Here is a 230,686-nt window from a genome sequence, read left to right as displayed (position 1 = left end):
TCGTCGATCCGCTCGACCCGCATCCCGGTGGTGATGGCTCCGCCGGCATCGATGAGTGCCGCGGCCAACGCTCCGATGATGGCCTGCGACCCACCCTCGGCGACGGGCCACCCCTGCCGATGCCCCGCGGCGAGCAGCATCAGGCCGGCGGCCGCCGATCCCGGCCGGTCGAGTCGCGTGAACGAATGGGCGGCGACGCCGGCGAACAGGGCCCGTGTGGCGTCGTCTCGGAACACCCTCGCCAGCGCGGTCGCCGGGTACAACGCCCGCAGCCCGAATCCGGCCAACTGCACCGGATGTCGCGGCATCCGCACCATCGGGCCCAGCACGTCGTCGGCGATGTCGCCGAAGTCGTCGGCGAGACCGCCGATCAGGTCCTGCCAGACCTCTCGGTCGTTGCCGAGCCCGACCGCCGTCTCGCCCACCGACCGCCGCAGCAGCGCGGCACGCCCGTCGTCGAGCGGATGCGCACAGTCAAGCTCCGGCAACCGCCACCGCAGCCCGAACTCCTCGAGCCGCAACTGGCGAAACGCCGGCGAGGCCGCACCCATCGGATGCACCGCGGAGCACACGTCGTGCAGGACATCGGCCCGCATCAATGCCTCGGTACGTGCTCCTCCACCGATGCGATCAGCCGCCTCCACGACGCGCACCGACACTCCGGCACGCGCCAACACGACCGCCGCCGTCAGGCCGTTGGGCCCACTCCCGACAACGACCGCGCTGGTCACGCTCAGCGAATCCGGAAGATGACGAGCCGCTGGACCACGAAATTGATGACGGTCGCGGTGCCCTGCGCGATGACGTAGGCGACGAAGCTGTAGAGCACCGTCTCCGGCCACAGGTGTGACAGCCAGGTGTAGAGGCCGACGTTGACGAAGAAGGTCACCCCGTAGAGCAGCGCCACGGCCACGAACCGCAATGCGCTCGGTTCGGCCTGGAACGTCCAGCGCCGGTTGAACAGGTACGCGGTGGTGGTGCCGAGGATGAAACCGAGTGACTTGGCGACCGCGAACGGCGCCCCGAGCACATACTGGAGGAACAGGGTGAGACCGAAGTCGAGGACGCCCGAGCCGGCGCCGGTGACGGTGAATCGGACAATCTGGGTCTTCAGGTCCGCATTGGTCGACAACTCGGCATCGTTGAGCGGCAGTTCCAGCGGCGCGATGGGGTGCGGGGACGTGAAATCCTCATGGTGCGGCTGGTGATCGGCCGCGTCGGACTCGGGTCGGGACACGCACCAAACCATAGTCGAGACGACGCCGGTCGCCGCTACCCCGCGGGGGTGACCAGCCCCTTCGGCGGCGTCTCGGTGTGCAGGCGGCGGGCGATCTCGTCGAGCAGTTCGTCGACGTCGGCCTCATCGCTACCCGGGTAGTCGGCGACGAACTGGCGCAATCGGCTGCGCTGGGCGTCGAGGAGTCGTTCGGCCTCGGCCTGTCCCTCGGCGGTGATGGTGACCAGGCCGTGGTCGATGGTCACCATCCCCCGTGCGGCCAGCGACTCGGCAGTGGACACCACCAGCGGACGCGGGGTATCGGACGCGGCGGCCATCGCCCCGATCTCCCGCGCCGTTTCCTCGGCCACCCTGCTGACCATCCACGCCTCACCCCGCGACAACGAGCTGTCGGCGCCGGCCACCACCAGCTCCCAGGCCCGCAACCGGTCGTCGCGCGCCAGCGTCTCCCACACCTTCAGCCGCAACTCCTCCAACGAGGTCCGCGCCGATGGCATGCCGAAACTCTCCCCGGTGTCGGGGGTCTTGGTGACCGTACGCAACGGCACCTCGGGCAGCAGCCAGCTCAACGCGAAGGCGATCGCGCCGATCGGCACCGCCACCAGAAACACCATCTGAAACGCGTCGGTGAAGCCGTCGAGGAACCACGTCTGAACCTCCGGTGGGCACGACGGCAACGTCAGCGTCGACGCCTCCAACACCTGCGCCGAACACGGCCCCACCGCCCCCGGAGGGGCACCGTCCGACAGCAGGGTGTCGAGGCGCGTGTTGAAGACGGCACCGAACGCGGCGACGCCGACCGAGGCGCCGATCGTCCGGAAGAACGTCGCACCGCTGGTGCCGGCACCGAGGTCGCGATACTCGACCGCGTTCTGCACCGCCAGTACCAGCACCTGCATCACCAGGCCCAGACCGAGACCCAGGATGAACAGGTACACGCTGGTCAGCGTGCTCGAGGTGGTCTCGTCCATGGTGGACAGCAGGTACAGCGCGACGGTGAAGATCGCGGTACCCGCGATCGGATAGAACCGGTAGCGGCCGGTGCGGCTGATGAGCTGGCCGCTACCGATCGAGGTGAGCAGCAGCCCGACCATCATCGGGATCATCCGCAATCCGGACGATGTGGCGCTGGCCCCTTGCACGGACTGCAGGAACAGCGGCAGGAACGTGATGGCTCCGAACATCGCGAACCCGACGACGAATCCGACCGAGGAGGCGATGACGAAGACCCGGTCGGTGAACAGACGGACCGGCATCACCGGCTCCGGGGCGCGCCGCTCCTGGAACAGGAACGCGACCGCTGCCAGCACCGACAGCGCGGCCAGACCCAGCACCCGACCCGACGTCCAGCCCCACAGGGCACCGAAGCTGGTGACCAACACGATTCCGGTGGCCGCCGTCATCAGCAACAGGATGCCCAGGTAGTCGATCGACGGCTTGGTCTGCGCGACGGTCTTCGGCAGCACCGCGATCACCACGGCCAGCGCGACGATCCCGATGGGCAGGTTGATGTAGAACACCCACCGCCAGCTGAGATTGTCGACGAAGAAGCCGCCGAGCAGCGGCCCCACCACACTGGCGAACCCGAAGACCGCACCGAAGATGCCCTGGTAGCGGCCGCGTTCCCGCGGGGGCACCACGTCACCGATGATCGCCTGCGACAACACCATCAACCCACCCGCACCGATACCCTGCAGTGCGCGATAGCCGATCAGGGTGGCCATCGACGACGCGGTGCCGCACAGGCCCGAGCCGACCAGGAAGATCACCACGCACGCGAGGAACAGATTGCGACGCCCGTACAGGTCGCCGAGCTTTCCCCACAGCGGTGTGGTGGCGGTGGTGGCCAGCATGTACGCGGTGACCACCCAGGTCAGGTGGTCGGCCCCGCCGAGGTCGTTGACGATCGTGGGCAGGGCGGTGGCGACGATGGTCTGATCGAGGGCGGCCAGGAGCATCGCCAGCATGAGGCCGGCGAAGATCGACCAGATCTTACGCTGGTCCAGCGTGTCGGCGGGTGCGTCGGCGGTGGGGGCACGGCCATCCGTCATGGGCTGACCCTACGTCCGGGCGGGGAGGTCGCGCCGGGAATCGACCCTTCGTGACGCCCCTCAGAACTCCTCTTCCACATCCGAGTCGCGAGCGGCCTTCTCGCCCCGGTCGAGTGCGGCCAAGGCGGCAAGATCCGTGGCGTCGAAGTGGAAGTCGAAGACGTCGGCGTTTTCCCGCTGCCGACCCAGGTGCGACGATTTCGGCACCACGCTGACGCCGTGCTGGACCGCCCACCGCAAGGCGATCTGCGTGGGTGACTTCCCGTACTTGCGGGCGAGCTTGATCACCGCCGCCTCGCCCAGCATGCCCTCCTTGCGGCCGGTCGGATGCCAGGCCTGGGCGTGAATACCCTTCTCGGCCATGAAGTCCCGCAACTCGGTACGCGCCAGTGCCGGTGAGCACTGGATCTGATTCAGCGCCGGCCATCGACCGGTCTCGTCGTAGAGCATCTGCAGGTGATGCTGTTTGAAGTTCGACACCCCGGCGGTACGGATAAACCCCTCGTCGGCGAGGGTCAGCAACGCCTTCCACGAATCGACCGTGCGTCCCAGACTGGGGCACGGCCAGTGGATGAGGTAGACGTCGATGTGGTCGACACCGAGACGACGGGCGCTGTCCTTGGCTGCGTTGATCGCCTCGTCGAAGCCCTGGTCACCGCCGCCGAGTTTGGTCTGGACCACCACCTCGTCGCGCGACACCCCCGATTCTCGCAGGCCCAGTCCGACGCTGCGTTCGTTGCTGTAGCGGCTGGCGGTGTCCAGCATGCGGTATCCGGCCCGCAGCGCTCCGGCGACGGCCGCCACCCCGGGTCGGCCCAGCATGTCGAAGGTGCCCAGACCCACCATCGGGATCGAGTATCCGTTGTTCAGCTCCACTGACGGAATGTCCACGACCTCAGAATAGGTCCAACGCGACATCTGGGCGTGCCGGTATCGCGTGGACGCTAGGCTCGGCGAACATGACGCCCCGATCGCTGCGACGTGGCTGCGCGACGATGTTCGCCGCGTGGACGGCGGTGATCGCGGTCGTTGTCGCCGGGCCCATCGCCGCCGCGGACCCGACATCCACCCCGCCGCCGGCCTGGTCCGGACTGGATGTCCGCGACTACTCCGGTCCGATCCCCGAGCGCGCGGGCACCCTCATCGCGCAGGTCCCCCTCGCTCGCGGCCTCAGTGTCCCGGGCGCCGCTCGCTCCTTTCGAATCCACTACGCGACACCGGATCAGCACGGCCGAGCGGCCACCAGTACCGGGGCCGTGTTCCTGCCGGCGGGCACACCACCGCCCGGCGGTTGGCCGGTGATCGCCTGGGCACACGGGACCACCGGGCTGGGGGACGACTGCACCCCGTCGGCCCAGCCGCGCAGCGATCGCGACTCGGCGTATCTCGCGCACTGGCTCGCGCAGGGCTATGCGATCGTCTCGACCGACTATGTGGGCCTTGGCACACCCGGCCTGATGAGCTATCTCAACGGCGACTCGGAGGCCCACTCGATCGTCGACTCGGTCAAGGCCGCCCACCAGATGGGTGTGCCGCTGAGCACGAAATGGGCGATCGTCGGGCAGTCGCAGGGCGCCGGTGCCGCACTCAACGGAGCCCGCACGGCGACCGCATTGTCGCAGGGCACCGACCTCGACTACCGCGGTGTGGTCGCCACGGGAACGCCGGCCAACATCGAGCAGCTGATCGTGCTCGGCGGCCCGGCCTTCCCCCCGGTCACGTTGCCGGCCGATCTCAACACCTACATCGCCTACATCCTGGCCGGGTTCACCGAGGCCCGCCCCGATATCGGCGCCTCGACGGCGCTGACGCCCCGGGGCGCGGCTGTCATCGACCGCGCCCGGACGCTCTGTTATCCGGAGATGAGCGACCTCATGCGCGGTGTGGACCTACGCACCATGTTCCGGACACCGTTGGCCGACATCCCCGGGGTGCGCCCCGCCCTCGCCGACTACATGGGCACCCCGTACTCCGGGTATGACCGGCCGATCTTCCTCGGACAGGGCATGCTGGACACCGACGTCCCCGCGCCATCGGCACTGTCGCTGTATGCGCAGATGCAGGCGGCCGGCCAGCCCGTCGAACTGCACGTCTACCCGACCGAAGACCATTCGGGCACGGTGCTGGCCTCCCTGTCCGACTCCACCCCGTTCCTGCAACGCATCATGAGGTGATCGCGACGTGCCTGCCGCACACTGTGACGACATCATCGTCGGCGCCGGCCACAACGGCCTGACCGCAGCGGCCTATCTCGCCGCTGCCGGCCGGTCGGTGCTGGTCCTGGACAAGGCCGACCACGTCGGCGGGGCCACGGTCTCGGCCATGCCGTTCCCCGGACTGCCCGCACAGTTGTCGCGATACAGCTATCTGGTGTCGTTGCTACCGCGGGAGATCATCAGCGACCTCGACCTCGACATCCGACTCATCCGGCGCCGGTATTCGTCGTACACACCGGCGCCGTCCAACCCGTCGGTCGGACTTCTCGTCGACCACGGGGACGACGACGCGAGCGCCGAGTCATTCGTCCGGGCGACCGGGTCGGACACCGCCTTCACGGCATGGCAGTCGTTCTACAGCCGGATCGCCACTCTGGCACGGCGCGTGTTCCCCACCATGCTCGAGCCGCTGCGGTCGGCTCAGCAGATGCATGACCTGGTGACCGGCACGGACTCCAGCGAGGCCGAACTGTGGGAGATGCTGACGTCCCAACCGCTCGGCGAACTGCTGCGCCAGTACTTCGATGACGACCTCGTCCGCGGGATCGCCGCCACCGATGGGTTGATCGGCACCTTCGCCGACCTCGACGACCCGACGCTCCGTCAGAACATCTGCTTCCTGTATCACGTCATCGGCGGCGGCACCGGTGACTGGGACGTGCCGGTCGGCGGGATGGGTGCGGTGTCCGGCGCGCTGTATCAGGCCGCCGCCGCTGCCGGGGCGGAGATCCGTACGGGTGTGCAGATCGTCGGGATCGATCCGGCCGACGGCACCGTCGAACTCTCCGACGGCACCGTGACGGCGACGACGGTGTACGCCGCCTGCGCCCCGGCGGTGCTCAACGACCTGCTCGACGACCCGGTCCGGACCGAGCACTCCCCGCGGGGCGCCCAGCTCAAGATCAACCTGCTGCTCGATCGCCTCCCCCGGCTACACGACCAGACCGTCTCCCCGGCAGCCGCATTCGCCGGCACCTTCCACATCAATGAGACCGCGACACAATTGCACGACGCGTGGAAGCAGGCCGAGCGCGGACAGTTCCCCGACCCCGCACCGTGCGAGATCTATTGCCATACGTTGTCGGACCCGTCGATCCTCGGACCCGAGCTCGCCGGCAAACACACGCTCACCCTGTTCGGCCTGCACACCCCGCCGGAGGTGTTCGATTCCCCCGGCGCCATCGAACATGCAGTGGGTACCACCCTGGCCTCACTCAACTCGGTGCTCGCCGAACCCATCCAATCGGTGATCGCCCACGATGCGGCAGGCAACCCGTGTATCGAGGTGAAGACCCCGCAAGACCTCGAAGAGACGCTGGGATTGCCGGGCGGCAACATTTTTCATCGCAGCCTGCAGTGGCCGTGGGCGGAGTCCGATGACGAGGTCGACACGTGGGGTGTGGAGACACAGCATCCACGCCTGCTGCTGTGCGGCGCGGGCGCCCGGCGCGGCGGCGGGGTCAGCGGGATACCCGGGCGCAATGCGGCTCGAAAAGCATTGGGCGGGTAGGCACCACGATGCGCATGCGCTTGACACGGCTCCGCGACGTGTTCTGGTTCCTCCCGCTGGTGATGGGTATCGCCGCGATCGTGCTCGCGCAGGTACTGGTCCAGGTGGACCGAGCACTCGCCGACGACACCCCGGGCTGGCAGAGCGGCTTCTTCGTCCGAGTGGGCGCCAGCGGCGGCCGAGACCTGCTGGGCGCCATCGGCGGATCGATGCTCGCGGTGGCGGCGACGTCCTTCTCCATCACGATATCGGTGCTGGCGACGGCCAGTTCCACCTACGGGCCGCGACTGGTGCGCAACTTCATGAACGACCGCGGCAATCAGTTCGTGCTCGGCATGTTCGGCGCCACGTTCCTCTACGCGCTGATGGTGTTGCGTGCCATCACCGCCGGCCCCACCGTCGAGACGACCTTCGTGCCGGACATCGCGGTGAACGTGGCGGTGCTGCTCGCCGTGGTCGACGTCCTGGTGCTGGTGTACTTCATCAATCACATCGCCTCGTCCATCCAGGTCTCCACCCTGTCGGCGCGGGTGCGGTCCGAACTCGACGCGGTGGTCGAGGAGCTCTATCCCGAGCACGGTCCCGCCGAGGCGGAACCGGCACCCACACCGGGCGGTGGCGCACCGGTCACCTCGTCGGGCTCCGGTTTCGTCATCGGGATCGACGAAGCGGCGCTACTGCGGGCCGCGATCGAACACGACTGCCTCATCGCGCTCGTGATCCGGCCGGGCGACCACCTCGTCGAGGGCGAGTTGGTGGCCCGCGTGCACGTCACCGATCCCGACCGCCCCGAGCGTTCCCCGACACCCGCGGTCGCCGACGCGGTCGGAAGCGCGATCGATCTCGGGGAGACCAGAACCCCCTATCAGGACATCCAGTTCGCGGTGCAGCAGCTCACCGAGATGGCGGTCCGCGCCCTGTCACCGGGTACGAACGACCCGTACACGGCACACAATGCGTTGAATGAGCTCGCCGCCGGACTGGTCCCGCTCGCCCGCCGCCACGCACCGGAGCTGGGCCGCACCGACGACGACGGGGTGCTGCGGCTCATCGTCACCCGCCTGCCGATGCAGGAGCTCATCGACGACGTGTTCGGCGCGGTACGGACCTATGCGCTCGATGCGCCGATCGCGATGACCGCGGCGATCATGCTCGCCCGGCGGATCGGCGTCGCCGCGGTGGACACCGATGTCCGCGATCACGTGCTGGCCCACCTCGACCTCATCCACGACGCCCTCGGCCGCACCGACGACCCGGTCAACATCGACTTCTGTCGCGGCGAGATCGAGCAGACGCGGGCAGCCGTCGAGGCGTCGAACCAGCGCGCGTGAGGGCCGCGCGGTCGATATCGACGCCGTATCCAGCCGCACCAGCAGGGGTGGCCGTCGACAATAGTTGACGGCCCCACCCGCTCAGACCGCAGCTGGATACGGCTACCGCAACGCCGGTGCGGGTACCCTCATGTGCGATGTCTACTCACGAGTTGTTGCCGATCGAGACCCGCAAGCTGGTGGGGTGGTCCCGCACCACCCCGACCGTCGGGCACGTGCTCTCAACGCCATATCCCGAGGTCATCGCGGAAGCAGTCGCTCGCGTCGCCGACGACAACGCGGACAAACCGGACTATCTCAAGCGCGGCATCATCGCCCGCGGTCTCGGCCGGTCCTACAACGAGTCCGGTCAGAACAGCGGCGGCCTGACCGTCGACATGACACCGCTGACGCGGATCTACTCGATCGACCCGGACACCGCGATCGCCGACGTCGACGCCGGGGTGTCCCTCGACGAGTTGATGGCCAAGGCGCTGCCGTTCGGACTCTGGGTCCCGGTGCTGCCGGGCACCCGGCAGGTCACAGTGGGCGGCGCCATCGCCCATGACATCCACGGCAAAAACCACCACAGTGCGGGCAGCTTCGGCAACCACGTCACCGAGATGCATCTTCTCGTCGCCGACGGCCGGGTGCTGGTCCTGACCCCCGAGGGCTCCGCCGACGACCCGAACGGTGAACTGTTCTGGGCGACCGTGGCAGGCATCGGCCTCACCGGCATCATCCTGCGGGCCAAGATCGCGATGAAGCGCACCGAGAGCGCGTTCTTCCTCGCCGACACGTTCACCACCAGCACCCTCGACGAGACGATCGCGCTGCACCTCGAGCAGCGCTACGAGGACGGTTTCGAATACGCCTCGGGGTGGTTCGACACCATCAGCGGTCCGCCGAAGCTCGGCCGCGGGTCGTTCAGCCGCGGCAATCTCGCGACGCTCGACGACCTGCCGGCGAAGTACCGCAAGGATCCACTCTCCTTCAACGGCAAACCGCTGATCTCGCTGCCGGATGTGTTCCCGCGGGGACTCGCCAACAAGCTGGATTTCGCGCTGGTCGGTGAGGCCTACTACCGCATGGGCTCCGACAAGATGGGCCAGATCAAGAATCTGGCGCAGTTCTATCACATGCTCGATGTGGTCGGGAACTGGAACAACGCCTACGGTCGCGGCGGCGGATTCACCCAGTACCAGTTCATCGTGCCGACCGGCAACGAGGCCGAGTTCAAGCAACTGATCGTGGACATCCAGGCGTCGGGCCACGTCAGTTTCCTCAACGTCATCAAGCTGTTCGGCGAGGGCAACAAGGCGCCGCTGAGCTTCCCCTTCAAGGGGTGGAACGTCTGCCTCGACTTCCCGATCAAGAAGGGGCTCGCGGAGTTCCTCAACGACCTCGACCGCCGGGTGATGGCGATGGGCGGGCGGCTCTACACGGCGAAGGACTCGCGGACGTCCGCGCAGAGTTTCCATGCGATGTACCCGCGGATCGACGAGTGGACCGCGGTTCGGCGTCGGATAGACCCGACCGGAGTGTTCATGTCGGACATGGGCCGACGACTCGAACTCGCCTGATAACCACCATCTCCTCGCACGAGCTCACACACCGAAAGGGCACCATGATCAACGCCGTCGGCGCACCCCAATCCATCCTGATCCTCGGCGGCAGTTCCGAGATCGGGTTGGCGATCGCCGAGGAATACCTGAAGAAGGGACCGGCCCGGCTGGTGCTGGCCACCGTCCCCGGTGATCCCACCGCCGACGCCGCCGTCGACAAGATGAAGACGGCAGGTGCGACCGACGTCGAGCTCATCGACTTCGACGCGCTGGCCCCCGATACCCACCCGGCCGTCATCGACAAGGCATTCGCCGGTGGCGACATCGACGTCGCCATCGTCGCCTTCGGTGTGCAGTTCGACGACGAGAAGGTGTGGCAGGACCAGAAGGGGGCGGTCACCGAGGTCGGCATCAACTACACCGCCGCGGTGTCGGTGGGCGTGCTGCTCGGTGAGAAGATGCGCGCCCAGGGCTCCGGACAGATCATCGCGATGAGTTCGGTGGCCGGAGAACGCGTGCGGCGCAGCAACTTCGTCTACGGCTCCACCAAGGCGGGCCTGGACGGCTTCTACCTGGGTCTCGGAGATGCGTTGCGGCCGTTCGGCCCTCGCGTGCTGGTGGTCCGCCCGGGGCAGGTGCGTACGCGATTGTCCGCACACGTCGACGAGGCGCCGATGACGGTGAACAAGGAAGATGTCGGCCGGATGGTGGTCGCGGCCGCCGACAAGGGCAAGGAGATCGTCTGGGCGCCCGCTCCGTTCCGGTTCGTGATGATGATCCTGCGCCACATCCCACGCCCCGTTTTCCGTCGGCTGCCCATCTGATCGTGAGTACTGCCGTTCGCCGCGCCCGCGACGTCGGCGCGCTCGTCGCTGCCGCGCTGCTCGGTGCCCTCGTCGCGTTTGTCGGGCTGAAGGTCGTCGGCGGCGTCGACTGGCCCGCCTTCAACTCATCCAATGTGACCCGAGCGCTGACAACTGTCGGACAGGTGTTCGCGGTGGCGGTCCTCGTCATCGCCGTTCTGCTCGACCGATACGGGAAACCGCGGTGGCTGACCGGGCTGCTGTCGGCTGCGGCATCAGCCGGACTGGTGACGGTCACCCTGGGCATGCCGCTGGGCGCCACCAAGCTCTATCTCTTCGGGCTCTCGGTGGATCAGCAGTTCCGCACCGAGTACCTCACCCGGATGACCAGCAGTCCACGGCTGGCGGATATGACCTACCTCGATCTGCCGCCGTACTACCCGGCCGGCTGGTTCTGGTGGGGCGGCCGGTTCGCGAACGTCGAGGGACTGCCCGGCTGGGAGGCCTACAAGCCCTGGGCGATCATCTCGATGGCGGCGGCCGCTGCGGTGGCGGTGCTGCTGTGGACACGGATGGTCGGCGCGTTACGTGGCATCCCGATCGCACTGGTCATCACGCTGGTCACGGTGATGTGGGCGTCACCGGAACCGTACGCGGCGGTGCTGGTGATGCTCGGCGTGCCGATGCTGATCCCGATGCTGTACGGGCTGCGCGGCAGGTCGCGGCTCGCCGACGGCCCGGTCGGGGGTCTGCGGACCGGCACCAGCTGGCCGGCAGTGATCGGCACCGGCGTGTTCCTCGGGATCAGCGCCACCTGCTACACGCTCTACACCGGACTGTTCGCGCTCAGTGCGATCATCATGGCGCTGTATCTGTGTGTGGTCGCCTGGCGGCAGGCGGGCAACAAGGCGGTACCCAGTGCCACCGTCGCCAGGCGACGACGGGGTGTGATCGTCGCAGTCCTGGGTCGGCTGGTCGCCATGGGTGTGATCTCGGGACTCATCGCCCTGCTGGTGTGGGCCCCGTATCTGTGGGCGCGGGCCACCAGTGAGCCCGCCAGCGGCGGCACCGCCGAACACTATCTACCCGACCGCGGTGCCGTCCTGCCGCTGCCGTTCTTCAATGTCAGCCTGTTCGGGTTGGTCACGCTGATCGGTCTGATCTGGCTGCTGTTGCGGTTCCGGCAGCGCACCGTCGCGCTTGCGCTGTTCATCACCGTGGTGACGATCTACCTGTTCTGTCTGCTGTCGATGCTGCGCACCGCCGGCGGCAGTACGCTGCTGTCGTTCCGCCTCGATCCGCTGCTGTACGGCACGTTGTCGGCGGCCGGGGTGCTCGGTATCGCGGATCTGTCGCGCTGGGCAGTCGGGAAGTTCGGTGACGTCCGGTTCGCCATCGGCGCGATCGCCACGGTCTCGGCGATTGCGCTCGCGCAGGGCATCCCCGGGCATCTGTCCGGCGAGATCACCACGGCCTACACCGACACCGACGGCCGCGGTGACCGCGCCGATCAGCGTCCTGCGGGCGCCGAGTCGTATTACCCGGAGATCCACCGCCTGATCCGCACGCAGACCGGCAGGCCCGCCGATCAGAACGTGGTGCTGACCGCCGATTACGGTTTCCTGTCGATCTATCCGTACTGGGGCTTCCAGGGACTGACCTCGCACTACGCGAATCCGTTGGCGGAGTTCGACAAACGAGCCGCCGCCATCGAGCGGTGGGCGCAGTCCGAGACCCCCGACCAGCTGATCCGCCGGTTGGACCGGGCACCCTGGACCCCACCCAACGTCTTCCTGTTCCGCTACGCTGCAGACGGCTACACCCTTCGGTTGGCCGAGGACGTGTATCCCAACGATCCGAACGTCAAGCGCTACACGGTGACGTTCGATCCGGCCGTATTCGCCGATCCGAGGTTCGAGGTGACCGAAGTGGGACCGTTCGTGGTGGTGGTGCGCCGATGAAGTTCGGACGCAGGCCGATGCAGATCAGTCGCGTGGACGCGGGATCGTCGACGGCGTTTCTGGTGCACACCGATGTGGTGAACTGGGTTCTGCTGCAGGAGGGTTCGGATCTCACCCTGATCGATGGCGGCTATCCCGGCCAGGCGGCCGCGGTGGTGGAGTCCATCCGCACCATCGGCCGTCGACCCGAGGACATCCGGGGAGCGCTCCTCACCCATGCCCACGTCGATCATCTCGGCGGGCTGGTCTCGCTGAGTGCGCGGTACGGATTCGACGTGTTCGCCGATCCCATCGAGGTCGCGCACGCCCGCCGCGACTACCTGCAGCAGGCCGGGCCCGGTGACATCGTGCCGATCGCCTACCGCCCGCGCGTGATTCATTGGCTGGCGATGGTGATGCCGCTGGGCGTGTTGAGCCGCAAGGGCATTGACGCCCACCCCTTCCCGTCTCCACTGGATCTGCCGGGTCGTCCGGTGCCGGTGTCGGCGCACGGTCACACCGACGGGCACAGCGCCTATCTGGTCGCCGACGGTTCGGTTCTCGTGTCCGGCGACGCCCTGGTGAGCGGCCACCCGATCTCGCCGATCACTGGACCGCAGTGCATCGCACACGCTTTCCAGCACGACGACGCCACCGCCCGACGGACCGTGGAGTTCCTCACATCACTCGATGCCACGACGCTGTTCCCCGGCCACGGCCCGCGCCACAACGGCCCGGTCGCCGAGGCCGCGCGCCGCGCGCTCGAGGTGAGCTGAGGGGCGACCCTTCGTGACGGCGTCCGCGCGCTGCCACCTCCTCAGGGATCACGCGGCAGCCAAGCGATTCGCGACAAACCGCGACAGCCTCCTCGACTACCCGCCATCATCGTCACTGTCACGAAGAGTCACTCGTCTCCGCCGCATCCTTGATCCGTTCGAGTCGCCGATCCCAGCCGCGGGCGATCGCATCGAGTTTGCGCGCAACCTCGCTCAGTCGTGCACCCACCGGCTCGTACCGCACCTCGCGGCCGATCTTCGTGGCCTCGACGAGCCCGACGTCGGTGAGCAGACGCAGGTGTTTGGCGATGGCCTGCCGGCTGATCGGCAGCCGGTCGGCCAGGGCCGAGGCCGAGGCCGGGGCGCGGGAGAGTTCGACGAGTATCTGCCACCGACTGTCGTCGGCGAGTGCGGCGAACAATTCGACCGGCGCCTGCGTCTCGGCGTCAGGCACGAGCATCAGCTCCGGTGAGGTGCACACGCGCCAGCTCCAGTTCCAGTCGCCAGCCCTGGGAGTGATCGTCGAATCGGGAACGTCGATCGGCCTCCGGCTCGGACAGCGATGCGAATCCCGATTCGGCGACCTTCAGCAATACTCCCGAATCGGCCGGGGTCAGCCAGAATTCGACCAGCGTGGATGAGCTCGACGGGTCGTCGGCGTCGATGTGCCAGCGAAACGCCGCATACGACGGCTCATCGAGATGCACGGTCCGGAAGGCGAAGCGCCCGTGGGTCGGATCGGTGACATAGGCGATCTCGCCGTCGTATTCGACCTGATGGTCGACGATGCGCTGGTCGTTGATGTACCAGCCGGGTTCACTCACCAACTCCCAGACCCGCTGCGGGGATGCGTCGATGGTGATCTCACGTTCGATGCGGTCGTACTCGGTGTCCATGATGGGGTCCTCTCAGGATTTCATCTGCAACCCAAGGATTGCACATCGCACCGACCGTCTGCAACCCCTGAGTTGCATTTCTGTCGCCACATGGTTCGCTCCCCCGGGTATCGCTTCATCCGCCTGCGGCAGTGGGGCGATGAAGCGATACCCGGGGGAAGAACGCTGAGCCGTCAACCGATCACGTCTGCGAGTTGTCGAATCGCGAATTCATAGCCACGGATGCCGAATCCGGCGATGACGCCGGAGGCCAGCGGCGACACATAGGAGTGATGTCGGAACGCCTCCCGCTTGTGCACGTTGCTGATGTGCACCTCCATGATCGGCACGTCCGGGATCACGAGTGCGTCGGCCAGCGCGACCGACGTGTGCGTCCATGCCGCCGGGTTGATGACGATGCCGCTGATCTGTCCGCGCGCCTCGTGTAGCCAGTCGATCATCTGACCCTCGTGGTTGGTCTGGGCCGCCCGCAGCCCGAACCCGAGTTCGGCCGCGGTCCGTTCGGCCAACGCGACCACGTCGTCGAGGGTGGCCGCGCCGTACACCTCCGGCTGCCGCACGCCCAGGGTGTTCAGGTTGGGTCCGTTGAGGAGCAGGATCGGCAACGGCTCGGCCCCGGGCTCGGTCTCAGACATGGCACAACCATAGTTCAGCGTCATTCGGCCGAAAGGGAAGCCGACCGCCCAACCGTTACCATCTCTCTTTGTGCCATCGCAGACGGTAAGACGCGCCAGGGTCGTCGCCATCATCACCGGTCTGCTCGGATTCTTCATGGCGCTGGCCACTCCGCTGATGCCGGTGCACCAGACCACCGCCCAGATCTCCTGGCCGCAGGGCGATCAGGTCGAGTCGGTGGCGGCACCCCTGATCAGCTATGTTCCCATCGATCTGGACGCGCACATCCCGTGCAGCGCAGTGGCGCAACTCGGCGACGGCGAGTCGGTATTGCTCTCGACCACGCCGAAGCAGGCGGAGAAGTCCGGCGAACGCGGCCTGTTCATCCGTAAGACCGGTCAGCCCGGCGATCCCGCGTCACGGCAGACCGTCGAGGTGGTCATCCGCAACATGCCGCTGGTGGCGGCGACGCTGGAGGACATCCGCAGCCAGGACTGCCGGGAGATCTCCGTGCACGCCGACGCCGAAGCCGTCTCGGCCGAATTCGTCGGAATGCGCACCGACGACGACGAACCGCTCGACGGCACCACCGCCGGCCGCGAGTCCGACACCTACGACGCCGACCAGCGCCCACAGGTCACCGGGTTGTTCACCGACCTCGACGGCCCGGTCGCCAACCTGCCCGGCCTGGACGCGCACGTCACCATCGACTCCCGCTACTCCACCGCCCCGACGATCCTGAAGTGGGCGGTGCTGGTCATCGGGGTCATCGCCACCCTGTTGTCGCTGGCCGCGCTCGCCGTGCTCGATTCCACCGACGGACGCCGGCACCGCCGCATCCTGCCGGCGCGGTGGTGGCATCTCAACGCCCGCGACTACGTCGTGCTCGGCGCGCTGGTGGTGTGGCACATGATCGGCCCCAACACGTCTGACGACGGCTACCTGTTGACGATGTCGCGGGTGGCCCAGGAGACCGACTACACCGCCAACTACTTCCGCTGGTATGGCGCACCCGAGGCGCCGTTCGGCTGGTATTACCAGGTGTTCGGCTGGCTCAGCCACATCAGTGTGGCCAGCCCGTGGATGCGGCTGCCGGCACTCCTGTGCGGTATCGGGGTGTGGCTGATCATCAGCCACGAGGTCTTGCCGCGACTCGGCCGCGCCGCGATCATCCGTCCGTCGGTCGGCTGGACGGCGGCTTTCGTGTTCCTCATCTCCTGGTTCCCGTTCAACAACGGTCTGCGTCCGGAACCGATCATCTGCCTCGGCGCCCTGCTCACCTGGTGTTCGGTGGAACGGGCCATCGCCACCGGCCGCCTGCTACCGGCCGCGGTGGCGTGCCTGATCGGCGCGTTCAGCCTTGCCGCCGGACCCACCGGACTGCTCGCCGTCGCCGCCCTGATCGCCGGTGCCCGACCGATGATCCTGGCGCTGATCAAACGTGCCAAGGTGATCGGTGGCGGTCGGTGGTCCTATGTGGCGTTGCTCGCTCCCATCCTGGCCGCCGGTACCTTCGTGATCTTCGTGGTGTTCTCCAACCTCACGCTGCGGTCGTTCGTCGAGGCCTCGCAGATGAAGTCGGCGCTCGGACCGTCGATGCACTGGTACAACGAAATCAACCGTTACTCGTCACTGTTCGCGTTCTCTGCCGACGGGTCGATCGACCGCCGGTTCGCGGTGCTCACGATGATCCTGTCGCTGGTGGTGTCGGCGGCCATGCTCATCCGACGCTCCCGCATCCCCGGCACCGCGCTGGGTCCGTCGCGCCGCATCGTCGGGATCACCTTCGCGTCTCTGGTGTTCCTGATGTTCACGCCCACCAAGTGGACCCATCATTTTGGGGTGTTCGCCGGTTTGGCGGCCGCACTGGCAGCGCTTGCGGCGATCGCCGCCGGCCATCAGGCGATGCACTCGCGGCGCAACCGGACGCTGTTCGCCGCGCTCGTGCTGTTCGTCGCCGGGCTCGCGTTCACCGCCCCCAACTCCTTCTTCTACTCCTCGGCGTGGGGTATGCCGTGGGGCGTCACCCAGGTGAGCTTCGGGGTGAACCTCGCCAGCCTGTTGCTCTACGCCGCGTTGCTCCTACTCCTACTGGCGCTCTGGTTCCACTTCCGCGAACCGTTCACCGGCACCGACCCCGCCGACGTCGCGACCACCGACAGCGAAAGACCCTGGTACCGCCGCATGTGGGCCGTGCTCGCGTCCGCACCGCTCGCCTTCGTGTCCGCCGCCGTCGTGGTGTTCGCACTGGTCACTGCGATGTTCGCGGGTATCCAGCAGAGTGCGTCGTACTCGGTGCCGCGGTCGAATCTGGAGGCGCTCACCGGCCAGGAGTGTGGGATGGCCGACAAGGTGTGGGTGGAAACCGATCCGAGCCGTTTCCTGCTCCAACCGGTCGACGGTTCCATCGCCGATCCACTGGCCGGCCCGGCGACGGCCCCGCCGGACGGCACGCGACCGGCCACCACCGGTTTCACCGCCAACGGCGTGCCGGTCGATCTGGCGGCCATGGCGAGCGCGGGGTCGCTGGGCGTGCTGGCCGGCAACGCGACCGACTCCCCCGACGTGCTCACCGCCAATACCGGCGGCACCGGCGGCGGCGTGACGTCGGAAGCCGGGATCAACGGCAGCTTCGCCGAACTGCCGTTCTTCCTCGACCCGACCACCACCCCGGTGATGGGCAGCTACTCCACCACCGATCAGGTGCCGGCCCGGCTCACGTCGGCCTGGTACGCACTGCCGGCGGACCACCAGGAGCGACCGCTGCTCACGTTCTCCGTCGCCGGTCTCTACGACAACCCGAACCTGCTGCTGGAGTACACCACCGACCCCGTCGAACCCGGCACCCGCGACGCCGATCTGCGGGCCGACGGCGAAACCGAACTGATCGATCCGGGACCGCGCCCGTCGTGGCGCAACGTCCGCGTCACCACCGACTCACTGCCCTCGGATGCGACCGCGGTGCGGATCGTGGCGACCGACGACAACCTGTCGTCGGACCGCTTCATCGTCGTCACGCCACCACGACTGCCCGAGATGACGACGCTGCAGGAGGTCGTCGGCCGGGAGGACCCGGTGCACGTGGACTGGACCTCCGGCCTCGTGTTCCCCTGCCAACGTCCGTTCTCCCACGCCAACGGGGTCGCCGAGATCCCGCAGTGGCGGATCAAGCCGGGCGCGGACCTGGCCGCTGCGGTGTCGGCGTGGCAGAACTCCTACGGCGGCGGCCCGCTGGGCTGGCTCGAGGTGTCCCAGCGACCGCAGGCGATGGCGACCTACCTGCAGGGCGACATCGGCCGCGACTGGGGATCGCTGGAGCGCTACACCCCCTACGGCGACGTGGACACCCTCGCCGACATCGACACGGGCACCGCCACCCGCGGCGGCCTCTGGAGTCCGGCGCCGATTCGGTACTGACCCCTGCCCCCACCCCCGGTTTTGTAGTACGAACCGTGCAGAAAGCGCACATTCGTACTACAAAACCGGGCGACGGGGGACGGTCAGTTGCGGATCGCGCGCATGGGGCCGGGGGTCCAGAGGCCGCCGTGGGTTTCCTCGGTCAGCACGAGCTCGGCGTCGACCTGGGGTTTGAGCGGCGTCAAGCGCTGCAGGCTGCCCCAGTCCTTGGCCCACCCGTTACGCAGATACGACGGCAGCACCACCGGCCGCAGCTCGTTCTCGACGATGCCGAGCGGGCCGCCGTAGTCGCCGGCCATCCAGCGCCGAGAGTTCACCCGCTCACCTTCGGCGTCCGGGGTGATCCGCCACTGCGGGGTCTCCCACACGCCGTTGATCACGGTTGCCGGCCGCTGACACGGGAAGGCAAAGGCCACCTCCCAGTCCAGCAGTACCGGATCCTCACTGCCCACCAGCGAATTCAGGGTCACCAACGGTGTCACGCGGGGCGGCGTCACCGCCAGCCACTGCGCCGGATTGCCTGAGGCGTCGTCGGCGACGATCCGCACCACGGATGCCCGCGGCGGGGCCTGATCCCGCGGGAACCGCAGGTTGCGCCATTCGGGGTCATTGCCGATGTCCAGCGGGACCATCGACGCCACGGTGGTGACCCGACCGTCCGGTTCGACCCGCCCGAACTCGAGCCGCAGCTGCTGCCCGGGATGGGTGACGGCCAACTCGTCGACGTATTCGATGGTCCCCGCCACCGACATGGTGACCAGCGGCGTGTCGTCGGACCGTTGCGGCAGCTGATACCAGTCGGACGTGAGATTCCCGCGGCCGGTGGGCGTCCCGTAGGTCCCCAGGACCGGCACGCGGCTCTGATCCAGACCGAACGGCAGCCGCACCGACGATCCGTTGACCCCACGGGTGGCGGTGGTGCCGCCGCCGGTGTCGGCCGACCCGGCGGTGCCACTGGGTTCGGACTGCGCATCCGACGGATCGGTCTGGGTCCGGTCGAGGCCGCTGGAGGTGGTGTCCGCCTCGGCTTGACTTTCCAGATGGACGGAGACCCCGTTCGGATCGAAACCCGCCATGGAGCCGCTGCCGGCGCCGGCGAGCGCAGCGCCGGGCGACGGATCACTCTGTCCGGCAACGCGCGCCGGCGACAGGAGACCCTCATTCGGGTCGGCCTCGACCACGACGGCGTCGGCCAGAGCGCACGGTTCACCCTGCATCGCGTTCAGGTTGGAACTCGTCCACGACCACGAATCCCGCTGTGTCTGATAGGCCTTGGTGAACGAGACGAAGTTGAACAACAGCACGGCCGCGGAGATGATGGCCAGCGAATAGGTCGGCATCCGCCGGATCAGGCTCGGTGACGTCGGCGGCGCCGGTGGCACGCCGTGTTCGGTCGCGCGATCGTCCCGGTAGTACTGCCAGGCACCGAGTGCGGTCAGCAGCACCGCGACCGCGAGAATCGGTACAAACAGCCCGATGCCCGCGACGTTGGGGGTGTCGTCGGCCCACGGAATCCCGTAGCTGCCGACGTACCACCACTGATTGCGACCGGCGAAGGCGACGGCGAGTGCGTACGCCGCGGCGGCCGCGATGAAGGTCCGGTTGCATCGCCGGCGCATCACCTCGGGACGCAGGAACACCGTCGCCGCCGCGGCGAGAACACCGGTGAGACAGGCGAAAGCGCCCATCTGATGGGTCGCCTTCGTGGGGACGAAGGCCAGTACGGCCACCGCTCCCCCGGCGACGGCGAGCAGTCGCCACAGCGGCGCCGTCGCCACCCCGGGCACCCGACGTTTACTCAGCAGGGTGAGCACGATGATGATGGCCGCCAGGAACGTGACGAAGATGCCGACGCGTCGGGCGATCGACCCGTCCGGAGTGGGGTTGAGCAGGATGTAGTACCGCATCGCCTCGGTCCACCATTCGTTGGTGGGACCCACGATGCCCTGTACCTCGACACCTTCGAGGATGGTGGCGAGAGCCTGATCGGCGAAGATCAGGAACATCACGGCCAGACCGGATGCCAGCACCGGCATCACCAACGGCAGCAGACCGTCGCGGGCGCGACGTCGTCGCAGACTCCTGAGCAACGGGCGCAGCGCGGCCAACAACGGCAGGATCGCGATCGCCCCGGCCGGATGAATCGTCAACGTCGCCCAGGCGGCCACCACCCCCAACGTGAGCGGGAAGAACCGTCCGGTCGCGATCGCACGTTCCACCAGCACCGAGGTCAGCAGAATGCCCACGCTCAGTGCCGGCTCCACCCGAAGGCCGTTGTTGAACGGCAGCCAGACGGCGAGGAAGCCCAATCCGGCAGCCCAGAACGCGGCGCGCGAGGTGCGTACCGCCCGTCCCAGCCGGGGTAGCGCGAATCGGCTGATCAGGAACCAGCCGGCAAGCGCGAACAGCAAGGGCAGCAACCGCAGCCACGGGGTGGCGGTGCTGACCTCCATCCACAGCGCCAGATAGCGGTAATGCCAGCCGAACGGGTCCTGCGGCGCACCGAAGTAGCGGTAATAGTTGTCCAGATATCCGGCATCGGGAGCGACCCGACCGACGGTCACCTGGTAGCCGTCGTCGGCGGTGTTGCCACCGACGAACAACCAGCCGACCAGCACCGCGGTGATCGTCCCGTCGAGCAGCGTCGGCCGCCACCACCGGGCCGGCAGGCCCAGCCGGAAGCGGTGTCCGTCACGCGAATCGAGGACCGCCAGCGCCGCCATCGAGGCGATCGTCATCACCACGCCCACGATGAGGATCACCCCCTTGAGCAGGGTGGGGCTGGTGCTGAACCGGGTGTCCACGGTCGAGGTGAACGAGAGCCCGTCGGTGGAGGCGTCGGCGGGAAGATCGGTGTACACCCCGATGATCTGCGGCCGCGCGTTCGGGTCGGCGAGGTCGAAGGACGCGCGGTCCCCGTCCTCGGGTACAAAACCCTCGACCGCCCCGCGGGTACCGCTGGTGTCGGCGTCGATCACGATGCGGCAGTCCGTGGCCTGCGCCGCGGCGGCCCGGGGCACGTTGAGCAGCACGGCATTACGTTGGGTCACCAACAGCCGGTCGGCGGTCGCCCGGATGAACAGGCCCACCGTGCTGGCCTCGGCACCGTTGTCGGGCACCGTCGACAACAACACACCACCGGCGGCGGGTAGGTCGTCGGCGAGCGCGCAGGGCACCGAAATGTCCATAGACACCGGCACATACGAGACGTTCGGGGCGGCGACGTTCGCCAGGCTGCTGCTGCCGGGCTGCGGCCACTGTAGTTGCGCCTTGGTGTAGGACACCGGCAGGAACGGCGCCAGGATGGCCAGCAGCACCCCGATCGCGCCGGCCGCCACGGCGACGATCTTCGCGATGGCCACCTTCCGATCCGATGGTCGGCGCCTCTGCATGATCTCAGTCATCCTGCGGCACCACCCTGATCGCTCCGGGGCGCGTCCAACCCCAGGTCGTCGACGTGGCGGTGCTCACCTGCGCCGCCTGGGCCTCGGGCACCAGCGGCGTCAATCGGCGTAGTCCGCCCCAGTCGCGGTACCAGTCGCCGTCGAGGTAGGTCGCCATGGTGCTCTCACGTGTCAGTGCCTCCGGGGTGGTCAGGATGCCGCCGTTGATGGCGGCCTGCCACGTCTTGGATTTCGAGTTGGTGGTGGTCTGGTCGGGCACGATGCGCCACTCGGGAATCTCGGCGACCCCGTGGCGGGTGCTCATCGGATGCTGACACGGGAACTGGCTGCCCACCGAGAGATCCAGCAGCACCGGTGTTTCGGTTCCCACCACCTCCTGCAGGGTCTGCAGTTGCGGTGCGCGCGGCGGGGTGATGGCCAGCCACTGATCCGGACTCACGTTGTTGTCGACCGCGCTGATCCGCATCGCGGTGGCGTTCTCGGGCACCGCCGACATGGGGATGCGCAGGTTGCGCCACGGCCGGTTGGGCCGTTCCGGCCCGGGATCGATCGGCACATACGCGTCGCCGACCTGTCGGAAGCCGTCCGGACCGTCGTCGGGCACACCGAACTGCACCTTCAGCGAACGCCCGCCGCGGGGCACACCGTCCTGGTCGATCGAGAAGACCGGGCCGGCAGCCGTGATAACCAGCAACGGTGACGATTCCCGGTCCGGCAGCCGGTACCACATCGAGGTCAGTTCGGCGATGCCGTTGTCGTGGCCGTAGGTACCCAACACCGGTGTGGTCTCCGGCGACAGACCGAACGGCAGGGCGGCGGTGGAACCGTTGACGCCCTCCGGTCCACGGCCGCCGGTGGTGCCCGGCGCGCCACCGGCGACGATGAACGGCCGCGACAGGTCACCCGAGGTGTTGATGGTGCCGGCACCGAGTGCGGTCGGGTCGGGCATCAGGTCACCGGCCACCCCGTCCGGGCCGAATCCGGTGGAATCGCCGGCCAGCGCACGGGAGCTGTCGTCGGTGCCGATCGGTTGTAGGGCACCGCGATTCGGGTCCTCTTCGACCAGGACGTCATCGGCCATCCCACACGTGTCGCCGGTCAGTGCGCGCAGGTTCGCGCTGAAGGTCGTGTACGTGTCGGAGCGGGCCACCGCAGCCTTGGCGAACAGGACCAGTTCGACGATCACGACCAGGGTCGCGATCACCAGCATCGGCGCCGACGACACGGCAGCCTGGGCGCGTGATACGGGGGCGTGGTCGTCGCGCACCTTCCCGTGCGCCGCATCCACGTCGATCCGCAGGTGGAACCAGATGGCCACCGCGAGCGCAAGGGCGGTGAGCACCAGGAAGACCGACGAGAGCGGGGTGCCCGCGATGGACGGCGCCTTGTCGAACCAGGAGATGCCGAAGTCATAGGCCCAGCCCCACGCGTTCTCGCCGGCCATGGCGAGCGCACACGCGAACAGCAGCACCGCGATGTACATCCACAGGTTGCGCGGCGAGCGCCGTGCCGATTGGGCGACGGCCACCGTGGCGACCGCCGCCATCGCGGCCCCCACCCCGGCGTAGATGCCGAACTGCACGGTCCATTTGGTGGGTGTGAACGACAGCAACAGCACGGTCAGCAGGATCGCGCCGATCACCCGCCATACCGGTCCCGGGTCGACTCCGCGGATGTGTTTGCGGCGCAACATCACCGCCAGCGTCACGAACACCGCGGCGAGCAGCAGCAGCATCGGTACGCGACGGACCAACGAGCCGTCCTGGGTGGTCAGTGACAGGTAGTAGAAGCGGATCAGTTCCTGGTACCAGACCAAGGTGGGGCCCACGGTGTAGCGCACCCGAACCGCCTCGGCCAGCGTCGCCAGCGTCTGGTCACGGAACACCACGATCACCACGAAAGCCGCCGCCGCACCAATGGGTGCCAGTAACGGCAGTAGACCGTTCTCGGCCCGGCGTCGGCGCACCGTGCGCAGCATCGGCCGCGAACCGGCGATCAGCAGGGCGACCGCGATCAGCCCGTGCGGTGCCAGCGCCAGCGTCATGCCGGCCGCGAGCGCGGCTCCGGCGGCCGGCAGCATCCGTCGGGTGGCCACCGCCTGCTCCACCCCCCACCAGGTGAGCAGCGAACCGAGCACGATGAGGCCCTCGCTGCGCAGCCCGCTGGCCAGCGGCATCCAGAACGCCACGAACACCGCGGCGGCGGTGAACATCGCCCACTGCGAGCGGCGGACGGCGCCGCCGAGCCGAGGCAGCAGGACGCGGCTGAGGATGAACCAGCTGGCCAGGCCCGCCAGCAGCGCGGGCAACCGCATCCACACACCGGCCGTCGACACCGCCTCCCAGTGCGACAGGAAGGCGTAGTACCAGTCGAACGGCGCCTCTGGGATGCCGAAGAAGCGGTAGTAGTTGGCGAGGTAGCCGGCGTCGGAGGCGTTGCGGCCCATCGCCAGGATGTAGCCGTCGTCGGAGGAACCGGCACCCAGGAAGTGCCACACGACCAGCGCCGCGGTGACCGCGAGGTCGGCGACCCGCGGCGTGAACACCCGACGCAGGTCGAGGCGTCCGATCCGGCGGTGGTAGCCGTGCGCGACGTCGAGGGCGGCGATGGCGACGAACGCGACGATGACCGCGAGCACCCCGACGATCATCACCAGCAGCTTGATCACCGGCGGCGACGACTCGAAGCGGTTGTCCACCTCGATACGCACCGCGAGACCATCGTCGGCGGCGGCACGGGTGACGGTGTCCGGGTCGAGGGCGGTGAAGATGCCGGAGACCTGCGGACGAGCCCGCGGGTCGGCGGTCGCGACGATGCCGGCGCCGACGGCGCGGGCCTGCACCCCGTCGAACGACGCCTGCACGCGCAGCCGCTCGCAGTCGGCCAGCCGCTCACGCGGCACACGCAGCAGTTCCTGCCCCCGCAGGGTGACGTCGACCCCGGTCGGGCCGGCGGTGACGAACAGCGCCTTGGCCGACGCGTCGGTGCCGGCCGGCGGCATCGTCGACACCACCGTGGTGGGCCCGTCGGTCGCCGCCTCGGCCAGCGTGCGGCAGCCGATCGTGACGTCGAGCCCGGCCGGCGTCTGCGCCACCAGCGGGGCGGTCACCGACGCGCTCGCGGCGCTCGCCAGGTCCCGGTCGGGCCAGTCGATGGTCGCGGTGCGCTCGTTCACCGGCAGCAGCGGCGTCAGGATCGCGGCAACGATCGCCACGAGGCCGGCAACGGTGGCGATCATCGCCCACGTGCGCGCCGGCAGCCGTCGGGAAATGTCAGTCATCAGTCGGTGACCCTAATCGACCGTCCTGAAAGTACGGTGAGCCGCTCTGCCCGGAGCACTGTGCTGCACCGGCCGTTGAACTAGGTACTCGCAGCGAAGTCGCTTAGCATCAGACATCGTGCCTGTGACAGCCCCGAACGCTGCGTCCGACGTGGCGCAGCCCAGAGCCAGGGTGTCCGCGGGCACCGCACGCACGGTGGCGATCGTCGCCGGCATCGTCGGGGCCGTCCTGTGCGTAATCACCCCGTTCCTGCCGGTCGAATCCACCGACGCCTCCTTCGAGTGGCCGCAGGGCCAGCAACTGTCTGCCGAATCGTCGTCGGTGGTGGCGCCGCTGATCGCGCAGACCCCACAATCGGTCGACGCGACCATCCCGTGCAGCGTGCTCGCCTCCGCACCGGTCGGCGAAGTGCTGACGACGATGCCGACCGACGCCCCCCGGAGCAGGTCGTCGGCCCTCTACGTCACCGCCGGCTCCGACAGCGTGTCGGTGACCTTCCGCAACACTCTCGCGGCCAGCACGCCGCGTGAGACGCTGTCGCAATGCAGTGACCTACGAATCTTCTCCCGGCCGTCCGGTCCCGGCGCGCAATTCGTCGGACTCGGCGAGCCGACGACCCTGCCGCCGGACAAACGCCCGCAGGTCGACGGCATCTTCTCCAACCTGTCCGGCGCACAGGCCGCGGCTGCGGGAGACGACGGCTTGCGGGTGCATGTCGAGATCGACAACCGCTACGTCAGCTCACCGACCGCGCTGAAACTGGTCGTGATGGTGCTCGCGGTGATCGCCGTGCTGGTGGCGTTGGTCGCGCTCGGGCTCCTCGACCGCATCCACGGCTATCACCGCCGGATCGGACAGCGCACCCGCTCACGATGGCGGCTCGCCGTGCCCGGCCCCGCCGACATCGTCGTCACCGGAACGTTGCTCGTGTGGACCGTGCTGGGCGCCGGTACCGCCGACGACGGCTACATCCTGAACATGGGGCGCACCGCCGACGCCTCTGGTTACCTCGCGAACTACTACCGCTGGTACGGCATCCCCGAGGCGCCGTTCGACTGGTACTACAGCTTCCTGGCGCACTGGTCGGCCATCTCCCCGTCGCTGCTGTGGATGCACATCCCGCCCCTGCTGGCCGGGCTGGCTTCGTGGTTTGTGCTCAGCCGCGTCCTGCTGCCCCGACTCGGCGGGGCGGTGCGCCGCAGCGGCTGGGCGATCTGGGCCGCCGCGCTGGTCTTCCTCGCCTTCTGGCTGCCGTTCAACAGCGGCCTGCGCAGCGAGACGATGATCGTGCTCGGCTCGGTGCTCACCTGGTGGGCGGCCGAACAGGCCATCGCCACCCGACGGTTGCTGCCCGCCGCGCTCGCCGCGATCGCCGCCGGCTTCACTCTGGCGCTGGCCCCGCACGGTGTGATCGCGATCGCCATCCTGCTGGTGTCGGCACGGCCGCTGCTGCATGTCCTGCTCGATCGTCGTCGCGAGTCGGGCACGGTGGCGTTGCTGGCGCCGATCACCGCGGCCGGGCTGCTGGTGCTGGTGGTGGTGTTTCGGGACCAGACCCTGGCCACCGTGCTGGAGGCGATGAAGATCCGCTACCAGGTGGGTCCGGTGATCAGCTGGCATCAGGAGTACCTGCGCTACTACTTCATCTCGGTGACCACCGACGACGGCTCCCTCACCCGCCGGGTACCGGTGCTACTGCTGCTCGCCGCGCTGATCGTGACGGTGGCCGTCCTGCTGCGACGCACCCGTATCCGCGGGGTCGATCCCGGCCCCGCGTGGCGGCTCGTCGGCGCCGTGGGCGTCACGCTGCTGCTGCTGGCGTTCACCCCCACCAAGTGGACGATCCAGTTCGGCATCTTCGCCGGGCTCGCCGCGGCGTTGGCGGCCACCGCGACACTGGCGGTGGCCCAGTCGGCGGCACGGTCGGCCCGCAACCTGACCGTGTTCATCTCGGGCCTGCTGTTCGCGCTGGCCGCTGCGACGGCCGGCTACAACTCGTGGCCGTTCGCCTACGAGTACGCCATCTCCTGGTTCGACCGCGCCCCGGTGCTGGCCGGCCGGCCGGTGTCGACGATGTTCCTGATCCTGGCGGTCATCGCCGCGGCGATCGCGGTGTGGCAGCACCTGCGGTTGGACTACGTGGAGAACAAGGGTCTCGCGCACGCCGGCGAGGGACCCGACGAGAGCCGTGCCGACCGGCGGCGACTGTTTCTGGCGTCCTCACCGATCGCGGTGGTCGCCGGTCTGATGGTGATCGCCGAGGTGCTGGTCTTCGCCAAGGCTGCGGTCACCCGCTACCCGGCGACCACGGTGCTCGCCGAGAATCTCGATGCCATCGGTGGCAACACCTGCGGCATGGCCACCGAGGTGCTGGTGGAACCGGACCCCAATGCGGGCATGCTGCAGCCGGCTGATGACCAGTCGCTTTCTGCCGCGTTGAGCGGCGCCGACCCGGTGGGCTTCACCCCCGGCGGCATCCCGAACGACCTGCTGCCCGACCCAGGCAACCAGCGGCCCGGCCAGATGAACGTGTCGGCCAGTTTCTCGCGGCCGTTCGCGATCACCGGAGGTCTCGGTGCCGGCACCACCGGTGGGCGTGGCCCGCGCACCGTGAACGGGTCGACGGCCGCATTGCCCTACGGCCTGGACCCGGCCACCACCCCGGTGCTCGGCAGCTACGGGTACCCGGGCGAGGCGCGGATGACCACCGGTTGGTACGAGCTGCCCGCCGACCGCGCGGTGTCCCCGCTGCTGGTGTTCAGCGTCGCGGGGGCGGTCTCCACCATCGACACCTTCGGGGTCCGCATCTTCGGGCAGCAGCTGGTGGTGCAGTTCGGCCGGCCCGGCCCGGACGGGGAATTCGTTCAGCTGGGCCCGGATGTGTTGCCGATCGATCCCGGACCGGTGATCACCAACCGGCCGTGGCGCAACCTGCGCATCCCGATGAGTTCCGCACCGCCGCGCGCCACCGTGATGCGATTGGATCTGGCCGACAACAACCTGGGCCGCGACCAGTTCATCGCCGTCACACCGCCGCGCGCACCGCGCCTGCAGACGTTGCAGCAGGTGGTCGGGTCGCAGGCGCCGACCCTGATCGACTTCATCGTCGCCGCGCACTTCCCGTGCCAGCGACCGCTGCGGATCAGCAACGGGGTGGCCGAGGTGCCGCAGTGGCGCATCATGGGCGACTATCCGTTCACCAACTCGCAGTCGAAGACGTGGCAGGCCGGGGCCGACGGTGGGCTGCTGTCGATCTCCGAGTCGACGACGTCGGCGCAGGCCGTGCCGACGTACCTGAAGGACGACTGGACGCGGGAATGGGGTGCGCTGGAACGGCTCACGCCGCTGGTCCCGGACGCCGCCGACGTCGCGCTGGACACAACGCAATCGACGCAATGGGGCTGGTCGCGCACCGGTTCGATCAGGGTGGAGCCGCAATCCGATGACTGACACACCGACGACCGACGCGCCCTCGACCGGCAAGCGTCGGCCGCGCATCGATCACCGGACCGCCAAGATCGTCGCGGCGGTGGCCGGGCTGCTCGGCTTTCTCCTCGCGATCGTCACGCCGCTGCTGCCGGTCAATCAGTCCACCGCGGAACTGAACTGGCCGCAGGGCGACGGGGTCGGCAACGTGGCCGCGCCGTTGGTGTCGTATGTGCCGATCGACATGGACGTCTCGGTGCCGTGTGCACTCGCGGCCGAGCTACCCGCTTCCGGCGGCATGCTGTTATCCACCATCCCAGCCGGCGGGCAGGACGCCGCGGCACGGGCTCTGATGATCCGTGCGACCTCCGACGCGTTGCTCGTCACCGACCGTGACGTGGTCATCCTCACCACGCCGCGCGCCGCGGCACAGGCGAACCCGGACTGCCGCATCGTGTTCCACGCCGACGGTGACGGCGTACAGGCACGCGTCGACAACGTCAGCGGCGACGGCCTGCACACCTACTCGGTACCGGACCACGAGATGCGACCGCAGGTCGTCGGCGTCTACACCGACCTGCCGGACACCGCATCGCGCGACGGTCTGTCGCTGCACGCCACCATCGACACCCGCTACGTCAGCACCCCCTCGCCGCTCAAGGTCGCGGTGATCGTGATCGGCATTCTCATGACGCTCCTGTCGCTGATCGCGCTCGGCGTCCTCGACCGCGCGGACCGACGCAGCCACAAGCGTTTCCTGCCGTCGGGCTGGTGGACCATCCGGGGCCCGGACATCGCGGTGTTCGCCATCCTCGCGTTCTGGTGGATCGCCGGGGCCAACACCTCCGACGACGGCTACAACTTCACCGTCGGCCGCATCGCCGGCGAAGCGGGCTACGCAGACAACTACTTCCGCTATTTCGGTGTGCCCCAGGACCCGTTCGGCTGGCATTTCCAGGTCATCTCGGCGATGACGCACGTCAGCCTCGCCGCGCCGTGGATGCGACTCCCCGCGTTCCTGCTCGGTCTGCTCGGCTGGTGGCTGATCAGCCGGGAGGTGATCCCGCGCCTCGGGCGTGCGGTCCGCAACAGCACCCCGGCGGTGTGGTCGGCGGCGTTCGTGTTCCTGGCGATCTGGTTGCCCTACAACAACGGTCTGCGACCCGAACCGGCCGAGGCCGTCGGTGCGTTGCTCACCTGGTGCTGTGTGGAACGCGCCATCGCCACCCGCCGGTTGCTGCCCTACGCCGTCGCCGTGGTGACCGCCGCATTCACCCTCGCCCTCGCTCCGGGCGGACTGATGGCCGTCGCGGCGCTGCTCGCCGGCATCCGGCCGATCATCAAGACGTTGGTGACCCGACGGCACCGGGACGGCCTGCTGCCCCTGCTCGCACCGATCCTGGCCGCCGGCACCGCCGTGCTGTATCAGATCTTCCTCGATCAACCGTTGGCGCCGCTCATCGCCGGTAACAAGGTCGCCTCCGACGTCGGCCCCACCCTGGAGTGGTGGTCGGAACCGGTGCGCTACTACTACCTGATCCTGCCGACCGCCGACGGCACCCTCGCGCGTCGGTTCGGTGTGCTGATCATGATCTTGTGCCTGGTGGTGGTGCTGCTGCGGCTGCTGCGTCGCGAGCACCCCAACGGCGTTGCCCGCGCCCCGATCTGGCGGCTCATCGCGGTCACGCTGGGCACGATGTTCTTCATCGCGTTCACCCCCACCAAATGGACGCACCATTTCGGTGTGTACGCCGGCATCGCCGGTGGCCTGGCGGCTGCGGCCGGCGCCATGATGGCCCCGGCGATCCTGCGCTCCCGGCGCAACCGGACGTTCTTCGCCGCCGCAGTCCTCGGGGTCACCGCCATCTCGTTCACCGGCACCAACGGCTGGTGGTTCGTGGGCAGCTTCGGCATTCCGTGGTGGGATCGGCCGCCGTCGATCGCGGGGATCAAGGTCGGCTGGGCCATTCTGGTCATCGCGGTCCTGACCGCGCTGGTCGGCCTGTGGTTCCACTTCCGCGACGACTACGTCGACGAGCAGACCCGCACCCGCGGTGGCACCGGCCGGCTGTCGAAGCTGAAGTTCTCACCGCTCCCGGTGATCTCGGCGTTCATGGTGATCTTCATGGTGCTGTCCTTCGTCAAGGGTGCCTACGAGCAGCGCGACAGCTGGTCGTGGCTGAAGTCCAATGCCCGCGCGTTGACCGGCAACGAGTGTGCGCTGGCCGACGATGTCCTGGTGGAGGCGGACCCGAATACCGGGCTGCTGGCGCCGGCGGCCGTCGACGGGCGTGCGGCACCGGACATCTCGGCGGCGCTGGCCGGTTCCACGACCCCGCCCGGTTTCACCCCGAACGGCGTGCCCAACCGGCTGTCGATCGACTCCACCGAGGATCAGGACGCCGCGACGACGTCGGCGCAGAACACCGCTCAGACCGGCGCCGGCGCCGACGAGTCCACCGAGACCAGCGAATCCGCGCAGGGCGGCACCGAGGGTGGCCAAGGTGCGCGGGGCGTCAATGGCTCCACCGTGAGTCTGCCGTTCGGCCTGAACCCGGCGAACACCCCCGTGCTGGGCAGCTACGGCTCCCCCTCCGGCACCGGCTCGCTGACCACCGACTGGTACCAACTACCGCCCCGCAGTGACGATGCGCCGCTGCTGACGATCGCCGTCGCGGGCTCGGTGGAGGCCGTCGACGGACTGGGGGTGCTGCATCCGGGTCAGCAGGTGACCATGCAGTTCGGCCGGACCGAGGCCGACGGCAGCGTCACCCCGGTGGGGATGATGTCGCCGATCGACATCGGCGAGGTGCCGATCTGGCGCAACCTGCGTTATCCGCTGGCCGACGCTCCGCCGCGCGCGGACGTGGTGCGCGTTCAGGTGCGCGACACCGCCGGTGCACCGTCGGAATGGGTGGCCATCACCCCGCCCCGCGTCACCACGCTGCAGACACTCAACGACGTCGTGGGCACCACCGATCCGGTGTTCATCGACTGGCTGCCCGGTTTGGTCTTCCCCTGCCAACAGCCGATGGCGGTGTCCAACGGCGTGCTCGAGGTGCCGCAGTGGCGGATCATGCCCGACGCGGAGGCGACGCGGAAGAACAGCCAGACCTGGATGTCGGGTAAGGCCGGCGGACCGCTGGGCATCACCGAGGCGATGCTCACGCCGACCCTGCTGCCGACCTACCTACGCAACAACTGGGGTCGCGACTGGGGCGGGCTGCAACGCTTCGCCGAGATCGACCCGGCGCCGCCGGCCGAACTCGACCTCGGGACGGCACGCCGGTCCGGACTCTACGACCCGGCACCGATGCGGTCGAGCGGGTACTGAGTCCGCATCGCACGTCACGGTTGTGTCTACATGACGTTGCGTTTCGTGTCGGTTTCCGACCCAGAAGGCGAGTTCTGCACGCATGATGGGGCCATGGCAACCGTCGACCACTACCAGCACGCGCACGTCGCGGATGTCCGCGCATCTCGCCACCGACGCCGCATCCGCCGGACCGGCGACCTGGTGACGGGGTTGGGTCCCACCATCGCCGGCGCGAACGTGATCATGCAGCTGGCCAACCCGAAGGTGGGGCACGGGGTGGTGGAGAGCCGCGTCGACTCCGGCAGCGCGGTCAAACATCCGATCAAGCGGGCCCGCACCACCGGTACGTTCCTGGCGGTCGCGCTGTTCGGTGACGAGGAGGACCGACGCTTCGTCCACGAGGAGCTGCGGCGCATCCACGACCTCGTCTACTCGACCGCCGAGAGCCCGGTTCGGTACAGCGCCAACGACTCGCGTCTGCAGTTGTGGGTCGCGGTGTGCCTGATGAAGTATTTCGTCGATCAGTACGAGCTGTTGTACGGGCCGCTGTCCGAGAACGAACGCGAGCGCATCGTCGGCGACGCCCGATGGTTGGGGACCACGTTGAACGTGCGCCCCGACCAGTGGCCGAACAGCTATGCGGAGCTGCAACGATACTGGGACGATGAACTCGCGGATATGACGATCGATCCACCGGTGCGCACACTCCTGCAACAGCTCTCGGACCTGTCCTTTCTCCGCTACCGGTTCGGTTCGGCGGGGACGTTGGCGCACAAGGTCCTCGGTCGGCCGATGAACTACCTGATCAACGCGGGACTGCCACCGGAGTTCCGCGCCATGATGCACTGGCGCTGGACCGCCGACGACGAGCGTCTCTACGACCAGACGCTGCGCGTGGCCCGCGCCCTCGATCCCGCAACCGGACGCCTCATGCGCGGCATGCTCTTCGCCTACGTCCTCGACCTGCGGTTGCGGCGACGGTTGGGGCTGAGAGTCTTCTGACGGCAGGTCGTGTGACGGCGGTTCACTGCCCGAGCACCTCGATCCGACACCGTGGGCCGTGCGCTCGCGCCAAGCGCGCGTCCATGGTGATCAAGGTGGCATCCATGGCCTCGGCGAGCGTGACGTAGAAGGCATCCCAGCCGCGAACCGAATCGCGCAGGTCCCACACACGGTCGAGCATCCACCGGTGTGAGTGCCGTTCACCCGGCCAGTCCTGCAGATCGTCGACCGCCAATACTGCCGCCGTGTCGTCCATTCGCCCCCGAAGGTATTGGGCGCGAATCACTCCGAGTACCTCGACATCGATCACCTCGGGTGCGGCATGGTCGGTGTCCGCTGCGAGACGCGCGCGGATGTCGTCGGCGCGCGGCGTGTCGGCGACCACCTCGAACAGGCATGACGCGTCAACGACGAGCATCGGGCCACTGTCCGCGCCAGTCATCGAGCGAGCTCAAGGCATCTGCGGTCGAGATCTGCGATGGGCGGCGCCCGGTGCGTCGCAACCACTCGGCGACCGACGGCCGCGACGCCAACCGTGCGGCTTCCCGACGGAGCAACTCCGGCACGCTGATCCCCTCCTCTGCGGCGCGGCGGGCCAACGCGGCATACACATCGTCATCGATGTCTCTGATCTGCACCGTCTTGGGCATATGCGCATGTTAACATGCAAGATTGCATGAGCGCAGTTCAGCGCGCCAAGCCGCCCCTTGAGGAGCACGCGAACGGAGCGAGTGTGCGTCACGAAGGGCCGACGACTCACCCGGCTGAGGCAATGTTTGCCTTCCTTGCGCGAATCGTGCTGTGCCAGTTGAGTTGACCCATGGCCACCGAGACCGAGCACCAGCACAGCGGCGAACCTCATCAGGGTTCGCTGTCCAATCGGCTGAACTGGTTGCGGGCCGGCGTTCTCGGCGCCAACGACGGCATCGTGTCCACCGCGGGCATCGTCGTCGGTGTCGCCGCCGCGACCACCGACCGCGGCGCGATCTTCACCGCGGGCATCGCCGGCCTCGCCGCCGGTGCCGTGTCGATGGCATTGGGTGAGTACGTGTCGGTCAGCACGCAGCGCGACACCGAGCAGAGTCTGCTGGACAAGGAACGTCGCGAACTCGACGAGCAGCCCGAGGAGGAGTTCGACGAACTCGTGGGCCTCTACGAGGCGAAAGGGCTCAGCCATGACACCGCGTGTCGGGTCGCCACGGAACTCACCGACAAGGATGCGTTCGAGGCGCATGTCGATGTCGAGCTGGGCATCGATCCCGACGAGCTGACCAATCCGTGGCAGGCCGCCGGGTCGTCGGCCGTGGCGTTCACCATCGGCGCCCTGCTGCCACTCATCGCGATCCTTCTCCCCGCGCCCGACTGGCGTATCCCGGTCGCCTTCGTCGCCGTGCTCGTCGCCTTGGCCCTGACCGGCGCGACCGGTGCCGCGCTCGGCGGGTCCCGGCCGTGGCGACCGATGGTGCGGGTGGTGGTCGGCGGGGCGATCGCCATGGTCGTGACCTACGCGATCGGACTGTTGGTGGGTCACACCATCGTCTGAGGCGTTATGTTCCCGTGACGTCCGTGTCGGTTGGGTTGCCGATGTCGTCGCACGGTGTCCAGGGCGCGCACATCGACCTAGCGTCGAGCACATGACCTCATTCACCGCTCCCGGACTGTCCGCCGAATCAGCCACCACCGTGTCCGCTTGCCTGCAGGAACGCCTCAGCGCGCTCAACGATCTGCATCTGACGCTCAAGCACATCCACTGGAATGTGGTCGGCGCCAACTTCATCGGCGTCCACGAGATGATCGACCCGCAGGTCGATCTGGTCCGCGGCTACGCCGACACCCTCGCCGAACGGATCGCCACGCTGGGCTCCGCACCGCGCGGCACCGCCAAGGCCATCGAGGACGACCGCTCGTGGGGCGATTACTCGATCGGCCGCGACACCGCGCAGGCCCACCTGGGTGCCCTCGACCTGGTCTACGACGGGTTCATCACCTCCCACCGCGCCGCGATCGAGCAGATCGGCAAGCTCGACCCGATCACCGAGGACATCCTCATCGGCCAGACCGCCGAACTCGAGAAGTTCCAGTGGTTCGTCCGCGCCCATCTGGAGAGCTACACCGGCGAACTCGCCAACGCCGGGCAGTCCAGCGAGACCGCCGCCGCCGCTGCCGCCCGCTCGGCCGGTTGACCGGGCCCGCTCGCCCTGGGACTTGTCATGAGCTTTGTTATCCTGGCCGCAGGCAGCTCGTCTGCCCTGCACAGGATGTGAAGACACCGCATCCTCCCATCTCATCTCGGAGCATTTCGCAGCTCTGACGGGAGGCGCCCGATGATCGCTGTCACCGCATGACCCCCGAGGTCAGGCAGGCACCGGCAACCGAGGGCGGGTTCACCCTGTTCGAGGATCTGGAGCTCCACATGCAGTTCGCGCCGGTGTGCCGGCTGACCGACGGGGCGCTGGCCGCCGTCGAACTGCAACTGCGTGGGCCGTCGGGAACCCGGCTGGGCACCGCGGAAGCGCTTCGTCGAGCCGCGCGGCTGATGGAACAACACCACACCATCGATCGCAGACGCCGCGACATGGCGCGCAGCGTGCAGGCGCAATCGGTGGCCAAGATCGTGCCGCTGCTCGTCGGGCTGGATCTCGAGCTGTTCGACGAACTCGGCGATGACACCGTCGAAGCGCTCGAACGCCACGTGATGGTGGTGTTACCGAGCGCGGTCGAGCGCAGCCCGCAACGCACCCTCGCGCGCGTCGCCAAGGCGCGCGCGGCGGGCAAGGTGATCTGCGTCGACGGGCTGTCCAGCAGCGACCACGCCGCAACACTGCTGACGCTGATCGAGCCCGATATCGTCGTCACCGCGGCCGATCTCCTCGACCAGAACTCCAACCCGGAGTCGGCCCAGCTTGCGCACACGCTTGCCGCCCACACCGAACGCAGTCAGGCGGTGGTGGTCGCCGAGGGCGTCGACGACGAGGCCCGTCGGGTCATCGCGATGACGATGGGGGCATCATTCGGCATCGGGGCCCTCTATCCGTCGGTCGAGAACCCGTCGGCGCTTCGCACCTCCACGGTCGTACCGCTGCCGGAGATGCCGGTGTGGTCCACACCCGCCCCGGATCAACACACGCCGTATGCGATCGCCGCGGCATCACTCGTCCCGCGCCTGGGAGACAAGCGGCTGCTGATCGAGATGAGCAAGGCGCTCGAACACCAGGCCGCCATCGGAGGCGCGTCGATCGTGCTCGGCACCTTTCAGCATGCCGAGCACTTCACTCGCCGCACCGCCGACCGGTGGCGTGACATGTCGGAGCAGACCGGGCTCGCGGGCGTGTACGGCGTCGGTCTGCCCGACGTCCGGGACGGCAACGTGCATCGGGCGCCCCTCGATCCCGACGACGACCTGGTGAACGAATGGAACGTCGCCGTCCTCGGTCCGCACTTCGCCGCACTGCTGTCTGCACGCGATCTGCACAGCGGCGCAAGCGATCTCGACCGCACGTTTGACTTCGTGCAGAGTTACGATCGGCTCACCGTCACCCAAGCCGTGCACTCGATTCTGCGGCGTTTCGACTGACTCGTACCCGTCCCGTGTCCGGCGGGATCACCGGTGGACGCCGCCGACCGGATAATCCACCCCACGACGCTGCGCGGTGATCCCGGCGGACATTGGCCGATCACCAAGAGCCGTCAGATCGGCATCAGGTAGTGCTTGCGGGGCGTCCGGTATTCGGTCTTGTCCCGCAACTGCGCCAACGCCTTCCGGAGCTGTAGCCGGGTCTCGGCGGGCTCGATCACGGCGTCGATGTAGCCGCGTTCGGCGGCAAGGTACGGGGTGGCCATCATCGTGTTGTAGAAGTCGATGAAGTCGCGGCGCACCTTGTCGGCCTCGGCCGCCGACATCCCATCGGTCTGCCGCCGCGTCAGCACCGCCGCAGCGGATTCGGCACCCATCACCGCGATCTTCGCGCTCGGCCAGGCCAGGTTGATATCGGCACCGAGCTGCTTGCAGCCCATCACCGCATACGCACCGCCGTAGGCCTTGCGCAGCACCACCGTCACCTTCGGGACATCGGCCTCGACGTAGGCGTACAGGAACTTACCCGAGCGCCGGATGGTGCCCTTCTGCTCCTCGGCCAGCCCCGGCAGGATGCCCGGGGTGTCGACCAGGAAGATCAGCGGGATGCGGAAGGCGTTGCAGATCCGCACGAATCGGGTCGCCTTCTCCGACGAATCGGTGTCCAGTACGCCGGACATCACGTTCGGCTGGTTGGCGACCACTCCCACCGAGCGGCCGTCGACGCGCGCGTAGCCGGTGAGGATGTTCGGCGCGAACAACTCGCCGACCTCGTGGAACGCGCCGTCGTCGAAGAGCTTGATGATGATGTCGTGCATGTCGTAGCCCGCGTTGTCGTTGTCGGGCATGAACGCGTTGAGCGACAGATCCGACTCGGTGACCTCCGGTTCCAGCCCCGGATTGATCACCGGCGGTTGCTCGTAGGCGCTCGACGGCATGTACTGCAGGTACTCCCGCACCCAGTCGAAGGCGGTGCGTTCGTCGGGTGCGACGTGATGGATGTTGCCCCAGCGCGCCTGGTTGTGGGCGCTGCCGAGGTCCTCGGCCGAGATGTCCTCGCCGTTGACCTGTTTGAGCACATCCGGTCCGGTGACGAACATGTAGCTCTTGTCCTCGACGGCGACCAGGATGTCGGTGTTGGCCGGGGTATAGACGGCACCGCCGGCGCACTTGCCGAGGATCACCGAGATCTGCGGGGCCAGACCGGACAACAGCAGGTTGCGTCGGCCCATCTCGGCGTACCAGGCGAGCGAGGTGACGGCGTCCTGGATGCGGGCGCCGGCCGAGTCGTTGATGCCGACCATCGGGCAGCCGATCTTGCCGGCCCATTCCATCAACGCAGACACCTTGCGGCCGAACATCTCTCCGACGGTGCCGCCGAACACGGTCTGGTCATGGGAGAACGCGGCAACAGGCCGTCCGTGCACCAGCCCGTGGCCGGTGACCACGCCGTCGCCGTAGCCGGAATGCGCGGCACCCGGCATCTTGGCGAGGGCACCGATCTCGACGAACGTGCCCGGGTCGAACAGCATCTCGAGGCGCTCCCGGGGCGAGCAGATGCCCTTGGCCGCACGTTTGGCGATCGCCTTCTCGCCGCCGGGTTCCTTTGCTGCGCCCAACTTCTCGCGCAGATCGGCCAGCTTTCCCGCTGTGGTGGCGGCCGACTGTGTGGTGGCCAGATCCTCGGTCGTGTCAGTCACGTTCGCTCCTACTACTTCGTGCCGGCCCGGACCTCGCCGAGCCGCCGCGTGAGGTCCGCCCCGATCTTGGCGATGAAGGGCTCGTCGACGATCGACAGGTGATCGCCGCCGATGTGGATGATCTCCAGATCGTCCACGACCTCGCCCCACCGGCCGTCTTCGTCGATATTCGCCCACTGCGGTTCCAGTTCGATGGCACCGTCGTGCATCTTGTCGGCACGGTAAAGGACCACCTTGCCGTCGTAGTCGGTGGGTTCGATGTTGGTCAGCGCGCGGTTGTCGAGGAACGACGTGCGCTGGTGTTCGATGATGCCGCCGGGGATCTTGGTGCCCGACATCGACATCATCTCCATGATGATCTGGAACTGCCCCTCGTCGTCGGCCTCCACGAGCCGGTCCATCGGGATCGGGACGTCCTCGTCGAGGTCGTAGGTCTTCACCGCGAAGTCGCGCCAGCGTTCGAGGCGGGCCCGCTTGGTCTCCTCGGTCTCCACCACCGGCTCGGACGGTCGGACCACGTCGATCAGGCCGACGAAGGCGACCTCCTCGCCTTCCTCGCGCAGCACCTGCGCGCACCCGTAGGCCAGCGCTCCACCGAGCGACCACCCGATCAACACGTACGGCCCGTGCGGCTGCACCTCACGCAGACGCGGCATGTACTGCCGCACACGCTCTTCGATGGTGCCTTCGACACGGTCGAAGCCGATCACCGGCTGACTCTCCGGCAGGCGCTTGAGCAGCGCCTCGTAGGCGGACGTGTTGCCGCCGGCCGGGTGGAAGAGCAAGGCCGGCATGGGATCTCCGGCAGTGGTGTCGTAGCTCTGCTGGCCGTCGGTGACGCGGAGGAAACGGAGGAAGCCGTCGGTGTCGGCACCCGCATCGAGGTACTCGCGGACGTAGTTCGACATCTCCTCGATGGTCTCCGAGTCGAGGATGTCCTCCATGTCGATGTCGCCGCCGGTCCGCTCGTTGAGGCGATCGGTGAGTTGCTGCGCCACTTCTTCTTCGAGCACCGGCAGCTTGTTGAACACGCCGCCGGCCGAGGACTTGGTGACCACCGCGTAGACGCCGAACGTGAGGCGTTCGGCGGCGTCGCGCGGCGGGACGTCGGAGCCGGTGGCCTCGGCGACGGCGGCTTGATCGGCGAGGTTGGTGGCAGCTGGCACTCCCTGCGGATCGATCGTGCGAGCGTCACGAAGGGCTCCGACGGCGGGTTCCTTGGTTCCGTCGGCGGGATTCGGGGTTCCGTCGGCGGGATTCGGGGTTCCGTCGGCGGGATTCGGGGTTCCGTCGGCGGGATTCGGGGTTCCGTCGGCGGGATTCGGGGTTCCGTCGGCGGGGGCGGCGACATCCTTGGCGTTCTGCTCGTCGATGTAGGCATTGAGCGCAGCGGTGTCGAGTTCGCCACCACCGGCGGCGTTCTCGGCGAGATCGTCGAGCTGATCGCGGTGGGTCACCGCGAACTCGACGAACTTCACGACGTCGGCGAGATTCGCCTGCCGCATCGCCTGCAGCTGCAACTGCGGGATGTCGAACTCGAACTCGACCCGGTTCTTGATCCGCACCGCCATCAGCGAATCGAGACCCAGTTCGATCAGCGGGATCTCGCGCGGCAGGTCTTCGGGGTCATAGCCCATCGACTCGCCGACGATGATCGCCAGCCGCTGTTCCACGGTCTCGCCGGTTTCGGGGTCCCACTTGTTGCCGATGTCGTCGACGACCTCGTCCTCGGTGATCACCTTGTCATCGGCGAAAACGGCTGCGGGCGAGGCCGGCGCGGACTCGACGGCCGGCACGGCGGCCTGATCGGGTACCGATCCGCCGGTCACCACGGCTTCGTACAACAGCCGGAAGTTCTTGTCTTCCTTGGCATGTACCGTCACCGATGCACCGCCGGGGTGCGGGCTCAAGGTGGTGGTGAGGGTGCCCGACGACAGAACCGCACCGTGGGAGACAACCGCGCCGACCGACGCGTCGGCCAGCACCTGCGCGGCCGCGGCCCGCACCAGCTCGCGGGTGTCGGTGACCGCCGAGGCGTTCACCTCCCAGGCGTGCCGGCCATCCGCCAGTGCGACATGCGATCCCGGCACGGTGCCCGACGAGCCGCCGCTCGCCAGCTGGGCCTTGAGCCAGAACTCGCGGCGCTCGAAACGAGTCCGCGGGATGTCGGCGAACGCACCGGCGCCGAACAGCGATCCGACGTTCACCGGGTGTCCGTGCACATACAGCTTCATCAGCGCGTTGGCGAGGCCGTAGCTCTCGTCCTCCTTGCGCTTCAGCGTCTCCACCAGTTCGGCGTCGTGCAGACCGGCCGAGAACGTCACGGCCGCGACGGAGATCAACACGGCCGGGTTGGGCGAGAGCTCCAGGAACGTGCGGTGCCCGTTCTCCACCGACTTGGCGATGGCCTGGCTGAACCAGACGCTGTGCCGCAGTCCCTTGGTGAAGTACTCGATGGTGTGCACGGGTTCGTGGCCCGGGCGATAGAAGGTTTCGCGATCGACCGAGCTGTAGATGCCGACGGTGGGGCGCAGCGGCTCGATGCCGGTGAGCTCATAGGCCAGTTCGCCGAGCAGCGGGTCCATCTGGGAGGTGTGGCTGGCGCCCTTGGTCTGCAGCTTGCGACCCAGCTTGCCCTCGGCCTCCGCACGGGCCACGATCGCGTCGACCTGTGACTCCGGGCCGCCGATCACGGTGTGCGTGGGAGCCGCGTACACGCAGATCTCGAGGTCGGGGTAGTCGACGAGCACGTCTTGGATGTTCTCGGCGCTGTACTCGACGAGCGCCATCAGCCGGATGTCGTCGCCTTGCAGCATCGACTCGCCCTCACCCATCAGGCGCGAACGCTGGCAGATGACGCGGGTGGCGTCTTCGAGCGACAGACCGCCGCTGATGTAGGAGGCCGACGCCTCACCCATCGAATGAGGTACCAGCACACCGGGTTCGGCGCCGAAGTGGCGCAGGGTATCGGCGAGCGCGACCTGGATCGTGTAGATGCCGACCTGGCTGGTCTCGATGCCGTAGGTCTGCTCGTCGTCGAGAAACATCTCGGCGATCGAGTAGCCGAGCTCGCTCTGCACGTACTCGTCGACCCGGTCGACGTACTTCGCGAACACCGGGTTCTCGGTGTAGAGCTGCTTGGCCATCTTGCGGTGCTGCGAGCCGAAGCCCGACAGCAGCCACACCGCGGACGCGGCATCGGGCGAATCGGCCACGTAGACCAGCGGATTGCTCTTGCCCTCGGCGACCGCACGGACACCGGCGATGGCGTCGTCGTGGGTACGTGCCATCACCACGGCACGGGAACGGCCGTGGTTGCGGTGGGACAGGGCACGACCGATGTCGGCGAGCGGAGTTGCCTGCCCGGCTTCCGATTCCAGCCAGGCCAACAGGTCCTCGGCGGCCTTACGGCGCCGCGACGGGAGGAAGCCGGACAGCACCAGGGGGACCACCGAACCGTCGGCTGCGCAGGGTGCGAAGCCCTCGGCGGGGTCTTTCTCGGTCTGCTCGGTCGGGGCGTCGTCCTTCTTCGTCTGGGCGGCGAGGATGGCGCGCTCGGCCTCGGTGAGGTACTCGTCGTCGTCGAGGGCCTCGATGTCGATGTCACCGGGTCTCGATACGGCACTCACTCCGTTCGCGCCTACTCGACCAGCAGAGGTGTCGTCAACGATGGTGGAAGCGTTGGGGTCCAGATCCGACGGCAGGACTTCGCGGACCACGACGTGGGCGTTGGTGCCGCCGAAGCCGAAACCGGAGATGCCGGCGATGGCGTGGCCGGAGTAGCGCGGCCAGTCGCCCGCCTCTGCGTTGACCTTCAGCCCGGTGGCGTCGAACTGGATGTACGGGTTGGGGCCCGAGTAGTTGAGCGAGGCCGGGATGGTGTCGTGCTGCAACGACAGCACCACCTTGGCGAGCGCGCCGGCACCGGCCGCGGACTCCATGTGGCCGAAATTGGTCTTCGCCGAACCCAGCAGTGCGGGCGCGCCGACGGTACGGCCGCGACCCACCACGCGGCCGAGTGCATCGGCCTCGATCGGGTCACCGAGGATGGTGCCGGTGCCGTGCGCCTCGATGTAGTCGACGGTTCGGGGGTCGATCGCGGCGTCGGTGTAGGCGTCGCGGAGCACCTCCACCTGGGCTTCCGGGTTCGGTGCGAACAGTCCGTTGGAGCGGCCGTCGGAGTTGACGGCCGACCCGGCGATCACGGCGAGCACCTGGTCGCCGTCGCGTCGGGCGTCTGCCATCCGCTTGAGCACGACGAGGCCGCCGCCCTCGGCCCGGATCATGCCGTCGGCGTCGGCGGAGAACGCCTTGATGTGGCCGTCCTTGGCCTGCGCGCCCACCTTGTCGAAGCCCAGGGTCACCGCAGGCGTGATGATCATGTTGACGCCGCCGGCCAGGGCGACCGAGCTCTCACCCGAGCGCAGGCTGCGTACCGCCTGATGCACGGCCACCAGCGACGACGAGCAGGCGGTGTCCACCGCGATCGACGGCCCGTGGAAGTCGAAGAAGTAGGACACCCGGTTGGCCACGATCGAGGTGGCGGTTCCGGTCAACGCATACGCTGCGGTCTCCTCGGCACCCTCGCCGAGACCCAGGGTCGCCAGCATCTGATAGTCGTTGGTCGATGTCCCGAGGAACACGCCCACCGGGCCGCCCTTGAGGTCACTGGCCGGGATGTGCGCATGCTCGAGGGCCTCCCAGGTCAGTTCGAGGGCGAGGCGCTGCTGCGGGTCCACCATCTCGACCTCACGCGGACTCATCTGGAAGAAGTCGGCGTCGAAGCTCTTCACGTCGTCGAGGTAGCCGCCCTTGACGTTGGCCGACGCGATGATCTCCGCCAGTCGCGGGTCGTCGGTGAATTCCGTCCACCGGCCCTCGGGCAGATCGCTGATGCCGTCGACACCGCCGATCAGGGCGTCCCACGTCGACTCCGGGGTGGCACCGGCCTTCGGGAACCGCGTCGCGAGGCCGACGATCGCGATGTCGTCGTCGGCGCTGCGTTCACGCTGCCAGAAGGTGTCGGCGACGTCGTCGAGCAGCTCGTCGGGATCACCCTCGATGATGCGCTTGGCCAGCATCGCGATGGTCGGATGGTTGTAGGCCGCGGTCGCCGTGAGAATCACGCCGGTCTTGTCCTCGACGTCGGCGGCCAGCGCCACGGCATCACGCGAGGAGAGCCCGAACTCCTCCATCGGCCGGTCGTCGGAGATCTGCTCGGCGGGGATACCGGTGGCCTCGGCCACCCAGGTGCGCAGCCAGTCCCGGAGTTCGGCGACGGTCAGATCACCGGCCGTCTCGCCGGCGGTTCCGGTGGAGTGCGACTCGTTGTCCTCGCTTGCGCGCGACTCGTCGGTATTCAGTTCAGACATCGCTTCCAGACTACTGATCGGGGGGCCCTCGGAGGCGCGGAAGCGCCCACCTCAGGCAAGGAAAACAGGCATCGACACGCGACGGTTGGGGCTACTGGGCGTCCGGGAACGCCGTCTGCTTGTAGCCGCCGCGCAGACTGCCGTCGATGTAGGCGGTACGGGTCGCACGACGCGCGATCTTGCCACTGGAGGTGCGCGGGATGGAACCGGCCGGCACCAACAGGATGTCGCGAGCCATCACCCCGTGGCGCTGCGCGATGGCCGCGCGCACGGTGTCGGCGATCTCCTGCGGGTCGTGCTTTTTCCCCGGACCGCGCTCGGCGACGATGACCAGCTGCTCGGACGCGTCGTCGGCGTCGAAGGTCAACCCGCTGGTGGACTGCTCGAACACGTCGGCGGGAAGCTGGTTGGCCGGCACCGAGAACGCGGCGACGAAGCCCGGGCGCAGCGCGTCACTGGCCTCCTGTGCCGAGTACTCGAGATCCTGCGGGTAGTGGTTGCGGCCGTCGACGATCACCAGATCCTTGACCCGGCCGGTGATGTAGAGCTCGCCGTCGAGCCACACGCCGTAGTCGCCGGTCCGCATCCAGATCGCGTCTGCCGGGGCGCCCTCGGTGTGGCTGCCGTCGGGCAGCGGGTTGGTGATGCGGTTGTGGAAGGTCTGCTCGGATTCCTCCGGCTTGTTCCAGTAGCCGGCACCGATGTTGATGCCGTGCAGCCAGATCTCGCCGACGTGGCCGTCGGCCTGCTCGGTGGCCGTCTCCGGGTCGACGATCGCGGCCCACTGGCTCAGCGCGACCTGTCCACACGACACCTGCGTGACCGCGTTGTCGGCGTGCTGGTCGACGACCTTGAATCGGCCCGCGTTGAGCTCGTCGCGGTCGACGTAGATGACCTTGGCCTCGTTCTCGCGCTGGGTGGCGGAGACGAACAGGGTGGCCTCGGCCATGCCATAGCAGGGCTTGATGGCCGTCTTCGGCAGACCATACGGCGCGAACGCGTCGTTGAACTTCTTCATCGAGCTGACCGTGACCGGCTCTGACCCGTTGATCAGGCCGATGACGTTGGACAGGTCGAGGTGTTCGCCTTCCTTGGGCAGACCGCGGGCGGCGGCATGCTCGTAGGCGAAGTTCGGGGCGGCCGCGTAGGTGGGCGCATTGTCCGACTCGGCGGCGAGTTCCTTGATCCAGCGGCCCGGCCGGCGGACGAACGCCTGCGGGCTCATGATCGTGATGTATTTGCCGCCCAGCGCGGGCAGGATCACGGTGAGCAGGCCCATGTCGTGGAACATCGGCAGCCAGGTCACACCGCGGGCGTTGCGGTCGATCTCGATGCAGTCGTAGATCTGCAGGACGTTGGCGGCCACGGCCTGGTACGTGATCTCCACGCCGGCGGGCACCCGAGTCGAACCCGACGTGTACTGCAGGTAGGCGACGGTGTCCTTGTTGTGGTCCTTACCGGCGACCGGGGCGACCCAGCTGGAGCCGACGGAATCCGGCACGGCGTCCACGGCGATCACCCGCGGGCGCTCCTTGGCCGGCAGCGGCTTGAAGAAGTCGCGGACCGCCTCGGCGGATTTGGTGGAGGTGAGGATCGCGGTCGGCGTGCAGTCGGCAAGGACTGCGTGCAGGCGATCGGTGTGGCCCGGCTCGTCCGGCGAGAACAGCGGCACCGCCACGTTGCTGGCGTACAGCGCGGAGAAGAAGCCGATCACGTACTCGAGCGACTGAGGGGCGAGAATGGCCACCCGGTCACCCGGCTTGGTGACCTGCTGCAACCGTGCGGCGACCGCGCGCAGACGTTTGCCGAACTGCGCCCAGGTCAGGTCTTGGGCCTCCCCGTCACGCTCGCGGCTGTAGTCGATGTAGCGGTACGCGAGCGTGTCGGCCTGCTCGCGTACGTTGTGCTCGACGTAGTCGACGAGCGTCGCGTCCTCGGTGAAGTGGAGCTGTCCGTTCTCATCGAGGAACTGCTCAAATTCTGTGTTCAACATCCATTACTCCTGTGGCCCCTCGTGGACCGCGCTCTACCTCCCCGATCGGCGACATGTCCCCCGTCATGCCATCGACCCACGCTTTCCACGCCCATCCGTGCTACCGCGGTCACGGTAGTCCAAATTGTTACCCGTTCGAAATGCTCTTGATCGTCAACCATGCCTTCACGCTCGCGCAAAACGGGCAAAACGCCCGCTGGCCAGCGTCGATGGTCGTTCACCGCGTCAGAGACACTCAGGCCGTCGACAATGCTACTCCCCCTTGAGAAGCTGGATGACCGGCGCAAACGCGTCCATCTGCGTCGGGAAGACGCCGACATAGGACATCGACGTCCGCCGACGCACCTCACGGATCTGATCGGCGATCTCCTCGAAGGTGCCCATCGCCAGGTACGGCGATGCCATCACGTCGGCGACGGTGAACTCGCAGTCCCGCTCGATGTTGGGCGGATAGCCCTGCTCCAGGGCTTTCAGCGCCATTTCGGCGGTGGCCTCGCGGTCATCGGTGATGACGATGACGGCGATGGTCCAGTTGAGTTCGATGTCGTCGAACCGGTCACCGGCGACCTCACGAATGCGGTCGACCCGCTCGGCGGTCTTCTCGATGGTCATGTCCGACAGCCGCATCTTGCCCTCGCGTGTCGTCGACGGCGCGACGGAGATGATGTCGGCGTGCTTGGCCGCCAGCGCGAGCATCTTGGGCCCGCCGCCGCCGACGGCGATCGGCGGGCGTGGTCCCTGCCGCGGCCGCGGCGATCCTTCCAGGCCGTTGATCTGATAGAACTCACCGGCGAAGTCGACGGTCTCGCCGCGCATCAGGCCGTCGAGGATGGTCAGCGCCTCGTCGAGGCGCCGGATGCGGGTCCCGGGCGACTCGAACTCGATACCGGCCTTGTCGAATTCCTCTTTCATCCAGCCGGCGCCGATGCCCAGTTCCAGACGCCCCTTGGACAGGACGTCGATGGTGGTGGCCTCTTTGGCGACCATCGCGGGGTGGCGCCACCCGTTGGCCAGCACCGAGGTCGCCAGCCGGATGGTCGAGGTGGCCTGGGTGAGGGCGCCGAGCGCCGCGATCGGACCGACCTGGTTGCCCAGATGATCGGGTACCGCGAACGTGTCGTAGCCGTACTCCTCCGCGGTCTGGGCCAGCTTGACGAATTTGCGGGCACCGCCCTCGTCCTTGTTGCCCTCGCCGCCGGCGCCGAACCGGAATGTGCGCAGGTTACCGGTCTCGCTCATTCACTGTCTCCTCATGCGCTGTGCGCGTCTGCCGGTGCGCATGTCCCTGCGCGTCGCGTGTCGGTAGCCCGATCGCCCAATCACGGTAATGCAGGGCCAACACACCGCCAAACAGATCCGGCCCATCCGGTGGCCGATCGTCGACAACGCCACAACCGGGACCGTTGACCCACGGCACGACCTGCGGTTTTCCCGAGCGCGGGAGACGTGTCGCGTTTCACGCTCGGGTATGCGGGTACGGACACACTCATGACCGCATCAGTCGAACCCCAGCACATCGTCATCGTGGGCGCCGGCTTCGCCGGCTTCGAGACCGCCCGACGTCTATTGCGCCATCAGCGAACGTCCACCGAACATCCGATTCGGGTGACCGTGATCTCGCCGAACGACTTCATGCTGTACACCCCGCTGCTGCCCGACGTCGCAGGCGGGCTGCTCGACCCGCGGTTCGTCGCCGTTCCGCTTGCCGACAGCCTCCGTGGCGCCGAGCTGATCGCCGGCCACGTGGCGGCGGTGGATCTGTCCGGCCGGACGCTCGAGGTGCACAACCGGGCGGGCGCAGTCGAGACGGTGCGCTTCGACCGGCTGGTGCTGACGCCGGGCTCGGTCACCCGGCTGTTCGACATCCCCGGCCTCGCCGAGCACGCCCTCGGCCTCAAGACGACCACCGAGGCCCTCTACCTGCGCGACCGGTTGCTCGAACAGCTGGAGTTGGCCGCACGCGAGACCGATTCGGCCATCGCCCGCGCGCGCCGCACCGTCGTGGTGGTCGGCGCCTCCTACGCCGGCGCCGAGCTGACCGCGCAGCTGCGTGCCCTCGCCGACGAGGTCGCCCGGCAGCGCCATTTCGACCCGCAGGAGGTGCGCTTCGTACTCCTCGACATGGCCGACCGCGTCATGCCCGAGGTGGGCGAGAAGTTGAGCGACAAGGTGCTCGAGGTGTTGCGTTCGCGCGGTATCGACATCCGCCTGGGCACCACCATCGACCGGTTGACCAACGAGGTCGCCGAGCTGAGCGACGGCACCACGGTGGCCACGCACACGGTCGCGTGGGCTGCCGGCGTCAGCGCCAACCCGCTGATCGAGTCTCTCGGATTACCGACCGAGAAGGGCCGGCTGGCGGTGCGCGCCGACCTGTCCGTCCCGGATCACCCCGACGTCTTCGCGGCCGGGGACGCCGCGGCGGTGCCGGACACCACGAAGTCGGACAGGGGTGCCATCACACCCCCGACCGCACAGCACGCGGTGCGACAGGGCAAGGTGCTCGCACGCAACGTGCTCGCCTCGATCGGGGTCGGGACGTCGACGGATTACCGCCACAACGATCTGGGGCTGGTCGTCGATCTGGGACCGCGGTTCGCGGTGGCCAACCCCGTCGGAGTGCACCTGTCCGGCTACGCGGCCAAGGCCGTCACCCGCGCCTACCACCTGTTCTCGTTGCCGCGCGGCGCCAACCGCATGGCGGTGGCAGCCGCCTACCTGGGCGACGCGGTCTACCCGCGCCCGCTGGTGTCCTTCGGACTCGTCGACAAGGACGAGGCGTCGTTCGCGCGCAGCGAGGGCATTCCGGTCTCGGACGGCCGCTGAACCGCTCGGGAACGCGGTGCACACGCCGGCAAACTCTCAGTTGTGGGCGGGTCGGGGCGCACTGTCGATGACGTCGCTCGCCCACCCGTACATCCACTGGGTGGCCGATGCGCCGTCGAGTGCCCAGTAGTCGGTGGTCGCGTACATCGCGTGCACGGGATTGTCGATCGCCCCGGCGAGCTGACTGATAGCCCGGATCGGGTTGGTGACGGTCGGCGAATCGCAGATCAGATCACCGGGCGCGCAGATCGACTGGACCCGGTCTTCGAGCTCACCGAAGCCCCCTGAGCGGGGCCCGGTCATGGTGATGCCGGGCACGAGCCGGCCCATGCCGGCCAACGCCACCTCGGCTCCCACCCCCTCCGGTGATGGCCCGATGTCGTTCTGTTCGCCGTACTCGCGTCGGCCGTCGGCGATCAGCCCGACGCCCAGCACCAGGTCCTCATCCGCGGCGTCGAGGACACCGCGCCCGTTGCCGATGTTGCTGGCCAGGTCGCCGGCGATGACCGCGCCCTGCGAGAAGCCCATGATCACGTACCGCGTCAACGGACAATCCCGGTTGGTCTGGATGATCTTGCCGGCCGCCCGCTTGTATCCCTGCGAGCGGGAGAAGTCGTAGTCGCGTTGCCGGTCGGCCAGGTTGGTCGGATTCCGGAACTGGGCGACGTAGGGCACGGTGTACACGCTCGTGCGTGAGTCCGGGAACTCGTCGGCCACCGCGTCGGAGATCCGCAACATCAGCGACTGCGGGTTCGCGGTGGGTTGGTACGGATCGTCGTCGGACGCCGACTCCCACGTCCCCGGGATGACCAGGGTCAGCACGTCCGGGCAGTCGGCCGACTGGGCGTCGGGCCGCCTGGGTTCGGTGGTCGACTCGCCGGGTCCGATGGGAATCCGGGGTGGTCCGGGTTGCAGCAACACGATCACCAGCACCACGATCAGGACGATCGCGAGGGCCGCCAGCAGACCGAGGAACAGCAGAATCTTCGGCAGTCGCCGTCTGCGGCGCTGCGATCTCCGTGCGTTCACCTATCAGCAGTAGTTCTCGTCGGCTGCCTTGATGACCTTGTCGGCCTTCGCATTGGCTTCCACGACGGTATCTGTGCCCGGGCCGACCGACGCGGTGACGAACGCCTTCACCGTGACCGGGTCGGTGCCCTTCTTGCGTTCGTTGCACACGTATTCGGCCATCGTGAGCGCCACCGAGTTGTCGGTGTCGCCCATGAAGGTGACGTTCTGCTCCTTCAGCGCCGCCAGGTAGGCCTGCCCCTTCGGTCCGATCTCCTGGCCGCCCGGTCCGGGGAAGCTCTGCGGCACGCCGGTGCTCGGGTTGGGCGCCGTGGCCGGCAGCGCCGTTCCGGCCGAGTCCTCACGAGTCGGTTCGCCGGTGTCGTCGGGTTCTGCAGTGGCGCTGGGCGAGGGTTCTGCCGACGCGACCGCCGACGACGACGGCGTCGTCGAGTACATCGAGGTGGTCGTCACCGGGTTGCTCGTGATCGGGGCCGTTGCCGTCGAGTCATCGGCGCACGCCGACACCGAACCCACGGTCAGCGCGAGTCCCGCCGCGACCATCGCGAGTTGCAGAAACTTTCGGGTCATCGTCACTTCCTCGTCGCACCCGGCCGCGACGTCGTCGACGCATCCGGGTTCTCACACCTGCTGCCGCGGCTCGCCTCCTGCGCTCCGCCTTGCGTCAGGCTACCGCCTCCCAGGCGGGCAAATCGCTACCCGACCCACCCCACCAGCAGAAACGTGCCGATTACTCAGTGAAGTCTCAGCCCCGGCGACGGGTCGCGCTCAGATTGACCCGCCGCCGCGTGCCGATGGTCACTTGGTGACCTTCGCACCGTCCTTGGCGGTCCAGACGATCCGGCCGTGTTCGAACGTGTTGAGGCGGCCCTTTCCGTCTCGGGTGGGCATCTCGTCACTGGTCGGCAGACCCAGCTTGCCACCCGGCCCGCCGGCGGCGACGTACTCGCCGCCGATGCCGCCGCCGACCATCTTCGGCCCCTTCGGACCGGTGATAATCCGCCCGCCGCGGAAGTCCTGGGCCTTGCCGCCCGGCACACCGTAGACCGGTGTCAGGCATTCGCCGAGGAGTTCCTTGTTCGCCTCGTAGGCCTTCGGGAACCCGACCTTGCAGGCCGGGTGGTCGTTCATCAGACCGAGCGCGCCGGCCGCCTGCGGCCAGGACTGCTGCATCTCGAACTGCCAGTACGGCCAGGTGTGGGTACCCGACGGTCGGTAGACCGCCTGGCCCGGGATGCCCAACTGGTTGAGCTTGATCGCGAACTGCTGTGAGGTCACCCGGCTGAGGATCTCCAGGCCGACTCCGGAGTAATTGGTGGCCAGCAGGGGGATGTCCGACGGCTTGTCGTGCGGACCGACCAGACCGTTGCCCGAGGACACGTACAGGCTGGTGCCGCGCAGGTTCTCGGCCAGCAGGTAGGGGTCGTGTTCCTGCCATGCCGGGTCGCTGGGCGGACCGAACATCTTCATCGAGTCGTAGCCGCCGCCGTCGCGCAGTGCGAACTGGATCGCCTGCGGCATGCCGTAGGAGGTCAGCTGCAGGATGCCCGAATAGGACGCGGCGTACTTGTAGAAGCCGGGGTTACGAGCGGCCAGCATCATCGCCGCCGAGCCACCCATCGACAGCCCCTGGATGCCCCGGACGTCGGTGGAACGCCAGTCGCTCTCGAGGATCGGCGGGAGTTCGGACTGCAGGAAGGTCTCCCACTGATAGTTCTTGCCCTTGTCGGGTTCTTTCCAGTTGGTGTAGAAGCTGGACTCACCACCGATGGGCAGGACCACGTTGACGTTCTTGTCGCGGTAGAAGTCCTCGATGCTCGTGTTGATGATCCAGCCGCTCTGGTCCTCCTGCGCCCGCAGGCCGTCGAGGGTGATCAGCTGTGGGAACTTCTCCTTCGGCTTGGCCCACCAGTCGCGGGCGAGCAGCAGCTGCACCTGGATGTTGGTACCCATCGCCGGTGAATCCACCCACAACGCGACTCGGCGGTCGGTGTACCAGAAGGTGTTGGTGACCCGCGCCGGTCGGGTCGCGGCCACCGGGGCGGGTGCCGGCGCCTGCGGGGCAGGCGCGGCCGACTCGGGAGCCGGGGCCGGCGGCTGTACCGCAGGCGCTCCGGGTTCGGGAGCCGGCACCGCGCCGGCCGGGATGGTGGGGGCGGCCAGAACCATCACCGCCGCGGCAGCCGTCACCGCACCGGTGGCCCATCGCCGGGGGCCGCCTGAGCGACCTCGCTGACCGATGTACCCCCGAACATCGTCAGTCGTGTTCCGCGTGCTGCTGCGCGCCACGACTTGCCGAACCACTTGCCAGTTCACCCTCGGACTCCTTCACACCACCTGAGCATCACGGCGTTTGACCAGGTGAGTGTGTAACTCTTTCCCCAGAAGTCACAACAACCTCACAGACAACAAAACGCCCTACGTGTTTCTTACACGTAGGGCGTTCTGTTTTGCGTGCGCCACGCTGTTACGCGTGGGATTTCTGTGACTGATGTTGTCCGGCGACTCAGTCGCCGGTCACCTCAGCGGAAGAACCCGCGGTTCTTGGCGTTCCAGAGCATGTCCTGCCAGTAACCCCAGGCATGGGTGCCGTTGGAGTAGTACGTCATCAGCGGCAGACCCTGCACGAGGGCGGCGGCTTCGAATGCCTTCGCCTGGGTGAATGCCAAGACCTCCAGGGTCGAGCCCTTGAACAGATCGTCGAACACGTTCGGCAGCGAGTTGTACTGACCGAACAGTCCGTTGCCGGAGCCGATGAACACCTTCATGCCGTGCATGCGGTTGATGTTCATGAACGGGTCGTTGGCGAACCAGCGCGGGCTCCAGGGCGGACCCCACATGGCGTCGATGTTCCACGGCTTCGGGTCGACGTCGAACATCGCCAGACGCAGCGCGGTGCGCATACCGGGCGCATTGAGGAAGTTGTATCCCGACAGCGAGGCGGCGCGGTCGAAATTGTGGCGGTTCTGGGCCGCGATCACGAGCGCGGCGTTACCGCCCGACGACAGACCGGCGATCGCGTACTTGCGGCTGGCGCCGACGCGGAAACCGCGCCGGTCGAGTTCGCGGACCAGCGTATTGGTGATGACGCAGTCCCACATGTAGCGGTACGGCTGGTTGTTGAAGTTGCTGGGCGCATCCCAATTGGTATAGAAGCTGGCCGGTCCACCGATGGGCTCCACGACGTTGACGCCGGAGCGGACCATCTCCTGGACGTTGGTGTTGATCTCCCAGCCGCTGTAGTCGTACTGGGCGCGCATGCCGTCGAGCAGGATCGCGGTCTTGTAGTTACCCGGACGCTTCCAGGCACGCACCTTCACGTTGGGCATGCCGCATCCGTTGACCCAGAACTCCTGCTTGCCGATCTGGGTGCCACCGATCCGGGCGCTCGCGTCACCGGCACCGCCGATCACACCGGCCAGGCCGATCACGGTCGCCATCGCGATGAACGCCGCGACGGCTCGGTTTCGTGCCCAACCGGCTCTTGGCGGCCTGGCAGCAGCTTCACGCATCGACTGATATCTCCCTCTGTCATCCGGGCGGAACGGGACAACCTCCCCGATCCGCCGGATCCTCCTACGACACCCGGCCGCTGACATCCCCCGACGACGCTCTGGCGAATCGCCACCGCACGCGAGCACATCGCGCGCCGCACAGCCCGATTTCGGCCGTTGAGCACCGTTTCGGGAGCCTATTGCATCCCCCCAACGCTGACAAACGCTGTGATAGCTCTCACATTTGCTCGTCGGCAAGCCGTTATGCAGTCAGCGCACCGGTGTCCTGGTCACGTTGATCTATCGACCAAGTCGGGCCGAACGTTACCGATTCGAGATATCGATGAGCAAACCCGCGTCCCGCATGGATGGATGTCAGCGTGGATGAATCCGGGGCGGCATCTGCAGACCGCACCGCTGGATCTCGTATTCGGGTTCGCGTTCGATCCGATAGTCGGTGAACTCGAACGACTCCTTGAGGTTGCGTTTGAACCGTTCGAACGTCCACGTCGCCTCATACGAGTCGAAGCGGTCCTGGGTCTGCGGGCACTTCAGCGCCACCTGCGCCTGCGCCACCACGTCCTCGTCCAGATACCCGGGCAGGACCGGCTTGCGCGGGTACGCCCCGGCCTCGGCGACCACCCATTCCGACGGCAACACCTTGTCGTGCCCGATGCGTCCGTCCTCGAGGCGTTCGGTGTGCGCGGCGAGCGGATAGGCCAGACCCATCTGATCGATGACGCGGACGTCGAGCGGGGCGTTCATACTCGTCATCCCCAGGTTGAGGAAGTAGACGGTGAGCTTGCGGTCCTCGGGTGCGATGTTGCCGGGCAGCTTCGCGATGTACCACTCGTCATAGTTGAACGACGGCAGGATCACGCCGCCTTCGTCGTGATAACGCTCGATCCATTCGGCCATCGCACCCATGCGGGGATAGTCGAGGTAGTCCTCGGCGGTCACCGGGTTCTCGTTGCCCATGTTGGTGACGTAGAAGCGACGCTCGTCGACGATGCCGCTGCGACCGATGTCGGTGCCGGCATTGGGGAGTACGTTGTGGCTGCACACCGCGGCCCACGCGACGATGGTCACCCAGAAGGCACCCATGACCACCGATCCGGCGAGCTGCACCCGCGTGCGGCGCCGCGCGGCGGCGTCGGCAGTCGATGTGAACGCCGCTCGCAGGTGGGCCGGAATGGTCACCGGCACCACCATCAGCGGCAGCAACAACGTGAACAACGGGACCAGCAGCACACGGCCGTGCATGAAGTCGCCGCCCTGCCGGATCCAGTAGATACCGCCGATCAACCCGGCCAGCAGCACCGTGACGGTCACCGCCGTGGGACTCTGCAGAGCCGCCGACCACCCGGCCACCCGCTGCCGACAGGTCAGCCGGACAGGCTCGGACCGCTCGGGTTCGGACGGATCGGGTTCGCCCTTCTCACCGGCGAGGCGGCGTCCACCCACCAGGATGATGCCCGTCACGATCACCAGGATCACCGGCAGCAGCAGGGCGTAGGGCCCGAACAGGTTGGCCAGATAGAGCAGGCCCTGATGCCACTTGGCGCCGCTGGCGTCCTTGGCCACCGCGGGATTGGGCACCAGCAGCGCGTAGTACCCCATCCGGAAGACCTGATATCCCACCGGCAGCACCGCGGCGACCAGGATCATGCCGATCCGCATGGGCCATGAGGTGGGTGCGAGGATCACCAGCAGCAGGACCAGCGCGCCGAGGATGGTCAGCTCGGGCCGGATCAGCGGCGCCAGTCCGGCGGTGAATGCCAGCGTCAGCGTCGCGGCCCGCTGCCACCCCGACGGATCGATGGCCGGCCGTCGGCTCCAGGCGACCAGCTGACACCACAGGACCGCGACCCAGAAGATGCACAGCCCGTTCTCCAGGCCGCTGGTCGCGAAGTCCCGTGCGGGCGGCAACGCGACGTAGGCGATCACACCGAACGGCAGCAACAGCGTCCAACCGTCCCCGGTCAGGCCGCCGAGTCGGGTGCGGTGGAGCCGCGCGGTGCCGTACATCGCGATCGGGATCGCCGCGACCGACAGCACCAGCGCCACCCACAGGGCCACGTACTCGAGCTGACCGTCGGTGACCCAGGCCCAGAACCACAGCACGTAGGTCCAGGCGGTCGAGGTGTTGGCCTCGACCCGCTCGCCGGCGTTGAACACCGGGCCGTTGCCGGCGAAGAGGTTGCGCAGTGTCCGCAGCACGATCAGTCCGTCGTCGGCGATCCACCGGCGCTGCCACACACCGATGGTGAACAGGGTGGTGACCGTGACCGTGCCGATCAGGAAACTGATGACGGGCACCCACTGTCGGGCACCCCAGGTGCGCGGTCCACGGCCGGAATCGGCGACGGCGATCGGCTCGGTGCGGGCGTCGTCGGTGCCGGCCCCAGTGCTGTCGACTGTTGAAGACCCCAGGTCAGGAGACCGCATAGACCGCGACACCCACACACACCAACCAGGCGACGGCCAGCAACTGCAGGACGCGGTCACCGAGCGCGATCTCTTCGGGTTCTCCGGCCTGACCACCGTCGATGTCGACCGCGTAGCGCAGGATCGCGATCGTGAACGGCACCATCGACACGGAGTAGGCGACATTCGTGTCGGCGTTGTCGAACGCCCAGAGGCCGTAGAAGATCACCACCGCGGTCGCCGACAAGGTCCACACGAACCGCAGGTAGGTGGTGGTGTAGTACTGCAGCGCCTTGCGGATCTTGGCGCCGGTGCGTTCGGCCAGCTGCAGTTCCGCGTACCGCTTGCCGGCGGCCATGAACAGCGATCCGAACGCCATCACCAGCAGGAACCACTGCGACAGCTCGATCTCGGCGGCGACACCACCGGCGATGGCACGCAGCAGGAAGCCCGACGAGACGATGCAGATGTCGATGACCGGCTGGTTCTTCCAGCCGAAGCAGTAGCCGAGCTGGATGCCGAGGTAGATGGCGATGACGACCGCCGTCTCCCAGTTGGCGAGCAGCGAGATCCCCAGCGATGCCACCGCGAGCACGACCGCCAGACCGTAGGCCAGCGGCACCGGCACCACGCCCGCGGCGATCGGGCGGAACCGTTTGGTGGGATGGTTCCGGTCGGATTCGACGTCGCGGGCGTCGTTGACCAGATAGATGGACGACGCGACCAGGCAGAACGCGACGAAGGCGATCGCGACGGGCGCGAGCACATCGCTCTCGCCCACGCTGCCCGCCGCCAACGGCGCGGCGAGAACGAGGACGTTCTTCACCCATTGCCGGGGGCGGACCGCCTTGATCAGGCCGGTCGCCAGATTCTTCGGCGGTGCCAGCACCGGTTCATGCTCGATCGGCTCTTCGCTCATGTCCTCGGACTCATCTCGTAGCGACGTTGGTCGCGAACAGTCTGTCACCCGCCGTGACGGCCGCCGCGCTCGCCGCTCCGATGGCCGCTCCGGCGAGCACGTCGGTCGGGTAGTGCACGCCGAGGACCAGCCGCGACAACAGCATCGGCGGGACGAGTACCGCAGGCAGGGCCGCCGGCGGTAACCCGGCCGCCCGACCGATGAGAATGGCGGCGGCAGTGGTGGAGGTGGCGTGCGACGACGGGAAGCTGAGTTTACTGGGGGTGGACACCCCGACGCGGATGCGCTCATCGTGCGGACGCCTGCGCCGGACCACCCGTTTGATGACAACCGACGCGGCGTGCGCACCGAACGCACCGACGCCGGCCTCGGCCCACCGCCGCAGGGCCGGCTGATCGTCGCGTCGCCAGGCGGCGGCCGCACCGACACCGGCGATCGCCAGCCACCCCAGCGAGTGTTCGCCGAAGTGCGACAGGCCCCGCGCTGCCGACACCGCAGCGGAGCGATCGGCAGCCATGCGTTGGACCGCGAGGAGTGCAGCGACCTCACCGGTCGCCGGTGGCAGCACCACCGGCGCCGAGGGCGTCTCAGTCGATTCCGAAGACACGCGCCCAACTCTCCTGACTCGTCAGTTCTGCATGTTTGGCCCGGTAGTCCTCGCGCATCGCCGGGAAGCGGTCCTTGAGTTCGCGCACGAGTGCCGCCGACTCCTTGGCCAGCGCGATCATCTTGTCGCGGTCACGTTTGCGGTAGACCACCCCGCGGCCGTCGGCGGTGGTCACGGTGACGCCGTCGACGCGTCCCAGACTGAACCAGCGCGCCTCGATCGGCGGGAAGTTGGCCTGCGGCACCTCGTGATGGCGCGGGTCGGCCGGCTTGGCGTTGCGGACCAATGCGGCGGTCAGCGACTTCAGTTTGGCGACCTTGCCCTCGGGGATGTTGGTGCCCAGATGGGTGGCCTGACCGCTGGTGCGGGGCAGCTCGGTGGCCGACGGCAACACGACCGCGTCGGGGTACTGCTTGCGCATCGCGGCGATCTTCGGCAGCGCGGTCGGCAACAAGCTGCGGATGTGATCCGGCCCGGCCAGGAAGTCGCGGATGGCCTCGTTCTGGATCGCCACCGTCGAGTACTCCAGGCAGAGAAGGTGTTTTGCCGTCGCCTTGACCATCGACTTGACGATGCCGTCGATCGGGCCGTCCTTGGTCAGCGACGCAACCACCAGTCGGTTACGCAGGTGGAAATAGGCCTGCCAGTCGATGGCGTCGTCCTTGTCGCTCCACGCCATGTGCCAGATCGCGATCCCGGGCACCGTCGCGGTTGGGTAGCCGGCCTTGGCGGCACGCAGCGCGAACTCCCAGTCGTCCCACTTGATGAACAGCGGCATCGGCAGGCCGATCTCCTCGGCGCACTGCCGCGGGATCATGCACATCCACCACCCGTTGCCCTCGACGTCGATGCGTCGGTGCAGGTTCTTGGAGTTCTCCCGGTCGCGCAGCGGGTACTTCGCGAAGTTGTGGTCGTAGGAGACGAACGGCGCGGCGGTCCACATGAACTTCTCACGGTTGATGACCTCGCCCATGCAGTGCAGATGGCTGCGGTCCTGCAGGTTGAGCATCTGCCCACCGACGAGCATGGGAGACTTGGCGAATCGCGACATGGCCAGCGCCCGCAGGATCGAGTCGGGCTCGATCATGATGTCGTCATCCATGTAGAGGATGTAGGGAGAGTCGGTGCGACGCAACGCCTCGTACATGATCCGGGCGTACCCGCCGGAGCCGCCGAGGTTCGGCTGATCGAAGATGTGCAGCCGGTCGCCGAGTGCGGCGGACGCCTCGGTGTAGCCGGGTTCGTCGACCACCTTCTTGTTGCCCTGATCGGGCATCATGACGGCGTCGATCACCTCGTCCACCAACGGATCCGAGGTGAGCGCGGCCAGTGCGTTGACCGCATCGGTCGGCCGGTTGAAGGTCGGGATGCCGATGGTGACGCGTTTGGTCTCGTCGCCGGTCGATGCCTCGATCGGCGAATACCAACCGGCCGCCACGATCTCGGTGTCGGTGTCGGTGGTGATGTCGAACCAGATCCAGCCGCCGTCTTCGAACGGGCCGAGGTCGAGCTCGAATTCGGCCACACCGCGGCCGTTCTCGTCGGTGGCGATCAGGTCGCCGCCGATACCGATGCGCGAGCCGTCGATCTTCGAGCGGTACAGATCCACCCGGCAGGTGCCGACCACCTCGACGCGCAGCACGACCGACGTGAGCACGCTCCAGCGGCGCCAGTAGGCGGCGGCGAAGGCGTTGAAATAGGTCTCGAAGCTCACCTCGGACTCGGTAGCGAGCGACACCGACGTCCGACTCGGCGCGTGCGCGCGCCTTGCGTTGTTCGGCGATTCGACGAGGTACAGCGACCGCACATCGATCGGCTCGCCCGGCCGCGGGAAGATGACGCGCTGCAACAGCGCGGTCGCCTTCGACGGACCGGCACCTGCCTCGGGAATGTCGGTCTGGTTCACAGGGGTCACTGTCATGTATTCCGCCTCATCGGTTCACACACCCGGTCACTGCCCGTCGGACGTCGAGAGCGGAGCGCCCTCGGCGAGGTGCGGCGCCAGGGTGTTGTCGAACATGGTGAGCGCACTGGCGATCGCCATGTGCATGTCCAGGTACTGGTAGGTGCCCAGCCGCCCGCCGAACAGCACGTTGCGCTGTGCCGTCTCGGCTTTCGCGAGATCGCGGTAGGCCGAGACCTTCGCACGATCCTCCGGCGTGTTGATCGGATAGTACGGTTCGTCGTCGGCTTCGGCGAAGCGGCTGTACTCACGCATGATGACCGTCTTGTCGGCCGGGTACGAGTCACGTTCGGGGTGGAAATGCCGGAACTCGTGGATGCGCGTGTACGGGACGTCGGCGTCGTTGTAGTTCATCACCGGAGTGCCCTGGAAATCGCCGGTGTCGAGCACATCGGTCTCGAAATCGAGTGTGCGCCAGCCGAGTCGGCCGGCCGAATAGTCGAAGTAGCGGTCCAGCGGACCGGTGTAGACCACCGGCGCGTCCGGGGACTGCGCGCGCAGGTCGTCGCGGACGTCGAACCAGTCGGTGTCGAGCCGGACCTCGATGCGGTCGTCGGCGGCCATCTTCTCCAGCCACGCCGTGTAGCCGTCGACCGGCAGACCCTCGTAGGTGTCGTTGAAGTAGCGGTTGTCGAAGGTGTAGCGCACCGGTAGCCGGGCGATGTTGCCGGCGGGCAGTTCCTTCGGGTCGGTCTGCCACTGCTTGGCGGTGTAGTGCTTGACGAACGCCTCGTACAGGGGGCGACCGATGAGACTGATCGCCTTCTCCTCGAGGTTGCGTGCCTCGGCGGTGTCGATCTCGGCGGCCTGCTCGGCGATCAGTGCGCGCGCCTCGTCGGGTGAGTAGTAGCGGCCGAAGAACTGCGCGACCAGGCCCAGTCCCATCGGGAACTGGTAGGCCTGCCCCTGATACATCGCAAAGACGCGGTGCTGATAGCCGGTGAAATCGGTGAACTGGTTGACGTAATCCCACACCCGCTTGTTGGAGGTGTGGAACAGGTGTGCGCCGTACTTGTGGATCTCGATGCCGGTGGTCGGCTCGGCCTCGGAGTACGCGTTGCCACCGATGTGCGGCCGGCGGTCGATTACCAGCACCCGCTTGTCCAGCTGGGTCGCGGCCCGCTCGGCGATCGTCAGTCCGAAGAATCCGGAGCCGACGACGATCAGGTCGACGGGGCTGCGGTTCTCACCATTTCCTGCCACGGGTGTTCAGGGTAACGGACCAAACCTGAGGAATCGCCGTGCACACGGCCGCGCGGCCGCGTCGACCTGCACATCCGCTGTCCGTCGGTTCGCGGTGTGAGATTTCGCGGATCTGGGTACCCTCGCACAGATCGGCCTGCAGCCACTGGGCATCGACGTCGTCAGACGACCCCGGAGGGCGCCAATGACCGATTTTCACGTTCGCAGCGACCACTCGCCGATCGAACGTGCGGTGGTGGTGGTGCCCGCGCACAACGAGGAAGTCCTGCTGCCACGCTGCTTGGCCGCACTCGAGGTGGCCGCCGAGGCCGTCGGCGCCGACGTGGAGATCATCGTGGTGCTCGACGCCTGCACCGATGCTTCCTGGCAGGCGGTGCCCGCCCATGTCTCTTCCCTGACCTGCAGTGCACGGTCGGTGGGCGCCGCTCGTCGCGCCGGTTTCGGCTACGCCGCACATCCCGATCGGGCACGCGCGCACTCCGAGCAGACCACCTGGTACGCCACCACCGACGCCGACTCCGAGGTGCCGCCGGACTGGCTGCGGAGCCAGCTCGAGGCGGCAGCCGAGGGCGTCGACGCGTTTGTCGGGACGGTGGTGCCCGTCGGCTGGGACGACTGGCCGTCGTCGGTCGCGGGGTTGTTCGCCGACCGCTACCGCGCCGATGACAACCACCATCACGTGCACGGCGCCAACCTGGGCTTTCGCGCCGACGCGTATCGGCGTATCGGTGGTTTCGCCCCGCGGACCGGCGACGAGGATGTGGACATCGTGCGCCGCCTGATGGCCTCGGGTGCCCGGGTCCGACGCAGCGGCCGGTCCCCGGTGGCGACCTCGACGCGACGTGACGGACGCACGGATGCGGGTTTCGCCGGATATCTGCAGGGCCTCGAGATCCTCTGCCGCAGATCCACACATGACCGACGTCTGCATGACCGACACCCAGCCGACCGACACCCGCATGACTCGGAGGTGGCCCGATGATGTGTGACGCCCCCGCACTCGCACTGCGCGTCGTGACCGACGGTCACCTCGACGTCCCGCTCCCGGGCCGCGGTGACACCGCCGAGCGGCTGCGCGTCCTGGCCGGACTGTGCCATCGCGACATCTCCATGGGCCGGCTCGTCGAGGCCCACCTCGACGCGGACGCGATCCTCGCCGACATCATCGGCGAGCGCACCGGGGACGGCGAGTTCTGGGGGGTGTGGGCGGCCGAACCGCCGGAGCCAACGGTGACCGCCGAACGGCAGGCCGGCCGATGGGAACTCACCGGGGCCAAACCGTGGTGTTCGGGGGTCATCAGCTGCACCCATGCCCTGGTCACCGCACGCGACGCGGACCGGCGGCGCCTGTTCGCGGTCGATCTGCAGCAACCCGGGGTGCGCCCGGAGCGCGGTGGGTGGGCCGCGACGGGGATGCGGACCACCGAGACCGGCACCGCCCGCTTCGACCGGGCCGTCGCACGCCCCATCGGTGAGCCCGGGGCATATCTGGACCGGGCAGGCTTCTTCCACGGCGGGATCGGCGTGGCCGCCTGCTGGTTGGGCGGTGCTCGCAAGGTCGCCGACACGCTGTACGCCACCGCCGCTCGGGGTCGCGACGACGACATCACGCTGATGCATCTCGGTGCGGTCGACGCCCGCCTCGCCGAGGGGCAGGCGCTGCTCTCCCATGCCGCCGCTGCAATCGACTCCGCTCCCGAGGGCCTGGAGCGGGCGCGTCGGCTGGCCTCGCAGGTGCGGTGGAGTGTCGAGCAGATCGCCACCGATGTCATCGACCGGGTCAATCGCGCGCTGGGGCCCGCGCCGCTCGTGCATCACCGCGAGCATGCGCAGGCTGTCGCCGACCTCGGGGTCTACATCCGCCAGTCCCACGCCGACCGCGATCTGGTGACCCTCGGTCGCCTCGTCGTCGAGGAATCGACCGCCCGGCGCCCGACCGCACAGGAGGACCGATGCCGGTGACCGAACCACAGTCCACCGCCGACGGCCTGGCCGGCACTCCGGTCACCGCGGACGGCACTCGAGAGGATGCCTGGCAGACCTGGATCACGGCACACGGGCCGTGGCCGGAGTTGACCCTCGACGTCGAGCGCCTGGTGGTGCTCGGCGCACACCCCGACGACGAGGTACTCGGCGCCGGCGGCATCATGGCCGCGGCCGCACGGGCCGGCATCGAGGTCGTCGTCGTCTGTATGTCCGATGGCCGAGCCTCGCACCCGGGTTCGCCGACGCTGTCCGCCGATCAGCTCGCCGACCGGCGGCATGTGGAGCTCGACGCCGCCACCGAGATGCTGGGTGTCGCGCGTCCCCGGTGGTGCGGGTTGACCGACGGGGCGCTCGCCGCGGAGCGTCACACGGTTGCCGGGATCACCGAGTCGATCGTCGCCGAGGCACCCGATGTCCGGACCGGCCTGCTGTCGGTGTGGTCGGCCGACGGCCACCCCGACCACGACGCGGTGGGCGCCGTCGCGGGGGAGGTGGCCGCGCGCCTCGATCTGCCGGTGTGGTGGTATCCCATCTGGATGTGGCATTGGGCCCGGCCCGGCGATCCCACCATCCCGTGGCATCGCCTGCGCGCGCACCGCATCGATCCGACCATCCTGGCGGTCAAACATGCGGCGATCAACGCCTTCGACACCCAGGTCCGGCCGTTGTCGGATGATCCGGCCGACGCGGCGGTCCTGCCGCCCCATGTGCTCGCCCACCTGATCCGATCCCGAGAGTTCGTGTTCGCATGACGACGGGCGCCGGGGGCGCATCGCCGACGCGGTCGATGTCCGACACCTACTTCCACGACATGTACGCCGGCAGCGACGATCCCTGGGGATTCGCGGAGCGCTTCTACGAGCGCCGCAAATACGCGTTGACCCTGGCCTCGTTGAGCGCGGAACACTATCCCCACGTCTTCGAACCGGGCTGCTCGATCGGGGTGCTCAGTGATCAACTGGCCCGGCGCAGCGATCGGCTGCTGTGCACCGACCTGAGCCCGCGCGCGGTGGAGCTGGCGACCCGTCGGCTCGCCCATCACGGCGATCGGGTACGGGTGCAGATCGGTGACCTCCTGACCGATTGGCCGGACGAGGAGTTCGACCTCATCGTGCTCAGCGAGGTGCTCTATTACCTCGATCCCGACGCCCTCGACGGTCTGCTGGAGCGGCTGCCGGCATCGCTGAGTTCCGGCGGGGAGATGATCGCCGTGCACTGGCGGCACGAGGTCGCCGAGTATCCGCAGTCGGGTGACGACGTGCATGATCGGCTGCGGCACGGACCACTGCACCACGCCGGCGGTTACCGCGACGCCGACCTGCGCCTCGACGTGTTCACCGCCCGTGCCGGACCGTCGGTCGCGCAGCGCGAGAATCTCGTACCCTGATCTGGTCACGAGAGCACCCGTAGGGGGCGGGCAGGGATTCGCGGAGGAATGACCATGAACGAGACGCAGACGACCAGAATGGCCGAACTCATCCGGGAGATTCGGACCGAGGGCGACGACACCGCCGCAGTACTCGGACGCATCTCCGCCGCCGCCGTCGACTCCGTCCCCGGCACCGAGTTCGCCAGCGTCACCATGGTGACCGCCGGCCGGATCGAGACCCCGGTCGTCGTCGGCGACCTCGCCGGGAAGTCCGACGCCCTGCAGCGCGAGTTCAACGAGGGCCCGTGTGTGCGGTCGGCCGTCGACGACACCACGATCATCATCGACGACATGCGCCGCGAGAACCGCTGGCCACGGTACGCCGAGGCCGCCACCGAACTCGGCATCGGATCGATGGCCTGCTTCTGCCTCTACATCGACGGGCACGATTTCGGCGCACTGAACCTGTTGAGCACCACCACGCACGCGTTCGAGCCCGACGCGATCGCGGTCGGCCAGCTGTTCGCCGCGCACTGTGCCACCGCGTTCTCCGCGGTCCGCGAGAAGGACCAGTTGCTCACCGCGCTGAGTTCCCGCGACATCATCGGGCAGGCGAAGGGCATGATCATGGAGCGCTACCAGGTCGATGCCGACCAGGCGTTCCGGTTGCTCGCGCGGCTGTCCCAGGACAGCAACACAAAACTGATCGAGGTGGCCAAGAAGATCATCGAAGCCGGCCCGGACGCGAACTGACCCCCACGGCGGGCCCAGCGTCATGCGTCACTACTGCAGGCGATCGGCGTCCGGGAATCCCTGCACCGGCTGCCCACCACCGGACAGGTAGTCGGCGAGGCTCGTGCCGACCAATGCATGCGCACCGGTCTGCTCGCTGAACAGCATCATGCCGCGCTGGAACACCGCGATCACACCGTTCCCGTCCGGGGTCAGGTTCGGTACGCCGATCGCCTGACCGAGCGGGCCGGTGACCCCGCCGAGCTCGCCGTAGCGGCCGTTGATGGCCTCGGTACCCGTCGACAGGAGCTGTTCGGCGCCGGGCAGGAGTTGGTCGGTGAGTCTGAGCAGGTTGCCCAGGTCCAGTCCGCCACCGCCGGGCATGTCGGGACCGGTGGGTGGCTTCACGATCTTCGGTCGGATGGCCTGCCCCTTGACCGAGAAGAACGCCGACTTGAGTCCCAGTCGGGTGCGGGCCTCTTCGCCGCTGACCTCGACAGTTCCGCCGGAGCCGACGGCGCGGACCTTGATCGCGCGGCCGTCCTCGGCACCGAGGCCGTTGGCCTCCACGACCTCCAGCGCGCGCAGCGCGCCGACGCCGAACGCGGAGCCGACGGTGCCGGCGCCGATCGTCGCGGTCCAGTTGTGGTTCGGCGAGACGGTATCGCCGTCGTCGCGCACCGCAGGGAAACGGCCGCCCGCGGTGTAACCGCCAGTGGAGGCGGAGAATTCGGTGAAGGCGGGCTTGCCGCCCTGCAGCAGGATCTGCCCCGGGGTGGCGTCGGCGGCGCGGTTGGTGCGCGGATCCTCGCCCGCCACACCGCCATACACCTGCGAGTTCTGGGTGTCGTCGATCTTCTTGCCACCGGCGATCGCGGCCAGCGCATAGGTGCGCGCCGCGACAGCTTGTGCCTTGAGCGCTTCTGCCCCACCGGAATCCGCCCAGCCCGGCACGCTTTCCTTGGGGATCACACCCTTGACGTAGTCGTCGATGTGGATGCGGTTGGAGACACGTCCGCCGTCGTAGCCGAGGGCGCCGCGATAGGCCTGATTGGAGCCACAGAATTTCAGGAACTCGCCGGGCGGGCGACTCGGGCCCATGTTGATCGGCTCAACCCATTGCGCCGGAACCGACCGCACGACACCGCCACCGCACCCGCTGGTGATGGTGGCGGTACCCCCGGACAGGCTGACCGCCTGTCCGGGAGCCACCATTTGGCCACCGACTCGCATCCCGGCGTCCGCGTGCACATTCACCGAGTTCTTCCCGGTCAGAGCGACCGTGATCTCGGGCCTGTCCACCTTCCCCGCGGTGGTGCCGCCGTAATAGTGGCGCAAAATCTGTGTCGCCGACCAGCCCTTCTGGGCGTAGCCGTACGCACCCCATTGACCCATCCCGCGACCATGTCCGTGGCCGTGGCCGATCAGTGTCACCTCGGAACCGGCCGACAGCGCCACGTCTTCGGAGAGCACTCGCGGCGCGGTCAGCAGCCCGCCGACGAGCAGCGCAGGCACCAACCCGATCGCCGCGAGAGACAGCGAACGGGCACGCGCGTGCCGGGGACGTGCGGAAACCACTGTCGCGAGACCTTCCGTAGGAGCGCGGCCCCGAGGCTGGCAATGGGGCGAGTGTTACTGATGTGACTGCTGTGACGATAGTTAACAGTCGTGGGTCTCGACAACCTCAGCAGGTCACAACCCCATCACGAGTTCCAACGGCCATCGTTGCGTTCCGCTGCATCCAGAACCAGAGACCTCACCTCTGGCCGAAGACCCTCGGCGCGCGGAAGGTCTCTGGCGAGAGATGAGGTGCCTGGGTCGAGTTGCCTAACCGGCGTCCACCCGGTCGCGCATGATGTCGCGCAGCTGCGTGCGCGCGCGGTTGAGTCGCGATTTCACGGTCTGCACACCGACCCCCTGCTGCACGGCGATGTCGGCGTAAGTGAGGTCGCCGAACTCGCGCAGCACGATGGCCTCGCGAAACTCCTCGGGCAGTCGGGAAAGTGCCTCGCGCAACGAATCCCGCAGCGCGATGCGTTCGTCGAAACGTGGGCCCGCGTCGTCGTCGCTGAGTTGGACGGGCTCGTCGGGATCACTGAAATCGGTGATCTGGGTATTGGTCTTGCGCTTGCGCACCACCGTCAGCGCGTTGTTGGCGGCGATGCGGTGCAGCCAGGTGGAGAAGCGGGCCTCGCCCCGGAACTTGTGCAGATTCTGCCAGGCCGCGACAAGCGTGTTCTGCAGGGCGTCCTCGGCGTCATGCGGGTTACCGCAGATGTTGAGACAGACGGCCCACACGTGGTTGCGGTGGGCGCCGACGACCTCGGCGAAGGCACGCTGGTCACCGTCGCGTGCCCGCATCAGGAGCGCGGCCTCATCCATCAGTTTCCCCACCCATCAGTTCCGCCGGCTTATCGGTCCCGCACACCATCTCAGAGTTCGTAGTGACCGTCGTGCGGATCGACGGCGTCGGCCGGGTCCGGGCCGGCGTCGCCCGCCGACAGGTCCTCGTCGGTCTCCGCGGCATCCAGGTCCGATTCGTGGAGGTCCGCGTCGTCGAGCGCGATCTCGTCGGGGCCGGTCACGTCGGGTGCCGGTGCCACGTCATGGTCGTCGGGTGCATGATCGACCGCCGGGTCGACGACGAGTTGTTCGTCGTCTGCCTCCTCGGGCGACGGCGGGGTGTCGTCCATGTCGGGCACGGTGTCGGGGTCGGCCGTCGACGACGGGTCGAACGCGGCCCGCATCGCCGCGTCCCAGACAGCGTCTGGCGGCGGGGGCGCGCCGGCGGGGTCGATGCCGAGCGAAGCCAGGATCGACGGCTCCTCCTGCATGTGAATACCCTCCGTTCGGATGAATCCGTTGTCGCCACCACATGGCGGCCGGTCCCCTGTGTGATGCTACGGGCAGGCGGGATTGTTCCTGCGGGGGAACTGCGGAAGTCGACAAGAATTGATTCATCGACGCCGGGAACATCGCAGACCGCCGATCACGTCAGACCCACGACACGCTCGATCACAGACCACCGGAAGGGACCACCCGCCATGCGCTCCAGCGATCAGGACAACGTCCGCCACACCACCGATGAGCAGGGCAACACCGTCTCGGTCCACTACGACGACGCCGGCAACGTCACCCTTGTGGAGGCCGACACCGACGGCGACGGCCGCTACGACACCGCGGCGGTGACCACCGCCGACGGCACCACGCTCGTCGCCCACGACGACGACGGCGACGGCCGAGCCGACACCATCGCCCACATCGACCGCGACGGCGACCTGACCCAGGTCGACACCGTCGAGAACGGTCAGGTCGTCGCGTCGACGTTGGACAGCAACGGCGACGGACGACCCGACACCCTCATCGAGGACACCGACCGCGACGGCTACGCCGACCGGGTGTCCTACGACCGCGACGGCGACGGCCGTGTCGATTACGTCGTCGCCGACACCGACGGTGATGGCCAGGTCGACACCTACGCCGCCGACACCGACGGTGACGGCTACGCCGACAGCTATGGCGGTCCCGGTGGCTCCTACGGCCAGGACGACACCGGCTCCGGTGGCTATGGCAGCGGCCCCGCCCAGGACGACACTCTCCTCTGACCCCGTCGCACCGAACCCACTCGCCCCCGACCACCCACCGTGGTCGGGGGCGAGTGGCGTGCACCGCAGACACGCCGCCATCACCGCCCCCCGACCCGACCGCCCCGATCGGTGAGTCGCGACATCGTGACGACGAGCAGGACGGTCGTTATGAGCAGCAGGGCGCTGTAGGCCAGGACCGCGTTGGACAACTCTGATTCCCAGATGGCGGCGTCGGCGGTCTGCGGCGCGAGCGGTGAGATCGCCTTCAGGTCAACAGCTCCGGCCGCAGCGGTGTAGCCCCAATAGGACGGGAACAGCCACGGCAGCTGCGCGAGGACGGGTGTGGTGAGCCGGAACAGTCCACCGCAGAGCACCAGCTGAGCAAGCACGAGCACCACCAGCGGCGGCATGGTCTGCTCGACGGAGCGCACACTCGCCGACACCGCCAATCCCACCACTGCGCTCACCGCCGCCAACGCTGCCAGGATGCCGAACAGTTCGAGCGGTGCCGCACCGACCAGGCCGCCACGAGGAGTTCCGTTGCCGGCAAAGGTGATCGCAAGCATCACGGCGGTCTGGCAGATCGCGACGGCCGAGAACACGAGCACCTTGGCGGCGAGATACGCGCCGGCGCGCAGTCCCACGGCCCGTTCGCGGGCGAAGATGTCACGTTCGGCGACCAGATCGCGAACGGTCAGTGCCGTGCCCATGAACGTCGCACCGACGACGAGGATCACCAGGATCTGCAGGGCTTCACCGGCGGTCGCGGACGCTTCGTTGACCCCGAAGCCGGCCGCTCCGGGGACGATCAACGTGAGCAGTCCGAGCACCACGGGCAGCACCGCGAGGAAGGTCAGATATCCCGGGTCGGCGACGATGAGTCGGATCTGTCGCCGAACGACGGTGCTGCACTGATCGATCGCCGACACCCGGGGAACACACACCGGGGCGCCGGTCGGCCGTCGCACCGGATTCGGCGGGGCGGTGGCACGGGTGCGCTCGAGATGGCGCCGATGGGCCAGAACCGGATTCGCGGTGAGGACGGTGAAGATCTCCGCCCAGTCGGTGGTGCCGAAGGCGATCGGGATCTCCTCGGGCCGACCGACGAACGCGGTGCGGCCACCCGGCGCGAGCATCACCACCTGATCGCACAGCGTCAGGTTCGCCAACGAATGGGTGACCACCAACACCACCCGCCCGGCGTTGGCCAGGCGTCGCAACGCCGCCATCACCTGACGGTCCAGCGCCGGGTCGAGTCCCGAGGTCGGTTCGTCGAGGATCAGCAGCGACGGGCCGGTGAGCAACTCCATCGCCATCGACGCCCGCTTGCGCTGTCCGCCGGACAACATGTCGATTCGGGTGTCGAGATGCTCGGTGAGGTGCAGTTCGGCCAGGACGCCGGCAATCACCCGATTCCGGTCGTCGGCGGTGAGGTCGCCCGGCAGCCGGATCTCGGCGGCGTACCGCAGCGCGTGGCGCAGCGTCAGCCGACGGTGCAGAACATCGCTCTGCGGCACCATCCCGATCCGGGTGTGCAGTGTGTCGTATTCCCCGTGGACGTCGCGGCCGTCGAAGGTGACCACCCCAGCGGTGGGTGTGGTCAGTCCGGCCATCACCGCGGCCACGGTGGATTTGCCCGCTCCCGAGGGACCGATCACCGCGGTCAAGGTGCCCGGGCGGGCGGTGAACTCGACGTCACGCAGCAGGGTGGTGTCCGCTCCCAGCGTCAAGCCGACGCCGTGGAGCATCAGTCCGTCGCCGGCAGTGGGCGTCTCGCCGCGCAGCAACTGCCGACCACGCACCACGAAGTCGGTGTTTCCGACGGTGAGTACCGATCCGTCGGGCAGTCGGGCACGGGTGATCCGGCGGCCGTCCACGTGCGTCCCGTTGCTACTCGCCAGATCATCCACCAGGAGGTCGCCGTCGGATTGCAGCGCGATTCGTGCGTGGTGGCGCGAGACCAAGGGATCGTCGATGACGAGGTCGTTGTCCGGGGTGCGGCCGACGGTGAGGATGCCATGTACGTCTATCACCGTGTCGGAGGCGGTGTGGCGCAACGACATCCCGTCCGGAGCACAGGTCAGGGTTCGCGGTGCATCGGCGAGTTGCACCGTGTCGTGATCGACCGGGTCCGAGTCGGTCAGCGCGAAGATGAGGACCGGGCCGTCGTCGGGATCACCGATCCTGATCCGCGTCACATCGGCGATCAGGATCTCGGTCACCGCGACGCCGGCCGTGTAGGCCGGCGCCGCGGCATCGGCGGATACCCACCAGCCGGTGCTCCGCCAGTCGATCCGCAGGTGACCGGCGGTGACGAGCGGATCGTCGACGACGACGTCGTCGCGCGTCGACGACCCGACGGTCAGGTGCGGGAGATGACCGAAGACGTGGGTCTGCGCCCCCACCGTCACGGTCCCGCGGATCATCGTGCTCATCATGCCGTGGTCCTCGACGCCGGTCAGAATCCGTCGAAACCGGTGGGATCGGTCTGCTCGTAGCCGGTCGTGTCGGGGGTCTCGGCTGTGGCATCCATCTCGGGGGTGTCCATCTCGGCGGCATCCGTCTCGGGGGTGTCGGTCTCGCCGTAGTACGCGATCTGGTCGGCGTGGCCGTCACCGTCGGTGTCGTGGACCACCGTGTCCGGTGTGCCGTCGTTGTCGGCGTCGAACACTGTCGCGTCGAACTCGCCGTCGCGGTCGGTGTCGACGAACTGGACGTCGAGGTTGCCGTCACCGTCGACATCCATCGCCGACGACACGACCTGTCCGTGCTCGACGCCGTCGATCTGGATCACGTCACCATCGGCCGAGAGCTTGGCGACCACGTCGGCCGAACCATCGTCGTCGGAGTCGGATTCGACGATGGTGGTGCCGTCCGGGCCGCCGTAGACGACGGTGTCGTAGGTGCCGTTGTGATCGGTGTCGCCCTCCACGAGCACCACATTCCCGGCGTCGTCGAGGTAGGAGTTGATCGCGGTGCCGTCGGCGGTGGTGCCGTGCACGACGTCGACGTTGCCGTCGCGGTCGATGTCGACCGCGCTGTGGGTGGTTCCCTCGGGGGCGGTGCTCGACGCGGTGGTGTTGCTGTTGCTGTTGGCGGTGCTGTCGGACATGATTCTCACCTTTCGTGGTACCCCGCTCGGCGGGGCGTGTCTGCGTTGTTGTCGAGGATCTGACGACAGCAGACGGTGAGAATGTTCCCGGCGGCCGGAATCGTCCTCAGCTCATCAGGCCGGACCGGGTCAGGAAGGTTCGGCCATCGTCGAGCGTGGCAACACCGAACACGTCCATCAGCAGCCCCGTCGACGTGTTGGCGTAGTCGATCTTGTACCCCGACTCCACGCTCGAGCGGGGCGCGATGTCGGCGGCCGACACCCGGTCGGAATCCTCCACAAGTTCACCTGTGCCGTCGGAGTAGATGCCGTTGCGGATGTTGACGATGGTGGAGTCTGCTTCGTTGTCGTCGACATGGAATGAGATGAAGTAGGTCAGGGAGTCGGGTTCCCCGAGTTCGGCCAGCGTGCTGTCGTCGGCTATGTCGCACAGCATCTTCACGGCGTCGTTGCTGTTGAATCCGGTCTTGCGGCAGTTGGTCACCGATGCCTGCAGCGGCCCGGGCAGCGCCGCCATGAGTTCGGTCTCGTCGGTCAGGATGCGGCCACCGTCCTTGCCGGTCTCGCCCGCGGCGGTCGCTGCCCCGCCGTTGCCCTCTGCTTCGGCCGTGCCGGAGAGCGCCGCGTTGTCGGGGTTGGGGGCGTCATCGCCCGACGACGTCACCAACGCGGCCGCCCCGGCCCCGATCCCCACCACCGCGACCACACCGACCGCGATCGCGGCGATCCGGCCCCACCGGCGACCACCGGATGCCGCCGGACGCGCCTGCGGCGCCGACGCGGAACGTTCACCGGTGCCCGGTGTCGCGGGCGGCACCATCAGATCGCCTGGCCCCGGCACCGTGGCGGGTCGCTCGTGGGTGCGTGGGGCCGCCTCGGCGATCGCGGTCACTAGCGCACCTTGCGCGACAACGGTTTTCGGATCGTCCAAGGTGGCGACCGGACCGAGTTCGGTGAGCCGTTGCTGAATCAGCGGGATACGTGACGACCCGCCGGTGAGATACAGCGCGGCGAGCTGATTCGGCTGGGTGACGCCCGCATCGTGCAGAGCGGCGCGGGTCAGTTGCATCGCCTGTGACACAGCGGGTTCGATCAGTTCGTCGAATTCGTCGCGGGTGAGTTGCAGGGTGGTGCGGCCCGACGGGGTGGGCACGGTGATCGTGGCCGACGGCGCCTCCGACAGCAGTTCCTTGGCGTGGCGGATCGAATCCTGCAGGCTCTGTATCACATCCACGGATGCCTGCCGACGCAGCCAGGTCACGAGGTCGGGGTCGCGGTCGGCCAGCCGTTCTTCGACCCAACGCTGGACAATGGCGTCGAGGTTCTTGCCGCCCAACCCGTTGTCGCCGCGCGCCGCGATCACTTCGAAGGCATTGTGTGCCGTCACCGTCAGCACCGCGATGTCCAGTGTGCCGCCACCGAAGTCGAAGACGGCGATCCGCGCGCCGGGCTGCATCGCATGCGACCGGGCGTAGTGCGCGGCGGCTGCCCGGGGTTCGGAGACGGTCGCGATGCGCGACGGATGGATTCCGGCGGCCGCCGCGGCGTCGACGAGCACGCGGATCTGCTGCTGCGCCCACGCTTCGGGATGGGTGAGCACCACCTGGGTGGGCGGCGCGCCGGCGTGCGCCGCCATCCCGCGCGCGATGATCGCCCGGATCACCGCCGAGACCAGGACGTGGGTCTGCATGGTCTGCCCGTGGACGGTACAGGTCGGCTCGGCCCCGATCAGCCGTTTCGGGGAAGCCACGAAACCGGCCGGATTCTGTTGCGCCGCATTGATCGCCGCTTCGCCGACGGTGATCTGGCCGCCGTGGGGGGCGACGTACACCGCCGACGGCATCAGGTTGCTCGTGTGCGACAGCGGCAGCGTCTCGATGCCACCACTGGTCGCACCGGAGTGGGCGGCAGCAGAGTTGGACGTGCCGAAGTCGATGGCCAGGGTCCAGGCTGCGGTCGTCATGGGTGGCGGGGTCATGGCTGTGGGTCCTTGGTCGAGTGGTGCTCAGCGGGTGGTGGTCAGTGTGGTGTAGGTGCGGATGAGAGTGACCAGCGCCGCATCCTCCGCCGCAGAACCGGTCGCGAGCGAACGCTGCTGCGCATGGGCGAGCCGTCGTGCGGCTTCGGCGGCCACCGCCGGCGGCGGCGCGTCGTCGGGCAGTCCGAGGCGTCCGGCCGGGGTCGTCGCGGTCAACACGGTGCGCAGTTCGTCGGTGACCGCTGCCTGCGGATCGGTCCGCAGCATGCGCTGGTAGTCCTCGAGGACGGTCACCGGGTGCAGCGCCGGCGTGGCGCGCAACTGTGCTGCGAGCGAACGGATCTGGTCGCGCGCCGGATGCGTGAACGCGAGCTGGTCGAGCCGCGCGAGGATGCGGTGTGCGCGATGCAGGATGGCGAAGCGCGTGGTGGTGGCGTCCAGCGCGCGCATCAGTCCACCGATCCCGGATCTGTCGGTGAGCCACGCGTTCAGCGCGGCCGCACCGCCCGCGGCGATCTCACGTCCGTTGAGGACACCGTATTCGCCGAGCAGTCCCAGCAATTGGACCCGCACAGACAGCGGCAGTATCTCGTCGGCCTCGTCGGTGTCGAAGGTGCGGATCACCTCGAGGGCCGGCATCGCGCGCAGCCGGCCGAGTGCGGCGGCGTGCTGTTCGGTGAGCATCCCGGTGTGGCTGGTCTGGGCCATCAGCCCGGAGATCGGCACGACGGTGCTGACCGTCGCCGACAGCTGCCGCGCCATCCGTACCGCATGCTCGGCGGCGTGTCCGAGCGGATCACGACGACCGAATGGGCCCTCGCCGAAGGAATCGGCACGCGAGAGCACGCCGAGCATGTTCAGCGGCGTAAACGGCAGTTGGGAGAGGAAATCGATCTCGTCGGTCCGCGGTGCGGCGTCGAACAGGAACACGGCCGCATCGGCGTCGATCGATGCGCTGCGGGTCTGCTCGAATCCGTCGATCGTGGCGCGTCGCGTCGCGGCGTCGTTGGCCACGGTGAGCGTCGACAGGCCCGGGGTGTCGATGAGGGTCAGCCGCCGCAAAGCCGCCGACGGCAGCCATCGGTCCACATAGGCGATGTCCGGTGTGGGCAGCGGCAAGGAGACACGCGGATGTGCACCGACGGCCACCGGATGACGCCGTCCGTCGACGCCGACCACCTCAGCCCGCGACGGCGAGCCATCCTGGTAGACGGTCACGGTGTTGGTGGCCTCCAACGCGGCGGTCTCGGCCACCGGCGCCCCGATCAGGGCGTTGACCAGCGTCGACTTACCCGCTTTGAGTCGTCCGACGATGACGACCCGCGGCGGCGACCACAGGATGGTGCCGATCGAGTTGGCGTGGGTGGCGAGATCGCCACCGAGCGCGGCGAGTTGGTGCAGGCCGCGGTCGAGGGTGGCGTGCACCGGGTCGGGGCGCGTCACGACCGGTCTCCCGCCAGCAGCTGTTCGGCAGCGGCGATCCGTTTGTCGACGATCTGCAGGTTGGTGGTCAGCCGGGCGGTGGTCTTCTCGCGCGCGGCGGCGTCGGCCGACGCCGACTTCTGCACCTCGTTGATGGTCTTCTGCAACTGTTCGATGCTGGTCCGCAGATAGTCGCGGTAGCGGATGATGATCTCCGGCCGCGACTGCGCCACCGCACTCTCCAGGAGCCGGCCGGTGGCCGCCTTGGTGGTGGCGATCGTCTCGCGCAGCCAGGTGAGCAGGTTGGTCTTGCCGGCGCGGATGGCCCGAAAGCTCAGGTTCACACCCACCCACACGGTCCCGACCACCACGCCGACGCCCATCAGCGCCGACAGGCCGAGCAACCCACCGAGGGTCGAGCCGCCGACGACACCCATCGTCAGCAGGGTGGGGTCGAGCAGTCCCTGGCGCTTGTTGCCGACCTGGTGGGTCTCGATCCGTTTGTCCTGCATGGTGGCGACGATGCGAGTGCTGAGTTCCTCCCAGATACTCGGGTCGTCGGCGAAGCGGGGTGCGATGATCTCGTCGTGCAGCCGGGCCAGGAAGGTCGACAATGTCTGCGCCATCGCCTGCTGCAGGTCGGTTTGCATGTCCGCGGTGAACTTCTGCTCGCTGCGCCGCAGCACCGCCATGCCGTGGGTGTTGACATACGTCGTCCACTTGCCGCGGATCTCGTCGAGGCGGCGTTCGAGGTCGTCGATCGCCGATTGCCGCAACAGGGTGAGGTCGCGCGCCAGGTACTGCTCCCATTGCCGGGACTGCTCCTGCAGTTCGGCGAGGCGGGCCACGTCGGCGGTCAGATCGGGCAGCGCGTCGGCGCCGGCCGCCACGGCGTCGAGTTCTCGGCTCACCGTGCTCCGGATCGACCGCAGACCCTCCAGACAGGTGCGCACCGCATCGAGGTGGGGCAATTCGGCGGCCGCGTCGAGGCGCCGGCCGATCTCGGCGCGCAATGCGGTGATCCCGCTGTCCTCCTCGAGACGCGTTCGAACAGCGGGGTCGGCGACATCGGCGGCGATCACCGCGAGCAGGCTCGACACCCCGAACACCGTCACCGGCCGGCCCAGCCGGTCGGCCAGGATCTGTTCGTTCTCGGCGACGATCTCTCGCCAGCGACGCAGGTTCTTGTCGGTCTTGGTGACCACCACGATCACCGAGTCGACGGTGGCCGCCGCCTCGGTCACGAATGCCATCTCGGGCGCCGTCAGCGGCGAGGTCGCGTCGCACACCAACACCAGCACGCAGGCCTGTTCGGCCGACTGGGCCGCGAGCCGGGTCAACCCGGAGTCGAGGCCCCCGACGCCCGGGGTGTCGACGAGTGTCACGTCCCTGATGTGCGAATCCCGGACGGCCACCGCTGCGGCGGTCGGCAGCTCATCGACGCGCGGATCGCACACCTGCGTACCCGTCGTCGTGACCCACTGGGCCAGCTCGGCGGCGTCGATGCGCCGTGGTCCGGTCGGAAAGAACAGCTCGGCCATGCGGGCCGTCTCGAGGTCGGCGTCGGGGGTCACGCCGACCGCCACCGAGGATGTGACGTCGACGCCGACGGGACAGAGATCACGTTGTCCGACAAGCGCATTGACCAGCGAGCTCTTACCGCGCTGCACCTCGCCGACCACCACCGCGGTGCGCTCCTGCACACCGCGGTTCAGTTTGGTCAGCGCGACGTCGGCGAGCGCATCCTGCTGGTAGGCGCGCAGTACCTTGACCGCACCGTCGACCACCGCGGTCACGTCTGCCGGGGCTGCGCCGGGAGGCGTGTCCTGCGGCGCGGACTCACCCATCGATGGTTTCCCCCGGTCGTATTCGGTCACAGAATGCAGCAGAACACGGATCTCTGACGTCTGCCGGGGCCGTAGTCTACCGAGATGAATTCTGCGCTGGTCATTCGTTCGGTGCACTAGTCTGCATTCGGACACGCGCAGTCCGGGGGGAACATTCGTCGGCCCTCGCCGCATCGAACCCACGACACAGTTGTGGATGCCCGACGGGAACGGTCGGGTGCTGCGCGAGAGGGGAACCGAGATGAAACGTGCACGAACGTTGACGATGCGTCGACCGATAATGGGATGGCTGGCGGTGACCGCGGCACTGGTCGCGGTCACCGGCTGCACCATCGACGGAGCACCGAGGAGCGCCGAGGCCGTGGCGGTCACGTCGACGGCGGAACCGTCGGTCGACCTCGCCGCCCTCGACACCGGTGCCTACCCGACGGCGCCGCGACCGGAGTTCGGCAAGGCGACCACCGACAACATCCTGCAGGTCGAAGGGCAGCGGATGGCGCAGTTCATCGTCGTGCCGTTCGAGATCGACGCGGATCTCACCAAGAGTGGTCTGCCGACGATGGTGATCACCGGCAAGTCCAATCTGAAGCTCGTGTTCTCGCCGGAGGTCGCCGACGTCCCGGCCAACGAGAAGATGCTCGGCGGTTTCGTCTCGACGGCCGCGACCCCGGACGAGAGTCTGCGGGCCGGTCAGCGGCGCGGCCTCAACAACATGGTGGTGCGGTATCTGACCGCGGCCGACGCGACCGCCGCCGCGCAGCAGATGGCCGCCGCTGCGGCGACGAACGCTGGGTCCCGACCCACCGCGCTGCCGGGCCGGCCCGACACTCTGGTGGTCCGCGGCACCAGCGGCGGCAACCGGCAGATCATGGCATTCACGGCGCAGCAGACCTATGTGCTCTACCAGTGGTACGAGACGACCCCCGCCCAACAGGACCGGCTCGAACCCACGATCCGCAAGGCGCTGCAACTGCAGACGCCGTTGATCGACCAGTTCCCCGCCACCCCCACCAAGGCCGAGGCGGCTGCCCGCGGCATCACCGGGTCCAGCGCCCCGCAGGTGGATCAGGACCATGTACTCATCTATGCGCTGCCCTACAGCGACGAGGAACTGAAGGACGCCAAGGCCAACGTGCCCGGCGGCAGCGTGCGCGCGGTCTACGGTCCGCGCGGGATGGCGCACACCAGCAGCGATCCGGTGACCGACTTCAACGTGCTCACCGAAACCGGTTCCACGGCGAACGCTGTCGAGCGCTCCACCGTCTACCGGGCCGAGACAGCGCAGGGAAGCCAGAAGATCCTCGACGCGTTCGTCGCATCGAACCGAAATCAGGGCTGGTCCGACGTCGACAGCCCACCCGGCCTGCCGGTGGCGACCTGCCAGTCCAAGACGCAGTACTACTGGTGCATCGTCCGCGACGGACGGTACGTGGCCTCGGTGTCGTCGAGCAGCGAGCAGGACGCCTACCAGCAGATCTCGGCGCAGTACGTGATCCTGACGAAGGCCGATCAGCAGGCGGAGTGATCGGCCTTCGGCCAGGGCCTGCTACATCGAGCGGTTCTTGGTCTCCACCACCAGGTAGGTGCACACCACGCTGACCACGGAGAGGCCTGCCAGCATCACCCCGACCCAGAGTGCGCCCGGTCCGGCGATCAGCGGCGCCGCGATCAGCGGGGGAATCGCGCCACCGAAGATGCCGGCGAGGTTGTAGCCCATGCCGGCGCCGGTGTAGCGGTAACGGGCCTCGAACAGTTCGGGGAGCAGGGCGCCCGCCGGACCATAGGCGATGCCGAAGATCAGCAGTGTGCCGAACAGGCCGATGACGAAGGCGACCCCGCCACCGGTTTGCAGGATCGGGAACAACACGAGCACCCACGGGACGGCGAGGGCACACGACGTCATGATCACCCGGCGCCGACCAATCCGGTCCGACCACATCGCCGAGGCGGCCGTGGACAGTCCGAACACCACCGCGGCGGCCATACCCGCGGTCAGCACGAAGGTCCGGGACAGCTCGAGGGTCTTGGTTCCGTAGTTGGTGAGGAATGCCGTGCCCATGTAGAACAGCGAGAACAGGCTGGCCAACGACCCGCCGGCGATGAGGATCTCCTTCCACTGGTGGCGCATGGCGTCGCCGAACGGCAGTGCGGATTGTGAGGTCGCGTTCCGGCCGGCGTGCTCGCGCTGTGTCTCACGGAACACCGGCGTCTCGGCCACCGCGAGTCGCACCCACAGACCTACGGCGACCAGTGCGAACGACAGGATGAACGGGATGCGCCAGCCGTAGTCGAGGAAGGCCGAACTCGTCTCGCCGAGGGTCACGTTGGCGACGAGGAACGTCAGGCTCGACAGGAAGAACGCGAACGCCGGGCCGAGCTGCGGGAACATGGCATACAGGCCTCGCTTCCCCGCTGGCGCGTATTCGGCGGTCAGCAGGGTCGCACCGGCCCATTCGCCACCCACCGCGAAGCCCTGCAGGAAACGCAGGACGACCAGCGCGATCGGCGCGTAGACACCGATCCCGGACTCGGCGAATCCGAACACCCCGGTCTCGTAACCCGGCAGCAGTCCGATGGCGACGGTCGCCAGACCCATGATCAGCAGGGTCCACACCAGGGTGCGCTTGCGTCCGATGCGGTCGCCGAAGTGGCCGAACAGGATGGCGCCGACCGGGCGGGCGAAGAACGCGACGGCGAACGTGGCGAAGGACGCGATGGTGGCGGTCACGTCGTCGGCTGCCGGGAAGAACACCGTCGGGAACACCAGTGCCGCGGCGGTGCCGTAGATGAAGAAGTCGTAGAACTCGATGGTGGTGCCTATCGAGCTCGCCGCGGCCACCCGTCGAAGACTGGTCCGCCTGGGCTCGGTGGGCGGCGCCGTGCCGCGTGTACTGGTCGAGATCGTCGTCATTGATCTTCCTAGCTCTCAACAGGATTCGAGGCTGGGCGGCCTCAGCGCGTCCCTATCGAGGTACTTGGGTTCAGATCACATCGAGCACGCGATGAGGGATAGATCACATAGTGGCCAGGATGCGGTGAGGCCGGCACCCCCCGAAGGGGGGTCGCTTCGCGTTGATCACATCTGTCTCATTAGATAACAACTGCATCACGGGTTACTGAGAAGCGGCGCGCGGTACGGATAACCGGGGCACCGGACCCCCACGATGGCGAACCATGCGCCGAGTTCGTCCCAACGCCCGTCCCAGGCCGTCGTTCGTACTCGCGACGATCGCCGCCGCGATCGTCGCGAGTCCGTTTGCCATCATCGTGACCGGGTCGGAGCTGCGACCCACCGACAATCATCGCGAGGTGCAGCCCACCGCGATCGACCAGATCGGGCTGGGCGATGTGCCGACGGTGGTGGTGGACCTGGCCGAGTCCGGGTTGTCGGCGGCCGGATTGCAGCTTCCCGAGATCGACCCGACGGCCTTCGGGTTGCGAGACCTGACGGGTGTGCAGGGTCCGGCAGCGCCGGAGACGTCCGCGGACCCCGATTCCGAGCCGGCCGAACCGGCGCCTCAGCCGCAACCGCAGCCGGAACCAGAGCCCGCCCCGCAGCCCGCGCCGAAGGCCGCACCGCAGGCACCCGCTCCCGCGTCGCCCGATGACACGTCATCCGCTCCGGACGCACCGCCTGCGCCGCCGCGGATGGCGGACGGCCGAGAGGTGGGTGTGGCCGTCAAGCACATCGTCCGCGACGACCCGCTGAAGATGGTCGCGTTCACCTGGGACCGGGCGGTCGATGCGTCGATGATGCTGCGGGCCCGTAACGACGACGGGTCGTGGGGAGACTGGCTCGATCTCGACCCGGTCGACGCGGCTTACCCGGTGTCGTCGGAACACCCGATGGGTACCGAGCCGGTGTGGGTGGGTGACGCCAGGGAGATTCAGGTGGCGGTCTCCGACGACGGCTTCGCGATCCCGGCGGCCGAACCACAGGGCGGTGGTCTGGTGGAACTCGGCATCGGCACGGCCAGCGCCGTCATCACGGAGTTGCTCGAGACGGTGGTGCCGGCGTTGACGGCCACCCTCATCAGTCCGGAGGGTCTGCTGTCCCTCGGGTCGTCGTTGCTGACTCCGCTGCTCGGCGGGCCGCAGGTGGTGGCGCGGGCGCAGTGGGGCGCCGACGAGTCGATGCGGTGCTCGCAGCCGACGTTCTCCCCCAATGTCCGTGGCGCGGTGGTGCATCACACCGCGGGCAGCAACGACTACACGCCCGAGCAGTCGACGGAGATCGTCCGCGGCATCTACGCCTACCACGCGCGCACGCTGAACTGGTGCGACATCGGCTACAACGTGCTGGTCGACAAGTACGGGCAGATCTTCGAGGGCGCGTTCGGCGGACTCGACCGCAACGTCGAGGGCACGCACACCGGCGGGTTCAACAAGAACACGGTCGGGATCTCGATGATCGGCAATCTGGACGAGGTCGCACCGACCACTCCGATGATCTCCTCGGTGGCGAACTTCCTGCGCTGGCGGCTCGGCAAGGCCGGCGTGAATCCCGCGACCAACGCGCAGCTGACCGCGGAGTACTTCTCCGACAGCAAGTTCCCCGTCGGCGCCGTCACCAACCTGCCGGTGATCAGCGGACACCGCGACTACAACAACACCAGCTGCCCCGGCGAGTTCGGTTACGCCGCACTGGGTCCGATCCGAGCGATGGTGGCCGGCTCGAGCGCACCGCCGGAAGCGGCGCCGCAGGAGCCGGCGCCGCAGGAACCTGCGCCCGATGCAACGCCGCCGGTGGAGCCCGCGCCGGGACCACCGCCTGGCGAACCGGTGTCACCCGCCCCGCCTCCCGCCGCCTGATTCGTCATCGTTCGGATCGGTTTCGTTCGCTTCCAGCTCCTCCCGTCGTTGTCGGTTGCGTTCGCGTTCCTCCTGTCGGCGGGCGTGTTTGGCCGCCACCCGGGGTGTGGAGCGGGTGGGTGGTGCGGGCGGCGGTGTCGGTGTCGTGGTGCCGGTGGTCCTCGTCTCGGGTGGCGGGGGTGGTTTGAATCGGATACGCCGCAGCCCGGGGAACAGTTTCTCCATGCATTCGGTATCACCGCCGATGACCAGGCCTTCGGGAGTGATGAACTCGGTGCGCAACCGCCCGTACCGATCCCGGTACTGATCATCGAGCCACGCACCAAACGTTTTACGGATATGGGAGAAGCGGTCCTTGACGTTCAGATTGTCCGGCTCGGTCTGCCCACCGCTGGCCGGATCAGTGATGGTGTATTCGGCGACATGATCGATATCGGCCCGCCAGGCCGGGGTGTCATTACCGGGGATCACACTGTAGCCATCACGCACCCGGATGAACGTTTCCAACGCCGACGACGGCCGATACGGATCCGACGGTAGGTGGGCGTCCAGCGTGAACCCGCCATCCGCGTCGGGCTCGGTGCCCTTCGGCACCAACGGCTTGACCACCGCATCCCGGCGGGCGGCGAGGTCGCGGACATGCTGGTCGTCGATGACGCCATACCCCTCGATGAACCCGGCATGCTCGGCCCCGTCGAGGGTCGCCTCATCACACACCACGTGAATCACGACCTTCGCATCCGCCGGCGGCACCGTCGACGCCTCCGGGATCACCGCGGTACAGGTGTCCAGACCACACAGGCACTCGAACGGTGTGCCCGACAACAGGGCGAACATCGCATCCGAGGCCCGCTGCTGGCGGGTGCGGTCATCCTGGTCGCACACCGCGTCGGCCAGTGCACGGACCGCCTCGGCGGCGATACGCACATTCTCGGCGGCCATCGTCGCCGAGATCTCACCCATCCCGTCGCCGGTGTTCTTCGAGTGCACACCCCGCTTGTCGAGAGCCTCGCGGCGGCGTTCGCGTACCGCATCGGGATGATGCCGGAAGATGATCCGGTCGATCATGTCGCGTAGCCGGTGCGCCGACCACGCGGTGGTGTGGGCGTCGAGTTCGCCGGCGATCTCGGCATCAACCGCCGCCGCATAGGGTTGGCCGTCGACCAGTTCGGTGCGGGAGATGATCTTGGTGACCAATTCGGCGGTGATCCGCCCATCCCGCAACCGCTGCGACACGTGTGGCAGCCGGTCGCGCAGCGCGACGGCTTGATGCAGGAACTTCTCGGCCGCACCCTGACTGATGGCCTGCGACACCGCAATCCGGGCGGCGCAGTCGGCGAACCCGTCATGCAGCAGCAGGGCGTGATCATCGGTTTCGGTGCCGACCAGGCGCGTGTGGAGTTCGGCGGCGATCTGATAGCGATGCCACGCCACAAACGCTTCCCCGCGCACATCGGAGATCAGGGCGCCGAGCAGATCATTCGTCTCCCGCGACCCGACAGCCTCTGCTGGCAGGCCGCCGGTGAACAGCGCGGGCAACTCCGGCCACGGCGAGGCGTCACTCCACCACGACGCAACCGACCAACCCGGACCCGACACCAGCAACACCTTCCAGAGACAGCAATGGGGCAGCACGAGACCACAACCCACATATCTCTGAAAGGAACAGACCGCTCAATCACCCGGCCCGACCTGGCTCACATCACTTCGTCGATCTCGCTGAAACCAATGTACGACATGGCACCGACAAGTTTCTGAGCTCGCCATTCGCGCTCACCACCGGGTGCCACGTCCCGGCGATCCAATGAGGATCTCCCTCGGGTCCTGCTCGATCTCGCGCACCTCGAACGAGGAATCGATCTCCTCGCTGATCAGGTCATCGACCAACGTCCCGGAGATGTCGAAGCCAATGCGGTTCTTCGTCAGTGCAACCGTGAATACCCAGAGCGCCTCGGCCACGACGGTCTCGCGGACCGAGTCTTCGCACGTCACGCAAGTTTCGGCCTCGTCAGAGTCTGGGTCATCTTCGTGTGCGCTGCACGGTTCCCACTCCGTCCGGGAAACTGAGCCGGCGCTCCACAGGGACGCCTCGGTCGGTGGCCACTCCATCGAGTACCACTCCCCCGGTTCCAGCCCGTAAGTGTCGACTGCGTTGTCGAGCGCCGCTTTGCGGTCGGCTTCGGTCCACGCCACATCGGGCGGGACCGCGATGTCCTCGATGGGTTCGGCACCGTCGTAGTCCTCGGGGTTGCCGAGCCGGTCCAGTGCGTCGATGTTCGCTGCGTCAGCTCGATCCCGCCACACTTCGCTGTCGGCGAGCGGTCCGGCATCGATGACTGGTTGCTGCACCTCGGCGTCGAGATACGCCCAAGCATTCTTACGCTCATGGATGACACGGGTCGGGATCAGCGAGACGAGTTCGCCGACCACCTGTTGCGTGGATTCGTCATCGGCTGCTGAAGCTGCGCGTACGGCAGCGGTGCCGGACAGCCCACCCTCCCGCGTAGCCATCACATTCCAGAGTTTGCCGGCCAGTGCATCTCGCCGTTTGACCAGCTCCGCAGCGCGAGCCCTCCTCGATTCAGCTGACTCGAGCTCAGGCAGCACTCCAAACGATTCCTGCAGCTGCTCGATCATGTGGGAGAAGCGCTGGAGATGCGTCCATTGGTTCGGCAAGTGAACCCATTCCTCAGTCATCGGCACCTACAGGGCCGTTCTGTTCGGCGAACCGCGGAGCCATCATCTCCATCTGCTCGAACACCGTGGTGATGGCTGCCGGCTGTTTGTCCGGCGGATACTTGTACTTCACCAGCAGCCGCTTGATCGACGACCGCAGTTTCGCGCGCATGTCGTCGCGAACGGTCCATTCGTACTTCGTGTCCCGCTGCATGATGCCGACCAGTTCCCTCGCGATCTGCGCGAGGATCTCGTCGCCCTGCAACTCGACCGCCGAATCGTTCTCTGCCACGGCGTCATAGAAGGCGAGTTCATCCTCCGACAGCGCGGGCGTGAAGTGCTGACCCCGATTACCCTCTGCAGCGACCTCTTTCGCCATAGCGATGAGCTCGGCGATGACCTCAGCAGACGTGATCTGCTGATTCGTGTAGCGCTTCATCAGCTCAGTGATCCGTTCGGAGAAGTCACGTTGACGGACGAGGTTGTTGCGTGTGGCTCGCGCGGATTCCTCGTTGAGGGTCGCGCGCAGCGCTTCGATGGCCAGGTGCGGGTTGGTCGCAGCCTTGGCCTTGGCCTCGAAATCTGGGCCGAGGTCCGATAGCGATGGCTTCGGCAGGCCCGCTGCGTCGTAGATGTCGACGATCTCCCCGCTCACGGTCGAGGTCGCGACCAACTTCGACAACAGCCGCTTGATCTCCTCGGGAACCGGTCGCCCCTCGGCCTGACGGTCAGCGGCGTCGAACTTGCCCATCCATACTCGAACTTCTTCGTAGAACTGAACTGTCGGGCGCAATTCCTCCAGCGTCCGCTTGCCGCCGGCGAGCGTCCAGGCCCTGGACAGGCTCCCCGCGAGCGTCCGAAAGCGAGCACCCAACGTCTCCTCGCCGTCGTCCACCTGGTTTCCGGCGGTCTCGGGCGATCTCAGGTGGTCGGTCAATCCGATGGCCGCTCTCATCCAGCCTCGATCGGACTCCTTCACCTTTGCGCGCCAGTCGTACCCGGAGCAGACGGAATCCAGCTGGGCGAGGAGTTCACCGGTCAGCGCCACCGCCTCATCGATATCGCGCCCGACCGGCTGCTCGGCCTGGTCGGTCTCGGTGTACTCGGCCAGGGCCTGCTGCAGGTTGTCGGCCAGCGGTGCGTACGCGACCAGGAGTCCCGACGGCTTGCCGCGGAAGGTGCGGTTGACCCGTGCGAGTGCCTGCATCAGGAGCGCGCCTTTGAGTGGGCGGTCCAGGTACAGGGTGTGTAGTGACGGGGCGTCGAAACCGGTCAGCATCATGTCCTTGACGATGACCAGTTGCAGCTCGTCTTCGGGGTCCTTGAGGCGCTTCTGGATGATCTTGTTCTGCGCATCACGCCGAACATGCTTGGCGATGAGCCCTTGGTCTTTCGCGCTGCCCGAATAGACGACCTTGATGACGCCCTTGTCGACGGCGTCGTCATGCCATTCGGGCTGCAGTGCGACGATCTCCTCGTACAGGCGTGCTGCGATGTCGCGGGTGGCGGCGACGATGAACGCCTTTCCGCGCGTGGAGATGAAGCTCTCCATCGATTCAGAGCGCCCGTTCCAGTGCTCGACGATGTCGGCGGCCAGCGACTTGAGCCGTTCCGGCGCCCCGTACACGGCGTTGATGACGGCCACGGACTTCTCGATCTGTGACCTTTCGGCGTCGTCGAGTCCTGTGGTTGCCTCATCGGCGGCCCGGTCGAGATCGTCCTCGGTGACGTCGTCGGCCAAACCGACCTTGATGAGTCGCGGCTCGAAGTAGACGGGCACGGTGGCGCCGTCCTCGACCGCTCTCGTCAGGTCATAGATGTCGATGTAGGGACCGAAGACTTCGCGAGTGTTGCGCTCGGCGAACGAGATCGGCGTTCCGGTGAACGCGATGAGGGTCGCGTTGGGTACCGCGTCGGCGAGATGCCGGGCATATCCGTCGAGGTCGTCATAGTGGCTGCGATGCGCCTCGTCGACGATGACGATGACGTTGCGTCGGTCGGTGAGGAGCGGATGATCTGCGCCCGCCTCGCGTTCTTCCTTTGTGCGACTGAACTTCTGCAAGGTGGTGAAGTAGATGCCACCGGTGGTGCGATTCGCCAGTTCGTTGCGCAACTGCTCACGCTTTGTGACCTTGACCGGCGACTCGTCGAGAAGCTCGGACCTGTTGAACGTCTCGAACAACTGGCCGTCGAGTTCGCGGCGGTCGGTGACGACGACCAACGTCGGGTTCTTGAGCTTCGGCTGCCGAGCCACCAGGTGTGCGTAGAGTTCCATTTCCATCGACTTGCCCGAGCCCTGGGTGTGCCAGACGACTCCGGCCTTGCCGGTGCTCTCGGCGGCGGCGACAGTATTGCCGACTGCCTTGGTGACCGCAAAATATTGATGCGGCTTGGCGATCCGCTTGACGTAGCCGTCGGCGCCGGTGTCGAAGGCGGTGAAGTTGCGCTGCAACTGGAGGAATCGTTCCGGGTTGAACACTCCGTCGATCAGGTACTCGAGTTCGAGGCCCATCTTGTCCGGGTCGGTCGTGTGGCCGGTGGTGACGGGCTTGCCGTCGTCGTCGACGTTCCACGGCGCGTAGTGCTCGAGCGGTGTGAACGGAGTGCCGTAGCGGGCGGTGATCCCATCGCTGATCACCGAGACCACCGCGAAGCGGAACACCATCGGGAACTCGCGGAGGTATGTCGTCAATTGAGCGTGCGCGGACGCAAGGTCGGCATGTTCCGAACCGGCTTGCTTCAGTTCGAAGAACGCCACAGGCAGGCCGTTGAGGTACAACACCACATCAAAGCGCCGATGGTGCTCCGAGTTGCGGACCGTCACCTGCTGGACAGCAAGCAGTTCATTGTCTTCGGGTCGCGTTCCGACGAGTCGGATGGTCGGGGTCTGCTCGAGTCCCTCGTGGTCGATGTAGGTGATGCCGCGGTATCCCTTGACCAGGTATTCGTGCAGCCGGTGATTCTCGGCGATCGCGTCCTGCGACTCGGGCGCCAGCACTGCGGCCCGCGCCTGCACCAGATACTCGTACGGCACAGCCGGGTTCAACTCGCGCATCTTCGCGAGCAAACGGTCGGGCAGGATGATGTCATCCCCTGCGGTTCGGCCATCGGTTCCAGGTGCGATGTCGGTGCCGGTCAGCGGCCTCCATTCTTGGTCGCCCAGCCATTCCAGCGCCAGTGTTTCCCAGTCGGCTTCGGTGAAAGTGCTCATGTATTGTCCCCATTCGTGAGTCGGTAGGTCTGGCGACTGCTGTGCCGTTGCCCGATTCGTTGGACGCGGCCTGCGTCGATGAGTTTGGTGAGACGGCGCAGCACTGCGCGGTAGTTCATGCCCAGCGCTGCCTCGATGGCACGCGCAGTGACGTGCCCCGCGGCGATGGCTTGCTCGACGGCATCGAGGTCGGCGGCTATGCCCTCGGTGCCGGCCGTAGCCGTGGTGTCAGAGTCGGCTGCAACCTCCGGAAGAACTGCCAGCGGGATGACGCGATCCGCCAATTGGTAACTTGCGTATCGCTTTCCACCTGTCGTCACCAACAGGACTCGGTCCACTAGATCACGCAGTGCTGCGCCTGCGGCAACGCGGTCGACGCCCCACGCTTGGAGCATGCCGTTGGTGACCCGCCCGGTCACGTGTGCCATGGCCAACGCGAGATCCTGCGTGGGCGTCAGGTCGGGCTCTCCCAAATCAGTGATCCATTCGGTCACATCAACGCCGAGAAGCGCGTGACCGGACGCCGTGACCCGCACATGCCCGGGGCTGACGTCGAAGCGCGCCGGACTCATGCCCGCCTGCCGTAGTGACCGCATCGCATTCGGCAGACCACTCCCTCGATTCTCACCGATGGACTCGTTGCTGTGGGCATCGACGGGAATGTCTGCGAGCAGCTTCGCAAGCGCCGCGTTGCGCGACGACGAACGCTGCTCCGATGTGCCCAGCGACCGAGCGGACACATCGCCGAAGAGTCCCCCGGGCTGTTGACGACCAGCCTGTCGAGGTACAGCTCGATCTGGACGTGCATACCTCGCGACGCCGGGCTGTAGTCCCGGTGCATGATCGCGTTGACGACCAGCTCCCGGATCACGTCGAGCGGATAGTCGTAGCGGTCCTCCCGGTACAGCCTTTTTTCTACCGCCGCCTTACGCATGTTGCGCCGCAACGTTTCCTCCACGGTGGCCACCATGTCGGGGATCGATCCATCGGCAGTCACGTTGTCGAGGAACCGCACTCCGTCGGGCGTCTGGTCCCCGATCTGCGTACCGGGCGACACCACTACTGCGACAAAGAGTTGCGGAAGGAACTGCTGCGGGTAACGGCCCAACGAAATGATGCCGGCGAGTGTCGGCACATACTGCCCCTCGACGCGGGTGAGCACGTTGAGCCGCGCGAGCGCCTCCTCGGTTTCCAGGTTGCGGAAGGTTCTTTGATGCCGGTCTCGCGCCCGCCGGATCAATCGGTTTACGAGATCGGCGTCCAAGTCGTCGAGTGTGGCGTCGGTGATCGGTTCGAGGTCGTGCTTGGGCTGCGTGCGGTTGGCGAGCAGCTGCGCGACCTCGTAAGCGGAGAGCAACCGATCACCGTCACCACTGCGGATGAAGGACCCTTGATGATGGCCACGCGTCTTGACGTAGCACGGCTTGTCTACGGGGTCGATCTCATCGATGTCTGCTCGGACGATGAGGGAGCCCTCGAACTCCTCGATGTCGATTGCAGGCCGGAGCGGTGGCTCCATCTGGTCGGCGCAGGCGGTGGCCAGCGCGTCACGCATTGCTTTGGAGGCGAAGCCTGGTACCGGGGTGAATCCATCCGCCTCTGACAGCCCGAGGATGAGGACTCCCCCGTCTCCGTTGGCGAAGGCGCTGAGTGACTCGACGACGTCCTTGGGCAAGCCACCTGCCGCCGACTTGACCTCCACCTGTGCGAGGTCTGTCCCCAACCTACGCAAACGTGCGACGAGATCGACTGTGTTCATCTCACCTCCTCCGACTCTGACACTCTGACACGCGACTCTGACACTCTGACCTAATTGCTGATCTGTGACGTCAGACCATCCCGCTGACCTCGTCCTCGGCGTCCTTGACCGTCACCTTGCCCGACATGAGGAGAGGGAGCAGTTGGTCGCGGGTGCGGGCGAGGGTGCAGTTTTCCTCGACCATCCGAGCTCCAAGTTCGTGAAGGGGCGCGACCTGCTCTGCGAACTCCTTCGCTGCGGTCGATGTTGGCCAGCGGAGGCTCAGGTCGCGGAACCGTTTTCTGGGTAGCTCGAGGAAGGTCGCGCCGTTTGCATAGCTCAAGAAATCGTCCACCCTCGAGGCCATTTCGTGAAACAGCCACCATTGGTACTCGGGTTCCTTCGCGTTGACGACGATGAATCCCTGGTTGACGGCAGTGGGAATCTGCGCGATTGCAAAAGCACCAATCGTCGCGCGTGACGTCATCAGAATCGAGCCGGACGGGTACAACGGCGAAGAGCAGGCTCTCAACCCCTCTGGCGTGATCGTTCTCGCCGTTGCACTCAGATACGGAGCAGCGAGCCCTGTCACGTCGGTCGGAGTGGCCCAGGCGACATCACCACCCCAGAAATCCTCAACAATCGTCTTCGGTGTACCTCCGCCGCCCACGTCAGCGACCGTCCCAAACGTGACGCTGTCCCGAGAGACATGTGCTGCGGCTCGCTTGAATAACGCGTCCGTGTAGCTGAGCGTCAGCTCAATCGTCTGATCGTTAACCGCAATCTTGTCGTCGAGGGTGCCGAGGATTCCGGCGATCGCGTCTTGCGCCGACCTCTCAGGGAGCGGAAGCTGCATCTCCTTCGTCGACTTGACGTTGAAGTGCTGCTGTACAGCGCCTACCAGGCCGCCCGCGATCGCGTGCCGGGCCATTCCGTTCAGGTAGTAGACGAGCCAATGTGCGTTAACGCTGCTGCTGGGTCTAATCACCACGAGATCCGAGCAGTTCGCATGCCCAAGCCATTCCGGTATCACCGCAGCCTGACCCGGTTTCCCAGTTCTAACCATCACAACGTCGCCGGGAGATAACTCCGACTTTGATAGTCGCCTGTGAAACGCTGAGCCGACGTACTTCAGATCCGCTGGGTCAATCCGATAGGGCCGCACATTGAGCGACCGCAAGAATGGAACGCCAACGTCCACGTACTCCCCAGCCATTGAGCCGACAAAACCCACGGTCACATCGGCGACTTCGCCAAGCGCTACTTGCCGAACATCACCCATCGACCCGCTCCATCTGCATCCGCACAACCTTCTCCAACCGCGCCGACTCTTCCAGCGCAGCAAACAGTTCCGTCCTCAACCGCGAAATCTTCTGATCGATCGGCTCGCCGTCGTCCTCGACTTCGGCGGCACCGACGTACCGGCCCGGGGTCAGCGCATACCCCGCCGCCTTGATCTCTTCGAGAGTTGCTGACTTGCAGAACCCCGGAACATCCTCGTACTCAACGGCCTTGGCTGCCGCAGACGAAGATCCCCGCCACGCGTGGAAAGTGTCGCCGATCTTGACGATCTCCTCGTCGGTCAGTGCCCGCTCGGCGCGGTCGACCATGTAGCCCATCTCGCGGGCGTCGATGAACAACACCTGACCACTGCGGTCGATAGAACCTTGCGGACCCTTCGTCTTGTCCTTGGCGAAGAACCACAGGCACACCGGAATACCGGTGCTGCGGAACAGCTGAGTGGGCAGTGCGATCATGCACGACACGAGATCCGCATCGACGATCTCAGCCCGGATGTCCCCTTCACCGTTGCTGTTCGACGACATCGAGCCGTTGGCGAGCACAACACCCGCCTTGCCACCTGGCGCGAGTTTGTACAGGATGTGTTGCAGCCAGGCGTAGTTGGCGTTGCGCGCCGGCGGGACACCGAATCGCCAGCGCGGATCTTCCTCGTTGCGCGACCAGTCCTTGATGTTGAACGGCGGGTTGGCCATCACGTAGTCCATCTGGAGGTCTGCGTGCTGGTCACGGGCGAAGGTGTCGCCCCATCGGGCTCCGAGGCCGTTGTTGTCAATGCCGTGGATGGCCAGGTTCATCTTGGCCATCCGCCAGGTCTCTTCGATGGCCTCCTGGCCATAGACGGAGACCTGTTTGGGATCGCCATCGTGCTCGTAGATGAACTGTTCGGTCTGCACGAACATGCCACCCGAACCGCAGCATGGGTCGTAGACGCGACCCTTCGTCGGCTCGAGAACTTCGACGATCACCCGCACAACGCTGCGCGGCGTGAAGAACTCGCCGCCCCGCTTACCCTCGGCACGGGCGAAGTTGCCGAGGAAGTACTCATACACCTCACCCATGAGGTCGCGCGCCTTGTGCTCACCCTGCCGACTGAACCGGGCGCTGTTGAACAGGTCGACGAGTTCGCCGAGACGTCGCTGATCGATGTTGTCACGGTTGTAGATTCGCGGGAGTGTGCCCGCCAATGACTTGTTGGCGGCTATCACGGCGTCCATCGCCTCGTCGATCAGCTGACCAACGTTCTTGTCGGGGCTGCCGTCGCCGGGCGTCAGGCCCTTGGCGTTGTCGGCCAGAAACGACCACCGCGCGATCGGCGGAACCACGAACACGCCTGCACCGTGATACTCGGTGGTGTCGTCGATGACCTCGTTGATCTGGTCCTCGTCGAACCCGTCGGCAATCAACTCGCGTCGAATCTCTTCGCGCCGCTCGTCATACGCGTCGGACACGTACTTGAGGAAGACCAGGCCGAGGATCACGTCCTTGTACTGACTCGCCGAGAGCGAGCCACGCAGCTTGTCGGCGGCCTTCCACAGTGTGTCTTTCAGTTCCTTCATCGTCGACGGAGCCGCCGGCTCCGCCTTGCGCTTTGCAGCCATATGCGTGGGTTTCCTTCTCATCACTGTCGTCTACGTCGTAGCTGTGCTTGTTGTTGCCGTTATTCCGGCGGTGGTGTCGGCGGCATCCAGTGAGATCTCACCCTCCGCGACACCATCGATCAGGGCGCCGGTCAACTCGACGGCGGCGGCCATCTTCTCCTCGACCGCGCGCCGGTACGCCGCCACCTCGGCCAATGCTGTCTCCAGTCGACGCGCGTCGTCGGGCGTGAACTCTGGTACACGCCACGTCTTCCATTCACTGCCGGCAGCGCACCTGGTGTTGATGATCGCCGCGATGACGTACGGCCCGAACGGCGCAATTCGGTTGATACGCAGGATCTTCGCCGGCGCCGCAACCAGTGATCCGCCCGTGGTATCGATGACGGCGCGTGGAGCGGGCTTTTCAACGAAGACGATGTCGCCGGCGTCGGTGCGGCGGGCACGGCGATAGCGCTGCGCGGCGTGGAACGGCTCCAACCGATACGGACGGTCGGGCAGCACGTCGACCGTACCCTCGGGGTCGGCGTCGGTAGGGTCGATCCGATTCCCCGAGAGCACGGAGATCAGTTTCTGTTCGGCCAGTTCGGCCAAGGAGTACTGCTGCGTGCGAAACCGCCCCGCTGAGGGCGCGATCAGAACGTCGACAGTTCGTACGGGTTCCGAAGTCTGCAACGTCGCGCGATGAACGCGATCGGCGTGTGTCTCAGCTGTTCGAGAATGCAGGCGCGGCGCCTGAGTTCCTTGCGGCACGACGGTTCCGCTCGTCCTGATCCGAAGCAGTTCGCGTGCTCGGGTGAACCGCGCTGCGCGGCGGACGTCCTGGTCGAGGGCTGCTGCCACGTCGGCGGCGAGGTCACCGAACTGGTCGCGTCTGGCGATGTCGAGATCGGCGACATGCAGCAGGTCGACGGCGGCGCCACCTCTGCAGATCCAGATGGCCTGACACTGTCGATGAGCTTCGCGCCACATGCCGCGAGGAAGACGGAGTGCAGCAACGACATTGCCGATCATCAGCGTTTCGGACCGGCGACGCTGAAGTTCGCCGGCGAGCTGATCGGTCAGAGCGGCCGCCGACGCCACGATCACCCCGACGTCCCCGTCATTCAGTTCGAGAAGTGTTGTGTCGACGGAGTCGAGGACAACTCCGACCTCAGCACCGAGAAGCGATGTGACCGAAACCGCCGGGCCTCGTGCGCTGCTGTCGGTCTCCACCTGGGCGATGGCAGCACGGCGCTTCAGCTCGCGCTCGTCACTGACCCGGCCGTCGACCACGAGACGGGACGAGACATCGGCCACGGCAAGTGCAAGTACCGGATCGCCTCCCGGGATGATCGGCACGTCCTCCTGTCCGAGATGCATGACCGCGGCCTCGACAACGCACCGGATCAATGCCAATGCCTCAGCAGTCAAATCCCGACTCCCGCGCGACCGTCCGAGCCGGCCGCGTTCCAGGCGTTCCAGGGCATCGGGTGTCCCCAGCGATGCATCGATGAGCTGCTCAGCAAACGCCAACGTGTCGGGGTCCGCGTCAATCGCCCGCACTTCTCGAGCGACCAGCTCGTCGGTCGGGTCGACGGTCGTGGCCGCGGTGACAAGGTCGGCGTGTGTCGCGTCGGTAAGATCCACACCGGACAGGGCGTAGAGCGCCAACAGCAGCACGACGTCGTCGAACCGAACACGCTCCGGAAGGGCGTATGCACCGACGTCGAGCTGCTGCTCCTCGCGGTTTCGGCCTCTCCCAGTGCGCTCCAACCACGCAACGATCTCGCCCTGATCGAAGTGCTCCACGGTGTCCACGGTGGCGACGGGCGCCGGGAACGGGATCAACTCGCCACGTACCACCGGGCGTTTCCGCCACTGGCTGACGGCCGGCCGCGATACCCTCGCTAAGACCGCGATGTCCTGCATCGTCAGTGTGCTCACCGGTCGTTCACCTCCTCGTGGCGTCGTCGCGGGCAATACCGAGAACACTATCGGGCGACGTGTCTCGATCAAGTGCATTCACTGTTAAGCGGGCTTAACAGTGAATGCACTGTCCACATTTCACACCCCCACTGACTCTGGTTGCAGGCAGCCGACCCCCGGCCGCCACGACCCCAGGAGGCCGACATGACCGATTCATCCCGCTCAGCACACTTCAGTCCCTCGACCACGGCGGTGGTCATCGAGGAAGTCACCGTGACCGACAAAGACGTCGTACTTGAGGCCCAGCGGTGGACCACCGGAGAACGGGGAGCAGTCGTCGACGACCCCACCACGTTGGCGGATGCCGATCTCGGTGAGTTCGTCGCCAAGGCGCTGACCGTCGGCGCCCACGCGCTCTCCGCGACTGGCCAGGCGCAGGAGTCCCGGGCCTTGGAGCGCATGATCACCGAACTCGGCGACAAGGCCACGACGTCGACCGCAGAGGCGGCCGCACTCACCGACCGTAGCGTGAAGGCGGCGTCGGAAGCCGTGTCCAAGGCGGCCGCCGACGCGCAGAAGGCGTTGCGGGAAGCCGACGAAGCGACGCGGAAGTCACTGACGGAGTCGATCGAGAAGATGCGCCGCGAGACCGAAGCGGAACTCAAGCGCTTGTTCGGCGGTACCGACCCGGAGGTGATCGACCGCTTCGCACCGCTGCTCGAACAGTTCGCCGCCAATCTGGACAAGCGGGCCGCAGCAAACACCACAGAGCTTCTGACCAAGGCCGCCAAGCAGTTCGACCCCAACGATCCGGCATCGCCGATGGCCAAGCACTCGGCCGAACTCACCAAACGCCAGGAGTCCCTCACCGAACAGCTGACCAAGCAGCACACCGAGCTGACCGGCCGGCTCGACGAAGTGGTCACCGCGCTGAAGGTGGCCGAGGCGAAGGCGTCGGTGAGCAAGGTATCGCCGATCAAGGGTGGAACCTACGAGACCGAGGTTCATGAGGTTCTGCAGACCGTGGCCGCCGGCCTGGGCGACGAGTACTGCGAGACCGGAACCGTTGTCGGTGCGGTGGCACGATCCAAGAAGGGCGACGGAGTGCTGACCGTTGACGGTGGTGCTGCCCGCGTGGTCATCGAGGTGACCGATTCCAAGCGCGACGGGTGGGGCGCGTACCTCGACGAAGCCGAACGCAATCGCCAGGCTGACGCGGCCGTCGGCCTGGTCCGTACGGTCGAGCAGAACTGTGGAGAGACGATTCGGGTGCTTGGGAAGCGCCGGATCGTGCTGGCCTTCGACCCGCTCACTGACGACCCCGATCTTGTCCGCACCGTGGTGATGTTGCTCCGTACGTCGGCTCTCGCCGTCGCCAATCGGACCGGTGCGCACGAGATCGCCACGGCTGAGGAGAAGATCACCGACGCCGTCGAGCAGCTCGGCACCATCGACGACATCAAGAAGACCGCCGGGACCATTGAGAAGAACGCCCAGAAGATCGAGAAGTCCTGCAGCACCATCTACTCGACCATCGATCGGCTGCTCGGTGAGGCCCTTGCCGCGCTGGCCGGAGCGGCCGACGACGAGGCTGAGTCGGAGTCAGAGCGCGGGGCCGCCTAATGGCCGACGGTCCGGCGCATCTGCCTGCAGAGATGACGCGGCCAGAGATCGACTGCACTGTGTACAGCGGCTGGTATCCGCTCCTGGCGCGTCTCCATCGGCAACTCACTTCGGTCACCTCTGATTTCGCCTACGTCCAGATCAAGGAGAAGTACGGCACGCTGCGGTGCCACCTGGACTACGGCGAGTCTGTCGACGAGTTCACGCGGGGTGTCTGCGAGGTTCTGATCGGGGCATCGACCGACGAGTCGCGATCTGTCTGCGAGTTCTGCGGCAAACGCGGTTCAACACGTGACGACCTCCCGCGCATCAAGACCATGTGCGCCGGGTGCTACCGGCCACGTAGGCCGCACGCCCCTGCCGAGTGAGTCCAACGTGCCGAAAACCGCAACGTTCACCTCACTCGCGACCAGGAGGCGGCGAGCAGTGCGCGGTAGCGAGCTCCTACCCGAACCACCGCTCCAGCACCCGCGCGACCCCGTCCTCGTTGTTGCCGACGGTGATCTCGTCGGCGGCGGCCAGAGCGGCCGGGTGGCCGTGGCTCATCGCGACACCGCGCCCGGCCCAGGTGAGCATCTCGACGTCGTTGGGCATGTCGCCGAAGGCGATGGTGGACGACGCGTCGAGGTCGGCCACGTCGATGATGCGGCGCAGCCCGGAGGCCTTGTGCGTGTCGGGCACCGACAGTTCCACCAGCCCGTTGTCGGTGGAGAAGGTGATCTGCGCCAATCCGTCGACCGCGTCCTTCAGTCGTGCCGCCATCTCGTCGCTGCGCATATCGGGCTGGCGGACAAGGAGTTTGACGGCCGGCTCGGTGTACACCTCGTCGTCGCCGACCTCGATGTGGTCGGGATTGAGCCAGGCGTGCCGATATCCGGAGGTCGCGACGAACGGTGGGGTGGCGGCGTCGTAGGCGGACCGGCCGGCCCGCTCGGCCGCGATGCCACATCCGGGGAGCTGGCGATAGGCGCTGTCGACGAGCTTCTCGAGGATGTCGGGTTCCATTGTGGCGGCCGAGATCACCCGATCATGTGCGACGTCGTAGAGGATGGCGCCGTTGGCGCACACCGCGTATCGCACGTGCGCGGCGGTGCCCTCGAGCTGGTCGGTGATCTCGGCGATCCAGCGCGGCGGGCGGCCGGTGGCCAGCACGAAATCGACGCCTCGGTCCACCGCTGCGGCCAAGACGTCGATCGTCCTGCGCGACACGCGATTCTCGTCGTCGATGAGAGTGCCGTCGACATCTGAGGCGATCAGCGTGGGTGGGCCGAAAGTATCTGAGGGACCGGGGTTCACCGCTGACCTCGCGCCTTCTGCGCCCGCGCGGCGGCCTTCGCCATCGCCTCGGCATCTTCGATCACCCGGGCCTCCTCCGGTGTCGGCGCCGAGCCACCGAGCCGGGCCGGCACCCAGAACTCACCGGCGGGGTGCGGGTCGTAGTCGTCCTGCACCTGGTGCAACAACGTCGTCATCTCCTCTCGCAGGCGCGCCGTGGCCGCGTGCGATTCCTCGTCCGCGGCGACCTGCACAGGCTCGCCGTAGCTCACCGCGACGGGCAGCCGGCTGCGCCCGATCTGCCGCTCGCCGGTGTCGGTCTTGGTCCACTGCCGCTGCGCACCCCACACGATCGCGGGCACAATCGGCACGCCCGCCTCACCGGCCATGCGCACCGCGCCGGTCTTGAACTCCTTGAGCTCGAAACTGCGGCTGATCGTCGATTCGGGGTACACCGCGACGATCTCCCCGTCGCGGAGCTCGCCGACGGCCGCGCGATACGCATCGGCGCCCATGGATCGGTCGACCGGCACCGTCTTGGTGTGGTTGACCAGGAAACGCATGATCGCCACATCCATCACCTCGGACTTGATCATGAACCGGGTGCGCCGGCCGACCCGGTACAGCCCGAGCGCCAGCGGCAGGAAGTCGACATAGCTGGTGTGATTGACGGCCAGCACCGCCCCACCGGCGCGCGGGATGTTCTGCAGACCCGAGAACCGCAGGTCCAGCCCCTGCGCACGCACCAAGCCATTCGCGATGACCTCGAGCGTCCGGTACACCGGTTCCATGTTGAGCCAGGGTAGTCGGGGGCGATCAGGAGACCTCGCCGCCCGCCTCTCGCTCGGCGCGGCGGGCCGCTTTGGCCGCTTGTTCCTCGGCATCCATCCGGTTGGCCTCCTCGAGAGTGGGCGCCGACCCGCCCAGGCGCGCGGGCACCCAGTATTCGCCGGCGGGATGCTCACCGTAGGCGTCCTGCAGTTCGAGCAGCTTCTTGCCCATCACCTCGTGCAGCCGCGCGGTGATCTCCTCGGCCGTGCCGACCGGTTCGATGGGTTCGGCGACGCCGATCATGATCTTGACGTTGCTGCGCCAGAGGTTCTTGGGATGGCCCTTGGTCCACACCCGCTGCGCACCCCAGATCACCGTGGGGATGATGGGCGCACCCGATTCCAGCGCCATCCGCGCCGCGCCCGACTTGAACGCCTTGAGTTCGAAGCTACGGCTGATGGTCGCCTCCGGATACACCCCGACGAGCTCCCCGCGCTTGAGGTTCTCGACGGCCTCGTGATAGCTCTGCGCCCCACTGGCCCGGTCGACCGGGATGTGTTTGAGCGCTCGCATGATCGGTCCGGAGATCTTGTTGTCGAAGACCTCCTTTTTCGCCATGAACCGCACCTTGCGACGTCCCTGGAGAAAGGCCGGGATGCCCGCGTAGGTGAAGTCCATGTAGCCGGTGTGATTGATGGCGACCACACCGGCACCGTCGGTGGGTACGTTCTCCACCCCGGACACCTCGAACTTCAGGCCCTCGGCCAGCCACAACAGGCGTGCGGTGGTGATCACAGCGTCGTAGACCGGTTCCATGCGTCGAGCTTAGGCCATGGCCGAGGCGTTACCCTGGGAGCCGATTTTGATCTCGGGCCACTACCCGGCGGCTCGAGCGCGAGGAGGCGAGAAGTTGCAGATCACCAGCGTTGGCCATGCCGGTTTCCACATCCAGACCGCGGCCGGTTCGATCCTCTGTGATCCGTGGGTCAATCCCGCGTATTTCGCGTCGTGGGTGCCGTTCCCCGACAACTCCGAACTCGACTGGGCAGCGCTCGGCGACTGCGACTACCTCTACGTCTCGCATCTGCATCGCGACCACTTCGACGAACGCAACCTGCGCGAGAACGTCAACAAGGATGCGACCGTCCTGCTGCCCGACTATCCGGTGCCCGATCTCAAGGGCGAACTCGAGAAGCTCGGATTCCACAAGTTCGTGGAGACCGAGGACTCGGTGAAGACGACGGTCAGCGGGCCCAAGGGATCGCTCGACGTGATGATCATCGCGTTGCGCGCCCCCGCCGACGGCCCCATCGGCGACAGCGGTCTCATCGTCTCCGACGGCGAGACGACCTGCTTCAACATGAACGACGCCCGGCCCATCGACCTCGACGTCATCGCCGACGAGTTCGGTCACGTCGACGTGCACCTGCTGCAGTATTCGGGTGCCATCTGGTATCCGATGGTCTACGACATCCCCCGCAAGTCGAAGGCGAACTTCGCCGCACAGAAGCGGCAGCGCGGGATGGATCGGGCCCGTTCCTACATCGACCAGGTCGGGGCCACCTGGGTGGTGCCGTCCGCCGGACCGCCGATGTTCCTGGACGAGGATCTGTTCGGCCTCAACGACTTCGGGTCCGGCGTCGAAGGAGCCGACCAGACGTCGATCTTCCCCGACCAGGAGACATTTCTCGAACAGATGCGCCTGCACGGCACCGACGACGGCGAGAAGCATCGCGGTCTGATGATGGTGTCGGGTTCGGTCGCCGACTTCACCGGCGAAACGCTGAACGAGGTCTCGCACCCGTACCCGCCGGGCGAGGTCTTCGGTGACAACAAACGCGCCTACCTCGAGAAGATGAAGGAGAAGTTCGCCCCGGTCATCGCGGCCGAGAAGGCCACCTGGGCACCGGCCGACGGCGACCCGCTGCTGCCGGCCCTCAAAGAACTCTTCGAGCCGATCATGGCGCAGTCGGATCTGATCTGTGACGGCATCGGTTACCCGGTCGGGCTCGTCATGGGTGAGGAAAAGGTGGTGCTCGACTTCCCCAACCGCATCGTGCGCGAACCGAAGGAGGGAGAAGGCAAATACCGCTACGGCTTCCGGATCGCACCCGAGCTCGTCCGGACCGTGCTGCGCGACGACGAACCCGACTGGGTCAACACGATCTTCCTCTCGACCCGATTCACCACGTGGCGCATCGGTGGCTACAACGAATACCTTTACACCTTCTTCAAATGTCTGACCGACGAGCGGATCGCCTATGCCGACGGATGGTTCGCCGAGGCGCACGACGATTCGGCCTCGATCGTCAAGGACGGTTGGGAGATGCAGCGCCGCTGCCCGCATCTGAAGGCAGATCTGTCCAAGTTCGGCGTCGTCGAAGGCGAGAAGCTCACCTGCAATCTGCATGGATGGCAATGGGATCTGACATCGGGTCGCTGCCTGACCTCGAAAGGCCACGAATTGCGCGCACAACGCCTGGACTCCTGATGACACACATCTAGGCCACAGGACGCACCATGGCACAACGGTCATATCGGGGACGCCCGGTCACCGAACGTCGCGCCGACCGTCAGGACCGGTTCATGTCCGCCGGCCTGGAGGTCTTCGGCACCCAGAGTTACGCCCGGGGCACGGTCTCGGCGATCTGCGCAGCCGCCGGCTTGTCTCGGCGCCAGTTCTACGAACTGTTCGACAGCCGTGAGGATCTGCTGATCGCGGTATACGACATGATCCATGCGCAGGCCCGCGCCGCTGTACTCGCCGCGTTCACCGGGGTTCGCGGCCCGCAGCTCAGCCTGGAGGATCGGGTGCGCCCGGCGATCGCCGCCTTCTTCGATTCGGTGGCGACCGATCCACGCCGGATGCGCGTCGCCTTTGTCGAGATCGGTGGTGTCAGCGCGCGAGTGGAGAGTCATCGGGTGCAGTCCCGTGCGCAATGGACAGAATTCTTCGGTGTCGCCGCTGCCGAGATCGGCGGGCTCGACGAGTCGCCCTTCGGCTTCACCTACGAGGCGGCGGCCTTCATCGGCGCGCTGACCGAGGCCGGCCATCTATGGACGAGCAGCACGGACCGGCCCCACCGCGACGATGTGATCGACATGCTGGTGGCCGTCATCGTCGCGCTGGCCGCCCGGCGCACCCTCCCGCCAGACGCCGTACCCTGACCGGCCCCGAGCCCACGTGGACTTTGCCCGCGGCCATCCGTTCCCATACCTGCACGTTCGTTGCCGACGGGGGTGGCCTCGTGTTACCTTTTCCGACATTGTGGGACACATCGTTCTCACATTTCCGTCGGGGGATCACCGGAGCGAGGTCCGCCCAGCGCACAGCCGCTCCGGTGACAGACGACTGCAAGTGCCGTGACCGCGGACGATTGAGATGGCGGGATGCGGGTTACTCCTCTCAGGGTCGGGACCCATTGATGGGTCGGGGGACTCGAGAAGGAGGCACACCATGAACAGAACTGCTCGCCTCGCCGCATCGGCACTGGCGGCTTCCGGGCTCGCGGTCGGCGCCACCACCGCCGCTGCCACATCGGCACCCGCGGCCGAACCCGCAGCTCTCAGCATCCAGGGCGACCTCGCGCTGACACCCGAGCTACACCTGCTGCGCATCGACGCCGAGGGCGCTCGCGACGGGTCGGGTGAGACCGGTGGGACGTATACGGCCACCGTGCTCAACGGCAGCGACCCGACTCCGATCGAGGTCACCGGCCCGATCTCCTGCATCTACGTCAACGGCGACACGGCGTCGCTGGTGTACCCGATCAGCGACATCGAGCCGGTTGGCCTGCCCGATCAATTCCAGGATGCCGCGGCCGTGCAGATCACCGTGCGTGAGGGCACCGACGGCCGCAGCGACATGGTCGGCGTCAACGGACCGATGCTGACCAGCAGCTTCACCGGCTGCGCACCCACCGACACCCCGTTCGCCTTCGACGGCGAGATCGAGACGTCCGGCGGCTGATCACCATCTCAATCGGACATCCGCCTCGTCTCCCGAGGCGGATGTCCATAGCCCGTAGGCATGTTGGTGGCATCGGCGGACTCCACCGCGGTCACCGCACCCGACGACGCCAACGCCACCCCACCGGCCACCGCGGCGATGAATGCCACGATCGCCACCGGACCCCACCCGGCGCGCGTGACGTCGCCGAGGAACACGATGCCGACCGCGCCGGGCAGCACCGTCTGCCCCACCACCAACGCGGCGGCCGCACCGTTCACCGAACCCGTCTGCAGCGCAACGGTGAACAGGTAGAACCCGCCGATCCCGCTGAACAACAGGGCATACAGCGCCGGATCGGTGAACATGGCGACCGGGTCCAGGGTGTCGAGGCCGTCGACGATGCGTGAAGCGATGGCCATGACCCCGAACACCGCGCCCGCCATCAGCCCGGTTGCCGCGGCGATGTGCCTGTGCAGCATCCGCATACACAGCAGACCGAGCCCGAACAGGAGGGGCCCGGCGATCAGCACCGCCCAGTGCATCCACCGCTCGTTCTCGGTGCCCTCGCGGCCGGCCGACACCGCCAGCAACACCAGCGAGACCACCACCACGGTGCCGGCGATCCAGTCCCGCACCGCCAACCGCACATGCAGCACGACCATTGCCAGCAGTGCCGTCGCGACCAGCCGTGCGGAGATGATGGTCTGCGACAGGAACAGCGGGATCAGCCGCGCGGACAGGATCGTCGCCACGAAGCCGACGATGTCGAAGACGAAGCCCACCAGAAACGGAACGGTCAGCATCGTCGCGACCGTCGACCGCAGCGACGGATGCGCCTTCGACGACTGGCGCCGCTCCTCACGCACCGCGGCGCGCTGCGCGACCTGATCGGCGCCCAACGCCTGCAGCACCGCAGCCGCGGCAAAGGCGAACGAACCGATCACCGCGATGACGATTCCGGCGGTCATCGGACCGAGATCACCTCATCCACCGGAACCTCACCGTCCGGATCAGCGGGGCTCGAGGACTTCGGCACCGACGAATCGGGCGAGTTCCGGCGGCAGCTTCACCGAGCCGTCGGGCTGCTGATGGTTCTCCAGGATCGCCACGATCCACCGGGTCGTGGCGAGTGTGCCGTTGAGCGTGGCGGCGATCTGCGGCTTGCCGTTCTCGTCGCGGTAGCGGATCGACAGCCGACGCGCCTGGAACGTCGTGCAGTTCGACGTCGAGGTCAGTTCGCGGTAGGTGCCCTGCGTCGGCACCCACGCCTCACAGTCGTACTTGCGGGCCGCCGACGATCCGAGGTCACCGCCGGCGACATCGATCACTCGGTAGGGGACGTCGATCGCCGCGAGCATCTCGCGCTCCCAGCCGAGCAGCTTCTGGTGCTCGGCCGCGGCGTCCTCGGGTGTGCAGTAGATGAAGCCCTCGACCTTGTCGAACTGGTGCACACGGATGATGCCGCGGGTGTCCTTGCCATAGCTGCCGGCCTCCCGCCGAAAGCAGCTCGACCACCCGGCATAACGCTTGGGGCCGTCGGTCAGATCGATGATCTCGTCGGAGTGATAACCCGCCAATGGCACCTCCGAGGTGCCGACCAGATAGAGGTCGTCGTCTTCGAGGTGGTAGATCTCGTCGGCATGCGCACCCAGGAAGCCGGTGCCACCCATGATCTCCGGGCGCACCAGCACCGGCGGGACCATCAGGGTGAAGCCGTTGGCGACGGCCTTCTGCGCGGCCATGTTGAGCAGTCCGAGCTGCAGCAGCGCACCCTGGCCGGTGAGGAAGTAGAAGCGTGAGCCCGACACCTTGGCGCCGCGTTCCATGTCGATGAGACCGAGCGACTCGCCGAGTTCGAGGTGATCCTTCGGGTTCTCGATCTGGCGCGGTTCACCGACGTGCTCGAGGACCACGAAATCGTCCTCACCGCCGGCCGGGGCGCCCTCCTCGACCAGGTTGGAGATGGCGCGATGCGCCGCCTTGGCCGCCTCGTCGGCCTCGTTCTGCCGCGCGACCGCCGCCTTCACCTGCTCGGCTAGTTCCTTGCCCTTGGCGAGCAGCGCCGCCTTCTCCTCGCCTTGCGCCTTCCCGACCTGCTTGCCGAGCGCCTTCTGCTCCGCCCGCAGACCGTCGGCCTCGACGATGGCGGCACGGCGCGCGGCGTCGGCGTCCAGCAGCGCGTCGACCAGACCGGGATCCTCACCCCGGGTACGTTGCGACGTGCGCACGAGGTCGGGGTTCTCACGAAGAATCTTCAGGTCGATCACGTCTGAAACCCTACTGGAGACACCCGCACGCTTTGTCGCGCCCGCTGGTCGGTTCGCCCGGGGTTCACGCCTGCCAGTGGCGCGTGTAGTCGGCGCGACCGAACATCTGCGCCGCATGGTGCGCGGTCGGGGTCCCGGCGTACGGATCGGCACCCGCGGTGACCAGCACGGCGACGACGTCGTCGTGCCCCTTGAACACCGCCCCGGCCAGCGGCGTCTGGCCTTTGTCGTTCACCGCGTCGACGTCGGCGCCACGCTCGATCAACACCGTCACCGTGTCCGCGGAACCGTGATAGGCGGCGAGCATGAGCAGACAGTCACCGGCCTGGTTGCGCAGGTCGGCCGGCACACCGGCATCGAGATAGGCGGCGAGGGTCTGCGCGTCGCCAGCGCGGGCCATGTCGAACAATCGTCCGGCGAGTTCGGCCACCTCGTCGGGGACCGCGCCGGGTTCGGGGGTCTCGGAAGTCACCGTCGCGAGTGTAGATACTCCCCTGTCGACGCAACAGGCATGATGGATCCTGATGAACGGCGATGACGACACCCCGCGGGCCGGGGCCGACGACGACTGGGTGAGCGTGCCCGGCGACGACACCGGGCGCGACGACGATGGCGACGGCCGCGGCTGGCGGCACTCGCTGCTGCGTCATCCCGTGCGGGTCGTGCTGTCGGCGGTGATCATCGGCGCCATCGTGGCCGGCGCGATCGCCCTGGCCATGGGCGTGTTCAACGAGAGCGGCAGCGTCGGCGGCACCGACATCGGTGAGGGCGAGCGGCTGGCCGAGAACGCCTTCACACAGTCGGTCACCGGGGACTGTCTCGACTGGGGGGTCGACAACCCGGGCGACCCCACCCAGGTCGCGTGCGACCAGCAACACCGGTTCGAGGTCGCCGGTCCGCTCGACACCGCTCTGCTGCCGGGGTCGGAGTTCGGCGAGAGCGCGTCGTGGCCCGGCGCCGAGCGCTTCGCCGCGATTCGTGACGAGCAGTGCCCGGTGATCGTCGACGCCTACCTCGACGGTCGACTCGATCCACAGGGTCGGTTCTCCGTCGGCATGATGTACCCGTCGCAGGTGCAATGGGACAAGGGTGCGCGCGAGCTGCGTTGTGGCCTGCAGCAGACCGGCGCGGACGGCACGGCCGACCAATTCGTGGGCCGCGTGGCCGAACAGGACCAGTCCTTCCAGTGGCCACCCGGGACCTGTATCGGCATCGACCCGGCCACGCGAAAGCCCACGGGGGTCGCGGTGAACTGCACCGAGGCCCACGCCTTCCAGACCACCGGCACCGTCGTGCTGTCCCAACGGTTCGGCAATCCGCTGTCGGGCAAGCCGTGGCCGGAGGTGGAAGCGCAGAACGACTACCTGCAGTCGATCTGCCCCGTGCAGGCCGACCGCTTCCTCGGCGGCAAACAGAAACTCGACGCGACCACATTGAACGTCCAGTGGTCGGTGCTGTCGGAGCCCAGTTGGCTCGCGGGCAGCCGGACGGCGGTGTGCTACCTGGGGCTACCCGATCGTGGCGGTTTCGCCACCCTGGTCGGCGATGCGCGCTCCACCCTGCTGATCAACGGCAAGCTGCCGGTCCCGCCGCCGCAGGCCCCACCGGGCCGCGCGCTGCCCACGCCGGTGCCGCTGCCGCCGGGTATCGCGCCGAACCCGGCCGAAGTGCCGGCCCCGGCCGGGTGATCCGATGACCGTGCGAATGTCCGACGACGAGTTCGACGGGCTGGTGTCCGATGCGATGGACACCATCCCGTCCGAGCTGACCGACAACATGTCGAATGTGGTGATCCTGGTGGAGCCGCACAACGACGAGGAGCCCTCGATTCTGGGGCTCTACCACGGGGTCGCCCTCACGATGCGCGACCACGAATACGGCGGATTCCTCCCGGACACCATCACCATCTATCGCGACCCCATCCTCGCCATGTGCCGCACCCGCGAGGAGGTCGTGCACGAGGTCGCGGTGACCGTGATCCACGAGATCGCCCACCACTTCGGCATCAGCGACGACTGGTTGCACGCCAACGGATGGGGTTGAGGTCTTCGGTGGATGGCGCACCGGTCTCGAGAACTACCCCATCGGATCGGCGGACGGCCCGGTCACCAGGGGTTCGTCGATGCGGGGGCCGAAGGGACCGGTGACGGCACCCCAGCGATGCAGCCGCCAGCGCCCGTCGGAGAATTCCAGTTCGATGGAGCCGGTGTTGCGCAGGTGGGTCCCCGCGGCGAAGCCCGGGTCCACACCGGCCAGCCGGGCGGCGATCAACCGGATCGCCGCACCGTGGCTGACCACCACCACGTCGCGCTGGTCGGTGCCCTCGAGATGTCCGGCCCGCAGGTCGTCGATGACCGGCAGATACCGGTCGTAGACCATGGCCAGCGACTCGCCACCCGGGAGCCGCGCCCCGAGATCTCCCTGATGCCAGCGCTCGACGACGTCCTTGAACACCCCGTGGGCGTCGTCGTCGGAGCGGTCCTCGAGGTCGCCCACCTGGACCTCGTGGATACCTTCGGTGATGTCGGGATCCACCTCCCACACCGATCCGATCAGCTCTGCGGTCTGTTGCGCGCGCCGCGCCACCGAACTCACCAACACCACATCGCTCGAGCGCGGATTCTCCAGCGCGTAGCGAACCCCTTGACGCACACCGAAATCGGTCAGCGCAGCACCGGGCAGAGCCGTGTCGAGGCGGCGCATGACATTCGAGGTGGTCTCACCATGGCGGACCAGATACAGCCGCGCCACTAGCTCACCTCCCCGACTCGGAGACCCTCGAACCAGGCGATGCTCTCGGCGGTGTCGGGTGGCGGCGACCCCGTCGTGCGATCACACGGCCACGATCCCAGGAACACGACCCGCTCACAGCGGCGGTACAACGCGCGCAACGCCTCCCCGACCGCGCCGTCGTCGATGTGCCCGACGGCGTCGAGGTAGAACCGGTACGACCCCGGCACATCACGCCGAGGGCGCGATTCGATACGAGTGAGATCTATTTCGCGTGAGGCGAATTCGTCCATCGCACGCATCAGGCTACCCGGCACGTTCGGGAGGTCGAGGATCACCGAGGTCCGGTCGCCGCCGGTGGCCGCCGGCGGCGCAGCGGGCGCACCGATCAGCAGGAACCGGGTGTAGGCATCGTCGACGTCGGCCACCCCGTCCGCGAGGACGACCAGCCCGGACAGCTCCGCGGCCAACGAGGTGGTGACGGCCACGTCCGCCTTGCCCTCCGCAACGTCGGCGGCAGCACCCGCATTCGACGACGCGGTCACGAATTGCGCATCGGGGTAGAGCTTCTCGATGGATTCGCGCACCTGGGCGGCCGCCACGGGATAGGCCGCCACCGTGCGCACATCATCCGGTCTCATCGACTCTCGTGCGCCGATGGTGAACGCGACGTCGAGCACGACCTCGGCGAACACCTGCACCCGCCCCACGGTGCCCGGACCCGGCGGCACGAGCGCGTCCGCGGTGGCCGGCACCGCTCCCTCCACCGAGCTCTCGATCGGCACACACCCGAAGTCGGCCGATCCCGCACGCACCATCTCGATGGTCGCCGCCGGACTCTTGGCGGCGACCTTCTCGACGTCGCCGCCGAGGCGCGGCGCGCTCTGACGCGGAAGCCTGGTGGTCAGGAGTCGGTCGAGGGCGATCTCGGTGAAGGTCCCCGAGGGACCGAAATAGGCGAACACGGACACGCCAAGATCCTAGTCGAGCCGCCGGCACAGCCGATCGACGTTTCGACGCCCACGATCGGAAGTATTGACGAACATCCCATTCCCACTTAGGTTAGGGTTGCCTTATTAATCCAGCTGTTCCAGAGGTCGCACCCACCTGAGAGCGAGGAGCGCATGACCCAGGCAGTCACCGACCGCCCGTCGGACGCCGAACTGATCCAGACCGCATGCCGCCAGATCAGCGGGGCAACCCTCGCGGTGGCGGGCGCCGAACCGACTCCGGTGAACGTGGTGCATCTGTTCGAGTCGCAGGCGTTCGTCCTGGTCCCCACCGACGGCGACGCCGTGATATTCACCGGCGCGCGATCCGAGGGGCTGGCCGCCATGCTCGAGATCACCGACTGCGCCCCGATCGACCTGCGCGAACGGGTGCGGTCGCTGGTCTGGCTCAACGGCACCCTGCACGCGGTCCCGACGAACCTGGAACGCGAACTGGCCGTGGAGATCGCCACCGAGCATCCCGACGACGGACTGCTCGACCTCGGCCACGGCAGCTCGATGCTGCGGCTGCAGATCGACACCGCCGTCATCGCCACCTCGGCGGGCGCGGCGTCCGTACCGTCGGCCGAACTCGCGGGCGCCGCCCCCGACCCGTTCTGGGAGTACGAGGGCGATTGGATCGCACATCTGGACTCCGATCACGCCGACCTCGTGGGCCAACTGGCTCGGCGCCTCCCGCAGGACCTGCGCGACGGCCGCGTGCGGCCGCTGGGCCTGGACCGCTTCGGTATCCGGTTCCGGATCGAGGGCCCGGCCGGCGATTCGGACGTGCGGCTTCCGTTTGCACGGCCGGTCTCCGATGTCCACGAGCTGTCGCAGGCACTACGCACGCTTGCCGGCTGCCCGTTCCTCAACAGCCTGCCGGACTGAGAACCGGGGGCCAGCCCGACCCGTAAGCTGGCCATCATGCGCGCCCCGCTGCGATCGGTTGTGTCCCCCGCGCGCCCGGCCGGTTTCGCCGTCGTCACCGACCGCACCGAGCGCCGCGCGATCGTCATCGAACTGGTCATCGTCGGCGTCCTCACCTTCCTGTTCTCCGCGATCTCGGCGGCGTTGTCGTTGCTCGAGGCGCAACTCGCCGGTGGTATCGGCAACACCACCGTGGCGCTCAACCCGTCGAGGTCGGATCTGGGGTGGATCGACTTCGCGCGCCAGCTGATGAGCGCGCTGCGCCTGTTCGCGATCGGCGGATTGGGTGTGTATCTGTTGTGGCGCAGCGGATTTCTGAGGCTGGTCGGCCTCGACCGACGGCCGCCGCGGCGCGACCTGCCGGCCGGTGTCGGGCTCGCCGCGCTGGTGGGACTGCCGGGTCTCGCGTTGGTGGCCGTCGCCCGCGCGCTGGGCGTCAACGCCCATCTGGTGCCCAGCGAGGTCGACGGCGTGTGGTGGCGGTGGCCCATCCTCATCCTCCTCGCGGTGGGCAATGCCGCCGCCGAGGAGATCATCGTGGTGGCCTACTTCATCACCCGGCTGCGCCAGCTCGGCGCCTCCGAGAATGCCTCTCTGGCAGCCAGTTCACTGTTGCGCGGCGGCTATCACCTATATCAGGGCGTGGGTGCCGGGCTCGGCAACGTGGTGATGGGGCTGGTGTTCGGGCGGTTCTTCCAGATCACGTCGCGGGTGTGGCCGTTGGTGATCGCGCACGCCACGATGGACATCGTCGCGTTCGTCGGATATGCACTGCTACACGAGCATCTGAGCTGGGTGGGATGATCGGGCAGGTCACACCTGCAGCGCATCGAGCGCATACGGCGGTGCGCCCACTCCCACGATCCGCACCGCGCCGGTCGGTGTGACCTCGGCGAGCCGGGCGTCGACCGGTTCGCGGCCGTCCATCGCGACGGTCACCGCGGTGACCCGACGCTCCTTCCATCGGCGTACCTCGTCACCGAAAACCGTACCTGCCCAGTGATATCGACCGTCGAGTGGCTCGAAGTGGCCGAGCACCCGGAATCGCGCCACCAGTTCGTCGCCGTCGGCCGACAATACGGCGGCAGCGTCGACGATCTCGTCGTCGATGGATTCCGATCCGATCCAGTCGTAGTCGTCCGGGCGGAAGCGTCGTAGCCGGGACCTGCGGCGCCGGGGCGACCCGACGGCCGCCCATTCGTTCTCGACGGGCCGCCGCACGACGACCGTCCGGGCACCGGTGATGGCGAGATGCTCGATCATCGTGACCACGTAGTCGAGCGCTCGCGGGTCGTCGAGGAAGACCTCACCTTCTCGATCTGCGGTCACCAGATCGAGGTAGGCACCCGTGGGCGCGGCACGGTCGCGCACCACCACACCGGCCCGCCGACCGTCCTCGAGCACGCCGATGCTCAACGGGGACCGGCGAATTCGCGCACGAAGTCGCTGCGCGAGCGCGCCGCTGCCGGTGATCGCCACCGTCGGATCTCCGGTCACGGCAGAAACCCGCCGCGCTGCCAGCCGTATCGCGACAGCCGGCTCATCAGCCCGGCGTCGGAGAAGAACGCTGCGAGCGAGGCGAATCCGCGGACCTGCACCTCTCGGAAGTGCGGGTTGGATCGCGCCACCCGTGCGGCGTGACGCCCGTCGAGTCCGGCGCGCCGGTACATCGCCGGGTTGGTGAACAACCGGCGGAACAGCACCCCGGCGACCGCATGACCGTTCGCCGCGACGAACGTCTCCCACCGGCTGCGGGTGGGCTTGCGGCGCATGATGCCGTCGCGGGCGAAACCGATGTGCCGGGCCTCCTCGGCCACGTGGATCTGCATCAGCCGGGCGACCAGCGGCTGCAGCTGCGGGTCGTCGAGCATCTCGCGCTGGAGCGCATCGAAGATCTCCTCGCCCACCAGGGCGGCCACCCACAGCAGACTTCCACGCAGTGCATACGGCAACACCGTCATGGCGCCGCGTTCGGCCAGACGCATCCGGAACGGCCGCGCCCCCGCCCACTCGATGGCCCGGCCGAACATCACCATGTGCCGACATTCGTCACCCATCTCGGTGAGCGCGTAGTGGGTGGTGGCCGACGCGGCGTCGGCGGTCATCAGGCGCGCCATCAGGGTGCGGTTGAGCAGGTTCTCGAACCAGATGCCCACCGACAGGATGTTGGCCAACTCCTGGCGCGACACCTCGATCCGCTGCTCCTCGGACAGGCCGGCCCACAGCTCGGTCCCGGCGAGGGTGAGTGCCCGCGGCGGCAAGAAGTATCGGTCGGGTTCGGGCTCGCGATCCCAGTCCAGGTCGACCACCGGTTCGTATGACCTCTTCACCGACCCCGTGATCAACCGCCGGGCGATGGCGTTGCGGCCGTCCGCATCACCTCGTCTCACCTGCGATGTCACTACCATCGGCCACCTCCTGGACGAACTCGTGTGTGACCTCCGACACTAGGATCGGGAAGACTATGTGTCAATGCTCACTGTCACAATGGTTGGTGGATGTATTCTGAGTCGCGTTCCGGCGCAGCGCAGCGCCCGGATCGTGCAGCGTCTGTGCGTACATTGGTTGAGATGAACGAGCCCGATCCGCCGATGATGCGCCGGCGCGACGTCCCACCGGGACCCGCTCCGCGCGCCGGCGACCGCGCTCGGCATGCCGCGCCGCCGCCCGGCTCGCCCCAGCATCGTTCACCCCAGCACCGTTCACCCCAGCACCGCCCACCGCCGCCGCACCCCGATGCCGGCCGAACGCGCCAGGCTCCCGGACCCCGCCGCAATCCCGTGCCGCCGGCACCCCCCGAGGCCACCGCACATCTGCGGGACCGACGCGACGACGATACGCGCTATCGACCACCGCTGGCCTGGTCGGATGCGTCCGGCTCCGCCTCCCCGGCAGGGTCACGCCCCGACCACCGGCAGGGCTATGCCCCGCCGCAGCGACCCGAACCCGTCCCGGCCGCGGATCGTCTGCGACGACCGGTGCCGCAGCGCGCCGGATCGTCGGCGCGCGACGGCGGTCCCGGTGGTCCGCGACGCCCGGGCAGTCGTTCCGGTGGGCCCCCGGCGAAGCCGCGGCGGCGTCGGCGTCGGCTGCGTCTGGGCCGGCTGATGCTGGTGACGCTGCTGGTGTTGGTGGTGGGGTCGATCGGCCTGGTGTTCTACTACGACAGCAAGTTGCACCGGACCGATGCGCTGACCTCCTACGCCGGCCGGCCGGCGGACACCCCGGGCACGAACTGGCTGATCGTCGGTACCGACTCGCGCGCCGAGCTCAGCGACGCCGAACGCGCCGAACTGTCCACCGGCGACAGTGACGGCTCCCGCACCGACACCATCATGATGGTGTACAAACCGCCGGGCGAGGACGCGATGCTGATCAGCATCCCGCGCGATCTGTACGTGCCGATACCCGGTCAGGGATCACACAAGATCAACGCCGCGTTCAACTTCGGTGGGCCACAGCTGCTGGTACAGACGGTCGAACAACTGACCGGCGCGCGCATCGACCACTACGTCGAGATCGGCTTCGGCGGCTTCGATCAGGTGGTCGACGCGGTGGGCGGGGTCAACATCTGCCTCGACCAACCCCTCAACGACCCCAAGGCGGGGTTGAACCTGCCCGCCGGATGCCAGGACCTCAACGGCCAGGAAGCACTCGGGTTGGTCCGTACGCGCGCCTTCCCCAACGCCGACCTCGAACGCATCGAGAATCAGCGCAAATTCCTCAGCGCGTTGATGGCCAAAGCCACCAGCCCCGAAGTGCTGTTGAATCCGTTCCGGCTGATTCCCTTCGTCAACTCCGCGGTCGACGCGGTCACCGTGGACGAGGGCGATCACCTGTGGAACCTGGCCGGGCTCGCCTGGTCACTGCGCGGCGACCCGATCACCACGACGACTCCGACGGGCGGCAGCGAATACACCTCCGACGGTGATTCACTCGCCGTCGGCGACAACACCGAACAGTTCTTCACCTACATCCGACAAGGGGCGCCCGTCCCCGAGGACCTGCTCTCCACCCAGACCGGGGTCATCGGCGGGTAGGTGAGCATCGCCTCACCGAATTGTGGTGAGGCTCAACTCAGTTAGCCTGCGCTGAGCCGACCGGCAAGTTTGTCGGTCTCTACTCTGGTCACCATGACATCGAGTACCGACGACACCGTCTTCCGTAAGCTGCTGCACGAACAGATCGGCAACGAGTTCGCCGCCTCGCAGCAGTACATCGCGGTCGCCATCTACTACGACGGCCACGACATGCCACAGCTCGCCAAACACTTCTATGCGCAGGCCGTCGAGGAACGCAACCACGCGATGATGATCGTGCAGTATCTTCTCGATCGCGATGTCGACGTGGCGATCCCCGGTGTCCCGGTGCCGCGGACCGACTTCGCCGACTATCGTGAACCGATCGAACTCGCCCTGGCACAGGAGAAGTCGGTCACCGAGCAGATCGTCGAACTCGCCCGTGCCGCACGCGACTGCGGCGACTACCTCGGCGAGCAGTTCATGCAGTGGTTCCTCGCCGAGCAGGTCGAGGAGGTCGCGACGATGACGACCCTGCAGACCATCGCCGAGCGTGCACACGGCAACCTGTTCGACCTGGAGAACTTCGTCGAACGCGAGATCAACGGCAGCGCAGCGTCACCGGCGGCTCCCCCGGCGGCAGCCGGCGGCAACCTCTGATTGTCCAGGCGCTCAGCGCAAAGTGACCTGGCGACCGCGGATTCCGTCGCGTGAGCGTACTTCCGCGGTGGTCAGTTCACCCTCGACCGCCAGTGACTCGGTGAGCCATTCGTCGAACTGATCGAGCCCCGGCGTCCACTCCTCGTGGTGGAGTTCGTTGTCGAGGTCGAAGACCGGCACCAGCAACCCGTGGGTGCGGAACGACCCGGCGAAGCGCGAACCCTCGCCCAAGGTCAGCCGCCCCGCGGCGTGGAGCCGCGCCAGAGCGTTCATCACCTCGTCCTCGGGCTCCGGGCGGACCCAGCGCAAGTGTGCGCGATCACCGGCATCGACCCACCACGGCGCGCCGATCCCACTCTTGGCGGTCAACCGCGCGCTGGGCATGATCGAATCCTTGGCCTGCTCGAGCATGTCGGCGAACTCGGCCGGGACGTCGGTGCCCGCGGGGAACCACCACGCGAAGTCGTCGTGCACCACGATGTCGAGCTGGGTCTGCGGCGCGATCACCTCGGTCAATGCGGGTGGCTCATCCGAGCGTACGAAGTCGGCGTCCGGTGCGGCCTGCGTGGACCACACGATCGCGTCGGCGATCTCGCGGTCGACGTCGTCGGGGTCCACCTCCGTCTGCAGCGCGACCACACCCTGCGGACCGGCCTCGGTGGTGCGGACGATCGCCCGCACCGCGCCGGGCAGGATGCTGGCGAGCAACACACTGCGCTCGGACCCCTGCGTCAACGCGTCGGACCCGAGTTCGGCGGTCGCCGAGGCGACGAAGGCGCGCATCGCCACCAGATCACATTCGGCGGCCAGTCCGGCGAACGGCCGTGGCGGGGGCGCCATCGCCGCCCGCTGACGCTCCTTGCGGGCGGCGACCCGCTCGGCCCGATTACTTCCCGGCCGCGGCCCGCTGCCCCGTTTGCTCTTCTTCGCCATGTCACCACCCTCTCACGGGGTGCCGCCCGGGCGTCACCACCCAGGCGCTCAGTCGACCGTGACGAGCCAGTCACGCACCTTGGCGGGCCTGTTGGTCGCGACCCACCGCACCCCGAGGTCGGCGCACATCTGCACATCCGGCTGCTCGTCGACCGTCCAGCAGTAGGTGACCCGGCCCGCGGCGGCGGCACGGTCGACGAGGTCCGGATACGTCCGCAACGTCTCCACCGACGGCCCGATCCCGGTGGCGCCCACTGCGGTGGCCGCGCTGCCGCCGAGCATCCGGGCGGTGTCGCCGAGCAGGATCGTCGGTAGCATCGGCGCATGCCGGCGGACGCGCCAGACCCCGGCCGAGGAGAACGAGATGACCACCGCGCGACTGTGATCGGCCGACGGTGGGGTCGCGACGCCGAATTCGTGCAACATCGCCAACAGCTTCTGCTCGACGAGGCTGCCGAAGCGCACCGGGTGTTTGGTCTCGATGAACAGCCGGACCGGACGGCGCCAGTCGAGGGTGAGCGTGATCAGCTCCCGCAGGGTCAGCACCGATGCCTGTGTGCGGGCCGGATGCCAGCTGCCGAAGTCGAGTTCGCGCAGTTGTGCCAGCGACATCTCGCTGACCGCACCGACTCCGTCGGAGGTGCGGTCGACGGTCCGGTCGTGCACGCAGACGAGTTCGTGGTCGCTGGTCAGCCGGACGTCGCATTCGAGCCCGTCGGCACCCTCGGCGAGTGCTCGTTCGTAGGCGGCCAGCGTGTGCTCGGGTAAGTCGGCCGACGCGCCACGGTGGGCGACGACGGCGGGCTTGCCCGACCTGGAGACCTGTTCGGCGCCCGTCATGCGGCCACCACCCACCGGCGTGACGGAACCGGATCGTGTTGTGCCGTGGCGAAGGTGGCCTCGAGCCGACCGGCCAGCCACCGAGCGAACACCGCCGAACACGCCGCGGAGACGGTGACCGCCACCAGCCCGTTGGCGCCGGTCTGGATCGAGCCCGACAGCGTCGCGACCACGCGGGTCACGATCGCGGCCACCGCGAGGACGTTCACGATCGTCCAGGCCACCCACATCCGGGTCAATCGACGTCGAGTGCGGTCGCGATCGAGATCGGCGCGGACGTTCGCCGCTTCATGCAGCAACACGGCCACGCCCACCACGTTCACCAGCGGCACCGCCGCCAGCAACAGAATCTGCCACCGCGCCCGCGGGTCTCGGCGATCGGCGCCGCGGTAGGCCTCGGTCCGCATCGCCATCACCCACCGCGCGAACACGACGGTGGTGTAGACGAAGCAGCCGAGGGCGAGCAGGCCACCGAAGATGACCAAAGTGGAGGTGACCAGGTCCGTCCATGCCGGGACCGGAGTGGACCGATTCACGATCAGCAGGCCGTACCGCAGCAGGTGGGCGATCGCGGCCAGCCCGAGCGCTGCGGCCAGGACGTGCAGTGCCCGGGTGAGCGCTGCGGACAGCACGGCGGCGCGCGAGGTGGCGGCATCCGGCGCCACCGGTGCGTCACGCAACCCCCACTGCGGGATGTAGACATAGCGCGGGATGTAGCGGGGCGGGGCGGCGAGCTCGGGACGCCGACGCAGCGGGATCGCCTCGGGCGGACGACGGGCGACCCAGCGGACGTGGCGGCTGCGATAGAGCCGGCCGCTACGCGGACCGCTCACCGGAGCCGGTCGCGACGCCGGCGCGGCCAGCCCGGGCCGGGTCGGCTCCGCGGTCGACTCAGGCGTGGGCGAAGGTCGCGCCGCCGGTCGCGCGGCCCCGAGTAGATCGGAGTCGAGGACACGTAGCGGACCCCCACATCGGGGGCAGCGCTCTCGTCCAGGGCGGTGTGGCGCCTGGATGCGGCACCGCGGGCACAGGTCGATCATTGCGACTCGGCGTTCGGAGTCTCGATGGGCTTGCCGTGCTCGACCCAGGCCAGCATCCCGCCGCGCACACAGCTGCCCTCGTAGCCCATTTGATCCAGGTATTGCAGCACTCGCATCGACCGCCCACTCGAGTGGCACACCACGAGCAGCTCGGCGTCGAGGTCGATCTCTCCCAAGCGGGTGGGGACATCGCCGAGGGGGATGTGCAGCGCTCCCCGGACATGCCCGGCCGCCCATTCGTCGTGCTCGCGGACATCGAGCAGCACACGGTCGGCGTCGTCGGTGAAATCGTTCGGGAGCTCGGTCACCGGCACCTGTCGGATGTCGCCCATACTCACGAATCCATGGTGGCACAGCCACCCGAGCGCGGGCGCGGATCATGCCACGAACACCTGTGCACAACCTCGCGGACAACGACTCAAATTGACACGCACGTCACGACGGGAATCCGACTATGACGACCTGCATATAACTATCCACATGCTGCTTTGCCAACTGGCCGGTAGTGTGCATTGGCCACCATAAAGCTGTGGATGAGACTGTGGAAATTGTGGAGAAACCCGGCACAACCTTGCGGTCTGCTGTGACTGCACTCACACTGGGTGTGATGGTTGTCACCGAACTGGTGGCTCACCGTTACATATTCTTCACCGCAGTGCATGTCCGGGTCACACCTGAAGATTCTTCCCCATCGCGAGCCGACCTGTGGATAACTTGGGGAGAATTGTGCACATCTGCTCCGCTCCAAGGATCATTGCGGACGCCCGGGGCCGGGTCAGCGCAGCTCGGTGGTGATCGGCCGATCGAATACCCCCAGCGCGCCGGCCACGGCGTTCTGGGCGATGTCCTGCACACTGACGTGACCACCGAGTAGCCGCGCCAGCAGCGGCTTGGGAGCGTCGATCATGGTGATCTCGGCGTCCGGGTAACGCTCGGCGATCACCGACCGCATGACGCCGATCGCGTCGATCAGCCCTACCTCCACCGCGCGGCCGCCCACCCAGACGTCGCCGCTGAACAGCTCGTCATCGGGCGCGTTGAGCTTCTTCCCTCGACGCTGCCGGACCCAGCTGATGAAGGCCTCGTGCAGCTGATTCTGCAGACCCTTGAGCCACTCCACGTCCTCGGGTCGCTCCGGCGAGAAGGTGTCGAGTCGAGCCTTGTTGTCGCCGGCCGTGTAGAGCCGACGCTGCACGCCGAACCGGGAGAGCACATCGGACAATCCGAAACCCGACGACACCACACCGATCGAACCGATCATCGAGGTGTGGGCGGCGAAGATCTCGTCGGCCGCGCAGGCGATCCAGTACCCGCCCGAGGCCGCGATGTCCTCGCAGAAGGCGAGCACCGGGACGCCTTTCTCGGCCGACAGCTGCCGGATGCGCTCGGCGATGTACTCCGACTGTGCGGGCGACCCACCGGGCGAGTTGATGACGATGACGACGGCCTTGACGTGCTCGGTGCCGAACGCCCGCTTGAGGACCGGCTCGAGGCCGTCGGTGCTGATCCCATGGCGTCCCATCCCGGCCACCCCGATCGGTCCGTCGAGCCGGACGACGGCGACCCGGTCGGCACGCGAACGCGCCACACGCTTGGCCATCGATCTGAAGGGTCCACCGGTCATGAGGCCGAGTGTAGTGCGCCGACACTAGACTTTCGGCGTGCGGATCCGATGGCTCACGGCGTTCCTGGATTTCCCGTCCGACCAGTTCGGCGCCGAGGTGACGTTCTGGCGGGCGATCGCCGGCAGCACGGTGTCGCCGCCGCGTGGCGAGCACCGCGAGTTCGCATCCCTGGAACCCTTCAACGGCGACCCTCACCTGCGCGTCCAGCGAATCCATGAGGGCCCGGGCGGGGTGCATCTCGACCTGCATGTGGACGATCCGAAGTCGGCGGTCGATGAATCGATGCGACTCGGCGCCAACATTATTCGGGATAACAGCACCGCGGGTTGGATGTCGCTGACGTCACCGGCCGGGTTCGTGTTCTGCCTGGTCGCCTGGCAGGGCGAGTCCGAGCGGTCACGCCCCATCCGCTGGCCCGGCGACACGATCAGCATCATCGACCAGGTGTGTATCGACGTGCCGCACGACGCCTTCGACCGGGAGGTCGAGTTCTGGTCGGCGATCACCGGCCGCCCGACGAGGCCCACCAGCCGGCCTGAATTGGTACAGCTGTCCCGAGACCCCGCCTTGGCGGTGGGAATTCTCTTGCAGCGCACCGGGCGAGACGATCCCAGCACATCGGCTTCGGGCCACCTCGATCTGGCCGCCACCGCGGTGGAGGACGAGGTGACGCGGCATGAGGGGTGGGGCGCCCAGGTCGTCGACCGCTTCGAACGGTGGACGGTGATGCGGGACCCGGTGGGGCGCCGCTATTGCATCACCAGCCGCAACCCACGCACCGGGCAATGACACCCTCAGCCGCGTTCGTCGAGAAAGTCCTGCAGGAGTTGGACTTCGACGTCCAGCTCGTCACGTTGCGCTGCCGACGGCTCGATCATCAAGTCAAGACCGACGCGCCCGTCGTCGATGTGCCACGACCCGGCCAGCCAGCCATCGACCAACACGAACCCGGGTGATCGCCCGTTGGGGGTGCGCAAGCGGCGAATTCGGTCCTCGTCGGCGATCCTTTGCCGGTCGGCCTGTGCGACAAGCACATTGTCGTACGGTGCCAGCAGGCGGACCGGGGCGGGACGGTCGGCGTCGATGATGTCGAGGCCCTCCAGGTCGAATAACCGTTCTCCGTCGGGACCGCTGCGCTCCACGAGTTCCCAGTCGGCCTCCATCTCTTCGACCAACGACCCCAGTTTCGTCAACCCGCACCACCGCTGGATGCCCTGGACGGTTGCCGGGCCGAAACCGCGCAGATACAGCCTGATCAGGTCTCGGCGCGCCTCGTCGCCGGTCACCGCCGGCTCACGCGCCCCGACCCAATCGTCGAACAGCTGATAGGTGGGCGCGGCAGAACCCCGCCACAGCCCGCGTGGCGGCACCTGGACCAGCGGCAGGGCACAGCGCGCCACCGCGACGAGTGTCGCCGGTGACGCCGCGGGGTGGCGTTGGTGCAACGCGCGACCGAGTTCGGTGCCGGAAATCGACCTGCCGGCCAGCAGATCGCCGGCCTCGGCCACCACCTGCGCGGCGCGCCTCTCGCCCAGTTCGCGTGCATGCGTGGCGAGTTCGGCGTCCAGTGTCGGCTGCACGAGCGGCCGCACCCACCGTGCGTCCTCCGCATCCATCGCACAGACCGTCGACCGTAGCGTCGCCATGCGCACCACCTCACGATCGATGAGCAGCTCGTCGAGCTCGAGCGGATCGAAATCGGCGATGCGGGAGGCCAGTCCGAAGAACGGCGCGCGGGGGTCCTGCGCCTGCAGGCCGACACAGCGGTCGAGCACCTCGATGGCGTCCTCGGCGACTCGGTCGAGCAAGTGCTGGCGATGCAGGAGGGTCCGGTTCCATTGACCGGTGGTGATCTGGTGCGCCACCTGCTCAGCCGGCCGGGTACTGCAGCCCGGTGGCGGCGTGGCAGCGATAACCGTGCGGGTTCTTCGCGAGGTACTGCTGGTGATGGTCCTCGGCGTAGTAGAACATGCCGTCACCGGCGGCGGCCAGCGGCGCGATCTCGGTGGCGATGGGCCCCAGACCCGCCTCGGCCAACACCTTCTGGAAGGTCTCCGCGGTCCCGGCGGCCACCTCGGTGTCGGCCTCGGAGAGGGTGTAGATCGCCGACCGGTACTGCGTGCCCACGTCGTTGCCCTGCCGCATCTCCTGAGTGGGATCGTGACTCTCCCAGAAGATCCTCAGGACACCTTCGAGGTCGATCACGTCAGGGTCGAACACCACGAGCACCGCCTCGGTGTGCCCGGTATGAGCGGTGCACACCTCGTTGTAGGTGGGGTTCGGCGTATATCCCCCGGCATAGCCGACGGCGGTCGTGTACACGCCGGGCACCTGCCAGAAGATCTCCTCGATACCCCAGAAGCAGCCGCCCGCGAGGACCACCGCCGACAGGCCGTCCCCGAAACTCCCGATGCCATGGGACTCGGAATCGGCGTCACCCCGCATCGGGTGATGCAGGAGCAGGTGTTCGTCGGCGACCGGCATGCCGTCGGGCCGGCCCGGCAGAGCCTGCTCGGGCGAGATCATTTCCCGTTTGTGCGATCGGGAGAAAAGAAGCTGGTCAAGCCACGACATGCACCCGATCGTACGCGGCGTCGGCACCGGTTCGGGTTGATGGATTGCGCGCCGTCTGCCTATCATTGCGTCCACGTCGGGGCTGTGATGATTGTCACTCCCGGATGGGATCAGCGACGACGAAGGGTGTTCATGGCAACGCACGCGAGTTCTGAACTCCGGCGGGCCCTCGGCCCTCGGCCGAGCACTCCGCGCGCCACTTACAACGTCCGCTCCGCATGTGCCGGCACGGCCGCGAGCATCGTCGCACTGGTTGCCCTCCTCATCGTGTTGATGCTGCTCTGAGCCGCCGACGCCCGCCCCGGCCCCGCCACGCAGACTTCAACTGCACTTGAAGTGGATTGGGTCGCAGTGTTTGCAATCGCCCATGCGGTGGGTAAGGGTGGAAGTACTCGCGCGTCCCGATGTCGGGCTCTGCAGTCCGGCGTCCGTGATCCACGCGCGCAGTGACAAACGAGCAGCACCTCAGAGAGGATTATCGTGGCTGAATACACCTTGCCGGATCTCCCTTACGACTATGCGGCGCTCGAGCCGCACATCTCCGGCAGGATCATGGAGCTCCATCACGACAAGCACCACGCCACCTACGTCAAGGGCGCCAACACCACCCTGGAGAAGATGGCCGCCGCCCGTGACGACGGCACCATCGCCGACAAGGTGTACGGGCTGTCGGCGACGCTCGCCTTCCACCTCGGCGGCCACACCAACCACTCCATCTTCTGGAAGAACCTGTCGCCCAACGGTGGCGACAAGCCCGAGGGCGATCTGGCCGCCGCGATCGACGACCAGTTCGGCAGCTTCGACAAGTTCCAGGCACACTTCACCGCTGCGGCCACCACGCTGCAGGGCAGTGGCTGGGCGATCCTGGGCTACGACACCATCGGCGGCAAGCTGGTGGTCCTGCAGCTGACCGATCAGAGCGGCAACATCCCCGCGGCGATCATCCCGGTCGTCATGCTCGACATGTGGGAGCACGCCTTCTACCTCGACTACCAGAACGTGAAGCCCGACTACGTCAAGGCGTGGTGGAACGTGGTCAACTGGGCCGACGCCGCCGAGCGTTACGCCACCGCGAGCAGCCAGGGCAAGGGACTCATCGTCCCGGCCTGACACCTCGTCGGCAGAACTCCTGCAGCGCCGCCCGGTTCGGATCTCCGAGCCGGGCGGCGACTGTCTGTCATGGGTGGCCTGCTCAGAGCAGGATCGTCAGCGTGATCGCCGCCGCGCAGGCGACACCGACCACCACCAAGACCACCGCATCGGCGCGGCCGGGCCGCGACGGGTAGGCGGCCAACCGGCCGGTGCCGCCTCGCGCGGTGATCGCCTCGGCCATCTCCGAACTGCGCCGCAGCGCACTCGACATCGCGGCGGTGATCATGTCGAGGACACCCATCTCGGCTGCCGGGTGTCCACTGCGTGGCGGAGCCGACGGCCGCAGCCGATGCGCCGCCCGCAGCATCCGCAGTTCGTCGATGAGCATCGGCATCCCCCGCAGGCACAGCGCGATCGCCACCGCCCACTCGTCGACCGGCAGCCGGAACACCCGCAGCGGACGCATCAGCGTCGCGATGGCGGGGGCGATGTCGGCCATCGGCGTCGTCCAGATGACCAGGATCGAGCTCGCCACCAGAACCAGTCCGAGGGTGACCGCACGCAGGTAGACGATCAGCGCCGCCGGCCCGAACATGACGTTGAGCAGGCCGCCGGCGATGATCAGACCCCAGAACCACCAGGGCGGGCGCGGGATCGCCCCCAACGGGATGCCGGCGATGATCGCGGTGATCACCACGACCGCCGCCACCATGCCCAGCGCGGGCCACGACGGCAGCACCCACGTCATCGCTCCGAGCACGAAGACGACCACCAGCTTGGTCCCGGCCCACAGCCGGTGCACCAGCGAGTCGCCGGGTACCTGTCGCAGCGGGATCGTGCGCACACTCATTCGCCCACCTCCCCGGACACGCGCTGAACATGGTGTGGCCCAGTTGGTCCTGGTAGGTCGCCGGTGCCCGGCTGCCCACCGGTGCCCGATTGCGCACCGATGCCCGGTGTCTCGACGCTGGTGAGTGTGCCGTCGGTGAGCCGGACGCGGCGACTCACCACCGCATCGAGATCGGACAGGTCATGCGAGATGATCACGATCGTCAATCCTTCGGCGCGCAGCCGTCCGAGCATCTCCACGATCTCGGCACGGGCGTACGGGTCGACGCCGGCGAGCGGTTCGTCGAGAATCAATATCTTGGGTCGTCGCGCGATGAGCCCGGCGAGCACCACGCGACGCATCTGGCCCCCGCTGAGCGAATCGGTGCGGCGGGCGGCCATCTCACGGGGCAACCCGACCGCCTCGAGCACCCGGGCGACCTCCGCGCTGCCCACCTCGATGCCGCCGGCGGCCATGATCTCGTCGCCGACGGTCTGCTTCTGCAGTTGCAGGCGGGCGTGCTGAAAGGCGAGTGCCACCTCGCCGACCTTGTCGGTGGTGGGCGCGCCGCCGAGGGTGGCCGACCCGTCGGTCGGGGTGATGAGGCCGGCCATCACCCAGGCGAGCGTGGTCTTGCCCGACCCGTTGCCGCCGACGATGAGCAGCCCGTCCCCGCGGTGCACGGTGATCGACACGTCGTGCAGCGCCGGAACCGCCCAGGGCGAGCCGCGGAGGTAGGTGTGCCCCACGCCGTCGAGCACCAGCAGCCGCTCGGCGGGGCGGGGCCCGAACCGACCGCTGTGGCTGACCGCCGGGCGCGGCTCCTCGACTGCCCCCGGCCGGGGTACCCAGTGCGGCGGATGTGGGATCACCCGGCCGTTGTGCAGGTGGATGATGCGATCCGCAGCGGCCGCCTCGGCGCCCCGGTGTGTGATCAGCACAACCGTCATCCCCCGACGGCGCGGGAGATCGGCGAGCAGCGCGAGCAGTTCGTCGCGGCCCACCGGGTCCACCATCGAGGTCACCTCGTCGGCCACGAGCAGGGCCGGGTCGCGGGCGAGCGCGGCCGCGATCGCCAACCGCTGTTGCTGGCCGCCGGAGAGGTCGGACGTCTCCCGATCGCCCAGACCGGCCAGACCGACCTCGGCGAGCAGACCCGCCACGTCCACCTCGGCCCCCGCCGGCAGGCCCCAGACCACGTCGTCGGCGACCCGGGAGCCCAGCATCTGGGTCTCCGGGCGCTGCAGCACCATCGCGGTGCCGCCGTGCCGGCCCAGTCCGGCCGCGCCGGGCCGGGTCACCGTCCCGCTGGTGGGGACGCGCCCGGCGAGGATCTTGGCCAGGGTCGACTTGCCAGATCCGTTCGCGCCGACCACCGCGACGAACTCCCCGGCGCCCACCGAGACGTCGACGCCCTCGAGCACCACCGGCCCCTCGGGTCGATAGCGGAACCCGACGTCGGTCAGATGCAACGGCAGGGGCGCCACATGCGACTCGCGATCCGTGTCGCCCGCGTCGAGGGTGTCCTCACTCGGGACGTCGGCCAGTCGGGCGATCACACCGCCGAGCAGCCACCACGCGACGACCAGCGACACCGCGGTCCCCAGCGCGCCGGACACCCACATCCACACCCACCAGTAGTCGACCATGCTGGTGCCGAGAGAGTCGACGGTGTCGGCGAGTCCGGCCAGCGCCGGCACCCGGTCGAGAAGCTTGACCAACCCGCCGATGGTGTTGGCGAGCGCCTCCAACACCAGGGTCCGCAACGGCACCAAGATGAGCAGCAGCACCACGGAGATGCCGCCGATCACCGGTGCCGCGATGAGTCCGGCGAGTGCCAGGGTGCCGATCCCGCGGCCCCGGCGCTTGGTGTCACCGACGATACCGCCGACCAGCGCCGATCCGAGCACCGTGGCCGCCGCACCGGTTCCGGCCATCGCGAAGCTGACCCCGGTGGCGGCCACCGACGCCGCGATCAACGCCCGCGGCCGCGTGCGCGCGGCGACCAGAGCCAGCGGCACCGGCGCCAGCAATCCGACCGCGGTGGCCAGCGGCACCACGGCGGCGACCACGATCGCCGCGACCGTCAGGCCACCGAAGAACGCGATCGATGCCATCTCCATCGGCCGCAGGGGAACAGACTTTCTCACCCCATCCAGTGTGCCTGGTGGGTCCGACGACCCGACCCGGTGTCCGCCCATCGCCCTCGATCCGTCGGCCGATGGCGTTACGTCGTGTAAAAGAACCGTCACAACACCCGTGTTCGAGTTGTCAGCACCGCGTGCGAGGTGGATATTTCTTCCACAGGATCCGATTCGATCCGGATCCTCGTCCGGGAGTAAGAAACCCTGTGGCAGAGGGAGACCAGCGATGACGGCTTCCATACCGATCGGCCTGACACCGTTCCACTTCGAGGGGGAACTCAACGGCATCCTGATCTCGGGCCGGTGGCCCGAGTCGACACTCGAGTGGACCCAGACCCTGGTGGCCTCGGTGCGGATCGCCTGCCGGCCGGGGTTCCTGCCGACCACCACGATCTTCGGGGTCGTCGAGGAACGGCCCGACGATGCCGACGCCGACGCGGTGGGGATGATGGTGGCGGTCGGCAACGTGGTCGACGACAGTTTCGTGGAGGCAGGTCGGTTCCTGACCAATCCACCGGCCCTGGTGATGCTGCATCCGCCGTCGCAGACCCGACCATCGTTGCCGGAGTGCGCCGACGTCGCCTCCGGCTGCGTGCTGCTGCCGGGCCTGCCCGAACTCGGGCTCGAACATCGGGCCGGGTGGGCCGAGGCCGAGGCCGACGGCACCGTGGTGAACCTGCGTAACCAGGTCGGGATCGACCCCAACGCCGACCCCGACACCGCGGTGCTCGCGATGCTGCTGGCGGCCTGACCTGCGGCAAGAGAATTAGGGTCCCCAAACTTATTGTTTTGAGCCTCCTACCTGCACAAATACGGGTCCGCGATCTGTTGCGAGAGCAAGTGTGGGCACCCTAACGTGGCTTCCGTGATCGCTGCCCTGTTGTTGAGTTTCGGCGTGATCTTCGTCGCCGAACTCGGCGACAAGTCACAGCTGATGGCCATGACCTACGCCCTCCGGTACCGGTGGTGGGTGGTGCTGCTCGCCATCACGGTGGCCACCACCGCAGTGCACGCGGTGTCGGTGTTCTTCGGACACTTCTTGGGCCTGTCCATCCCCACCGACGTGATGTCGATCCTGGCCGGCCTGGCGATGCTGGTGTTCGGCTTGTGGACCATCCGGGGCGATCACCTCGACGATGACGAGTCCACCAAGGCGCAACGGGTGGGCGCATCGGTGTTCTTCGCGGTCATGTCGTCGTTTTTCCTCGCCGAACTCGGCGACAAGACGATGCTCGCCACCATCACGTTGTCGACCAACAACGATTGGCTCGGCGTGTGGATCGGGTCGACCATCGGCATGGTCGCGGCCGACGCACTGGCCATCGCGGTCGGCTCACTGTTGGGCCGGCACCTGCCCGAACGCATGATCGCCCGAGGCGCCGCCACGTTGTTCTTCGGTTTCGCCGCCTGGCTGTTGTGGGAGGGCCTGTCCGGCGCGTCGACGGTCACCGTCATCGCGACCCTGTCGGCGGTCGTCGTGCTGCTGGGCATCGGCACCCTCTACATCCGCCACCTCCGCCGCAGCGACGCCACCGAAGCGATGTCCGACGACGAGGTGGTGCGCAGCGCACGGTAACGGCGCGCCTCACCCCACCGGCTGGGCGGCCACCGCCGCCGACAGGCGCAGAAGCGGAGCCGCGTCGCTCTCGATGTCCGCGCCGCCGGGCACGACGTCGCGGACGGCGCCGCGCGGGCGACCCGCCACCGCATACTCCTCGACGGCGGCCCAGATCAGCTCGGCGCGGGCCGCATCATCGACCACCTCGAAATCGTCGGTCAGGTACGGACTGAGCTGGGTCAGGGCGTCGCGGATCTCCACCACACGCCGGTGCAGTCGCAGCGCCGGTGACGGCGCGCCGCCGACCGGCAGCACCACCTCGGGAACCGCCTCGGTCACCAGCTCCCACAGGGGACCCAACGCGTCGATCTCCCGTCGGTACCGGCGCCGCGACGTGATCGAGTGCCATCGCGCCCGCAGCATGGGATAGCTGATCCCGACGAGGAAGGCGACGACGCCGATCGCCGAACAGACACCGCTCACGTCGAGCAGCCGACGCAGCTGGAACGCGTGGGTCGCCGAACCGATCACGAACACGATCTGCGTCACCGCCCCGACGGTCAGAAACACCAGACCGGCCAGCAGCAAACCCAGCGACGTGCGCAGATAACCCTCTGCCAGGTCCAGGAACTGCCGGATGCTGCGGACGCAGGCGACGAATCCGTACGTCAGGTAGGCGCTGGCGATCAGCACGAACAGCGCGTAGGCGATGTTGCGGGCGGTCCACACCGACAGCCCCTCGGTCCGCAGATCGAGCGGGATGACCAGCATCGTGATCTGCAGGCCGACCAGCGCGACGATCAGCGGCACCGCCTCGATGCCCGCCCGACGCTCGCGCGACGTGGAGCGTCCCGGGAAAAAGAAGACCACGATCAGCGCGGCCACCCCGACGGCGAGAAGCCCGTAGAACAGGACCCGCGCGGCGCCGGTGAAGGTCACCGTGTTGATCGCATCGGTGACGTCGTCCCCCGAGACCACGAAGGCCAGGGTCAGCGCGGTGATGGCGACGGTCATCGCGATGGACTGCAGGCCGCCGCCCTCACGCCGGATCTGTTCCAGGCGCCAGCACAGCGCGGCGGCGAAGACCACCGCCGCGAGGGTGTTGAGCACTCCGACGACGATCATCTCAGAGCCATCCCTTGTGGCCACCGAGAAGACGCGCGATACCGCGCAGGTCGTCGTTGCGGGGCGTTGTCCCGACCGTGTCGGCGGCCTCGGCCGCCCAACTCAGGATCATCGACGCCAGCATCTCGGCCTCCCACTCGCGGTCGTCGGCGTAACAGGTGCGTTGCAGGGCGGCAGTGGAATCGTCGTCGGCGGGCGCAGTCAGCGCGGACGCCGACACCGCCCCCAGCATCTGGTGGCCGGCGATGAGGTGGCCGAACTCGTGAATGATGATCTGCTGCTGATGGAGCGGGGACGTGTTGGCCTGATAGAAGAAGTAGTCCGCATCGTCGGCGGCCAGCCAGACGCCGTTGGGCATACCCGCCGGCAATGGGTGGGCGATCAGCCGGATGGGACGTCCGCGGCGCGCGCCGTGGCGGTCACAGAGTTGGGTGACGTCGAGCGGCAGGTCGAGATCGAGAACTTTCAGGGTGTCCCGGCACAGCACGCGCAGCGCACGTTGACTTCGCATGGCTCCCGGAGTGGCGTCGGAGGCAGGCCTCAGTTGCCGTTCGGCCCGCCGACGACGCGCAGGCGGGCGTCCTCGGTTGCGTCGCCGATCCCGGCCGCGATGACGTCCGGCGGATCCTTGGGCAGGCCCTGCTGCTCACGCAGCACCTTGATGAGCTCGTTCACGATGGTCACCGAATCGCTCGACAGACCGGCCAGGCGGAACGCGGCGAGCTGCACATTGGTGTCGGCCTGCAGCCGCATGAGGTCGATCTCGTCGCGGGTGCGCTGTGCGGCGCGGTCTTCCAGGAAGTAGTGGACGTCGACCCCGAATGCGGCCGCGATGCCCTCCACCGTGCGGAACGACGGCGATTTCGCCTTGCCCGAGCGCAGCTGGCTGAGATACGACTCCCCGAGCCGGAATCCGCGTTCGGTGGAGCGGGCTGCGATCGCCTTGGCGCTGTAGGCGCGGCCGTTCGGCCCGGGCACCGTGCGGAACAATTCCTCGAGACGTCGGGCGAACAGACCTGGGTCCACCACTGCGGTCTGTTCGGTGTCGATCCCCCCGGCCTCGGTCCGACGTCCGCTGTCAGCAGGCATTTCCGCACCTCGTGTAGTCATTGTTCTCCCCGGCAAATTCAAAGTCGTTTGAACTTGCAAACATTAAAGACCCGCGTGCATCGTAGATGCAACGCCCGTTGGATAACGAACGTACCCGACTACCATCGCCTATGCGTATCACCTGTGGCAACGATGTAACGATTCCCGGATGTGGCATTGTTCACACTCGATCGTGAACTACATGCAGCGCAGCGAATCGAAGGTTGCCGAACGGTGAACACCCGGGCGCAAATAGCACCGTGCGTTCGTGCGTACGTAACCGAAGGGGGTCGGATGACACATCGTGTTCCAACGGGTCAGCGGCGGCGTGCCGCCCCGGTGTTGGCGATGCTGGCGACACTGGTGGTGGCGGGATCGGCCATAGGCTCCGGGGTCGCACTGTCCTCGCCCGACCCCGACCCGGCCGGTCGTGGCCACGGCTGGGGTAGTGGCCAGCAGCACCACCACGGTCACGGCTCGGGTGGCGACACCGATGACGGCGACGACGAGCAGGACCCCGACACGACGACATCGACGACGAAGACACCCACGTCGACCAGTACCGGGCCGAGCAGTACCGGGTCGAGCAGTACCGGGTCGAGCAGTACCGGGCCGAGCAGTACCGGGCCGAGCACTACGGATTCCAGTGACCCGTCCCCGAGCAGCGCATCCCCGAGCACCGAGGACACCGGCGCGGCACCGATCGTGCTGCCGCGCTACACCCCACGCGCTCCCAGCAGGGACACCTCGACCGAATCCGGTACGGACGCCGGCGTCGGCACCGGGGGCTCTGGGTCGTCCGACGGCGCGGGACCCCCGACCGACGCCACTGCCCCGACCGCACCGCCCGTGCCGGTCGCGGTGCCGACCCTGCCCACCGCGGGAACGCCGGCCGGGCCGGGCGTCACCGATCCTGCGAACGTGCCCGGCCCGGTGACAGCAGGCGGTGCAGCGGGCGGTGCAGCGGGCGGTGCAGTGGCGGACGACGAGGCCGCCAGCGGCCCCGGCGCCGACCCCGGCGAGGTGCGCGAGGCCCGCGCGGTGGCATTCGACACCTCGGTGGCAGACCCCGACGTGGCTGCCTCGGCCCGTCGCATCATCGTCGGGCTCGCACCCGGCGGCCTGCTTCTGCTCGGCGCGGTGGCGCTGCTGGGCAGCGGATCGTTCCTGGAGGCGCTGCGGTCGTCGCGGTCGTGATCGTCAGTCGTCGCGGGAGGCGAGCAGCATGTCCCGGTGCGGGATCTCGACGCGCGCGCCCTCGGTGATCCATTCCCGCAACACCTTGGTGGCGCGCACGTCGTCCTCGTTGTACTCGAGCAGGCGTTCGCGTTGGGTGGGGTCGGGTGTGGTACCGCCGAGTCCCACCGCGTCGCGATACCAGTCCATCGACGCCTCGCCGCCGGCGTCGGCATCTCGCCAGGTGAATCCGGCGACGGGCGCGACGCGCTTGAGACCCTTCCCGTTCGGACAGATGAAGTTGCGGCCGACCGCCTCGTAGATGTCGACCCACTGTGCCGACCCGATGAAGGACTCCACCTCGGCGCGGGTTGGAACGCCGGGGTCTCCGGCGAACCGGTCGGCGGATCCGAGCAGCCAACGATTCTCGGCCTGCTGCGAATAGCAGTACGCCGCAAAGGACTTCCCGGCGTCTCGGGCGGCGTCACGTTCGGCGGTCAGCCACGTCCAGAATTCCCCGAACGAGCGGCCCTCGTCCGGCGTCGGCAGTGGCTGCCAGGTCACGAACGGCCGGTAGCGGATCTCGCGGGTCGGATCGGTGTTGTCGGTCAACAACGTCCCCCACAGATAGGCACCGTGCTCTCCGTAGCTCTCCATGTCGATATCCACTTCGACGTCGGCGCGAACCACCTCGGGATCCTCGGTGCGACGGATCAGCGGTATGCCGCGCAGCCATGCGATGGCGGTGAGCACCGCGTCGTCGAAGCGCGCGTTGCCCGGCCAGTCGTCAGGAGGTCCGCCGCGCTGATCGGCCAACTGGTCGATCGTCGTGATACCGGCATCGGCAAGCACCCGGCTCTGGTTGGCGCCCACGACCAGGCTGACGTCGCGACGCTCCTCCAGTTCGGGCCCACAACGCGCCCACCACGGGCAACTGCGACACTCGCCGATCCGCAATGGAGTCGTCATCACCTGCAGTTCGGCGATGGCCCTGCGGCGGGCGAACGCCTCGGTGTAGGAGGCGAGCGCCGCGGCCATCTCGAAGACGACGATGCAGTCGGCATCGAGGCCGATCACCCCGGCACGCAACTCCGCGGGGTCAGCGGAGGTGGCGAGGTCGAGATCCACCAGCATCGCGGTCAGCTGCGCAAGCCGCAGCAGGTCACGCCGGTGATTGCGGGCGGTGCGGGTGGGGTCCGGACTCGGCGCCCAGGTCCACACCGGGCTGGTCACCGTCACCTTGGGACCGCCGGCCCCGTTCGGGCTCTCGGGGTCGGCCGCGCCGGCGCTGTTGCTGCCGGCGCTGCTGTTGCCGCCATTCGGGCGGCTCTTCGCCGGGTGGCTGGCGCGATGGTTCACCACGATCACCGGCACGTAACCGTCACCGTCGCGGATCAGCAATTCGGCATGGCCGCGACGCCCGGCGACCCGGTCGGTCGGCAAAGTCGCATTCCAGATCCAGGCGGCACCCGTCGCGCACGCCGCCATCGTCTCCTCTGCCCGGGTGGCGTGGTCGGCCTCCGGATCGACCAGCACCACGGTGCCCGGCGACTGATCGCTGTGCAGACCGCGGATCATCTCCCGGACGCCGGCGCGATGGTCGGCCGCCGCCGCTTTGCGGCGCTGCGCCTCCGGCGTGTCGGGCCGCGCTCGCGCCAGGTCGGGATATGCGTGGTCGAGGTACAACCGGTGCTCGCATCCCGCGAGATCCCGGGGGTGTAAGACCACCCTCACCACTCGTCCGTCCTCTCCCGGGCCCACCGATCCGGTTCGTCATCCACGTGGTCCCGTGCGGTTCACGCGGGTTCGCCCCTGTCGAGCCTATGTAATGCTTGTACGGATGCAGTCGACGCCCGCTCGGTGTTTCCCCGACCTCGCCGGTCGGCCGGGCCCCGAGGCACCACACAGGAGGTAGGTCCTAGAGATGGGATTGTTCTCGTCGGACGGCAAGACCCGCGCCCAGCGCAAGGCCGAGGCCAAGGCGATGAAGACCAAGGCGAAATTGGAGGCCAAACTCGAGGCGAAGAGCGCGCGCAAGTCGCACAAGGCGCTCCGCAAGGCCGAACACAAGTTCCGTAGCAAGGAACTCAAACTCGAACGCAAGAACGCCAAGGCCGCGGGCAAAGCGAATGCGAAGGCGGCCAAGGCCCAGGCCAAGACGGCAGCTGTCGAAGCCAAGGCCGCCGCCGACGCGAAACGGTTCTCCCCAGCCAGCGTTCGTCGATACCTGTTGGTCGCCCGCCTGGTGTCCCCGATCGTCGTTCCGATCGCCTATCGGGCTGCTGTTGCCGCACGCGGTCAGATGACGGCGTTTCAGGCCGGACGTGCCGGCGTGGCACCCGACGTACTGCGTCAGTTCTCCGGCCACGGCGCGACGCTCAGTGCCCGCATCAGCACCACCCGGTCGGCCCTGGAGAAGGTCGCCGACGCCGACACCTCCGACGATGCGTCGGCCTTCGTCGCGGCGATGGTCACCCGCCTCGACAACCTTGCGATCGCCGTCGACGCCGCCGAGGCGATGCCCGCGTCGCAGCGACGCACCGCGCACCACTCGATCGAAACCGAACTCGAGGGCATCGAGGCCGACATCCTCGCCCGTCTGGGCGTCCACGATTCGACACACAAGGGAGCGTGAGCGCGATGACCGACCCGGGGCCGACGGACCGTAGCGGCGACGACGGTTCCGGCGGAGCCGAACCGGAGAACGCTGCGGGCGACGGCACGCCGCCGGAGCCGGCCGAGGCACCGAGCCCGCCCGCCGAGACGCCGCCCGCGAAAAAGACACCCGCGAAAAAGACTGCGGCCAAGAAGACACCGGCGAAGAAAGCTGCCGCCAAGAAGGCTGTTGCGAAGAAGGCGCCTGCGAAGAAGACGACCGCGAAGAAAGCCCCGGCGAAGAAGACAAGCGCGAAGAAGACGCCGGGCAAGAAGACGCCGCCGCCGAAGGCGGTTCCGCCCGTCCCCGATGAGCCGACATCCGAGCCTCCTGCCGTCGAACCGGTGAACGACGGAGCGGTTGACGAGGCAGCGGTGAACGACGGTGCGGTGAACGACGGGACGGGGAACGCAGCGCCGGAACAGCCGGCGGCAGCCTCCCAGGCCAAGCATGTGGCGTCGCGGCCGGCCGCACCGAAACCGGGTGCCACCAAGCCACCGACGAAGAAGGCGTCCTCCGGGCCCGCCGGCCGCGCCTCGACGGCACCGAGCGCTCCGCCGTCCCGGCCGTCGCCGGCCGTGGTCGATGTGGTCGCCGAATCCGATGCTCAGCGAGCGACGTTCGCCCAGCTGCGCGCAGGGGCGCCCACCGAGTTACCCGGCAAGCGTCGCGCCGCGCCGATCATCGCGGCAGGTGTGATCGGTGCGGTGATCTTGGCCGTGATCGAGATGCTGCGCCGCCGACGCTGACCGCGGACGGCGTCATGCGGTGACACGGTCGACGATCGCGGCAGCCAGCTCGTCCGGTCGTGCCTCCGGAAGCCAGTGATCGGCGTCGTGGAGGATCCGGAACTCGTACGGTGCGTCCACGTAGCCCGACGTCATCTCCGCTGCCGCCCGGCCGAGCGCGAAATCCCCGTCGCCCCAGACGTAGGTGGTGGGCACCCGGACACGTCCGGTTCGACGGTCCGCTCGGTTCCAGAAGGGCATGCCCCGATACCAGTTCAGCGCACCAGGCAGCGCACCCGAATCGACGATGTCGGCTCGCACGCGGCTCGCGAACGGTTCGGGCAGCCCCATCCGCGCACCGCCGTCCGCTGATCGGAACATCCGGGTCAGGAACCACTCCGGCACTTTCGGGATGTTGAAGGCGGCCATGTACCAGGACCGCAACACCTGTCCACGCGGCATCGCCCGGACGAATGCGGAGGGGTGCGGAGTCGAGGCCACGGTCAGGGTGGCGATGCGCTCAGGCCGGCGGGCCGCCACCGCCCAGGCCGCCATGCCGCCCCAGTCGTGGCCGACGAGATCGACGGTGTCGGCACCGAGGGTGTCGATCAACGCGATCACGTCGCCCACGATCTCACTCATGCGGTAGTCGCGTCGCGCCGACGGACGTGCTCGGGGTGAGTATCCCCGCAGGTCGGGGGCAAGAGTGCGTAACCCGTTGGCGTGCAACCTCGGTGCGACGAGCTCCCACGCCGTCGCACGCTGCGGAAAGCCGTGCAGCAGGATCACCGGTGCACCAGCGACCGGCCCGTCGTCGAGCACATCGAAGGTGTAGGGCCCATTGGCGAATTCGGTGATGCGGTCGTCCATCGTCGTCCTTCCCCGGAGATGGCACCGACCCTACCCACCGAATGCGAAGCGTAAATCGCCCGCGACGCGGTTGCGTCACGGGCGATTCGTGTCGATGGTTCAGCTCAGCTTGTACACCGTGGTGTCGCCGACCGTGGTGGCGGTGTAGTTCTGCGCCACCCACTCGGCGATCTCCGAATTGCCGCCGGGTCCGCCCTGGCCACCACCGATGTAGTAGCCGATCTGACCGTCGTTCACGTACTCGATGAACTGCTCCAGCGTGGGTGCCGGGTCACCGCTCCACCCGCCGATCGCCATCACCGCTGTGCCGGTCGCGATCTCGATGCCCGACGCCGACTGCGAGCCGTTCGTCGCGGCCGCCCACGTCGTGTCGGTCGATGTCAGCAGGTCGACCAGCTCGGTATTGGACGAGATGTCGCCCATCCCACCGGGTCCACCGGCGCCCCGGCCGCCATCCTGGCCCGCGGCGTTCTGGCCGGCGCCGGCCTGGTCGGTCGCACTCTGACCGGCCCCGTCTTGCCCGGTCCCGTCGGGCGCGCCGGTCGGCGGGGTACCACCGCCGGGTCCACCCATGCCACCCGATTCCATCGAGGTCTGCACGGCGTTCGGGATGGACCCGCTGTGCGCGGTGGCGGCCGTGGCGATCGAGAAGGCCGCGGTACCGCCGAATCCGGCGAGCGCACCGGCGATCACGGCTCCGGCAACCACCTTGCGCCAGGCCATCATGCTGCCGGCGAGCAGGGCGACGATGCTGGCCGCCGCCACCGCACCGATCAGCCAGCGGCACCACACGGGCCCGAAGTCGTTGCGGTTCAACAGCACGATGGACCAGCCGGCTGCGAGCCCGATCATCCCGGCCAGCGCGAGCCGGCCATCCCAGTGGTCACGCCGCCGCCAGGCGAACACGCCGCCCATGCCGACCATTGCGGCGACTGCGGGGGCCAACGCCACCGTGTAGTACGGGTGGATGGTGCCACTCATGAAGCTGAAGATGAGTCCGGTGACCAGCAGCCAGCCGCCCCAGGCCACCACTGCGCCGCCCTCGACGCGGCTGATGCCGCCGGTCGATCGGAAGATCGGGAAGCTACGCACCATCAGGTAGGCGGCGAACACCACGGCGAGCAAGGCAACCGGGAGCAGCCAGGAGATCTCGTTGCCCATCTCCGAGCTGAACAATCGGTTGAGTCCGGTCGAGCCGCCGAACGAGCCACCCGCCTGGCCGCCGCCCATGCCACCTCCGCCGCCGGACCCTCCGCTGATGCGACCGACGCCGTTGTATCCCCAGACAAGATCCATGAAGGTGTTGTCGGTGGAGCCGCCGATGTAGGGACGCGCCGAAGCCGGCACCAGGATCGTCGCGAGCACGAACCACCCGGCGGAGACGATGAGTGCCACGGTCGCACCGATGAGATGCCCGATGCGCGTGAGCCACCGGTTGTTCGCGAACACCAGGTAGGCGAGTCCGAAGGCCGGCAGCACCAGCAGGCCCTGCAGCATCTTGGTGAGGAAGGCGAAGCCGAGCGCCACACCGACCAGGGCCAGCCAGCGACCCGAGTTGGTGGCGATCGCGCGGATCAGTGCGTAGCCGGCCGCGACCATCAGCAGCACCAGCAGCGCGTCCGGGTTGTTGAACCGGAACATCAGTGCCGCTGCCGGGGTGAAGGCCAGTACACCGCCCGCGATGAGGCCGGCGGCAGTGCCGTGACGTGGGTCGGCAAAGGTCCGCCGCATCGCGCAGTACAGCAACGCAACCGCGGCCACACCCATCAGGGCCTGCGGTACCAGCACCGCCCAGCTGTTCATCCCGAACAACCGCACCGACAGGCCGGTCACCCAGAGCGAGGCGGGCGGTTTGTCGACGGTGATGAAGTTGGCCGAGTCGAGCGACCCGAAGAACCAGGCGGTCCAGCTCTGCGAGCCCGCCTGCGCGGCGGCGGCATAGAACGTGTTGGCGTAGCCGCTGGCCGCGAGGTTCCACAGATAGAGGACGGCCGTGGTGATCAGCAGCCCGGTCAGCGCGAACGGGCTCCAGCGGACCGCGCGTCGCGGTCGGGGTTTGTCGGCGACGCGGCGGCCACGGCGGCCGGCCGGGGGTGGCGGGTCACCGGGTGTCGACGCACCCGGTCGCTCCAGCACTGTGGTCATTCGGGTCCTCCTGTGTGGGATGTGTTGATCCCACAGTGGGCTCCGGCCCTCCCGCGACGCTGGACGCCGGCTGGGAGAACCCTGTGAGCCCCGCCGTTCCCCGCCCCTCACCACGGTTCCTCCCCCGGGTATCGCTTCCTCCCCCGCGAGCAACTGGGGGAAGAAGCGAAAGCGGGGGGGAGGAGCGCAGGCGGCGCGCCGTGCGTCATCAGCGCATCGCGAGCACCCGGGCCGGGCCACCGGTGCCACCGGCGAATCGTGGCGCTCCCACCACGACGGTCGCGCCCGCGGCAGGCACCGACGACAGGTTGGCCATCGCCTCCACTGCGTAGCGCCCGGCGCCCAGGATCGCGGTGTGAGCCCCGACGGCGTCGATCACATCGATGCTCAGCGTGTCGGTACCGATCGCGACCACGCCTCGCTCCTCGACAAGCATCGACACCGCGTCAGCGGCGAATCCCGGCGCGTCCACCCCACCGGTACGCGGCTGCCAGCCGCTGTACAACGCAACGAGGGAACGTCGGGGAAGGCGACCATGCTTCGACTCATAGGACTCGATGTCCTTCTCCGTCAGTGTGGTCCGCCGATCGGTCCGCGCCCGGGTGGAAATGTCGATCACGGCAAGCGGTGCCACCAGATCCTGAGGCGCGATCCCATCCACACCGATTCCGCCGCCGATCTTGTGCGCCGGTGCATCGACGTGGGTTCCCGAATGCTCGGAAAACGACATCCATCTCGTCGCATAGCCTCTGTTGCCCGGTCCCACATGGGATGTCGGAAGCGATATCACCGGCGCGCTTCCCGGCCACAGCGGGAAGTCGGCCGACAACACGTGCGTGAGATCGATGACCCGCCTGCCGGTGGTCGGCGCCGCCGCGGCCTGCCCCGCCGACGCTCCGACGGCAGCAACGCCCGCCGATCCGGCTACGGCACCCGCTGTCATGCGCAGTGCCGCCCGACGAGAGAAGCGCCGCGCCTCGTCGTGTGCGTACCGAACCACTTCGTCGTCACACATCGCATCTCCTCGTTCAGTCCGCGACCCGCACCCGAAGGATGCGATCGTCGTCCCCGTTGTCGGTACTCACCAACAACGATCCGTCACCATCGACCGCCAGCCCACGAAGCCGCCCGTAGGTGTCCTGTAGTGCCTTGCTGGTGCGGACCACCTCGTTTCCGGCCTCGTCGAGAGTGACGAACAGGAGGTGCTTGCCCTTCTGCGCGGAGATGACGACAGCACCATCGAGTGTCCCCCACCCGTTGGCGGGCAGGAACGCGAGCGCCGGCGTGGCTATCGTCGGGTAGCCGGAGCTCCATACCGGGCCGACCGCGCCGGGAACCCTGACCGGATCCGTCATCGGCACCGACTCGTCGTAGATGAACGGCGTGCGGTCCGGCTTGTATCCGTAGTTGGCACCCGCCCGCAGCAGGTTGAGTTCGTCGTCGGCGTCGGTGCCCTGTTCGATCGCGTAGACGCCCCCGGTGCTGGGCCGAAGTGCGACGCCTTGAACGTTCCGATGGCCGAGGGTGTAGACCGGACTGCCCGGATCTGGATTCCCGGCCGCCGGTTTGCCGTCGGCGCGAATGTGTAGCACCTTGCCGCCCAACGATTTCGGGTTCTGCGGGTTGGTCGGGATGGCGTTGTCACCGGTGCCGATCCACAGCGATCCGTCTGGCGCGGCGGTGAGCCCACATCCGGCGTGGCGACCGGACGCGGTGACCGGGATGCCGGTGAGGACCGTTCGTTCGCGCACCATCGTCGACCAGCTGTTGTCGACCCGCCACGCGACGATGTTGACGACCTGGCCCGTGTTCGGCCACGGCAACGGCAGGTTGGCCACCGATCCGGGAACGGTCACCACGTCGGCCGACGTGGTCTCGGCCTGACAGGAGTAGACACGCCTCGTCTGCGCGAAGTTCGGATCGAGTGCCAGCCCCATCAGCCCGGATTCCTTGACGGCGAACAGCTTGGACAGGTCCGCGCGCAGAACCTTTCGCTGTCCACTCGGCATCACTGCGACGAACTTTCCGGCTCGCTCGCCGGTGAGGATGACGCCGTCGGGCGCGACCGCGAGATCCCACGGACGGTCCAGGCCAGAGGCGACCGTCGACACCGCGAGCGGAGGCGCGGCGGAGGCTTGCCCGACCGTGCACAACCCTGCGACGAGGGTGCCGACGGTTCCCGCAACCACGGCAACACGGGTGAGGAGGGGGCGCATTCGTCGGCCGGTCACGCACTCACCGTAACCCGGGCGCCACCGCGGACGCGCCCGGAAACCGCCCCTCACCACAGTTCCTCCCCCGGGTATCGCTTCCTCCCCCGCGAGCAACTGGGGGAAGAAGCGAAAGCGGGGGGAGGAACTCTCGAGGCGGGCGGAGCGGCCTATCGACCCGGCAGGTACTTGAGGGCGCGCACGGCGTGCGGGGTGACGGTCCGGTAGACGGCCTTCGGGATGCCGGGTGCGCGGTCGATGCCGAGGAAACGCTGCTCGGCAACGGTCTGCGGCTCGGTGTACTTGAGGATTCCCTCCTCACCGTGCCGGCGGCCGACGCCGGAGATACCCATGCCACCCATCGGGGCGGCGGTGGAGCCCCACGCGGCGGCGTAGCCCTCGTTGATGTTGACGGTGCCGGCCCGCAACTGGTCGGCGATCTCGTTGGCCTCGGTGCTGCTGCCGGCGAAGACGCACGCGTTGAGTCCGTACTGCGTCGCATTGGCCAGCTTGATCGCCTCGTCGGTGGAATCGACCGGATAGACCGACACCACCGGGCCGAACGTCTCCTCGGCAAAGCACGTCATCTCGTCGGAGACGTCGGTGAGCACGGTCGGCTCGAAGAAGAACGGGCCGAGGTCGGCGCGCCGACGACCGCCGGCGATCACCGTGGCCCCCTTGTCCACTGCGTCGCGCACGTGCGCCTCGGCGGTGTCGACCTGAGCGGCCGACGCGAGCGAACCCATGTCGGCGGAGAAGTCGTAGGTGGCGTCGAGTTTCATCGCCGACACGTACGCCGCGAACTTCGCGGTGAACTCGTCGGCCACCTTCTTGTCCACGTAGAGCCGTTCGATGGAGATGCACAGCTGCCCGGAGTTGGAGTAGCAGGCGCGCGCCGCGCCTTCGACGGCCTTGTCGAGGTCGGCGTCGGCGGTCACGATCATCGGGTTCTTGCCGCCGAGTTCCGCGGAGAAGCCGATCAGTCGACGTCCGGCCTGCTCGGCCAGCGCCGCACCGGTCGCCGACGACCCGGTGAACATGACGTAATCGGTGGTGGCCACGATCGCCTGGCCCACCACACTTCCCGGACCCGGCACCACCGCGAAGAGCTCGCGGGGCAGCCCCGCCCGATACAGCAGTTCGGCCAGCGCCAGCGCACAGTAGGGCGTCTGGCTATCGGGTTTGATGACGACACCGTTGCCGGCGATCAAGGCGGCGACCGCGTCGGACACCGCCAGGGTGAGCGGATAGTTCCACGGGCTGATCACGCCGACCACACCCTTGGGCTGATACCGCACCCGCACGCTCGTCGCACCCGGCAGCATGCCCTTCACCTTGCGCTCGGCCAACGTCTTGGGGCCGGTGGTGGCGTAGTGCCGCGCGGTCAGCGCGACGTCCATCACCTCTTCCTGGGCGTAGCTGCGGGCCTTGCCGGTTTCGGCCTGCGCGATGTCCATCAGCTCGGCGGCGTTGCGGTACACCAGATCGGAAAACCGGTTCAGCACGGCGGCACGCTGCTGCGGGGTCTGGGTGGCCCACCCCTGTTGCGCGTTGCGTGCCCGGGCGACCGCGGTCTCGAGGTCCTCGGCGGTACCGACCGGGATGGTGGCCATCTCGGCTCCGCTGAATGCCTCCACCACCGATCGGGTGGGCCGGGCGCCGGCGTCGTCGATCGCGATGAGCTCGGCCAGACGACGGAAGTAATCGGGAGTGGGCTTGGGCATGGCGGGTTCCCTCAGCTCTCGGTGGCGGCGGCGTTGTCCGACGGCTCGGCGGTCTCGGCACTCTCGACGAGGACGATCCCGTCGTCGTCGGAGTAGACGATGTCGCCGGGGTGAAAGGTCTCTCCGCCGATGGTCAGCGGGATGTCGCGGTCGCCGACGGCGGTCTTGGTGGACTTGCGCGGGTTGGTGCCCAGCGCCTTGACACCGATCGCCATCTCGCCGATCGCCTTGGCGTCGCGGATCGCGCCGTTGACGATGATCCCGACCCAGCCGTTGGATCGGCCGAGCTCGGCGATGATGTCGCCGACCAGCGCAGTGTGCACCGACTCCGCGCCGTCGATCACCAAGACCCCACCCGGGTTGGGCTCCGACAGGATCGACTTGAGCAGGGCGTTGTCCTGGAAGCACTTGACCGTGGTCACCCGGCCGACGAACTCGCGGTTGCCGCCGTATTGGGTGAACTGGGTGTCGCAGCTGCGGACGAGGTCGCCGATCTCGTCGACGAGATCGGCGGTCGGCGTGAAGGTCAGATCGGTCATGGCCACCAGTTTAGGCAGCCACGCAATTAGGTGTGACGCCCAGCCACAGCTATCGCAATTCGTTTCCGTCGGCAGGTGAACGAATGCAGACGGACCATTCTGCGCAGAACTGCTCCGCATCGATCGAGTCGATCTTTCCGTTGGACCCTGTAACTCTGCTGGTGAACCTGTTACCACGTGGGAGTTCCATCCCGACGCAGCCGACCTGGCTCACCGGCAGGCAAGACCACCTGATCGATCCCAATCACCACGCTGTCGTCGCCATCCTCGGTCGGACTCCCACACACACGGGGTGCGCCTCGTCGAGTCGCCAGGACCGTCCGATGACCTCGGCGGGACATTGGGTAGACGGGTGAAATACATGGCCCCGACGGCGAAGATCCCTGCCTTTATCTCAACCCTGTCTGTGGACCCCTACTCAGACGCCGAGTCAGAGTGGGACCTCCACCGGGGCGGGTCGTGGCCCGGCGAGGCGACTACTGACCGTTCTTACTCGCGCGAATTAGTCGGCGCACGCCCAGTATCGCGACGACGAGACCGACGACTAGGAAACTGATGATGTACGCGATCTCGCCACCGCTCGGGTCAATCTGGCCACGCCACCAGGCAATCCATCCATGGTAGGGCTGAGTTGCAATGAACAGGCCGGCCACAATCTGAACGATCGCCCAGAGGCGACCTGAGCTGGGAGTCCCCTCATCTGTCATACGGTGCTCACTTCTCGATTGTCACGCACGCGTACGGAGACCACTCACCGTTGGAGTGACTACTCCGTGTCCGTGTGCACACCTGGCTGCCATCTTTCGCGTTCCGATTGACGTCCAGCTTTTCCGACCAGGAGACGCCCGCAGACATCCACGTACAGCCCGGCTTCTCAATCACCTCACTGCGGGGATAGCCAAACTCGTCTGTGTAGTTGAACTCGTATCCGCGATTGCAGATGTTGCGCGGATACGGCGACCCTCCCGTGTCCAGTGTCGCCACAATATAGTCGATGTATTGACCTTCGCCTCGCACCGAGATGCAGTTGCGCGAAAGGAACTGTCCATTGGACATGGTGCACCCACTCGCGGACGCCGGCACTCTTGCGGGCGCGAGTATGTCGGCTACAGAGGGCGCCGACCGGGACTGTCGTAAGAAAATGGCGACAAGGTCAGACCCATTCGCTACCAGATCGAACCCGTCTTTAGCAGCGCTAAACAGGGTGGCGATCACTAGGTCACCCGGGGCCATCAGCGCAAGATTGTCCTCGTTGAGTGACTTCCAGTACGTGCCAGTGGGTATGTTCGTTTTCAGCACGATCCGATCGGGAGCTTCAGGCGCGAGCCTCGCGATGCTTACGCGCTGAACTCCGCCAAGCTGTTGGACACCGTATACGGTTTCTCGCACTCCCCCGGGGAAGCGCACCACAATGTCTTGCCCAGCAAGGGCAGTAGGAATTGTCACGACCATTGGACGGCTGTCCTTACGAGGGACACGCTGCCGGCGAGGACCGGTATCAGGAATGGGCACAATCGGCGATCGTCCTAGAGTGGCAGTCGGAATATCAGTTGGCGCGTGTGCACCCATATCCGGCCCACCGGAATCCGGCGTGTTCGTGTCACTGGGCACCGTCGGCGCTGTCACCACCGACGGTTGAGAAGTTGTGGTGGATGTCGGTCCGGGGTCGTGGCAGACGTACGCGACAGGCGGTGGCGGGGCTTCTGATGCCGGGCGGCCGTTGGATGCCGCCCAGGTCTGCGCCCACGCGCTGTTGTAGGCGGCCGTCTCACGCGCACACCGTTCAGCTGGCGTTTCCGCGTTTGCCGGATCATCCGCCGGCACCAGCAATGCAGCGAGAAGCACGATCGCGACCGCCCCGACACCCATCACTGCGGCAGCGAACTTGTGTCCGCTTCGCTTGGCCGCTCGCGGTTCAATCGTATTCAAAAGAATCCCCCGGACTATTAACGAAGACTCAGAGCCACATGCGTGCGGAGTGGATGTTGATCGTGTCGTCAGCGGTCGGTGTCGAGGCCGAGAACCGCACGATCACCCGCACTGTCGTCGGGCCGACGCATCCGTCAACCCGAACATGGACTCGCTTGGCGCGGATTGAGGCACGGTTGGTCTGCAGTGTCTTCTTGCCCAACGAAACCTCGGTGATTCGCCCCGGCTTGAGCTTGGCCGAAATCGACGGGCTGACCGACGCCGACCCGCCCACCGTCACGCCCGGCACGCCGCTGATCGTGACATTTGCGTTCGGCCCGATCGATGAGCCGAACCCGAACGTCGCACCGTCGCTGACATCGACCTGGCACCCCACGACGAGGAATTGCTCGATGACCGCGGACTGCACCGGCTGGGTCGGCTGACGCCCCTCCGCCTGAGTGATGAGGGCACCGACCCGGGCCGATACCCAGCCCTCACGCGAGGCGAAGCTGTTGGCGATGTTGCTCATAGAGTTGACGACCAACTCGCTGGCGCGCAGCTCCATCTTCCAACCATCATCGGTGACCAAGGAGTCGTACTTTGTCGCCAATGACGTCGGCGCAGCCGGACTAACCCCGGTACCAGACACCAACGCCGCCAGCGCAATACACACTGACGATACGACCAACCAGCTACGAGTACCCAACCCCGACCCCTTCCCCCACCCGCGGACCATCCGGCACCGCAGCGACCCCGAACGATGCGAGGTCACGTTTCCCGGCCCTTGGCATCGCAAACTTGAAATTCAACACAGCAAGGTACAACGGCAAGGAGACTGACACACGATGCGGCATCTGGCAACCGCCGGTTGCGGTCTACGCACCGTGATCATCGGTTAGATTTTGAATTCGAGATCACGGCCAGCACCGAAATCCTCCCGGAGACAGCGTCAAGACCTGTCGATGAGTGGGGTTTCAGGCTGTCTCCTCGACGTTTGGGGCGGCCTCGGTTCGACGAGTTTGCCCTTCTCGAAGGTGACGACCTCGCGGACCAGCTTCACCAAATGGTCGCGGTGTGTACTTGTGCGTACTAGACCGGTTCCTACCACCACCATGCGGGTACGGGCACGGCGTGGTCGGACTTGTGTGGCTATTGAGGCACCTGGGGAAACCGGAACCGTCGGGCCCCAAAGCGCTACCGCCCGGTGCCCATCGATCTGAGTCGACGGACATCGGCCCGGGGACCGCGGCATCCGCGCGTTACGATCACGCTGTGTAAACCGCTCAGCGCATCCGGTAGGGCTGCAGCGATCGCATAACAGGGGGATCGGGTTGTGAAGGACTCGGATTGGGTGGTCGTCGCCCGCGGCGCAGCGGAAACCATTGCGCACCTAGCGACCTCGCTGGGTAGCCGCTCAGCCGACGACGTGGACCTGTTCGCCTGCTGGACGGAGGACACCACGTTGTTCGTGGTCTTTCGGTCTCGTTGGGGCGCCGACGCGCCGCTCAGCGGTCTCGCCAGAGACATTCGGCTCGGCGACTACGACGGCCACTACGACGGCAAACCCGACCATCTGGGCGACGACATCCTGGCGTTCGACGTCATCGAACCCGCCGCATACCCCCTTGTTGCATCACGACGTTCCGACGCCATCCGCTGGCGCCGCCTACCCACCGACGCAACGTGGCAGCTGCCGCCGAGCCTGTCGGCGTTGCGGGGTTTACGCGACCACGACACTTCCAACGGACGCTACGTCGCATTTCTCGCTCCGCCAGAAATTCTGCGTAACCCACCTCCGACCATCCCACCCGCTACCAACCACACGCCCTCTGCATCGAGGCCGGTAACCAGCTATCGGTACTGGTCCTCCGATGTCATCGCACAGATCGATAGCCGTCCGATCGCGCTATGGCCACTTCCCTTTTCGAGCGGAGCCGACATCGTCGACATGCCGATAAGGATGATCGGCCACGGATGCGGTGTCGGCGCCGACCTCACCGGGTGGATCGCCGTGGCCACGAACGGCACATGCTCAGTGGAAGAGAAGTACTCCGCCACACGCGACGCCGGCGCGGCCGGGCTGATCATCCTCGCACCCGGCGATGACATCGAACGGCGTTACTGGACGACGCCCCGGGTGACCCTGACCGAGATGCCGGTACTGACCGCGATCGATCCAGCAGCGGTCGATCACCTGCTGACGGCAGCAACAGCGACAATCCGGTTCGACGCACAAGTCGTTGTCGATCAGCGCCATCCGTGAGTGAACACGACAAGCGCAATGAGGCGGCGCTGCCGGACGGACCACACCCTCGACGAGGTGAAGGCACGGGCCGTCGGCATGAGATGTGCCCAACCGGCAGGAGAGACTCTCGAGAAACGGCCGGTCAGGTGCACGTGTGCCCGCAGGTGATCGGTCAGCCCCGATCGCGGGATCTCGCCGAGGCCGCCGGCGGTAGGCGCTTGGTCCTCGTCGTTCTCGTCGACTTCGATCTCGTCGGGGTCTGCGTCCAGGCGTGGCGCTGGCCGGTGGCGGGCGAGGACCTCGAGGAGGCCGCCACTGCTGATCTGCCTGGATACGGCACCCAAACCCTTCGTGCGGGTCGTCCCACCTGACCAGTATCACCGCTGACCGTCACGGTCGGCGGTGCGCTTGTGACCTGCGTTGATGGGTGAGTTTGGCGTCGAATTTGCGTGCAATTCGTTCCGACTCCCGCAGAAAGGCGGTGGCGTCGACGTGGTTGAGCGCCTGCGGACCCAGACCAGGGAGAGCACCGATGGACCTGCCACCAGACCGCGAGTCCACGCCGTCTGCGGGCGACGTCCTGCGAGCCGTCGCACTGTGGGCGAAGGGCACGGTCCGCCCCCGACGGCCCGACCGACGCCTGGTCAACTCGATCACGGTCGACGAATTGCCCGACCGCGGTCCGACGGTGGCGGTGCGCGCCCTACCGCAAGTCGCTCGGCAGGTCCCGGCCATGGGACTCGTCGAGGGGCCTCGCCGCTGCGGCGCCTGCCGTCGGCGATGACGACGTTCGTCGTGGACCACCCCCACGCGACGTTCCTGGTGGACCCCGGGTTCTGCCGCGACGCCCGCGAGCGGGTGCTCGGCCAACTCCCGTGGATCACCCGACAGCTGGTGACACCGCCACGCGAGACGATCAGCACCGCCGACGGCCTGCGACGACATCCGCCCCGTCGTGCGCCCAACTTCGCGGTGGCGACCCACGCCCACTGGGACCACGTCTGCGGCTTGCTCGATCTGCCCGGTCTCGAGGTGCTGCTCCACCGGACCGAGCGGGACTGGATCATGGCAGGGCAGCCACCGCCGGCAGGGGCGTGCGCGGCGCGCTCACCGACGGGCGGCCGGTCACGACGTATGAGCTCGACGCCCACCGGCCGCCACGTTCACCTCCAGCCACGACCTGTTCGGCGACGGATCGGTCCTCATCGTCGGACTCGCCGGGCAGACCCCGGGCAGTGTGGGTGTACTCGCCGACTTCGGCCGGCTGGGTGCTGTTTGGCGGGTGACGCGGCCTGGCATCACGAACAGGTCGACCATCTCCGACAGAAACCCGCGATCCCCGGCGAATTCGTGGACGTCGACCAGGATGCTGCGTTCGCGTCGCTGCATCGTCAGCACCTGGCCCGCCATCTAGCGCGGGTCATCCCCACCCACGATTCCGATTCGTCGGCGCATCTGTGCAGCGGCGACGATTCCGCTGCTACCCGCCCGCCGTCCGGCCGATGATCGCGGCAACGTCGTCAGGACGCTGCGACACGACGAAATGCCGGGCCGGCCCCGATCACATCCACGTGCACCTCGACGCCCGCGTCGCTCAGTGTCCGGGCGTAGCGGCGTTGTTTCCACTCCCAGAAGTGCCGCCATCCGGGCATCCGTGGTGCCGCGACGACGAAGTCGACCGGTATGTCGAGCAGCGGCGACGTCCGACGCAGACCACGCAGCTGACGGTCCATGGCGGCGAAGACAGCGTTCTCCACCAGCAACGCCGTCATGAACCGCGGCTGACCGAACACCCGGCGCGCCCCAACGGCGTTGCTCATCGGTGAATCCCTCCGGCGGGGCCGGTACCACCAGGGACCAGACGCGCACACTCGGCCACCCGTGGATGCCCACGGCGGCCGTCACCGCGCGCCGCCTCCACCGCTCGTTGGCCCATCGACACACCCCATCCCGACGGCATCATCTTCCACGGCGCCATCACAAACGACCCATCGACCACCACGAGACCGGCCGAACGCTCCGGGTGGACCCGCCCGAAGCCTTCGACGTACAGCGACGCCAACGAGTGACCGACGACCAGCACCGGCCCGTCGACGACCACTGCGTCGAGCACCATCGCATCCGGTCGACCTCGTCGAGCAACTCGGGCACCTCGTCCACGGGCCGGGCACTCGACAAGCCGTATCCCGAGCGGTCGTATCGGATGACCCGACACCCCCGCCCGACGAGACGACCCGCCAACGCATCGAGGTCGAACCAATTGCTGCCCAATGCGGCCATCAGCAAGACCGGCCGACCGGCGCCCTCATCGATCACGTGCAGTCGATGGCGTCCGACGGGGATGACGGTCCCCGCGCGGTCGCCACCATCCGGGCCGCCCAGCATCGGGGTCAGTAACCCTGCGGCTTGGCCAGCGGGAACGCCAACGACTCCCGAATCGACTGGCCGGTGATGAGCATGACCACGCGGTCGACGCCCACACCCAGACCACCTGTCGGCGGCATCGCGTACTCGAGGGCCTGCAGGAAGTCCTCGTCGAGCTCCATCGCCTCGGCGTCGCCGCCGGCGGCCAGGATCGACTGGGCGGTCAGCCGGCTGCGCTGCTCCACCGGATCGGTCAGCTCGGTGTAGGCGGTGCCGAGCTCGACCCCCCAGGCCACCAGGTCCCACCGTTCGGCGACCCCCGGGATCGTCCGGTGCGCCCGCGTCAGCGGCGATGTGGAGGTCGGGAAGTTGATGTAGAACGTCGGGAACGTGGTCCGGTCCTCACCCAGGTGCTCGTACAGTTCCAGCACCACCTGCCCGGCATCCCAGTCCGGCCGGTGCGCGATGTCGAGGCGGTCGCAGACCGCCCGCAGGGTCTCCACCGGGGTGTCCGGCGTGATCTCCTCGCCGGCGCCTTCGGACACCACCTCGTGCACCGTCCGGACCGGCCACTCGCCCGAGATGTCGATGCGCTCTTCGTGACCGTCGTCATCGGTGCGCACGATCACCGGCTCGCCGTAGGCGGCAGCCGCCGCGTGCTGGATCATCTCCCGGGTCAAGTCCAGCATCTTCCGGTAGTCGCTGTGCGCCTCATAGGCTTCCAAGCTGGTGAACTCCGGGTTGTGGCTGAAGTCCACGCCCTCGTTGCGGAAGTTGCGGCCGATCTCGAACACCCTCTCCACCCCGCCGACGCAGAGGCGTTTGAGGTAGAGCTCCGGCGCGATCCGCAGATACAGGTCGAGGTCGTAGGCGTTGATGTGGGTCTGGAAGGGTGTCGCGTTGGCCCCTCCGTGGATCTGCTGGAGGATGGGCGTCTCCACCTCCAGGTAGCCCCGCGCTGCGAGGAAGTCGCGCAGCGACTTCACCACCACGCTGCGGGTGGCGAGCAGGTCGCGGCTGCGCGCGTTGATCGCGAGATCCACATAGCGCTGCCGCACCCGGGCCTCCGGATCGGTGAGACCGCTCCACTTGTCGGGTAGCGGGCGCAGGCACTTGCCGTTGAACCGCCAGGCGTCGATGAGGATCGACAGTTCGCCGGAGCGGCTACGGCCCACCACACCGCGCGCCTGCACGAGATCACCGAGGTCCACGTCGGATCCGAAGTCGGGGGTCCCCGGGATCATGGTGGCCGCCTCGACCAGGAGTTGCACCTGCCCGGACCAATCGTGCACCTCGGCAAAGGCCACCTTGCCGAAATCGCGCAGCCGCGTGACTCGTCCGGCGATCGTCACGGTGGTGCCTTCCGGCGCGGCGACGGCCTGGGCGATGGTGTGCGTCGGGGCGTCGGCGGGTGGGTACGCGTCGAAACCCTCGCTGGTCAGGCCGGCGAGCTTCGCCACCCGCACCCGCACCTGTTCGGGCCGGTGCACATCGGTTCCGGTCGGCTCGGCTTCGGCCGCGAGTTCGTCGAGCAGCGCCTCGACGTCGACGCCGGCGGGGATCGCCGAGGTGCCGTCGGTGTAGTGGCGGGCCCGCCCGAACCGCGGCAGCCGGACGAAGCCCTCGGTGACGATGGCCGCGAGACCCACTTTCGGCATCATGCGGTTGTCCTCGAAGCAGAGGTAGCGCGGCTGCCACTCGGGTCGGTATTTGGCGTTCGACTTGTACAGCGACTCCATCTGGAAGAACCGCGACCCGAACATCAGCACCGAGTAGGTCGCACGCATCGCGGGTCCGGCGCCGATGTCGGCTCCGTGTTCGAAGAACGCGCGGAACGCCGCGAAATTGAGCGAGATCTCGGTGACGCCGTACTGCTCGGATTCGCGGGCGAGTTCGGTCACCATCGTCTCCACGACGCCGTTGACGGCATTTCGGTCGCGACGCATCACGTCGAGGGACACACCAGTGCGTCCCCACGGCACGAAGGAGAGCATCCCGATGACGCGCTCCTCTGGAGTGCCCTCGTTCTGGATCGCCTCGACGAGCAGACAGTCGCCGTCGAGCGGGTCCCCCAGGCGGCCCAACGCCATGGCGAAACCACGTTCCTCGTCCGTGTCGCGCCAGGAATCGGCGCGGGCGATCATCTCCGCCATCTCCGACGGCTTCCCGTCGATCGAGCTTGTGCTCCCGTCGATCGAGCTTGTCGAGATCTCACTGTGGCGCCGGATACGCACGGTGACGCCTGCCCGCTTGGTGCGCGTCACGGCTTGCCGAACCGCCTTCATCGCCGGTCCGTTGATGCTGAAGTCGCGGGTCGGGATGATCGCCTCGTCGCCAATGTTGAGCGAACCGAATCCGGCGGCGTCGTAGGCGGCGGCACCACGGCTGCTGGTGCCCACAGCGGCCGGATGCCACCCATAGCGTTCACAGAGCACCAGGAACTCGGCGATCGCGTCGCCCCAGGAATCCGGGTCGCCGATCGGGTCGCCACCGGCCAGACCCACCCCCACCTCGACCCGGTAGGTGATCGCGGCGCGGCCATCCGGGGAGAACACCACCGCCTTGTCGCGGCGGGTGGAGAAGTAGGCCAGTGAGTCGTCGTCGTTGAACGTGGTGATCAGCGCACGGATGAGTCGCTCGTCGGCGGCGGTGATGAACGACCGGAGCCGCACCGAACGGAACAGCACCATCGCCGCCGCGATCAGCGCCAGTGCCCCGAACAATCCGAGCAGGCCGTTGACCGGAGCCAGCGCGTGCCGACCCTCGAACGCCGGTTGCTGATCGACCGAACCGAATGCCACCACCCGGTTCACCGCGTAGGGCAACCGGTCGGCGCGGGTCAGCGTGTGCGGGAACAGCCACACCAGCGCCCAGCCGAGCAGACTGCCGACGACGAGACCGGCGATCAGCACGCCCACCGCGCGCAGCAACGCTCCGCGCCGGACCCGGGTGTAGAACTGCCGATAGGTGACGATCAGGTAGGACAGCACGGCGACGTCGACGACGATTCCGATCCACAGATTGATGCGATCGGTACCGGTGACCGACAGATCGTCGGCCAGCGCAGGAATCAGGTAGATGGCGTTGCCGACGGTGAACAGCGCCAGGTAGACGACGCAGATCCACCAGGCGACCCGTTTGCGCATCGACAGTGCGAACGCCATCAGCGCCAGCACGAACGCCCACGCGAAGCTGGTGTCGGGCAGCGTGACGATGAACGTGTCGATGTAGTCACGCGGAATGTGGACGAGGTGTCGGAACCAGGGGAACAGACTCGACAGCAGCGAGACGACAGCCATCGCACCGAGCACAGTGCCCGCCACCCGGGGCGCCGATCGACGGAATCCGTGGGGCGACCGAATGCGGTCGAGGAGGTCACGCGAACGTCGCTCGGCGGCCGATGGTTGGTGCACGTGCTCGGCGACATCATCCGGCGCCGCAGTTCGCGGAATGTCCAACGTCATGGCTAAAACGTTAAGCGGGGCTCGCCTCAACGTCCGACGTTGGGCAATATGTGGGCGTGGACGGATCGGAGATCGATGAGGTGCCCATCCGCGATGAGTCGATCCGGTTGGGCCAGTTCCTCAAACTGGCCAACCTCATCGAATCCGGGGCGGAGGCGAAGGAAGTGATCGCCGACGGCGAGGTGTCGGTCAACGGCGAGGTGGAGACGCGGCGCGGGCGTCAGCTCGCGCCCGACGATGTCGTAGAGCTCGGTGGCCAGGTCTGCCGGGTCACCCGTGCGTGACCGGTATGGGTCGTCAGGCCTGTAGACGCCGCAGTTCGGCCGGGGTGATCAGACGTTCCGCCTCCGCGGGGAACGAGCGAGCAGATCGCACGCGACCGAAGCGCCCGGTGATCGAACTCAGCCTCGAGTGGCGGCGTGGACCGGAGGATGTATTGGACAACCTCATGACCAATCACTTCCCTGCTTTGCTACCAGACTATTCACTAGTGCGGACTCGGACTTTGAGACCTTGAACTCGCCCTACTCTAGTCGGTCGGCGGGTCGGGCCCAAGCGATATAGCGCGTTCAACAGACGTTGTCTTCGCCACACTCAGACCCCGTCTGCCGGGACCACCGAGTAAAGCTGTTCCTGTCTGTACGTCGATCATCTCACCGGAATCGTTACGGATTCGGTAGCGACAGGCGCGAATGTGTGAGCAGCCACACAGTGTTTCGCGTCCGCAAGCCTCGGCGGGCACGACCCATCCACGGACTCGGACGGCACCGAATACCGGTCGACAGACCCGCCGAGTCACGCGCCAGTCGTGCAGCAAGGAGTGATCATGGTCGATGTGTCCCGCACCTTCACCGTGCAGCGTCCCCGCGACGAGATCGTCGCCTATCTCCGAGACTTCGCCCATGCTGTCGAATGGGACCCGGGCACCCAGACGTGCGAGCAGCTCGGCACCGACCCCGTGGCCCAGGGCACCCAATGGCACAACGAGAGCAAGCTCTTCGGGATGTCGACGTCGCTGACCTACGAACTGACCACGGATCGACCCGACCATCTGGTGTTCACCGGCCGAAACAAGACGGCGACCTCGGTCGACGACATGAGTTTTCGCGCCGCGGATGCCGCCTCGACGGAAATCACCTATCGGGCGCACGTCCAGTTCAACGGCCTCGCCCGCCTGGCGGATCCGGTCGCCCAACTGGCCTTCCAGCGACTCGCCGGCACCGTGCCCGAGCAGATGACGCAGGTGCTCACCGGCCGCTGATCGGGTTCCGGTTCGGTTTCGCGCCGATCGAGGGCAGACCTCAGGATGACAGCGGGGCGTACAGCACCGCCTTGGCGAGCTGACGGGCGTGCCCCGGCAGTGCCGGGCCACGGAGGCCGTCGACGCGCACCACGCCGTCGATCAATCCCAGCGCCAGATCGACGAGCGATTGTGCCTCGTCGGCCCGCAGTCCGGGCCGGCACATCTGCACCAGTCGACGCCACTCGCCGACATAGTCCTGATAGTTGCGACCCAGGGCCATCATTTCGTCGTCGTCGAGCACCACCGAGTGCGACAAGCTGACGACAATCAGATCCCAGTGGGCCTGTGCGAAGCGCGTGTAGCAGGCCAGTAAGTCGTCGAGTGCCTGCTCGGCGTCCGCGCTGCGCGACAACACCTGTCCGAGCTCGAGCCACATCGCTTCGAAAGCACGGTTGAGCCCGCACACCAGCAGTTCACGTTTGCTGGCGAAGTGGTTGTAGACGCTCGGTCCGGCGATCCCGACGACCTCGCCGATGTCGTCGAGGCTGACGTTCGCGTATCCGTGTACGGCGAACATGGTGACGGCCGCGTTCAGCACCGCTTCACGCCGCGCCACCGGGAGGAGCCCGGCACCCGGATCCATCGGCACGGGTTCATCGGTGACCCGGGCTCCCGCGTCCGGCGTCGATTGCGGTCCGAGGGCGGATTCGACCGTTGCGCGCACGGCCGCCGACAGCATGCGATCCCGGTCGCCGGGCGGCACCGGCAGCGGCTTGTGCCCAGGCCAGTTCACGATGGCCAGCACCGACCATGCCGCGACCCGCGCAGGTACGGCGCCCGGCACCGCCTCCTTCTCGATGGCGGCGGTCAGGGCCTCGGACACGTCCACGATGCGCAACCGCAGATCTGCGCGTGCCGCGGGACCGATATGCCCCTTGTCGCGACTCCAGAGCACGTCGAGGGTTTGGGATTCCGCTGCGATGCCGACCACATTGTGTGCGACCTCGAATGGATCGCCGGCGTCGCGCACCGCCGCCTCGTAGCGGCTCAGCGCCTCGTCGAACGCCGCGACAAGGAGTTCCTGCTTGTTGCGGTAGTGGCGATACAGCGCGCTCGGCCCGATCCCGACACCCGCGGCGATGTCGCTCATCGCCACCGCGGCGTAACCCGAGGTGCGGAAGAGTTCGGCGGCCTTCGCGAGGATGTGCTGTTTGCGGTCCTTGGGCCGGGTACGTCGATCCGCCGCAGCTTCTGCGGGCAGAGTCGTCATGGCAGTCCTGTCGATCGTGCAGGCGTCCCCAGCGGTGGGGACATACCCCTACCTTGCCACCAGTTGACCACGACAGTTCACTCCTCGCGTCAGAGTCGTCGAATTCTCGGCCTTCGCGTCACCCGATCGTCCCCTGAGACTACTCGGTGCCGCGGATGGTATGACCTTCCGCGGCACCGAGGAGTGCATGTCAGATCAGCGCTGCGCCACCTGCGTCGGCACGATCGGTGCTGGCAGATCCGAACGACCCGCCAGGTAGGCATCCGCCGCCGCAGCAGCCGACCGGCCTTCGGCGATGGCCCACACGATCAGCGACTGACCCCGACCGGCGTCGCCGGCGACAAAGACGCCGTCGAGGCCCACCGCCGCGAAGTCGTCGTCGCGTTTGATGTTGCCGCGCTGGTCGTACTCCACGCCCATCTTGTCGAGCAGGTCGCCGCGCTCGGGCCCCACGAAGCCCATGGCGAACAGCACCAGGTCGCATTCGAGCTCGAACTCGCTGCCCTCGACCTTCTCGAACCGGCCGTCGCGCATGGTGACCTCGTGCGCCTTGAGGCCGGTCACCTTGCCGTCGCTGCCGAGGAATTCCTCGGTGCTGACCGAGTAGACGCGTTCACCGCCCTCTTCGTGCGCCGACGACACGCGGTACATGAGCGGGTAGGTCGGCCACGGAGTGGACTCGGCCCGCTCGATCGGCGGCTTGGGCATGATCTCGAACTGGTGCACGATCTCCGCCCCCTGCCGCAGCGATGTACCCAGGCAGTCGGCGCCGGTGTCGCCGCCACCGATGATGACGACCTTCTTGCCCTTGGCGGTGATCTGGTTCTCGACCGTGTCACCGAGCTGCACCCGGTTGGCCTGCGGCAGGAACTCCATCGCCTGGTGGACGCCGTCGAGTTCGCGGCCGGGGATCGGCAGGTCGCGGCCGATGGTCGAGCCGTTGGCCAGGATCACCGCGTCGAACTCGGCGCGCAGCTGCTCGACGGTGACGTCGACGCCCACGTTGACGCCGGTCTTGAAGACGGTGCCCTCGGCCTCCATCTGTTCGAGACGGCGGTCGATGTGGCGTTTCTCCATCTTGAACTCGGGGATGCCGTAGCGCAGCAGCCCACCGATGCGGTCGGCCCGCTCGAACAGCGTGACGTCGTGGCCGGCGCGGGTCATCTGCTGTGCTGCCGCCAGACCGGCCGGCCCGGAGCCCACCACCGCGACCGACTTGCCGGTCTTCTCCGACGGCAACACCGGGGTGACCCAGCCGTTCTCGAAGGCGTTGTCGATCAGCTCGACCTCGACCTGCTTGATCGTCACGGCGGGCTGATTGATGCCCAGCACGCAGGATGCCTCGCACGGGGCCGGGCACAGCCGCCCGGTGAACTCCGGGAAGTTGTTGGTCGCGTGCAGCCGTTCGATCCCGTCGTACCACCGGTCCTTGTAGACCAGGTCATTCCACTCCGGGATCAGGTTCCCCAACGGGCAGCCGTTGTGGCAGAACGGGATTCCGCAGTCCATGCACCGACTGGCCTGGGTCTGCAGCTCCTTGTGGTCGAAGTCGGTGTAGACCTCTTTCCAGTCCAGCAGACGCAACTCGACCGGACGGCGTTCGGGCAGTTCACGTTCGGTGTGCTTGAGAAAACCTCTGGGGTCAGCCACGTGCGGCCTCCATGATCGCTTCGTTCACATCTCGTCCACTGCGCTCGGCGGCCTCGATGGCGCGCAGCACCTTGCGGTAGTCACGCGGCATGACCTTCGAGAACTTGCCCTGGGTGTTCTCCCAGTCGGCCAGCACCGCCGCGGCGACGGGGGAATCCGTCTCCGCGCGATGCTCTTCGACGATGGCGGACAGGAACGCGATGTCCTCGTCGTCGAGTTCCTCGAGGTCGACGAGCTCGGTGTTCAGGTTGTCGCCGAGCTTGCCGAACGGGTCGTAGACATACGCGATACCGCCCGACATACCCGCGGCGAAGTTACGTCCGGTGTCACCGAGGACCACCACACGACCGCCGGTCATGTACTCGCATCCGTGATCACCCACACCCTCGACGACGGCCGTCACCCCGGAGTTGCGCACGCAGAAGCGTTCGCCGACCACACCGCGCAGGAAGATCTTGCCGCCGGTGGCGCCGAACCCGATGACGTTGCCGGCGATGATGTTGTCCTCGGCGACGAAGCCGTCCGGGGCGTTGCGCGCCGGGCGGACCACGATGCGGCCACCGGAGAGGCCCTTGCCGACGAAGTCGTTGGCGTCGCCCTCGAGTCGTAGCGTGATGCCCTTGGGCACGAACGCACCGAAGCTGTTGCCGGCCGATCCGGTGAAGTCGATCATGATCGTGCCGTCCGGAAGCCCATGTGCGCCATAGGCCTTGGTGACCTCGTGGCCGAGCATCGTGCCGACGGTGCGGTTGACATTGGTGATCTTGGAGCTGAACGAGACCCGGGTGCCGCTGTCGATGGCCTCGCGGCTCTGCGCGATCAACTGCTGGTCGAGTGCCTTGTCCAAAGAATGATCCTGCACCCCGGAGCAGTACAGATCCTGGTTCATGAACGGCGATTCCGGCATGGTCAGCACCGAGGTCAGGTCGAGCTTACCGGCCTTCGCCGAACCCCAGTGCGAGAGCGCCTTGGTGGTGTCGAGTGCCTCGACGTGCCCGACCGCCTCCTGCAGGGTGCGGAAGCCCAGGCGCGCCAAGAGTTCTCGCACCTCTTCGGCGATGAACAGGAAGAAGTTCTCCACGAATTCCGGCTTGCCGGTGAAGCGTTCGCGCAGCAGCGGATTCTGCGTGGCCACGCCCACCGGACAGGTGTCGAGGTGGCAGACGCGCATCATGATGCAGCCCGACACCACCAGCGGAGCGGTGGCGAAGCCGTACTCCTCGGCGCCGAGCAGCGCGGCGACGACGACGTCGCGGCCGGTCTTGAGCTGACCGTCGACCTGCACCACGATGCGATCGCGGAGTCCGTTGAGCAGCAGGGTCTGCTGGGTCTCGGCCAGGCCGATCTCCCACGGGGCGCCGGCATGCTTCATCGAGGTCAGCGGGGTGGCACCGGTGCCGCCGTCGTGACCGGAGATGAGCACGACGTCGGCGTGCGCCTTGGACACACCCGCGGCGACGGTACCCACACCGACCTCGGAGACCAGTTTCACGTGAATCCGCGCCTGCGGGTTCGCGTTCTTCAGGTCGTGAATCAGCTGGGCGAGATCCTCGATCGAGTAGATGTCGTGGTGCGGCGGCGGCGAGATGAGGCCGACACCGGGGGTGGAGCCACGCACCTCGGCGACCCACGGGTACACCTTGTGCGGCGGCAGCTGCCCGCCCTCACCGGGCTTGGCGCCCTGGGCCATCTTGATCTGGATGTCGGTGCAATTGGTGAGGTAGTGCGAGGTCACCCCGAAGCGGCCCGAGGCGACCTGCTTGATCGCGCTGCGCCGCCAGTCGCCGTTCTCGTCGTGATGGAAGCGACGCGGATCCTCGCCGCCCTCACCGGAGTTCGAGCGGCCCTTGAGCCGGTTCATGGCGATCGCGAGGGTCTCGTGCGCCTCGGCGGAGATCGAGCCGAAGCTCATCGCACCGGTGGAGAACCGCTTGACGATCTCGGCGGCCGATTCGACCTTGTCGATCGGGATCGGGTCGCGGTCACCGAAGTTGAAGTCGAACAGTCCGCGCAGCGACGCCATCTTGCTCGACTGGTCGTCGACGAGCTTGGTGTACTCCTTGAACACCTTGTACTGACCGGTGCGGGTGGAGTGCTGCAGCTTGAACACGGTGTCCGGGTTGAACAGGTGGTATTCACCCTCGCGGCGCCACTGGTATTCGCCACCGACCTCGAGTTCGCGGTGCGCGCGTTCGCTCGGGCGCTCGCTGAAGGCCAGTCGGTGGCGGGTGGCCACGTCGTCGGCGATCTCGTCGAGACCGATGCCGCCGAGCTGGCTGCGCAGGCCGGTGAAGAACTCATCGACGGTGTTCTGCGAGAGGCCGATGACCTGGAACAGCTGCGCGCCGGTGTAGGAGGCGAGGGTGGAGATGCCCATCTTGGACATCACCTTGAGCACACCCTTGCCGCCGGCCTTGATGTAGTTCTTCTTGGCGGTGGCGAAGTCGATGTCGCCCAGCACGCCCCGTTCGACCATGTCTTCGATCGACTCGAAGGCCATGTACGGGTTCACCGCGGCCGCACCGAAGCCGACCAGGGCGGCGATGTGGTGCACCTCGCGGCAGTCGCCGGACTCGATGACCAGGCCGACCTGGGTGCGTTTGCGCTCGCGCACCAGGTGGTGGTGCACGGCAGAGGTCAGCAGCAGCGACGGGATCGGGGCGAGCTTCTCGTCGGACTCCCGGTCCGACAGCACGATGATCGACACACCGTCCTCGATGGCCGCGCTGACCTTGGCGCGGATCTCGTCGAGGGCCCGGCGCAGGCCGGCTCCACCCTCGGAGACCTCGTAGAGGCCGTGGATGTGTGCGCTGCGGAAGTCCGGCAGGTCGCCACTGTCACCGACCCGGACCAGCTTGGCGAGGGTGTCGTTGTCGAGCACCGGCTCGGGCAGCACGATCTGTCGGCACGACTCCGGACCCGGGTGCAGCAGGTCGGCCTCGCGACCGATCGTGCCGCCGACGCTGGTGACGACCTCTTCGCGGATCGCATCCAGCGGCGGGTTGGTGACCTGCGCGAACATCTGCTGGAAGTAGTCGAACAGCATGCGCGGTCGGGCCGACAGCACCGCGATCGGGGTGTCGGTGCCCATCGACCCGATCGCCTCGGCGCCGGTCTTCGCCATCGGCGCCACCAGGAGGTCGAGCTCCTCGGTGGTGTAGCCGAAGACCTGCTGACGCAGGGCGACCCGCTCATGGGCCATGTGCACATGCGGCAGGGCCTCGACGTCGTCGATGTGGACGAGACCCTTGTCGAGCCACTCCTGGTAGGGGTGCTCGCCGGCGAGTTCGTCCTTGATCTCCTCGTCGTCGACGATGCGGCCGGCGGCGGTGTCCACCAGGAACATGCGGCCCGGCTGCAGGCGCATCTTCTGCACCACGTCGGCGTGGTCGATGTCGAGGACGCCGACCTCCGACGCCATCACGACCAGGCCGTCCTTGGTGACCCAGACGCGACTCGGGCGCAGACCGTTGCGGTCGAGTACGGCGCCGACGACGGTGCCGTCGGTGAAGCACACCGACGCGGGTCCGTCCCACGGCTCCATCAGTGCCGAGTGGTACTCGTAGAACGCCCGGTGCGCCGGCTTCATCGACTCGTGACGTTCCCACGCCTCGGGGATCATCATCAGCACGGCGTGCGGCAGGCTGCGACCACCCAGGTGCAGCAGCTCGAGCACCTCGTCGAAGCGGGCGGTGTCCGAGGCACCCGGGGTGCAGGTCGGGAAGATCTTGTCGGCGACGTCGCCGTTACCGAACAACGCCGGATCGATCAGCGCCTCACGCGCCCGCATCCAGTTCTCGTTGCCGGTGACGGTGTTGATCTCACCGTTGTGGGCGACGCGGCGGAACGGATGCGCCAGCGGCCACGACGGGAAGGTGTTGGTGGAGAAGCGCGAGTGCACCAGACCGAGCGCACTCTCGATCCGGGAGTCCTGCAGGTCCAGGTAGAACTCGCGCAGCTGCGGGGTGGTGAGCATGCCCTTGTAGACGAAGGTCTGTCCGGACAGGCTCGGGAAGTAGACGGTCTCGCGGCCCGGGCCGTCGGCGCCGGCGCCCTTGGTGCCCAGTTCGCTCTGCACCCGCTTGCGCACCACGAATGCGCGCCGCTCGAGGTCCATGCCCTCCGAGCCCCCGATGAACACCTGACGGAACGTCGGCATCGCGTCGCGGGCCAGCGCGCCCAGGGAGATCTCGTTGGTGGGTACCTCACGCCAGCCGAGCAGGGTCAGGCCCTCGGCCTCGATGATCTTCTCGACACCCTCGGTGGCGATCCGCGCGTCCTCGGAGCCCTGCGGCAGGAAGGCGATACCGGTGGCATAGGAGCCCTCGGCAGGCAGCTCGAAGTCGACGGTTTCCCGCAGGAAGCGGTCGGGTACCTGGATCATGATGCCGGCGCCGTCGCCGGTGTTCGGTTCGGCACCCGCCGCACCGCGGTGTTCGAGGTTCACCAGCGCGGTGATGGCCTTGTCGACGATGTCGCGGCTGCGGCGGCCGTGCATGTCGACGACGAATGCGACACCGCAGGAGTCGTGCTCGTTGACCGGGTCATAGAGCCCGATGGGGCCCGGAGCATGCTTCATAAGTTCGCCTCACTGTGTGCGCGACGCTGCGCACGCATTCACCTTCGTGTCCACTGGGAACACTGTGACGTCTGTCCATGTCAACGCCGCCACCGGCCTCGCGTTGCCTCCCGAATCGTTGGGCTGACCTGGGAGGTCCGTGGGCCACGTGGCGGTGTCCGTGTCAGCCCCATTGCTGACGGCGCACCCGGGTCGAGTCGCTCGTCCCGGCACCACCCTGCTTACGCGAAAGCATTGTCAGCCATTTTCTCACGGCGGGTACCCAGTATCGAAATCCGGATAGCACAACTGTGATGATTCCGCAGCTTATGAGCCTGAAACGGGCGTCGAGAATCGCTCTCAGGGTTAGCGTCGATATGTGAGTGTACGGACAACCGATCAGCAATGGCGCGCGAGCGGTGCGGGGTCGCTCCGATCGCGCGCGGTCAACAGCTATCTCGCCCGCGTGGCGCAGCCTCTCATGGTGGTCGGCATGGGGCGATCGGGACCCCCACCGCGGTTGATCTCCGCGATGCGGCCGGGCGTCAACCGCACACTCGTGGCGATGTCGCCGGTGCCGTCGGGCACCCGGGTCGAGTCGGTCCGCGAGGTCGTCGACGGCGGACAGGTGCGCGGCGAGTGGGTGTCGGCACACAACGGTCCCGCGCGCCCCACGGCGTCACCCAGTACCCGTGTCCTTTACTACCTACACGGAAGCGGGTATGTCGTCTGCTCGGCGCGCACCCACCGTGGGTTGGTCGCCCGACTCTCGCGGCAGACCGGGTTGTCGGCGTTCAGCCTGGACTACCGGCTCGGGCCCGAGTACCGCTTCCCCAGCGCCGGGGACGACGCGATCCGCGGGTATCACTGGCTGCTCGAGCAGGGATACCGGCCGGACCAGATCGTCGTCGGCGGTGATTCCGCCGGCGGTCACCTCGCACTCGACTTGCTCGCCGACAATCATCGCCGTGGTGTCGGTCAGCCCCGCGGTCTGGTCCTGTTCTCCCCGCTGTATGACCCCACCTTCGACCTGGCCGTCGCCAACCAGCTCCGCGGCACCCGCGATCCGGTCATCGACGCGGTTGCTGCACAACGCATCCTGCAGCTGTACACCGGTCCGGCCGCACCGGATCACCCACGGATGCGCATCACCCTCGATGCGGCGATGAGCTTGCCGCCGACGCTGATCCAGGTGGGCGGACTGGAGGTGATGGGCGACGATGCCCGCGCCGTCGCGCGCGCGATGCGTTCGGCCGGAGCGGATGTACGCCTTCAGGAGTGGCCCGGTCAGGGCCACGTGTTCCAGATGTTCCCGCGGCTGGCGCCGGAGTCCCGGGTGGCGCTGCGCCAGGCCAGCGCTTTCCTGCGTTCGGTGGGCTGACGGCTCGCAAGCCACCACCCCACTCGCATCAACATGGGGAACTGACATCCACGGGGGTACCAACCCCAGTGGATGTCAGTTCCCCATGTGCTTGCGCACAGCAGACTCTTCCGCTTGACACGGCCACTCGCTGATCGCACAATTGTTGCATTATGCGCTCATCGTTGCGTGTCATGCAACTACGCTCGTGCAACATAAGAACAGCTCCCCTGACCCCAGCGCCTCGGCGACACATCCACCTGTCCGTCGATCCGTCTGTGCCCCCATCGATCTCCCGGCAGGGAGAACGCGCAGAGAGGCCGCCCCACCGATGACCTCCCCCTTCGTCGCACCCAAGGCCGTGCCGAGCCCCGCGGAGGACCCGCACGCACTGATCGCCGACCGCCTCACCGGCGAGAGCCTGCCCGCCCCGTTCTATGTGAGCCAGGACTTCTTCGACCTCGATCTCGATGAGATCTTCTCCAAGTCTTGGCTTTTCGTCGCCACCGAGGCCGAGATCCCGGATCCCGGCGACTACGTCACGATCACTTTCGGCACGCGATCGGTCATCGTCGCCCGCGACGATGACGGCCGTGTCCGCGCCCACCACAACGTGTGCCGGCATCGCGGAGCGCGTCTGCTCACCGAGCCGAGCGGGTCGACGGGGACCATCGTGTGCACCTATCACTCGTGGACCTACGGCATGGATGGCCGCCTCGAGTTCGCCGACGCCCAGGCCCCGGGATTCGACAAGTCCTGCTATTCCTTGCGCTCGGTGCACGTGCGCACCATCGCCGGGCTCGTGTTCATCTGCCTGGCAGACGAGCCGCCGAGCGACATCGACGAGGTCGCCGCCATCATCGAGCCGTATCTGGCGCCGCACCGCCTCGCCGAGGCCAAGGTGGCCAAGCAGACCGACCTCGTCGAGGACGGCAACTGGAAACTGGTCATGGAGAACAACCGCGAGTGCTATCACTGCGGCGGGCACCCCGAACTGCTCAACGTGTTCTTCCCCACCTGGGGGTACAGCAGCACCGACGCCATCCCCACCCGGCTCGCCCCGGTGTTCGAGCGCTACCGTCGGGCCACCGCGGAACAGATCGAGATCTGGGACCACCGCGGACTCCCCTACCCCCGCATCGAGCAACTCGACACCCGTCCCACGGGCTTCCACATCGAACGCGACGCACTGGACCTCGCCGGTGAGTCGTTCACCCTCGATGGCAGCGCCGCCAGCCGGCGGCGGTTGACCGACATCCCCGAGGCGCGGCTCGGACGACTGTCGATGCACCTGCAGCCCAACATGTGGTTGCACGTGACGAGCGATCACGCGCTGCTCTTCTCGGTCATCCCCGTCGCCGCCGACAAGACGCTGGTACGCACCACCTGGCTGGTCCATCGCGATGCCGATGAGGGCGTCGACTACGACCTCGACCATCTCACCGGCATGTGGGAGACGACCAACCAGCAGGACGCCGACCTCGTCGCTCTCGCGCACCAGGGCATCAGCAGTCCTGCCTACGTTCCCGGCCCCTACGGTCCCTCGGAGTTCCAGGTGGAGGCATTCATCAACTGGTACGTGACGATGTTGCGGTGCCGGCTCGGCATCCCGGTGGCCCCGGACGTGGCCGACGCGGCCACCGCATGAGGGCGACCATGGCCGACGACATCTTTCTGCAGTGCGTGTCGAGGGCCCACACCACCCGCGACATGGCGACCTTCAGCTTCCGGGTCGCGGGCGGATCGCCGCAGCACACCACCGACGGCCCCGACGATTCCCGGACCTTCGTCTTCGCCCCGGGTCAGTTCCTCTCCATCACCATCGAGATCGACGGCCGTACGGTACAGCGCTGCTACAGCATCTCCTCACCACCGACCCGCCCCGGAACCGTGTCGATCACGGTCAAACGTGTCAGCGGCGGCCATGTCTCGAACTGGCTGCACGACAACATGGTCGAGGGCATGATGATCGCCGCGACCGGTCCCCTGGGCCGGTTCACCTACACCGCGCGGCCCGCGGAGAAGTACCTGTTCATCTCGGCCGGCAGCGGCATCACCCCGGTGATGTCGATGCTGCGGGCGGTGACCGACAGCGAGTCCCCACTCGACATCACCTTCGTGCACAGTGCCCGCAACGTCGACGACATCCCGTTCCGGGACGAACTCGACGACCTCGCCCACCAGCACCCGAACGTGACATTGGCGTTCGCGGCGACCCGAATGGTGGCCGACGAACTCCCCGAATGGACCGGCCATCGCGGACGCATCGACCGCGCGATGCTCGAACGGGTGTGTCCCGACCTCGCCGACCGGGAGGTGTTCCTGTGCGGCCCCGGCCGTTTCCGCAGCGAGGTCCGCAGCTCGCTGATGGCAGCGGGAGCGGACCTGGCGCGCATCCACGAGGAGAGCTTCGGTTTCAGCCTGCCCACCGACGACGAGTCCGACGCCGGCAGCGGCGTGATGGTCGACTTCTCCCGCCGTGCCCGCCGGGTCACCGTGGCCCCCGGCTCGACCATCCTGGCCGCCGCCGCGAAGGCAGGCGTCACCCTGCCGTCCTCGTGTGGGGTGGGCCTGTGCGGTTCCTGCAAGGTCCGCAAGCTATCCGGTGACGTCGTGATGAACCACCAGGGCGGTATCCGCCCACGCGAGATCGCTCAGGGCAAGATCCTGCTCTGCTGCTCCGAACCCCTGTCCCCCGTCGTGATCGACTACTGAGGAATACCCGACGATGACCACAGATCCCCTCGCGCCTTCCCCCGACGCCGACCTCCCACCCGGTGCGCACCTCCCTCACCACCCCGAGTTCCTTTGGCGGGCACCCGAACCCAAGAAGAACTACGACGTCGTCATCGTGGGTGGCGGCGGCCACGGTCTGGCCACCGCCCACTACCTGGCCCGCAACCACGGCATCACCAATGTCGCCGTCCTGGAGCGCGGCTGGCTGGCCGGCGGCAACATGGCCCGCAACACCACCCTCATCCGTTCCAACTACCTGTGGGACGAGAGCGCCGGCATCTACGAGCACTCGCTGAAACTGTGGGAGGGTCTCGAGGACGAACTCGGCTACCCGATCCTGTTCAGCCAGCGCGGCGTACTGAACCTCGCCCATACCGAGCAGGATGTGCGCGACAGCATCCGGCGGGTGGAGGCCAACCGGCTCAACGGCATCGACGCGGAATGGCTCGATCCGAAACAGGTGGCGCACGTGTGTCCGATCGTGAACACCTCGGCCGACATCCGCTATCCGGTGCTCGGTGCCACCTTCCAGCCGCGCGGCGGCATCGCCAAACACGACTACGTCGCCTGGGGTTTCGCCCGCAGCGCGAGCGACGCCGGGATCGACATCATCCAGAACTGCGAGGTCACCGGGTTCGTCACCGACGTCGACCGCGTCACCGGGGTCGAGACCAACCTCGGCCGGATCGGCGCGGGGACGGTGGCCCTGTGCGCGGCCGGTCACACCTCCACGCTCACCGACCAGCTCGGCTTCCGGGTGCCGATCCAGAGCCATCCGCTGCAGGCGCTGGTGTCCGAGCTGCTCGAACCCATCCACCCGACGGTGGTGATGTCGAATGCGGTGCACGTCTATGTCTCCCAGGCCCACAAGGGTGAACTGGTGATGGGCGCCGGGGTCGACTCCTACAACGGCTACGGGCAGCGCGGCGCTTTCCACATCATCGAACGACAGATGGCCGCGGCCGTGGAACTGTTCCCCGTGTTCGGCCGGGCCCGGCTGTTGCGCACCTGGGGCGGGATCGTCGATGTCACCCCGGATGCCTCCCCCATCGTCGGCGCCACCCCGTACGAGAACCTGTACCTCAACTGCGGCTGGGGCACCGGCGGTTTCAAGGCGACGCCCGGGGTCGGCTGGTGTCTGGCCCACACGGTGGCAACCGGAACACCCCACGCCATCAACGCACCGTTTGCCCTCGACCGGTTCGTCACCGGTCGCCTCATCGACGAACACGGCGCCGCCGCCGTGGCCCACTGATCCCGCCCCGAGTACAGAGACGCCACCATGCAGATGATCCCGTGCCCGCATTGCGGGCCCCGTGAAGAGACCGAGTTCCACTACGGCGCCGCCGCCGGTATCGCCTACCCCGAGCAGCCGGCCGAACTCGACGACACCGACTGGGCGCACTACCTGTTCTTCCGCCCGAATCCCAAGGGCGCGATGACCGAACGCTGGTGCCACACCTCCGGCTGCCGCCAGTGGTTCACCCTCGAGCGGGACACGGTGACGTACGAGTTCGCCACCACCGGCGGACGTGGTCTCGATACGCCCGACGGTGGGCTGATTTCGATACACCCCTCGCCTAGCGGCTCGGGGCTACTCAATCAGCGACAAGAGGCCAATCCCCCCACCCATGCCGGATCCCAACCCTTCCGCACCGGAACCGGCGGCCGTATCGACCGCTCGCGCCCCATCGACTTCGAGTTCGACGGTGTGACCTACCGCGGCTACGCGGGCGACACGTTGGCGTCCGCGCTGCTCGCCAACGGCGTACGGGTGGTCACCAACAGTGTCAACCTCGGACGGCCGCGCGGCATCACCGGCGCGTGGGCCGAGGATGCGACCGCGCAGGTCGGTGTCGATGCGCCGTTCGTGGAGCCGATGATCCCTGCCACCACCGTCGCTCTGTGCTCCGGGCTCGTCGCACATGGCGTCCCGGGCTGGGGCAAGCTCAGCACCACCGTCGACGACGCCCGCTACGACGCACTGCACCATCATCCCGACGTCCTGGTGGTGGGGGCGGGGGCGGCCGGTCTGATGTCGGCCGTCATCTCCGCCCGCGCCGGTGCGCGGGTGCTGCTCGTCGACGAGCGCGGTGAACCCGGCGGCGCGACACCCGGTGCCCGATGGGTGACCGACGCGGTCGCCGAACTCGATTCGTATGCCCACGTCACGCGGCTGACCAGGACAACCGCGTTCGGCGCCTACGACGACGGTTTCATTCTCGCCGTCGAGCACCGCACCGACCATCTCGGCACCGCTGCGCCCGCCCACGTGTCGCGGCAGCGGGTGCACCGGATCCGGGCCCGCCGCATCGTCATCGCCACCGGCGCCCACGAACGCCCGATCGTGTTCGCCGGCAACGATCTGCCCGGCGTCATGCTCGCCGGTGCCGGCGCCGAGTACCTGAAGCGGTACGGGGTGCGGGTGGGGCGCACGGCGGTGGTGTTCACCGCCTGCGACGCGGCGTATGCGGCCGCCTTCGCTCTTGTCGACGCAGGCATGTCGGTGCCCGCCATCGTCGATGTCCGCGCGACGGTGAGCGCGGACCTGCGCGAGAAGGCGCAGCGCCGTGGCGTCCCGATCCTGGCCGACACCACCGTGACCCGCGCGCACGGCACCGATGCGGTCACCGCGGTCGACCTGAGCGACGATACTTCTATCGCCTGTGACACCGTCTTGGTCAGCGGTGGCTGGAATCCGGCGGTACACCTGTGGAGCCAGCTGCGGGGGACGATCGCCTTCGACGACCACGCATCGGCCTTCCTGCCCACCGGCACCGTGGCGAACACCGAGATCGTCGGCGCTGCAGACGGTCTCACAACCCTGACCGCATGTCTGGCGAGCGGCCGACGCGGTGCGGTCGCGAGCCTGAACGGTCTGGGCCGTCCACTGCCGGAGTTCCGTGCCGTCCCGCGGGTCACCGAACGCACCCCGGCGGCACCCGCCGTCTGCTGGTATGTGCCCGATCCGCACGGCGGGGACTCGACGTCGTTCGTCGACCTGCAGCGCGACGCCACCGTCGCCGACATCGCCCGGGCGCTCGGCGCCGGCATGCGGTCGGTGGAACATGTCAAGCGCTACACCACCATCGGTACCGGCCACGACCAGGGCAAGACCTCGGGCATCGTGACCTCGGGGATCGTCGCGCAGATGCTCGGTATCCCGGTCGATGCCGCCGGCACCACCACCTTCCGTCCGCCCTACACCCCGGTCACCTTCGCCGCACTCGCCGGCCGCGACCGCGGGGACGGCTACGACCCGGTGCGGCGGACGCCGATCCACGACTGGCATGTCGAACGCGGTGCCGTCTTCGAGGATGTCGGCCAGTGGAAGCGACCCCGGTACTACCCGCGCGGCGGCGAGGACATGCATGATGCCGTGCTGCGCGAATGTGCCGCGGTCCGCACGGGTGTCGGCATTCTGGACGGCTCCACCCTCGGCGTCATCGACGTCGCCGGGCCCGACGCCCCAACGTTCCTCGACCTGCTTTACACCAACATGATGAGCACCCTGGCGGTCGGCAAGGTCCGCTACGGCGTCATGTGCGGCGCGGACGGGATGGTCAAGGACGACGGCACGGTGATGCGCACCGCCACCGACCGCTACACCGTGTACACCACCACCGGCAATGCCGCCGCCATCCTCGACTGGATGGAGGAGTGGCATCAGACCGAATGGCCGGAACTGCGCGTGTGGATGACGTCGCTCACCGACCAGGTGGCCACCTTCCCGGTGGTGGGACCCCGGTCGCGCGACGTCGTCGGGGCGGTGTTCGCCGACCTCGACGTCTCCACCGAGGCCTTCGAGTTCATGGGCTGGCGCGACACCACCTACCGCGGGGTGCCCGTCCGCATCGGCCGCATCAGCTTCTCCGGTGAGCTCGCCTACGAGGTCAACGTCGGCGCCAACTATGCGGATGCGTTGTGGCGGGGGCTGATCGCGGCCGGCGAGCCGTACGGCATCACCCCGTACGGCACCGAGACTATGCATGTGCTGCGCGCCGAGAAGGGCTATCCGATCATCGGGCAGGACACCGACGGCACCGTCACCCCGCACGACCTGGGGATGAGTTGGGCGGTGTCGAAGAAGAAGCCCGACTTCATCGGGAAGCGCTCCTTCGCACGCGCCTCGGCGACGGCATCCGACCGCAAGCATCTCGTGGGCCTGTTGCCGACCGACGGCACCACCTGGCTGCCGGAGGGATCGCAGATCATCTCCCATCGCCCCGACCGCACGCTGCCGCCTCCGCCGGTCCCGATGCTCGGCCACGTGACGTCGAGCTACCGCAGCGCCGAATTGGGCAGGCCGTTCGCACTGGCCCTGGTGCAGGGTGGCCGCGATCTCATCGGCACCCGTCTCGACGTACCCGTCGGCGACACGTTGTGCGAAGTCGAGATCACCTCCACTGTTTTCGTCGATGCCGAAGGAGCCCGACGCGATGGCTGACATCACCATTCCCGACCTGGAGCCGATCGGTCCGCTGCGCGACTGGTCGGACCGGTTCGCCGCACTCGCCCCGGCGATCCTGCTCGCCGAGACCCCCGTCGCCCAGACCGTGGTCCGACCCACCGGGCCCGAAGCGGGTAAACGACTCGAGTTGCCGGGGGTCTGCCAGACGGCGCACACCGGGCAGGAGACGGCACTCTGGCTGGGACCCGACGAGTTCCTGTGCTACGCGGCCGATGTCGCACCGCACGTGTTGGCCGCGACGATCGGCGATCGTGCCCGCGACAGCGCGTACGTGGCCGATGTGTCCGGACAGCGCACCCGGCTGGTGCTCGGCGGGCCCCACGCCGAGACGATCCTCGCCCACGGATGTGCGATTGACCTGTCCCCGAACGCCTTCGGTCCCGACGACGTGATCCAGACCCAGCTCGCCCAGGCCGGCGTCATCATGCATCGCGTGCCGGACGGTTTCGCGATCTTCGTCCGCAGCTCCTTCGCCGACTATCTCGCCGGCTGGCTCGTCGACGCCGCCACCGAGTACGTCGCCACAACCCCCTGATCCACTTTCCATCCCCCTCCCGTAGAGGAACCCCATGTCCGACCGTTTCACCCTCACCCTGCGATGCCCGTCGCGCGGCGGTGTCATGCATGCGATCAGCTCGTTCCTCTACAGCCACGGCTGTGAGGTGCTCGACCATCAGCAGTTCGACGACCCGATCACCCACACCCTGTTCGTGCGGACCGAATTCGCGTCGGCCCGCCAGTCCGGCTCGGAGCAGCTGTCGGCTGCCTTCGATCATCTCGCCAGCGGACTCGACGCCGAGTACGCGATCGATGACCAGACGCCGCAGCGGATCCTGGTGATGGTGTCACGGCTGGGGCACTGCCTCAACGACCTGATCTTCCGGTGGCGGTCCGGCACCCTCGGCGGCGACCTCGTCGCGGTCGCCTCCAACCACACCGATCTCGCGCCGATGGCCGAATCCGCGGGGCTGCCGTTCCATCACATCCCGGTGACCCCGGACACCAAGGCGCAGGCCGAGACCGCGATGCTCGACCTGGTGTCGTCCTACGACGCCGACCTGGTGGTGTTGGCCCGGTACATGCAGATCCTCTCCGACGACACGTGTTCGGCATTGCGCGGACGCGCCATCAACATCCACCACTCGTTCCTGCCGGGCTTCAAAGGTGCCAAGCCGTATCACCAGGCGCACCAGCGTGGGGTGAAATATGTCGGCGCCACCGCCCACTACGTGACCCCCGACCTCGACGAGGGCCCGATCATCGAGCAAGAGGTCATCCGCATCGACCACACCCACGATCCGCGCCGACTGGCCACCGTCGGCAGCGACGCCGAGGCACTCGCGCTGTCGCGGGCGGTGCGCTGGCACAGCGAGAACCGGGTGCTGATGAACGGCACCAGCACCGTCGTCTTCACCTGACCCGATCCACACCGCGGAACCCCCGAACCACCCACCCGAGAAAGACAGATTCCCATGGCTGCACCGAAAGTCGTGATCGTCGGCGCCGGCATCGTCGGCACCTCCCTGGCCGACGAACTCACCGCGCGCGGTTGGACCGACGTCACGGTCCTCGACCGCGGCCCGCTCTTCGCCACCGGCGGCTCCACCTCGCACGCACCCGGTCTCGTCTTCGCGACCAACCCGTCCAAGACGATGACCGAGCTCGCCTCCTACACGATCGAGAAGTTCTCGTCGTTGGAGCATCCCGACGGCTGGTGCTTCAATCCGGTGGGCGGCCTCGAGTTGGCCACCACCCCCGAGCGGTGGGACGACCTGCACCGCAAGGCCGGCTGGGCCGCGTCCCGCGGTGTCGAGCACCACCTCATCAACGCCGCGGAGTGCGCCGCGATGTACCCGCTGATCGACCGCGATCTGGTCCTCGGCGGCCTGCACACCCCCAACGACGGCCTCGCCAAGGCGATGCGCGCCGTGGAGGCCCAAGCGCACCGGGCCATGTCGCGGGGTGCGGTGTTCCGCAGCGAGCAGGAGGTGATCGACGTCGTCGAGAACAACGGCGAGGTGTGCGGCGTACGCACCGCGAACGGCGTCGTCGACGCCGACATCGTGGTGTGCTGCACCGGGTTCTGGGGACGCGAGTTCGGCCGGCGGGTGGGGCTGACCATTCCGCTGGTGCCGATGGCCCACCAGTACGCGATCACCACCGCCGTCGACTCCCGACGCGGCATCAACTCCGCACTGACCGAGGCCTCGCTGCCGATCCTGCGGCATCAGGACCATGACCTCTACTACCGCGAGCACGGTGACCGCATCGGCATCGGCTACTACGGGCACCGCCCGATGCCCTCGGATGTGGGCAATCTCGACTACGACAGCAAGATCTCGCTCGACGAGATGCCGTCGAAGCTCATGTTCACCCCGGACGACTTCGACGACGCGTGGCAGCACACCGTCGCGTTGCTGCCCGAGCTAGGCGGCGGGAAGGTGGAGGAGGGCTTCAACGGCATCTTCTCGTTCACCCCCGACGGACATTCGATCATGGGTGAACACCGCGACCTCGCAGGCTTCTGGGTCGCCGAGGCCGTCTGGGTCACCCATTCCGCCGGCGTGGCGAAGACCATGGCCGAGTGGATGATCGACGGTACACCCGGCGTCGACGTGCACGAGACCGACCTCTACCGCTTCGAGGATGAGGCGCTGTCCGACGACGTCATCCTCACCACCAGCTCCCAGTCGTTCGTCGAGGTCTACGACATCGTCCACCCGCACGACCAGCGCCGCGCACCACGCAACGTCCGCACCAGCCCCTTCCACGACCGGGCGGCCGACCTCGGCGCACAGTTCTGGGAGAGCGGACTGTGGGAGCGCCCCGCCTGGTTCGAGGCCAACCGGCCACTGCTCGACCAGAAGGTCGCCGACGGCCTGCAGATCCCGCACCGCGACTCCTGGTCGGCCCGGCACTGGTCGCCGATCTCGGTCGCCGAGGCCGCGCACACGCGCAGCCACGTCGCCGTGTACGACATGACCCCGCTGACCCGGTTCGAACTCTCCGGGCCGGGCGCCCTCGCACTGCTGCAGCAGCTCACCACGAACAAGTTGGACAAGTCCGTGGGTTCGGTGACGTACACGCTGATGCTCGACGACAAGGGTGGCGTCCGTTCGGATCTGACCGTCGCCCGCCTCGCCGAGGACGTGTTCCAGGTGGGTGCCAACGGCCCGCTGGACTTCGACTGGATCGGCCGGCATCTCCCGGCGGACGGTTCGGTGACGTTGCGCGACATCACCGCGGCCACCTGCTGCCTCGGACTGTGGGGGCCGCTGGCGCGCGATGTGCTGGCACCACTGACCCCCGCCGACCTGACCAATGACGGGTTGCGGTACTTCCGCGCGATGACCACCACCGTCGGCGCGGTCCCGGTGACGCTGATGCGGGTGTCGTACGTGGGTGAACTCGGCTGGGAGATCTACACGTCCGCGGCCAACGGCCGCGCCCTGTGGGACACCCTGATGTCGGCGGGTGAGCCACACGGCATCATCGCGGCCGGCCGGATCGCCTTCAACAGTCTGCGTATCGAGAAGGGGTACCGCTCGGCGGGTACCGACATGACCATCGAACACACGCCCGCCGCCGCCGGACTCGACTTCGCCGTGCGGATGTCCAAGGAGGATTTCGTCGGAAAGTCCGCACTCGCCGAACGCGGAGCTCCGAAGACCCTGCGCACCCTGCGGTTCACCGATCCGGCCGCCGTGGTCCTCGGCAAAGAGCCGGTCGCGGTGGATGGGGTCGTGGTCGGCTACATCACCAGTGCCGGATGGTCGGCGACCATCGGCGCCTGCCTCGCATATGCCTGGTTGCCCACCGATGTCGCCGACGGCGCCGAAGTCGGCGTCGCCTACCAGACCACCCGCTACGCAGCCGTCGTCGTCGCCGACCCGGTGGTCGATCCCGAGATGGCGCGGGTGAGGGGATGAGACAGATCAGCCTATTCGGACTAGTTCCACTGGTCCGATCGTGGATAGACTGGCCACATGAAGGTTGTCACCAGCACCGAGGCGAAAGCTCGGCTCAACGCGATCCTGGCCGAGGTCGAACGCTCCGGGGCCACCGTGACCATCACCAATCACGGCCGGCCCGTCGCCGTGCTCTCGCCTGCGCACGCACGGCCCCGCACCTTCGGTCAGCTGCCCAACGTCGTCGTGCCGGAGTCGTTCGACGACCCGCTCCCCGCCGAGGAACTCGCGGCCTGGGAAGGCTCGCGGTGACGGCATATCTGCTGGACACCAACGCCTTCTTATGGCTGGTCACGATGCCGGCGAAGATGTCCGACCCGGCCCGTGAGGCTCTTGCGGACCAGACCAACGACCTCGCCGTGTCCGCAGCCTCATGTTGGGAGATCGCGATCAAGACCCGGCTCGGCCGGTTCGACGGAACTCCAGTCCTGTCGTCGTGGACGGAGACCCTGGAGACGATGAACGTCACAGATCTCTCGATCGACTCCGCGGATGCGGCGATGGCGGGTCAGCTCGCGTGGGATCATCGTGACCCGTTCGACCGAATGATCGTCGCTCAGGCGGCACGTCGTGGACTCACCGTCGCGACGAGTGACCAGCGCGTCCTCGACGGCGCGAGAACACCCGTCCTCGACACCCGCCGATGACACCCACCGGTAGCCTGAACGGCGTCATGGCAGACGAACGCGCAGAGTCCGACCGCCCGGGTGCAGTCGATCGGGCACTGCAGGTGATGGAGCTCATCGGTGTCGCCGGTTCGGCAGGTGTCACCGAGCTGGCCCTGGAGTTGGGCGTGCACAAGTCCACCGTCTCGCGCATTCTCTCGTCGCTGGAGGCGCGCGGATTCGTGGAGCAGGTGCCGGACGGGCGTAAGTATCGAATCGGGCTGACCATCGTCCGGCTGGCCGGATCGACCATGGCAACCCTCGACATGACCAAATGCGGTCAGGACACCTGCGACGCCGTGGCCACGCAGACCGGCGAGACCACCAACCTCGCGGTCCTCAACCAATCGCAGGCGATCAACGTCATCGAGGCGGCCGGCTCGTCGAGCGTCGCGCTGCAGACCTGGGTCGGGCAGGCGTCACCGGCGTACGCGACGTCGTCGGGCAAGGTGCTGCTCGCCGAGCTCTCCGAGACCGAACTCCGCGAGAAGCTGGCCGGCGAGCTCGAACGGTTCACCGACGCCACCATCGTCGACATCGACGAGCTGGTCGAGGAGGTTCGTACGGTCAAGCGCCGGGGCTGGGCGATGGCGGTCGAGGAGCTCGAGGTGGGGCTGGTCGCATTCGCCGCACCCGTCCGTGATCACACCGGAGAGCTGGTCTGGGCATTGAGCGTGTCGGGGCCGCGTTACCGTCTCGATCCCGACGACGCGGCAAAGATCGTGGCGACGGTGACCACCGCGGCCGCCGACCTCAGCCGGTTGTTCGGCTATCGCGCGGCCGGGTCGGCCGGCGCCTGACTCTGCGTGGTCGTGTTGATCCGCAGCCGACGCTGACGCACGCGTCCCTCCTCCGAGCCGTACCCCTGCCGGTCGGCGGCGTGGGCCAGGCGCCGGTCGATCGGTGTGGTCCAGTCGATGTCGACCTGCGCGTCGAGCGCAGCGAGCCGCTCCTGGAGCGCAGTCTGCTGTTCGTCGGTGCACTGTTCACCCAGGGTCTCGTACAGCGCCCGCAGCCGCCGCTGCACCTGGATCGATCCGCGGCCGAAGTGCCGGACCTGATCGGTGGCGATGCCGACATAGTCGCCCCAGGTGCGCCGGTAGCCGCCGATCAGCGTCAACGTGCTGTGCTGTTCCTCCGCGGCAACACGCGGTGCCAGCATCAGCAACAGATCACCGGCGTGGTCGATCGCCTGCACCGCCCGGCTGGGATCGTTGACCGACGGTGAGAGTGCCTTGAGCGCGACGTCGGAGATCGCCTGCAGGGCCGCCGCCGGACTCACCGACGGCCCGTGGCTGTCCCCGAACAACAGACACGACAGCAACTGCTGGGAACGCACGTCGCGGTGATCGCCGACGATCTCGAAGACATCCGCATGGTGCGGCACATAGTCGCCGACACCCACCAGCAGGTCGACCCGCACATCCCAACGGTCGGCGAGTCGCTGGATGCGGTCGAGGTTGATCGCGAGCAGCACCCGCCCCTGGCTGGGTGCGTCGCGCAGGGTCACCGTCATGCTCACCGGCCGGGGGTCGTCGATCAGAGTGGCCGACCCGCTGATCGCCGCACCGGCGATCGTCGGTTGATGATCCGGATACTGCCGGACGACGGCCAGCCGACCCTGCGATTCGATCCATCGCAGCAGCTGGGTGGAATTGAGGATGCTGCCGACCTTGCCGATGAGCATGATGAACATGAAGGCGCTCGCCAGAGTGAGGGCGATGGCGATCGACGTCGACACGGCCGGCGCGTCGGAGCCGTCGGAGACCGCCGTGAGGTCGACCGCCACGATCACGGTGAACGCGAACGTCGACAGGAACAGTCCGACCGATCCGCGCATCACCCGGTCCTGCTGCAGCATCGGGATCACTCGGATGGAGATCTGCGAGGCACCGAATTGCATCGCCAACGTCACCGCGGTGAACACCAAACCGGTGAGTGTGGCCATCGCGCCGGCGATCACACCCAGCAGGGTTGCGGTGGTCCCGGCGTCGAGAACGTAGGTGGCGAACGAGTCGTCGAGGGAGACAGCGATCAGGCCGCCCACGATCGCCGCGGACACCATCAGTGTCGGCAGCCGCCACGGCGGCTCGCGTTTCAGTTCGCGGCGGGTGCGACGCCAGCGCACCGCGGTGATCAGCCGGCCGGGCCTGCGACGCGCCGCGACCGGTTCTACCCGCGGTTCGCGCGGCGCGGCGGCCGGCTGCTCGGGCAGGCCGAACCGGCCGGCCACCGCCTCCTGCACGACGATTTTGGCGCGCACGATCGGTTCCCGATATCGCATCTCGCGGTCGAGTGCTTTCTGCTGTTTGCGGGGGCGCTCGCCATACCGCCACCGCGCCCACGGTGAGCGGGGCCGGGCCACCCGGATCGCGGTGAACAGCAGCAGGAACGGGAAGAACAACCCGATCAGACCCGTCCACACCTTGCCCTTGAGCAGCGTGATGATCGCCAACGCGACATTGATCGCCACGGCTATCACCAGACCGATGCGGGTGGAGTTGTCGGCGGCGTCGCGGAAACCGCCGACGACGTCGTCGGAGGCGAGCGGGTGCACCCCCATCAGGAACAGCAGCCCGATCGCGATCGCCACGAACACGGCGTCGATCGAGGTGCGACCCTCCTCCGACCAGTACACATCGCGCAGATGCAGGAGCAGCGCGAACTCGTCGAGCACCAGCGCCGCACCGATGCCGAACAGCGCCGCCAGGATGCAGTCGGCGACGGGTGTGCGGAACGGGTCCACGACAAAGAACCCGAAGCCCGACAACAGCATCAGCACCATCCCGAAGAACACGTGATGCACATGGACCCCGCCGGGGGTGACGTTGCCCGGCCACCAGCTGACCTCGGCCCGGATCATCCGCACACTGAACCGGATGAACAGGAAGGTGATCACGAAGGCGACGAGCAGGAAGAACAGTGGCAACCGACCCTCGTCGACGATCGTCTGATCGAACCACCGCGCCATGGATGTGACACTACTGCGAAACCGTCCACCCGCAGGGTATCGCTGCACATCCCGAGCGGGGGACGGTCAGAACCGAACGGCGGCCCGGGCAGCGAGTTGCTGTGTCAGCTCCTCGGCATACGACAGTTGGCGGGTGAGCTTTCGGCACGCTTCCTGCGCGCGGTCGTGGAACTCGGCGAGCTCGGTTGCTGCGGCGACCTTGCGGTCGGCGGTCGCGTCCGGGTCGTCGAGCACGGACTCCGCGTCGAGCAGGCGGCGCATGTCGTCGAGGCTGAATCCCGCCGGCTTCATCCGGCGGATGACGAGCAGTCGATCGATGTCGCCACGGGTGTACAGCCGGAAACCTCCGGCCGACCGGGCCGATGGCGCAGCGAGTCCGACCTCGTCGTAGTGCCGAATGGTTTTGATGGACAGTTCGGTGCGGTTGGCCACCTCACCGATCTGGAACAGGTCGTCGGCGGTGTCCGGCGCCTGCGTGTCCGGCCCTGGGTTCCCGGTCATGGTCTCAGTGCGCACCGGCGAGATGGCCGCTGAGTCGTTCGTGACGTTCGGCGCTGCTGTCGTTGAGCCCGACGATGGTGGCTGTCTTGCCTTTGGCCGCGTACTTGGTGGTGATGGCATCGAGGGTGGCCACCGTCGAGGCGTCCCAGATGTGCGAGTCGCTCATGTCGATGACGACGTTGCGCGGATCGCCCACGTAGTCGAACTGGTAGACGAGGTCATTGCTGGAGGCGAAGAACAGCTCGCCGCGCACGGCATAGACGCGGGTGTCCTCGTCGGGATGGGCCACGTCGACGACCTCGGTCAGATGCGCCACCCGACGGGCGAAGAGCACCATCGCGGTGATGACACCGACGATCACGCCGTAGGCCAGGTTGTGGGTGACGACGGTGACGACGACGGTGGCGAGCATGACGGTGATCTCGCTTTTGGGCATGCGCCGCAACGTCTTCGGGTTGATGCTGTGCCAGTCGAAGGTGGCGACCGACACCATGATCATCACCGCGACGAGCGCAGCCATCGGGATCAGCGCCACCACATCCCCCAGGCCGACGACGAGGATGAGCAGGAAGACACCGGCGAGGAAGGTGGAGATGCGCGTCCGCGCGCCGGAGGACTTCACGTTGATCATCGTCTGGCCGATCATCGCGCAGCCGCCCATGCCGCCGAAGAAGCCGGTGACGATGTTCGCCACGCCCTGGCCGACGGCCTCGCGTGACTTGTCGGAGTGGGTGTCGGTGATGTCGTCGACGAGCTTGGCGGTCATCAGCGACTCCAGCAGTCCGACCAAAGCCATCGTGAACGCATAGGGCGCGATGATGGTGAGCGTGTCCCAGGTGAACGGGATGTCGGGGATGAGCCAGGCGGGCAGACTGTCGGGCAGTTCCCCCTCGTCACCGACGTTGGGTACCGAGAGACTTGCGGCGATGGTCACCGCGGTGAGCAGCACGATGGCCACCAGCGGAGCGGGGATGACGGTGGTCAGTCGCGGCATCAGCACGATGATGGCGATGCCGATCGCCACCATCGGATACACCAGCCACGGCACCCCGAGCAGATGCGGCAGCTGAGCGCTGAAGATCAGGATCGCCAGCGCGTTGACGAAGCCGACCATCACGCTGCGCGGGATGAACCGCATCAGTTTCGCCACGCCGAGCCCGCCGAGCAGCATCTGGAAGATGCCGGCCAGGATCACCGCGGCGATCAGGTAGTCGAGGCCGTGGCTGGCCACCAGCGGCGCCACCACCAGCGCGACCGCGCCGGTGGCCGCAGAGATCATCGCGGGCCGGCCGCCGACAATGGCGATGGTGACCGCCATCGTGAACGAGGCGAACAGCCCGACGCGCGGGTCGACACCGGCGATGATCGAGAACGAGATCGCCTCCGGGATCAGTGCGAGTGCGACGACGAGGCCGGCGAGGACCTCGGTGCGGAGTCGACGCGGCGAGCGCAGCGCGGCGATGACCGACTGCTCGCGCTGGGGCGAGACCACGGTGGTCGACGACATGGACATCTCCTTCGGGCCGCCGCCAAGCGCACGACGGCACACGGTGATCTCGTCACCTACAACGATGCTGGGCGCCGACCGCATCATTGCGATCGGCGAGACGAATGCCGGCGGCCACCGCGCCGGCGACACGCGGAACTCTACCCTTCGGGGAGGGTAGGGTTGCAAATCCGCAAGCGTCGATGTGGTGCAGAACACCCGACTGCTGATCAAGCAGCCCGAGGCGCTAGCCGAGGGCGTATCGAGATCCCCCCGCACACTCAGAACGGTGGTGGGTTCTGCTTGTTCCAGCGTTCCATCGCGCGTGTGTCGGCGCGCTTGACCGACCTCGAGCGTCGGTCGCGGATGGTGTCGATGCGTTGTCGGGCCGGATCGTCGGGTGGCCGGGTGCTGCAGGTCAGCGACCCGAACAGATCACGCCCGGTGAACGCGTTACCCAGGTAGGTATGACCGGTCGGTGATTGGAAGAACACCGTGCCCAACGGATCCTGATAGTCGCGCCACCCCGTCGCGAACGTTTTGATCCTGTGATGAAACCTGCACAGCGGCTTGAGGTTTCGCGCATCGGTCGCACCACCTTCGCCGTGCGGAACCGAATGGTCGACATCGGCGTGATAGGCACGGTTGTTGCAGCCGGGAAAGCTGCAACACAATTCGCCCGCCCGGATCAGGTCGGCGAGCTTCTTCGACGGTGCATACCGGTCGGCCTGTGCGAGATTGGTGGTGTCGGGGGTGACGTAGCAGCGCTTGGCCTCGGCCAGCAAGGCGCGGGCGGTGTCGGCGTCGATGATGCCCTGGCCGTCGAGGAAGGCCGGATCATCGTCGTGGCCGAGCAGGGTGCTCAGATTCACCACGATGTGGAAGGTCGGACGCGGTGCGCAGTCCGACGTGTCGGCATCGGCATCGGCATCGGCATCGGCATCGACTGATGCGGCCGGAGCGACGTCCTGTTCGCCACTGTTTTCGGCCTCACCACTGACCTCGGCGTCATCGGTCGTGCAGACCTCGCAGCCGCACACCAACCGGTCGGCGCCGTCGGCGAGGGCGACCAACGCATCGGCGCGGCGCTGGGCCGCGGTGCGCGGGTCGTCGGGATGCACGCCAGCAGCCATCGCCGACAGACGGGCATCAATCGCGGCGGCCTGCTCGGCCGGCAACACACCCCCGATGCGGGACTGTCCCGGCGTGTGGCGGTCGGGTCGCACACTGATGTCGCGGTCGGCATCCACGCGTTCTCGGCGGCGACGCACCGCGGCCGGGTCGACGTCGGCGATCAACTTGTCGATCATCGTGGTGAACCGAGTCATCGACATCGGCTCCCGCGATTCGATGGCCGCGGCGATCTCTTTGTCGAGCACGTCGAACTTCGCGGAGTCGACCAGGGTGGTGCGACGCACCACCAGCAGAAACCGCGCCAGATCGATCCGCCCGGCACCCAGAGTGGCGCCGGTGAACGGCAATTGGTGACGCAACACGCTGCCGGCCTCGATGAACTCCCGCGCCCGCCCAGGCGGCACCGTCAACGCGGCACCGACCTCGGCGATGGCCATCTCCAGGCCGGTGGGCCCGTACTGAGCGCGCGGGTCCTCCCCGGCCGCCGCGCGCAGTGCGAGGCGTTCCAGGTTGGCCAGCGAAGTCTCCGACTCACCGAGGGCGGCGGCCAACCGCACCAGATGATCTTGTTCGCGTTCCTCATGGATCAGGCCGGCCGCCTGCAACATCCGGTAATCGGCCGATGCGCGCACCGCGTTCGTGTGATGGAGCACCTCGACCAACTCGGTGGCCGAGTGCTGTTCATCGTCGGCCATCTGGGCCAACGCCGGTGCGCTCGATTTCATGACACCAAGCTATCGGCAACCACCGACAAGTTTCGTCGCCGCAGCTCAGCGCACCTTTCGAGCTGTGCACAACGAGCCCGCCAACCGAGTAGAACCCCGGGGCGAGCATGATCGACCCATGAGCACAATCGTCTTCGTCCACGCGCATCCCGACGACGAGGGGACCGGTACCGCCGGCAGCATGATCCGTGCATCGCGCGAAGGCCACCGTGTGGTGGTGGTCTACTGCACCGACGGCGATCCCGGCGACGTCCCGGACGATCTGGCACCCGGTGAGACCATTGTGAGCCGTCGGCGCGGTGAGGCCGAAGCGTCCGCACGCATCACCGGCACGGCCCGGATCGCGTGGCTCGGTTACGGCGACTCCGGGATGACCGGATGGGCGCAGAACAACGTCGACGGGGTCTTCTCGCGCGCCGACCTCGGCGAAGCGGCCCGTCGTCTGGCCGACATCCTGGACCAGGAGTCCGCCGATGTCGTCGTCGGCTACGACTGGCACGGCGGCTACGGCCATCCCGATCACATCATGCTGCACCACACCACCCGCGCCGCAGCCGAACTCGCGTCGAAGCGACCCCGCTACCTCGAGGTCACCATGAACCGCGACCTCATGCGACAGTTGTTCACCCTCGCCAAAGAGATGGGCATGGAAGGATTCGATCCGGACCTGCGCGGCGATGACGGGAACCCGATCGGCACGCCCGAGGCCGAACTGCATTGGGCCGTCGATCTCGGCGACGACGTGATGACCAAACGCGAGGCGCTCGCCTGTCACGCCAGCCAGACCGACGTCCGCCAGCTCCTCGAGCTACCGGTCGAGATGTTCCCGTTCGCCTTCGGGACGGAGCACTACATCGAGCCCGGGCGGCCGGAAGGCATGGTGCAGGGCTGGTGGCTGGACGAGGGGCAGCGTGGAATACTGCCGTGATGTTCGATTCACGCGAGGGGAGATCGACGATGCAGTACGACGAAGTGATCCTTGGGCGTCGCAGCATCCGCGGGTTCACGCCGGACCCGGTCCCGCGCGAGCTGATCGAGGAAATCCTGGCCCTCGCGATGCGAGCCCCGTCATCGATGAACACGCAGCCCTGGAATTTCCATGTGATCACGGGAGAGCCGCTCGATCGCATCCGGGCGGGAAACACCGAGCGCAACCTCGCCGGCGTGCCCCATTCACGCGAGTTCCGGACGGGCGCCGAGAAGTTCACCGGCCCACATCGTGAACGCCAAGTCCGGGTTGCCAAGCAGCTGTTCGGCGCGATGGGTATTGCCCGCGACAACACGGAGATGCGGCACGACTGGGTGCTGCGGGGGTTCCGTCAGTTCGATGCCCCGGTCTGTGTGATCGTGACCTACGACCGCATTCTCGACGGCAGCGACGACACACCATTCGATTGCGGCGCGGTCTCCACCGCGCTGGTCAACGCGGCCTGGTCGCGCGGGTTGGGGGCGGTGATCAACAGTCAGGGCATCATGCAGTCGCCCGTGGTGCGAGAACATGCCGGCATCCCGGACGACCAAGTGATCATGAAGAGCATCGCGCTGGGCTGGCCGGATCACACCTTCCCGGCCAATGCCGTGGTCTCCGAACGTAAGTCGGTTGAGGAAGCCGCCACCTTTGTGGGGTTCGAACAGTAGCCGAGTCGCAGTGTCACGCGCCGACGGCGGCACCCGTCTGAGGCGGATTCGCCTCGAGCGCCTCGTTCTCCTCCGGACTGAACGCCCGTGAGCGCGAGAGAAAGCGAACGCCTTCCGGCGCTTCCAGACTGAACCCGGCACCACGGCCGGTCACCACGTCGAGGATCAGTTGCGTGTGCTTCCACAGCTCGAACTGATCTCCGTTGATCCAGACCCGCACGGCGGGAAGGGGTTCGGTCAGTTCGATCTCACCGACGAGGACGTCGCGCTGGCCGACGCGGTACTCGCCGACCGGATAGCACATGGGGGCCGAGCCGTCACAGCATCCACCTGACTGATGGATCATGAGGCCGCCGTGCAGCTCCGACAGTTTCGTCAGGAGCTGCACGGCGGTGTCTGTGGCGACCACCCGATCAGGAACCTGCTGGTCCGACACGGGTTTTCACCTCTGCTTTCTGGGTTGCGCCTCGGATCAGAAGAAGCCCTTGGCATTCTGGGCGTAGCCGACCAGCAGGTTCTTGGTCTGCTGGTAGTGCTCGAGCATCATCAGGTGGGTCTCACGCCCGATGCCCGACTGCTTGTAACCACCGAATGCGGCGTGGGCCGGGTAGTCGTGATAGGTGTTGGTCCACACGCGACCGGCCTGGATCTCGCGGCCGGCACGGTAGGCGGTGGCGCCGTCGCGGCTCCACACGCCGGCACCGAGGCCGTAGAGGGTGTCGTTGGCGATGTGGATGGCGTCCGCGTAGTCGGAGAACGTGGTCACCGCGAGCACCGGCCCGAAGATCTCCTCCTGGAAGATGCGCATCTTGTTGTGGCCGTCGAACACGGTCGGCTTGATGTAGTAGCCGCCCGACAGGTCGCCGCCGAGATCGGCGGGCTCGCCACCGGTGAGCACTTTTGCGCCCTCCTGCTTGCCGATCTCCAGGTACGAGCTGATCTTCTCGAACTGGTCGTTGGAGGCCTGGGCGCCCATCATCGTGTCGGTGTCGAGCGGGTTGCCCTGCTTGATCTGGCCGACCCGGTCGACGGCCTTGGCGATGAAGTCGTCGAAGATGTTCTCCTGGATGAGTGCGCGGCTCGGGCAGGTGCAGACCTCGCCCTGATTCAGCGCGAACATCGAGAAGCCTTCCAGCGCCCGGTCGAGGAACCCGTCGTCGGCGCTCATCACGTCGTCGAAGAAGATATTCGGGCTCTTGCCGCCCAGCTCCAGGGTGACCGGGATCAGGTTCTCCGAGGCGTACTGCATGATCAGGCGGCCGGTGGTGGTCTCACCGGTGAAGGCGATCTTGCGGATGCGGTTGCTGGAGGCGAGCGGCTTACCTGCCTCGACACCGAACCCGTTGACGACGTTCAGGACGCCGGCGGGCAGCAGGTCGGCGATGAGGCTCATCAGGTAGAGAATCGATGCGGGGGTCTGCTCGGCCGGCTTGAGCACCACCGCGTTGCCTGCGGCCAGTGCCGGGGCCAGCTTCCACACGGCCATCAGGATCGGGAAGTTCCACGGGATGATCTGTCCGACAACGCCGAGCGGCTCGTGGAAGTGGTAGGCGACGGTGTCCTCGTCGACTTCGGAGATCGAACCCTCCTGGGCACGCAACGCGCCGGCGAAGTAGCGGAAGTGGTCGATGGCCAGCGGGATGTCGGCGGCCAGGGTCTCGCGGACGGCCTTGCCGTTGTCCCAGGTCTCGGCGACGGCAAGTTTCTCGAGGTTCTCTTCCATCCGGTCGGCGATGCGCAGCAGGACCAGCGACCGCTCGGCAACCGGCACCTTGCCCCACTGCGGGGCGGCCTTGTGCGCGGCGTCCAGCGCGAGTTCGATGTCCTCGGAGGTCGAGCGGGCGACCTCACAGAACGTCTTGCCGTCCACCGGTGACGGGTTCTCGAAGTACTGTCCCTTCACCGGCGGCGTCCACTGGCCGCCGATCCAGTTGTCGTAGCGGGACTCGTAGCTCATCACCGAGCCGTCGGTTCCGGGTTTCGCGAAGACGGTCATCTACTGCTCCTCATGCTGTTCCGATTGAGGTGTTCTCCGGTGGTGTCACCCGCCCCACGCAACGGGGTCGATGTGATCTGATGCACAGCGTAGGAGCGGCCGCGTTGCACCTACGTTGCAGTCACGTACAGAACGTTGCAACACAGCGAAGTACCAGGTCAGCAACCCATTCGAGACCGTCGAGCTCAGCGGACGGCGCGCTGTATCCCGGCCAGACCCGCACGGAGCAACTCCGGCGAGCAGCCCACATTGAGCCGCGCGAACCCCGTGCCCGCACGACCGAACGCGGGTCCGGAGTGCAGGGCCACCCGCCCCTTCTCCAGGATCGCAGCGGCGGGGTCGTCGCCGAGGCCGGTGGCCCGGAAGTCGAGCCACGCCAGGTACGAAGCCGCCGGTCGGTGCAGCGTCACCTCGGGCAACTCGGCCTCGAGCCAGCCGGACAGCAGATCCAGGTTCCCGACGAGGACCTCGAGTGTCGCGTCGAGCCAGTCGTCCCCCTTCGCGAACCCTGCCGCGGTCCCCGCGCGGCCGATGATGCTGGTGCGCACACCCACCTCCTCGGGCTGGCGGTCCAGCGTCGCCCGCGTGGTGTCCGACGCGGCGATCATCAACGCGCACTTGGCACCGGCGATGTTGAAACCCTTGCTCGCGGAGTGGGCGGCGATGCCGACCTGCCGTGCGATGTCGCCCGTCGCGAGGAACGGCGTGAACTCCCGGCCGGGATGGACCAGCGGCGCGTGGATCTCGTCGCTGATCACCATCGCACCGTGTGTCGCGGCGAGTTCGGCCAGCGCGACGAGGTCGTCGGCCGGATGGATCAGGCCGAGCGGATTGTGCGGGTGACACAACAGCACCGCGCGCGCCCCGGCCGCGAGTTCACGGCCGATCCCGTCGAGGTCGAGCGACCAGGTGCGGTCCTCGTCGCACCGCAACGGCACCTCGCACACCTGCCCGCCGGCCTCGGGGATGAGTTCGAAGAACGGCGGATACACCGGCGGGGTGATGATCACCCGATCACCCGGGGAGATGGCGACCCGCAACGCCTCCACGATCACCACGCTGACGTCGGTGGTGAGGCGGATGTCGGTGGGAGCGACGTCCCATGCCCAGCGGCGCTGCGCGAACCCCGCGAACGCCTCCCCGACCGCGCCCGCGCCGCCCGAGTAGCCGACGTCGGAAGCGCGGATCTGGTCGATCATCGCGTCGGCGACCACCGGCGCGAGCTCGAAGTCCATCTCGGCGACGAACATCGGCACGACGTCATCGGGGTACGCGCGCCACTTGATGCTGGTGCGCCGGCGCAGTTCGGACAGGTGGGGAGCATGCGGTCGCATCGTCACCCGTCCTGCTTACCACCGCCCAGGACAACCTGATTCGGACAATGACGCAGCGGCTTTCCTTCGGCAGACTGGAACTCATGACGTTCACAGCTCGCGATTTCCCTGTCCGCGTCGGTGTCCAGCTGCAGCCGCAGCACGCCCCCCAGTATCCGATGATCCGCGACGCGGTCCGCCGCGCCGAGGACATGGGCGTCGACATCGCGTTCAACTGGGATCACTTCTACCCGCTCTACGGCGACCCCGACGGTGAGCATTTCGAATGCTGGACGATGCTCGGCGCGTGGGCCGAACAGACCAGCCGCGTGGAGATCGGTGCGCTGGTCACCTGCAACTCCTACCGCAACCCGGAGTTGCTCGCGGATATGGCCCGCACCGTCGACCACATCTCGGACGGCCGTCTCATCCTGGGTATCGGATCGGGCTGGTTCCAGAAGGACTACGACGAGTACGGCTACGAGTTCGGCACCGCCGGCGGACGACTGAACGACCTCGGCGAGTCGCTGCCCCGGATCGCCGACCGGCTGGGCAAGCTGAATCCGCAGCCCACCCGCGACATCCCGGTGCTCATCGGTGGCGGTGGGGAGAAGAAGACGCTGCGCTACGTCGCCGAACACGCGAACATCTGGCACTTCTTCGTCGACGTGCCCACCTATGAACGCAAAGCGGACATCCTCGCCGACCACTGCGCGACGGTCGGCCGCGACCCCATCCAGATCGAACACTCCGCCGCGCTGCAGGCGCGGACCGTCGACGACGCGCTGCGCGAGGCCGACGAACTGGTGAAGGCAGGTATCTCGCTGCTCACGGTCGGGTCGAGCGGCCCCGACTACGACCTGTCGGTTCTCGAAGCCGTCTGCAAGTGGCGCGACAGTCAGAACAGCTGATCGGACACCTCAGCTGACCGACCGCGGTCACCGACCGACACGGCCGGGGACGACGGCACGCCCGCACGGTCGGATGTGGCGGATAGATTGGGACGCATGCTTGCCTCTGCCACGCTGCTCCGTCGGCTGGGCCTGACCGTCGCCGTCCTCGGTCTTGTCGCGCTCGTCGCGCCCGCCGTCCTCCTGTCCGCACGGGCCCACGCCGAGCCGCCGTCGCGGCTCCCCACCCAGGTCGTGGACTCGGCCAACGTGCTCACCACCGCCCAGCGCACCGACCTGCAGGCGTCGATCGACCAGCTCTACACCGATCACGAGGTGCAGCTGTGGGTGGTCTACGTGCGCGACTTCGACGGAATGTCCGCCGAGCAGTGGGCCACGCAGACCGCGGCCATCAGCGATCTCGGCGACACTGACGTACTGCTTGCCGTCGCGACCGACGACCGCGCGTACTACTTCAACGCGCCCGAATCGGTGGAGGGCCTCGACCAGTCCGCCATCGAGGACATCGCGCGCGGCGACATCGTCCCGGCCCTGAAAGACAGCGACTGGGCCGGCGCCGGCCAGGCCGCCGTCGACGGCATCAACGCCGCGATGACACCGTCGAATGCCGGTCTCTACACCGCGCTCGCCGTCGGCGGGGTCGCGGTGGTCGGCGGTGGCGGCTTCCTGCTGTACCGGCGGCGCCGCAAGCGGCAACGCATCGAGGCCGGCGTGGAAGCCATGCGGGAGCAGGAGCTGACCGGCGAGCAGCTGGTGGCACAGCCGCTCGACGTGCTCGACCCGTGGTCGCGCGAAGTACTGACCGACACCGACAACGCCATCCGCACCAGCGAAGAAGAACTGGCTCTGGCGATCAGTGAGTTCGGGCAGGTGGAGACCGCGCCGTTCACCGAAGCCCTCGCCGAGGCCAAACGCGGGCTGGCCGAATCGTTCACCGTGCGTCAACTCCTCGACGACTCGATCCCGGAGACCCCGGACGAGCAACGCGCCATGCTGGTCCAGATCATCACCACCTGCACCGATGTCGATGCGGCGCTCGATGCCCAGGTGGAGAGCTTCGACGCGATGCGCAACCTGCTGATCAACGCCGATTCGCGGCTGGCCGAGCTCACCCAGAAGCTGGTCGCGGTGCGCGCCCGGATGGAGCAGTCGCAGATCAAGCTGGACTCTTTGATCGGCCGACACGGCGAGACGGTGCTCGTGTCGATCACCGACAACGTCGACCTGGCGCGCGAGGAGATCGAGTTCGCCGAACACAGCGCCGATCAGGGGCGGGAGGCCGTGTCGGCGCCGGCCGGCGAACAGGGGCCCGCGGTGGCGGCGATCCGCTCCGCCGAGGGTGCCCTGGAGCAGGCCAACCGGCTGCTCGACGCGATCGACAACGCAGAGGCGAATATCGCCGCCGCCCACACCCGGATGCCCGCACTGATCGACGAGGTCGACGGGGAACTGGCCGAGGCCGCGGCGCTGAGCGGCGACGGCGGTCCCGCACTGGCCACCGCGGTACAACGGGCGACCAGCGCACTGTCGGCGGCACGCACGGAGTTCGGTGACGACCCGCTCGGCACGTTCACCGCGCTGGTGGATGCCGACGCCGACCTCGACGACGCACTCGCGGATGCACGGGCGAGTTCGGCGGAGCGCCAGCGCCGCGCCGAGCTGCTGAACTCGGCGGTGACCGCCGCGCAGGCAAAGGTGTCGGCCGCGAACGATTTCATCTCGACCCGGCGCGGCGCCATCCAGTCCACTGCCCGCACCCGGCTCGCCGAAGCCCAGCGACTGCTGGCCGAGGCCACCGCCGCCGGTACCACCGACGCCGTGCGGGCCGCCCAGAGCGCCCGCCGCGCAGGCTATCTGGCCGACCAGGCGTTGATGGCGGCGCAGGGTGACGTAGTGCAGTGGCAACAGAACCAGACACCGCACCCGACGGGGCCTTCCGTCGGCGGTGCCGTGCTCGGCGGCATCCTGGTCGACAGTTTTCTGCGCGGCACCATGGGCGGCGGGCGCGGCGGCTGGGGAGGCGGCGGATTCGGCGGTGGCTACGGCAGCGGCGGCCGCAGCCCCGGCTCCTTCGGCGGTTCGGGCAGTTCCGGAAGGATCGGGGTCGGCGGCCGCTTCTGACGGGACTACTTGCAGGGGGCCCGGCCTACTCGGTGGATGTCCGACGCAGGCGGGTGTTGACGAATTCGCCCATACCCCAGCGTCCGAGTTCACGCCCGTAGCCGGAGCGCTTCACACCGCCGAACGGCAGTCCGGGCAGGGTGGTGCCGTGCTCGTTGACGTATGCCATACCGACCTCGAGCCGGTCGGCGACCTGCTGGGCCTTGTCCAGATCGGTGCTCCACACCGACCCGCTGAGCCCGAACCCGACGTCGTTGGCGAGTTCGACGGCGTCGTCGATCGACGACGCCCGGTACACCATGCCGACCGGCCCGAAGATCTCCTCGGAGTAGGCGTCCATCTCGCTGGTGATCCCGGTGAGCACCGTCGGGGCGTAGAACGCGCCGTCCCGGTCCAGCGATCGGCCGCCGGTGTGCAGTGTGGCGCCCTGTTTCACCGCGGTGTCGACCTGCTCGGCCACGCCGTCGCGCGCCGAGATCGACGAGAGCGGACCCATGTCGGTGTCCGGGTCCGTCGGATCGCCGACGGTGACCGACTCGAACTGGCTGACCAGCTCCTTCACAAAGTCGTCGTAGAGATGATCAAGGACGATGAAGCGCTTCGGCGAGTTGCAGGCCTGTCCGGCGTTGGACAGCCGGGCCTTCGCCGCGATCCCCGCCGTGCGCGACATGTCCTCGGTGTCGAGCAGGATGAACGGGTCCGACCCACCCAGTTCCAGCACCGACTTCTTCAGATTCTCCGCTGCGGTCTGCGCCACCGACGCACCGGCCTTCTCGCTGCCGGTCAACGACACACCCTGCACGATCGGATCGGCGATGAGGTCGGCGACCTGACCGCTGGACGCGAAGGCGTTGATGTACACGTCCTCGGGAACGCCTGCCTCGTGCAGGATCTCGGCCATCAGCTGTGACGACGCGGCGCAGATGGACGCGTGTTTGAGGATGATGGAATTGCCGACCATCAGGTTCGGCGCGACGAATCGCACCACCTGGTAGTACGGGTAGTTCCACGGCATCACCCCGACCAGTGGGCCGACCGGCCGTCGTTGCACGATCGACTCCTGCGCACCCTGCGGGTCGAGTGTCTCGGTCTCCAGCAGTTCCGGTCCGTGGTCGGCGTACCAGCGGTAGATGGCGGCGGCCAGCTGCACCTCACCGTCGGCCTCCGCCTTCGGCTTACCCATCTCGGTGGTGATCGCCGCCGACAGCTCATCGGCGCGCTTCTCGTAGATCTCCGCGGTGCGGGCCAGCACCTCGGCCCGCTGCTTCACGGGTGTGTCACGCCATTGGCGGAAGCCCGCGTCGGCGCGTTGCGCCACCGCGCGCACATCGTCGTCGGACAGGCCGGGGAACTCGCGTTCGGTCGCTCCGGTCGTCGGATTCGCGGTCACATACGTGCTCATCAATACCGTCCTTCCTGTCGGTCGTCGTCGGGTACCCGCGCGTCGGCGGACGTCAAACACTCCGGTGCGTACGGGGTGTTCTCCCCGCGTTCACGGTCACCTTTCCGACGGTTCTCTTGGACTCCCTAACGTCCTCACAGTTCTCCATTCAGCCCACTGGAGAGAGCGACCCGGGGAGGCCTCGAAGTGCGTATTCCGTTGCAGCTGTTCACCTCGACCGATCGGCCCGGCCGGTCCAGGCGAGCACACGTGACCTGCCAGTACAAGTGCGGGGAGGCATGCTGGCACGACCCGGGCAACACCAGTGACAACGAGTACTTCCGAGATGTGCTGCGGGCAAAGGCTTCTCGACGTGCTGTGCTCCGTTCCTCGGCCGGTGCGGCCGTGGCCGTCGGCGCGACGTCGTTGCTCGCGGCCTGCGGTTCCGACGATGCGTCCGACTCGGCGTCTGCGGCTTCGTCAGCCGTGGACGACACGCCTCCGCCCGGCATGGACTTCACCTCCGTGGCGGCGAACACCGAGGATGCGGTGGTCATCCCCGAGGGATACCAGCAGGAGGTCGTCATCGCGTGGGGCGATCCGGTGCTCCCCGGCGCGCCGGCGTTCGATGTCAACCAGCAGAGCCCCGAGGCGCAGGCGATGCAGTTCGGCTACAACAACGACTTCGCCGGCCTGATCCCGGTCGACGGTGTGTCAGGTCACCACTACCTGGTGTGCAACCAGGAGTACACCTCCGAGGAGTTCATGTTCACCGGCTACCAGAGCGGCGAACCCACCGAGCAGCAGGCCCGCATCTCCATGGCCGCCCACGGCATCACCGTCGTGGAGGTGTCCACCGCAGCCGGTACGGGAGCGGTGACCACCATCGTCGGCCCGCGCAACCGCCGGATCACCGCGACGACGCCGATGCGGCTGACCGGCCCCGCTGCGGGCAGCGACTTCGTCACGACCTCGGCCGACCCGACCGGCGAGACGGTGCTCGGCACCTTCGCCAACTGCGCCGGCGGGATCACCCCGTGGGGCACCATGCTGTCGGGTGAGGAGAACTTCGACGGCTACTTCAGCAACGCGAGCGCAGTGACCGACGCGACCGCGGCCGAGCGGCTCGACCGCTACTCCTTCGACGACGACTCCGACTACCACCAGTGGGGTCGGTTCGACCCACGCTTCGACCTCGCGCAGGAACCCAACGAGGCCAACCGGTTCGGCTACGTCGTGGAGGTGGATCCGCACGACCCGAACTCCACCCCGATCAAGCATTCCGCGCTGGGCCGCCTCAAGCACGAGGGGGCCACGATCCACGTGGTCTCGTCGGGTCCCGACGAGGGCACCGTGGTGGCCTACACCGGCGACGACGAGCGATTCGAGTACATCTACAAGTTCGTGTCGAGCCGCAAGATGAAGACGGGGGTGTCGGCCACCGCACGCAGCCACAACGTCGGCATTCTCGACGAGGGCACGCTGTACGTCGCGTCGTTCACCGGCGACAATCCCGACGCCATCGACGGTAGTGGTGAGCTGCCCGACGACGGGTCGTTCGCCGGCACCGGGACCTGGCATCCACTGTTGACGGTCAATGCCGACGGCTCGGCCCGCTCCCACATCGACGGGATGAGCCCGGAAGAGGTCGCGGTCTTCACCCGCATGGCCGCCGACAAGGCGGGCGCCACCAAGATGGACCGGCCCGAGGACATCCAGGCCAATCCGCAGTCCGGAAAGGTGTACTGCGCGTTGACCAACAACGACGAACGCGGCACCGACGGTGAGGCGCCGGCCGACGAGGCGAACCCGCGCAACGAAAACAAGAACGGTCAGGTCATCGAGATCACCGACAACCACACCGGCACCGATCTCACCTGGGATCTGCTGCTGGTGTGTGGCGACCCGGCCGCCGCCGACACCTACTACGGCGGCTACGACAAGACCAAGGTCAGCGCGATCTCCTGCCCCGACAACGTGGCCTTCGACCCGCACGGCAACCTGTGGATCTCCACCGACGGCAACGCACTCGACAGCAACGACGGGTTGTTCGCCGTCGCGCTCGAGGGCGACCAGCGTGGCCAGACCAAGCAGTTCCTCACCGTGCCGGCCGGAGCCGAGACGTGTGGTCCGATCATCGGCCAGGACCGCGTGATGGTCTGCGTGCAGCATCCGGGTGAGCTCGACGACCACTCCGCCGACAACCCGGCCTCGCACTGGCCCGACGGCGGCGACACCCAACCGCGGCCTGCGGTGGTGGCCGTCTGGCGGGACGGCGGCACACCCATCGGCGTCTGAGCCGCGCTCAGCTCTCCGACTTGCGTCCCACCACGAAGTAGGCGATCGGCCCGAAGTAGTTCAGAAAGCTCAGCGCCACCCACAGTGGCTTCGGGCCTTTCACCTGCTCGGCCGGTCGCCGCTTCAGGTCACGCAGTGCCGCACCCTGCAACGCGAACTGGACGACGGCACCGATGATGATCAACGCCTGAGACTTCGGCGGGAGCTCGGAGAACTTCTTCTTCGCAGCGGTCATGGCCTCACCCTAGTCGCCACTTCTGCTTCGCAAGCCTAAGGATTAGGCTGGTCACATGTCGGACGACGAGGCGTACCGGTTGGCGTCGGCCCTGCGGCCGACGGTGACCCGGCTCTACCTGACCCTGCGACGACGCACGCCGATCGCCGAGTATTCGGCCGCGCAGGCATCCGCACTGTCGGTCCTACTCGACCACGGTCCGCTGCGGATGGGCGAACTGGCCGAGCGTGAGTCGATCCGGATGCCCACCGCGACAGCGCTGATCGACGGGCTCACGAAGAACGGGCTGGTCGAACGAACACCCGACCCGGCAGACCGCCGCGCCGTCCTGGTCGGACTCACCGACCACGGGCGCACTGTGCTCGATCGGGTCCGCGGCCGCCGCGACACCATCCTGACCGCCGCCCTCGCCGGACTCACCGACGACGATCGCGCCGCACTGGCAGCCGCCGCACCCGCGCTCGAAGCGCTACGCCATCAGATCGAAGCTCTCCCGAATCCGGAAGGGTCCGAGACCACCGCCGGTTGATGCCGACATGTCATCGGGGCCGGAGGGTACTGATCTACGACCCGTCCGACCTCCCGATGACGCGCAGCGCCTCCGCACCGATGAGTCGTCCGAGTTCGGTGTACGCCGCGAACTGTCCTTCATCGAACCACTGATCTGACGTACTGTCGTGCGGGAATACCGGATTGGTGTTGGCGTAGGTCATGAGCCAGTCGGGGCAGTTCTGCCACAACACCGCCTTGGCCAGGATCAGTCGTCCGGTTGTGGGCCGACCGTCGAGCGGGGGGTAGGTGATCGTCGCGGTCACCACGCAGCCCTGGGTGATCCGCGCATTCAATGCCTCGAAGTCCTCGTCAGGGTCGAAGGGTTCGCCGCTACCGGGGGCGAGGTTCATGGCCGTGTGTTCGTCGGACCCGCCGACCTCGGGGAAGGTGAACGTCACCCCGAGTTCGGCGCGCGCCAGTCGGACGGCGTCGGCCAATGTGCTGAGATTGGGCGGGGTGTCGCCGCTCGCGTCGATACACACGATCGTCGTACAGCGCCGCCGTAACGCCTCCACCAGTCCGAGATTCTCGTAGTGGCCGCCGTCGGAGATCTGCAGCAGCCGACCGCGAGCCGAATTGATACCCAACACTTCCCGATACAGGTACCCCGCACCGCGATAGCGCGGCAGCCCGTGCGGCCACGCCCAGTTCTTGGGTTGCTGCGCCGAGGCGGCCAGGAACATCGGGTTGGGCAGCCATGTCCCCAGCCGCGCACCGGAGATGGCAAAGAGCTTCTGGTATCCCGATCCCATCCGGCCCATCGCCGAGGCGAATGCCGCGCCGCTGACGGCGACGGCCGCCTGGACGGTCAGGTCGCGCCGGATGCGTGGCGGGGCCAGTCGTTGCAGCGTGTGAGTCGACACCCAGCCGACGTCCGGTCCGCCGACGTAGTCGGTGCCGAAGGCGAACGGGACCGCGTTCAGACCTGCGGCGGGTTTCTCGCTCCCGGAGATGGTGGCAGCGGCGGCGAACACGAAATGTGGTGTGGCATCAGGTTCGTCGAAGTCGGTGAGTTCGGTGGATTCGCTGCTCGGATACGGGAGCGCGGTCACCTGTCCCGGGTTGTCGGTGCTGCGCATCCGACGGACGGCGAAGGCCCGGGCCAGCCGGCGGCGGTAGAACGGCTGCAGACTCGAGGAGGTGACATCGTAGAACGAGAGCGTCACCGCGAGGATGACGGCGATCGACAGCACCCACCAGACACTGCTGCGGTCGGTCTGACCGCCGGTAACCGGGTTGCCGGACAACATGTCACGGGTCTGCGCCGCCTGGTCCACCGGGTGGGCGACAACGGTGTCGAAGGTCCATGCGCCGACACCGCCGAAGGTGGCGAACCAGGTCAGGAGCACCACGGTCAGGGTCAGCAGCACCAGGAGAAGCTGGAGTGCGCCGCGCGGTACACCTTTGCGCGGTGCATCGGCCTTGCCCTTGAGTCCGGCGAACAGCTTTCCCACGGCCCCGCGGTTGCGCCACAGGATCGCGGCGAGCACCGCCACGTAGTTGAGGAGCGCGACGGCCGATGCGCTCCACGCGATTCCCGCGGCCGACGACGTGAGAGTCGTATCGGCGAGGCGCATCAGACCCGGTGCAACGACCGTCAGCACCGCGATGACGGCGACGGCCACCGCGAAGCACACGGCCGCGCGCGACAGTCGGCCCCGCCATCGCTCGCCGCGCTCACTCGCCGACCTGGCCTCCGTATAGCCCGCCACGACGAGCAGGAGAAAGCAGATCGCACCCAGCACGCCGAGCACCCACAGCGTCGCGGTCGAATTCGGCGCCAGACTCGCATGTTCGGGCTCCGGCGACGCCGCCGCGGTGTCGTCGGGGACCGGCACGATCGCTGCCATCGGAATGTAGGCGTAGACGAGGCCCGCCAGTACGCCCGCGATCACCGCCGGAGTGAACAGAATCGTGAGCGACAGCAGCATGTTCTTCGCGATGATGACCAGTGCCGCGATCATCTCGGCCGGACTGTCGGCGATGTAGCTGGACCGCCGACGGATGTAGTCGTACTCTTCGCTGCCCTCCGCGAAGAGATCGTCGAGCGGTGGTCGCTCGACGTCGTCGGCGCGGTACATCGCCTGCATGCCCTTCGGCCACGCACCGCGCTTGGGTGCGTTGCGCCGCATGGCCTGCAGGAATGCGCCGGCGGTATACCCGCCGCCGGACACCGACACCACGTAGTCCGGTCGCACGTCACCCGCCCCGCGTCCGGTGAGGCTCTGCATCGCACCGAGCGCGACGCTCGCCGACCGCACCCCACCGCCGGACAGACAAATCGCGGTCTTGTCCGCCGTGTCGGTGCCGGGTGTGAGGTACGCACGATCCCAACGGGATTCGTCGGCCCAGCGCTCGGTGGACGGCGTGGGCTGCCACACCTGCGCACCGTTGTGCTTGACCCACAGACGCGTCACCGCGGTGGTGAACAGCACGACGAACGACCAGAGTGCGATCACCGCACCGGGCAGCAGCAGCGCGAACTTCGCGGTCGCGAACACCGCCGACGCAGCGATACTGCCGAGTCGCCAGTCCGTTGCGAGGGCGAGGTTCTCCACCAGGTCCACCAGGCCGGCCGCCACGACGGCGCCGGCGGCAACTGTCGCGACCATGCGGTAGGGCCTGGTGAAGGCGAGAAGCCGGCCCAGGAGCGCGAGCCCGCCGAGTGCGAGCACGTAACCGAGGATCAGGCCGAGATCGGGCGCGACAGTGTCGCGCAGTTCGTCGAGCCGCGCCGGATCGCTCGGCGCGTGGCCGAACTCCCAGGCAATGATGCCCGGAGCGTAGGACGGACCGATGGTGACCGCGGCCAGCACCACACCGAGGATCACCACGATCCCGACCGACAGCACCGTGTTGCGGTCCGTCGGCTTCCGCTCCGCCGAGAACCGTATGCGCACGCGGCTCGGTATCACGCTCGGACCTGTCATCGTTCGCCTCGATTCCCCGGGTGCGCTCGCTCGACCGATGTGCTCTGTCTACACCCGTGGGTACGGTCTGGGCCAGAGTTGTCACGCCGGTGTCCGCAATTCGGATGACCGGACTTCTGTTGTTGAACGGGCGCTGACCTGCGGGAACATTCTTGTCGGTGGGGTGTCGTAGATTGGTTTCAGCGAGATCGAGTTAGTGATGTGAGTCGGGCGGGCTGTGACTGTCGGTCTGTTCCTTTCAGAGTTATGTGGGTTGTGGTCTCGTGCTGCCCCATTGCTGTCTCTGGAAGGTGTTGCTGGTGTCGGGTCCGGGTTGGTCGATCGCGTCGTGGTGGAGTGACGCCTCGCCGTGGCCGGACCTACCGTCGCTGTTCACCGGTGGCTTGCCGGCCGACGAGGTGGGGTCGCGGGAGACCAATGATCTGCTCGGCGCGCTGGTCGCCGATGTGCGGGGTGAGGCGTTCCTGGCGTGGCATCGCTATCAGATCGCCGCCGAACTGCACTCGCGCCCGGTCGGCAAAGAAGCCGATGATCACGCTCTGTTGCTGCATGACGGGTTCGCTGATTGCGCGGCGCGAATCGCGGTGAGCCAGGGCATCAGTCAGGGTGCCGCTGAGCAGTTCCTGTATCAGGCCGTTGCGCTCCGGGATCGCCTGCCGCAGGTGGCGGAGCGGTTGCGGGATGGGCGGATCACTGCCGAGTTGGTCATCAAGGTCATCTCCCGCACCGAACTGGTCGACGGCCAACCCTATGCCGCCGACGTCGATGCCGAGATCGCCGCCAACCTCGACTCCCACACCACCGCGTGGTCGGCGCATCGGCTGCGCGACATGATTGATCGCATCATTTTCCGCCACCATCCGGACGCGGTACGCGAACGTCGCCGCCAGGCCCTCGACAAGCGGGGTGTGCATGCGAAGAACACCGGCGACGGGATGGGCGAGATCTCGGCGACGATGGCCGCCGAAAACGTGCGTATCGCCGCCGACGCGGTCCGTGCACTGGCCGACGCGGTGTGCGACAACGACGAACGCACCCGGCAGCAGCGGGCGTCGGATGCCATGTTCGCCCTGTTGTCGGGCACGGCGTTCGAGTGCACCTGTGGTCTGGACACCTGTACGGCGGTGATTCCGGAAGCAACCACGGTGCCGCCCGCCGATGCCAAGATCGTGATCCACGTGGTGTGTGATGAGGCGACTCTGGACGGGGCCGAGCATGCCGGGTTCATCGACGGCTACGGCGTCGTCGACGATCAGCATGTCCGCGACCTGGCGGCCCGCACGGATGCGGTCATCAAGCCGATCGTGCCGAAGGGGACCGAGCCGGACGCGGATGGCGGTTTCACGGTGGATGCGCATCTGCCGTCGGATCCGTATCGGCCGTCCTCGGCGTTGGAAACCTTCATCCGGATACGGGACGGCTACAGCGTGATCCCCGGTAACGACACCCCCGCGTGGCGGGCCGACATCGATCATGTCGCCGAGTACAACTTTGCCGATCCCGCGCGGGGTGGGCAGACCGTGCCGGACAATCTGAACGTCAAAGACCGCTTCTCCCACATCCGCAAAACCTTCGGGGCGTGGCTCGACGATCAGTACCGCGACCGCCAGGGGCGGTTGCGTACCGAGTTCCGCACTCCCGAAGGCCTCGTCATCGGCGGCGATTCGGAGTGTATGGAGAAACTGTTCCCCGGGCTGCGGCGTATCCGGTTCAAATCACCGCCGCCGCCGGCCGCCGCGAAACCCAACGGTGCCGACCCACCGCCACCGACACCGCCCACCCGATCCATGCCCCGGGTGGCAGCCAAACATGCCCGCCGACAACAGGAACGCGAACGCAACCGACATCGACGACTCACCGAGGAGCAGCAGGACGGAGGCGATGGGTGATCACGCCGACTTCTGCTCGCAGGCGCTCACGAGGAGTTCGTACGTGAGCTGCAGCCCGCGGGCCCAGGGTCCGTATCCGGATCGGATTCCACCCACCGCAGTCGAGTTCCTCGGTACTCGGGTACCCCGCAGGAAGCGGCAGCTCCAGGTCGGCGGGCGTGACCAGCAGTGCACCAGCGATCTCCCGCGTCGGGTGTTGTGCCCAATGCACGGTGGTGATGACGCCGGCGCTGTGTGCCACCAGGACCACCGGGCCGTGCACCCGCTGCAGCACCTCGTCGAGAGCCGCGACCCGGGCCCGCCGGCTGAGCTTGTCCCGTTCGAGCGGTGCGACGGTGACCGAGTTGTCGAGTGCTGCGCCCAGATGGGTCTGCCAGTGGTCGGCGACGTGGTCGCGCAATCCGGGCACGATCACCACGGTCGGGTCGGCCCGGTTCATCGTGCACCGCCGACCGGTCGAGTGGCGAGCGTTGCCAGCTTCTGCACGCCGCGGGCGTGCAGCCGGTAGCCGACCGCCAATGCCACGATCGCGCCGACGTAGACGAGCGGCGACAGTTGCAACGCCTCACGCAAACCGAGACGGTCGGCGAGGATGCCGACGATGAACGGGCCCAGCGCCAACCCCAGCAGGTTGTTGGCCACCGTGAGCGTGCCCATCGCCGATGCCCGCACCGAGGAATGCGTCAGATTGGCGACCATCGCCGCCGTCGGGCCGGACGATCCCGCGGCGAAGAACCCACCGAGGCAGATCAACGCCACCTGCAGCGTGCCGGCGCTCAGGCCGAATCCCACCGCCAAGCACACCAGCGAGATCACGCAGAACGCTATCGCACTGAGCCATTTGCGTCGGATGTCCGTACGACCGACCCGGTCGGTGATGAATCCGCACACCACCATGCCGCTGCCGATGAGCAGAACGATGCCCGCCGCGGCGAGTCCGGCCTTGTCGGGGGTGAGGCCGTAGAAGCGATTGAAGAAGCTCGGTGTCCACGACAGCAGGACGGCCGCGGTGAACATCTGCAGGCCGCCACCGGCATACGCGCATAGGACGGCCGGGTTGGTGAAAAGACTCGACACCGGTGCACGCCGAGCAGCCGGCGCCGCGTCGCCGGCCACCTCACCGGATGGGCCGATGTCGTCGACACAGTGCTGCGCGACCTTGTGCTCGGTGACGACCAGCCGGAACAGCGCGACCAGAAGCAACCCGAACACCGCCATCGCCGCGAACGACCAGCGCCAGCCGAGGTGCACCGCGATCACACCGCCGAGCGCGACGCCGAGCACCGATCCGAAGGAGCCGCCGGCCATGAACGCGCCGCTCAGCGTCGCGTGCACCCGGGGTGCGAACACACTCAGCACCAGGGCGATGCCGACGCTGCCGTAGGCGGCCTCGCCGACGCCGACGAGGAAGCGGGCTCCCAGCATTTGTTCGTAGTTGGTGGCGATCGCGCACAGCAGGGTGGCGATCGACCACAGCACCGCCATCACGACGAGGCTGCGTACCCGACCCCAGCGGTCGGCGATCAGCGAGAGCGGCAGGGTCAGCAGACCCACCATGAGCGCGACGATGCTGGTCAGCGAGGCCAGTTCGGAGTCGGCGAGCGACCATTCGGCTTTCAGGAACGGGAAGACGGCACTGAGGACCTGTCGGGACATGTAGTCGGAGATCAACAGGCCGAAGGTGAGGGCGAACACGAGCCACGGGTAGATCCGACGACGGGTCGGGCGCGGCGATGCGGTGATCGCAGAAGGGGAGGAGCGGTCAGAGGAGGAGAGATCGGGGGACGGGAGGGCGGAGATGGGAGTACCCATGGGAGGCTCCTGGCGGTACAGGTGATGAAGGATGGAGCGGGGAAAGATGCGGTGGCGCATGTCGGTCACCCGAAGCTGCGCGACGACAGGTCGGCGACCGGACCGTCCCGAGACGGTCCGGTCCGGTCCGGTCACCGACGATGCGGGTGTGATGGGGTGTGGGCGTCCCGTCAGATCTGGGTCTGGAACCCGTGCTGGGTGAAGCCGACCTGGCCGGGGCGCCGGTTGGGCGCATACCCCAGCTTCGCCAGCGTCTCGTCGGCGTCCCGATACCGTTCGCCGATCCGGTAGATCTCACGGGCTTCCTTGCCGCCGGCCACTTCTCGCCCCAGCTCATTGGCGATGCGGACCAACTGCTCGATCTGTTGTACCGACGTCATCTTCGCACCGACGCGCCCCCAGATGGTGTCCTCGTTACCACATCGGGTGTGCAGGCCCATGGCGATCGCCATCGCGTTGACGGGCAGCACCGACCGCATCAGCGTTTCCAGAGTGAGGCAGGCACCGTCCGGGACGCGTTGGAGGAAGTTCATGATGTTGTACGGGTTGGGGCCGTCGAAGCCGCCACCGATGCCCACCCAGGTCAGGTTGAGCGGACCGGTGTAGACACCACGCCGGATGAGTCGCTCGACCGTCTCCAGCTGCGGGATGCTGGACAGCTGGAAATGCGGTTGGATGCCTGCGGCCTGCAACCGACGCAGGTGCTCCTCCACCCAGGCCGGACCGGCCGGCACGGTCATCTCGCGATAGCTCGCCGCCAGCTCGGGCCGCTCCATCGATGTGCCGGCGATGTCGTCGCGGGTCATCAGCTCCATGATGTTCATCTGGCTGGTGTTGATCGCGATGGTCACCTGATCCGGTGCCGGGTCGAGCTCGGCGAGCATGTGCCGGGTGTCATCAGAGAGCCACTTCGCCTCGGCGCCTTCACCTTCCGGGGCGAATGAAATCGATCCGCCGACCTGCAGGATCATGTCGGGCACGGCGTCGCGCAATCCCGCCAGGAGTTCGTTGAACTTCGACAGCCGCTTGCTGCCCTTGCCGTCGAGTTCGCGGACGTGGATGTGCAGGACGGTCGCGCCGGCCTCGTAGCAGTCGACGGCCTGCTGGATGTGCTCCTCCATGGTGAGGGGGAGGTCCTCACGGAAGTCGTCGATCTCCCACTCCGGGCCATACGGTGCGGCGGTGATGACCAGCTTCTCCTGGACCTCGGGGAACAGGGCGTCGTCGTGGAAATGCATGGTGGTCTCCTTCGAAATATTCTGTGGTGGTTGATGTGCGAGGTTGACGAGTGGTCAGAAGGGCCGGTCGCCGACGATGCCGGCGCGTTCCATCTTGCGGACGGCCGGCCAGTAGTCCTGGACGGCATAGTGTTGGGTGCTGCGGTTGTCCCAGATGGCCACGCTGTTCGGTGTCCAGCGCCAGCGGACCTGGTATTCCGGGATGGCGGCTTGGCTGATCAGGTAGTGCAGCAGGTTGGCGGCGCCGGGCGCGTAGTCGATGCCGAACCGGACGTTGTCGGCGGTGTGGTAGTTGACCAGATGCGTGGCGAACGAGTTGACGAACAGGATCTGCTCGCCGGTCTCGGGATGCGTTCGGACAACCGGATGTTCGGCGTCCGGGAAGCGGGTATGCAACGCCTCACGCTGCTCGACCGGCATCCGCGCACCGAAGCTCGCCTCGATGCTGTGCCGGGCGCGCAGGCCGGCGATGCGTTCCTTGACCGAGGCCGGCAACCGGCGATAGGCCTCGGCCATGTTCACCCAGATGGTGTCGCCACCGACGGCCGGAGATTCGACGCAGCGCAGGATCGCGCCCATCGGCGGGTTCTCCCGCCACGTCGCATCGCAGTGGTAGGCATTTTCGAAGTGCTCCGGCGGGCTGTCGAGGTCTTTGTAGATGCGTACGAGGCCGGGATGGTCGGGGTCGCTGCCGGCGACCGGGTGATCCTCGAGCGGACCGAAGCGTTCAGCGAGCGCGACGTGCTGGCTGCGTGTCAAGTTCTGATCGCGGAAGTACAGCACCTTGTGCTCCAGCAGCAGGGCGCGTAGATCGGCGAACAACGCGTCGTCGGTGGCGATCTCACCGAGATCCGCGCCGGTGATCTCCGCACCGATGGTGCAGGTCAGTCGTTCGACGTGGAAGGTGGTCGTGGTCGGTCGGGGACGGGTGGCGGTGGTCATCGGGGTTTCCTTGCGGTGGTGGGAGGCGGGCGGTGTCAGAGTGTGAAGACCGAAGAGCCGATGCTGCGCCCGGATTCCAGGTCCTGGTGTGCTGCAACGGCGTCGGAGAGCTCGTAGCGCTGGTTGATCCGGATCGCGATCCGCCCGGCGGCGACGTGTCCGAACAGTTCGGCGGCGAGTTCGCTTCGCTCGGCCGGGTCGGCGATGTAGTCGGCGAGCGCCGGGCGGGTCACATACACCGATCCGGCGATGGCCAGTTGCATCGCGTCGATCGGCGGGATCGGACCGGATGCGGTGCCGAAGCACGCCACCAGTCCGCGTCGACCCACCGACGCGAGTGAGGTCTCGAAGGTGCGCGCGCCGATGCTGTCGTAGGCGACTCGCACTCCCGCACCGTCGGTGAGTTCTCGGACACGGTGCGCCACATTTTCTTCGGTGTAGACGATGACCTCGTCGCAGCCGTGCGCCCGGGCGACCTCCGCCTTGGCCTCGCTGGACACCGTGCCGATCACCCGAATGCCGAGCAGTTGCGCCCACTGGGCGAAGATCAGTCCGACGCCGCCGGCGGCGGCCTGCAGCAGCACGGTGTCGCCGGCATCGACCGGCCAGATGCGCCGCAACAGGTAGGCGGTGGTCAATCCGCGCATCGTCATCGCGGCTGCGGTGTCGAAGCCGATGTCATCGGGTAGCGCGATCAGGTGCTGTGCGGGCATCACCCGTTCGGTGCTGTAGGCGCCGAGCGGGCTGCCGGTGTAGGTGACCCGGTCGCCGGGCCGGAAGTCGGCGACGGCGGGGCCGACCGCTTCGACGACTCCGGCGGCCTCCACACCCATCCCGGCCGGAAGCGGCGCCGGGTAGAGGCCGGTGCGGAAGTAGGTGTCGGCGAAGTTGAGTCCCACCGCCTCGTGACGGATGCGGACCTCGCCCGGTCCTGGATCGGAGACCTCGACCGCTTCCCAGCGCAGGACTTCCGGTCCGCCGGTCTCGTGGAATCGGACTGCTTTCGCCATGGTTCGGCACCTCCTGTGATCTCCGACCAACTCATCCGCACAGTCGCTGTGATGCTGTGCTGCGCTGGTTCGTTTTGTGATGAACACCACGATATGGCGGTTGGAAGGTCCGTTCTTTTCTATACGGGACACATGACTGTTCATTCGGGGACACACTGGAAAGATGAAGCCGCTTGCCCGATACGCGGCCCTCAACAACTTCGTCGAGTTGGGGCATTCGCTGGGCCTCGACCCGGCGCGACTGATGCGCGACGCCGGTCTGGATCCGGCCAGCATCGGACTACAGGACCGGTGGATACCGGCCGAGGCGGCCGTCGAGGTGCTCGAACGCGCCGCGGCCGCCGCCGACCGCGACGACATCGGCCTGGCCCTGGCACAGTTCCGCCGGCTGTCGCATCTGGGCCCGCTGAGCCTGGTACTGCGCGAGGAGCCCGACGTGCGCAGTGCACTGATGCTGCTGATCCGCCATCAGCACATGTACAACGAGGCGCTGCGTATCCGGTTGAGCGAGCAGTCGGGCATCGCGACAGTGCGCGTCGCGCTCGACCTGGGTCATCCCGGACAGTTCCGCCAGTCCACCGACCTGGGTGTCGGTGTGCTGCACCTGCTGATCCAGGGATTCATCGCACCGGGTTGGCGTCCGCTGAGCGTCGCGTTCGCGCATCCACCGCCACGCGACCTGCAGCTGTGTCACTCGCTGTTCGGTCCGCAGGTGCGCTTCGATGCCGACTTCAACGGGATATCGCTTTACTCAAAGGATCTCGACACGCCCAACGCGATGGCCGATCCGACGATGCGGCAGTACACCCAGGATCTGCTGGCTGACTTCGAGCCGGCAGGCGCCCCGTCGACCGAGCGCCGGGTACGCGAACTCGTCGAACTGTTGCTGCCCACCGGCCGCTGCTCGGTCGAGCAGGTGGCCCGGAGTCTCGGCGTCGACCGGCGCACCGTGCATCGGCGGCTCGACGATGAGGGCACATCGTTCTCCGCCATCCTCGACGACACCCGCGCCGAACTCGCCCAACACATGGTGACCAGTCGCCGCCAATCGATGATCGCCATCGGCGAGTCCCTCGGTTTCTCCTCACCCGGGAACTTCAGTCGCTGGTTCCGCAAGCGGTTCGGCCAGTCGCCCACCCAGTGGCGCGCCGCCACCCATCTGATCAGCGTGTATGAGAACCCGCCTCAATCCAGCCAATCCAGCACCGAGGCCGCGGTCCAGCTCTGCTGCATGCTGCCCAGGGGTTCGCCGGTGAAGGGTTCGTAGTACTCGGCGAATGCGCCGTCGGTGGCCTGCCGCAGCCCCTCCTCACGCAGCCGCGCCGATCGTTCGGTCCAGCCGCGGCGGGCGAACGCCCAGCTGAACAACCACGTCATCACCGGCCACACCGGGCCGCGCCAATACTCGCGGGCACGGAAGTCCATCGAGATCGGTGAGGTCGACGGCGGCACCGCGTACCGCAGATCGGGGTGCCCGCAGAAGCGCGGGCCGTCGAACAGTCGCAGCAATGCCCGCTCCCGTTCGCGCGACAGCCCGCCGCAGATGAGTGGTGCGAACACCGCAAGGGTCTCGGTGTTGATCCACTGATCGGTGCGCAGATCGTAGTCGCGGGCGGCACCGTTGCGTTCATTCGCCGAGGCCACCACACCGGCGCGGAAGCGGTCGGCCCAGGCACGCAGGTCGCGGACGTCGGAACGCGGCTTGGAGTAGTCCTCACCGATGGTGGCGAGCACATCGCAGGCCACCGAGAAGATGGCGCTGACGAAGACGTCCTCGACCGCGAAACTCATCACCTTCGGCAGCAGGTCGTCGTCGTAGTTCGAGCGTTTCATCTGCTCGACGAGCCACAGGTAGCGGTCGTACTCGAGGTCCGACGGCCGCATCGAGAGGTCGCCGACATGGTCGAGGTCGGCGCGGACGTAGGCGGGCAGATCCACGCCGGGGACGACGTTGGCGTAGGGGCGGTCCCACCGCGGCGAGTTGTCCATCCCCGACTCCCACCCGTGGAACAGGGTGACGCGGCCATTGCCGTGCGGGTCGCGGGCGTGGGCCAGCCAGCGGTGCCACCGCACCAGCGACGCCCAGCGTCGGTCGATGAACTCGTTGGCGACCGACCGGGTGGTGCGTCCGTGTCGTCGGGAGTGGTCGAGGATGCGTTGGACGGCGATCGCATGCACTGGCGGCTGGGTGATGCCCGAGGTGTCCGGGGCGTCGGGCGCGGCCGGCGCCAACCGAGCGCATTCCCAGCGCGATGGGCCCGGGAAATAGCCGTCGCGGCCGTTGGCGAACACGATGTGCGGGATCATGCCGTTGTCCCACTGCGCGGAGAGCAAGGTGTCCATCTCCATCACCGCGCGCTCCACCGAGAGCGGCGCCAGGCCGACGGTGACGAAAGCGGCGTCCCAGCTCCACATGTGTGGGTACAGCTTGGGCGCGGCGCTCGTCATCGTGCCCAGATCGTTGCCGCGCAGCAGGTACGCGGCGCGGGCTGACAACTGAGTCGGGGTGAATCCATACCGGGCCACCCGTCGATTCTGCACCGCGACGACCATCGTCGCGCAGTGAGGAGTCCGCACACGGGCGACGGGTAGCGTCAACGCCGTGTCGACCGCATTGATCACCGGGGCGAGCCGCGGCCTCGGAGCCGAGATCGCTCGGCAACTCGCCGGTACCCACGACCTGCTGCTCGGCGGCCGCCCGTCGCCCGAACTCGATGGCCTCGCCGGTGAGCTCGACGGCGCGAGTACTTTCCCGGTGGAGCTGACCGACTATGCCGAGGTGGAAGCCGCTGTCGAGGCCATCTCGTCGCTCGACGTGCTCGTCCACAACGCGGGTGTCGGCAGCAGCCTCGAGACCGTCGCCGACACCCCGGTCGAGGAATGGCATCAGGTCCTGGAGGTGAACCTGGTGGCGGCTGCGGAACTCACCCGTCTTTTGCTGCCCGCACTTCGAACTGCACGCGGACATGTGGTCTTCATCAACTCCGGCGCCGGACGGCGCGCCAAACCGCGCTGGGCGCCGTATGCGGCGAGCAAGTTCGGCCTGCGCGCGCTCGCCGACGCGCTACGCGCCGAGGAGCCGACGCTACGGGTGACCTCGATCTTCCCCGGCCGTATCGACACCGAGATGCAGCAAGACATCGTCGCCCGCGAAGGCAACGACTACGACCCGTCGAAGTTCCTGAGGACGTCGACGGTGGCCGGGGCGGTGGTGCACGCCATCCACACGTCCTCCGACGCACATCCCGAGGAGATCGTGTTGCGGCCGACCGGGCGGGGTTGATTCGGCCCCTGCGGAGCGAGCCTGCGAACGCGCCGCCCTGAGGAGCGAGCTTGCGAGCGTCTCGAAGGGTCTCGAAGGGTTACAGCTGCTTCAGATCCGACTGCTCCCACACCGCCCGCATCGACGACACCTTGCCGTCGGCGTTGAACACCATGATGTCGATCGGGGTGATCTCGAACTTCATCCCGGCGGTACCGGTGACCAGGGTGAACTCGAAGACCGCGGTGTCACCGGCGACCTTCTTCCACTTCAGCGTCGCAGTGCGCTCGTCCATCCCGGTGATGACGGAGTAGAACTCGATCAGCTGCTCGCGGGTGGTCCGCAATTCAGCCCCGATCGGGTCCTCGACGGTGGCGTCGGGCGCGTAGAGGTCGGCAATCTGCTCGGCCGTACCGTTGTTCAACAGTTCCACGTACGCGTCCACCGTGGCGTTGATCTGCTCGCTCAGGGTTCCCTGCTCCACCGTCATGGCCGGCCTCTCGTCATCGAAATAGAACATGTTCTAGTTTCACTGACGGTAGCACTGCAGGCCGGTGGGCCACCCGCTGTTCGGCCAGATCCGGATCGGCACGCACCCTTGGATAGCCGTCAAACCGCATCAGACCACGTCGAGCGACCGTCCAAGCAGCAACAGCAACAACACGTGGCGGAGGTCGTCGTGAATCGACCGAAGGTTGTCGACTCGTCGTGCACGGACCTCGCGGGCAACCAACTCCACGGCCACAGCTGCTGCCGCCGTCGCTTCGACGGTCGTCGGCTCGCCGCCGATCCCGGCTCGCCCGCGAAGCGCGATACCGATGTGCCGCAACGACTCTGCGAAGAGCGCAGCACGGCCGTCGCGGGACTCGAACGCCCGCGGGCCCACCGCCGGCAATTCCACGAAGTACGCCCAGGACGCGGCGGGCCGCGCGGCCCACAGCTCGAGGTACTGGGCGACGCCCTCGTCGAATGCGCGAAACGGATCGTCGACCTCGGCGATCCCGGCGACCGACTGGTTCATCAGATCCCGCAGACCATCGCCGAGTTGCTCGCAGACCGCAATGAAGCAGTCCGCTTTGTCGGCGAAGAGCGAATAGAACGTGCGGTCGGAGACCCGCGCCCGCCGCACCACTTTGGGCACACTGGCGCCGGCATAGCCGAGTTCGCTGACGAGCTCCTCCATCGCCTGGAGCAGCCGGGCTCGTTGCGACGCGCGCACCTCGCCAGTGGAGAGCTTGTGTCGGCCGCGAGGCAGCGGCACCGCAGCGGACGAGCTGCCAGCGTCGGGCACGGCACCCCCTTTCACCTGGCCTGCATTCTGCCATGAAGCCCCGCCCGTCTCGGGCAGGGTTGTCTTTGGGAACGCACGCGTGTTTAATTCGCGCCGTGACTCTTCGACGCAGCACCGCCGCTTTGTCTCTGATCGTCGCCGGCGTCCTGGGGGCAGTCGGCGCCGGACCGGCCGAAGCCGTCCCGGATAGTCCGCCCAATGCAGTTCAAGCGGCAGTCATCGCCACCAAGGCCTTCACGTACGGGTTCCCGTTGATGGAGTTCGAGCGTGTGCGCGCGGAATCCGCGAGTACACCCTGCGCCGGTCATCGCGGCGAATCAACGATCAACCTGCTGACTTCCAGCGACCACTTCATGAAGCCGGAGGCACACATCGTGGTCGCGCCGAACGTCGACACCCTGTACTCGATGGCGAACATCGACCTCAGCAAGGGACCCGTCGTGCTGTCGCACCCGGATATGGGCGACCGCTATTTCTCGTTCCAGTTGATGGACCCATACACGAACGTGGCGGCCTACGTCGGGTCCCGCACCACGGGATCCGACGCGGGTCGCTACGCGATCAGTTGGTCCGGGAACCCCGGCACGGTGCCCGGGGCGACGACCATCACCGTCGATCACGCGCGCCTCTGGCTCATCGGACGCACACTGGCCGGTGACGAGGCCGACCAACGTGCCGCATTCGAGAAGATGAAACATTACAGCCTGACCCCGCCCGGAGGAGCCCCGCGGTCGGCGACATGCGACTTCGAGTCGGTCACATCGATCGGCCAGCCCGACGGTATCGCCTGGCTGGACGCGCTCAGCGCGGCGATGAAACACAACCCGGCGCCGCGCCGCGCCGCCGCCGCGGTCGCCGAACTCGCCCGGATCGGCGTGGGACCGGGTCTGCGGGTGAGCCAGGCCGGGCTGTCGCCTGCGGCACAAGCCGCGGTGGACCAAGCGGTCCGCGCCGCAGCCGCCGCCCTGCCGGAGACCGCACGCGCATCGCAGCAGGCGACCGCACTGCGCAATCGCGGCTGGGGTGCCCCGCCGGACAACATCGGCGACTACGGCACCGACTACGTCACCCGAGCAGGTGTGGCAGAGATCGGCCTGGGAGCGAACACACCCGCGGAAGCCGCCTACAACCCCGCCTTCTCGAGCGTTGACCTCTTGCCCCTCGACGGTCGGCTGTCGCCGTACCGACTTCACTTCGCTGCAGGCGAGGAACCGCCGGCCGACGCCTTCTGGTCGGTCACGGCCTACGACGGCGATGGATATCTGGTGCCCAAGAATCGACACAGCGTGAGCGACAGCCGTCCGGACCTCGTGCGCCGACCCGACGGAAGTATCGACATCGTCTTCAGCACTCACCGACCCACCGATCCGTCGGTCAACTGGCTGCCGGTTCCGGCCGGTCCGTTCCGCGTCTACCTGCGAACGTATGCACCGAAAGCACCTGTGCTCGACCACACCTGGACTCCGCCTGGCATCGAGCGGTACTGAGAGCCGGTCCGGCATACGGACGGTATTCGTCCGCAAGGGTGGCCGGAGGTTGTCCGCCGAGCCCGAACGAGTCCGACACCTTCCCGACGCAGCCCGCTGCGCACGGTCATCTCGCGCCGATGCCATGTCCGGCGTGTGTCCAGAAGTTGAACACGCAGGCCATTGTCCGCATGAGGCTGTGATTCTAGTCTCAGTTCCAGCGGTTCAGTCCAACGAATTAAGGAATTCCATGATCGACGATGTGTTCGTTGTTGATGCGACAACGCACAGTTACAATTACCTGCCGGACAACAACGCGGCAGGACACTATTCTGAGGGTGTCACCAACGCTATTTTCGGTGCGCACTACGCATTGTCCCCCGCCGGATATCGAATTCCTCGCGAGCATTACGTGCGAGATTGGGGAGTCGATGAAGCCGCCTCGATGATGTTCTTGGAAAGCGATTACGACATCGCCTGCCACCACGTGCTGGCACTGACCGCGTACAAGGATGGCGGCAGTGGCCTTGCCAAGGCCAGGGAGGCACGAAAGCGCTGGCCGCAGCGATTTCAGGTGTACGCGGGCGTGGACCCGATGTTCCCTGAGGCAGCGGTGGACTCCTTGGAGCAGCAGGTCGAGGAACTTGCGCCCATCGGATTGAAGCTGTACCCGAATTCTTACAGTGCCAGTGGTGTTCGGGGATGGCATATGGACGACCCGGAGATTGCGTTCCCGCTCTTCCAAAAATGTCTCGATCTCGGAATCAAGGTGGTCGCCATCCATAAAGCGGTGCCGTTGGGGCCGGTTCCCATGGAGCACTACCGGATGGACGACATCGATGCTGCGGCGGATGCATTCCCTGATCTCCAATTCGAGGTCGTTCACGGCGGCGCGGCCTTTGTCGAAGAAACCGCATTCCAGTTGGCACGGTTCTCCAACGTTTGGGTCAACCTCGAGATCACCGCGAGTCTTGCCTGCGCCAAGCCGGCCGCGTTTGTGCGCATCATGGCCGACCTGGTCAGTCAGGCCGGACCCGACGCATTGCAGCGCATCATCTGGGCCACCGGCGCCAGCGTCTGGCACCCGGATCCGCCGCTGCAGTGGTTCTGGGAGAAGTTCGGATTCTCTGAACAGCAACGCGAAGGCGAGGGACTCCCGGAGATCACGCCGGCAGTCAAGCGAGCGATCCTCGGGCAGAACTGGCTTTCCATGCATGGTCTCGACGAAGCCGTGCTCGCGGCCGGTATCGCCGGCGACGAGTTCGCCATCGAGCGCGCGCGCGGCAAAGCAGACCCGTATTCGACAACACTCTCGAAGGGTGTTGCGGAATGATCACGCCATCAGTGGAAACCATCCTGGAGAAGCTGGCGGGGGTCGTCGACCCGTGCAGCGTCGCGGCCGATGTACCACTGTCGATCGTTGACATGGGGATGGTCGAGAGCGTCGATGCAGATGACGACGGACTCGTGCGGATCGCACTGCGGTTGACGGCGCCGATGTGTCATCAACTCCCCTACTTCGAGATGTCGATCGAGGAGTGCCTCGGTGATGTCGTCGGCGTGACCGGTGTCGAATGCAGTTTCGATCATGGCCAGCATTGGACCGCCGAGATGCTCACGCCGGCCGCCTCATTGCAGTTGCGGAGTCACCGTGAGGCGGTGGCCGGTCGTGCGGGCCGGGCTGATCTTCGAATCCCATGACCTGCACCACCGAGCGCACGCAGCGGATAGGATGTCCATCGGTACTTGGCAAGGACAGTGTTGTGACATCAGAAGCCTCGATGCGGGAGCAGATCGCCGAGTCGTGGAAACGTTCGGCCGGTTATCGGGTGCGCCGCGACTCGCTCGAGTTGCGGCCGGTGGAGTACGACCCCGAGGCCCGGTTCCTCCGACTTGCAGCGCCAGTCCTGGAGTCGCTGTCGGAGCAGGTTGCCGATGCAGGAATCAGCGTCACACTGGCTGACCGTGACAGTACGATCGTGTGGCGCCACTCGGCGGACCGACGATCTGGCTCTGTACTCGACAACCATTTCGTCGCACCTGGTTTCAACTTCAACGAAGACCAGGTGGGCACCAATGGCATGGGTACGGCGCTGGCGACCGAACGGCCCGCGGTCGTGTTGGCCGGCGAGCACTTCAAGGATTCACTCGACGTCTTCTGTTGCGCGTCGGCACCCATACGGCACCCGCTCACGCGCCATGCCCTTGGTGTTCTGAACCTGATGTGTCGCGCCGACGACTACAGCAAACTGATGTTGCCCATGGTGCTCCGCGGGGTCACCGACCTCGAGCGGCGGATCGTCGACGACAGCAGCGCCCACGAACGCATCCTGTTCGACCGTTTCCTGGCAGAACCGCGTCGGCGCGCGACACCGATCTTCGTCGTGAATGACGCGCTGTTCATCGCGAATGACGAAGGCGGAGCCCTCGACCTCGATCACCGCATGGTGCTCGACACGGTTCGCGCGGCCCATGCGCAATCTGTCGCCACCGTTGCGCTCCCGATCGGATCGGTGGTGATGGATGCGACCGTGGTCCCCATCGAGAACGGTGACCTACTCATCGGTGCGATCGTTCGGCTGCACCGCCGAACGGCGCACGGCGGTGGGTCCCCGCGGGCCAGCGCATCCGAGACCGACGAGGACCTGAGCACTTCAGTGCGAAGGAAGCTCGATTCCGGCGAAACGCCCCTCCTTTACGGTGAGGCCGGAACGGGGAAATCGACGCTTCTCCGACAAGCGTTCGGGCTGGGCGGCCGCTGCGACCCACCGGAATCCGGGGACCTCTACGTCCACGACTGCCTCGATCCGTTGTCGGATATCGACGAGCTGATCGCGGCGGTCCAACGTGGGGCCGGCGACGTCCTGATCACTCACGTCGATGCACTACCCAGCCAAGTGTGCAGCTACCTGGGCACGATACTGCGGACACCAGCACGACAGGCACGCTTCGTCGGCGTGACCGCGACGTGTGACAACGCGAGGTCGGTGGAGAAGATCGCGACGCCACTGGCCGCCCGTGCGGTCCGGGTGGCTCCCGTTCGAGAGCGTCCGGGTGTCATCGAAGCCCTCGCGACCAGCCGAGCCGCGCAGGCACCCGCAGGCCCTCGAACTTTGACACCGGCTGCGCTACAACGGTTACGCACGCACTCGTGGCCGGGCAACTTCCGGGAACTCGACGCCGTACTGTCGAGCCTTGTCACACAAGGTGGGCTGTCCACCATCTCGGTGCACGACCTACCCGAGCTGTTCTGGCGGGCGGATGTCACCCGGGAACGTCTCACCCCTATCGAGCTCGGCGAGGCCCAGGTCATTCAATCCACGCTGGCGGCCGTCGACTGGAACAAATCCGCGGCAGCATCCCGGCTGCAGATGTCACGAACCTCGTTGTACAAGAAGATTCGCCGATACCGCATCGTCCCCTCGTGATTGCAGAGCACATCGCGCTCCGCGCGGACTAGCAGACCCACAGTCTGCTCTCGCGGTCGGCGAATTGTCCACGAACTGAACACCCGCCACACTCTGCACGGCGCGATCATTGTGTGACACATCACAATCACGTTCGCTCATCACGCGTTTTCTCGCACACGCGAACATCTCCCATCGGAGGAAGTTCATGACCGGTATTCCACGCCGCACCCTACGTGGCGAACTCACGGCTGAGTTCTTCGGAACCTTCATTTTCCTGGTCTGCGGTCTCGGCGCGATTGCGCAATTGACCATCTATGACACCGGCTCGCTGGAGACGGTCGCGTGGGCATGGGGTCTGGCCGTGGCATTCGCGATCTATATCTCGGGTGGAATCAGTGGCGCTCACCTCAATCCGGCTGTCACGCTGGCCTTCGCCTGCCGGCGAGGGTTCCCATGGCGAAAAGTACTGCCGTACATAACCGTTCAGACATTGGCCGCATTCTTCGCGGCCGCGCTGATCCGGTGGGAGTATTCGGAGGCGATCAGCCAGTTCGACCCGGACAGAACCAAAGGGCTGACTATCTTCACCACTCAGGCACAGGATTTTGTTTCGAATGGTGGCGCACTACGCAACCAGATCATCGCGACTGCGCTCCTTCTCATCATCATCGCCGCGTTGATCGACGCGCGGAATGCTCCGCCGATGGCCAACCTCGCACCGCTGCTGATCGGGCTCAGCGTGACCGTCGGCATCATGGTGCTCGCCGTCAACGGCGGCTATGCCATCAACCCCGCGCGTGACTTCGGCCCGCGGCTACTCGCATGGCTCTGTGGCTACAGTGACGCCTTCACGGCACATCAGTCCTTCTGGTGGGTGCCGATCGCCGGACCCCTCATCGGCGGGCCCCTGGGCATTCTCATCTACGACGCCGTCATCGGCCGACTCCTGCCGTGGGCGACACCAGAGATCGGCAGAAACGTCCAGAACCCCGACACCCACGAAGTCATCGAAACAGCATCGTCCGACAAGTGATTTCAGCCATGTCAACAGTCAACCGAATCAGAAGGAGAAACTCATGGGGCGTGTGGCCAACAAAGTCGCGCTGATCACCGGAGCGGCACGAGGGCAGGGACGAGCCGAAGCGGTTCGACTCGCCGAGGAAGGCGCAGACATCATCGCCGTGGACATCTGCCGTGACGTCGAGAGCGTCTCGGAATTTTACGCCGGCGCAACCGAAGACGATCTTGCCCAGACCGCAGAACTGATCGAGAAGTTCGATCGGAGAGTGGTATCGCGGATAGCCGACGTTCGCGACGTCGACCAACTCACCCGGGTTGTCGACGAAGGCGTGGCCGAACTCGGTCGGCTCGATGTGATTGTCGCGAACGCCGGGATCTTCACCCATCAAGGAGCGGCTTGGGAACTGACCGAACACGATTGGCAGACGGTGATCGATGTGAATCTCACCGGCGTCTGGGCCACGATCAAGGCCGGCGTGCCCCACATTCGTGCCGGAAATCGCGGCGGCTCCATCATCATCACCAGTTCGAACCTCGGAATCAGAGGTTCGGCCGGTACGTCTCACTACAGCGCTAGCAAACACGGAGTCATTGGTCTCGCGCAATCGCTCGCCAATGAGCTGGCCCCCGAATCGATCCGGGTCAACACCCTGCATCCCACCGCTGTTCGCACCACGATGGTGCAGAATCAGCGGACCTACCAATTGTTCCTCCCCGACCAGGGTGACGTGTCCACCGAGGACGCGATGTCGGCGTTCCAGCGAACGAACATGCTGCCGGTCGACCTCATCGAACCCGAAGACGTCGCCGACGCGGTGCTCTATCTGGCATCGGATGAATCCCGCTATGTGACCGGTAGCAAACAATTCGTCGATGCCGGGTACCTCGTTCGGCACTAGGTCGATGGGCGCAACCCGGATGCCGAAGCGCCATGTGAAATATCCGGCAGCATTTTCTATTCCCCTGTTCGAGAGAACGAATACTCCGGCCGTCAGTTGGACGGCCGGCCAGCAGAAAGCAAGAGGTGGTCACCATGAAAACAAAGAGTGCGGTCGTCTATGAGGTCGGCCAGCCCGTCGAGGTCGTCGAACTCGACCTGAAAGGACCTGCCGAAGGGGAGGTCCTGATCCGATGGGTCGCGTCAGGAATCTGCCACACGGATGTCCACCCCGGCCAGGGGGACCTGGAAGTCCGCACCCCGATGGTGCTCGGCCACGAGGGTGCCGGCGTCGTCGAAGAAGTAGGGCCAGCGGTCACCCGGGTCCGCCCCGGCGACCACGTCGTGTGCACGTCGCTGCCCAGTTGCGGCACCTGTCACTACTGCGCCACCGGACAACAGGCGATCTGCGACATGGGCGAGACCATCCTGCAAGGCTTCCTGCCTGGCGATCGCTACGTGTTCACTGGCCCGCGCGGCGACTACGGGGCGATGTGCATGCTGGGAACATTCAGCCAGTACTCGACCGTGCACCACACCTCGGTGATCAAGATCGATCCGAGTATTCCGCTGGAAACCGCCGCCCTGATGGGCTGCGGGGTACCCACCGGCTGGGGATCAGCGGTCAACGCCGCCGACGTCGTGCCCGGTGAGACGGTGATCGTGTACGGGATCGGCGGAATCGGCGTCAACGCGGTGCAGGGGGCCCGGTTTGCGGGGGCCAAGCACATCATCGCGGTCGACCCGCTCGAGAACAAGATGAAGGCCGCACTGGACTTCGGTGCAACCCACGCGGTGTCCACGCACGAGGAGGCCCATCAGATCGCCCGGGATCTGACGAACGGGGTCGGCGCCGACAAAGCCATCGTCACCATCGGCATCGTCGAGGAATCCGATGTCTCCGACGCCTTCACTGCGATAGCCAAGGGAGGAACGGTCGTCGTCACCGGACTGAATCAGTTCGCAAAGCTCAACGTCCATGTCTCGGGAACCGAACTGGCACTGTTCAAGAAGACCATCCGCGGCACGTTGTGGGGAGACTGCAATCCGACGACGGACATCAATCGGCTCCTCGGCCTCTACCAGAACCACGATCTCAAGCTCGACGAACTGGTGACGACAACCTACCGCCTCGACGACGTCAACAACGGCATCGAGGACATGCTGAACGGGACCAATCTTCGAGGGCTGATCGTCCATGAGTGACCCGTCCTGCGGGATCTGACGGCTGCGTTGCGACCGGCGACCAGTTGACGGCTACGCGGTGCGGGCTGTGCCGGGCACGGTGCAGCCCGCACCGCGTACCCGTCCCGATCGACACGTGCTGGCGACCACCGCGACCTTTGTCCGCAACCCCTCTGGTGCAGGCAGTCGGGGTCACCGCGGCGAGCTTGACCCGTCCCCTCGCACCGACTTCTCCAGATAGTCCAACCCCTGCCGCATCTGCGCGATCACCCGATCCGCTCCGGGCTCGGTGCTACCGGCGTCAGGGTCGAGCACCGAGTGGACGGCCATGTCGGCCAGCTGTCGTGCGATGGTGCGATCGGCCTCGGCGTCGCCCGGATGGTGCCACCAGGCGATCCAGTTGAGCATGCCGACGATGCCGAGCGCCGACACCCGCGGATCGGCCGGCCGGAACTGGCCCGCACCTATCCCCTCCTCCATGACGGCGACCAGTTCCTTGAGCACCCGGCGCCGACTCTGCCGGTAGGTATCGGCCACCCCGGCAGGCAGCTCCGCCTCCGAGCGGATCAGCACCCGGAAGCGATCCAAGGTCTGCGCCTGGTGCAACGCGATCGACATCGCCATCTCGTGCACCTTGCCCACGGCGTCGAGATCGGTGCGCTGGTTGATCTCGTGCAGCAGCACCGCCGGCTCCTCGGCGAGTTCGCTGACCAGCCGGGAGAACAGTTCGTCCTTGTTCGCGACGTAGTGGTACAGCGCCGGCCGGGTCAGGCCGGTCGCCTCGGCGATGTCCTGCAGCGTGGTGCTGGCCAGACCCTTCTCGGCGAACAGCCGCGTGGCCTGCTCCATGATCTCGCGCTCGACCAGTTCTCGCCGCGAGTTGCTGCGGCCACCCTTGACAGCGGTGGCCGGGACGTCCTCGGAAGTATCCTTCGGCGTCGGGCTCGTCATAGGCGAAGGATAGTGCCGTCAGACCGCCGCGGTGCGCACAACCTCGGACTCGCTGTCGCGCCCGACCGCGTCCGTGATGCTCACCAGATCGGTTCGCAAGCTCACGAGACCCGCGGCCAGATCACCCGCCGCGTGTGCGGGTGCCTCCACGACCACCACCGCGCCGGTCTCCCGCCGCAGCCGTTCTCCGAGGTCGAGGCGGGTGAGCACCGCATCTCGATTCCCGCTGCCAGTCACCCACAGCACCGCTGCGCCGGTCGACCGCGCGACGACATCGTCGGCCTCGTCGCCCCAAGCGGAGAGCAGGTCGACGGTGAGGACCTCGGTGCCGGGTTCGTGCCGCAGCGATTCCGGTGCCGCCCGCCGCGGGAAGCTCAGCCCGTGCCTGTCCAGCGGACGCGCCAGCACCCAGTCGGTCAGACCGTCCTCCGGAACCCGGGCCTGCGCCACTCCGGCGAAGTCGGCGAGACCCCGGGTGGCGATGTCCGGCGCCGACGCCATGAACCGATCGAGTCCGACCTTTCCCGCCCGCGTCATGTAGGCGATCATCAACTGGTCGACCGGGATGTCGGCTCGGTACGGGAACGATTCCCACCACAGCTCGCTGCGGGTGGCGATCGACTGGAGGTACTCCACCCCGGGTCGGCGAGCCGCCTCATAGGCGCGCAGCGCCTCCCCGAGCGTTGCTGCCTCGCCCACGGCCCGGTCCAGCGCGATGGCATCCTCCATCGCCAGCTTGGTACCCGAACCGATGGAGTAGTGGGCGGTGTGCGCGGCGTCGCCGATCAGCACCACGTTGCCGCTGTGCCACTGCTCGCAGGTCACCGTTCGGAACCGCATCCACCGGGTGCGGTTGCCGATCAGCCGGTGTCCGCCCAGGGTATGCGCGAATGCGTTCTCCAGGTATCGCAATGACGTCTCGTCGCTATCGACGGCCCCGGTCTTCTCGGTCGAGACGTCGAAACCGGCGTTGCGCCATGTGTCCTCATCGGTCTCGATCAGAAACGTACTGCGGTCGGCGGCATACGGGTAGGCGTGCGCGACGAATGTGCCGTGCTCGGTACTCACCGGAGTGAAGATCGCGCTCGGGAGAGCGAAATCTGTTCCGCACCAGAGGTACAAGCCTCCACCCGTGGAGATGTGCGGACGGAAGTCGGCCGCCGACTCGGTGCGGGTGACACTGTTGACACCATCGGCGGCGACCACGAGTTCGGCGTCGAGTTCGCCGACCGCGCGACGCTGTCCGAACTCCAGCCGCACGCCGGCGTCGGCGGCGTGCTGCTGCAGCACCTCCAGGAGCGTCGTGCGCGCGATGGCCAGCAGTTCACCGTGGGACAGACGGGCCACGTCGTCCCCGACCTTCATCGACATCTCGTGGGGATGTGACACGTCGACGATGGCGGCCAGCGACGCCGGATCTGCTTCGCGGAGGTTGCGTTGGGTCCGCGATGCCAGTCCGACGCCGAACCCGAAAGTCGTGTCCGGCGAACCTTGCTCATAGACCACGACGTCGGCATCGGGATGGCTGAGTTTGAGTAGGCGCGCCGCATACAAGCCGCCTGGGCCGCCGCCGAGCACGGCGATACGACTGAGTTTCATTGACTTCTACTTCCTGGTCAGGGGGTCGCGACGAGCTTGGCCACCACATCGGCGCGTAGTCGCTTTTTGTCGATCTTCCCCACGTTGGTCTGCGGGAACGCGTCCACGAACTCCAACCGTTCCGGCCATTTGAACTTGGCGACGCCGAGGGCATCGAGATGATCGCGGATGTCGCTCATCGACAGCTCCGCGGCGTCGACCGTCACGAGATAGGCGCAGGTCCGTTCCCCGAGACGCGGATCGGGCATGGCCACGACCGCTGCGTTCTGCACTTTCGGATGCGTCACGAGCAACTGTTCGACCTCTTCGGCGTTGATCTTCTCACCGCCGCGGTTGATCAGGTCCTTGATGCGCCCTTCGATCGAGACATACCGGGCTCCGTCGAGCACGACGATGGATGCCAGATCACCGGTCCGATAGAAGCCGTCGGAGGTGAATGCGGTCCGATTGTGTTCGGGCGCATCGAAGTAGCCCGGAATCGTGTACGGCCCGCGGCAGGTCAGCTCACCGACCTCCCCGTCGGGCATCTCGGTTTCAGTGCCGGGTTCGAGGATGCGGATCTCGTCGGCCTCAGCGATCGGCGTGCCGACCGTGGTCATGCGGGCCGACGCCGGTGACTTGTGCGGGGAGACGGTGAACAGACCTTCCGACATCCCGAACAGTTGACCCGCCCAATGTTTATCGCCGTCATCGACCCGATCGAACAACTCGGGGCTCACCTTGGCGCCGGACAGGATGACGGTGCGCAGGAACGGTCGCACCTCGTCGAACGCCGGACTCGCGACGGCCTGATAGTGGCCGTGCCCGATGAGAACGTCAGTGGCCTCCGCCCGCACCATCAACGGAAAGGCCTGAGTGACATCGGCAGTCGCCAGAATCAGACACGCTCCGACCGAATGCGCGGCGTGCAGCCCGCAACTGATTCCGGCGTTGTGGATGATCGGGATCAGGTGTGCGACGCGAGTGTCCTCGGTCCAGCGCAGCCGTTGGGCATACAGTCGCGCGTTGTCCCAGTACTCGACGTGCAGTCGTGGGATCACCTTCGGCACGCCGGTGGTCCCGCCGGACAGTTGGAAAGCACTCACGTCGAGCGGGTCGATGCCCGCCTGGATCGCGGCGACCCGCTCCCGAGCCACCTCGGCCGCGACCTCGGCGCCCAGTGTTTCGATCGGGATGACCCCGTCCTGCGCCCCGCCGAGGCCGACAGACAAAATCGTGCGCAGCGTCGGATGTCGATGCGCCTGGTGGCGGGCGAAGTCGATCAGGTCGAATGGCAGTCCGGTTTCCACGAGATGGGCGGTCGCGCCGACAGCACGGGAGATGTGCCCGATCTCGTGACCACGATGGGCCGCCAACGTCGCCACCGGTACCAAACCCGCTTTGAGAGACCCGTACCAGGCCAGCACCGTCTCCATCCGATTGGTCGTCTGGAACAGCACCGGATCGCCGGGCTCCAGCCCCCGGTCCAGCAACCCCACGGCGATCTGATCGGTGCGTGCACCCAGTTCGCGATAGGTCATCGACGCGACGTCGGTGATGACCGCAGGCCGATCGGCAAACCGATCAACACTGTCCTGCAGTCGATCCGCGATGGTCCGATAGGTCCACTCGCCGCTGCGCCGGTACCGCTCGACGAGTTCAGCGGGGTACCCGACCAGCCGATCGCCCCATCGCGCTCGGCCGGCCGGCTTCGTCATGATCATCGGCCTGCCACCGCGGGGAGCAGCTGCGTGAGTTCGGCGACCCGATCCGGATGGTCGACGGGCACGATACCCGAGTAGATCGCGGTCCAGCAGCCGGGGCAGCACTGCTGCCGGAACACGACCTCGGTGTCGACGTACTCACCGGGGTCGGAGGTGACCTGCGGTCCGGCGTCGCTCGACGGACCGTCGTAGCGGGCCAGGTCGAGTCGCCCGGACTTGCTGTCACCGAGAAGCCGTCCGCAGTGCGCGCATCCGACGACACGGGACTCGCCGATGGTGGCCTCGACGAGGTTGTCGTCGAGGCGGCGCGCACGGCTGAGGTCGAGCGTCGCCTCCTGGCTCTGCGGGATGTCGGATCGGTCGCGGCGGACCTCGCGCAACTCGTTGCGCTTCTTCTCGGTGCCGGCCTCATCGACCTGCCCGCCGTCGACCACGACGCCGTAGTTCTCAAGCGCGCCGGTGGCGGTGACCTTGCCGTTGCGGACATCGTCGGCTACCGCCTCGGGTTCGCGACGCAGTGGATCACCGTAGCCACCACCACCCTGCCAGTGCATGTACAGCACCTCGCCGGGCGCCAGGTAGCTCTCGGCGTAGCAGGGGCCGAGTTCCTTGTCGCCGGACAGATCGTCGAGCGTGCCGGGAATCGTGCCCTGCGCCAAAAGCTCCTGTACCCCGGACCCGCGCGCGAGGATCTCCAGGCCGGTGTTGCCCGGCAGTCCGCCGGCGAGTCCGGAGTTCTGCGCGACCGCCTTGCCCGCCGACGCGAACACCAGCCCCATCGGCAGACTCGTCCCGTACGGGGTGACCGCCAGGGAGGCCGATACACCGCCGCGATGACGGCCGGGTCCGCCGGAGTCGGGTTCCTCACGGCGCCACAGGGTCAGCAGCGGGTAGAGGAACTCGGTCATCTCGGTGTCGGGGATGCGGCCCATCGGGATGCAGAACAGGCCGCCGGTGTCCATGCCGTCGGCAACCGGTCGCGCGCCGTAGCCACCGGCCATCGGCTCCATCATGATGTTCAGGAATGGCACCGGTTGTTCGCCGCGTTCGTCGAGACCGGCGACGACGGCGGTGTCCCAGGTGCCGCAGCACGACGCCTGCACGTTCTTGCCGAGTTCGAGGTGCCGGTCCAGCATCTGCGCCAGACATTCGGCGATCAGGTTGCCGGTCAGCCAGGCCGGACCGATCGGCCCGCGACTGACCGCGGCCGGGAAGGTGGCGTTGTTGATCGTCCCCTCCTCCGCGATCAGGTCGAAGCAGCGCATCAATCCGCCTGCCGACCACGGGATGTCGCCGGCCAGGATCGGCAGCAGCGCCAGCATCACCCCGCCGCGCATGCCGGCGTAGGTGCAGTTGATGACACCGGTCTGCGGGTCGGTGCCGGTGAAGTCGAACGACAGGTGATCGGCCTGCTTGGTCATCGCGACGGTGATCTTGTGGACCGCACGGTCGCCGGTCTGCGCCTGATCCTGGTAGCCGGTGGCGTGCCAGGTGCCGTCGGGCAGGTCGGTCAGCTTGGCGCGCAACCGGCTCTCGGCGTCGGCCATCATGCGCTTCATCACGGCCTTGACGGTGTCGGCGCCGTACTGTTCGATGACCGCGAGCAGACGGTCGCGACCCACACTGTTGGCACCGATCTTGGCGCGCAGGTCGAGACCGACGAGCATCGGGACGCGCGACCGCCGGACCCACACGTCGGCGACGTCGCGCTGTAACTCGAAGTCTCGCACCACCTTGATCGGCGGCGTCGGAAGCGACTCGGAGAAGACATCTTTGGCGGCAGGGTCGAACGATCCGAGCCCGGAGCCGCCGAGGTCGGGTTCGTGGCAGATGGCGCTGGTCCAGCCGAACAGCTTGCCGTCGTAGAACACCGGCTGGTAGACGATGACGTCGCTCTGGTGCAGGCCACCGCCGACCCACGGATCGTTGCAGAGGAACATGTCGCCCTCGGTGATGCCGGGGTTGGTCGACCGATTCTGCAGCGTCCAGTAGATGGCGAGGTCGACGGCGCCGACGAGCATCGTGTTGTAGAGGCCCACCTGGACCTCCTGACCGATCTCGTCGCTGACGGCGAAGTCGAAATCGTTGGCGTCGGTGACGATAGGTGATCCCGACATCCGCTTGAGTGCTTCGCCCATCTCGTCGGTCACCGACCACAGGCGGTGGCGGATCACCTCGTAGGTGAGCGGGTCGACGGCGTCGATCTGCTCCTGGGTCACGGTGTGGACGGGCAGCGACGGCGGCAGTGAGCGGGCCAGCGCGTCGAGGTCTGTCGGGCGGCTGGAGAAGACCTCCGAGCCGGGAATGGGTGCGGTCATGAGTGCAGAACTCCTGTGGCTGGTGGCTTATGCCTGGTCGACGGTGATGGTGAGGTTGCCGAGGCGGTCGATCTCGCCGGTGGTGTCGTGCGGGATCACCACCGTGGTGGTCGGCACCTCGATGACGGCGGGCCCGGTGATGACGTGACCGGCGCGCAGGCCCGCGTAGTCGTAGATGTCGGTGTCGACGAATCCGCGGCGGCCGTCGAGGCAGACCTTGCGCATCCCGACGTGCGCGTCGCTCGGGTCGGCGGAGTCGGCGACAGCGAGTTCTGGCAGTTCAGGAGAGAAAGGCAGGACGCCGGTGCCACGGACTCGGTAGGTGATGGCCTGGATACCGGCTTCGCGGAACCCGCTGTCCTTGCCATACAGGTCCGCATACTTCTTCTCGAATGCCTCGGCCGCACCGGCGATCTCCGTCGAGGTGAGCGATCCGTCGGGCAGCGGCGTGGCGACCTCGGCCAATTGCATGGTGTAACGCATGTCGATCTCGCGTTCCATCACGATCGACGCGAAGTGCAGGCCCTGCCGGTCGAGCTGGTTTCGGACCTGTTCCTCGAGCATCTTGAAGTTCTGCTCCACCCGGGCCGGGTCGAGCGGCATCGCGGCGGGGTCCGAGAGTTCCTTGGCGAGAACGATGTCCGACGATGCCAGGCCGTAGGCGGAGAACGCCGAGGCGACCTGGCCGAGCGGGACGACGACCCGCGATGCCCCGATCTCCTGGGCATAGAGGCCGCAGTGCGCGGGCCCGGAACCGCCGAAGGCGTAGACGATGAAGTTCCGCGGATCGTGGCCGGCTTCGACGACGGTCTTGCGCAGCAGGTCGCCGGTCTGGGCGTTCTGCACCGCGTAGATGGCGGCAGCGGCGTCCTCGACGGACAGGCCGAGTGGTTCCGCGATGCGGGTCCGGATGGCCTCGCGTGCCTTGGTGATGTCGAGCGCCTTACGTCCGCCGAGCAAGCCGCGTTCGGGCAGGATACCCAGCACCAGGTTGGCGTCGGTGTTGGTCGGCTCGGTGCCGCCCTGGCCATAGCAGGCGGGACCGGGGACGGCTTGCGCACTGTGCGGGCCGATCTGCAGGTTGCCGCCGGCGTCGAGCCAGGCGATCGCACCGCCACCCGCGCCGATCGCATGGACTTCGAGCGTGGGCACATTGATCGGATGGTGATTGATGATCGTCGTCGACGACCGCACCGGCTCGCCATCGACGACCAGGCCGACGAGGAACGTCGTGCCGCCGGCGTCGGTCGCGATGATGTTGTCGTGTCCGAGCTGACGACCCAAGGACACCGAACCGACGACACCGCCGGTCAGCACCGAGCCGACCGTCGAGATCGCGTTGGCCGGCGCCTCCGACGCGGCGACCGCACCACCGTTGCTCTGCATCACCAACAGCGGACCGGCCAGCTTGTGTTCGCGGAGTCGACCCTCGAGTTCGCCGAGGTAGTCGCGCAGACCCGGCCCGATCTGGGTGCTCATGATGGTGGTCGCGTTACGCGCGAACTCCCGGATGCGTGGGCTGACCTCGCTGGACAGTGAGACGAACACCGTCGGGTCGATCTCGTGCACGATGTCGCGGATGCGCTGCTCATGGGAGGGATTGCGGAACGACCACAGCAGCGACACCGCGATGGCGCTGATGCCCTGGGCGAGCAGTGCTCGCACTGCCACACGCACCTCGTCCTCGTCGAGGGTCACGATGACCCGACCGTCGCGGTCCACCCGCTCGGTCACCTCGAGCGCATGACGTTTGTCCACCAGTCCGTGGGACTTGCTCTGCGCCATCACGTTCTGCAACTGTTCGGGCGACCGACCGAGGTAGCGACCCTCCACGTTCATGATGTAGATCGAGTCGCGGTGGCCTTTGGTGGTGAGGAAGCCGACGTCGGGGACCTTGTTCATCACCAACGCGTTGAGCGATGACGTGGTGCCGTGCGCGATGTGATGGGTGTCGGCGAGCATATCGTCGAGGGGCCGCCCGAGTTGCTCGGCGAGCACCGCGAGGACGTCCATCACGCCTTCGGAATAGTCGGGGGGTGTCGAGGGCGCCTTGCCGGCGACCACCAGGCCGTTCCCGTCGTCGAGGACGGCATCGGTGAACGTGCCACCGACGTCCACTCCGATCACGTATGCCATGGCCAGGTACTCCTTTGTCAGCTGGATTGACGTTGGCGTTGAGTATTCGACGCCAACGACTCCCTGTCAAGGCCTCGATGTGAGTCCGGTCACCCGATTGTGCCCGCGTCTCGGCTGTTTGCCCAGTTCAAGACGGGTTGCGCCACACGCTTGACGTATTTTCGTTTGCGTCGAATAATTGTCGTTGACGTCAACGTGGCGTCGAGCGGCCCCTTCATCGGCCGAGATCGAAAGGACCACAGACACATGGGTGTCCATCGCATCGGCCTTGTGGTGCCGAGTTCGAACGTCACCGTGGAGACCGAGATGCCGGCGCTGCTGAGCCGCCATCCGGTCTCCGCGTTCTCCTTCCACTCGACCCGGATGCGGATGCATCAGGTGTCGGCCGAGGAACTCGCGGCGATGAATGCGCAGCGCGAACGCTGCGTCATGGAGATCGCCGACGCGTCACCCGACGCGATCCTCTACGCGTGCCTGGTGGCGCTCATGGTCGGCGGCCCGGGTGAGCACCAGCGCGTCGAGGGCGCTGTCGCCGAACAACTGGCGACCGGTGGCTCCGACGCGATCATCCGCTCCAGCGCCGGTGCCCTGGTGGAGGCGTTGCGGGCGATGGATGCGAAGCGGATCGCCATCGTCACGCCGTATATGCGGCCACTCGCCGAGAAGGTCGTCGCCTATCTGGAGGCCGAGGACTTCACCGTCGTCGACTGGCGGGCCCTGGAGGTCGCCGACAACGCCGAGGTCGGCTGCATTCCCGGCGACCGGGTGATGGACGCGGCCCGATCGCTCGACCTCACCGACGTCGACGCACTGGTGCTGTCGTGCTGTGTGCAGATGCCGTCGCTCCCCCTGATCGACGACGCGGAACGCGAGTTCGGCATCCCGGTGCTGTCAGCGGCCACCGCCGGTGCCTACAGCATTCTGCGGGGCCTCGGCCTGTCCGCCTCGATCGACGGTGCCGGCAGTCTGCTGCGCGCCGACCTGGCGTCCGTGCCTGCCTGACCCCCCTGCGTAACCAAAGGAATCATCATGACCGAACTCGCCCACAAAGTCCGCGGCGTCGACCACGTCGCCTACCCGACCTTCGATCCGGCCGCGACGGTGCGGTTCTACCGCGACGTGCTCGGCTTCCCGGTGGTCCACTCGATCTGCGCCGCCGGCTGGGGACCGGACAAGCACCCCGACTTCATCCACTTCTTCTTCGACATCGGCAACGACGACCGGCTCGCGTTCTTCTACTATTTCGGACTCGAACCGTTCGACGGTGGTCCGCAGGGTGATTCGTATTCGCGGTTCGCCGAGGACGTACCGATCTGGTTCATCCGGTCCCGCCATCTGGCGATTCACGTCGACAGTGAGGAGGACCTGCTGGAGTATCGCCGTCGTCTCGACGGCAGCGATTGGCCGGTGGAGATGCAGATCCAACACGAGACGATCGAATCGATCTACACCCACGACCCGAACGGCTACATGATCGAGGTAACCCGGGCGATGCGGCCGGTGACGCCGCAGGAGGATCTCGACGCCAATCTCACCATCGACGCCCTGATCGACGTGGTGTCGCAACCGAACCCGAGCATGGCGGCATTGCTGGCGCGCAAGGCGGAGCGCATCGTCGAGCGAGCGGCGCAGTGGCAAGAAGATCAGGATGCGCGCGAGGCGGTGTCGGTTCGATGACCACACTGTTCGTCCTGGATGTACCCGAGAACAAGCCCGTCGCTGCCGTCGCCGGGGAGGACCCGGAGGTCACGGTGGATCACGTTGGACCGTATTTCCGCATCACCGCCGATGACGCCATCATGATCGACCGCCGCGCGACCGGGTGCCGGCACGCGGTCTGGTACAGCAGCGTGGCCGGGCTGCTCGATTCTCGGATCACGCAGTGGGACAAGGATGCGCTCCGGGTTGAACCGGCCGATGTGGCGGGCCGATGAGCATCTCGATCCCTCCCGACACAACCCGCCTCGGCGCGGGCCGCTACATCGAGTCCGCCGAGCAGCCCGCGAACACGGCGACGTCGGTGCACGAGTTGTCGACGGCCGACGGCGCGAAGGTCACCGGGGTGCTGCGCACGGTTCCCGGCGCGTCGACGGTGGTCGCGCTGATGCATCCCCGCCAGGACCTGACCCATCACGTGTTGGTACCCGAACTGCTGGCGCGCGGCTTCGCGGTGTGGACGCAGGGCACGCGTTCGGTGAACAATGACCTGAACCTCGTTCATGAGCAGGCCCTGCTCGATGTCGCGGCAGGTCAGGTCTTTCTCCGCGACAGCGACTTCGGCTCGGTTCTCACACTGGGACATTCGGGCGGTGGCGCGTTGTTCGCGTTCTATCACGAGCAAGCCGGGCGTGCCCCGGATGATCGTCTGACGGCCACGCCGGCCGGACGTCCGATCGACCTCGCCGGTGCCGACATGCCCGTTCCCGATGGCGCGATCTTTCTGGCCCCGCATCCCGGCCAGGGACAGCTGCTGCTGCGACTCATCGATCCGTCGGTGAGCGATGAGAACGACCCGCTGAGTGTGAACCCGTCACTCAACCCGTTCGACCCGTCCAACGGGTTCGCCGAACCGCCCGAATCATCCTCCTACTCTGCGGATTTCATCGAGCGCTACCGCACGGCGCAGCGCGCCCGGGTGGCGCGCATCGACGCCGTCGCTCGCGAACTCGTCGCCGAATCCGGCCATGCACGTAAACAATTCAAGGTCTCCGGCGATCCGGCCGATCGCCGTGCGTCGTTGGCACCGCGGATCATGACCATCTACCGCACCGACGCCGACCTCCGCTTCGTCGACCTGTCGCTGAGCCCGAACGACCGCCCGTACGGGTCGCTGTTCGGCCGTCGCCCCGACCTCACCGACTACGGACTCGTCGGCTTCGGCCGACTCGCCACACCGGAGGCGTGGCTCTCGACGTGGTCGGGTCTGTCCAGCAACGCAGGCTTCCTCCGCTGCGCCCCCGGAGTGCAGGTACCGACGCTGTTCATCGAACTGACCGGCGACCAGGCCTGCTTCCCCGAGGATGCGGTGGAGCTGGTGACCGCCCTCGGCGCGGATGATGTCAACCACGTCCGCGTCGAGGGTACCCACTTCGGTGGGCCGATCCGAGACGGTGCGCCGACCGGGGCCAGCCTCGCTGCAGCCGAGATCGGAGGGTGGTTGGCAGAGCGGTTCGGCTGAAGCCCCGATGAGTTCTGCCATCCGGTGCAGTCTTACCTACATGGGCACACTCGTTTACGGCTTCAACGTCTCGGTGGACGGCTACATCGCCGACGCACAAGGCAGCATCGACTGGTCCGAACCAAGTGACGAACTGCATCAGTACTGGAATGACTTCGAACGGGAGACCGCCCTGTCCCTGTACGGGCGGCGGCTCTACGAACTGATGTCCGCGTACTGGCCAACCGCCGACCAGGACCCGGCCGCCGGCCCGATCACCACCGACTTCGCCCAGGTGTGGCGTGACATGCCCAAAGTCGTGTTCTCACAGACCCTCGAGTCCGTCGCCTGGAACTCCCGCCTCGAACGCGGCGACCCGGTCGAGGTGGTGACGAAGCTGAAGGCCGAGACCGATGGCCAGATGGAGGTGGCCGGCGCGACCCTGGCGGCACCGATCATCCAGGCCGGACTGGTCGACGAGTTCCGCCTGCTGGTTGCGCCCACCGCTGTCGGCGGCGGCCTCCGGTTCTTCCCGACGCTACCGTCCTGGATTCCACTGCGGCTGGTGGAGAACCGCACCTTCCCGGGCGGAATCGTGCTGCTGCGGTATGAGGTGAAACGCGACTGATCTACGTCAGATCCGCACTCGACTTCCCCAACACCCGCCGCGCAATGATCAACTGCTGAATCTGCTGGGTACCTTCGAAAATGTCGAGGATCTTGGCGTCGCGCGCCCACTTCTCCAGCAGCATCGTCTCGGAGAAGCCGGCGGTGGCACCGACTTCCACCGCCTTGTTGGTGATGTCGGTGACGGTGCGACCGGCCTTGGCCTTCGACATCGATGCCTCGGCCGAGTTCGGTTGCTGGTTGTCGGCCATCCAGGCTGCGCGCAGTGTGTGCAACCACGATGCCTCCCAGTCGGATTCGAGGCGGATGAACTCGCAGACCGACGCATGCTGGGCAGCGGCCGACTTGTCGTAGTCGATCTCGTGGCCGGCTTCCTCCAGCATGCGTCGCAGTTCTTCGAGCGCGGCACGTCCCAAACCGATCGCCATGGCCGCGACGACCGGGCGGGTGTTGTCGAAGGTCTGCATGACCCCGCCGAAGGCCTTCTTGGTGTCCACCTCCGGCGAACCCAAGAGGTTGTCGGCGGGAACGCGGGCGTTCTCGAAGCGGATCACCGCGGTGTCCGACGACTTGATGCCGAGTTTGTGCTCGAGGCGGGCGACAGTGACGCCCTCGGTGGTCATCGGCACGACAAAGCTCTTGATGGCGGCCCGGCCGGCACTCTTGTCGATCGTCGCCCACACCACCACGTGGTCGGCGCGGGAACCGGCGGTCACGAAGATCTTCTCGCCGTTGATCAGGTAGTCGTCGCCGTCGCGGGTGGCCGTCGTCGACACCGCGGCCGAATCCGAGCCGAAGCTGGGTTCGGTGATGGCCATCGCCGCCCACACCCCGGAGAACTTCTCGAGCTGTTCATCGGTGGCGACCGCGGCGATCGCGGCGTTACCGAGTCCCTGGCCCGGAATCGACAGCAGCAGGCCGACGTCGCCCCAGCTCATCTCGCGAGCGGAGATGAGGGCGCGCATGTTCGGGCCGTTCTCCGAAGGCTCGTCGGTCGCTGCCGATTGACCGTCGGACTCCCGCTCCTGCGCTCGCGACTGTTTGGCGAGTTTGCCCAGCTCATCGAGCTCGGTCGGATACTCGTGCTCGGCCTTGTCGTACTTGCGGGAGATCGGACGGAAGATGTGCTCCGCCGCCATGTGGGTGCGCTCGACCGTCGAATCGAACTTCTTCGGGAGCTCCAGGTTGATCGCCATGGGCACATCTTACTGAGGAGTAAGTTCTTTTCCAACCCCGCGCGGTTCTTTTGCAACCGTCGTTGAGGACTTAGGCTCGTACGCGTGACGTACGACCTCGATCTCGCCTATCGCATTCGCGGGATGCTCGCGACGGAATGCGGGGTCGACGAACGGTCGATGTTCGGTGGCCTCGCCTTCCTGATCAACGGCAACATGGCCCTCGCGGCCAGCGGACAGGGCGGCATCATGGTGCGTGTCGCACCGGAAGAGACCGAGTCACTGCTGGAGTTCGACCACACCGAGCCGATGATCATGTCCGGCCGCGAGGCACGCGGCTGGTTACGGGTCTCCGATGACGGCATCCGCACCGAGCGCCAGCTGCAGCGCTGGGTCACCCTCGGCTCCGACTACGCGCGCAAGCTCCCGCCAAAGTAGCGGCCCGCAACCGCGCACCCGCTCCGTTGCCGCGCACGTCGCGACGTGCGCGAGGTCGCAGCGAGTGCGCAGTTGCCGTGGATGGAACGTGTCGCGGCCGGGCTGCGTCCAAGAGGCGTGACTGCATTTCCCACTGATCGTCATGGCCTCGTCCACCGCGCCGCGGCCCTCGCCGCCGGCTACACCGACACGGAACTCACCCATGCACACCGGCGCAACGACCTCGTTCACCTGATTCCCGGCGTCTCGGCACCGGCCGCCGAACGCACACCCGAACAGCTCCATCGCCTGAAGGCGATCGCCGTCCTGGCGACCACCGAACCGGAACACACCCTGAGCCATCAGTCCGCAGCCGCCCTCCACGATCTGCCCATGCTGAAACCGAACCTTCGCCGTGTCCACGTCACGACCGGATCGAAGTCCGGCGGCCACCGCAGCGCGACACGACACGCACATGTCGGCGAACTCAAACCGAGTGAGGTCGTTCTGGTCGACGGCGTTCGGGTCACCTCGCTGGAACGCACCGCCGTCGACATCGCGTGCACCACATCGATGGGCTTCGCCGGTGCGCTGGCCGTGTTCGACGCCGCGCTTCGCCAGGGCGCCGACCGCACGATGATGTCGACGATGCTGCAGCGTCGACGTCCCGGCATTGCCCAGGCACGCCGCGCACTGCATCACGCCGACGGCGCCGCCGAGAATCCCGGCGAGTCCTGGGGACGTGCGCAGATGATCGAAGCCGGGCTCCCGGTCCCGCGCCTGCAGCACGAGTTCCACGACGGCAACGGAAAGCTGGTCGCGCGAACCGATTACGACTGGGACGGTCTGCTCGTCGGGGAGTTCGACGGAGATGTGAAGTACCGGAAACACCTCAAGCCCGGCGAGACACCCTTCGACGCGATGAAGCGAGAGAAGGAACGGGAGGACAAGCTGCGGAAGATGGGGATCATGGTGATCCGCTGGACCTGGAAGGACCTCGAGCAGGGGCGTGTCGTCGGCCTGATCCGCGACTGGCTCACCCGCCTCCACCTGGCCGCCGCCTGAGCGAGGACAGCAACCGCGCACCAGCCACGCACGCGCGCACGTCGCGACGTGCGCGGCAGCGCGACGGGTGCGCGGATCGACGAGAGCCGGCCGCACGGCCGGGCGGGCGGCGACTACGGGACGACGTTGACCATCCGGCCGGGCACCACGATCACCTTGCGCGGTTCGCCGTCGAGCAGCGGGGCGATCTTCTCGTCGGCCAGGGCGGTGGCCCGCACGGTCGCCTCGTCGGCGTCGGCGGCGACGGTGATGCGGCTGCGCACCTTGCCCTTCACCTGAATCGGGATCTCGATGGTGTCCTCCACCAACCACTTCTCGTCGGCCACCGGGAAAGCCCCCCGGGCCAGGAGCGAGTCGTTGCCGAGCCGATGCCAGAGTTCCTCGGCGATGTGCGGGGCCAACGGCGCCAGCATGATCACCAGCGGCTCCACCACCGCACGCGGCGCACCGGTCTTCTCGAAGTTCTTGGTCAGATGGTTGGTCAGCACCGTCAGCTTCGCCACCGCGGTGTTGTTGCGCAGTTCGGCATAGTCCTCGCGCACACCGGCGATCGTCTTGTGCAGCAACCGGATCGTGTCATCGTCGGGCTCGACGTCGCTGCAGCGCATTGCGCCGGTCTCCTCGTCGACGACGAGTCGCCAGATGCGTTGCAGGAAACGCTGCGATCCCACGACATCCTTGGTCGCCCACGGCCGTGACTGATCCAGCGGTCCCATGAACATCTCGTACACACGCAGCGTGTCCGCCCCGTAGTCGCGGCAGATGTCATCGGGGGCAACGGAATTCTTGAGCGACTTGCCCATCTTCCCGTATTCCTGGTTGACCTTCTCGCCGTTGTAGAAGAAGGCGCCGTCGCGCTCCTCCACCTCCTCGGCCGGCACGTACAGCCCCCGCGAATCGGTGTAGGCGTACGCCTGGATCATGCCCTGGTTGAACAGCTTTCGGTACGGCTCCCGGCTGGTGACATAGCCGAGGTCGAAGAGCACCTTGTGCCAGAACCGCGAATAGAGCAGGTGCAGCACCGCATGTTCGACGCCACCGATGTAGAGGTCGAGCCCGCCCGGGTCATCGGGTCCATGCAGCTGCGGCCGCGGGCCCATCCAGTAGGCCTCGTTCTCCTTGGCGCACAACGTGTCCTCATTGGTGGGATCAATGTAGCGCAGTTGATACCAGGAACTGCCCGCCCACTGCGGCATCACGTTGGCGTCGCGCGTGTAGTCCTTGAACCCGTCACCGAGGTCGAGTTCGACGGTCATCCAGTCCGTGGCCTTGGCCAGCGGCGGTGACGGTTCGCTGTCGGCGTCATCGGGGTCGAAGGAGACGGGCGCGTAATCGTCGACCTCCGGAAGTTCCACCGGCAGCATCGATTCCGGCAGCGGATGGGCCTGACCGTCGGCGTCGTAGACGATGGGGAACGGTTCGCCCCAGTAGCGCTGACGGGCGAACAACCAGTCACGCAGCTTGTACTGGATCTTGCCGGTACCGACCCCGTCGGCCTCGAGCCGTTCGACGATCTTCGCCTTGGCCTCCTCCACCGACAGGCCGTCGAGGTAGTCGGAGTTCACCAGCGGGCCGTCGCCGACGTAGGCCTCGGCCTCCACGCCCTGCTCGGAGCCGATCACCTCCCGGATCGGCAACCCGAAAGCGGAGGCGAACTCGTGGTCGCGGGCGTCGTGGCCGGGCACGGCCATGATGGCGCCGGTGCCGTAGCCCATCAGCACGTAGTCGGCGATGAACACCGGGATCTGCTGCCCGTTCACCGGATTCGTGGCGTAGGAGCCGGTGAACACACCGGTCTTGTCCTTGTTCTCCTGACGTTCCAGATCCGACTTGGCGGCGATCGCCGCGCGATACCCCTTGATCGCTCCGGCCGGATCGGCCGCACCTGCGGTCCACCGCTCGTCGGTCCCCTCCGGCCAACTTGCCGCGGTCAGGCCGTCGACCAACGGGTGCTCGGGTGCGAGCACCATGTAGGTGGCGCCGAACAGCGTGTCGGGACGGGTAGTGAATACCTCGATGGTGTGCGGTCCGCTCGCAAACCGGACCTGCGCACCGCGCGATCGCCCGATCCAGTTGCGCTGCATGGTCTTGACCTTGTCGGGCCAGTCCAGCAGGTCCAGGTCGTCGAGCAGCCGGTCGGAGTAGGCGGTGATCCGCATCATCCACTGCCGCAGATGCTTACGGAACACCGGATAGTTGCCGCGGTCGCTGCGGCCGTCGGCGGTGACCTCTTCGTTCGCCAGCACCGTGCCCAGCCCCGGACACCAGTTGACCAACGAGTCACTCAGGTAGACCAGCCGGTAGGAGTCGAGGACCTCGGTGCGTTCGGCCGTCGACAGCGCCGACCACTCGCGGCCGTCACCCACCGCGCGGGCACCGGAATCGAACTCGGCGACCAACTCGTCGATCCGCCGCGCCTTGGCCTGGTCGGTGTCGTACCAGGCGTTGTAGATCTGCAGGAAGATCCACTGCGTCCAGCGGTAGAAGTCGACATCTGTGGTGGCCACCCGGCGCCGTTCGTCGTGGCCGAGTCCCAGGCGTCGGATCTGACCCAGGTACCGCTCGATGTTGGCCTCGGTGGTGGTGCGCGGGTGCGTGCCGGTCTGCACCGCGTACTGCTCGGCGGGCAGTCCGAAGGAGTCGAAGCCCATCGTGTGCAGCACGTTCTTGCCCGTCATCCGCTGATAACGGGCGAACACATCGCTGGCGATGAAGCCGA

At 67.3% G+C, this 230,686-nt stretch carries 181 protein-coding genes and 4 pseudogenes (2 of these 185 running past the window's edge); 81 read left to right on the top strand and 104 right to left on the bottom strand.

What is annotated here, in order from left to right; all coding sequences use genetic code 11:
• The 4 genes in view from NWF22_RS11160 to NWF22_RS11145 are tightly spaced (at most 60 nt apart) and all read right to left on the bottom strand, a layout consistent with a single transcriptional unit that may run on beyond the window.
• Nucleotides 1-731, bottom strand: the 5' portion of a protein-coding gene (locus tag NWF22_RS11160; protein WP_160901773.1) for a phytoene desaturase family protein. It extends 685 nt beyond the left edge of the window; the window shows 731 of its 1,416 coding nt (coding positions 1-731); its start codon is at nt 729-731; its stop codon lies off the left edge, out of view.
• Nucleotides 732-733: 2 nt separating this feature from the next.
• On the bottom strand, nt 734-1,237 hold the full coding sequence (locus NWF22_RS11155) for a GtrA family protein (protein ID WP_160901772.1): 504 nt from the start codon (nt 1,235-1,237) through the stop codon (nt 734-736).
• Nucleotides 1,238-1,272: 35 nt separating this feature from the next.
• On the bottom strand, nt 1,273-3,288 hold the full coding sequence (locus NWF22_RS11150) for an MDR family MFS transporter (protein WP_160901771.1): 2,016 nt from the start codon (nt 3,286-3,288) through the stop codon (nt 1,273-1,275).
• A 60-nt stretch (nt 3,289-3,348) separates the two neighbouring features.
• Entirely contained in the window at nt 3,349-4,179 is an 831-nt protein-coding gene (locus NWF22_RS11145; protein ID WP_160901770.1) for an aldo/keto reductase, read from the bottom strand.
• A 68-nt stretch (nt 4,180-4,247) separates the two neighbouring features.
• Here NWF22_RS11145 and NWF22_RS11140 point away from each other — a divergent pair, with 68 nt between their 5' ends.
• From NWF22_RS11140 to NWF22_RS11110, 7 genes are all read left to right on the top strand, one after another.
• Entirely contained in the window at nt 4,248-5,462 is a 1,215-nt protein-coding gene (locus tag NWF22_RS11140; protein WP_160901769.1) for an alpha/beta hydrolase family protein, read from the top strand.
• A gap of 7 nt (nt 5,463-5,469) precedes the next feature.
• Complete coding sequence (locus NWF22_RS11135; protein ID WP_160901768.1) at nt 5,470-7,014, top strand: phytoene desaturase family protein; 1,545 nt, start codon at nt 5,470-5,472, stop codon at nt 7,012-7,014.
• A 14-nt stretch (nt 7,015-7,028) separates the two neighbouring features.
• Nucleotides 7,029-8,345, top strand: a complete 1,317-nt coding sequence (locus NWF22_RS11130) for a DUF2254 domain-containing protein (RefSeq protein WP_233751038.1) — start codon at nt 7,029-7,031, stop codon at nt 8,343-8,345.
• Between the two features lie 137 nt (nt 8,346-8,482).
• The gene (dprE1, locus tag NWF22_RS11125) at nt 8,483-9,907 is read left to right on the top strand and encodes a decaprenylphosphoryl-beta-D-ribose oxidase (RefSeq protein WP_160901766.1); all 1,425 of its coding nucleotides are present in this window, start codon (nt 8,483-8,485) and stop codon (nt 9,905-9,907) included.
• 44 nt (nt 9,908-9,951) lie between these two features.
• The gene (dprE2, locus tag NWF22_RS11120) at nt 9,952-10,713 is read left to right on the top strand and encodes a decaprenylphospho-beta-D-erythro-pentofuranosid-2-ulose 2-reductase (protein WP_160901765.1); all 762 of its coding nucleotides are present in this window, start codon (nt 9,952-9,954) and stop codon (nt 10,711-10,713) included.
• A 2-nt stretch (nt 10,714-10,715) separates the two neighbouring features.
• Nucleotides 10,716-12,653: a galactan 5-O-arabinofuranosyltransferase gene (locus NWF22_RS11115; RefSeq protein ID WP_160901764.1), complete on the top strand. Its 1,938-nt coding sequence runs from the start codon at nt 10,716-10,718 to the stop codon at nt 12,651-12,653.
• Nucleotides 12,650-13,408, top strand: a complete 759-nt coding sequence (locus NWF22_RS11110; RefSeq protein ID WP_160901763.1) for an MBL fold metallo-hydrolase — start codon at nt 12,650-12,652, stop codon at nt 13,406-13,408. Before NWF22_RS11115 ends, NWF22_RS11110 begins: the two co-directional genes overlap by 4 nt.
• 118 nt (nt 13,409-13,526) lie before the next feature.
• Here the strand turns inward: NWF22_RS11110 and NWF22_RS11105 are convergent, their stop codons facing one another.
• The 3 genes from NWF22_RS11105 to aroQ form a co-directional block, all read right to left on the bottom strand.
• The gene (locus NWF22_RS11105) at nt 13,527-13,868 is read right to left on the bottom strand and encodes an ArsR/SmtB family transcription factor (protein WP_202398454.1); all 342 of its coding nucleotides are present in this window, start codon (nt 13,866-13,868) and stop codon (nt 13,527-13,529) included.
• The gene (locus NWF22_RS11100; protein ID WP_160901762.1) at nt 13,855-14,304 is read right to left on the bottom strand and encodes an SRPBCC domain-containing protein; all 450 of its coding nucleotides are present in this window, start codon (nt 14,302-14,304) and stop codon (nt 13,855-13,857) included. The genes NWF22_RS11105 and NWF22_RS11100 overlap by 14 nt, the downstream gene beginning before the upstream one ends.
• A 173-nt stretch (nt 14,305-14,477) precedes the next feature.
• Nucleotides 14,478-14,939 carry a type II 3-dehydroquinate dehydratase gene (gene aroQ / locus NWF22_RS11095; RefSeq protein ID WP_160901761.1) on the bottom strand — a complete coding sequence of 154 codons (462 nt, stop codon included), beginning with the start codon at nt 14,937-14,939 and terminating at the stop codon, nt 14,478-14,480.
• Between the two features lie 70 nt (nt 14,940-15,009).
• Here aroQ and NWF22_RS11090 point away from each other — a divergent pair, with 70 nt between their 5' ends.
• Nucleotides 15,010-18,336: an arabinosyltransferase domain-containing protein gene (locus NWF22_RS11090; RefSeq protein ID WP_160901760.1), complete on the top strand. Its 3,327-nt coding sequence runs from the start codon at nt 15,010-15,012 to the stop codon at nt 18,334-18,336.
• An 83-nt stretch (nt 18,337-18,419) separates the two neighbouring features.
• Here the strand turns inward: NWF22_RS11090 and NWF22_RS11085 are convergent, their stop codons facing one another.
• Both NWF22_RS11085 and NWF22_RS11080 read right to left on the bottom strand, forming a co-directional pair.
• The gene (locus tag NWF22_RS11085; RefSeq protein ID WP_160901759.1) at nt 18,420-21,740 is read right to left on the bottom strand and encodes an arabinosyltransferase domain-containing protein; all 3,321 of its coding nucleotides are present in this window, start codon (nt 21,738-21,740) and stop codon (nt 18,420-18,422) included.
• Nucleotides 21,733-25,020, bottom strand: a complete 3,288-nt coding sequence (locus tag NWF22_RS11080; RefSeq protein WP_160901758.1) for an arabinosyltransferase domain-containing protein — start codon at nt 25,018-25,020, stop codon at nt 21,733-21,735. The genes NWF22_RS11085 and NWF22_RS11080 overlap by 8 nt, the downstream gene beginning before the upstream one ends.
• A 118-nt stretch (nt 25,021-25,138) precedes the next feature.
• Here NWF22_RS11080 and NWF22_RS11075 point away from each other — a divergent pair, with 118 nt between their 5' ends.
• The 3 genes from NWF22_RS11075 (at nt 25,139) to NWF22_RS11065 (ending at nt 32,765) form a co-directional block, all read left to right on the top strand.
• Nucleotides 25,139-28,471, top strand: a complete 3,333-nt coding sequence (locus tag NWF22_RS11075; RefSeq protein WP_160901757.1) for an arabinosyltransferase domain-containing protein — start codon at nt 25,139-25,141, stop codon at nt 28,469-28,471.
• Nucleotides 28,464-31,781: an arabinosyltransferase domain-containing protein gene (locus NWF22_RS11070; protein ID WP_160901756.1), complete on the top strand. Its 3,318-nt coding sequence runs from the start codon at nt 28,464-28,466 to the stop codon at nt 31,779-31,781. The genes NWF22_RS11075 and NWF22_RS11070 overlap by 8 nt, the downstream gene beginning before the upstream one ends.
• 93 nt (nt 31,782-31,874) lie before the next feature.
• Entirely contained in the window at nt 31,875-32,765 is an 891-nt protein-coding gene (locus NWF22_RS11065) for an oxygenase MpaB family protein (protein WP_160901755.1), read from the top strand.
• Nucleotides 32,766-32,787: 22 nt separating this feature from the next.
• Here the strand turns inward: NWF22_RS11065 and NWF22_RS11060 are convergent, their stop codons facing one another.
• Together NWF22_RS11060 and NWF22_RS11055 are read right to left on the bottom strand one after the other, a co-directional pair.
• Nucleotides 32,788-33,183 carry a type II toxin-antitoxin system VapC family toxin gene (locus NWF22_RS11060; RefSeq protein ID WP_160901754.1) on the bottom strand — a complete coding sequence of 132 codons (396 nt, stop codon included), beginning with the start codon at nt 33,181-33,183 and terminating at the stop codon, nt 32,788-32,790.
• Nucleotides 33,170-33,415 (bottom strand): FitA-like ribbon-helix-helix domain-containing protein, encoded by a 246-nt coding sequence (locus NWF22_RS11055; protein WP_160901753.1) that lies wholly within the window; start codon nt 33,413-33,415, stop codon nt 33,170-33,172. The genes NWF22_RS11060 and NWF22_RS11055 overlap by 14 nt, the downstream gene beginning before the upstream one ends.
• 170 nt (nt 33,416-33,585) lie before the next feature.
• Between NWF22_RS11055 and NWF22_RS11050 the strand changes: the two genes are divergently transcribed.
• From NWF22_RS11050 to NWF22_RS11040, 3 genes are all read left to right on the top strand, one after another.
• Nucleotides 33,586-34,308 carry a VIT1/CCC1 transporter family protein gene (locus NWF22_RS11050; RefSeq protein ID WP_160901752.1) on the top strand — a complete coding sequence of 241 codons (723 nt, stop codon included), beginning with the start codon at nt 33,586-33,588 and terminating at the stop codon, nt 34,306-34,308.
• Between the two features lie 91 nt (nt 34,309-34,399).
• Nucleotides 34,400-34,948, top strand: a complete 549-nt coding sequence (locus tag NWF22_RS11045; RefSeq protein WP_160901751.1) for a Dps family protein — start codon at nt 34,400-34,402, stop codon at nt 34,946-34,948.
• 158 nt (nt 34,949-35,106) lie between these two features.
• Nucleotides 35,107-36,339, top strand: coding sequence for a DICT sensory domain-containing protein (locus NWF22_RS11040; RefSeq protein WP_160901750.1), 1,233 nt, complete (start codon nt 35,107-35,109; stop codon nt 36,337-36,339).
• Nucleotides 36,340-36,452: 113 nt separating this feature from the next.
• Here the strand turns inward: NWF22_RS11040 and NWF22_RS11035 are convergent, their stop codons facing one another.
• The 4 genes from NWF22_RS11035 to NWF22_RS11020 form a co-directional block, all read right to left on the bottom strand.
• Nucleotides 36,453-38,039 (bottom strand): acyl-CoA carboxylase subunit beta, encoded by a 1,587-nt coding sequence (locus NWF22_RS11035; RefSeq protein WP_258321388.1) that lies wholly within the window; start codon nt 38,037-38,039, stop codon nt 36,453-36,455.
• An 11-nt stretch (nt 38,040-38,050) separates the two neighbouring features.
• Nucleotides 38,051-43,411 carry a polyketide synthase Pks13 gene (pks13, locus tag NWF22_RS11030; RefSeq protein ID WP_160901749.1) on the bottom strand — a complete coding sequence of 1,787 codons (5,361 nt, stop codon included), beginning with the start codon at nt 43,409-43,411 and terminating at the stop codon, nt 38,051-38,053.
• Nucleotides 43,412-43,502: 91 nt separating this feature from the next.
• A complete protein-coding gene (gene fadD32 / locus NWF22_RS11025; protein WP_160901748.1) occupies nt 43,503-45,404 on the bottom strand; it encodes a long-chain-fatty-acid--AMP ligase FadD32 in 1,902 nt (633 codons plus the stop codon).
• Nucleotides 45,405-45,656: 252 nt separating this feature from the next.
• Nucleotides 45,657-46,643: an LLM class F420-dependent oxidoreductase gene (locus NWF22_RS11020; RefSeq protein WP_160901747.1), complete on the bottom strand. Its 987-nt coding sequence runs from the start codon at nt 46,641-46,643 to the stop codon at nt 45,657-45,659.
• Between the two features lie 249 nt (nt 46,644-46,892).
• Here NWF22_RS11020 and NWF22_RS11015 point away from each other — a divergent pair, with 249 nt between their 5' ends.
• Nucleotides 46,893-48,230, top strand: a complete 1,338-nt coding sequence (locus NWF22_RS11015; RefSeq protein ID WP_160901746.1) for an NAD(P)/FAD-dependent oxidoreductase — start codon at nt 46,893-46,895, stop codon at nt 48,228-48,230.
• A gap of 36 nt (nt 48,231-48,266) precedes the next feature.
• Here NWF22_RS11015 and NWF22_RS11010 read toward each other — a convergent pair whose 3' ends face one another.
• The 9 genes from NWF22_RS11010 to glf form a co-directional block, all read right to left on the bottom strand.
• The gene (locus NWF22_RS11010) at nt 48,267-49,259 is read right to left on the bottom strand and encodes a cutinase family protein (RefSeq protein WP_160901745.1); all 993 of its coding nucleotides are present in this window, start codon (nt 49,257-49,259) and stop codon (nt 48,267-48,269) included.
• Nucleotides 49,260-49,262: 3 nt separating this feature from the next.
• The gene (locus tag NWF22_RS11005) at nt 49,263-49,829 is read right to left on the bottom strand and encodes a DUF732 domain-containing protein (RefSeq protein ID WP_160901744.1); all 567 of its coding nucleotides are present in this window, start codon (nt 49,827-49,829) and stop codon (nt 49,263-49,265) included.
• Nucleotides 49,830-50,057: 228 nt separating this feature from the next.
• Nucleotides 50,058-51,428, bottom strand: coding sequence for an alpha/beta hydrolase-fold protein (locus NWF22_RS11000; protein WP_160902160.1), 1,371 nt, complete (start codon nt 51,426-51,428; stop codon nt 50,058-50,060).
• Nucleotides 51,429-51,781: 353 nt separating this feature from the next.
• Nucleotides 51,782-52,771 (bottom strand): alpha/beta hydrolase, encoded by a 990-nt coding sequence (locus NWF22_RS10995; protein WP_160901743.1) that lies wholly within the window; start codon nt 52,769-52,771, stop codon nt 51,782-51,784.
• Nucleotides 52,772-53,128: 357 nt separating this feature from the next.
• Nucleotides 53,129-55,201, bottom strand: coding sequence for an arabinofuranosyltransferase AftB family protein (locus tag NWF22_RS10990; RefSeq protein ID WP_160901742.1), 2,073 nt, complete (start codon nt 55,199-55,201; stop codon nt 53,129-53,131).
• A complete protein-coding gene (locus tag NWF22_RS10985) occupies nt 55,188-56,099 on the bottom strand; it encodes a decaprenyl-phosphate phosphoribosyltransferase (protein WP_160901741.1) in 912 nt (303 codons plus the stop codon). The genes NWF22_RS10990 and NWF22_RS10985 overlap by 14 nt, the downstream gene beginning before the upstream one ends.
• Nucleotides 56,100-56,109: 10 nt before the next feature.
• Complete coding sequence (locus tag NWF22_RS10980) at nt 56,110-56,706, bottom strand: phosphatase PAP2 family protein (RefSeq protein WP_160901740.1); 597 nt, start codon at nt 56,704-56,706, stop codon at nt 56,110-56,112.
• Nucleotides 56,687-58,627 carry a glycosyltransferase gene (locus tag NWF22_RS10975; protein ID WP_160901739.1) on the bottom strand — a complete coding sequence of 647 codons (1,941 nt, stop codon included), beginning with the start codon at nt 58,625-58,627 and terminating at the stop codon, nt 56,687-56,689. The genes NWF22_RS10980 and NWF22_RS10975 overlap by 20 nt, the downstream gene beginning before the upstream one ends.
• 30 nt (nt 58,628-58,657) lie before the next feature.
• Nucleotides 58,658-59,872: a UDP-galactopyranose mutase gene (glf, locus tag NWF22_RS10970; protein ID WP_160901738.1), complete on the bottom strand. Its 1,215-nt coding sequence runs from the start codon at nt 59,870-59,872 to the stop codon at nt 58,658-58,660.
• Between the two features lie 184 nt (nt 59,873-60,056).
• Between glf and NWF22_RS10965 the strand changes: the two genes are divergently transcribed.
• Genes NWF22_RS10965 through NWF22_RS10945 form a run of 5 tightly spaced genes read left to right on the top strand, consistent with a single transcriptional unit; the run spans nt 60,057 to nt 63,980 of the window.
• Nucleotides 60,057-60,854, top strand: coding sequence for a glycosyltransferase family 2 protein (locus tag NWF22_RS10965; RefSeq protein ID WP_160901737.1), 798 nt, complete (start codon nt 60,057-60,059; stop codon nt 60,852-60,854).
• Entirely contained in the window at nt 60,851-61,834 is a 984-nt protein-coding gene (locus NWF22_RS10960) for an acyl-CoA dehydrogenase family protein (protein WP_160901736.1), read from the top strand. The genes NWF22_RS10965 and NWF22_RS10960 overlap by 4 nt, the downstream gene beginning before the upstream one ends.
• Nucleotides 61,825-62,610, top strand: a complete 786-nt coding sequence (locus NWF22_RS10955) for a PIG-L deacetylase family protein (RefSeq protein WP_160901735.1) — start codon at nt 61,825-61,827, stop codon at nt 62,608-62,610. The genes NWF22_RS10960 and NWF22_RS10955 overlap by 10 nt, the downstream gene beginning before the upstream one ends.
• Entirely contained in the window at nt 62,607-63,245 is a 639-nt protein-coding gene (locus tag NWF22_RS10950) for a class I SAM-dependent methyltransferase (RefSeq protein ID WP_160901734.1), read from the top strand. Before NWF22_RS10955 ends, NWF22_RS10950 begins: the two co-directional genes overlap by 4 nt.
• 48 nt (nt 63,246-63,293) lie before the next feature.
• Nucleotides 63,294-63,980 carry a GAF and ANTAR domain-containing protein gene (locus tag NWF22_RS10945; protein ID WP_373691994.1) on the top strand — a complete coding sequence of 229 codons (687 nt, stop codon included), beginning with the start codon at nt 63,294-63,296 and terminating at the stop codon, nt 63,978-63,980.
• 30 nt (nt 63,981-64,010) lie between these two features.
• On the opposite strand, the gene NWF22_RS10940 is transcribed toward NWF22_RS10945, so the two are convergent.
• From NWF22_RS10940 to NWF22_RS10930, 3 genes are all read right to left on the bottom strand, one after another.
• A complete protein-coding gene (locus NWF22_RS10940; protein ID WP_258321386.1) occupies nt 64,011-65,537 on the bottom strand; it encodes a SpoIID/LytB domain-containing protein in 1,527 nt (508 codons plus the stop codon).
• 249 nt (nt 65,538-65,786) lie between these two features.
• Nucleotides 65,787-66,341: an RNA polymerase sigma factor gene (locus NWF22_RS10935; protein ID WP_160901733.1), complete on the bottom strand. Its 555-nt coding sequence runs from the start codon at nt 66,339-66,341 to the stop codon at nt 65,787-65,789.
• Nucleotides 66,342-66,391: 50 nt separating this feature from the next.
• Nucleotides 66,392-66,793 (bottom strand): hypothetical protein, encoded by a 402-nt coding sequence (locus NWF22_RS10930; RefSeq protein WP_160901732.1) that lies wholly within the window; start codon nt 66,791-66,793, stop codon nt 66,392-66,394.
• Nucleotides 66,794-67,003: 210 nt separating this feature from the next.
• Between NWF22_RS10930 and NWF22_RS10925 the strand changes: the two genes are divergently transcribed.
• On the top strand, nt 67,004-67,564 hold the full coding sequence (locus NWF22_RS10925) for a hypothetical protein (RefSeq protein WP_160901731.1): 561 nt from the start codon (nt 67,004-67,006) through the stop codon (nt 67,562-67,564).
• 80 nt (nt 67,565-67,644) lie between these two features.
• Here the strand turns inward: NWF22_RS10925 and NWF22_RS10920 are convergent, their stop codons facing one another.
• The 5 genes from NWF22_RS10920 to NWF22_RS10900 all read right to left on the bottom strand — a co-directional run bounded on the left by NWF22_RS10920 (nt 67,645) and on the right by NWF22_RS10900 (nt 75,905).
• A complete protein-coding gene (locus NWF22_RS10920) occupies nt 67,645-69,984 on the bottom strand; it encodes an ATP-binding cassette domain-containing protein (RefSeq protein WP_160901730.1) in 2,340 nt (779 codons plus the stop codon).
• Between the two features lie 20 nt (nt 69,985-70,004).
• Nucleotides 70,005-70,658, bottom strand: coding sequence for a hypothetical protein (locus NWF22_RS10915; RefSeq protein ID WP_160901729.1), 654 nt, complete (start codon nt 70,656-70,658; stop codon nt 70,005-70,007).
• Between the two features lie 106 nt (nt 70,659-70,764).
• Nucleotides 70,765-72,636, bottom strand: a complete 1,872-nt coding sequence (locus NWF22_RS10910; protein WP_233751034.1) for an Hsp70 family protein — start codon at nt 72,634-72,636, stop codon at nt 70,765-70,767.
• A gap of 27 nt (nt 72,637-72,663) precedes the next feature.
• Entirely contained in the window at nt 72,664-74,079 is a 1,416-nt protein-coding gene (locus NWF22_RS10905) for a GTPase (protein ID WP_258321385.1), read from the bottom strand.
• Entirely contained in the window at nt 74,076-75,905 is a 1,830-nt protein-coding gene (locus NWF22_RS10900) for a dynamin family protein (RefSeq protein WP_160901728.1), read from the bottom strand. Before NWF22_RS10900 ends, NWF22_RS10905 begins: the two co-directional genes overlap by 4 nt.
• 241 nt (nt 75,906-76,146) lie before the next feature.
• Here NWF22_RS10900 and NWF22_RS10895 point away from each other — a divergent pair, with 241 nt between their 5' ends.
• Nucleotides 76,147-77,430: a DUF7373 family lipoprotein gene (locus tag NWF22_RS10895; protein WP_233751031.1), complete on the top strand. Its 1,284-nt coding sequence runs from the start codon at nt 76,147-76,149 to the stop codon at nt 77,428-77,430.
• 21 nt (nt 77,431-77,451) lie between these two features.
• Here NWF22_RS10895 and NWF22_RS10890 read toward each other — a convergent pair whose 3' ends face one another.
• A complete protein-coding gene (locus NWF22_RS10890) occupies nt 77,452-78,816 on the bottom strand; it encodes an MFS transporter (protein WP_160901727.1) in 1,365 nt (454 codons plus the stop codon).
• A 263-nt stretch (nt 78,817-79,079) separates the two neighbouring features.
• Between NWF22_RS10890 and NWF22_RS10885 the strand changes: the two genes are divergently transcribed.
• Nucleotides 79,080-80,717, top strand: coding sequence for a peptidoglycan recognition protein family protein (locus NWF22_RS10885; protein ID WP_160901726.1), 1,638 nt, complete (start codon nt 79,080-79,082; stop codon nt 80,715-80,717).
• Here the strand turns inward: NWF22_RS10885 and NWF22_RS10880 are convergent.
• The 9 genes and pseudogenes from NWF22_RS10880 to NWF22_RS10840 all read right to left on the bottom strand — a co-directional run bounded on the left by NWF22_RS10880 (nt 80,691) and on the right by NWF22_RS10840 (nt 93,165).
• Nucleotides 80,691-82,316: a DUF222 domain-containing protein gene (locus NWF22_RS10880; protein ID WP_160901725.1), complete on the bottom strand. Its 1,626-nt coding sequence runs from the start codon at nt 82,314-82,316 to the stop codon at nt 80,691-80,693. The two genes, NWF22_RS10885 and NWF22_RS10880, sit on opposite strands and share 27 nt — an antisense overlap.
• 174 nt (nt 82,317-82,490) lie before the next feature.
• Complete coding sequence (locus NWF22_RS10875) at nt 82,491-83,414, bottom strand: hypothetical protein (protein WP_160901724.1); 924 nt, start codon at nt 83,412-83,414, stop codon at nt 82,491-82,493.
• The gene (locus tag NWF22_RS10870; protein ID WP_160901723.1) at nt 83,407-86,604 is read right to left on the bottom strand and encodes a type I restriction endonuclease subunit R; all 3,198 of its coding nucleotides are present in this window, start codon (nt 86,602-86,604) and stop codon (nt 83,407-83,409) included. Before NWF22_RS10870 ends, NWF22_RS10875 begins: the two co-directional genes overlap by 8 nt.
• A complete protein-coding gene (locus tag NWF22_RS10865) occupies nt 86,601-87,176 on the bottom strand; it encodes a hypothetical protein (protein WP_233751154.1) in 576 nt (191 codons plus the stop codon). Before NWF22_RS10865 ends, NWF22_RS10870 begins: the two co-directional genes overlap by 4 nt.
• Before the next feature lie 12 nt (nt 87,177-87,188).
• Nucleotides 87,189-87,344: pseudogene (locus tag NWF22_RS10860) on the bottom strand (hypothetical protein); the annotation flags it as partial.
• A 389-nt stretch (nt 87,345-87,733) separates the two neighbouring features.
• A pseudogene (locus NWF22_RS24620) lies at nt 87,734-88,363 on the bottom strand (AlbA family DNA-binding domain-containing protein); the annotation flags it as partial.
• 70 nt (nt 88,364-88,433) lie between these two features.
• Nucleotides 88,434-89,624 carry a restriction endonuclease subunit S gene (locus NWF22_RS10850; protein WP_160901722.1) on the bottom strand — a complete coding sequence of 397 codons (1,191 nt, stop codon included), beginning with the start codon at nt 89,622-89,624 and terminating at the stop codon, nt 88,434-88,436.
• On the bottom strand, nt 89,617-91,242 hold the full coding sequence (locus tag NWF22_RS10845) for a class I SAM-dependent DNA methyltransferase (RefSeq protein WP_160901721.1): 1,626 nt from the start codon (nt 91,240-91,242) through the stop codon (nt 89,617-89,619). The genes NWF22_RS10850 and NWF22_RS10845 overlap by 8 nt, the downstream gene beginning before the upstream one ends.
• 30 nt (nt 91,243-91,272) lie before the next feature.
• Nucleotides 91,273-93,165, bottom strand: a complete 1,893-nt coding sequence (locus NWF22_RS10840; RefSeq protein ID WP_160901720.1) for a hypothetical protein — start codon at nt 93,163-93,165, stop codon at nt 91,273-91,275.
• Between the two features lie 186 nt (nt 93,166-93,351).
• On the opposite strand from NWF22_RS10840, the gene NWF22_RS10835 reads away from it, so the two are divergent.
• Both NWF22_RS10835 and NWF22_RS10830 read left to right on the top strand, forming a co-directional pair.
• On the top strand, nt 93,352-94,770 hold the full coding sequence (locus NWF22_RS10835; protein WP_160901719.1) for a Fis family transcriptional regulator: 1,419 nt from the start codon (nt 93,352-93,354) through the stop codon (nt 94,768-94,770).
• A gap of 32 nt (nt 94,771-94,802) precedes the next feature.
• Nucleotides 94,803-95,138 carry a hypothetical protein gene (locus NWF22_RS10830; protein WP_160901718.1) on the top strand — a complete coding sequence of 112 codons (336 nt, stop codon included), beginning with the start codon at nt 94,803-94,805 and terminating at the stop codon, nt 95,136-95,138.
• A 76-nt stretch (nt 95,139-95,214) separates the two neighbouring features.
• Here NWF22_RS10830 and NWF22_RS10825 read toward each other — a convergent pair whose 3' ends face one another.
• The 3 genes from NWF22_RS10825 to NWF22_RS10815 are packed head-to-tail and all read right to left on the bottom strand — an operon-like array spanning nt 95,215 to nt 97,632.
• Nucleotides 95,215-96,066: an HAD family hydrolase gene (locus NWF22_RS10825; protein WP_160901717.1), complete on the bottom strand. Its 852-nt coding sequence runs from the start codon at nt 96,064-96,066 to the stop codon at nt 95,215-95,217.
• On the bottom strand, nt 96,063-96,836 hold the full coding sequence (locus NWF22_RS10820) for a lysophospholipid acyltransferase family protein (protein WP_160901716.1): 774 nt from the start codon (nt 96,834-96,836) through the stop codon (nt 96,063-96,065). The genes NWF22_RS10825 and NWF22_RS10820 overlap by 4 nt, the downstream gene beginning before the upstream one ends.
• Nucleotides 96,837-96,861: 25 nt before the next feature.
• Nucleotides 96,862-97,632: a lysophospholipid acyltransferase family protein gene (locus tag NWF22_RS10815; RefSeq protein WP_160901715.1), complete on the bottom strand. Its 771-nt coding sequence runs from the start codon at nt 97,630-97,632 to the stop codon at nt 96,862-96,864.
• A 94-nt stretch (nt 97,633-97,726) separates the two neighbouring features.
• Here NWF22_RS10815 and NWF22_RS10810 point away from each other — a divergent pair, with 94 nt between their 5' ends.
• From NWF22_RS10810 to NWF22_RS10800, 3 genes are all read left to right on the top strand, one after another.
• The gene (locus NWF22_RS10810; protein WP_160901714.1) at nt 97,727-99,307 is read left to right on the top strand and encodes a Rieske 2Fe-2S domain-containing protein; all 1,581 of its coding nucleotides are present in this window, start codon (nt 97,727-97,729) and stop codon (nt 99,305-99,307) included.
• A 29-nt stretch (nt 99,308-99,336) separates the two neighbouring features.
• Nucleotides 99,337-99,984, top strand: a complete 648-nt coding sequence (locus tag NWF22_RS10805; protein ID WP_160901713.1) for a TetR/AcrR family transcriptional regulator — start codon at nt 99,337-99,339, stop codon at nt 99,982-99,984.
• 289 nt (nt 99,985-100,273) lie between these two features.
• Nucleotides 100,274-100,786 carry a hypothetical protein gene (locus tag NWF22_RS10800; RefSeq protein WP_160901712.1) on the top strand — a complete coding sequence of 171 codons (513 nt, stop codon included), beginning with the start codon at nt 100,274-100,276 and terminating at the stop codon, nt 100,784-100,786.
• Nucleotides 100,787-100,794: 8 nt separating this feature from the next.
• Here NWF22_RS10800 and NWF22_RS10795 read toward each other — a convergent pair whose 3' ends face one another.
• From NWF22_RS10795 to NWF22_RS10785, 3 genes are all read right to left on the bottom strand, one after another.
• Nucleotides 100,795-101,736 (bottom strand): EamA/RhaT family transporter, encoded by a 942-nt coding sequence (locus NWF22_RS10795; protein WP_160901711.1) that lies wholly within the window; start codon nt 101,734-101,736, stop codon nt 100,795-100,797.
• A 42-nt stretch (nt 101,737-101,778) separates the two neighbouring features.
• Entirely contained in the window at nt 101,779-103,035 is a 1,257-nt protein-coding gene (gene serS / locus NWF22_RS10790; protein WP_160901710.1) for a serine--tRNA ligase, read from the bottom strand.
• A gap of 64 nt (nt 103,036-103,099) precedes the next feature.
• A complete protein-coding gene (locus NWF22_RS10785; protein WP_160902154.1) occupies nt 103,100-103,435 on the bottom strand; it encodes an ankyrin repeat domain-containing protein in 336 nt (111 codons plus the stop codon).
• A 124-nt stretch (nt 103,436-103,559) separates the two neighbouring features.
• Here NWF22_RS10785 and NWF22_RS10780 point away from each other — a divergent pair, with 124 nt between their 5' ends.
• Both NWF22_RS10780 and NWF22_RS10775 read left to right on the top strand, forming a co-directional pair.
• Entirely contained in the window at nt 103,560-104,723 is a 1,164-nt protein-coding gene (locus tag NWF22_RS10780; protein ID WP_160901709.1) for a septum formation family protein, read from the top strand.
• A gap of 4 nt (nt 104,724-104,727) precedes the next feature.
• On the top strand, nt 104,728-105,078 hold the full coding sequence (locus tag NWF22_RS10775) for a metallopeptidase family protein (protein ID WP_160901708.1): 351 nt from the start codon (nt 104,728-104,730) through the stop codon (nt 105,076-105,078).
• 33 nt (nt 105,079-105,111) lie between these two features.
• Here NWF22_RS10775 and NWF22_RS10770 read toward each other — a convergent pair whose 3' ends face one another.
• Both NWF22_RS10770 and pheA read right to left on the bottom strand, forming a co-directional pair.
• Entirely contained in the window at nt 105,112-105,786 is a 675-nt protein-coding gene (locus NWF22_RS10770) for a histidine phosphatase family protein (RefSeq protein ID WP_160901707.1), read from the bottom strand.
• The gene (gene pheA, locus NWF22_RS10765) at nt 105,786-106,736 is read right to left on the bottom strand and encodes a prephenate dehydratase (protein WP_258321384.1); all 951 of its coding nucleotides are present in this window, start codon (nt 106,734-106,736) and stop codon (nt 105,786-105,788) included. The genes NWF22_RS10770 and pheA overlap by 1 nt, the downstream gene beginning before the upstream one ends.
• Nucleotides 106,737-106,889: 153 nt before the next feature.
• Here pheA and NWF22_RS10760 point away from each other — a divergent pair, with 153 nt between their 5' ends.
• Together NWF22_RS10760 and NWF22_RS10755 are read left to right on the top strand one after the other, a co-directional pair.
• Complete coding sequence (locus NWF22_RS10760) at nt 106,890-107,645, top strand: DUF2470 domain-containing protein (protein WP_160901706.1); 756 nt, start codon at nt 106,890-106,892, stop codon at nt 107,643-107,645.
• A gap of 36 nt (nt 107,646-107,681) precedes the next feature.
• The gene (locus NWF22_RS10755) at nt 107,682-108,488 is read left to right on the top strand and encodes a CPBP family intramembrane glutamic endopeptidase (RefSeq protein ID WP_160901705.1); all 807 of its coding nucleotides are present in this window, start codon (nt 107,682-107,684) and stop codon (nt 108,486-108,488) included.
• 9 nt (nt 108,489-108,497) lie between these two features.
• On the opposite strand, the gene NWF22_RS10750 is transcribed toward NWF22_RS10755, so the two are convergent.
• Both NWF22_RS10750 and NWF22_RS10745 read right to left on the bottom strand, forming a co-directional pair.
• Nucleotides 108,498-109,181 carry a DUF4873 domain-containing protein gene (locus NWF22_RS10750; RefSeq protein ID WP_160901704.1) on the bottom strand — a complete coding sequence of 228 codons (684 nt, stop codon included), beginning with the start codon at nt 109,179-109,181 and terminating at the stop codon, nt 108,498-108,500.
• A complete protein-coding gene (locus NWF22_RS10745; protein WP_160901703.1) occupies nt 109,178-110,092 on the bottom strand; it encodes an AurF N-oxygenase family protein in 915 nt (304 codons plus the stop codon). The genes NWF22_RS10750 and NWF22_RS10745 overlap by 4 nt, the downstream gene beginning before the upstream one ends.
• A 162-nt stretch (nt 110,093-110,254) precedes the next feature.
• On the opposite strand from NWF22_RS10745, the gene NWF22_RS10740 reads away from it, so the two are divergent.
• Nucleotides 110,255-111,724: an LCP family protein gene (locus NWF22_RS10740; protein ID WP_309249740.1), complete on the top strand. Its 1,470-nt coding sequence runs from the start codon at nt 110,255-110,257 to the stop codon at nt 111,722-111,724.
• A gap of 93 nt (nt 111,725-111,817) precedes the next feature.
• The gene (locus tag NWF22_RS10735; RefSeq protein WP_160901702.1) at nt 111,818-112,363 is read left to right on the top strand and encodes a ferritin; all 546 of its coding nucleotides are present in this window, start codon (nt 111,818-111,820) and stop codon (nt 112,361-112,363) included.
• Nucleotides 112,364-112,375: 12 nt separating this feature from the next.
• On the opposite strand, the gene NWF22_RS10730 is transcribed toward NWF22_RS10735, so the two are convergent.
• The 5 genes from NWF22_RS10730 to NWF22_RS10710 all read right to left on the bottom strand — a co-directional run bounded on the left by NWF22_RS10730 (nt 112,376) and on the right by NWF22_RS10710 (nt 116,800).
• Complete coding sequence (locus NWF22_RS10730) at nt 112,376-113,296, bottom strand: DUF5926 family protein (RefSeq protein WP_160901701.1); 921 nt, start codon at nt 113,294-113,296, stop codon at nt 112,376-112,378.
• A gap of 48 nt (nt 113,297-113,344) precedes the next feature.
• Nucleotides 113,345-114,136 (bottom strand): glycerophosphodiester phosphodiesterase, encoded by a 792-nt coding sequence (locus tag NWF22_RS10725; RefSeq protein ID WP_160901700.1) that lies wholly within the window; start codon nt 114,134-114,136, stop codon nt 113,345-113,347.
• Nucleotides 114,133-114,969, bottom strand: coding sequence for a DUF4328 domain-containing protein (locus NWF22_RS10720; RefSeq protein ID WP_258321383.1), 837 nt, complete (start codon nt 114,967-114,969; stop codon nt 114,133-114,135). Before NWF22_RS10720 ends, NWF22_RS10725 begins: the two co-directional genes overlap by 4 nt.
• 203 nt (nt 114,970-115,172) lie before the next feature.
• Entirely contained in the window at nt 115,173-115,508 is a 336-nt protein-coding gene (locus NWF22_RS10715) for a rhodanese-like domain-containing protein (RefSeq protein ID WP_160902151.1), read from the bottom strand.
• Nucleotides 115,509-115,951: 443 nt separating this feature from the next.
• Nucleotides 115,952-116,800 (bottom strand): S49 family peptidase, encoded by an 849-nt coding sequence (locus tag NWF22_RS10710; RefSeq protein ID WP_160901698.1) that lies wholly within the window; start codon nt 116,798-116,800, stop codon nt 115,952-115,954.
• A gap of 37 nt (nt 116,801-116,837) precedes the next feature.
• Between NWF22_RS10710 and NWF22_RS10705 the strand changes: the two genes are divergently transcribed.
• Nucleotides 116,838-117,590, top strand: a complete 753-nt coding sequence (locus tag NWF22_RS10705; protein WP_160901697.1) for a VOC family protein — start codon at nt 116,838-116,840, stop codon at nt 117,588-117,590.
• Nucleotides 117,591-117,595: 5 nt separating this feature from the next.
• On the opposite strand, the gene NWF22_RS10700 is transcribed toward NWF22_RS10705, so the two are convergent.
• Together NWF22_RS10700 and msrA are read right to left on the bottom strand one after the other, a co-directional pair.
• On the bottom strand, nt 117,596-118,666 hold the full coding sequence (locus NWF22_RS10700) for a winged helix DNA-binding domain-containing protein (RefSeq protein ID WP_160901696.1): 1,071 nt from the start codon (nt 118,664-118,666) through the stop codon (nt 117,596-117,598).
• 4 nt (nt 118,667-118,670) lie between these two features.
• Nucleotides 118,671-119,375 (bottom strand): peptide-methionine (S)-S-oxide reductase MsrA, encoded by a 705-nt coding sequence (gene msrA / locus NWF22_RS10695; RefSeq protein WP_160901695.1) that lies wholly within the window; start codon nt 119,373-119,375, stop codon nt 118,671-118,673.
• 480 nt (nt 119,376-119,855) lie between these two features.
• On the opposite strand from msrA, the gene NWF22_RS10690 reads away from it, so the two are divergent.
• Nucleotides 119,856-120,485 carry a superoxide dismutase gene (locus tag NWF22_RS10690; RefSeq protein WP_160901694.1) on the top strand — a complete coding sequence of 210 codons (630 nt, stop codon included), beginning with the start codon at nt 119,856-119,858 and terminating at the stop codon, nt 120,483-120,485.
• Nucleotides 120,486-120,567: 82 nt separating this feature from the next.
• Here NWF22_RS10690 and NWF22_RS10685 read toward each other — a convergent pair whose 3' ends face one another.
• Nucleotides 120,568-121,317: an energy-coupling factor transporter transmembrane component T family protein gene (locus NWF22_RS10685; RefSeq protein ID WP_160901693.1), complete on the bottom strand. Its 750-nt coding sequence runs from the start codon at nt 121,315-121,317 to the stop codon at nt 120,568-120,570.
• Nucleotides 121,314-123,419 carry an ABC transporter ATP-binding protein gene (locus NWF22_RS10680; protein WP_160902150.1) on the bottom strand — a complete coding sequence of 702 codons (2,106 nt, stop codon included), beginning with the start codon at nt 123,417-123,419 and terminating at the stop codon, nt 121,314-121,316. Before NWF22_RS10680 ends, NWF22_RS10685 begins: the two co-directional genes overlap by 4 nt.
• 247 nt (nt 123,420-123,666) lie before the next feature.
• Here NWF22_RS10680 and NWF22_RS10675 point away from each other — a divergent pair, with 247 nt between their 5' ends.
• Both NWF22_RS10675 and NWF22_RS10670 read left to right on the top strand, forming a co-directional pair.
• Complete coding sequence (locus NWF22_RS10675) at nt 123,667-124,191, top strand: peptidase (RefSeq protein ID WP_160901692.1); 525 nt, start codon at nt 123,667-123,669, stop codon at nt 124,189-124,191.
• Nucleotides 124,192-124,305: 114 nt separating this feature from the next.
• Nucleotides 124,306-125,016 (top strand): TMEM165/GDT1 family protein, encoded by a 711-nt coding sequence (locus tag NWF22_RS10670; protein ID WP_160901691.1) that lies wholly within the window; start codon nt 124,306-124,308, stop codon nt 125,014-125,016.
• 9 nt (nt 125,017-125,025) lie between these two features.
• Here the strand turns inward: NWF22_RS10670 and NWF22_RS10665 are convergent, their stop codons facing one another.
• From NWF22_RS10665 to NWF22_RS10655, 3 genes are read right to left on the bottom strand one after another with little or no spacing between them, the layout of a single operon-like run.
• Nucleotides 125,026-126,123 (bottom strand): MAB_1171c family putative transporter, encoded by a 1,098-nt coding sequence (locus NWF22_RS10665; RefSeq protein ID WP_160901690.1) that lies wholly within the window; start codon nt 126,121-126,123, stop codon nt 125,026-125,028.
• 1 nt (nt 126,124) lies between these two features.
• Nucleotides 126,125-126,634, bottom strand: a complete 510-nt coding sequence (locus NWF22_RS10660; protein WP_160901689.1) for a M78 family metallopeptidase domain-containing protein — start codon at nt 126,632-126,634, stop codon at nt 126,125-126,127.
• 29 nt (nt 126,635-126,663) lie between these two features.
• On the bottom strand, nt 126,664-127,233 hold the full coding sequence (locus tag NWF22_RS10655; protein WP_160901688.1) for a helix-turn-helix transcriptional regulator: 570 nt from the start codon (nt 127,231-127,233) through the stop codon (nt 126,664-126,666).
• Nucleotides 127,234-127,506: 273 nt separating this feature from the next.
• Between NWF22_RS10655 and NWF22_RS10650 the strand changes: the two genes are divergently transcribed.
• Nucleotides 127,507-128,409, top strand: a complete 903-nt coding sequence (locus NWF22_RS10650) for a hypothetical protein (protein ID WP_202398453.1) — start codon at nt 127,507-127,509, stop codon at nt 128,407-128,409.
• A 3-nt stretch (nt 128,410-128,412) separates the two neighbouring features.
• On the opposite strand, the gene NWF22_RS10645 is transcribed toward NWF22_RS10650, so the two are convergent.
• Nucleotides 128,413-130,125 (bottom strand): TM0106 family RecB-like putative nuclease, encoded by a 1,713-nt coding sequence (locus NWF22_RS10645; RefSeq protein WP_160901687.1) that lies wholly within the window; start codon nt 130,123-130,125, stop codon nt 128,413-128,415.
• Nucleotides 130,126-130,312: 187 nt separating this feature from the next.
• Between NWF22_RS10645 and NWF22_RS10640 the strand changes: the two genes are divergently transcribed.
• Together NWF22_RS10640 and NWF22_RS10635 are read left to right on the top strand one after the other, a co-directional pair.
• Nucleotides 130,313-131,023, top strand: a complete 711-nt coding sequence (locus NWF22_RS10640; RefSeq protein ID WP_160901686.1) for a DUF6474 family protein — start codon at nt 130,313-130,315, stop codon at nt 131,021-131,023.
• Between the two features lie 5 nt (nt 131,024-131,028).
• Nucleotides 131,029-131,793, top strand: a complete 765-nt coding sequence (locus NWF22_RS10635) for a hypothetical protein (RefSeq protein WP_202398452.1) — start codon at nt 131,029-131,031, stop codon at nt 131,791-131,793.
• Nucleotides 131,794-131,805: 12 nt separating this feature from the next.
• Here the strand turns inward: NWF22_RS10635 and NWF22_RS10630 are convergent, their stop codons facing one another.
• From NWF22_RS10630 to NWF22_RS10600, 7 genes are all read right to left on the bottom strand, one after another.
• On the bottom strand, nt 131,806-132,642 hold the full coding sequence (locus tag NWF22_RS10630; protein ID WP_160901685.1) for an alpha/beta fold hydrolase: 837 nt from the start codon (nt 132,640-132,642) through the stop codon (nt 131,806-131,808).
• Nucleotides 132,643-132,741: 99 nt separating this feature from the next.
• Nucleotides 132,742-134,787, bottom strand: coding sequence for a glycosyltransferase family 39 protein (locus NWF22_RS10625; protein ID WP_160901684.1), 2,046 nt, complete (start codon nt 134,785-134,787; stop codon nt 132,742-132,744).
• Nucleotides 134,788-134,995: 208 nt separating this feature from the next.
• Nucleotides 134,996-135,802, bottom strand: coding sequence for a cyclase family protein (locus NWF22_RS10620; RefSeq protein ID WP_160901683.1), 807 nt, complete (start codon nt 135,800-135,802; stop codon nt 134,996-134,998).
• Nucleotides 135,803-135,815: 13 nt separating this feature from the next.
• Nucleotides 135,816-137,003, bottom strand: coding sequence for a PQQ-dependent sugar dehydrogenase (locus NWF22_RS10615; protein ID WP_160902149.1), 1,188 nt, complete (start codon nt 137,001-137,003; stop codon nt 135,816-135,818).
• 164 nt (nt 137,004-137,167) lie between these two features.
• On the bottom strand, nt 137,168-138,721 hold the full coding sequence (locus tag NWF22_RS10610; RefSeq protein ID WP_160901682.1) for a succinic semialdehyde dehydrogenase: 1,554 nt from the start codon (nt 138,719-138,721) through the stop codon (nt 137,168-137,170).
• An 11-nt stretch (nt 138,722-138,732) separates the two neighbouring features.
• Nucleotides 138,733-139,260 (bottom strand): ribonuclease E activity regulator RraA, encoded by a 528-nt coding sequence (rraA, locus tag NWF22_RS10605; RefSeq protein ID WP_160901681.1) that lies wholly within the window; start codon nt 139,258-139,260, stop codon nt 138,733-138,735.
• A gap of 1,957 nt (nt 139,261-141,217) precedes the next feature.
• Entirely contained in the window at nt 141,218-141,736 is a 519-nt protein-coding gene (locus NWF22_RS10600; RefSeq protein WP_309249739.1) for an MspA family porin, read from the bottom strand.
• 768 nt (nt 141,737-142,504) lie between these two features.
• On the opposite strand from NWF22_RS10600, the gene NWF22_RS10595 reads away from it, so the two are divergent.
• The 4 genes and pseudogenes from NWF22_RS10595 to NWF22_RS24555 all read left to right on the top strand — a co-directional run.
• Nucleotides 142,505-143,434 (top strand): PA domain-containing protein, encoded by a 930-nt coding sequence (locus tag NWF22_RS10595; protein WP_160901679.1) that lies wholly within the window; start codon nt 142,505-142,507, stop codon nt 143,432-143,434.
• 146 nt (nt 143,435-143,580) lie between these two features.
• Nucleotides 143,581-143,787: a hypothetical protein gene (locus tag NWF22_RS10590; RefSeq protein ID WP_160901678.1), complete on the top strand. Its 207-nt coding sequence runs from the start codon at nt 143,581-143,583 to the stop codon at nt 143,785-143,787.
• 161 nt (nt 143,788-143,948) lie between these two features.
• The gene (locus NWF22_RS10585; protein ID WP_160901677.1) at nt 143,949-144,200 is read left to right on the top strand and encodes a hypothetical protein; all 252 of its coding nucleotides are present in this window, start codon (nt 143,949-143,951) and stop codon (nt 144,198-144,200) included.
• Nucleotides 144,197-144,472 (top strand): annotated as a pseudogene (locus NWF22_RS24555) (MBL fold metallo-hydrolase); the annotation flags it as partial. The gene NWF22_RS10585 and the pseudogene NWF22_RS24555, both read left to right, overlap by 4 nt.
• A 69-nt stretch (nt 144,473-144,541) precedes the next feature.
• Here the strand turns inward: NWF22_RS24555 and NWF22_RS10580 are convergent.
• The 4 genes from NWF22_RS10580 to lysX form a co-directional block, all read right to left on the bottom strand.
• The gene (locus tag NWF22_RS10580) at nt 144,542-144,805 is read right to left on the bottom strand and encodes a hypothetical protein (protein ID WP_233751029.1); all 264 of its coding nucleotides are present in this window, start codon (nt 144,803-144,805) and stop codon (nt 144,542-144,544) included.
• 131 nt (nt 144,806-144,936) lie between these two features.
• The gene (locus NWF22_RS10575) at nt 144,937-145,236 is read right to left on the bottom strand and encodes a hypothetical protein (protein WP_233751028.1); all 300 of its coding nucleotides are present in this window, start codon (nt 145,234-145,236) and stop codon (nt 144,937-144,939) included.
• Entirely contained in the window at nt 145,233-145,532 is a 300-nt protein-coding gene (locus NWF22_RS10570) for a hypothetical protein (protein WP_233751027.1), read from the bottom strand. Before NWF22_RS10570 ends, NWF22_RS10575 begins: the two co-directional genes overlap by 4 nt.
• A gap of 274 nt (nt 145,533-145,806) precedes the next feature.
• On the bottom strand, nt 145,807-149,244 hold the full coding sequence (lysX, locus tag NWF22_RS10565; protein WP_160901675.1) for a bifunctional lysylphosphatidylglycerol synthetase/lysine--tRNA ligase LysX: 3,438 nt from the start codon (nt 149,242-149,244) through the stop codon (nt 145,807-145,809).
• Between the two features lie 56 nt (nt 149,245-149,300).
• Here lysX and NWF22_RS10560 point away from each other — a divergent pair, with 56 nt between their 5' ends.
• Together NWF22_RS10560 and NWF22_RS10555 are read left to right on the top strand one after the other, a co-directional pair.
• A complete protein-coding gene (locus NWF22_RS10560) occupies nt 149,301-149,528 on the top strand; it encodes an RNA-binding S4 domain-containing protein (RefSeq protein WP_160901674.1) in 228 nt (75 codons plus the stop codon).
• A 542-nt stretch (nt 149,529-150,070) separates the two neighbouring features.
• A complete protein-coding gene (locus NWF22_RS10555; protein ID WP_160901673.1) occupies nt 150,071-150,505 on the top strand; it encodes an SRPBCC family protein in 435 nt (144 codons plus the stop codon).
• Nucleotides 150,506-150,545: 40 nt separating this feature from the next.
• On the opposite strand, the gene NWF22_RS10550 is transcribed toward NWF22_RS10555, so the two are convergent.
• From NWF22_RS10550 to gltB, 3 genes are all read right to left on the bottom strand, one after another.
• Nucleotides 150,546-151,757, bottom strand: coding sequence for a TetR/AcrR family transcriptional regulator (locus NWF22_RS10550; RefSeq protein ID WP_160901672.1), 1,212 nt, complete (start codon nt 151,755-151,757; stop codon nt 150,546-150,548).
• 195 nt (nt 151,758-151,952) lie between these two features.
• Nucleotides 151,953-153,407 (bottom strand): glutamate synthase subunit beta, encoded by a 1,455-nt coding sequence (locus tag NWF22_RS10545; protein ID WP_160901671.1) that lies wholly within the window; start codon nt 153,405-153,407, stop codon nt 151,953-151,955.
• Complete coding sequence (gene gltB, locus NWF22_RS10540) at nt 153,400-157,986, bottom strand: glutamate synthase large subunit (RefSeq protein WP_160901670.1); 4,587 nt, start codon at nt 157,984-157,986, stop codon at nt 153,400-153,402. The genes NWF22_RS10545 and gltB overlap by 8 nt, the downstream gene beginning before the upstream one ends.
• A gap of 358 nt (nt 157,987-158,344) precedes the next feature.
• On the opposite strand from gltB, the gene NWF22_RS10535 reads away from it, so the two are divergent.
• From NWF22_RS10535 to NWF22_RS10485, 11 genes are all read left to right on the top strand, one after another.
• Nucleotides 158,345-159,346, top strand: a complete 1,002-nt coding sequence (locus tag NWF22_RS10535) for an alpha/beta hydrolase (protein ID WP_258321382.1) — start codon at nt 158,345-158,347, stop codon at nt 159,344-159,346.
• Nucleotides 159,347-159,656: 310 nt separating this feature from the next.
• Nucleotides 159,657-160,973, top strand: a complete 1,317-nt coding sequence (locus tag NWF22_RS10530; protein WP_160901669.1) for an aromatic ring-hydroxylating oxygenase subunit alpha — start codon at nt 159,657-159,659, stop codon at nt 160,971-160,973.
• A gap of 8 nt (nt 160,974-160,981) precedes the next feature.
• Nucleotides 160,982-162,040, top strand: coding sequence for an FAD-binding oxidoreductase (locus tag NWF22_RS10525; protein ID WP_160901668.1), 1,059 nt, complete (start codon nt 160,982-160,984; stop codon nt 162,038-162,040).
• Nucleotides 162,041-162,053: 13 nt separating this feature from the next.
• A complete protein-coding gene (locus tag NWF22_RS10520) occupies nt 162,054-163,316 on the top strand; it encodes a sarcosine oxidase subunit beta family protein (protein ID WP_160901667.1) in 1,263 nt (420 codons plus the stop codon).
• Between the two features lie 27 nt (nt 163,317-163,343).
• Entirely contained in the window at nt 163,344-166,508 is a 3,165-nt protein-coding gene (locus NWF22_RS10515) for a sarcosine oxidase subunit delta (RefSeq protein ID WP_160901666.1), read from the top strand.
• Nucleotides 166,501-167,067, top strand: a complete 567-nt coding sequence (locus tag NWF22_RS10510) for a sarcosine oxidase subunit gamma (RefSeq protein WP_160901665.1) — start codon at nt 166,501-166,503, stop codon at nt 167,065-167,067. The genes NWF22_RS10515 and NWF22_RS10510 overlap by 8 nt, the downstream gene beginning before the upstream one ends.
• 34 nt (nt 167,068-167,101) lie before the next feature.
• Nucleotides 167,102-167,950, top strand: coding sequence for a formyltetrahydrofolate deformylase (gene purU, locus NWF22_RS10505; protein WP_160901664.1), 849 nt, complete (start codon nt 167,102-167,104; stop codon nt 167,948-167,950).
• Between the two features lie 54 nt (nt 167,951-168,004).
• The gene (locus NWF22_RS10500; protein WP_160901663.1) at nt 168,005-170,461 is read left to right on the top strand and encodes a GcvT family protein; all 2,457 of its coding nucleotides are present in this window, start codon (nt 168,005-168,007) and stop codon (nt 170,459-170,461) included.
• Between the two features lie 57 nt (nt 170,462-170,518).
• Nucleotides 170,519-170,752, top strand: a complete 234-nt coding sequence (locus NWF22_RS10495) for a type II toxin-antitoxin system Phd/YefM family antitoxin (protein WP_160901662.1) — start codon at nt 170,519-170,521, stop codon at nt 170,750-170,752.
• The gene (locus NWF22_RS10490) at nt 170,749-171,147 is read left to right on the top strand and encodes a type II toxin-antitoxin system VapC family toxin (RefSeq protein WP_160901661.1); all 399 of its coding nucleotides are present in this window, start codon (nt 170,749-170,751) and stop codon (nt 171,145-171,147) included. The genes NWF22_RS10495 and NWF22_RS10490 overlap by 4 nt, the downstream gene beginning before the upstream one ends.
• Before the next feature lie 26 nt (nt 171,148-171,173).
• Nucleotides 171,174-171,965: an IclR family transcriptional regulator gene (locus tag NWF22_RS10485; protein WP_160901660.1), complete on the top strand. Its 792-nt coding sequence runs from the start codon at nt 171,174-171,176 to the stop codon at nt 171,963-171,965.
• Here NWF22_RS10485 and NWF22_RS10480 read toward each other — a convergent pair.
• From NWF22_RS10480 to NWF22_RS10465, 4 genes are all read right to left on the bottom strand, one after another.
• Nucleotides 171,935-174,136, bottom strand: coding sequence for a DUF2254 domain-containing protein (locus NWF22_RS10480; RefSeq protein WP_160901659.1), 2,202 nt, complete (start codon nt 174,134-174,136; stop codon nt 171,935-171,937). The genes NWF22_RS10485 and NWF22_RS10480 overlap by 31 nt on opposite strands.
• A gap of 66 nt (nt 174,137-174,202) precedes the next feature.
• Nucleotides 174,203-174,637: a MerR family transcriptional regulator gene (locus NWF22_RS10475; protein ID WP_160901658.1), complete on the bottom strand. Its 435-nt coding sequence runs from the start codon at nt 174,635-174,637 to the stop codon at nt 174,203-174,205.
• Between the two features lie 4 nt (nt 174,638-174,641).
• Nucleotides 174,642-176,150, bottom strand: coding sequence for a SulP family inorganic anion transporter (locus NWF22_RS10470; protein WP_373691993.1), 1,509 nt, complete (start codon nt 176,148-176,150; stop codon nt 174,642-174,644).
• Between the two features lie 254 nt (nt 176,151-176,404).
• The gene (locus NWF22_RS10465) at nt 176,405-177,982 is read right to left on the bottom strand and encodes an HNH endonuclease signature motif containing protein (protein WP_160901656.1); all 1,578 of its coding nucleotides are present in this window, start codon (nt 177,980-177,982) and stop codon (nt 176,405-176,407) included.
• 118 nt (nt 177,983-178,100) lie between these two features.
• Here NWF22_RS10465 and NWF22_RS10460 point away from each other — a divergent pair, with 118 nt between their 5' ends.
• Together NWF22_RS10460 and NWF22_RS10455 are read left to right on the top strand one after the other, a co-directional pair.
• Nucleotides 178,101-178,910, top strand: coding sequence for a PIG-L deacetylase family protein (locus NWF22_RS10460; RefSeq protein ID WP_160901655.1), 810 nt, complete (start codon nt 178,101-178,103; stop codon nt 178,908-178,910).
• Nucleotides 178,911-178,939: 29 nt separating this feature from the next.
• Nucleotides 178,940-179,620 (top strand): nitroreductase, encoded by a 681-nt coding sequence (locus NWF22_RS10455; protein ID WP_160901654.1) that lies wholly within the window; start codon nt 178,940-178,942, stop codon nt 179,618-179,620.
• A gap of 13 nt (nt 179,621-179,633) precedes the next feature.
• Here the strand turns inward: NWF22_RS10455 and NWF22_RS10450 are convergent, their stop codons facing one another.
• The 3 genes from NWF22_RS10450 to NWF22_RS10440 form a co-directional block, all read right to left on the bottom strand.
• Nucleotides 179,634-180,056 carry a DUF779 domain-containing protein gene (locus NWF22_RS10450; protein ID WP_160901653.1) on the bottom strand — a complete coding sequence of 141 codons (423 nt, stop codon included), beginning with the start codon at nt 180,054-180,056 and terminating at the stop codon, nt 179,634-179,636.
• Between the two features lie 36 nt (nt 180,057-180,092).
• The gene (exaC, locus tag NWF22_RS10445) at nt 180,093-181,616 is read right to left on the bottom strand and encodes an acetaldehyde dehydrogenase ExaC (RefSeq protein ID WP_160901652.1); all 1,524 of its coding nucleotides are present in this window, start codon (nt 181,614-181,616) and stop codon (nt 180,093-180,095) included.
• A 185-nt stretch (nt 181,617-181,801) separates the two neighbouring features.
• The gene (locus tag NWF22_RS10440) at nt 181,802-182,956 is read right to left on the bottom strand and encodes a MalY/PatB family protein (RefSeq protein ID WP_373691992.1); all 1,155 of its coding nucleotides are present in this window, start codon (nt 182,954-182,956) and stop codon (nt 181,802-181,804) included.
• A gap of 77 nt (nt 182,957-183,033) precedes the next feature.
• Between NWF22_RS10440 and NWF22_RS10435 the strand changes: the two genes are divergently transcribed.
• Nucleotides 183,034-183,840, top strand: a complete 807-nt coding sequence (locus NWF22_RS10435) for an LLM class F420-dependent oxidoreductase (protein WP_160901651.1) — start codon at nt 183,034-183,036, stop codon at nt 183,838-183,840.
• Between the two features lie 96 nt (nt 183,841-183,936).
• On the top strand, nt 183,937-185,961 hold the full coding sequence (locus NWF22_RS10430) for a TPM domain-containing protein (RefSeq protein WP_160901650.1): 2,025 nt from the start codon (nt 183,937-183,939) through the stop codon (nt 185,959-185,961).
• Nucleotides 185,962-185,986: 25 nt separating this feature from the next.
• Here the strand turns inward: NWF22_RS10430 and NWF22_RS10425 are convergent, their stop codons facing one another.
• A complete protein-coding gene (locus tag NWF22_RS10425; protein WP_160901649.1) occupies nt 185,987-187,363 on the bottom strand; it encodes an NAD-dependent succinate-semialdehyde dehydrogenase in 1,377 nt (458 codons plus the stop codon).
• 186 nt (nt 187,364-187,549) lie between these two features.
• Here NWF22_RS10425 and NWF22_RS10420 point away from each other — a divergent pair, with 186 nt between their 5' ends.
• A complete protein-coding gene (locus NWF22_RS10420; protein ID WP_160901648.1) occupies nt 187,550-189,640 on the top strand; it encodes a PhoX family protein in 2,091 nt (696 codons plus the stop codon).
• A gap of 7 nt (nt 189,641-189,647) precedes the next feature.
• Here the strand turns inward: NWF22_RS10420 and NWF22_RS10415 are convergent, their stop codons facing one another.
• Nucleotides 189,648-189,875 (bottom strand): PLD nuclease N-terminal domain-containing protein, encoded by a 228-nt coding sequence (locus NWF22_RS10415; protein ID WP_160901647.1) that lies wholly within the window; start codon nt 189,873-189,875, stop codon nt 189,648-189,650.
• A gap of 55 nt (nt 189,876-189,930) precedes the next feature.
• Between NWF22_RS10415 and NWF22_RS10410 the strand changes: the two genes are divergently transcribed.
• Complete coding sequence (locus NWF22_RS10410; protein WP_160901646.1) at nt 189,931-190,404, top strand: MarR family winged helix-turn-helix transcriptional regulator; 474 nt, start codon at nt 189,931-189,933, stop codon at nt 190,402-190,404.
• Between the two features lie 34 nt (nt 190,405-190,438).
• Here NWF22_RS10410 and NWF22_RS10405 read toward each other — a convergent pair whose 3' ends face one another.
• Nucleotides 190,439-193,327: a patatin-like phospholipase domain-containing protein gene (locus tag NWF22_RS10405; protein ID WP_160901645.1), complete on the bottom strand. Its 2,889-nt coding sequence runs from the start codon at nt 193,325-193,327 to the stop codon at nt 190,439-190,441.
• Nucleotides 193,328-193,656: 329 nt separating this feature from the next.
• On the opposite strand from NWF22_RS10405, the gene NWF22_RS10400 reads away from it, so the two are divergent.
• A complete protein-coding gene (locus NWF22_RS10400) occupies nt 193,657-195,246 on the top strand; it encodes a DUF222 domain-containing protein (protein WP_258321381.1) in 1,590 nt (529 codons plus the stop codon).
• A gap of 1 nt (nt 195,247) precedes the next feature.
• Here NWF22_RS10400 and NWF22_RS10395 read toward each other — a convergent pair.
• The 5 genes and pseudogenes from NWF22_RS10395 to NWF22_RS10375 all read right to left on the bottom strand — a co-directional run.
• Nucleotides 195,248-195,685 (bottom strand): annotated as a pseudogene (locus NWF22_RS10395) (RBBP9/YdeN family alpha/beta hydrolase); the annotation flags it as partial.
• Nucleotides 195,682-197,058 carry an MFS transporter gene (locus tag NWF22_RS10390; RefSeq protein WP_160901643.1) on the bottom strand — a complete coding sequence of 459 codons (1,377 nt, stop codon included), beginning with the start codon at nt 197,056-197,058 and terminating at the stop codon, nt 195,682-195,684. The pseudogene NWF22_RS10395 and the gene NWF22_RS10390, both read right to left, overlap by 4 nt.
• A 170-nt stretch (nt 197,059-197,228) precedes the next feature.
• A complete protein-coding gene (locus NWF22_RS10385; RefSeq protein ID WP_160901642.1) occupies nt 197,229-198,296 on the bottom strand; it encodes a beta-keto acid cleavage family enzyme in 1,068 nt (355 codons plus the stop codon).
• Nucleotides 198,297-198,350: 54 nt separating this feature from the next.
• Entirely contained in the window at nt 198,351-199,238 is an 888-nt protein-coding gene (locus tag NWF22_RS10380; RefSeq protein ID WP_160901641.1) for a TauD/TfdA dioxygenase family protein, read from the bottom strand.
• A gap of 35 nt (nt 199,239-199,273) precedes the next feature.
• Nucleotides 199,274-200,248: a quinone oxidoreductase family protein gene (locus NWF22_RS10375; RefSeq protein ID WP_160901640.1), complete on the bottom strand. Its 975-nt coding sequence runs from the start codon at nt 200,246-200,248 to the stop codon at nt 199,274-199,276.
• A 163-nt stretch (nt 200,249-200,411) separates the two neighbouring features.
• Here NWF22_RS10375 and NWF22_RS10370 point away from each other — a divergent pair, with 163 nt between their 5' ends.
• Nucleotides 200,412-201,515 (top strand): AraC family transcriptional regulator, encoded by a 1,104-nt coding sequence (locus NWF22_RS10370; RefSeq protein ID WP_160901639.1) that lies wholly within the window; start codon nt 200,412-200,414, stop codon nt 201,513-201,515.
• Here the strand turns inward: NWF22_RS10370 and ggh are convergent.
• Complete coding sequence (gene ggh, locus NWF22_RS10365) at nt 201,434-202,774, bottom strand: glucosylglycerate hydrolase (RefSeq protein WP_160901638.1); 1,341 nt, start codon at nt 202,772-202,774, stop codon at nt 201,434-201,436. The genes NWF22_RS10370 and ggh overlap by 82 nt on opposite strands.
• A gap of 76 nt (nt 202,775-202,850) precedes the next feature.
• Here ggh and NWF22_RS10360 point away from each other — a divergent pair, with 76 nt between their 5' ends.
• Nucleotides 202,851-203,531: an SDR family oxidoreductase gene (locus tag NWF22_RS10360; RefSeq protein ID WP_160901637.1), complete on the top strand. Its 681-nt coding sequence runs from the start codon at nt 202,851-202,853 to the stop codon at nt 203,529-203,531.
• Nucleotides 203,532-203,610: 79 nt separating this feature from the next.
• On the opposite strand, the gene NWF22_RS10355 is transcribed toward NWF22_RS10360, so the two are convergent.
• A complete protein-coding gene (locus NWF22_RS10355; protein ID WP_160901636.1) occupies nt 203,611-204,000 on the bottom strand; it encodes a nuclear transport factor 2 family protein in 390 nt (129 codons plus the stop codon).
• Between the two features lie 129 nt (nt 204,001-204,129).
• Nucleotides 204,130-204,801, bottom strand: coding sequence for a TetR/AcrR family transcriptional regulator (locus tag NWF22_RS10350; RefSeq protein ID WP_160901635.1), 672 nt, complete (start codon nt 204,799-204,801; stop codon nt 204,130-204,132).
• 95 nt (nt 204,802-204,896) lie between these two features.
• Here NWF22_RS10350 and NWF22_RS10345 point away from each other — a divergent pair, with 95 nt between their 5' ends.
• From NWF22_RS10345 to NWF22_RS10315, 7 genes are all read left to right on the top strand, one after another.
• Nucleotides 204,897-206,288: a DUF1254 domain-containing protein gene (locus NWF22_RS10345; protein ID WP_160901634.1), complete on the top strand. Its 1,392-nt coding sequence runs from the start codon at nt 204,897-204,899 to the stop codon at nt 206,286-206,288.
• 229 nt (nt 206,289-206,517) lie between these two features.
• Nucleotides 206,518-207,600, top strand: a complete 1,083-nt coding sequence (locus NWF22_RS10340; RefSeq protein WP_160901633.1) for an amidohydrolase family protein — start codon at nt 206,518-206,520, stop codon at nt 207,598-207,600.
• A complete protein-coding gene (locus tag NWF22_RS10335; RefSeq protein WP_160901632.1) occupies nt 207,597-207,968 on the top strand; it encodes a metal-sulfur cluster assembly factor in 372 nt (123 codons plus the stop codon). The genes NWF22_RS10340 and NWF22_RS10335 overlap by 4 nt, the downstream gene beginning before the upstream one ends.
• Before the next feature lie 62 nt (nt 207,969-208,030).
• On the top strand, nt 208,031-209,695 hold the full coding sequence (locus tag NWF22_RS10330) for a sigma-54-dependent Fis family transcriptional regulator (RefSeq protein ID WP_160901631.1): 1,665 nt from the start codon (nt 208,031-208,033) through the stop codon (nt 209,693-209,695).
• 187 nt (nt 209,696-209,882) lie between these two features.
• The gene (locus NWF22_RS10325; protein WP_160901630.1) at nt 209,883-210,710 is read left to right on the top strand and encodes an MIP/aquaporin family protein; all 828 of its coding nucleotides are present in this window, start codon (nt 209,883-209,885) and stop codon (nt 210,708-210,710) included.
• A 43-nt stretch (nt 210,711-210,753) separates the two neighbouring features.
• Nucleotides 210,754-211,596, top strand: coding sequence for a mycofactocin-coupled SDR family oxidoreductase (locus tag NWF22_RS10320; RefSeq protein ID WP_160901629.1), 843 nt, complete (start codon nt 210,754-210,756; stop codon nt 211,594-211,596).
• Between the two features lie 134 nt (nt 211,597-211,730).
• On the top strand, nt 211,731-212,840 hold the full coding sequence (locus NWF22_RS10315) for an NDMA-dependent alcohol dehydrogenase (RefSeq protein ID WP_160901628.1): 1,110 nt from the start codon (nt 211,731-211,733) through the stop codon (nt 212,838-212,840).
• 171 nt (nt 212,841-213,011) lie between these two features.
• Here NWF22_RS10315 and NWF22_RS10310 read toward each other — a convergent pair whose 3' ends face one another.
• Genes NWF22_RS10310 through NWF22_RS10290 form a run of 5 tightly spaced genes read right to left on the bottom strand, consistent with a single transcriptional unit; the run spans nt 213,012 to nt 221,526 of the window.
• Nucleotides 213,012-213,770 carry a TetR/AcrR family transcriptional regulator gene (locus NWF22_RS10310; protein ID WP_160901627.1) on the bottom strand — a complete coding sequence of 253 codons (759 nt, stop codon included), beginning with the start codon at nt 213,768-213,770 and terminating at the stop codon, nt 213,012-213,014.
• Between the two features lie 18 nt (nt 213,771-213,788).
• On the bottom strand, nt 213,789-215,369 hold the full coding sequence (locus NWF22_RS10305; RefSeq protein WP_160901626.1) for an FAD-dependent monooxygenase: 1,581 nt from the start codon (nt 215,367-215,369) through the stop codon (nt 213,789-213,791).
• A 17-nt stretch (nt 215,370-215,386) separates the two neighbouring features.
• Nucleotides 215,387-217,072: a (2,3-dihydroxybenzoyl)adenylate synthase gene (locus tag NWF22_RS10300; RefSeq protein WP_160901625.1), complete on the bottom strand. Its 1,686-nt coding sequence runs from the start codon at nt 217,070-217,072 to the stop codon at nt 215,387-215,389.
• Nucleotides 217,069-219,390 (bottom strand): hydantoinase B/oxoprolinase family protein, encoded by a 2,322-nt coding sequence (locus tag NWF22_RS10295; protein ID WP_160901624.1) that lies wholly within the window; start codon nt 219,388-219,390, stop codon nt 217,069-217,071. The genes NWF22_RS10300 and NWF22_RS10295 overlap by 4 nt, the downstream gene beginning before the upstream one ends.
• A gap of 27 nt (nt 219,391-219,417) precedes the next feature.
• The gene (locus NWF22_RS10290; protein ID WP_160901623.1) at nt 219,418-221,526 is read right to left on the bottom strand and encodes a hydantoinase/oxoprolinase family protein; all 2,109 of its coding nucleotides are present in this window, start codon (nt 221,524-221,526) and stop codon (nt 219,418-219,420) included.
• Nucleotides 221,527-221,772: 246 nt separating this feature from the next.
• On the opposite strand from NWF22_RS10290, the gene NWF22_RS10285 reads away from it, so the two are divergent.
• Genes NWF22_RS10285 through NWF22_RS10265 form a run of 5 tightly spaced genes read left to right on the top strand, consistent with a single transcriptional unit; the run spans nt 221,773 to nt 225,311 of the window.
• The gene (locus NWF22_RS10285; protein WP_160901622.1) at nt 221,773-222,528 is read left to right on the top strand and encodes a maleate cis-trans isomerase family protein; all 756 of its coding nucleotides are present in this window, start codon (nt 221,773-221,775) and stop codon (nt 222,526-222,528) included.
• 27 nt (nt 222,529-222,555) lie between these two features.
• Nucleotides 222,556-223,203 (top strand): VOC family protein, encoded by a 648-nt coding sequence (locus tag NWF22_RS10280; RefSeq protein WP_160901621.1) that lies wholly within the window; start codon nt 222,556-222,558, stop codon nt 223,201-223,203.
• On the top strand, nt 223,200-223,460 hold the full coding sequence (locus tag NWF22_RS10275) for a hypothetical protein (RefSeq protein ID WP_160901620.1): 261 nt from the start codon (nt 223,200-223,202) through the stop codon (nt 223,458-223,460). The genes NWF22_RS10280 and NWF22_RS10275 overlap by 4 nt, the downstream gene beginning before the upstream one ends.
• Nucleotides 223,457-224,704 (top strand): alpha/beta hydrolase, encoded by a 1,248-nt coding sequence (locus tag NWF22_RS10270; RefSeq protein ID WP_202398450.1) that lies wholly within the window; start codon nt 223,457-223,459, stop codon nt 224,702-224,704. Before NWF22_RS10275 ends, NWF22_RS10270 begins: the two co-directional genes overlap by 4 nt.
• A 40-nt stretch (nt 224,705-224,744) precedes the next feature.
• Nucleotides 224,745-225,311 (top strand): dihydrofolate reductase family protein, encoded by a 567-nt coding sequence (locus NWF22_RS10265; protein WP_160901619.1) that lies wholly within the window; start codon nt 224,745-224,747, stop codon nt 225,309-225,311.
• Nucleotide 225,312: 1 nt separating this feature from the next.
• On the opposite strand, the gene NWF22_RS10260 is transcribed toward NWF22_RS10265, so the two are convergent.
• Nucleotides 225,313-226,506, bottom strand: a complete 1,194-nt coding sequence (locus NWF22_RS10260; protein ID WP_160901618.1) for an acyl-CoA dehydrogenase family protein — start codon at nt 226,504-226,506, stop codon at nt 225,313-225,315.
• Nucleotides 226,507-226,590: 84 nt separating this feature from the next.
• Between NWF22_RS10260 and NWF22_RS10255 the strand changes: the two genes are divergently transcribed.
• Together NWF22_RS10255 and NWF22_RS10250 are read left to right on the top strand one after the other, a co-directional pair.
• Nucleotides 226,591-226,923 (top strand): TfoX/Sxy family protein, encoded by a 333-nt coding sequence (locus tag NWF22_RS10255; protein WP_160901617.1) that lies wholly within the window; start codon nt 226,591-226,593, stop codon nt 226,921-226,923.
• A gap of 117 nt (nt 226,924-227,040) precedes the next feature.
• Entirely contained in the window at nt 227,041-227,967 is a 927-nt protein-coding gene (locus NWF22_RS10250; RefSeq protein ID WP_160901616.1) for a hypothetical protein, read from the top strand.
• 113 nt (nt 227,968-228,080) lie between these two features.
• Here the strand turns inward: NWF22_RS10250 and leuS are convergent, their stop codons facing one another.
• Nucleotides 228,081-230,686 carry the 3' portion of a leucine--tRNA ligase gene (gene leuS / locus NWF22_RS10245; protein WP_160901615.1) on the bottom strand. It continues 274 nt past the right edge of the window, so only the last 2,606 of its 2,880 coding nucleotides appear in the window; its start codon lies beyond the right edge, outside the window; it ends in the stop codon at nt 228,081-228,083.

This window comes from Gordonia mangrovi (assembly GCF_024734075.1).
Classification (GTDB): Bacteria; Actinomycetota; Actinomycetes; order Mycobacteriales; family Mycobacteriaceae; genus Gordonia; species Gordonia mangrovi.
The sequence above is the reverse complement of the archived record's forward strand: the minus strand, read 5'-3'. Positions and strand labels throughout refer to the sequence as shown.

Coding starts and splice junctions, on each gene's coding strand:
- NWF22_RS11105 (WP_202398454.1), bottom strand. CDS start 13,868: ATGCTCGTGCCTGACGCCGAGACGCAGGCGCCGGTCGAATTGTTCGCC.
- NWF22_RS10315 (WP_160901628.1), top strand. CDS start 211,731: ATGAAAACAAAGAGTGCGGTCGTCTATGAGGTCGGCCAGCCCGTCGAG.
- NWF22_RS10325 (WP_160901630.1), top strand. CDS start 209,883: ATGACCGGTATTCCACGCCGCACCCTACGTGGCGAACTCACGGCTGAG.
- NWF22_RS10465 (WP_160901656.1), bottom strand. CDS start 177,982: ATGAAATCGAGCGCACCGGCGTTGGCCCAGATGGCCGACGATGAACAG.
- NWF22_RS10335 (WP_160901632.1), top strand. CDS start 207,597: ATGATCACGCCATCAGTGGAAACCATCCTGGAGAAGCTGGCGGGGGTC.
- NWF22_RS10615 (WP_160902149.1), bottom strand. CDS start 137,003: ATGCGCCCCCTCCTCACCCGTGTTGCCGTGGTTGCGGGAACCGTCGGC.
- NWF22_RS10935 (WP_160901733.1), bottom strand. CDS start 66,341: ATGGATGAGGCCGCGCTCCTGATGCGGGCACGCGACGGTGACCAGCGT.
- NWF22_RS11150 (WP_160901771.1), bottom strand. CDS start 3,288: ATGACGGATGGCCGTGCCCCCACCGCCGACGCACCCGCCGACACGCTG.
- NWF22_RS11065 (WP_160901755.1), top strand. CDS start 31,875: ATGGCAACCGTCGACCACTACCAGCACGCGCACGTCGCGGATGTCCGC.
- NWF22_RS10795 (WP_160901711.1), bottom strand. CDS start 101,736: ATGACCGCCGGAATCGTCATCGCGGTGATCGGTTCGTTCGCCTTTGCC.
- NWF22_RS10640 (WP_160901686.1), top strand. CDS start 130,313: ATGGGATTGTTCTCGTCGGACGGCAAGACCCGCGCCCAGCGCAAGGCC.
- NWF22_RS10975 (WP_160901739.1), bottom strand. CDS start 58,627: ATGACAGTGACCCCTGTGAACCAGACCGACATTCCCGAGGCAGGTGCC.
- NWF22_RS10800 (WP_160901712.1), top strand. CDS start 100,274: ATGAACAGAACTGCTCGCCTCGCCGCATCGGCACTGGCGGCTTCCGGG.
- NWF22_RS11020 (WP_160901747.1), bottom strand. CDS start 46,643: ATGAGCGAGACCGGTAACCTGCGCACATTCCGGTTCGGCGCCGGCGGC.
- NWF22_RS10580 (WP_233751029.1), bottom strand. CDS start 144,805: ATGCAGCGACGCGAACGCAGCATCCTGGTCGACGTCCACGAATTCGCC.
- NWF22_RS10380 (WP_160901641.1), bottom strand. CDS start 199,238: ATGACCACCGCCACCCGTCCCCGACCGACCACGACCACCTTCCACGTC.
- NWF22_RS10515 (WP_160901666.1), top strand. CDS start 163,344: ATGCAGATGATCCCGTGCCCGCATTGCGGGCCCCGTGAAGAGACCGAG.
- NWF22_RS10320 (WP_160901629.1), top strand. CDS start 210,754: ATGGGGCGTGTGGCCAACAAAGTCGCGCTGATCACCGGAGCGGCACGA.
- NWF22_RS11045 (WP_160901751.1), top strand. CDS start 34,400: ATGACCTCATTCACCGCTCCCGGACTGTCCGCCGAATCAGCCACCACC.
- pks13 (WP_160901749.1), bottom strand. CDS start 43,411: ATGTCTGAACTGAATACCGACGAGTCGCGCGCAAGCGAGGACAACGAG.
- NWF22_RS10410 (WP_160901646.1), top strand. CDS start 189,931: ATGTCGGACGACGAGGCGTACCGGTTGGCGTCGGCCCTGCGGCCGACG.
- NWF22_RS10575 (WP_233751028.1), bottom strand. CDS start 145,236: ATGAGCAACGCCGTTGGGGCGCGCCGGGTGTTCGGTCAGCCGCGGTTC.
- NWF22_RS10385 (WP_160901642.1), bottom strand. CDS start 198,296: ATGCATTTCCACGACGACGCCCTGTTCCCCGAGGTCCAGGAGAAGCTG.
- NWF22_RS10480 (WP_160901659.1), bottom strand. CDS start 174,136: ATGGCGCGGTGGTTCGATCAGACGATCGTCGACGAGGGTCGGTTGCCA.
- NWF22_RS10270 (WP_202398450.1), top strand. CDS start 223,457: ATGAGCATCTCGATCCCTCCCGACACAACCCGCCTCGGCGCGGGCCGC.
- NWF22_RS10260 (WP_160901618.1), bottom strand. CDS start 226,506: ATGGCGATCAACCTGGAGCTCCCGAAGAAGTTCGATTCGACGGTCGAG.
- NWF22_RS10865 (WP_233751154.1), bottom strand. CDS start 87,176: ATGAGTCCGGCGCGCTTCGACGTCAGCCCCGGGCATGTGCGGGTCACG.
- NWF22_RS10265 (WP_160901619.1), top strand. CDS start 224,745: ATGGGCACACTCGTTTACGGCTTCAACGTCTCGGTGGACGGCTACATC.
- NWF22_RS10390 (WP_160901643.1), bottom strand. CDS start 197,058: ATGGGTACTCCCATCTCCGCCCTCCCGTCCCCCGATCTCTCCTCCTCT.
- NWF22_RS10475 (WP_160901658.1), bottom strand. CDS start 174,637: ATGACCGGGAACCCAGGGCCGGACACGCAGGCGCCGGACACCGCCGAC.
- NWF22_RS10870 (WP_160901723.1), bottom strand. CDS start 86,604: ATGAGCACTTTCACCGAAGCCGACTGGGAAACACTGGCGCTGGAATGG.
- NWF22_RS10895 (WP_233751031.1), top strand. CDS start 76,147: ATGAAACGTGCACGAACGTTGACGATGCGTCGACCGATAATGGGATGG.
- NWF22_RS11085 (WP_160901759.1), bottom strand. CDS start 21,740: ATGACTGAGATCATGCAGAGGCGCCGACCATCGGATCGGAAGGTGGCC.
- purU (WP_160901664.1), top strand. CDS start 167,102: ATGTCCGACCGTTTCACCCTCACCCTGCGATGCCCGTCGCGCGGCGGT.
- NWF22_RS10820 (WP_160901716.1), bottom strand. CDS start 96,836: ATGGAACCGGTGTACCGGACGCTCGAGGTCATCGCGAATGGCTTGGTG.
- NWF22_RS11000 (WP_160902160.1), bottom strand. CDS start 51,428: ATGGTTCTGGCCGCCCCCACCATCCCGGCCGGCGCGGTGCCGGCTCCC.
- dprE1 (WP_160901766.1), top strand. CDS start 8,483: ATGTCTACTCACGAGTTGTTGCCGATCGAGACCCGCAAGCTGGTGGGG.
- NWF22_RS10925 (WP_160901731.1), top strand. CDS start 67,004: ATGCGCTCCAGCGATCAGGACAACGTCCGCCACACCACCGATGAGCAG.
- NWF22_RS10780 (WP_160901709.1), top strand. CDS start 103,560: ATGAACGGCGATGACGACACCCCGCGGGCCGGGGCCGACGACGACTGG.
- NWF22_RS10425 (WP_160901649.1), bottom strand. CDS start 187,363: ATGAGCACGTATGTGACCGCGAATCCGACGACCGGAGCGACCGAACGC.
- NWF22_RS10920 (WP_160901730.1), bottom strand. CDS start 69,984: ATGATGAGCACGATGATCCGCGGGACCGTGACGGTGGGGGCGCAGACC.
- NWF22_RS10550 (WP_160901672.1), bottom strand. CDS start 151,757: ATGACGACTCTGCCCGCAGAAGCTGCGGCGGATCGACGTACCCGGCCC.
- NWF22_RS10660 (WP_160901689.1), bottom strand. CDS start 126,634: ATGCGAAGTCAACGTGCGCTGCGCGTGCTGTGCCGGGACACCCTGAAA.
- NWF22_RS10785 (WP_160902154.1), bottom strand. CDS start 103,435: ATGGCCCGCGCTGGCGACGCGCAGACCCTCGCCGCCTATCTCGATGCC.
- NWF22_RS10630 (WP_160901685.1), bottom strand. CDS start 132,642: ATGGACGACCGCATCACCGAATTCGCCAATGGGCCCTACACCTTCGAT.
- NWF22_RS11005 (WP_160901744.1), bottom strand. CDS start 49,829: ATGACCCGAAAGTTTCTGCAACTCGCGATGGTCGCGGCGGGACTCGCG.
- NWF22_RS10830 (WP_160901718.1), top strand. CDS start 94,803: ATGACGCGGCCAGAGATCGACTGCACTGTGTACAGCGGCTGGTATCCG.
- NWF22_RS10430 (WP_160901650.1), top strand. CDS start 183,937: ATGCTTGCCTCTGCCACGCTGCTCCGTCGGCTGGGCCTGACCGTCGCC.
- NWF22_RS10685 (WP_160901693.1), bottom strand. CDS start 121,317: ATGAGTGTGCGCACGATCCCGCTGCGACAGGTACCCGGCGACTCGCTG.
- NWF22_RS10570 (WP_233751027.1), bottom strand. CDS start 145,532: ATGGTGCTCGACGCAGTGGTCGTCGACGGGCCGGTGCTGGTCGTCGGT.
- NWF22_RS11070 (WP_160901756.1), top strand. CDS start 28,464: ATGACTGACACACCGACGACCGACGCGCCCTCGACCGGCAAGCGTCGG.
- NWF22_RS10530 (WP_160901669.1), top strand. CDS start 159,657: ATGACCTCCCCCTTCGTCGCACCCAAGGCCGTGCCGAGCCCCGCGGAG.
- NWF22_RS10900 (WP_160901728.1), bottom strand. CDS start 75,905: ATGGGTGAGTCCGCGCCGCAGGACACGCCTCCCGGCGCAGCCCCGGCA.
- NWF22_RS11015 (WP_160901746.1), top strand. CDS start 46,893: ATGACCGCATCAGTCGAACCCCAGCACATCGTCATCGTGGGCGCCGGC.
- NWF22_RS10850 (WP_160901722.1), bottom strand. CDS start 89,624: ATGGGTGATGTTCGGCAAGTAGCGCTTGGCGAAGTCGCCGATGTGACC.
- NWF22_RS10945 (WP_373691994.1), top strand. CDS start 63,294: ATGACCATGAACGAGACGCAGACGACCAGAATGGCCGAACTCATCCGG.
- NWF22_RS10305 (WP_160901626.1), bottom strand. CDS start 215,369: ATGAAACTCAGTCGTATCGCCGTGCTCGGCGGCGGCCCAGGCGGCTTG.
- NWF22_RS10650 (WP_202398453.1), top strand. CDS start 127,507: ATGACACATCGTGTTCCAACGGGTCAGCGGCGGCGTGCCGCCCCGGTG.
- gltB (WP_160901670.1), bottom strand. CDS start 157,986: ATGAAGCATGCTCCGGGCCCCATCGGGCTCTATGACCCGGTCAACGAG.
- NWF22_RS10510 (WP_160901665.1), top strand. CDS start 166,501: ATGGCTGACATCACCATTCCCGACCTGGAGCCGATCGGTCCGCTGCGC.
- NWF22_RS11100 (WP_160901762.1), bottom strand. CDS start 14,304: ATGGACACCGAGTACGACCGCATCGAACGTGAGATCACCATCGACGCA.
- NWF22_RS10600 (WP_309249739.1), bottom strand. CDS start 141,736: ATGGAGCTGCGCGCCAGCGAGTTGGTCGTCAACTCTATGAGCAACATC.
- NWF22_RS10960 (WP_160901736.1), top strand. CDS start 60,851: ATGATGTGTGACGCCCCCGCACTCGCACTGCGCGTCGTGACCGACGGT.
- NWF22_RS10950 (WP_160901734.1), top strand. CDS start 62,607: ATGACGACGGGCGCCGGGGGCGCATCGCCGACGCGGTCGATGTCCGAC.
- NWF22_RS11055 (WP_160901753.1), bottom strand. CDS start 33,415: ATGCCCAAGACGGTGCAGATCAGAGACATCGATGACGATGTGTATGCC.
- NWF22_RS10635 (WP_202398452.1), top strand. CDS start 131,029: ATGACCGACCCGGGGCCGACGGACCGTAGCGGCGACGACGGTTCCGGC.
- NWF22_RS10665 (WP_160901690.1), bottom strand. CDS start 126,123: ATGATCGTCGTCGGAGTGCTCAACACCCTCGCGGCGGTGGTCTTCGCC.
- NWF22_RS10885 (WP_160901726.1), top strand. CDS start 79,080: ATGCGCCGAGTTCGTCCCAACGCCCGTCCCAGGCCGTCGTTCGTACTC.
- NWF22_RS11040 (WP_160901750.1), top strand. CDS start 35,107: ATGACCCCCGAGGTCAGGCAGGCACCGGCAACCGAGGGCGGGTTCACC.
- NWF22_RS10655 (WP_160901688.1), bottom strand. CDS start 127,233: ATGACTACACGAGGTGCGGAAATGCCTGCTGACAGCGGACGTCGGACC.
- NWF22_RS10815 (WP_160901715.1), bottom strand. CDS start 97,632: ATGGAACCGGTCTACGACGCTGTGATCACCACCGCACGCCTGTTGTGG.
- NWF22_RS10675 (WP_160901692.1), top strand. CDS start 123,667: ATGACGGCTTCCATACCGATCGGCCTGACACCGTTCCACTTCGAGGGG.
- NWF22_RS10715 (WP_160902151.1), bottom strand. CDS start 115,508: ATGGGCGACATCCGACAGGTGCCGGTGACCGAGCTCCCGAACGATTTC.
- NWF22_RS11140 (WP_160901769.1), top strand. CDS start 4,248: ATGACGCCCCGATCGCTGCGACGTGGCTGCGCGACGATGTTCGCCGCG.
- NWF22_RS10875 (WP_160901724.1), bottom strand. CDS start 83,414: ATGACTGAGGAATGGGTTCACTTGCCGAACCAATGGACGCATCTCCAG.
- NWF22_RS10995 (WP_160901743.1), bottom strand. CDS start 52,771: ATGCGTGAAGCTGCTGCCAGGCCGCCAAGAGCCGGTTGGGCACGAAAC.
- NWF22_RS10745 (WP_160901703.1), bottom strand. CDS start 110,092: ATGGTAGTGACATCGCAGGTGAGACGAGGTGATGCGGACGGCCGCAAC.
- NWF22_RS10310 (WP_160901627.1), bottom strand. CDS start 213,770: ATGACGAGCCCGACGCCGAAGGATACTTCCGAGGACGTCCCGGCCACC.
- NWF22_RS11060 (WP_160901754.1), bottom strand. CDS start 33,183: ATGCTCGTCGTTGACGCGTCATGCCTGTTCGAGGTGGTCGCCGACACG.
- fadD32 (WP_160901748.1), bottom strand. CDS start 45,404: ATGTTGAACACAGAATTTGAGCAGTTCCTCGATGAGAACGGACAGCTC.
- NWF22_RS10285 (WP_160901622.1), top strand. CDS start 221,773: ATGGGTGTCCATCGCATCGGCCTTGTGGTGCCGAGTTCGAACGTCACC.
- NWF22_RS10985 (WP_160901741.1), bottom strand. CDS start 56,099: ATGAGCGAAGAGCCGATCGAGCATGAACCGGTGCTGGCACCGCCGAAG.
- NWF22_RS10890 (WP_160901727.1), bottom strand. CDS start 78,816: ATGACGACGATCTCGACCAGTACACGCGGCACGGCGCCGCCCACCGAG.
- lysX (WP_160901675.1), bottom strand. CDS start 149,244: ATGACGTTGGACATTCCGCGAACTGCGGCGCCGGATGATGTCGCCGAG.
- NWF22_RS10340 (WP_160901633.1), top strand. CDS start 206,518: ATGATCGACGATGTGTTCGTTGTTGATGCGACAACGCACAGTTACAAT.
- NWF22_RS11050 (WP_160901752.1), top strand. CDS start 33,586: ATGGCCACCGAGACCGAGCACCAGCACAGCGGCGAACCTCATCAGGGT.
- NWF22_RS10415 (WP_160901647.1), bottom strand. CDS start 189,875: ATGACCGCTGCGAAGAAGAAGTTCTCCGAGCTCCCGCCGAAGTCTCAG.
- NWF22_RS10280 (WP_160901621.1), top strand. CDS start 222,556: ATGACCGAACTCGCCCACAAAGTCCGCGGCGTCGACCACGTCGCCTAC.
- exaC (WP_160901652.1), bottom strand. CDS start 181,616: ATGACCGTCTTCGCGAAACCCGGAACCGACGGCTCGGTGATGAGCTAC.
- NWF22_RS10470 (WP_373691993.1), bottom strand. CDS start 176,150: ATGTCCATGTCGTCGACCACCGTGGTCTCGCCCCAGCGCGAGCAGTCG.
- NWF22_RS10710 (WP_160901698.1), bottom strand. CDS start 116,800: ATGACCGGTGGACCCTTCAGATCGATGGCCAAGCGTGTGGCGCGTTCG.
- NWF22_RS10300 (WP_160901625.1), bottom strand. CDS start 217,072: ATGATCATGACGAAGCCGGCCGGCCGAGCGCGATGGGGCGATCGGCTG.
- NWF22_RS10835 (WP_160901719.1), top strand. CDS start 93,352: ATGACCGATTCATCCCGCTCAGCACACTTCAGTCCCTCGACCACGGCG.
- NWF22_RS10955 (WP_160901735.1), top strand. CDS start 61,825: ATGCCGGTGACCGAACCACAGTCCACCGCCGACGGCCTGGCCGGCACT.
- NWF22_RS10625 (WP_160901684.1), bottom strand. CDS start 134,787: ATGACCACAGTGCTGGAGCGACCGGGTGCGTCGACACCCGGTGACCCG.
- NWF22_RS10735 (WP_160901702.1), top strand. CDS start 111,818: ATGACATCGAGTACCGACGACACCGTCTTCCGTAAGCTGCTGCACGAA.
- aroQ (WP_160901761.1), bottom strand. CDS start 14,939: ATGTCTGAGACCGAGCCCGGGGCCGAGCCGTTGCCGATCCTGCTCCTC.
- NWF22_RS10760 (WP_160901706.1), top strand. CDS start 106,890: ATGACCCAGGCAGTCACCGACCGCCCGTCGGACGCCGAACTGATCCAG.
- NWF22_RS10620 (WP_160901683.1), bottom strand. CDS start 135,802: ATGTGTGACGACGAAGTGGTTCGGTACGCACACGACGAGGCGCGGCGC.
- NWF22_RS10525 (WP_160901668.1), top strand. CDS start 160,982: ATGGCCGACGACATCTTTCTGCAGTGCGTGTCGAGGGCCCACACCACC.
- rraA (WP_160901681.1), bottom strand. CDS start 139,260: ATGACCGATCTGACCTTCACGCCGACCGCCGATCTCGTCGACGAGATC.
- NWF22_RS10930 (WP_160901732.1), bottom strand. CDS start 66,793: ATGCAGGAGGAGCCGTCGATCCTGGCTTCGCTCGGCATCGACCCCGCC.
- NWF22_RS11130 (WP_233751038.1), top strand. CDS start 7,029: ATGCGCTTGACACGGCTCCGCGACGTGTTCTGGTTCCTCCCGCTGGTG.
- NWF22_RS10585 (WP_160901677.1), top strand. CDS start 143,949: ATGGACCTGCCACCAGACCGCGAGTCCACGCCGTCTGCGGGCGACGTC.
- NWF22_RS10990 (WP_160901742.1), bottom strand. CDS start 55,201: ATGCGGTCTCCTGACCTGGGGTCTTCAACAGTCGACAGCACTGGGGCC.
- NWF22_RS10910 (WP_233751034.1), bottom strand. CDS start 72,636: ATGACCCCGCCACCCATGACGACCGCAGCCTGGACCCTGGCCATCGAC.
- NWF22_RS10295 (WP_160901624.1), bottom strand. CDS start 219,390: ATGACCGCACCCATTCCCGGCTCGGAGGTCTTCTCCAGCCGCCCGACA.
- NWF22_RS10495 (WP_160901662.1), top strand. CDS start 170,519: ATGAAGGTTGTCACCAGCACCGAGGCGAAAGCTCGGCTCAACGCGATC.
- NWF22_RS10370 (WP_160901639.1), top strand. CDS start 200,412: ATGAAGCCGCTTGCCCGATACGCGGCCCTCAACAACTTCGTCGAGTTG.
- NWF22_RS10355 (WP_160901636.1), bottom strand. CDS start 204,000: ATGACGGTGGAGCAGGGAACCCTGAGCGAGCAGATCAACGCCACGGTG.
- NWF22_RS10740 (WP_309249740.1), top strand. CDS start 110,255: ATGAACGAGCCCGATCCGCCGATGATGCGCCGGCGCGACGTCCCACCG.
- NWF22_RS10915 (WP_160901729.1), bottom strand. CDS start 70,658: ATGTCCGACAGCACCGCCAACAGCAACAGCAACACCACCGCGTCGAGC.
- NWF22_RS10435 (WP_160901651.1), top strand. CDS start 183,034: ATGACGTTCACAGCTCGCGATTTCCCTGTCCGCGTCGGTGTCCAGCTG.
- NWF22_RS10845 (WP_160901721.1), bottom strand. CDS start 91,242: ATGGCTGCAAAGCGCAAGGCGGAGCCGGCGGCTCCGTCGACGATGAAG.
- NWF22_RS11110 (WP_160901763.1), top strand. CDS start 12,650: ATGAAGTTCGGACGCAGGCCGATGCAGATCAGTCGCGTGGACGCGGGA.
- NWF22_RS10485 (WP_160901660.1), top strand. CDS start 171,174: ATGGCAGACGAACGCGCAGAGTCCGACCGCCCGGGTGCAGTCGATCGG.
- NWF22_RS10805 (WP_160901713.1), top strand. CDS start 99,337: ATGGCACAACGGTCATATCGGGGACGCCCGGTCACCGAACGTCGCGCC.
- NWF22_RS10725 (WP_160901700.1), bottom strand. CDS start 114,136: ATGACGGGCGCCGAACAGGTCTCCAGGTCGGGCAAGCCCGCCGTCGTC.
- NWF22_RS10610 (WP_160901682.1), bottom strand. CDS start 138,721: ATGCCCAAGCCCACTCCCGATTACTTCCGTCGTCTGGCCGAGCTCATC.
- NWF22_RS10775 (WP_160901708.1), top strand. CDS start 104,728: ATGACCGTGCGAATGTCCGACGACGAGTTCGACGGGCTGGTGTCCGAT.
- NWF22_RS10375 (WP_160901640.1), bottom strand. CDS start 200,248: ATGGCGAAAGCAGTCCGATTCCACGAGACCGGCGGACCGGAAGTCCTG.
- NWF22_RS10555 (WP_160901673.1), top strand. CDS start 150,071: ATGGTCGATGTGTCCCGCACCTTCACCGTGCAGCGTCCCCGCGACGAG.
- NWF22_RS10500 (WP_160901663.1), top strand. CDS start 168,005: ATGGCTGCACCGAAAGTCGTGATCGTCGGCGCCGGCATCGTCGGCACC.
- NWF22_RS10455 (WP_160901654.1), top strand. CDS start 178,940: ATGCAGTACGACGAAGTGATCCTTGGGCGTCGCAGCATCCGCGGGTTC.
- NWF22_RS11080 (WP_160901758.1), bottom strand. CDS start 25,020: ATGACTGACATTTCCCGACGGCTGCCGGCGCGCACGTGGGCGATGATC.
- NWF22_RS10755 (WP_160901705.1), top strand. CDS start 107,682: ATGCGCGCCCCGCTGCGATCGGTTGTGTCCCCCGCGCGCCCGGCCGGT.
- NWF22_RS10275 (WP_160901620.1), top strand. CDS start 223,200: ATGACCACACTGTTCGTCCTGGATGTACCCGAGAACAAGCCCGTCGCT.
- dprE2 (WP_160901765.1), top strand. CDS start 9,952: ATGATCAACGCCGTCGGCGCACCCCAATCCATCCTGATCCTCGGCGGC.
- NWF22_RS10290 (WP_160901623.1), bottom strand. CDS start 221,526: ATGGCATACGTGATCGGAGTGGACGTCGGTGGCACGTTCACCGATGCC.
- NWF22_RS10520 (WP_160901667.1), top strand. CDS start 162,054: ATGACCACAGATCCCCTCGCGCCTTCCCCCGACGCCGACCTCCCACCC.
- NWF22_RS10680 (WP_160902150.1), bottom strand. CDS start 123,419: ATGGAGATGGCATCGATCGCGTTCTTCGGTGGCCTGACGGTCGCGGCG.
- msrA (WP_160901695.1), bottom strand. CDS start 119,375: ATGTCGTGGCTTGACCAGCTTCTTTTCTCCCGATCGCACAAACGGGAA.
- NWF22_RS10460 (WP_160901655.1), top strand. CDS start 178,101: ATGAGCACAATCGTCTTCGTCCACGCGCATCCCGACGACGAGGGGACC.
- NWF22_RS10730 (WP_160901701.1), bottom strand. CDS start 113,296: ATGGCGAAGAAGAGCAAACGGGGCAGCGGGCCGCGGCCGGGAAGTAAT.
- NWF22_RS10965 (WP_160901737.1), top strand. CDS start 60,057: ATGACCGATTTTCACGTTCGCAGCGACCACTCGCCGATCGAACGTGCG.